The organism is Blastochloris viridis (assembly GCF_001402875.1).
GTDB lineage: Bacteria > Pseudomonadota > Alphaproteobacteria > Rhizobiales > Xanthobacteraceae > Blastochloris > Blastochloris viridis.
This window is the reverse complement of the sequence record NZ_CP012946.1, coordinates 1,088,052-1,315,078: the sequence shown is the minus strand read 5'-3', so window position 1 is coordinate 1,315,078 and position 227,027 is coordinate 1,088,052. Positions and strand designations below refer to the sequence as shown.

The window sequence follows — 227,027 nt, the reverse complement described above, 5'->3', positions numbered from 1 at the left end:
CACAACGCCGGGTGGGTGGCGATCTGTGGCTTGTCTCCAACCGAAAGTGACCGATTCAGGCTGATCAGGCCTACGCGAGAGCCGTTCGGCATGCCCCTGTCGAGGCGATCACTGCAACAGGCATTCGGCGAAAGCATCTCGGGAATCCGAGGATATTGCAATTTGCGGCTACACTGCTTCACGCTATCATGGTTGGGGGATTCTATGACAAAGTCAAAAAATGCGCTCCCGAACCGCAATCGTTCGGGCGTGGCTCGGCCCTTCAGCGCGGATGCCCTGCTCAAGCGGAGCATCCGAAGCCATTTTACCCGGCTCGGGTTTGCCCGCGCCAATGACGGCACACTCATCCTGCCCGGCACGGGGAAGGACGATGTGCGAACCCTCCATGCTGAGCAGCGTGCTGAACGCCTCGAACGCAGTTCTCAGTTCCTGAAACTCGTCCTACCGGATGCCCTGAAGTATTTTGCGGACGGCGCCGAACTCGACCCGTCGAAAATCAAACTTCAACTAAAGCGTGTAAGAAGCGGTAGTGAGGCAGCCGACCTGTTTCGTATCGCGACGTTAACGTGGTCGGTTCCTGTGTCGGCTGGCTACGGCCGGCGGCTCCGTTATCTTGTGTGGGACGCGCATCACGAGAAAGTCGCGGGCGTCATCGCGCTGGGCGATCCTGTTTTCAATCTGCGGGTGCGGGATGAGCTGATCGGATGGGACGCCGAAGCGCGCGGCAAGCGCCTCGTGGGGCTCCTGGACGCCTATGTCCTTGGAGCGGTACCTCCCTATAGCATGCTTCTTTGCGGCAAGGCCGTGGCATGCCTCGTGCGTAGCCGCGAGGTATTCGACGACTTCAAGAAAACATATGGAGGCGCTGTCGGCATTATCTCCGGGCGCAAGAAACGGGCGAAGCTCCTGGCGGTAACAACCACGTCGTCGATGGGGCGTTCCTCGATCTACAACCGCCTGAAGCTCGGCAAGCAGACTTTCTTTGAGCGTATCGGATATACGATCGGGTGGGGCCATTTTCACATTACAGACCGCCTCTTTGCCGACATCAGGGAATTCCTGCGCCTGAGGCGCGATCCCTATGCCGGCAACCACCAATTTGGAGACGGCCCGAGTTGGCGGTTGCGGACGATACGCCGCGCGCTCGACATTCTTGAAATCAACCAGTCCGTACTGAAGCACGGAATCCAGCGTGAAGTGTTCATCTGTCCGTTCGGAGCTAACGCTTTCGAGATTCTCAAGACGGGGAACGGCGAACTCGACCTCTCAACATTGCAGACCGTCGAGGAAATTTCCGACTTGGCGCGCGCGCGATGGATCGAGCCTCGCGCGCTTCGGCGCCCGGAATTCCGAGAATGGAAACGCGAGGGGATTCTTGACCTAATCAAGGGCAAACCGCCATCCGCTGCAAAACCCAGCATCCAAGTCCAACCTGGGCGAGGTGCAGCCGTCGGACGTTAGGGATGCTTAGCCAAGCACAGCAAAATCTCCACGATCATTTTCGCAAACTTTCGAGTGAGCGTGCCAGTCTCGGATTCCCTGTTTACGCTATTGAGCACGGCCTCCCCGGAACCGACATTGAAGCGATACGCGACGGTCTGATCGCCGAACTCCAACGCACGCGTGAACTGAGAAGCAATTATTGGCTTCTATGGACGGTTGTCGCTGCTGAAATCGGATATGCCTACGACGGCGATGAGTATTGGGACTCGTTTCAATCCGAAATCCGAAGTTGGGAGTGGTATGGAAGCCGCGACACAATCCGAGACTGGTATAAGCGCTTCGCCAAAAATTTCACAGGCTTCGTCCCCAGTGGTCGCTGGGCGGATCACTTTTCGATCATCGCGTGGCCCATCACCCATTCGATTCTGCCGCAATATTTGCATTCCCATTTTGCGCGGCACCTCTACGATCTTCGGCACGAAATCGCAGGCGTAAGTCTTGATAGGATCGGGACGTTGCTGGAGAAGCGCTATCATGGCGGCTCCTCTCGCTTCGAGAACTTTCTTCAACAAACCGCGCTGACTGCGCGGCTCGTCCTGGCCATGCGGGACGAAGACGTGCAGGATTTTGTCGGCCCGATCTATCGGCCCACGCTCGCTCGGATTATCGCCGATCTGGAACGAAAGACATTATCGCGAGGCTACCTGCGCGATGCCCGCCGCGTTTTGCGCGACGCAAGAGTGACTGCTCGCCTTGGTCTGTCCGGGGGACGGTCAGCGGGATCAAGCGAGGCAACGTCCTCGCTGATCAAGACCGCGGCGCGCGGCTTGAAGCTGGTTTGCCGTCCTACTTCAGATGGTTCCTGGAACGTCGGCATGGCCATTCCTGATCTCACGGCCTTTCTCGCAGAGCTTCCCGATACACACGACGCGCTGGGCAAGGCGCGCATCAGGTTCGTGGACAGGGATGGCGGCTGGATGCCGGCCAAGGCTCTGCTGAGCTATTCAGGCCGTGAGCAAATCCTTCATGGGTTGCCGCAATCCCTCGACGATCCGCTCATTCAGTTCGACAAGCAGGTTCCGGTCCTTGCAGCGATTGCAGATGAACTGAAAATTCTTTCGAGGCCTCCTTGGCTGCTCAAGGAGCATCAGGACGGCGTATGTCGCCAGATGCTCGGCAACAATGTGCGCACGGGAGAGCGTTATGTCATCGCTGTAATCGATGAGATCGCGCCGATTACGATCGGCGGATTGAATCTTCAGCGGTTGGATTCCAAAACGCGGGGTATCAATCTCTACGGTCTGGAAGCGCCGAAGGTCGCAACGCAGCCGTTCCTGCAAGCTTTGTCCGCACTGTCGTTGGGCTATGTGCTGCGCGCCCGGGTGGACCCGGTGGGTCTCGTGCCGCGGTGGAATTCCTCGCTCGGCAGCTCGATCTGGCTGCCGACTGAAGATGTTTTACTGCGCCTCAGCGCGGACTTTGACGTTTCCGAATTCGCCGTGCGCGTCGATGGACAGGTGTTAACGCGATTCCCCATCTCCCATCAAAAGGAGATCATTGTTTCCCTCGGCAATCTCGCTCTCGGCCAGCATATTGTAGAGATTACGGCGTCCGCGCGGTCGCAAAATGCTTCACATCGAAACCCTAATGTCGCGCCTGAAGTCATTTTCGTAGAAGTCCGACCGCCGGTGCCGTGGCAACAAGGCATTCAGCAAAAGGCTGGCATCCGCGCCATCCTCGAACCCGTTGGTGCCTCCTTGGAGAGCCTCGTCAGTAAGAAGGCTTCCATCATCGTGCATGGGCCGGCGGAGCGCTCGGCAAGGGTGGAGGCTAGGCTCTTTGATGCGAGCGGGCATGTTACCGAAACAAGTGAACTGGGCCGAATTGATCTGCCTTCAACAGGCTGTGCGATGGCGCGCGTACTGGAAAGATTTGGCCACGAGCCGCTGTCCGAGAAAGTACAATCGGCCCCACAAATCGACATCGCGTTCATTGCCGACGAACTGGGTGCTTCGGCGCTGTCGTTTTCGCACTTCGTGCCGCCACTCCGGTGGAAGCTCAGCAATCACAGGATGCGGCTCATCGACGAGGCTGGCGTCGGCACGGAACTCAATACTCTCCAGTACCGCATCGTTGCGCCCGACGAGTGCGTGCGAATCCAGTCGAGCCAGTGCATTGCGGGCGTTGAGATCGAGCCGCCGGGATCGCTATTTATCGCCATCTACCAGGGCACCGCCTATGGAGCCGTGGCGAGCGTACCCCCGCACGAGAAAATCTCGGGATTCGAGGGGCTCGCCGTAATCCCTATCCTTAAAAATCCGGGCGATTCGCCACGCGACATCCTTCGTCTGATTCCTGGCCTTCGCTTGTGGATTGCGGGGCGCGCCTTGCTCGGCCCTTTGGCGGCCATCCGAAAAGCGGCCGTCATAGATGTGTTTGAGTATCAGATTGAGCGACTTGCCTGCGGAACGGCGTGGGCTGACCGGGCAAAGAAAAACCGCGCGGGCGATCTGGAAAACATTGAGGAGTTGCAACACCAGGTGGGGGGCTCGCCTGGTTTTGCCTCACGCATGCGCTCGACGGTGTGGAACTGGCACACGAACAGCAGTGCTTTACGGGCCGAATTTCAGCGGCTTTGCAAAATCTATAATATTTCCCGCGATACCGCGCTTTGCGATCTGGCGCTACGGCTCGCTTTCCGGCCCAGCACCATACGTTACGAAACACCCAATCACGGCGCCGCCGAATTCCAGAGGCTTAGCGAGAATGTCCCCCTTATCCGGGGAGCCTATTTCGCCCGTTTAGCCTATGACCTGTGGCTGCGCCGGAGCCGCGAGAGCGCGGAGCCGGCGCGATGACGACGTTGATCACCTCACGAGAGGCCATTGCGAGCGTGGCGAAGGCGCTGGGGATGCGCACCGATCCCGCGCCCACGCAGCTTGGTGACGAACTCATCGCCCAGGCGCTGCGGCGCGCCGCATTTATCCTCGCCCCCTGCGCTGCGCACGAACTGGCGCACGCCGTCTCTGGATCACTCGCTTCGCTTGCCCTGGAGGATCCCGAGTTTGCCGGCCGCGTCGAGACAATCCTTGAGAGCCTCGTTACCTACGGCGACATCCTGGAGATGAGAGCGGATGCGGAGAACCCGTGGGTGACCAGCACGGCCTACACGCTTCGCTCTGCGCCGCCATCATTTGTGGCGCGAAAGAACGGCTCTATTTTTCTCCTTGGCGTTGCGGGCGATCAAATCAGCGCTTTGACGGAGGACCTAGGTGCGAGAATTGTCCATCGCGGCTTGCTACGCGTTCTCTTGCCGCTCTCCGGAGAGGAACTCCCGTTGTACCTCAAAGAACTAGGCTTGCTCCCACTCTCGGAGCGAACCTGGCTGCGGCTTCCAAGGAGCGAACCTGCTTCCGCTTACGCCGGGCACATTCGGTCGCTCGTGGCGGCAGAGCCACGCGCGGGAAGCATGGACGGATTGACGATACTCGATACGTCCCGACCCGTGAATTTCTACCGAGACCGTTGGGTTGAACCGCGCAACCAGCACACCGGCTTCTATGTCGCGCGCCGCCCGCAGAAATATGGCGCGGCCATTTGGTGTGTGGCCGACCTTGAAGCCGGCCGAGTCAATCGCTTCACGGATTTGAGCGAACCCGGAGACCGTATCCGGCCCAGCGATATGGCGTGGCGGATTCAGGCTGCGTTTGACGCGCTGGCAGGACACCCGCAGCGATACCGCTCAAGTCCCAGAGGGGCGACGACGCTGGTTCGCTTCTACGCACCGATCCCATCCTGGGCCGAACGCAGGCTGACCCTCGCCGGCACCAAGACTAGGGCGGAGCGCTGCCTCTTTTCATACGATATCCCGAATGAGGAATGGCCGGGCGAACGCGCTTTCCTGAACGAAGCGTTGTGGATGAATCCAATCGACTGAACGGCGGGTGAAAAACGGATGAGCGCGACAACAATCCAGCAAACAATCGACGAACTGCGTCAAACCCTGACCGAATATCTGGAAGCAACGTATCACATTGGCCATCCGGCAATGGTGGCGCAACGCAATCGCCTCCTGAAAGAACTCGGAGGCATCTACCAGAATCCATACATTGAATCGACGCCGCGCTATGTCACGGACGAGCGCTATGAAGACATGACGGCGCTTCCGACAGCCGTGCGTGGCACGCTGGTTGCTCTGTCGGGTTCGCAGGACGGAAAGGCAATCCTATTCAATCCCCCCTACAAACATCAGGCGCAATCTCTGAAGGAGAGTTTGGCAAACAAAAAGAACCTGATGATTATGACCGGAACAGGCTCGGGCAAGACGGAATCGTTCCTCCTCCCGATCCTTGGCAAGCTGGCTATCGAAGCGCGCGGGAATCCGACGGGCTTTCGAGACCATAGCGCGGTACGGGCGATTGTCCTCTATCCCATGAACGCGCTCGTGAACGACCAACTCGGGCGTCTGCGCCTTCTTTTTGGGAATCCGCGAGTCGTTTCCATGTTCAAGCAATGGACCGGACGACCCGCGCGGTTCGCGCGATACACCAGTCGCACACCTTATGCCGGAGTGCGGACGCCGAACAAGGACAGCAACCGCCTCGGTTCGATTGGCGACTTCTTTTCGGAGATTGAAAACGCCGCGGCGCGATACGCGGCCGGCCGACCCCGCATACCGGAGGAGGATGAGAAAGCCTCGGCTCTTCGTGACAAGTTGGCGAAGAAAGGAAAATGGCCTGCGAAGGAAAATATTGCGTCGTGGTTCGGCACACCGGGCTCGCAATGGCGCGACCGGGACGGGCGTTACAAACGCGCCGTTGTTCAGCCCGACGACGCCGAATTGTTGACCCGGCACGAGGTTCAGGAGAACCCACCCGATCTCCTCATAACAAACTACTCAATGCTCGAATACATGATGATGCGCCCGATCGAACGGCCGATCTTTGACAAGACGCGGGAATGGCTCCAAGCGTTTCCCGAGGAGCGCATTCTTGTGGTGCTCGATGAGGCGCACCTTTACCGCGGCGCTCAAGGCGCGGAAGTCGGCCTTTTGCTCCGGCGGCTGCGAGAGCGGTTTAACATCGGCCCTGAGCGCTTTCAGGTTATTTGCGCGACAGCCAGTTTTAGCGCGGAGAACAAAGAGGCAGCCGGCACATTTGGAGCGCAGCTTTCAGGCGTTCCCGCTGACACATTCGTCCCGATCACGGGCACACTAAGAATGCGTTCGCCGGCAACGCGCGGTTCGGATCTGGATGTGGCGGTTCTGAAGGACATTGACCTCGCAAAGTTCTATTCGCCCGATCCTGCGGATCAGATGAGCGCGGCCGAACCATTCCTGAGATTTCGCGGGGTCAAACCGGAGGGCGATGTCAGCGCTGCGTTGCTTGCCGCACTCGATAGCTATGCGCCGCTCAATCTCCTCATCAATGAGACGATGAAGGCCGCGCTGCCCGTCAAAGAACTGAGCGCTTTGGTGTTCGGCACCCCCGATGAAGAAGCGTCCGCCCGCGCGGTGAGTTCGCTGTTGGCCTTCGGCAGTCGCGCGCGAAGAGCACCCGACGAACCGAGCTTGCTGCCGTGCCGCGTCCACTCCTTCTTCCGTGGTCTGCCCGGATTGTGGGTCTGCATGGATTCGGACTGCGCCGCGCTTCCCGCTAACGAACGGGGCGGGCCGGCGGGCAAGCTCTACGGGCAACCGCAGGAGCGATGCTCTTGCGGCGCGCCCGTATTGGAATATTTCACCTGCCGGTACTGCGGCACGTCTTATGCCCGCGCCTACACCAATGACCTTGCCAATCCGCGCTTCGTTTGGGCAAATTCAGGCGAACGGCTCCAAACCGGCGGCGGGATGTTTGAGACGCTGAAGCATCTTGATCTGCTACTTGAAGAACCCTCGCGACCCGACCGCGGCCGTCCTGCAATCTACGATCTGCGGAGCGGCCGACTTGATCCAGACCAGCCCGGTGATCGGACGCGAACGGTATATCTGCGTCCCGAGGGCGACATAGCGCTTGATGAGGAGGAAGAAGCGCGGGCACAGCCGGGAGAATTTGCACCGTGTGGCTGCTGCGGGAGGCTGTTCATGTTCGGGCAGTCGAGCGTCCAGGATCACCAGACAAAGGGCGACCAGCCGTTTCAGGCTTTGCTTTCGACGCAAATCAGAGTCCAGCCGCCGGGGCCGCAGCCCGCGACGGAGTTCGCTCCGCTGCGTGGGCGCAAGGTTCTAATTTTCTCGGACTCCCGCCAGATGGCGGCGCGGCTTGCGCCGACCCTTCAATCGTATTCCTTGCGTGACAGCATCCGGGCGCTGCTGCCGGTCGGCTACCGAATGCTGAGCCAGGACCAGCAATTCACTAGCGTCCTTACGCTCAATCACGCTTTCCTCGCCGTCGTCATCGCGGGGCATCGCTTTGGAGTACGGATCAGACCCGAACTCGACCAAAGCGAATCCATGCCCACAATCGACGGAGTCCCTCCGGGACAGGCGCCAAGCGGTACCAAGCTTTTCGATCTGATGAGCGCGCGATGCCCGGCCAACCTCATGCGGGCCATCGTCAACGTCATTCGGGACACTGGCCTCGCCCTTGAGCCGCTGGCCGTCGCGTCATTGAGGGAAAGCCCGCAACTGACGGCGCGGATTGCAGGTCTTCCGCCTCTATCCGGCCTTGCCGAAACGGAGCCCGAAAAACTGGCGGTCGCCAGGGCGTGGATCAGAGCCTGGGCGCGCGGCCCCGGCATTTGGTTTTCGGACATGCCTCCGGAATGGTGGACAAATGAAGTCCGCACTCACAAAGGCGAATTCAAGCCGATGGAAACCGTGCTGGTTTCAAAGGAAGCCAAGCGGGTGTTCAAGAAGGACTGGCTCTCGCGGCTCCTGCAAGCCTTTACCGAGCGGCTGTCGGATGGCGGCACCCGGCTGCTTGCCAGCAAATTGGCTCTAGAGCTTGGCGGATCATGGGTGCGATGCACCACCTGCAAGTCCGTGCATCGGCCCATCCCGAACGTGACCACGTGCCTCGACTGCCGCGCTCCAACAATCCAGATGTTCGATCCCGTGTCTGATCCCGTCTTTGTGGCGCGGCGGGGCTTTTACCGGGGCCCCGTGGCCGCGGCGCTCGAACAGAGCGAGCCCAATTTCATTTCGCTCATCGCCGCGGAACACACGGCGCAGCTCAACGCTGCACAGCCAGAGGATGTGTTCTCACAGGCGGAAAGGCACGAAGTCCGCTTTCAGGACATTAATCTGGCGTGGCGGGACACGGACGAGCGGGAGCCCGCGATTGATGTTCTGTCCAGCACCACGACAATGGAGGTCGGTATCGACATTGGCGAATTGTCCGGGGTAGCGTTGCGAAACATGCCGCCCGGCCGCGCTAATTATCAGCAGCGCGCGGGACGCGCGGGACGGCGCGGGACGGCGGTCGCAACGGTGGTCGCCTTCGGAAGTTCGGACAGCCACGACGATCACTACTTCGTCGCTCCCGACGAGATGATTAGAGGGCCGGTCGTCGACCCACGGCTCACCCTCGAAAACCGGGATATCGCTTGCCGGCATCTTCGAGCCTACTTGTTGCAGCGTTATCACGAAGCTCGGATTCCGGGGGTCGATCCTCAGGCCGATCCGAATCTTTTTTCGGTTCTCGGCAGGGTTCGGGATTTCCGGTCTGGCACAGGCGTCCTCAACCGCGAAGATTTCCGACATTGGCTGACGGACAACAGCGATGAGTTGAAGGTATCGGCGGATCGATGGCTCCCCATCGAACTGTCAGCCACCGATCGCGCCGATCTCATCGAGACAATGATCTCCGACGTGACGAAGGCGGTTGATGATGCCATCGGATTTGTTCAGTCCGATGGCGCGACCGCTGCCGAAGAAAACGGGGACTCTGAAAATGCGGAGGAGGAAGAATCGGAAAAGGACGAGTCCGCTATGCAAGAAGTGGTCGAGGCGGCGGATGAAACGGGGGAGTATGACGAAGAAACGGAATTCGTTGACCCCTCAGCGGACAAATTGCTCGACAGGCTCCTCTATTGGGGTGTGCTGCCGCGCTATGCGTTTCCGACCGACGTGGCACCGTTCTATGTGTTCAATCCGGCTTTATCAACGCCGTTCCGGCCCAAGATGGAGTTCGCACCCTCTCAGGGTTTAAATATCGCTCTGTCTCAATATGCTCCCAACAAGCAAATCTGGATCAAGGGAAAGCAATACACTTCGAAGGCGATCTATTCGCCGTATCGCAAAGAACGTAAGGATGCCTGGGGACGCCGAAAATTGTATTTTGAATGCAGTCGGTGCGGTCACGCAAGAACGGAGGAATACTCTGATGAGCGCCGGAACGCCGTCATCCAATGCGAAGCCTGCCGTTCACCCGCAACGTTCGGCCCAGCGAAACCATGGTTCCGCCCGCCCGGCTTTGCCCATCCCATCGACAAACCGCCCGTGACGACGCCGGACGCACCAAACGAAACGGCCTATGCGACCCGGGCAAAACTCGTCATGCCGACGCCGGCCCCCGACACCGGCTGGATTCAGGCTGGGCCGCGCATCCGGGCCTTTCCAACCCGAAAGCATCTCCTCGTGTCGAACTCAGGCCCCGACGGAGACGGTTACAACTACTGCGTCCTCTGTGGGAGGATCGAGACGGCGGTTGATCCAGAAGTCATCCTGCAACAACCACATTCCCGCCCCTATCCGTCGGACGAAGACGGCCCGTGCCCGGGCAGGGTCTCGCCACGCGTCGTGCTGGGAACCGATTTTCGGACCGACATTGCGCTCTTTTCACTTCCCATAGACGATCCCTTCTGCGTGTTTCCGGGAAACGACGAAACAGCGTCAGCGTTACGAACGGTCTGCGAGGCGCTTGCCAAGGCGGCATGCCGCCTTCTTGAAATAGAGTCTGGCGAAATCCTCGCTGAATATCGTCCCGCCCTTACCGACGCAGGCGCAATCGGGCGTGAGGCCGAGATATTTGTCTACGACACGTTGGCGGGCGGCGCAGGCTTTTCCCCACAACTCGCGGCGCGGGGAGAAAAACTGTTCACCGAGGCACTCGACATCCTGGAATCTTGTCCTGCGGAATGCGATGCCTCCTGCTATCGCTGCTTGCGTAACTTCAGGAACAAGATCGAACACCGACTTTTGGACCGAAAGCTCGGTCAGCAATTGCTTCGCCATGCAATGTATGGCGGATACCAGCCTTACCCCCCTGACCGGATGCAGTCGTCCAATGACATCCTGGCTGATGATCTGGCCCGCCAGTTCCCGAATTTCAGGGTTGAAAAAAATGCCCCCCGCCGCGTGGGAAACACGGACCTTACGGTGGATATCGTTATGACGAACGCCCGGGGAGCAGAGACATGGATAGCCTTGAGTTCGCCGGTCGCCCCTGACGTCGCCGCCACCGCCGAACTTCGTGAGCTAGCGGAGGAACAAGTTCAACCTATCGTGTATGTCGACGATCTGCTGGTTCGTCGTAACCTTCCGGCCGCAGTCGAGATTGTGCGGCAGATGCTCCAATAGCTGCGTCAGTGACGGATCAACACAACTGACGCTGGAGATCGAGGCCGAAGCTCGGGCCGGCTTTCCGCTGGGAGAGGTCAACATCCTTCGCGACAATGCGAAGAACTCAAATCACAGCGTAGCCAGGGTTTCGGCCTGGGGCCAACATCATCCCGCCACGCGTGGAGCGATTGCGGAGGTATTGCGGAGTTGACAAACCAACGCTCCGGACTCGCGTCCGGAGCGTTGGTTTGTCCTCTTCTTTCTTCAAAGGGAATTTGGTTGCGATGCCAGGATTTGAACCTGTCACCTTCAGGTTATGAACCTGAGTACCTGCCTCTGCCCCTCCCATTCCACCGGAAGCGGCACGAGTAGGTCGTCCAGTTGCAGCGACGTTGGCTGGCGGCCATCGAGAATCGCCTCGACGATGTCGGGCGCGAGCAGCGTCAGGCGCAGAATGCGCGCCAGATAGGACGGGTTGATCTTCTCGGCCGCCGCCAAGTCCTGGACGGTCGCGAACTCGCCGCCTTCCAGCATCCGCCTCCAGCGGTGGGCGCGGGCCAGCGCTTTCACCATGGTGTTGTCGATGCGCGCGCGGGGCGGTGCCCAGGCGTCGACGCCGTGCGGTGCGACCACCAGCTTGCGGCCGCCTCGCCTCTTGAATGTCATCGGGACCATCACGGTCAGCGCCGTTCCGTCCCGGTTGATCTCGGCCCGGGACATCACGCTGCCTTCCGCGCCGGCGGAATCATGGATTGCATCTCTGCGAACAGGCTGGTCAGGCCGCCGGTGCGCAGCCGGATCGCGACGCCGTCGGTCTTGACGTCGACTCGTTCGACCAGGAGCTGGACGATGCGCGCCTGCTCGGCCGGGAACAACTCGTCCCACAGCGGATCGAGCCGCTCGAACGCCTCCCGAACTTCAGTCTCGTTGATGCGCTCATCGTCGCGCGCCGCCGACATCCAAGTCCGCACGATCATCTCAGGCGCGCGCAACAGGCCGCGCAGCTGATCGACAACCGCCATTTCGATTTCGGCGGCCGGCACGCGGCGGATCGGACAGGTCTCCGGCCCGCACTTCAAGACCGACTGCGTGACGTAGTAGCGGTAGAGCCGATCGCCCTTGCGGGTGTGCGTCGGCGACATGGCGCTGCCGCTCGGCGCAAAGATGAGGCCCTTCAGCATCGCCGGCTCGGCGCTGCGCGTCTTGTTGGCGCGCGAGCGCGGGCTTTCGCCCATGATGGTGTGAACCCGGTTCCAGAGATCGACGCTGATGATGGCCTCGTGCTCGCCGGGATAGGCAACACCCTTGTGGACTGCGTCGCCGATGTACACGCGGTTGTTCAGCAGCTTGTAGAGGAAGCCTTTGTCGATGGGCTTGCCGCGGCGGGTCGTGACGCGCTCGGCGATCAGTTCGCGCGCCAGGACGGTGGCGGAGCCGACCTTCACGAACCGCTCGAAGATCATGCGGACGATGGCGGCCTCGGCCTCATCGATCACCAGCTTGCGATTCTCCACGCGATAGCCGAGCGGCACGAAGCCGCCCATCCACATTCCCTTCTTGCGCGACGCGGCGAACTTGTCGCGGATACGTTCGCCGATGACCTCGCGCTCAAACTGCGCAAAGCTGAGCAGGATGTTCAGCGTCAACCTACCCATCGAGGTCGTGGTGTTGAACGACTGCGTGACGCTGACGAAGGTGACGCTGTGCCGCTCGAACACCTCGACCAGTTTGGCGAAATCCATTAGGGAACGCGAAAGCCGGTCGATTTTGTAGACGACGACCACGTCGATGCGGCCGTTCTCGATGTCAGCGATGAGACGCTTCAACGCCGGGCGCTCCAGGGTGCCCCCCGAGATGCCGCCGTCGTCGTAATGGTCGGGTACCAGCACCCAGCCCTCGGAACGCTGGCTGGCGATATAGGATTCGCAAGCCTCACGCTGAGCGTCGAGGCTGTTGAACTCCATGTCGAGTCCTTCCTCGGAGGACTTGCGCGTGTACACCGCGCAGCGCACCTTGCGCATGATTTTCGCCGACGTTCCGGTCCGCTTCATTGCCGCCCCTTCATGGTCTTGAGCCCGAAGAAGACCCAGCCGTTCCAGCGGGTGCCCGTGATGGCGCGGGCGATCGCGGACAGCGATTTATAGGGGCGGCCCTGGTACTCGTAGCCATCATGCAGCACGGTGGCGACGTGTTCGACGCCGCCGTATTCGCGGATCAGCCGCGTGCCGGCGATGGGCTTCTGGTCGGCGCGGATGCGGCGGGTCTTCGGGTTGGTGTCCTCCACACCGCGCGCCAGCGCGTCGAGCCGCTTCACCGTCTCGGGCTTCAAGCCGCCATAGGCCAGTTCCTGAACGCGGTACGCCAGGCGGCTTTCAAGGAAGCGGCGATTGTACGGTGGCGCGTCGGTGCCGTAGAGTTCGCGCCACATCGCTTTCAGCGCCGGCGTCGGCATGGTCTTGATGGCGGCAACGCGCGCCAGCACGAGGTCAGTCATCGTCGGTCTCCGTCGACTTGGGTGTCGGCATGACCGCGTTGGTCGGGCGAGAAGTCCAGCCAACTTTCTCCGAACTCGCGAGTAAAGGTGGGGGTCGCCCCTCGCGTCGCTGGCGCAGGCGGATCACGCCGCGCGCCAGGATCTCGGCGGCCTCGGACAGGCGCTCGTCGTCGGACATCAGATCGGGTGCCAGGGGATTGGGGCATTTCATGCAGGGTGGTTCCGGCGAACAGAGGCTTCACACTGGAAAAGCCAGCTGCCGCGCGGGATCGGGACATCAGGTCAGAAACAAACGTCGCCGGTGGAGTTGCCGCTTCCGGTTGCGCTTTAGTCTTGTTTTGTTCGATTGAATCGTCAGACTGAACCGCCCCGGGTTTGCCGGAGGCTCCAACTCCTGAGAAGGTGGAGCCTGCATGAGCAAGACGACGAACAAATTTTCGCCTGAAGTCCGCGAGCGGGCGGTGCGGATGGTACTCGATCACGAGGCGGAGCACCCCTCGCGGTGGGCGGCGGTGGTGTCGGTCGCCACCAAGATCGGCTGCACGCCGCAGACCCTGAACGAGTGGATCCGGAAGACCGAGGTCGACGCCGGAAAGCGGGTGGGCGTGCCCAGCGACGTCGCCGAGAAGCTCAAGGCCCTGGAGCGGGAGAACCGGGAGCTGCGGCAGGCCAACGAGATCCTGCGCAAGGCGTCGGCGTATTTTGCGATGGCGGAGCTCGACCGCCGGTCCAAGACATGATCGCGTTCATCGACGATCACCGCGAGGTCCACGGGGTCGAGCCGATCTGCAAGGTTCTGCCGATCGCCCCCTCGACCTACCATGACCATGTCGCCAAGCGGGCCGATCTGGCGAAGCTCTCGGCGCGGGCAAAGCGCGACCAGGCCTTGCGTCCTGAGATTGCCCGCGTCTTCGCCGAGAACTTCGAGGTCTATGGCGCGCGCAAGGTCTGGCGGCAGATGGTGCGCGAGGGCTTCGACGTCGCGCGCTGCACCGTCGAGCGCCTGATGCGGGACATGGGATTGCGCGGCGTCATTCGCGGCAAGCCGGTGCGGACGACGGTGCCAGACAAGGCGGCGCCGTGCCCGCTCGACCACGTCAACCGGGTGTTCCATGCTCCGGCGCCAAACATGCTCTGGCTCTCCGACTTCACTTACGTCAGCACGTGGTCGGGCTTCGTCTACGTCGCCTTCGTGATCGACGCCTACGCCCGCCGCATCGTCGGCTGGCGCGTCTGCCGCACGGCGCACGCCAGCTTCGTGCTGGATGCGCTGGAGCAGGCGCTTCATGACCGGCGGCCCGCCCGCAAGGCCGGCCTGGTGCACCATTCGGATCGCGGATCGCAGTATGTCAGCATCCGCTACACCGAGCGCCTGGCCGAGGCGGGCATCGAGCCCTCGGTCGGCAGCGTCGGCGACTCCTATGACAACGCGCTCGCCGAGACCATCAATGGCCTCTACAAGGCCGAGGTTATCCATCGAAAGGGACCGTGGCGGTCGTTCGAGGCCGTCGAGTTCGCCACGCTGGAATGGGTCGACTGGTTCAACAACCGCCGCCTGCTGGCGCCGATCGGCAATATCCCGCCGGCCGAAGCCGAGGCGCGCTACTATGCCATGCTGGAAGAGACAGCGATGGCCGCGTAACTCAAGCCAAAACGCCTCCGGCAAACCCGGGGCGGTTCAATCCTTCGAATCTCACTATTTCGACGGGATAATCATGCGCCCGATTCCAAAGGTCCGCTTCGATGCTCTGGCTGGTTATGCCCGCCAGCCGTTGTCGCTTTTCATGGCTCAGGAGATGGCCTGGTTCGAGCACGGTAACGAACGGGTTCTCGGGACTCTCATCCGCGACAATGAGGACGGCGACTACGGCGGGATCATCATGGCCCTGGACCGAAAGGGCCGCTTCCGTTGTGTCCAAGTGAGCCCGTTCATCAAGTCACGGCGCCATGCTGAGGTCGCGATGCGCCGGGAGATGGAGTCCGTCGCGCATCAGGACGCCGCTGAATACTACCAAGGCGACGAGAAGGGTGAACCGCTTGATTTCTTCACGCCTGTGGTCGCGCGTGAGCGTTTGCACCCGAATTTCGCCAAGGTCGCCGAACAGGAGGGCTTCTCTTCGGCGCGCGGCATCATCAAGCCGATGATGCACTGGTATGAAGACCCGGACGGCAACTTCGTTGAGCAGTTCCAGACCACCGGTTTCGATGCTCGGATCTGGGAACTCTACCTGTTCGCCGCCTTCACTGAGATGGGCTATCAGATCGACCGCGCAGAAGCCATACCCGACTTCACGTGCAAGAGCATCGGCATCGAGTTCTGCGTCGAGGCAACGACAGTCAACGCCAGTCGCGAAGGTCCGCTGTCTACCGTTCCGCAACTCGACACCGACGAAGGCCGGATTGCGTTCATGCGGGAGTTCATGCCCCTAAAGTACGGCAGCGCGCTTCACACGAAATTCAAGAAGAAATACTGGGAAAAGCCCAATGTGAAGGGCAAGCCGTTGGTGTTCGCGATTGCTGATTTTCAGGGTGGCGCATCGATGATCATGACGCGCTCAGCTCTTCATACATATCTCTACGGATACGACTACGACTGGCATAAAGACGAGGCTGGCTGCCTGCACATCATTCCTCGCAAAATCGAAAAACACAGTTGGAGCACGAAGGAGATCACGTCCGGCTTTTTCAACCAACCCGGCGCCGAAAATATCAGTGCCGTCGTATTCAACAACAGCGGTACGATCTCGAAGTTCTTACGAATGGGAATGCTTGCCGGCTTTGGCTCTCCTCGGGTCGTCCTGACGAGGATCGGTACCGCGGTGGACCATGACCCGAACGCTGCGGAGCCCATTGCGTTCAAGCATAACGTCAATTCGCCTAATTACAGTGAGACGTGGGTCGAAGGGTTCGATGTGTTTCACAATCCGAATGCCCTTCATCCCCTTGAAGAGTGGATGCTACCCGGTGCGTCGCACCACTGGCTGCTGCCAGATAAGCAGATGCGTAGCCTGACGCCGGACTGGCACCCACTCGGGTCGATGACATATATCTCAGTCAACGAAAGCGCGCCTGTCGAGGCGAATTAGCCATCTCAGCTTTCCCCGACCCAACCGTTGGTGCTCGGCCCGCTTCGGAGCATGCCAGCTTGGCTGGCAGAGCGCACGAGATGCGAGGGAGCCTGACCCTCTCAGAGTTGTTTGGTCGGTTGTGAAAACGGTGGTTAGCGGATAATGGCCCGTCTCGCCCTCAGCATCGGCGGCATGGTGCTCGGCAACATGCTGCTGCCCGGCATCGGCAGCGCCATTGGCGGCGCGGTCGGCGCCTATGTCGGCGGCATCATCGACCAGCAGCTCTTCGGCTCGGGCACGCCCGACCAGACCGTCTATGGCGCGCGGCTGCAGGACCTGCGCGCCCAATCGTCGAGCTATGGCAGCGTGATCCCGGCGCTCTACGGCAAGGGACGCCTCGCCTCGAACGTCATCTGGATGCGCGGCTTCCACGAGGAGACGCGCACCACGACCGAGACGGTCGGTGGCGGTGGCGGCAAAGGTGGTGGCGGCGGAGGCGGCGGATCGACCCGGACAACGGTCGAGTACCACTACTATTGCGACGTCGCGATCGGGCTCTGCCAGGGGCCGATCGCCTCCGTGCCGCGGACCTTCGCGGACGGCAATGCGCTCGACCCCGCTCATGTCGGCGACATGCGGATCTATCCCGGATCGCAGACGCAAGGCGCCGATCCGCTGATCCAGGCTGTCGAGGGGGCGGCGAACACGCCGGCCTATCGCGGGCTTGCCTATGTCGTGTTGGAGCGCTTGCACATCACGCCCTACGGCAACCGCCTGCCGCAGCTTTCGTTTGAAGTGGTGACCTGATGGCCCAGCTCGTTCTGACGATTGCCGGCAGCGCGGTCGGCCAGGCGGTCGGCGGAGGCCTTGGCCAGGGGCTCGGCGCGCTGTTCGGCGCGGCCATCGGCGGGCTCATCAATCAGCAGCTGTTCGGGCCGCAAACCGATCGGCGGACGGTCGAGAATGGCAAGATCACCGACGTCCGCCTGTCCGGCTCCGCCTACGGCCAGGTGCGGCCCAAGGTCTATGGCCGCGGGCGCATCCCGGCCAACATCATCTGGGCGCGCGGCATCCGCGAGGAGGTGCGCACGACGACGGAAACCACCGGCGGCGGCGGTGACGGCAGCAAGGGTGGGTTTGGCGGCGGGGGTGGCGGCAGCCAGACGGTGGTCACCACCACGAGCTATCACTACTATGCCGACGTCGCGCTGGGCTTGAGCGAGGGGCCGCTGACCTCGGTCTATCGCATCTGGGTCGATGGCCAGCCGGTCAACACCGATGACGTGGATGAAGTCCGCATCTATTACGGCGATGAGGCGCAGCAGCCCGACCCGCTGATCCAGGCCGTCGAAGGTGCGAGCCGCACGCCGGCCTTCCGCGGCACCGCCTATGTCGTGCTGGAGAACCTCTATCTCACGGCGTTCGGCAACCGCTTTCCCAATTTCGAGGTCGAGGTGTTCCGCGGGTCACCGGCGGGCACCCCGGATGCGCGCCATCTCGTCGAGAGCATCTGCCTGATCCCGGCGTCGGGCGAATTCGCCTATGACCCGGACATCGTGTTCTCGAACCGGCACGGCGCCGGCACCGGCTTCAAGGCCGCGATCAACGTCCATGCCGGCTCAAAGCGGGCCGACTTCGCGGTGGCGATCGACAATCTCAAGCGCGAACTGCCGAACGTCGAATGGGTCGCGCTGGTCTATGCCTGGTTCGGCACCTCGCTCGATGTCGCAACCTGCGCGCTGCGGCCCGAATGCGAAGTCGGCGTCTATGTCGACCAGGTGCCCGAAAGCCGCCCGCATGTCTGGAGCGTCGCCGGCATCGGCCGGCCGCTCTATCTCCTGAACGGTGCCGTGTCCGGCACGCCGCACTGGCCGACGGTGTCGTCCTACACGCGGCCGGACGGCTCGTCCGGCCTGTCGTATGGCGGCACCATCGATGATGGCGCGATGGTGCGCGCCACCCAGCACCTCAAGGCGCGCGGGCTGAAGGTTCTGTTCTATCCCTTCATCATGATGGACATTCCGCCGCCCGATCCGGCGCCGTTCCCGTGGCGCGGTCGTATCACCGGGGCGGCGGCCGACGTGCCGGGGTTCTTCACCCGCCCGGACGGCTATCTGCGGTTCATCCGCCATTGCCTGACGCTGTGCGAAGAGGCCGGCGGTGTCGACGGCTTCGTCATCGGCTCGGAGATGGTCGCGCTCAACCGCATCTTTGATGCCGGCGGCACCTATCCGGCCGTGCCGTACTGGCGGCAGATCGCGGCCGAAGCCAAGACCCGGCTCGGCAGCACCTCCATCGTCACCTATGCCGCGAACTGGGACGAATACCGCTACCACGACCGCGGCGGCGCCACGGTGGACTTCCCGCTCGATGCGCTGTGGGCCGATCCCAACATCGATGTCATCGGGATCGACGCCTATTTCCCGCTGACCGATGCGCCGCGCGCGGTGCATGATGTTGCAACAGTCCGCGCCGGCTGGGCGGGCGGCGAACTGATCGACTATTACTATGCCAGCGCTGCCGATCGCGATCTTGCGCGGCGCGGCTTCGACCCGCAGCGATCTCCGATCGCCGATCGCTTCTGGGCGCTCAAGGATCTGCGCTCGTGGTGGGAGACGGAGCACGTCCCGCGCGTGAACGGCACCCCGAGTGGTCCGCCGACCGCCTGGGTGCCGCAATCGAAGCCGATCTGGTTCGCCGAGTACGGCATCCCGACGGTGAACTGCGCGACGAACCAGCCCAACGTCTTCATCGACCCGAAATCGGCCGAGAGCTTTGCTCCCTATTATTCGACCGGTGCGGTCGACCGCGTCGTCCAGCGCACGGCGATCGAGGCGACCGAGGACTACTGGCGCGACCCGGCCAACAATCCGACATCGCCGCTCTATGGCGGGCCGATGGTCGGCCGGCGCTTCGTGTGGTGTTGGGACGCGCGGCCCTATCCCTGGTTCCCGACGCTCTCGAACGTGTGGAGCGACGGTGTGAACTTCCGGCTCGGCCACTGGATCAACGGGAAGATCGGCAACATGCGCCTCTCCGACATCGTTGCCGATCTGTGCCTGCGCGCGGGACTTGCCCCAGGTGAGTACGACGCCTCGGCGCTCGACGACGAGGTGGTCGGCTATGTGGTAACCGAGCGCAAGTCGATCCGCGACATGATCGCGGTGCTGCAGACCGCGCATTTCTTCGACTGCGTCGAGCGCGACGGCAAGCTCGTCTTCGTCAAGCGTGGCGGCGGGCCGGTGGTCACGGTCGACGGCGAGGATCTTGGGGCCTCCGACAGCGGCAGCGACCGATCAAAGATCAAGGTCGAGCGGACCCAGGACACCGAGCTGCCGATCGCCGTCGATGTCGTGCATATTGATGAGAACCGCGACTACCAGTCCTCGACCGTCACGATCCGCAAGCAGGTCGGCCGCTCCGACAGCGTGACCACCTTCTCGCTGCCGATCGTGCTCTCGGTCGAACAGGCGCAGACCATCGGCCAGCGGGCGCTCCGCGAAATGTGGCAGGGCCGTGAGGCGATCGACCTCCGGCTGCCGACCCGATGGCTCAAGCTCGACCCGACCGACCTCATCGAGATGCCGATCGATGGCGTGCTGCGGCGATACCGCGTGACGTCGGTCACCTACGGCAAGCCCGGCCTCGTGCTGGTGCGCGGCCAGGCGACCGACGGCGGCAATCCGGACTATGTCACCGCGCCGACCGGCTCGGGCGGCATGTCGCCGGTTGCGGCCGACCCCGTGCCGCCGGTCAAGATCGAACTGCTCGACATGCCGATCATCATCGATGCGCACGACGCGTCGGCGGCATCGTTCTATATGGCGGCGTGCCCGATCGGCGGCGGCCGGTTCCGTGGCGCCAGCCTGTTCCAGCCGACTGCGGACGGGCTCGACTACACCACCGCGGCGGTCGCGACGCTGGCCTCGACCATGGGCGCGACGGTAACAGTGCTCCCGCCCGGGCCGGTCTGGACCTGGGACCGCGGCAACAGCGTCGAGGTCCAGCTCGACCATGGCACGCTGCAATCTCTGCCAGACGAGCGCATTCTGGCCGGCGCCACCGCCGCGCTGATCGGCGATGAGGTGATCCAGTTCGCCACCGCCGAGTTGATCGCGTCCGGCCGCTATCGCCTGTCGCGTCTCCTGCGCGGCCAGCGTGGCACCGAGCACGAGGTCGCCGTGCACCCGGCCGGAACTCGGTTCGTGCTGCTTGATCCGGCCCGGCAGGTGCGCCCGGCCTTCTCGGTCGCGCGGCTTGGGATCGCGACCGCCTACAAAGGCGCGCCGGTGCCGGAGGGCCCGGCCGGCGAGCATGCCGTCGCGCTCAGCTTCACAAATGGGGGATGGGGCCTCAAGCCCTTCGCGCCGGTGCATCTCAAGGCTGGGCGTGAGACCTCCGGCGACGTGCGGCTCTCCTGGATCCGCCGCAGCCGCGTCAGTGGCGATGCCTGGTTCGCCGAGGTGCCGCTCGGCGAAGAGGCCGAGGACTACGACGTCATGATTCTGAACGGTGAGGCCGTCGTGCGCACGACGCGGGTTGGCGCGCCAAGTCTCGTCTATACCGCGGCCCAGCAGGCCGCCGACTTCGGATCGCAGCCTGCGGCGCTCAAATGGCGCGTCGCCCAGGTCTCTCGCGTCTACGGCGCGGGCCAGCCGACCGAGATCACATCGGCGCTCTGACCGGCGCACGATCTCACACCTTAAGGATCAGCCATGCCGACGACCAATCTCGGTCTGCCGCAACTTGCGGCCGACCAGGCGCAGAAGCACGTCACCGTCAATGAGGGGCTGGCGCTCCTCGACGCACTGGTGATGCCCGCGGTGAAGAGCCGGTCGCTCGCCACGCCACCCGGCAGTCCGGCGGAGGGCGAGCGCTGGATCATCGGTGCGAGCCCGACCGGCGCCTGGTCGGGCAAGGCCACCCAGATCGCCGCCTGGATCGGTGGCGCCTGGACATTCCTCGCGCCGAAGCCCGGCTGGACTGTCCATGTCGAAGACGAACGGCTCACCCTGGTCTGGACCGATGGCGCCTGGCGCGATCGGATCGTCGGGACAGCGAACGGCGGCGCGATCCGGCTCGTCGCCGTTGAGCAGGAACTGACGCTGACCGGCGCCTATGTCGAGACCACCGCGCCAGCCATCATCGCCGACCGCATGATCGTGCTCGGCGTCGCCTCCCGCACCACGCAAGGCATCACCGGCGCCACCTCCTATTCGGTCGGCGTCGTCGGCAACACCAGCCAGTTCGGCGGATCGCTCGGGATTGCGCTCGGGTCCACCAATATCGGCGTCATCGGCCCCACCGCCTTCTACGCCGCGACGCCGATCCGCGTGACCGCGGCCGGCGGCAACTTCACCGGCGGCAAAGTCCGCATCGTGCTCTACGCGCTCGCCTTCGCCGCGCCGAGCAGCTGATCCCCTGAACTCTGATCACCGGAGACCATCATGACCAAGGAACTGCTCTGGCCGAGCGCGCCGGGGAGCACCCCCGACGTGCCCGGCGGAACGGCCGGCTACGTCCGCGGCGCAGCGATCCAGGATCAGGAGGGACGCATCGCACCGATGGTCAGCATCCTGGGGGCGCCGACCAAGTTCCGCGACGCCTTCGAGGCCTTCGACACGACGGACCGCTGGAATGCGGTGCAGATCGTAGGTGGCGACATCGTCCAGGTCGACGGCAACGTCGCCGGCGCGAGCTATCTCGTGGTCTCGAAGGACCCGCTCGCGGACGGCACCGAGACGATCATCGAGACGCTCGACCGCTTCGTCATGCCGGTCCGTGTCGCAGCTGGTATTTCGATGTCGCAGCGGATCAACGGGCAGGAGTTCTCGTTCGAACTCGTCTCGACCGATGATTGGCCGGGTGCGGTGCCTCTGGTCCCGGCCTCGCCCGTTGCCATCGCCGCGATCTCCCAGGCAACGACGACGCTCTCGGTCACGACCGGCACGCCTCACGGGTTGAAGATCGGCGAGAAGGTCTCGACCTATGGCGTCTCCGACAGCCGCCTGAACTATGCCGTCGTCACGATCGCGACCACGCCGACGCCAACCACATTCACCGCGACCGCCGGACCGCAGGGCGCTCTGCCGTCGGTGACCGCTGGGCCGTTTGCAGCCGGCTTCGTGCTGAAGGCCGATCCGATCGGCTATGCCCGCAACGGGTCGAGCCTGGTGTTCGAGGGCGCGACCGCGACCAGCGAGAGCTATTATGTGCGCTCCGAAGGCGGCGACGCGCTGCCGTCCGGCACAATCGCCGGCAACCATGCTGCGGCGTTCACGGTGTCGACCGCCGCAACGCAGCTGGTGACGGCCGCCGGCGCCTATGCCTTCGCCCCGGCCGGCCTCTTTGAGATCCTGCCGCAGCTCGAAAAGGTGACGTTCAGCGCCTCGCCGATCGACAGCGTCGCCGCGCTCTCGGCGCTGTTCAAGCGCACCCAGGTCGTCCCGAACCCGGCCCGCGACTACAAGCTCCGGTTCCGGGCCAAGAACCACCGATCGGCCTCTCGGCCCGCGGGCAAGATCGTCTCCGCCGCAAAGACCGGCACCACGACGACCACGATCACCTTCGACCAGCCGCACGATCTCACCACCGGCGACCAGATCGTCGTCTACGGCATCCGCGACCAGACCAACTTTGCCAATTTGGCGACGCCGACCGCGGTGGCGTCGGTGGTCGACGCGCTGAGGATCACGGTCGCCCTGGGTGTCGCGGCGACTGCCACCTCCTATGGCGGCACCGTGATCCGGGTCAACGGCGGCGTATTCGCCGCGCCGGTCACCCAGATCGTCCAGTCGGTCGCGCGCACCGCCAATGTGCTGACCGTCGTCGGCAATTCGGCGTGGGCCGGCCTTCAGCATGGCCAGTACGTCAATCTGCACGGGGTGCGCGATGCCACGACGGGCGCCGATCTCGGCGTCGACGGCCCTTACCGGGTGCGCGAGGCCGCGAGCACCAACCTGATCCTCGAGCCGATCGGCACCGCGCCGACCGGTGCCGACATCACGGTGACCAACGCCGGCGGCGCGGTGCTGCCGCGGACGGATTTCCGCCTCCACTTCATCCGCGTCATGGAGTTCACCCGGCTCATCACGGAGTCGATCGGCGGCTTCGCGCGCGGCGACCAGATGGACGCAGCTCCAGTCCTCGTCACCAACGCCGTCTCGGCCGTCACCGTGACCGGCGGCGTCGCGCAGGATGCCGCCGTCGGCAATCCGGTCGGCATCGGCGCGCGGGCCGCCAACGCCAACCAGGCGGCGATGTCGGCGACCGGCGATCTCGTCCACCTGATGGCGACGATGATCGGGGCCCTCGTCCAGAAGCCCTATTCGATCCCGGAGGCCGATTGGTCCTACACCGGGGCGGCGGTCACCACCACGACCGACGTCGTGCTCGCCGCTGCGGCCGGCGCCGGCATCCGCCGCTACCTGACCGCCCTCCAGCTCAAGAACACCAACGCCACCGCGACCGAGATCGTGGTCAAGGACGGCTCGACCGTGATCTGGCGGTTGCTGCTGCCGGCCAGCATGGCGAATGCCGACACCTTCGCTTTCCCGTCGCCCCTGAAATCCACCGCCAACGCGGCGCTCAACTTCGCCTGCATCACGACCGGCGCCAGCGTCTACGTCGCCGCGCAGGGCTACACCGCACCCTGAGGCCACGCCGCGCCACAGGCGGTCAGAGGGCGCGCCGCCGCCCTGGCTGTGGGTTGCCGCGCTCGGCTGCCGTTTCGCGCCCACGGGCCGCCTGTGCGCCACCGTTCGCCGTCCCGTTTGGGCCGAACGAGAACACCACCGACGCTCCAATACGCCGCCCTTCCGGGCGGCTTTTTCATGTCTGGAGGGTTCAGATGACGCAAGAGAACTATCCCCGCTGTCTCGCCAACACGCTGCGCGAAGAGGGCGGCTGGACCAACGACCCGCGCGATCCGGGTGGTCCCACCATGCGCGGGATCATCCAGCGGGAATACACGCGCTGGCGCACGAAACACGGTCTGCCGGACAGAAGCGTCCGCCACATCTCCGAGGAAGAGCTGCAGGACATCTACCGCGGGAACTACTGGGTCCCGATGGTCGGCGACGCCTGGCCCAAGGGGCCCGACCAGATCGTGTTCGACATCGCGGTCAATTCCGGGACCGGCCGCGCCCCGCAGATCATGGGTGCCGCCATCGGCGTTTCCACCCGAAACCCGAAAGAGCTGGCCGCGCTCGCGTGCCGCTCCGCCGACACGGTCGGCATCGTCAAGCGCGCCTGTGCTCGGCGGGCGAGCTTCTATCGGTCGCTGCGGACCTTCTCGGCCTTCGGCCGCGGGTGGCTTTCCCGCAACGCCCGCATGGAGGCGATCGGCGTCAAGATGGCGCTCGAAGCGCAAGGCGCGGCCGACATCGCCGGCAGCCTCGCGCGCGAGGCGTCGGGCGCCCGGAAGAGCGCCAAGCGCAGCGGCAACGCGGCTGCGACCGCCGGCGGCGGAACCGCTGCCGGGACCGGCACCCTCACGCAGGTCGATGCGGCGTCATTCGATTGGACCTCGTGGCTGACGATCGGCCTCGTCGCGCTCGGCGTGGTCGCGCTCACGCTGGCCCTCGTCTGGGCGTGGCGGCGGCATGGCGAGCGGGCAAAGGCCTATGCAGCAGCCATGAAGGGCGAGCTCGAAACCGATCTCTCCGCCCTCATCGGCAATACCAAGGAGGCTGCGCAATGAACTGGCAGGACCTCGGCGGCGCGCTCGTGAAAGCGGGTGCGCCCATCATCGGCCGCGCACTGGGCGGCCCCCTCGGTGGCATGATCGGAGACTCCATCGGCGGCGTCATCGCCGACGCGCTCGGCGTCGAGCCGACCCCGGACGCGGTCGACAAGGCGCTCGAGGAAACGCCTGCGGACACGCTCGGGCCGAAACTGTCCGCCGCCGAAGCCGAGGCCCAGGCGAAATGGCCGGCCCTCGCCGACATCGCCAAGGCGGACGCCGAGGCGCAAGCCCAGGCGCTCGGCGAGACGAACGAGACCATGCGGATCGAGGCGGTGTCCGGCGACGTCGTGCAGCGCTGGTGGCGGCCGATCTACGCATTCGAGCTGACGCTCGAATGCGCGGTCTGCTGGGCGCTGGCGATGTGGGATCTCGCCTTCGGCGCCGGGAAGATCGCCGCCTGGGCGGTCAACGCATCGGGACTCCTCTCCCTGTACTGGGGCGCGCGCTTCGGTGTCCTCGGTGTCTACGTCAACGGCCGCTCGCGCGAGAAGGAGGCGGCCCTCACCGGCCAGCCCGTCCCGACCGCAATCGACCCCCTCGTCAAGGCCGCGACTCGGAAGGTGCGCCGATGACCAACCTCTCCGAACTGGCCGACGTGGCCTGGCGCGCGGTCGCCGGCCTCGCCGGCGGGGTCGTCTACCTGATCCTGAAGAAACAGTTGGCCCCGAAGCAGGCGCTCGGGGTCTGCACCGTGGCGGTGATCACGGCAATCTTCATGGGCGACGTGGTGGCGATCAAGCTCGGGCTCTCGCCCGGCGCCTCCGGCTTCGCGCTCGGCCTCCTCGCCATCAAGCTGTGCTCCGGCCTGATCGACGGCTCCTTGCTCGAAGCCGGCAAGCGGTGGCTCACCAACGGCAACGGGAGCAGAAAGTGATGCCCATCTCGGTATCGACCGACAAGAGTGAAGCGGTCGTCCGGGCGAGATGACCATGAGCCTCGGCACTTCTACGAGAAGACCGTTCGGGCTACCGGACCTCCTACAATTGTTAACGATGTCGAGACGAAATCAGCACCCGCGATGAGGTGTCAACGAAATTCGCCGGTATTCATTAGTTCTGCTTATCAGTCTTAGCGCGAGTCATTACCTAATCGTGTTTGCACCCCCCATGTAGGATCGGCGTCGTGGAGGTGAGCCGGCATGCAAACGTCACGCAACGTCTTGGCCGCGGTGGTCGCGCTGTCTTTCTGCGCGGCCGGGCTCGTGAACGCGGCCGATCGGGTCGGGCAATGGACGCCGATCGCGCTCGAAGACCAGGGGAGTTTCGCCGTCGGCGGAACCGTGCTGACGGCACCCGGCGCGTTCGATCCCCGCAAGCCGCTCGACCCGGCGGGGCAGACCTATCACGGCGACCACCTCTACGCCTTCTATCAGGTGCCGGTGAATGCGCGCCCTCTGCCGCTGGTCATGTGGCACGGCGCGGGCCAGTTCTCGAAAACCTGGGAGACGACGCCGGACGGCCGCGAGGGCTTCCAGACGATCTTCCTTCGCCGCCGCTTCGCCGCCTATCTCGTCGACCAGCCCCGTCGCGGCGACGCCGGGCGCAGCACCGTCGAAGCGACGATCAAGCCGACGCCCGACGAGCAGATGTGGTTCAACCAGTTCCGCGTCGGCGTCTGGCCGAACTACTTCGACGGCGTGCAGTTCGCGCGCGATCCCGAGACGCTGAACCAGTACTTCCGGGCGATGACCCCGAACACCGGGCCGTTCGACATGAACGTCGTGTCCGACGCCGTCGCCGCGCTGTTCGCGAAGATCGGCCCCGGCATCCTCGTGACCCATTCGCAAAGCGGGGGACCGGGCTGGCTCGCCGCCATCAAGAGCCCGAACATCAAAGCCATTGTCGCCTTCGAGCCGGGAAGCAATTTCCTCTTCCCGCAAGGCGAGGTGCCGGCGCCGATGCCGAGCGCGTTCGACACCCTTCAGGGCGTCCCCGTGCCGGTGCCGGATTTCATGGCGCTCACGAGAGTTCCGATCGTCATCGTCTACGGCGACAACATTCCGTCGGCGCCCGTGGATCTTCCGGGTCAGGACAGCTGGCGCGTCCGCCTCGCCATGGCCCGGCTCTGGGTCGACGCCGTCAACCGGCACGGCGGCGACGCGCGACTCGTCCATCTTCCGGAGAACGGGATCCGGGGCAACACCCACTTCCCGTTCGCGGATCTGAACAATGTCGAGATTGCGGATCTGGTCTCGAAGTTCCTCGCTGAAAAACGCCTGGATTGATCGTGAGCCCATTGGACCAGAGCATGTCCGCAAACCGGGGCTCTGAACCAAGACACCAAACCCTCAAGCGACTGCGGACGGCGCCCGACCCGCCTAGCCAGGAGACCATCATGACCGACGACGTGATCACCAAAAATCGACGCGAGTTCCTCGGAGCCTCCGCGCTCGTTGTATCGGCCACAGCAATAGGACTTTCAGCGATGACCAACGCCCCGGCGTCCGCAGCGGATCACAAGCAGAATCCGTTCACCCTGGTCTATGACGGCGCGATCACGAAGAACGAGCCGGGCAAGGTCAACATCCACCCGGTCACCTACAAGCTCAACGGCCTGGACATCGTCGCCAATGTCTACACTCCGGCGAACTACACGCCGCAGCAGAAATATCCTGCGATCGTCGTGGCGCACCCGAACGGCGGCGTGAAGGAGCAGGTCGCCGGCCTGTATGCCCAGCATCTCGCCGAGCAGGGCTACATCACGATCGCGGCGGATGCGGCATACCAGGGCGGGAGCGGCGGCCAGCCCCGCAGCATGGACAAGCCTCAGTTCCGCACCGAGGACATCCACGGCATGGCGGACTTCATCACCCGCTATGCGGGCGTCGACACCGCGCGCCTGGGCCTGCTCGGGATCTGCGGCGGCGGGGGCTACGCGCTGGCGGCCGCGAAGGTCGACAAGCGCTTCAAGTCGATCGCGACGCTGAGCATGTTCAACTCCGGTCGCGTTCGCCGCAACGGGTATGTGGACTCGCAGCTCGCGACAATCCAGCAGCGCCTGCAGCAGGCGTCGGCCGCCCGCGCCCAGGAGGTGGCGGGCGGAGCTGTTCTGTATGCCGGCGACGCCAATCTGACGGACGCGCAGATCGCCGCACTTCCGTTCGATCTGTATCGGCAGGGTTACGAGTACTACTGGAAGACGCACGCGCATCCCGGCTCGACCTTCAAGTACACCATGAGCAGCTTGCTGGACCTGATGCGCTGGGATGCCACCGATCAGATCGATCTGATCGACACGCCGCTGCTGATGATCGCCGGAAGCAAGGCCGACAGCCTCTACATTACCGAGGATGCGTTCGCCAAGGCCACCGGCACGAAGACCAAAGAGCTGTTCAAGATCGACGGCGCGACCCACATCGAGACCTACTGGGTCCCCAAATACGTCGATGCCGCGATGGGCAAGCTGAAGACCTTCTTCGGCCAGCATCTCGCGTCCGCCTGAAGGTTTTGTCCGCCTTCGCCTTCGGCCAGGGAACGGGCGCTCGGTGCCCATTCCCGCCCCCGACACGAGGAACACAGCCGTGAAGCAAAGCGCCAGACGTCTCGTCCTCGCCGCCGCCATCCTGGCGGGCGGCGGCATCGCCACCATGGCCCACGCCCAGGCACCGACCGCGCCGAACCCCGGCGCCGCCCCGCCGCCGTCCCGGGCGCAGCAGCTGATGGGGACCGTCGCGCCAAAACTCGCGGAGCTGACCGACGAGGTGCTCTACGGGGACATCTGGAAGCGCCCGCAGCTGTCCCCGCGCGACCGCAGCCTGATCACCGTCGCGGCGCTGATCGCAATGAACCGGCCCGATCAGCTCCGCTCCCACCTGGCGCTCGCCCGCCAGAACGGCGTCACCGAGGAGGAGCTGGTCGAGACCATCACGCATCTCGCCTTCTATGCCGGCTGGCCGAACGCGGTGTCTGCGGTCGCGATCGCCAAGGACGTCTTTCAGAAGAAATGACATGAAGCATCTCGCCGCGAAGATCCTTCCCATGGTCCTTTCCATCGCGCTGTGTGCGTCGGCCGCAGACGCCAAGGCCGATCCGATGATCACTGTCATGCCGGCCGGATCACAGCCGTCCACCGCTGGCGCCGCCGGCAACTTCACCGGCTCGGTTCGCGTCGACCAGCGTTTCCAGGCCACCGCGCCCGCCCGCGTCGGCGGCGGCATCGTGACCTTCGAGCCCGGCGCGCGCACGGCTTGGCACACGCATCCTCTCGGGCAGACCCTGATCGTCACCGCCGGTGTCGGTCGGGTGCAGCAATGGGGCGGCCCGGTTCAGGACATCCGGCCGGGTGACGTCGTGTGGATCCCGCCCGGGATCAAGCACTGGCACGGCGCGACCCCGACCCACGGCATGTCGCACATCGCGATCGCCGAAGCGCTCGACGGCAAGTCGGTCGAGTGGATGGAGCAGGTCGCGGACGATCAGTACCGGCGCTGAGGCAACTGGTCGAAGCGTAGCCGTGTCCGAGCGCGCGACCCGGTCGGCCGGTCGCGCCTTCAGGGGGCCACCTGCCGCACCGGCCGGACGAGAATTTCCTGGACGAGGACGCGCGGATGCTGCGCGAAGGCGTAGACGAGCGCCTGTGCCACGTCCTCGGGCGTCAGGGCGTCGAGGCTCTGGCGCCGATCGCGCAACGCCTCCGCTGGAACGTTGTGGCCGAACTCCGTCCACACCGCGCCCGGCTCGATGACGCTCACGCGGATGCCGTCCGCGCCGAGTTCCTTGCGCAGCGTCTCGTGGAATCCGACGACGGCGTATTTCGTCGCGCAATAGACCGACCAGCCCTCGACGCCGTAGCGGCCGCCGGTGCTGGAGACCGACGCGATCATGGCGCCGGCGCGGCCGCGCAGGAGGGGAATGGCTGTCCGGGTGCAAGTGAGCAGGCCGAGCAGATTGGTGTCGATCATCCGGCGCCAGTCCGCCGGCTCGCTGTTCGCAAAGTCTCCGAAGACCCCGAGCCCGGCGTTGTTGAACAGGAGATCCAGCCCGCCGAATGTTTCGCGCACGCGAGAGAAGAGCGCCTCGACTTGCCCGGCGTCGGTGACGTCCATTGCAATCGGGGTCGCGCTGTCGCCCAACTCCGCCGCCAGGGCATCGATCCGCTCGCGCCGGCGCGCGACCAGCACGACGCGGACACCCTCGGCGACGAGCAGCCGGGCCGCCGCCGCGCCGATGCCGCTCGACGCGCCGGTGACGACGGCGATCTTCCCGGTCAGATCCTGCATCTTCATCTTTTCGACCTCTCTCGGCTTCAGCTCGGAAAGTCGGTGGCGAGGCTGGTCGCTTTCCAGGCATCGATCTCCCGGCGCTGGTCATCGACCTCGGCGCCGACGATCCGGACGGCGTCGCTGCCGAGCAGCAGCCGGACAGGCAGAGCCGCGTCGGCGACCATTTCGATGATCGCCTGCGCCGCGCGGGCCGGGTCGCCGGGCTGCGTACCGTGCGTCTTGTCGTTCTCCTTCCGCCTGGGGCCGGCGGTGTCGCGATAGTCGGCGATCGAAGCCTTCGCCTGTTGCAAGGAGCGTCCGGCGAACTCCGTCCGGAAGGCGCCCGGCTCGATGATCGTCACCCGGATGCCGAGCGGCCCGACTTCCTTGCGCAACGCGTCGGACATTCCTTCGAGGGCGAACTTCGTGGCCGAGTAGTAGCCGGAGCCGGGCGCGGCCAGCCGGCCGGCGATGGACGAGACGTTCAGGATGGTGCCGTTGCGACGCTCCCGCATTCCCGGCAGGACCGCCTTGATCATGGCGACGGCACCGAAGAAATTCGTCGCGAAGAGGTCGTTCACCTCCCGCTCGTCGCCTTCCTCGACGGCGGCGCGGTAGCCGTGGCCGGCGTTGTTGACCAGCACGTCCACGCCTCCGAACCGATCCTTCGCGGCCGCGGCCGCCCGCGCCACCTGCTCCGGCTTCGTCACGTCGAGCGCGACAGCGAGCGCCGTGTCCGGATGCGCGGCGACCAGCGCCTGCAGGGCAGCGGGGTCACGGGCCGTGACGACGGCATTAAAGCCGGCGTCGAGCACCCCCTCGGCGAGACTTCGGCCGAGGCCGCTCGAACATCCGGTGATCAGCCAAGTCGTCATATGTATCTCTCCTCGTGCTTGACCGGCCCGAGCGGGCTGGAGACGAGCGGGACTGCGATTGCCCCGCCGGATCGCCGACGGCTCCGGCGCGAACGCCGAGCCGGTGCTTTCCTCCAGGCGATGCTTCGTGATGCCGGCAACGGACCCGAACCAGGGCGTCCGTGCGCGCAGCCAAAGGCGCGTCGATATTCGACGGCCGCTGATCGCGCGAGCGACTTGGCCCACGATTCATTGTCGAGAGATGATTTAGCGCATGCGCGGTCCTGCGATTAGGCGGTACAATCCGGTTGCCGTCATAAGTTGAGGTAATGAATGCTGCACGAGAACTTCAACGATCTGGCCGCGTTCGCGATGGTCGCCAAGGAACGCAGCTTTACGCGGGCGGCGGCGAAGATCGGCGTATCGCAGTCCGCGCTCAGCCAGACGGTGAAGAACCTCGAGGAGCGGCTCGGCCTGCGTCTGCTCACGCGGACGACGCGGAGCGTCTCTCCGACGGAGGCCGGCGAGCGGCTGCTGCAGATGGTGGCGCCGCGCTTCGAGGAGATCGAGACCGAGATCGCGGCGCTGAGCGCGTTGCGCGACAAGCCTGCCGGCACGGTCCGCATCACGGCAGGAGAGCATTCGGCGATCTCCGTCCTGCAGCCCGCTCTCCGGCGGTTCTTGCCGGACTATCCCGACATCAATGTCGAGATCATCGTCGACTACGGCCTGACCGACATCGTCGCCGAGGGCTACGATGCCGGCGTCCGCCTCGGGGAGCAGGTCGCCAAGGACATGATCGCAGTGCGCATCGGGCCGCAGATGCGGATGGCGGTCGTCGGCTCGCCGGCCTATTTCGCCCGGCATCCGCCCCCGCAAACCCCTCAGGATCTGGCCACGCACAACTGCATCAACGTCCGGCTTCCGACCTATGGCGGCCTGTTCGCCTGGGATCTCGAGAAGGACGGCCGCGAGGTCCGGGTACGTGGAGAGGGCCAGCTCGTCTTCAACAATCTCGGCCTCAGGGTGCAGTCGGCCCTGGACGGGCTCGGCCTCGCCTACATCCCCGATGACACCGTGCTGCCCCATGTCTCGGCTGGCCGCCTGGTGCGGGTCCTGGAGGACTGGTGCCCGTATTTTCCGGGCTATCACCTCTATTATCCGAGCCGGCGGCACTCGTCGCCGGCCTTGGCCTTGCTCGTGGGGCTTCTCCGCTACCACGGCGACTGAAGAGGCCCGACGTTCGACGGATCAGGCCGGGCCCGCGCGCTTCGGGCGGGCCGTCAGGAGCAGCCGGGCGCTGAGGAAGCTGCCGACGCCGAAAAGGGCGATCACCCAGCCCATGGGCCGGGGCGTGCCGTCCGCGAAGGCGCCGACCAGCCCGGAGCCGAGAATCCCGCTGCCGTACTGCATCGCGCCGACCAGAGCCGAGACGGTCCCGGCCTGCTTGGGAAAGTCGCTCAGCGCGCCGGCGATGGAGTTGGCGACGATGAGGCCGGTCGAGGACGCGAACACGAACAGCGGCACGGCGAGACCCCACAGGCCGCCCCAATCGGTCTCGGCGGCGAGCGCGACCACGAGGGCCGAGGCAGCCGCCATCACGGTGCCCGCGGTCAGCAGCCGATCGCTGCCATTCCGCGGCAGCAAGCGTACATTGATCATGTTGGCGGCCATGATGCCGACGATGCCGGCGGCGAACAGCAGGCCGTAGAGCTGGGCCGGCAGGCGGTGGTAAGCGATAAAGGCGAAGGGCGAGCCGGCGATGTAGGCGAACATGCCCGCGTAGAGGCAGCCTCCCGCCCCGGCATAGCCGAGCAGCCGAGGACGGCGCAGCAGCTCACCATAACGGCCGAGAGCGCGACCGAGCGAGTCCCGGCTGCGACGATCGTCCGACAGCGTCTCGGGCAGCGTGATCAGCGCCACGAGTGTCACGAGGCCGACACCGACCAGGGTCCAGAAGATCGCCCGCCACCCGGCGAAGACGAGGATCTGCCCGCCGACGATCGGCCCGAGCAGGGGCGCGATCGCCATCACGGTGATGAGCGTCGACAGCATCTGTGCGGCCCGGTGCCCCTCGTAGAGGTCGCGCACCATCGCCCGCGACAGCACCACGCCGGCGGACGCCCCGACGGCCTGCACGATCCGCCAGGCGATGATCGACGACACGTCTCCCGCCAGCGCGCAACCGGCAGAGCCGATCACGAACAGCGCGATCCCGATCGCGACCGGCAGCCGGCGTCCATGCCGGTCGCTGACCGGTCCCCAGAGGAGCTGACCCAGGCTGAAGCCGACCAGATAGCCGGAGACGGTCCACTCCACCGTGCCGGCGCTGGCGCGAAGCGACAGCCCCATGGCCGGCATCGCCGGCAGATAGAGGTCGGTCGAGATCGACGCGAACCCCATCAGCAGGCTCAGGACGCCGAGCATCCACCAGCCGTGCCGGGCGGCCCCGGCTGGCGCCGGCGCGACCGCGCCGACAGCCTCGACGTCGTCGGCGCGCGGCGCGACGTTGGGCGCGGGACCGTCCGCATAAACGGGAGCAGCGCCCGCGTCCACGTCCTCCGGGCCGTGTTCGAGCATGCTGCTCATCACCCTGGTCCGGCCACGCTCATCGCCCCGTGGTGGCCATCAACTGCTCGGGGTAACGCTCGCCCTTGATGGCGATGTCGGCCAATGCCCGCTCGATCGCGGCGAGATCGTTCGCGGCCAGCACGACGTCGACGGCGCCGAGATTCTCCTCCAGGCGATGCAGCTTGGTGGTGCCGGGAATCGGCACGATCCAGGGCTTTTGCGCCAGCAGCCAGGCGAGCGCGATCTGGGCCGGCGTCGCGTTCTTGTCGCCGGCGATGCGCTTCAAAAGATCCACCAGCGCCTGATTCTTTTCCAACGCCTCCGGCGTGAAGCGGGGCAGGATCTTTCGAAAGTCGTTCTCGCCGATCTCGGTATCCTTGCTGAACGTGCCAGTGAGAAAACCCTTGCCGAGCGGGCTGTAGGGCACCATGCCGATCCCCAGCTCCTCGCACGCTGCGAAGATGCCGTTGGTCTCGGGGCCGCGCGTCCACAGCGAGTACTCGTTCTGGATCGCGGTGACCGGCTGGACCGCATGGGCACGGCGGACCGTCTGTGCGCCCGGCTCGGACAGGCCGAAGTGCTTCACCTTGCCGGCCGCGATCAGCTCCTTGACGGCGCCCGCGACATCCTCGATCGGCACGTTGGTGTCGACGCGGTGCTGGTAGAACAGATCGATCACGTCGACGCCGAGTCGCTTCAGCGAGGCGTCGCACACCGCGCGGATGTGCTCGGGCCGGCTGTTCATGCCGGCCATCTTGCCGTTTTCGATGTCGAAGCCGAATTTTGTGGCGATCACCACCCGGTCGCGGACGGGCGCCAGCGCCTCACCGACGATCTCTTCGTTGGTGAACGGGCCGTAGATCTCTGCGGTGTCGAAGAACGTCACCCCTCGCTCCACCGCAGCGCGAATGAGCGAGATGCCGTCGTCCTTGCTCAAAGGGTGTCCGTAGCCGAAATTCAGGCCCATGCAGCCGAAGCCCATGGCCGACACTTCGAGCCCGGCGTGGCCGAGTACGCGCTTTCGCATCGCTGATCCTCTCTTTGGCGACGTTTGTCGGCGACGCCTGGCCGTTGCGTTGTCGGGACAATAGGCCAACGGCCAATCATCGATTAGCCGCTATGATCCGATTGCGGTCATCACGTCATCTAATGAATGGCGCCGGCGCCATCGGTCCGCGGCCATCGCGCTCGCCGACGCATTCATGAGCGGCGCTTATCACGGCATCACGGCGATCGGGCACGAGAGCTGGTCCGGCACCAGTGCGCGTAATGCTCTTGCAGAAAGCGGCGCGGCGGGTTCTCCGGCGCCGACATGGCGTCGGAAAACGCGACGAGTGCGCTCGGAAATAATCACTTACGCAAGTCGAGCGGAGAAGGTTGGATTCCAGCTCCTTTCCCTCCAGCCGCTCGGGCTGAAACAACCTGTCTTCGAGGTGGCTGGCGACCAGATTGTCGAGCTTCTCCATCGGGACGGCGCGGCCGGTGCAGCCGGTCTCGCCCTGCCGGGCCTTGATCGGGCAGGCATAGCGTCACTCCGGCCAGATCAGCCGGAGTTCGGATCACGCCGCGCGGGTGGCGGCGGCGTTAGCGGCGATGTCGAGCGCGGCGTGCAGGCCGGAGGTGAGATTGACCGACCAGAACGCACCGGCGCGGGTGGTGGTCATCACCTCGCCCTCGACCGTGATCAGCCCGGCCTCGCACCAATTGGCGAGGAGACCGTCCGCCGCCGCCCGCACGCCCGGCGCCTCGCGCTCCAGCGCGGCAAGGTCGAGCCGGCCGAGGTCGAGCGAGGTTATGACGCGGGTGCGGGCAGCATGGTCGGCCGGCAACCGCGCCATGCCCTCGATCGGCCACCGGCCGCCGGCCAGCGCATCGGCGCGGCGGTCGAGCGCCGGCGTGGTGCGCCACGACAGACCGTGAGCCGAGCCGCCCGCACCGCCGCCGAACGCCAGGCAGACCGCGCCGTCCTTGACCAGCCGGTTATAGCGGTTGCGCTCCAACATGGTTCGGCCGAAATGGGCCTGCGACAGCTGGCGCCAGCCGGCGTCGAGCAGCCGGCTCACCGCGCCGTCGTAGAGCAGTGCCTGCTCCGGCAACGCCGCCCCCGCCTGCAGCTTGCCGCGGGCGATCGACTTCGCCAGCGGGCCGTTCTGCCACAGGTTGAGGGCGTAGACGTCGGCGCCGTCGAGGCCCAGCGCCATCGCGGTCGCGACGTCGACCTGCCAGGTGCGGGCGTCCTGGCCCGGCAGCCCGTAGATCAGGTCGACGATCACCGCCGGGCCACGCAGTTCGAGCAGCGCGGTCAGCGCCCGTTCGACCTCGGCACGGCTGGCCTTGCGGCCGAGCCGGCGGCGAACCGTGGTGTCGAAGGTCTGCACCCCGATTGAAAACCGGGTGGCGCCGGCATCGGCCGCAGCACGCGCCTTCTCGATCGGAAAGTCGTAGATGCGGCCCTCGACAGTGATCTCGCAGTCCGGCGCCAGCGGCAGATAGCGCCGCACCGCTTCGACCAGCCGCGCCAGGTCGCTCGCCGCCAGCGCGGTCGGGGTGCCGCCGCCGAAATAGACCGCCTCCAGCGGCGGCCCCTCCGCCACCAGCGCGGCGCCAGCCGCACGTTCCAGTTCGCCGATCACGCTGTCGACGTAGGGCGCGGAGAATTCCGCTCGCCACGTCGTCTGGAAAAAACCGCAGAACAGGCAGTGGCTGTGGCAGAACGGCACGTGCAGATAGGCGATGGTGGTTTCAGTGCGCGGCCGCCTCAGCACGTCGTCATAAGCGGCGTCGATCTCCTCGGCCGGCAGCGGCGTCGCGCCGCGCCACGGCATCACCGGCACGCGCGAGGGAAACGCGGCGGTGAGCGGATCACCCTCGCACGCCGCGATGAAGCGGGCGAGCGGATCGGCCGCCGGCGCCATGCGCCGGCCGGGCGGCATCGGCGTGCTCACGCCGCCACCTCGGCGGCACGAGACAGCCGGTCGGCCAGCGCCCGGAACGCCTCGACCTGATCTGCCCTCAGCGCGCGGGTTTCGTCACGACCGACGAACACCTTGAACATGACGCCGCCCTCGATGTTGAAGAACATCACCGCCGCCGACGGCGTGCCCATGAACGGCCGCTCGACGAACGCCACGGCGCTGCAGCGGTCGTGGCGCAGGTGGCCGTGCAGGCCGGTGGGCGCCATCAGATTGAAATAGCCGTGGCCGAGTTCGCCCGCCGGCACCTTGCCGGTGATCTCGAACACGCCATCGTCGGTGTGGATGATGAAGGTGACGTCACCCCAGTTCGCGATATCGGTCATCACCTCGATGAACGCGGAGCCCGGCGCGAAGCGGCGGTTCGCCTCCGGCAGCGCCTCGACGACATCGCGCGCGGTGACGTCGTACTGGCGCGCGGCCTGTTCGATCACCAGGCCGGGATTGGCGGCAAGGCGGCGGACGAGTTCGTCGGGAACGGTCATGGTGTCACTCCGCTGTCGCGGCCGTCGCCGCGGTCGGTTGGCAGGACGGCTCGATGAGCCGGAACGAAAAGCCCTGCCGACGGCGCCGGGGGCGACACCGTCGGCAGGCCCGAGCAAAAGGCGCGGGATAAGGCTGTTGAAACCGGCACGACGAGTCGGGGGCTCCTCGCCGGCCGGCCTCGCCCGAATGACGCCGCGAGGTCGCGGGGCCGGCGCACGCCGGGGGACACGGCGTGAAACCGGCGGTCGGGCGGGGAGCGTCCGAACCGGCTGGCATGAGGCCGCACCCGCCCGCCGCCGGCGGGCCGCAGAGCGTTGCTGCCTGCGGGTGCGCGCATCGCCTCAGCCTCCGAACCTGATCTTGAGGCCGGCCTTGTAGGTGATGCCCGGCGCGGCCGTGGCCAGGATCATGTCGGTCTGCCCGACCGGATACGGCAGATAGTAGTCGTCGAGCAGGTTGTTGACGGCGGCGTGGACCAGCACGTCCGGCGTCGGCTGGTAGCCGACATAGACGTCCACCAGGTTGTAGGATTCGGTGTAGGTGTAGCCGGCCGGCACGTCGTCGTAGCGGGCCGCCGTCCAACTCGCCTGCAGCGTCAGCTTGCGGTCGAGCAGACGTAGGCCGAACAGCGTGGTGAATTTGTCGGAAGGCACCGACAGCAGCGGCTCATCCTCAATGACGTCGCGGCCTTCCATCCACTGCGCGGTGACGCCGAGATACCACAGCCCGGCATCATAGCGGCCCTCGAACTCGATGCCCTCGATCCGAGCCTTCGGTGTGTTGCGGTACTGCACCAACGAGTAGTCGTTGATGGTGACCAGCGGGATTGGCGGACAGCCCGGAACCGCCCTCGGACACCAAGTCACCGGGTCGCCATAGGTGTACATGTCGATGTAATCATCGATATCGTTGCGGAACACGTTGACCTTGGCGCGCAATGCGTCGCCTTTGCGCCATATATCGTCCTGCCGGATGTTGATGCCGATTTCCTTGTTCTTGCCGACCTCCGGCCGCAGGTTCGGGTTCGGCACGAAGGTGAACAGGCTTGGAATGCCGGCCGCGTAGCCGGGGTGGGCGCCAGCCACCAGCGTCTCGGTCACCGCCGGCGCGCGATAGCCCTCGGCATAAGTGCCGTAGACGGTGAACCACGGTGCCGGCGTGATGCCGAGCGTCACCTTCGGCGAGATGCGGTCGCCCTCGGACGAGGTGCCACCGCCCTCCAGTTCATAGCCGTCGTAGCGCGCGGCGCTGATCAGCTCGAACCAGCTCGAATAGTTCAGCTTCCACTGCAGGAAGCCACCATAAACCGAACGCTCGCCGGACGGCGTCGACATGTCCGAGGCGCCAGTGCTGTCGTCGGTCTCGACCTCATCCTTGAAATAGTCGACGCCATAGGTCAGCGCGTGGCGCAGCGCCACGGTCTCGAACCGCGTCGTGTTGTGAAGGTCGAAGCCGCTGGTGTCGATTTTGAAGGAACGCTTGGCGCCGAGATCGCCGGTGATCGGGCCTGAGCTGCCACCGACCTTGGTCTGCTCCATGTCGGTACGGGTCCAGTAGACCGAACCGTCGAAATCGAACAGTTGATCCTCGGGTTTGGAATAGCGCCAGCGTAGCGAGGCGGTGTCGTTCTGCAGCTTGGTGTCGAACGCCGATGCCGACGCGGCGGTCTGGCCGACATCGTAGTCGGTGCGGTTGGTGAGGCCGGAGATCTTGATCTCGTGACCGTCGGCCGGACGGAACGTCGCCTTGGCGAGACCGGAGGCGATGTCGTTGCCGCTGTTGTCGACCTCGACGCCGAGGCCGTTATCGTAGTTCGACTGCGTGCGGTAGGAGGCGCCGACGGTGACGTCGTAGGTGTCGCTCGGCCGCACCGCACCGAACAGCGAGCCGAGCAGGCGGCCATTGTTCGAGGCGAACATCGAGTTCGCCAACACGCCCCAGCGCTCGCCGGCGCGCAGAATGTCGTCGGTGTCCTTGGTGCGGAACGACACCACGCCGCCAATGGCGCCAGAGCCGTAGATGTTGGCGACCGGGCCGCGCACCACGTCCGCCTCCGCCAACATCTCCGGGTCGAGGTAGAACTGACCGTTGGAGCCGTGGCCGGAGCGCTGGAAGTTCTGGCGTGCACCGTCGACGATCACCGCGACGCGACCGAAATCCTGCAAGCCGCGGATGTTGATCGAGGAACCGGGATCGTCGCCGCGGTCGGAGAACGACACGCCGGGGACGTACTTGAAAACATCGGCCGGCCGCGTCGGCATGATCTTGTCGAGGTCATCCTGGCGCACCGCACTCACCGCAGCCAGCGCATCGGTGACCTTCTCTTCCGTGCGCGTCGCCAGCACCGTCACCGGATCGAGCATCAACACCTCGTCACCCGTCAGCTCCTGTGCGCTTGCCGCCTGCGCCGACGCCAAGCCGAACGCGGCGGCGGCGAGTGCGACCGCCGAAGCCCCTGCCACGCGCCGAATCGTGGTCCCTGTCCGCCCCATACTTCCAGCCCCTTCTGAGATCGTCCGGAGTGAGCGCTGGCGGGCACGCCGGAACCGCGGCGGCTGGCTGGCTGACCGCCCGGCGGGCGGCACTCAGCTATTGCGTTTAGTAGTCATTTGCATTACGCGGAGTCAACCAAGAAATTCAACGTCTCGACCGGTTCGAAACCGCAGCATCCACCCTTTAGAATGCTTAAAAATTACAGTGGGCGAGACAACAGAAGTGAGCCAATGCATCATGAGTGAAACCACCGGCAGCAATTTGTTGGCGTCTACTACCGGAACTACTAAGACTTCGATGCCCGTTGAGCCCGCGAAACGCTACATCTCGATCGAATTGAACCGGATTGAGAGCGCGGACCTGTTCGTATCCACCCGCGAAATCACCATCGGACACGCGGGTGAAACCTACCGGCTCCGCCTCACCTCTCAGAACAAGCTGATCCTGACCAAATGAGGCACCTGATGCGGTCCGCCGCCCTTCGGTTCGCTTTCCTCGCCGGGTTCGCCATCGCCGTGCCGGCGGCGGGCAGCGCGGTGGCCGACGCCAGTCGCATCGTCGCGATCGGCGCGTCCGTCACCGAGATTCTCTACGCGCTCGGGCTCGAGAACCAGGTGGTGGCGGTCGACGCCACCAGCCAGTTCCCGGAGCGGGCGCTGCGCGATAAGCCGAGCGTCGGCTACCTGCGCCAGCTCTCGCCTGAAGGCGTGCTCGCCACCCGTCCGTCGATGGTGCTGGCGGCGGCCGGCATCGGCCCGCCGGAGACGGTGCGGGTGCTGGAGGCGTCGGCGGTGGCGCTGATCAAGGTGCCCGATCGCTTCGACGCCGAGGGCATCGTCGCCAAGGTCCGCCAGATCGCCGCGACCGCGGGGGTCGGCTCGCGCGGCGAATGCCTCGCCACGGTGGTGGAAGGCAATTTGTCGGCGCTCGCCGCGCTGCGCGCCAAGGTGCCGTCTCCGGCCCGAGCCGCGTTCGTTCTCTCGTTCGCCAACGGCCGGGCCATGGTCGCCGGCCGCGGCACCGCCGCCGACGGCCTGATCCGCCTTGCCGGCGCCGACAACGCCTTTGCCGAAATCGAGGGCTACAAGCCGATCAACGACGAGGCGGTGGTCGCCGCCGGCCCCGACGTGGTGATCGTGATGTCCAATGGCGGCCCCAACGCATTGAGCGCCGCGCAAGTGTTCGCGCACCCAGGTTTTTCCGGAACGCCCGCCGCGACACGCCAGGCGTTCGTGCCGCTGCAGGCGCAGGCGCTGGCATTTGGTCCCTTCACCGCCGAGGCCGCGCGCGCATTGACACGCGCGATCTACCCGGCCGTGGTCGACACCGCGCCACCGGCGCGACACGATCAGGACTGCAGCCGATGAGTATCGCCCTGCCGTTTCCCGCGCGTTCCCGCGACGCCCGTCCCCTCGCCCGCTCGCCGGCGCTGGTGCTTGGCGTGCTGTTCGCCGTGCTGGCAACGGCAGCGCTCGCTGCGGCCACCGTCGGCGCCGCCGGCATCCCGCCCGGCCGGCTGGCGGCGGCACTCGGCCTCATCCAGGGCGATCCCGCGGTCGCCGCGCACGACGAGCTGGTGGTGTGGTCGATCCGGCTGCCGCGCATCGCCATGGCGGTGATGGTCGGCGCCCTGCTCGCCGCCGGCGGCGCCATGATGCAGGGCCTGTTCCGCAACCCGCTGGCCGACCCCGGCCTGGTCGGCGTCTCCAGCGGCGCAGCGCTGGCCGCCGCCGCTACCATCGTGCTGAGCGGAAAACTGCTGCCGGACCTGCCGCCGGTGGCGCTGCCGCTCGCTGCCTTCGTCGGCGCCCTGGTCGTCACCGCGGTGCTGTACCGGATTGCGACGCGCGGCGGCCGCACCTCGATCGCCATGCTGCTGCTCGGCGGCCTCGCCATCGGCGCCCTGGCCGGCGCGTTGACGGGCCTCCTGGTCTTCATCGCCGACGATCGCCAATTGCGCGACCTCACCTTCTGGTCGCTCGGCTCGCTCGCCGGCGCGACCTGGGCCAAGGTCGCGACGCTGGTGCCGTTCCTGCTGGCGGTGGTGGTGGCGACGCCGCTGATCGCCCGCGACCTCGACCGCCTCGCCCTCGGCGAGGCCGAGGCCTACCACCTCGGCACCGCGGTCGAGCGGCTGAAGCGCATCGCCATCGTGCTGGTATCGGCGGCAGTGGGCGCGGCGGTGGCGGTGTCGGGCGTGATCGGCTTCGTCGGCATCATCGTGCCCCACCTGCTGCGGCTGGTGATCGGCCCCGGCCATCGCCTGCTGGTGCCGGCGTCGCTGCTGCTCGGGCCGGTGCTGATGCTGATCGCCGACACGCTGGCGCGCGTCGTCGTCGCGCCGGCGGAGCTGCCGATCGGCATCCTCACCGCGGTGCTGGGCGCACCGGTGTTTCTCGGCCTGCTGCTGAAGCAGCGCGCCCTGGCCGGACTGTGACCATGCGGCTGGAAGGGGAAGGACTGGTCATCGCCGTCGGCAGCACGCGCCTGATCGACGACGTCTCGCTTGCGGTGGAGGCCGGCGCTGTGGTGGCGCTGGTCGGCCCCAACGGCGCCGGCAAATCGACCCTGCTGCGCGCGCTGTCCGGCGAGATCGCGCCGCGCGCCGGCCGGGTGCGGCTGGCGGGCACCGACATTCGAAAACTCAGCCCGGCGGTGCTGGCGCAGCGACGCGCGATGATGGCGCAGAGCGCGTCGGTGGCGTTCGCCTTCACCGTCGCCGAGGTGGTGCGGATGGGCGTCGGCGGCGGCGGCTCGCCGCGAACCGAGGCGCTGATCGACGCCGCGCTGGCGGAGGTCGACCTTGCCGGATTCCGCGAGCGCATCATCACCACGCTGTCGGGCGGCGAGCAGCAGCGGGTGCAGTTCGCCCGCGTGCTGGCGCAACTCGCGGTCGGCGCCGAAAGCCACGGCCCCGGCCTGATGCTGCTGGACGAGCCGATCGCCGCGCTCGACCTGCGCCATCAGCTCGACATCGCCGACGCCATGCGCCGCCACACCGCGCGCGGCGGCACCGTGCTGGCGGTGCTGCACGACCTCAACATCGCCGCCCGCGTCGCCGATCGCATCATCGTGCTCGACCGCGGCCGGCTGGTCGCCGACGGGCCGCCGTCGGCCACCATCACCGACGCCATGCTGGCGGAGGTGTTCCGGGTCGAAGGCGCGGTCGGCCGGCTGCCGCCGCCGGGCGCGCCGTTCGTGCTGCCGCACGCCATGCGCGCGGCGTGATCACCGTTTGCGAAGGCGGCGGATCACGCCCGTCACCGACCGCTCCGCCCCGCCCTTGACCACGGCGGCGACCACGGCATGACCGACCGCCGAGCCGAGTGCAGTGACGAGCCCGCGCGGCGAAGCGGTCGGCACCGGCGGGCTCGGTGCGATCAGCCCCTGTTCGGCGATGGCGGCGAGCACCGCCTCGCCGCGCACGATTTTCGGATCGAAGGTAACGATGACGCTGTCGGCGCGCGGCCGCGCCTCGACCTGCGCCGTCGGCACGTCGGCGAGCGCTTCCCGAAACATCGCGGCCTTGGAGGGGTCACTGCGAAGCCCGGTCACCTTGAAGCGGCAGCGTCCGGGCACGCGGTGGACCAGGTAGATCATCGCGCCGCTCGCCCGGCGCCGGTCGAGGCCAGCGCCCTGAGCAGGATGGCGATGGTGGTGCCGTTGTGCAGCGTGGCGGTCGCGACCGGCGACAGCCGCCCCAGCGCCGCACCGGCCATGATCGCCGAATTGATCGCCACCGAGGCGGCGAAGTTGGAGCGGATCAGCCGCATGCTCTCCAGGCTGAGGCTGCGCAGCATCGGCACGCCGTCGAGGCTGTCTTCCAACAACACGATATCGGCGGTGGCGCGGGCAATGTCGGCGGCGCGCGGCATGGCGATGCCGACATGGGCGGCCATCAGCGCCGGGCCGTCATTGACGCCGTCGCCGATGAAGGCGACGGTGCGGCCCTCCGCCTTCAGCGCCTCGACCACCTTGGCCTTGTCCTCCGGCTTCTGGTCGTGGAACACGAGGTCGAGCCCGAGCGTCTCGCCGATCTGGCGGGCCTTGGCCTCGTGGTCGCCGGTGATCATCGCCACCGTCTTGACGCCCTGCATCCGCAGACGGCGCAACACGGCCGGGGTCTCGGCGCGCAGCCGGTCGCGCAGCCCGATCACCCCGATCAGTTCGCCGTCGGCGGAGACGAACAGCAAAGACTTGCCCTCGGTGGCGAGGCGGTGGATCAAATCGTCGACGCCGTCGAAACGCACGCCCTCGTGCTCTTCGAGGTAATGGCGCGAGCCGATGCGGATGGTGCGGCCATGCACGGTGGAGCCGATGCCGTGGCCAACCAGGAAGCTCACCTCCTCGTGGCCGATATGGGCAAGGTGGTGCCGCTTGGCGAGATCGACTACCGCGCCCGCCACCGGGTGGCTGGTGTGCTCGGCCAGCGAGGCCACCAGCGCCAGCAGTTCCTCCTCGTCGAGCGAGACCGCGGCCGGGCGGTGAATGTCGGTCACTTCCAGCGTGTTGTGGGTCAGCGTGCCGGTCTTGTCGAACACCACGGTGTCGACCGCGGCCACCGCCTCCAGCGCCCGGCCGCTCTTGATCAGGCAGCCTTCCTTGGCGGCGCGGAACATCGCCGCCTTGATGGCGATCGGCGTGCCGAACTTCACCGCGCACGAATAGTCGACCAGGAACACCGATTCGAGCCGCCGCCAGTCGCGGGTGAGCAGGAACACCGCGGCGCCGGACGCCAGCGTGATCAGCACCCGGCGGTTGGCCATGCGCTGGCTTTCCGACTGCATCCCGGACGGATCGGCCAAGCCCTCGCGAATATAGCGCGAAATGCGGGCGGTGGTGGTGGCGTCCCCCACCCGCTCGGCAGCGACCACCAGCCGACCCTCCTCCACCACGGAGCCGGACAGCACCGCCTCGCCCGCTTCGCGCGGCACCGGCAAGCTCTCGCCGGTCACCGCGGCCTGGTTGACCCAGGCAGCGCCGTCGACGACCACGCCGTCGACCGGCACCCGGATGCCGGTGCCGACCACCACGCGGGTGCCGACCACCACCTCATCATAGGGCAGCTCGATCACCTCGCCGGACGGTGTTTCGACCGTCACCGTCTCCGGCTCGGCCCGCAACAGATCGCGCAGCAGGTGGTCGGAGCGGCGGGCGGTCGAGGCCTCGATATAGCCGCCGAGGTCGAGCAGGAAGCGGGTGAAGTTGGCAGTAAGGTATTCGCGCCGCACCGCCGGCAGCAAGATGGCGATGGCGTCGAGCACCTCGACCGTCAGGCCGTCGTGGGTCAGCGCCTTCACGCCGCGCAGCACCACGCCGGCGACGTTGACCGCGGTGACCGCGGCCCGCAGCGGGGTCGGCAGCACCATGGCCAGCGCCAGCACGGTGCCGGACAGCAGCACCTGCGCCAGGTCCGGCCCGCAGCTCTCGGCCGGCGACACCGCGTCCGCGGCGATCGGCTCGTCGAGCGCCTTGAGCACGGCGCGGCGGGTTTCGGGCTTGCCGTCGAACGCGACGGTGAGCGAGGCGCAGGCCGGGTTGAGCCGCACTTCGCTGACACCGCGCACCACTTCGATCCGCGCGGCGGTGCGGGTCCACAGCTCGGCGGAACGACGGTCGAGCCGCACCCGCAGCCGGCCGCGGAGTTCGTGGGCGATCCTGGTCATGGAGGCGCTACCTGGCTCCGATGCGGTGGTCCGGACGCATCACGGCTCAAGGCGCGCTGCGCCGTCCCGACCCGTGAGCGCGGCTTCGGACGATGCCGGAGCTGCCCCGCCCTCAGAGCGCCGTGAGCGGCGCGCCGGCACGCAGACAGCCGGCACACCGCTCAGCCGGTTTCGTCTTCGCCGGAGGCAAGCTCGGCCTCGGCGTCGCGGAAACGCTCCTTCATCTCCTCGACGCCGCCTTGCAGCGACGACCACACCTTCACCACTGCGCCGATCAGGTTCTTCTGCACGCTGTCATTGGTGAGCAGGAAGGTCAGGCCGGCGCCGATCAGGAGGCCCTTGACCAGCGCGTCGTTGTGGACGCCGAGACCAGTGCTGAACAGCGAGGCGTCGTCAGGCTTGCCGGCTTGGGGCGGCGGCGACCCCGCCCAGCCCGGCCCCCACCCCGGCGCCGGGCAGCCCGGCCACCACGGCCCATGATGGCGTCCGAAGCCGTGTCCCCAGCCCGGACCGACGCCGGGGCCCCATCCGGGGCCGAAGCCGGGCGGATAGCCCCAGCCCGCGTGCGAACCGTCAGCGCCCTGGTTCGAAGCCTCAGACGGCGCAGGGTTTGGCGCGAAGCCGGGCGCCCCCGGCCCCCACCCCGGAGGTCCCCACCCACCCGGCACATAAGGCCCATGCCCATAGCCCTGGGGTCCATACGGTCCGGGACCGTAGGGTGCGCCGTAGGGACCGTAGGGCGCGGGGCCATAGGGTCCCCAATTGGGCTGCGACGGGTTGGTGTCGTCGGTCTTGTCTGTCATGGCAATCGATCCGGTCAAACAACGGGGGGAACCGGCGCCGCCTCGGCGGGGGGCGCGGCGAGCGCGTCGGCATCGGCCTCGGCGACAGCGGGGTTCGGCTTGGCGGGCTTGGCCCGCGGGCTCATTGCCCAGCTGGCGACCGCCGCACCGGCGACGAAGGCGGCGAAGCGCCCGATGGCGTGGCCGCGAACCACCGCCGCCGCCGCGCCGCCCACCGCCGAGGCGATGGCGCCGGCGGTCGCGGCATCGACGGTGCGGGCGACCGCCTCCTGGGTCGTGGCCTCGCCCCGCCGCACCGCGGCGACCTGCTGGCCGGCGGCGACGCCGCCGCCGACCACGGCGCCGAGCGCCCCAAAGCGCAGCGCCGCATCAATTGCATCGCCGGGAAGATGCTTGATCCGCGACATCACGAGCCTCCTTGAGTCGGGGTTTCGGCGGCCGGGCTGCGGTCGCCATCGCGACGGCCGACCACGGCGGCGAGGGTCAGAACCGCGGCGGCACCGAGCGCCGCCCCGGTCCAGAACGACCGGCTCGCCAGGGTGTTGCGGTCGACGAAACCGCGCCCGGGCAGCAGCGTCGCCGGCCGCTCCTCCATCATCTCGTCGAAGAGATGGCCGGCGCGGCGGACGCTGTGCAGCAGGCCCGTGAAAACATCATCGTTCGACATGGCTGCCTCCGGAATTGGCGTCCGCGGGCGGGATGACACCGTGGCCGATGACGCGGTCGAATTCGGCGTCGGACGCGTCGATCAGCTGGCTCCACAGCTCCGGCGCAAGGACGCTCGGGGTGTATTCGATCACCACCGACAGCGCCGCCGGATTGACGCGGAACGAGCGAACGCCGACCGTGGCGGTGGCGGCGTCGGCCAGCTTGCGGGCAAGAGTCGGGGTGAACAGCGCGAGACCGCCGACCGCAAGCCGGAGCCGGATGCGGCCGCTGACGTGATGGGCGATGCTGAGGTGGCGCCGCAGCGGCTTGAGCCTCGCGGCCAGCGCCGACATGCCGGTCATAAGTGTCATGCTACGCCGCCCCTGGCGGGACCGCAACACGCGGGACAAAGACCGCGCCATCCGGCCTGAGTGCGCCGATGAAATCGCCGCCAAGCATCGCAAACCCGCTCCGCGCCCGCCGTCGTTCCGGGCGCGGCGGCCGCGTGTCCGCGCATGCCGGCCCACGCCGTCACCCCGAATGGGACGCCTGATAATGTCAGGATGGTTTGCGTGAACCGGGTGGCGGAGCGGCGGTGCGCGTTGCTGCCTGCACGCAAATGAAGTGTGACGTAACGGGTATCACGCAGCTACGAGCAAGATCAACTAAGAAGGTTTGCGTGGGCTCTGCCGATGCAGGCGTGCCGTCGCCCGCACGGTCTGGATGAGCGCAATTTGAATGACTGCAGTCTGCATCAGGTCTTGCCCCGCGCAAACCACAGCGGATCGGATGCCGGCGCGCGCCGTCAGTAGCCCAGCACCCGCGGCAGCCACAGCGCCAGATCCGGAAACGCGATCAGCGCCACCAGCACCAGCACCATCGACCCGATCATCGGAAACACCCAGCGCAGCGTCGCTTCCATCGGCACGCCGGCGATACGGCACGACACCATCAGGTTCACCGCCATCGGCGGCGTGAACTGGCCGATGGCGATCTTGAGGGTGAGCAGCACGCCGAACCACACCGGGTCCCAGCCGAACTTGGCGGCGATCGGCATCAGCAGCGGCAGCAGGATGAGGAAGGTCGACACCCCGTCGAGGAACATGCCGATCACGATCAGCATCACGATCAGCAGCGCCAGCGTGGCGTATTCTCCGCCGCCGAGGCCGACGATCGCTTCGGCGGCACGGTCGAACACCCCAAGCGTCGAGCCGGCCCAACCGAAGATCGACGCCAGCGCCACCACGACCAGGATGACGCCGGAAATCTCCGCCGCCTCGACGAACATCTCGTAGAGGTCCTTCAGCGTCAGCGAGCGGAAGATCACGAAACCGACGAACAGGCCGTAGACCACCGCCATCACCGCCGCCTCGGTCGGCGTGAACCAGCCCGCGCGCATGCCGCCGAGGATCAGCACCGGCGCCATCAGCCCCCAGATCGCCTCGCGGAACGACTTCCAGAACGGCGGCAGCGGCTCGTCCTTCTCGGCGAGGCCGAAGCCGTGCTTGTTGGAGGTGTAGAAGATCGGCACGAGCAGCGCGATGCCGGCAAGCAGGCCGGGGATCATGCCGGCGGCGAATAGCGCCGGCACCGAGGCCTGCGGTACCAGCACGCTGTAGATGATCAGCGCGATCGAGGGCGGGATCAGGATGTCGGTCGCCGCCGCCGCGCCGATCACGCTCGCCGAGTAGGCCCGCGGATAGCCGGCGCGGCTGAGCGCGCCGATCATGGCGCCACCGACCGCGGCGGCGTTGGCCGGGCCCGAGCCGGAGATGCCGCCGAGAAACATGCTGACCAGCACGGTGACGGCGGCGAGCGAGCCGGCCCGGCGGCCAACCAGGCAGATGGCGAAATTGACCAGACGGATCGCCACGCCCGAACGGTCGAAGATCGCGCCCACCAGCACGAACATCGGCACCGCCAGCAGCGGGTATTTGGCGATGCCGGTATAAGCGTTGGTCGGCACCGCCAGCAGGTTGAGGTCGGCGAGATAGATCGCCAGCGTGCCGGCCAGCCCGAGCGCGACAGCGACCGGCGTTCCGAGCACGAACAGCACCAGGAAGCAGACGAACAGCGCAGCAGCGATCATGGCCGGTCGAAGGTGGCTCGGGGTTTGACGAATGCGGCCGGACCGCCACGGTTCGGCCCGCGGCCGGCGCCGGAGCGCGCGCGATGCGCGACCAAACGAAGTGGTGTTCGCGCCACCGCGATCACAGCGGGTCGACCGCGTCGTGCGGCGGCAGCCGGCGGAGCTTGAGCGTGCGCACCAGGTGGCCGACCGCGCGGCCGGTCACCACCACCGCCAGCACCGGTAGCGCCGCGGTGTAGATCCATTGCGGCTCGCCGAGCCCCGGCGAGGTGACCTCGAAGCGGTATTCGTCCCACACCAGCCGGCCGCCGAGCACCGCCAGCAGCGCGAACATCGCGATAGTCGCCACCGTCGCGATCACCTCCGCGGCGTGGCGGCCGCCGGGCGGCAGCAGCGAGGCGAACCAGACGATGCGGATGTTGCGGTCGGCGGCGGTGGCGATCGAGGCGCCGAGCATGGTGACCACCACCATCAGCGCAATCGAATATTCCTCGGTGAAGGCGAACGAGATGTCGGTGAAATAGCGCGCGATGACGTTGCCGAGCGTGATCAGGCACAGCGCCGCCATCGCCGCGGCGGCGAGCACCTTCTCGAAGGTGACAGGAACCCGCAACGGCGGGTCCTGGCGGGCGAGGAGATCGGCGGGCTCGGGCATGGCGATAACAACACCTGTTCAGGCTGGGCCCGCCGGCCCGTCGTCGCGGTAGCAGAGATCTGGCGCAAGCGCGCAGATCACCGGCTGGCGGCCACCGACTGTTCGGCGGCGGTGACGAGGTCGGCGCCGATCCGCGCCTTCCACTTGTCATAGACCGCAGCGGTGGCCTTCTGGAACGCCTTCTGCTGCGCGGGAGAAAGGCGGGTGACGGTGACACCGGCTGCCTCGATCTGCGTCAGCAGCGACGGGTCCTCGACCGTGATGCCCTTGCGCGCAATGTCGCGGCCGTACGCGCCCGCGTCGGCGGCGGCGGCGCGCAGCAGCGCCTGGTCCTCGGGCGAGAAGGTGTCCCACACCGGCTTCGACACCGCGAAGATCAGGGGATCGGCGACGTAGCCCCACAGCGTCAGGTGTTTCTGGCCGAGGGTGTACAGCTTGGCGAGGGAGTAGACCGCGAGCGGGTTCTCCTGCCCGTCGACCGCGCCGGTCGAGAGCGCCGGCTGGGCGTCGGCCCAGCTCATCTGGGTCGGATTGGCGCCGAGCGCGGTGAAGGTCTCATTGAACAGCGGCGAGCCGACCACGCGGATCTTGAGGCCCTTCAGGTCCTCCGGCGTCCTGACGTCGCGCTTGGAGTTCGACAATTCGCGGAAGCCGTTCTCGCCCCACGCCAGCGGCACCACGTCCTTGGTGGCGATGACGTCGAACACCATCTTGCCGGCCGGGCCGGAGGTGATGGCGTCGAGCGCCCTGAAATCCGGCATCAGGAACGGCAGCGCAAACAGGTTGAGCTGGGACACCTGGGGCGACCAGTTGATGGTCGAGCCGACCGCCATGTCGATGACGCCCTGGCGCATGGCGGTGAATTCCTTGGTCTGGTCGCCGCCGACCAGTTGCGCACCCGGATAGACCTTGAGAACGATCCGGCCGTTCGACCGCTCCTTGACGAGATCGGCCCAGCGCTGCGCCGAAAGCCCCCACGGAAACGGCGCGCCCAGCACGGTGGAAACCTTGTATTCCGGCTTCAGGGCCTCGGCCGAGGCCGGCTGGCCGGCGAGCAGCATGGCAAGGCCGGCCGCCACGGCCGACGACAACAACCTGGTCACAACGTTCCTCCTTGATTGCGCCGATGGGTGAATGGACCCACTGCCGAGGCTGGCTGAGGCGGGCATCCGCGATTGGGGCTCTCGGCCGCTCCAAGCGCCTGATAACATGGCACCGCGCCACCTGTCTGCGGCCTCGCTGGCGGCCCGCCTTTCGGCCCACCTGTGGGCAAGGCGCCCAGCGCGCCGCGGCCGTCGATCCGCAATGGACATCCCCGCCCGAATACCGATTGTCCCGCAACGGGCGACGCCGCCGGCCGTTCGGCCATCGTTCCTATGACTCCATTGACTCCGCGTCGTCAGGACGTATGGTGCCGGCTCGACCAGCAGGATGGCGCAAGACGCGTACCAGCTTGTGTGCTTTTGGTCCCGACGCCGCATTTCCGGGGCCCGATCCGAGACCGCATCGATGTCTTTTGAACACCTCGGCCTGAGCGACAAGGTTCTCGTGGCCGTGAAGGAAGTCGGCTACACCGAGCCGACCCCGATCCAGGAACAGGCGATTCCCCACGTCCTGGCGCATCGCGATGTGCTCGGCATCGCCCAGACCGGCACCGGCAAGACCGCAGCGTTTACGCTGCCGATGCTGACGATGCTGGAACAGGGCCGCGCCAAGGCCCGCATGCCGCGGACGCTGATCCTGGAGCCGACCCGCGAGCTCGCGGCACAGGTCGAGGAAGAGTTCGGCAAATACGGCCAGCACCACAAGATCAACATGGCGCTGCTGATCGGCGGCGTGTCGTTCGACGACCAGGACGCCAAATTATCGCGCGGCGTCGACGTGCTGATCGCCACCCCTGGCCGCCTGCTCGACCATTTCGAGCGCGGCAAGCTGCTGTTGTCCGGCATCGAGATCCTGGTCATCGACGAAGCCGACCGCATGCTCGACATGGGCTTCATCCCTGACATCGAGCGCATCTGTCGGTTGATCCCGATGACGCGCCAGACGCTGTTCTTCTCGGCCACCATGCCGCCGGAGATCCAGCGCCTCGTCGACACCTTCCTGCATCAGCCCGCCCGGATCGAGGTCGCCAAACAGGCCACTGCGGCGGCAACCGTCATTCAGCAACTGATCGCCACCGGCTCCGAGCCGCATGAGAAGCGCGACGTGCTGCGTCGGCTGATCCGCGAGGTCGAGGGGCTGAAGAACGCCATCGTGTTCTGCAATCGCAAGCGCGAAGTGGCGGTGCTGTGGCGCTCGCTGGTCAAGCACGGCTTCAACGCCACCGCGCTGCACGGCGACATGGACCAGCGCGCCCGCATCGCCTCGCTGGACTCCTTCCGCACGGGCGAGGCAACCATCCTGGTCGCCTCCGACGTCGCCGCCCGCGGCCTCGACATTCCCGAGGTCAGCCACGTCTTCAACTACGACGTGCCGCACCACGCCGAGGACTACATCCACCGCATCGGCCGCACCGGCCGCGCCGGCCGCTCCGGCACCGCTGTCACGCTGGTCAGCCCGGCCGACACCCGCTCGCTGGGGGCGATCGAGAAGTTGACCGGCGTGCAGATCAACTGGCTCGGCGCGCCGGTGAGCCACGAATCCAGCTCCGAGCGCCCGGCCCGTGGCGAGCGCGGCGGACGCGGCGAGCGCAGCGGACGTGGTGGGGAGCGTGGCGAACGGGGTGGGGAACGTGGCAAAGGCGGTAGCAGCCGCCGTCCCCGCGACACCGCAAGTCCTCCGTCACCTCGTGTTCAACCGGAGCGTAAAAACACTGAGGATACTCCGCGGCCCGTGACCAGGCCCGGAAATGTCGGCGGCCGCTCCCGCAGAGCCGAAACGGCCGAAGATAACGATGAAAATCTGTTCTTGCCGGCGTTTTTGCTTCGGCCGACCCGCATCAAGGCCGAATAGCGCGGCTTTACGACCGTGCGAATATAGAACCTGGCGCCCGAGCAACCCCCTGTTGTTACGGGCGTTTACCGGATATTCAGGGGGCGGCCGCTACGATCCCTTCCGTCGCTTTGTCACTGTGACTTAGTGGATTTCGCGTACGGAGGCCGGAGCCCCGGAGGGAATTCATGGTCGTCTCGCCCGACGATTTCGAACGATCACTGGCCTTCGCGGAGATCGCGATCGGGCAGATCAAGGCGTTGCGCCAGCCCGCCTATCCGCGAAACTATGAAGTCTGGTACAATTATGCCACCGGCCAGAACGTTCACCTCAACGCCGCGGTGAACGAGGCGCTGGCGCGGTCCGGCGGCCTTTGCGACAAGGACCTCAACCGCATCTACGACGACCTGCTGTCGCCCCATCGCTTCACCGAGACCATCGACCAGCTCGGCGTCAAGGTGATGAACAAGATCAGCCAGGTGCTGGCGATGGTTCAGACCGCGGCCGGCGACGCGTCGCAATATTCGGAATCGCTCGCCGACGCCTCCAGCGCCATTGCCCGCGCTGGCGCCGATTCCGACAGCCTGCACGTCATCGTCGAGAGCCTGGTCGAGTCGACTCGCGAGATGGAGGCGCGCAATCGCACCCTCCAGGACCGCCTCAACGACTCCAAGCGCGAGATTTCGCAGCTCAAGGAGAACCTGGAGGCCGCCCGCACCGAGTCGCTGACCGACCCGCTGACCACGCTGGCCAACCGCAAGTATTTCGACATGGCGCTCGCCCGCCTGATGGCCGACGCCAAAGCCTCCGGCGAGCCGCTGTCGCTGCTGATCACCGACATCGACCATTTCAAGAAGTTCAACGACACCTTCGGCCACCTTACCGGCGATCAGGTGCTGCGCTTGGTGGCGCTGGCGGTGAAGCAGAACGTCAAGGGCCAGGACATCGCCGCCCGCTACGGCGGCGAGGAGTTCGTGGTGCTGCTGCCGCGCACCACCGCCCAGCATGCCGCGACCGTGGCCGAGCACATCCGCAGGGCGGTGATGGGCAAGGAACTGATGAAGCGCTCGACCGGCGAAAGCCTCGGCCGCGTCACCATCTCGGCCGGCGTCGCCACCATGCGCCTCGGCGACACCGCGACCTCACTGATCGAGCGCGCCGACAGCTATTTGTACATGGCCAAGCACGGCGGCCGCAATCGCGTCGCCGTCGAGCCCGATCCGGAACTGCCGCCGGCGCGGGTGGCGTAATCGGGTCGCCAGCCGATCCCGCCTTCGGGCGGCAATCCGGGCGTTGAGACCGGCATTTCAAACAGGTGTTTTCGACGCCGCCGTTTCCCGGATTGCGCGGCGATATCCCGGAAACCGGACCGGACGTGGCGTCGCGACAGCCGCGGCCGTGTCGCCTCCAGCGGCGGCAATCGACCGTTGGTTCCGGCGCAAAAAATCGCGAAATCGAAGAGATTTTCCGGCGACGGGACCACCGGCCTGGTCGGCTGGATTCGTATTACGCTGCGACGGCGCCCTCGGCCGGCGCCAGCGCCACCGACTCCCCGCAGCCGCACGATGCGGTTTCGTTCGGGTTGTTGAACACGAACTGCGCCGACAGCTTTTCGGTGCGGTAGTCCATTTCAGCGCCGAGCAGAAACATGATCGCGCCGGGCTCGATCACCACCTTGGCGCCGCCCTGCTCCACCACTTCCTCGCCCGGCCGAACCTCGGTGGCGTAGTCGACGGTGTAGGCCATGCCGGCGCAGCCGCCTTTCTTGACCCCGACACGCAGACCCACGATCGGCGTCTCGGTCGCGTCCATCAGCTGCCTCACCTGTGCTGCGGCGCTATCGGTGAGGCGCAGGACCTGCATCTTGGGACGGACGGTCATCGGCTTTCTCCCTCGCACGCAACGCGGCCCCGCCAACGGAGCCCGACGCCGACCAGCATGGATCGCATCCTTGGTGGATATGGGGCGCGATTCGAGCTTCGGCCACTCTCACCAAAGATTGAGCGCGACGCGGGCCTCTTCCGACATCCGGCTCTGATCCCACGGCGGGTCCCACACCACCGCGACCTTGGCGCCGGCGACGCCGGACACCATCGCCACCGCGCTTTCCACCATCAGCGGCAGCTCGGCCGCAGACGGGCAGTTCGGCGTGGTCAGCGTCATCTCGACGTGGACGATACGGTCCTCGCCGATGTCGACCTTGTAGATCAGGCCCAGCTCGTAGATGTCCGCCGGGATTTCCGGGTCGTGCACGGATTTCAGCGCCTGCACGATATCGTCCGTCAGCCGCTCCAGCTCGTGCGGCGGAATTGCACCGGTCGAAGCCGCGCCCGCATCGGTCGGCACGCGGTTCGCGACGGTGGCAGCGACGTCCTGATTAGAATTATTCTCGTTCATACAAACAGAGCCTCGGCTCTTGTGAGAGCATTCACCAGTTTATCGACTTCCTCGCGGGTGTTGTACAGTGCAAATGACGCTCGGCAAGTGGCGGTTACTCCGAAACGGGCGAGCAGCGGCATGGTGCAGTGAGTTCCAGCCCGTACCGCAATACCTGAGCGGTCGATCACGGTCGCGACATCGTGCGCGTGCGCGTTGCTCAACTCGAATGACACGATGGCACCTTTCTCGCGTGCGTTGCCGAACATGCGCAGCGAGTTGATGCGCGACAACTGCCCGTGGGCATAGGCGAGGAGATCGGCCTCGTGGGCGCGGATCGCCTCCGGTCCGACCGACTTGATGTAGTCGAGCGCCGCGCCGAGCCCGATCGCCGGGACGATCGACGGCGTACCGGCCTCGAACTTGTACGGCGGATCGCCGTAGGTAACGGTGTCCTGCGTCACCGTCCGGATCATCTCGCCGCCGCCGAGGAACGGCGGCATCCTGTCGAGGTGCTCGCGCTTGGCATACAGCGCGCCGATGCCGGAGGGCCCATACAGCTTGTGGCCGGTGATGACATAGAAATCGGCGTCGATGTCCTGCACGTCGACCGGCAGGTGCACCGCGCCCTGGCTGCCGTCGACCAGCACCGGGATGCCGCGAGCGTGGGCGATGCGCACCACCTCCTTGACCGGCACGATGGTGCCGAGCGCATTCGACATGTGGGTGATGGCGACGATCTTGGTGCGCGGCGTCAGCAGCTTTTCGAATTCGTCCAAGAGGAAATTGCCGTCGTCGTCGACCGGCGCCCATTTCAGCACCACGCCGCGGCGCTCGCGGTGGAAGTGCCAGGGCACGATGTTGGAATGGTGCTCCATGATCGACAGCACCACCTCGTCGCCGTCCTCGAGCACCATGCCGCCGAACGACGCCGCGACCAAGTTGATCGCTTCGGTGGCATTGCGCACGAACACGATTTCCTCGACCGTGCGCGCATTGAGGAAGGCACGCACCGTCTCGCGGGCGCCCTCATAGGCTTCGGTGGCGGCATTGGCGAGGAAGTGCATGCCGCGGTGAACGTTGGCGTATTCGGTCTCGTACGCCAGCCGCATACGGTCCAGCACCTGCCGCGGCTTTTGCGCCGACGCGGCGTTGTCGAGATAGACCAGCGGCTTGCCATAGACCTCGCGGGCCAGGATGGGGAAATCCGCCCTCACCGCCTCAACATCGAAAGCCGATGCCGCCGCGCGGTCGATTGCCGTCGCATCCATCATGATCCCCGCTGCCTCAATTATGAACCTGTCCTGCGCCCAGCCACCTCGCCGCGGCGCGATGCCCGATCGATGGCGGCAAAACCGCCGCCATGCCGCTTCGGACGGGCCGGCCCACCGGGCCGAACCGTCGACCGCTCGCCGAAACCTCTTCCCCGGCAGGGATTTCCGACCAGCGTTGTGTCGGCCTCGCCATGCGATCAGCCCGACGCCCGATTAGCCATTGTCGCGCCGCTCCAGCCAGCGCGCCACCTGCCCGGTCAGCGCCTCGCGCACCGGCTCAAGGCCGACCTCATCGACGATTTCGCCGACGAACGACTGGATCAGCAACGCCTCGGCCTCTGCTGCCGGGATCCCGCGGGCTTCGAGATAGAACAACAGCTCCTCATCGAGCGCGCCCGACGTCGCGCCGTGGCCGCACTGCACGTCGTCGGCGTAGATCTCGAGCTCGGGCTTGTTGCTCATCTCGGCGCGGTCGGACAGCACCAGCGCGTTCGAGGCCATGCGGCCATCGGTCTTCTGCGCCTCGGCCTCCACGATGATCTTGCCCTGGAACACGCCGTGGGCCTCGCCGTCGAGCACGGTGCGAAACAGCTCGCGGCTCTCGCACTGGGTCGCCTTGTGCTCGACCTGAAGCGTGGTGTCGCCGTGCTGGCGGCCGCGCAGCAGCGAGGCGCCGCGCAACGCCGCGACGATGTGGTCGCCCTTGAGCGCAAGGCCGACCTGCTGGCGCGACACCGCGGCGCCGGTGGTGAGCACGCAGCCTTTCAGCACCGTGCGCGCGCCCACCTCCGCCATCAGCGTGTGGAGATGAAGCGCGCGATCGCCCTCGGCCTGGTGGCGGATCAACTCGACGCAAGCGCCCTCGCCGACCGACAGCTCCAACGCGCTGTTGGTCTGGTAGTCGGTGCCGTCCGGCCCCTCGAAGCTCTCGATCAGGGTCAGCGCGGCGTCGGGTTCGACCACCACCAGCGAGCGGCTGAAATCGGCGGTGGCGGCGCCAACATGGCAATTGACGATCAGCAGCGGCCGCGCAACCGTCGTGCCCGCGCCGACGTGGATCACCACGCCGTCGGTCATGAACGCGGTGTTGAGGTCGAGCGCGATGTTGCCGGCCGGCGCCAGCGCACCGAGCCGCTCGCGCAGCGGATGGGCCTCTCTCAGCACACCCGCCAGCGGCATCACCGTGAGGCCCGGCTCGAGGTCGGCGAGGTCGGACAGTGCGGGCGCGAAGCTGCCATTGACCAGCACCAGCCGACGCGCGCCGACCGCGGCGAACGCGGCACCGGCGTCGCGCGCGGCCGCGACATCCTCGCCGCTCAGCGGCGACGCCAGCGGCTTCGCCTCGCGCATCAGCATGCGCAAATCGGTGTACTTCCAGTCTTCGATGCGGCGGTTCGGCAGCCCGGCGGATTCGAATGCGCCAAATGCGTCCTGGCGCAGCTTCTTGACGTCGGCATCGCCTGGCAGGCTCGGTGCCGCGAGACCGAACGCAGCGCTGAGCGCCAGCTCGGCCGGCGTCTTGATGGGGGTCATATCGGTCATGCGACGTGGTCTTCCTAACGGTTCAGGCTTCGATCTGTCCGAGACGTTTTTCCACGCGGTCGAGCCGCGCGTCGATACGGTCGATGCGGACCGACAGATTGGCAACCTGCACCTCAAGTGAGCCAATCCGCTGCACCGTCTCGATCTGCCGCTGGTTCAGCGTATCGAGTTGCTCGCGGATGGCGCGAAGTTGCTGGAGCACGAGGTTGTCGGTCTCGCTGAATGTCATCACGCCGCGTCCTGGTAGTCGCGATAGCCGTTGGCTTCGAGCTCCAGCGCCAGTTCCTTGCCGCCGGAACGCACGATGCGGCCCTTCGACATCACATGCACGGAGTCCGGCACGATGTGATTGAGCAGGCGCTGATAGTGGGTGATGACGATGAACGAGCGGTCGGCGCGGCGCAGCCGGTTGACGCCGTCGGAGACGATGCGCAGCGCGTCGATGTCGAGGCCGGAGTCGGTCTCGTCCAGAATGGCGAGCTTGGGATCGAGCAGCGACATCTGCAGGATCTCGTTGCGCTTCTTCTCGCCGCCGGAGAAGCCGACATTGACCGACCGGCGCAGCATCTCCTGCTTGATAAGCAACGCCTCGGCCTCCGCCTTCACCAGCTTCATGAAGTCCGGCGTGGTCAGCTCCGGCTCGCCGCGATGCTTGCGCTGGGCGTTCATCGCGGTCTTGAGGAAGGTCATGGTGGCGACGCCCGGCACCTCCATCGGATACTGGAACGCCAGGAACACGCCCTTCGCCGCGCGCTCGTCGGCCGCCATCTGAAGGATGCTCTCGCCGTTCAGCAGCACCTCGCCGTCGGTGACGGTGTAGCCCGGCTTGCCCGACAGCACGTAGGACAGCGTCGACTTGCCCGAGCCGTTCGGACCCATGATGGCGGCGACCTCGCCGGCGGCCACGGTGAGGTTGAGACCGTTGAGGATCTTCTTGTCCTCGACCTCGGCGTGAAGATTGCGGATTTCGAGCATCGGTATCATCCCGTCTTTGACCTCGGCGCCATGGGGCGGTGGTCCATCGTCAATAACTGCGCTGGTCGCGGAGTTCGTAATGCTGCGAGCGCGCATCGAACCGCTTCAGCAGCCGGCGCGCAGCCTCGATCACATAGGCGGTTTCGAAGTCCTCGCCGGCGAAGGCCTTGATGTCGTCGAGGCTGTCGAACCGCATCATGGTGATGAACTCGACCTCATCGCCCATCGGCCTTTGCAACAGTTCGATGCCGCGATAGCCCTTTATGCGCTTTTCCTCAATGCCCGGAAACACTTGCGTCTTCAGCAATGTTTCGTAGGCAGCGGCGTTGTCGGGCGTCGTCCACCCGTGCCAGATGCGTGAGATCATCACCCCACCGAGCCCTCAAGGCTGATCGAGATCAGCTTCTGCGCCTCGACGGCGAACTCCATCGGCAGTTTCTGCAGCACCTCGCGCACGAAGCCGTTGACCACCAGCGCCACCGCCTCCTCGGACGACAGGCCGCGCTGCTGGCAGTAGAACAGCGTGTCCTCGGAGATTTTCGAGGTGGTGGCCTCGTGCTCGAACACCGCGCTCGAGTTCTTGCTCTCGATGTAGGGCACGGTGTGCGCGCCGCACTGGTTGCCGACCAGCAGCGAGTCGCAGTTGGTCCAGTTGCGCGCGCCGGTGGCCTTCCTGTGCGCGGTGACGAGGCCGCGATAGGTGTTCTGCGACCGGCCGGCGGCGATGCCCTTGGAAATGATCCGGCTCACGGTGTTCTTGCCGAGGTGGATCATCTTGGTGCCGGAGTCGACCTGCTGGTAGCCGTTCGAGATGGCGATCGAATAGAACTCGCCCTTCGAATTGTCGCCGCGCAGGATGCAGCTCGGATATTTCCAGGTGATGGCCGAGCCGGTCTCGACCTGGGTCCACGAGATCTTCGAGTTCGTGCCGCGGCAATCGCCGCGCTTGGTGACGAAATTGTAGATGCCGCCCTTGCCGTCCTTGTCGCCGGGATACCAGTTCTGGACGGTGGAATACTTGATCTCGGCGTCGTCGAGCGCGATCAGCTCGACCACCGCGGCGTGCAGCTGGTTCTCGTCGCGGCGCGGCGCGGTGCAGCCTTCGAGGTAGCTCACGTAAGAGCCCTTGTCGGCGATGATCAGCGTGCGCTCGAACTGGCCGGTGTTCTGCTCGTTGATGCGGAAATAGGTCGACAGCTCCATCGGGCAGCGCACCCCCGGCGGCACGTAGACGAACGAGCCGTCGGAGAACACCGCCGAATTCAGCGTGGCGTAGAAATTGTCGGTGACCGGCACCACGGTGCCGAGATACTGCCGCACCAGATCGGGGTACTCGCGGATCGCTTCCGAAATCGGACAGAAGATGACACCGGCCTTCTTCAACTCGTCCTTGAAGGTGGTGGCGACCGACACGCTATCGAACACCGCGTCGACCGCGACGCGCGAAGGCGGGTAGCTGGCGCCCTCGACGCCGGCGAGCAACTCCTGCTCCCTCAAGGGGATGCCGAGCTTCTCATAGGCCTTGAGGATTTCCGGATCGACCTCGTCCAGCGATTTCGGCGCCGCGTTCATCCGCGGCGCGGCGTAGTAATAGAGGTCCTGGAAGTCGATCTTGGGGTACGACACCTTGGCCCAGGTCGGCTCGTCCAGCGTCAGCCAGCGCCGATAGGCGCCGAGCCGCCACTCCGTCATCCACTCCGGCTCGCCCTTTTTGGCCGAGATGAAGCGGACGATGTCCTCGCCGAGACCTTTCGGGGCCTTGTCCATCTCGACATCGGTCGAGAAGCCCCACTTGTACTGATCGACATCGATGGCGCGGACCGATTCGACGGTCTCTTGCACAGCCGGCATTACTTTACTCCCTTCCTCGCGGTTTCAAGGACCGTGGGTCGGTCTGGAAGGCTTCGGGTCAGGCAGCCTTCCCTTGCCTGTTAGCTAGTGCACCCACCACAGTCCGCCAGACGCCGATCGCGCGATCGAGGTCGGCTTCGGTGGTGGTCGAGCCGATGGAAAAACGCAAGGTCGAACCTGCGAGTCCGGGATGGCCCATGGCCTCGACCACGTGCGATGCAGCCACCTTGCCAGATGAGCAGGCCGACCCCGCAGAAATCGCCACACCGCTGAGATCGAACGCGATTACCGAGGTTTCAGCCGACAGGCCTTTCAGCGAGACCGCCACCGTATTGGGCAGCCGCGGCACCGCAGCGCCCAATTCCAGGGCATCCGGCGCCGCCGCCAGCAGCCGCTCGGCGAGGTGGCGGCGAAGGCCCAGCATCCGATCGGCCGCGACCGCCAGTTCGGCCACCGCCTCGGCCGCTGCGGCGCCGAACCCGGCAATCGCCGGGACGTTCTCGGTACCGGCGCGGCGCCCCTGCTCCTGGCCGCCGCCGCCGATCAGCGGCGATGCGATGTGGGCCACCCGCGGCCCGACCACCAGCGCGCCCGCGCCCTTGGGGCCACCGATCTTGTGGCTCGACACCGTCATCAGATCGGCACCGAGCCCACGAAAATCAAGCGGAATGCGGCCGAGCGCCTGCACCGCGTCGACATGCAGCAGGCCGCCGGCGGCGTGGACCGCGCTAGCGATGGCAGCGACCGGCTGGATGACCCCGGTCTCGTTGTTGGCCAGCATCACCGACACCAGCGGCCGCACCGCGCCGCGCGCGACAAGCCGCGCCAACGCTTCGGCCACCGTGGCGGGCTGCGCCACGCCGTCGCAGTCGACCGCCACCGTCTCGACCGGCAGCGTCCCGAAGCGATGGCCGCGCAGCACCGACGGGTGTTCGATCGCCGAGACCGCCAGACCATCACGGTGGGCATGGCCATCGCAGAGTTCGAGGCCGGGGCTCAGCGCCAGCGCGTTGGCCTCGGTGGCGCCGGAGGTGAACACAATCTGGCGCGGCGTGGCGCCGACTGCGGCGGCCACCTCGGCACGGGCGCGCTCGACCACGGCGCGAGCCGCGCGGCCCTCGGCATGAACGGACGACGGATTGCCGGCGTCGAGGGCGACCACAGTCGCCGCGCGCGCCGCCGCTCGCATCGGCGCCGTCGCGTTCCAGTCGAGATAGGCCCGCCCGGCCAAATCCGTCACCGCTCCAATGCCTCCTGTCGCCGCACCGTCGCTTCGAATGCTCGAAACGCTTGTAATTTGAGTCCGATCTGCCTTAGAGGATAGGTAGTTCCTGTGCCACTCGCGGATGCTGCCGCCGCGGCGACCGGCCTTAGTTTGGAATTATTCTAAACAATATGATGTCGGTCGGTCATCGTCAAGCGGAGTGGAGTTCCGCCGGCTCGCAGTGTCGCGCCGCGTTGCATTCCGTTCAAGGTCCCCAAGGTTCCTAAACATATGCCCGAAGTGGTGTTCGCCGGTCCTGCCGGCCGTATCGAAGGCCGGTTCCACCCGTCAAAGACGCGCAGCGCGCCGATTGCGGTGGTGCTTCATCCGCACCCGCAATTCGGCGGGACGATGAACAACCAGATCGTCTACCAGCTCTACTACCTGTTCGTGGAACGGGGCATGAGCGTGCTGCGCTTCAATTTCCGCGGCGTCGGACGCTCGCAGGGCTCGTTCGACCACGGTCAGGGCGAGCTGTCGGACGCCGCCTCCGCGCTCGACTGGGTGCAGTCGATCAATCCCGACGCCCGCACCTGCTGGATCGCCGGGGTGTCGTTCGGCTCCTGGATCGGCATGCAGCTGCTGATGCGCCGGCCCGAGGTCGAGGGCTTCATCTCGGTCGCCGCGATGGCCAACCTCTACGACTTCTCGTTCCTGGCGCCCTGCCCGTCCTCGGGCCTGTTCGTGCATGGCGAGAGAGATTCGGTGACGCCGGTCACCGCGGTGCAGGGCCTGGTCGAAAAGCTCAAAACCCAGAGGGGCATCATCATCGAGCAGAAGGTGATTCCCGGCGCCAATCACTTCTTCGAGGGCAGGATCGACGAGCTGATCGGCACGGTGGGCGACTATCTCGACCGCCGTCTCGCCGCCAAGGCCGCTGCCGCCGCGGGCTGAGCACGTCCTCAGCGTCATGGCCGGGCCGGGCAGCTTTTCGACCGAGCCCGACACTCTCTTAAAGGTGACCTGCTCCCCGTTTTCAGGCCACGGATAAGTGAGTTCCGGCTTCCATCTGCCCCGGCCGTAGGCGGTTGGTAAACTCGGCGGGCGCCATGCTGCCGAGGCGGCTGTGCGGACGCACGGTGCTGTTGTCGGTCCGCCATGCCTCGATGATCCGTCTCGCCGCAGCGAGCGATAGAAACAGGTGCTCGTTCAGGCACTCGTCGCGCATGCGACCATTGAGCGATTCCACAAAGCTGTTTTGCTGCAGCTTGCCCGGTGCGACCGGGCGACGACGGCGTGACCGGTCAGTTCGGTCCCGTTGTCGCTGACCACCGTGCACGGCAGCCGGCGACGCTCGGCGATGGCGCTCGGCTCGCGGACGACACGCCGCCTGACAGCAAGGTATCGACAATCCACGCTAGAGCGCCGCCCGCCGATCTGATTGAGCCGGGTTGTCGCTCTAAGTCTTTGAATTATCGCTTTCTCTTTCGCAAAACCGGTATCCACTTTTGCGGAGAATGCTCTAGGCACTCCCGGCTGCAGCCGTCGGTGACGCTCAGAAGCCGGAACCGCTGGCCGCGCCGCGGCCAGCGAGTCCGACCTCGACGTCGAGCGGCAAGCGCTGGCTGGGCTCCTGCGGAATCGCCATCCGCGCACGCACGCCATCGTCCTGTCCGCGCAGCGGCTCATATTGCCATGCCGACCGATTGACCCCGATCCGCCTGCAGGCGCGACGCTCGGAGGAGCCGTGGTCGGCCATCAGTTCCCCCCCCCTTTAGCGATCCGCAAACCGGCTCAGTTTTTCCCAGCGGACCCTTCAACGCCAGAACGTCAGCATCGACTCCGCCTGCAGCTTCTTGACCCGCCGGTTCTCGCCCTCCAGCGCCCGCAACGCCAAGTTTTCATGGAAGTTGACCCTCTGAACTGGTCGCCTTGGGGAGCGCGCGCCGGAATAAAATAAAACATCTTGCGATACGTGTTTGGCGAGTCATGATTTTGTGTTAGCTACTTTAGCTCTGGCTTCCAGCTTCGTGTCGAAAATACTAACGGCTGCCTAGCCACAAGCCCCTAGGGTTGCGGAGAATTCAAGAATGCGTATTTCTGGTCAGTTTCGTGCAGTTTTCATTGCTCTGATTGCGGTCGTGGCTGCGAGCATAACGTCCGCGGCTTATGCCGAAAGCGGCACCATCCGTATTTCCGTCGTGAAGGCCGGCTGGTTCATCGGCGGCTCCGGCGGCAGCGGCACCTTGACGTTTCGTGGACGGGTCTACCCGCTGTCGATTGGTGGCCTGAGCGCGGGTCTTGTGTTCGGCGCGTCACAGACCGATTTTGTCGGCCGGGTCAGCCAAATTCGGCGTCCGTCGGATGTCGCCGGGGTCTATGGGGCCGCCGGGGCCGGTGCCGCGCTCGGAGCGGGAGCTCGTGCGATCGTGCTGACCAACGAAAAGGGTGCCGTTTTGCAGATGAGCGGCCGGGAGGTCGGGTTGATGGCCAATGCCGACCTGAGCGGGCTGGTCATTTCACTGCGCTGAGCTTCGACCCGTTGCACAATGCGGCGTGACACCAACGGCGGCGGCCGCCGCCGTTGGTTCCGATCGCAGATCTTCATGAAATCAATGATTTCATGAACGAAAATCCGCGAATTTCAACGGCCCCATGCGTCAGCATCCGGGGCCGTTGGTGTAACTACGGAAAGCGGCAACGCCCGATGGGCGGCAGATGTGGGTAAAATGCGGATAGCAAGCAGGGGACCAAGCCATCGTCGGCATCGCGGCACCAGGAGATTGTCCTTGCTTAATCCGAAGGAATCTTCTATATAAAGATACCGAGTTTCGGCCTAACGACTTGGCCTCGCCGCGAACAGCGCGCTTGACTGACGACTTAACCAAAAATCTCGCGACGCACCGGCAGCGCCAGGGCGCGGCCAAAATTTACTTTGTTGAAAGACTAGACACATGTCTCAGGGTACCGTGAAGTGGTTCAACGGCCAAAAGGGCTTTGGTTTCATCCAGCCGGACGACGGCAGCAAGGATGTCTTTGTGCACATCAGTGCCGTGGAGCGGGCAGGTATGTATAGCCTCAACGAGGGACAGAAAGTTTCTTACGAGGTCGTTGCGGACCGTCGGACCGGAAAGTCTTCGGCCGAACAGTTGCAGGCTATCTAAGGGTAGTCTTGACGCGGTGTCGCTTTGACCGCGGATGCACTGGAAAAGTACGATTTAAGCCCCGCGACTGGTTCGCCAGAATCGGGGCTTTTTCGTGCCAGGACCCTAGGAGCGCAAGCCGCATTGATCGCGCCCCAGCACCTGTCACGCACCCATTACTCCAAAGCGCCCTCGCCGTGGCATCGTGGCGGGCGTTGCCGCGAAGGCGCCGCCGCGCGGGAGCCGTTGCGGCTGGCCGCGAAGGCCGCCGCCAACCGGATGCGGGCCCGCATCCCCTAATTCGCGACGGGGCCGTGATGGGGCAGCAACGCATGCGCCCCAGGTAAATTCAATTCATCCGCTCGTCCGCGGCGACAGAGATCGCCGGAACGACTCGGGCGCCGAGCCTGCTCGCCGCACGTCGTGGATCCTGCGCTTGCGCAATCTCGCTTGACGCATTTTCCGCTCCATCCGGAAAGGAACGAGTCCATGACGATTCGCGTATCGTCCAATGGGACTCGTCCCATCCCGCCACGCTGCCCCAGACCCTGTCACCCTGAGGCGGAACGGCTAGATACCTAGTCTCGATGCGCGCACTGTGACAATCATAAGCGCATTGAAAAATAGACAAACCGCCAGCAAAGGAATTCCAAATCATGAATCGAAGCGTCCTCTACGCGATTGTCGTTGTTCTCGGTGCTGCCACTGCAGTTCTTGGTTATCAATACTACCAGGAGCAGCAGAAGTCTGGCATCGAGCTCAACGTCGGTGAAAGGGGTATTTCCGTCGAAACGAAGTAGTTTCGCGGTTTAGGGATGACGCAACATTTGCGTCATCCGGCGAAGGCTGGCCCAGCGTCTCAGCGCGCCTGCGATTGAGACTGAGCCGGTCGGTTGGGCACTGAAAAGGGAGATAAACGATGTCGCTCGGAACCATTCTCGTCATCATTCTCATCATCTTCCTGCTGGGTGGCTTCAGTGGCCGCTTGGGCGGCTACGGGTTCGGATACGGCCATGCCGGCGTCGGAATTCCCGGCGTCATCCTGATCATCGTTATCGTCTTGTTGCTGCTTGGCAGAATCTAACCGGCGGCGCGGATTGTTGAACGCTGAAACCTGCAAGGTCGTCACGCGGCGGTTGCGCCACGGTGGAGCGTTGTCGAAGGCCGGCGCAGGACCCATTTACTCGGGCCGGCGTCAGCAACAGAGCTTAATAATTAGGAGAGTTCCATGAATTGGGATGAGATCGAAGGAAATTGGACCGAGTTTAAAGGCAAGGTCAGGACACAGTGGGGCAAATTGACCGACGACGATCTTGAAGCCGCTAAAGGCAAGCGCGAAGAACTGATCGGCCTGGTTCAGAAACACTATGGCCATGCCAAGGAGGCGACCGCCCACCAACTCGATGAGTGGGCCAAGGCGCTCAACAAGTAAGAACGAGCCTGCTCAATCCGCGCCGCTGGTGCGGAGCCTCGCCATCGGCCCATGGTCACCTTAAGGTGACCATGGCGCATCGCCGGTGGGAATGGAACGGATGATATACCAACGGCAGCGCAGCCGGCCGTTGGTATAATTTCCACTCTGCCGGGGTCACGATCACGGAAGATCGTGACCCCGGCCAGTTACGATTATTCTTTTATTTCAAAATACTGTTGAGATCCCAGTGGGGTCCTCGTCGGGATCTGAGTTACATCGCGCCCCACGCGGCTTGCCTTACGCGGCGGCGCGGAAGATGGCCTCGATCTCGGCTTGGCTGGCGCGGCGCGGGTTGGTCAGGCCGCAGGCATCTTTCAGCGCGTTGGTCGCCAGGGTCGGGATGTCAGCCTCCTTGACCCCGAGCTGGGCGAGGCCTGAGGGAATGCCGATGTCGACCGAGAGACGCTGGATCGCCTGGATGCAGGCGTCCGCCCCCTGCTGGTCGCTCATGCCGTTGGTGTCGACGCCCAGGGCATGGGCGACATCGCGCAGGCGGGCGGCCGAGACCTCGGCGTTGAAGGCTTCGACGTGGGGTAGCAGCACGGCGTTGCACACCCCGTGCGGCAGGTCATAGAAGCCGCCCAACTGATGCGCCATGGCATGGACGTAGCCGAGCGAGGCGTTGTTGAAGGCCATGCCGGCCATGAAGCCGGCGTAGGCCATGGCTTCGCGCGCCACCAGATTGCTGCCCTCGGCCACGGCGGTGCGCAGATTGTTGGCGATGATCGAGACCGCCTTCAGCGCGCAGGCATCCGTGATCGGGGTGGCCGCGATCGAGACGTAGGCCTCGATCGCATGGGTCAGCGCGTCCATGCCGGTGGCCGCGGTCAGCGCCGGCGGCTTGCCCAACATCAACTCGGGGTCGTTGACCGAGAGAATGGGCGTGACGTTGCGATCGACGATCGCCATCTTCACCAGCCGCGACTCGTCGGTGATGATGCAAAAGCGCGTCATCTCGCTGGCGGTGCCGGCGGTGGTGTTGATGGCGATCAGGGGCAGTTGCGGCTTGGCCGAGCGGTCGACGCCCTCATAGTCGCGGATGCTGCCGCCGTTGGTGGCGGTGAGCGCGATGCCCTTGGCGCAGTCGTGCGACGAGCCGCCGCCGAGCGAGATCACGCAGTCGCCGGCCTCGGCCTGGAGCTGGGCCAGGCCGGTCTCGACGTTGCCGACGGTCGGGTTGGGCTGGGCCCCGGGAAAGATCGAGGCGCCGATGCCCTGCTGCTGTAGCAGCGAGGCCACCTTGTCGGCCATGCCAAGCTTGAACAGCATCGAGTCGGTGACAATCAGCGCCCGGCTGAAGCCGTAGCGGCGCACGCTGGCGATGGCGCTGGTGAGGCAGCCCGCACCCATCAGGTTGAGCGAGGGAATGAAAAACGTGGTCTCGGCCATGGGAATCTCTCTGTTGGCTGGCCGGCCGGGCAGACCCCGGCCGTTCCCCGTGGCGGCATGTCCAAGCGCGCGCACCGGGGAGGAGTTTCGAGGGAATGAGCGGAGAAGCGGGCGCTTCGGGGCTTAGAGCATTCTCCGCAAAAGTGGGAACCGGTTTTGCGGAAGAGAATGCGAACTCAAAGACTTAGAGCGTCCGCTTGTTTCAATCAGATCGGCGGACGCTCTAGAAGAAGCCCAGGGCGTCGGGGCTGTAGCTCACCAGCAGGTTCTTGGTCTGCTGGTAGTGGTCGAGCATCATGTGATGGGTTTCGCGGCCGATGCCCGACTGCTTGTAGCCACCGAAGGCGGCGTGCGCCGGGTAGAGGTGGTAGCAGTTGGTCCACACCCGGCCCGCCTTGATGCCGCGGCCGAAGCGGTAGGCGCGGTTGCCGTCGCGGGTCCAAACGCCGGCACCCAGCCCATAGTGGGTATCGTTGGCCAGATGCAGTGCCTCGTCCTCGTCCTTGAAGGTGGTCACCGCGACGACGGGCCCGAAGATCTCCTCCTGGAACACCCGCATCCGGTTATGCCCCGTCAGCACAGTCGGCTGGATGTAGTAGCCTTCGGCGAGATCGCTGCCGAGATCGGCCCGGCCGCCACCCGTCAGCACCTGGGCGCCCTCGTCCCGGCCGATGGTGATGTAGGAGAGAATTTTCTCCATCTGCTCGGTTGAGGCCTGGGCACCGATCATGGTCTCGGTGTCGAGCGGGTTGCCCTGGCGGATCGCCGCCACCCGCTCAAGCGCGCGCTCGATGAAGCGGTCATAGAGCGACTCCTGGATCAGGGCGCGCGAGGGGCAGGTGCAGACCTCGCCCTGGTTGAGGGCGAACATGACGAAGCCCTCGATCGCCTTGTCGAAGTAGGCGTCGTCGGCTGCCGCGACATCGTCGAAGAAGATGTTGGGCGATTTGCCGCCCAGCTCCAGAGTCACCGGGATCAGGTTGGCGCTGGCATACTGCATGATCAGCCGGCCGGTGCTGGTCTCGCCGGTGAACGCGATCTTGCCGATGCGGTTCGAAGAGGCCAGCGGCTTGCCCGCTTCCAGGCCGAAGCCGTTGACCACGTTGAGCACGCCCGGCGGCAGCAGATCGGCGATCAGTTCCACTAGCACCATGATGCCGACCGGGGTCTGCTCGGCTGGCTTCAGCACCACGCAATTGCCGGCGGCCAAAGCCGGAGCCAGCTTCCACACCGCCATCAGGATCGGGAAGTTCCACGGGATGATCTGGCCGACCACGCCCAGCGGTTCGTGGAAGTGATAGGCCACGGTGTGTTCGTCGAGTTGGGCCAGGGTCCCTTCCTGGGAGCGGACGCACGCGGCGAAGTAGCGGAAATGGTCGATCGCGAGCGGGATGTCGGCGGCCAGCGTCTCGCGGATCGGCTTGCCGTTATCGACGCTCTCGGCGTAGGCCAGCCGCTCAAGGTTCTGTTCCATGCGGTCGGCGATGCGGTTCAGCACCAAGGCGCGGTCGGCGACACTGGTGCGGCCCCAGGCATCGGCCGCGGCGTGGGCGGCATCGAGCGCCAGGGCGATATCGGCCTCGTCCGAGCGGGCGGCCTGGGTGAAGGCTTGGCCGGTGATCGGGGTCACGTTGTCGAAATAGCGGCCGTTCACCGGGGCCCGCCACTGGCCGCCGATGAAATTGTCATAACGCGACTTGAACACGATCGGGGCTCCGGCGGTGCCGGGAGCGGCATACTTCATGGTGTCTTCCTCCCCGTTCCTTGGTTGGATTGGTCTGTGCCGCCTTGTTGCCGGCGGCCACACGCTCCGCTGCACGTCACGTGCCAAGCGCCCAATCCTTTGAACGAAAAGGAATATGCTGCCGCCCCGCCAGTTGAAATGGCTGCACCGATTTGCCACGCCTGTTGCGAAACAGAACAACGCAGGGGCACCACACGGTTTCACTTGCACCCGGGCGGCTCGACAGTGACACTACCCGTTAATAACGCGAGGCGACCGCCCCTGGGCAGGACGCCCCACCCAACGGGAGGACACCGAGATGACTTACGCAAGCAATCCGGGGCAGTCCCCGGTGCGCCATGCGCGGCGCATGCTGGACCGGGGCCAGATGCCGCCGCCGGGGCTGGTCAACGCCACCGTCAGCCGCTCCTGGGAGCGCTGTCTCAAGGCCGGCCTGGAACCGCTGGCCGGGCCGGCCACGCCCGAGCCAGTGTCGCCGCCGCGGCTCGAGCAGACGCTGGAGCAACGGCGCGAACTGCTGCGCCAGGCCAGGCCGGTGATCGAATACCTCTTCAGCCAGGTCAGCGGCTCGGGCAGCATGGTGATCCTGGCAGACGACCAGGGCCTGCTGATCGAGGCGCTGGGCGATCCGGAATTCCTCAAGCGGGCCGAGCGGGTGGCGCTCCAGCCGGGCGCCTCGTGGCATGAGCAGGACCGCGGCACCAACGCCATCGGCACGGCATTGGCCGAACGGGTGCCGGTGGCGGTGCACGGCAGCGAGCACTTCCTCGACTGCAACCGCTTCCTCACCTGCACCGCGGCCCCGGTGATGGGCAGCGACGGCAAGCTCTTGGGCGTGATCGACATTTCCGGCCACCATGGCGCTCGCCATCCCCATACCCTGGGGCTGGTGCAGACCGCCAGCTACATGATCGAAAGCCGCATGTTCGAGCTCAGGCACCAGCGCGCGGCGCGGCTGCGGCTCCATCCCCAGGCCGAGGGCATCGGCACCCTGGCCGAAGGGCTGGTGGCGCTGGATGAGGACGGCCGTATCGTCGGCGCCAATCGCACTGCGCTCAGCCTGCTGGCGTTGGCGGACGCCGAGATCGGCCGTGCCGGCATCGACGGCGTGCTGGCGCTGGCCTCGGGCGGGCTGCTGCAGCGGACGCGCGAGCGTCCCGGCGCTGTGCTTGACGTAAAGACGCGCTGCGGCCGGCGCCTGTTCCTCAAGGCCGAACCGGGGCGCTCGCCCGCCCCTGTGGCCCCGCCCCGCCGGGCAGCCGAGGTGCGCGACGCTCTGGCCGAACTGGACACCGGCGACGAGCGCATGCGCCAGTGCCTGGAGCGGGCACGCAAGATGGTGGGCAAGCCGATCCCGATTTTGCTCCATGGCGAATCCGGGGTGGGCAAGGAGATGGTGGCCGCCGCCATCCACGCCTCCGGCCCGCGGCGGCAGCGGGCCATGGTGGCGATCAACTGTGCGGCCCTGCCGGAGCATCTGATCGAGGCCGAGCTGTTCGGCTATGCCCCCGGCGCTTTCACCGGAGCCCGGCGCGAGGGCTCTGCGGGGCGCATCCGCGAGGCCCACGGCAGCACGCTCTTTCTAGACGAAATTGGCGACATGCCGCTGCCACTGCAAAGCCGGCTGTTGCGGGTGCTGCAGGAACGCCAAGTGGTGCCGCTGGGCGGGGGCAAGCCGGCCACGGTCGATTTCGCCTTGATCGCCGCCAGCCACCGGCCACTCAAGCTCGAGGTCGAGCGCGGCCGTTTCCGGGCCGACCTCTACTACCGCCTCAACGGCATCACGCTGACTTTGCCGCCGCTCAGAGCGCGCAGCGACTTCCCGGTCCTGGTGACCAGCCTGCTCGAACGCTTCGAGCCCGGAGCCGGACTGATGCTGGAGCCGGCAGTACTGGCTGCGCTGGGCGACTATCCATGGCCCGGCAATTTGCGCGAGTTGGCCAATGTGCTGCGCTTCGCCTCGGCCCTGCGGGACCCGGGCGAAACCGTCATCGGCTGGCACCATCTGCCGGAGGAACTGGTCGACGAGTTGCAGCGACCGGAGCGGGCGCGGCCGAATGACGCTGAGGGCGTCCTGTCGCTGCGGGCGGCCTCGGATTCGCTGATCGAGCGCACCGTGCGCACCAGCGGCGGCAACCTCTCCGAAGCTGCCCGCCGCCTCGGCATCAGCCGCACCACGCTCTATCGCCGCATGGGCGGCAACCGGCACCAGAGCGGGACGGTCAGCCGGTGTGTGCCTTGAGGGAAAGTTAAATCTCTACCTCCGGCACACCTGTTCGGCGCTCGCTGTCTCAAGAGCCCGAACGGCAACCAAACACGCCGACGACCGCGGGCAGGCATATCCGTGGCGGTGTCGGGCTTGTGGTTTCAGCTAGAGCATTCTCCGCAAAAGTGGATACCGGTTTTGCGAAAGAGAATACGATAATTCAAAGACTTAGAGCGACAACCCGGCTCAATCAGATCGGCGGGCGCTCTAGCCAAGCGGCAGCGGCGACCGTTTCGGTGTTGACGTGCTCAATCTCGACGGCGGGCCTGTGCCAGTCTCGGTCGTAATCTGCCCCGGCGGCGACGGAGGGTGCCTCACGGCCGTGCCACCACCCCGCCGGTCATCGGCACCGGCACGCCGGTGGTCGAGGGGTAGGACAGCGGCAGGCGATCGAGCGCCCGCACCGCCAGGAACGCGAACGCCTGCGCCTCCATGTGATCGCTCGACCAGCCGGCCCGCTCGGCGGTTTCCACCCGCGCCGGCGCCAGCCGTTCGGCCAGCATCCGCAGCAGCGTCGGGTTGTGGGCACCGCCGCCGGCAACGATCCAGCTTTTCGGCGGCCGCTTGAGGTGGGGCACGACGCGCGCCACCGCGGCGGCAGTGAAGGCGGTGAGCGTGGCCGCGCCATCCTCAAGGCTCGCCCGCGCCAAGCCGCCATGGACCTTGGCCGCGACCTTGAAGGCATTGCGGTCCAATGACTTAGGAGGCGGCAGCGTGAAGAAGTGCATGCCGAGCAGCCGGCGCACCGCGTCCTCGTCCACCCGTCCCGCCGCCGCCAGCTTGCCGCCCGCATCCATCGCCGCGCCGGTGCGATCCGTGACGAAATCGTCGATCAAGGCGTTGCCGGGGCCGACGTCGCAGGCGACCGGGTCGGCGTCGCCGTCGATCGCCGTGACATTGGCGACACCGCCGAGATTGAGGATGGCGAGCGGCTGCGGCCGGTCGACGTCGCGGGCCAAAGCGCGGTGGAACACCGGCACCAGCGGCGCGCCCTGCCCGCCGGCAGCGACGTCGGCAGCGCGGAAGTCGTAGACCACCGGCAGACCGAGCCGTTCGGCCAGCGCCCGGCCGTCGCCGAGCTGCACCGTCAGCCGGGCCTCGGGCCGGTGCAGCACGGTCTGGCCATGGAAGCCGACCACGTCGACCGGTGGCGGCGCCGGTGCGCCGCTGCGGCCGCCCTCCACCGCCAGCCAGGCGCGATTGGCGATCTGCCACGCCTCCACCGCCTCCGCACTGGCGCGGGTGACGATGGCCTCGGCCTCGGCGAGGGCACCCGGCCGGGCGGTGCGGTCGACCAGATCGTTCGCGTCGTCAAGTGCCGCCCGCAGGATTTTCCGCTCGGCGGCGGCGAATGGGCGGTAGCCGGTCGGTCCGAACGCCCGCACCCGCTTGCCATCGGTCATCAGATAAGCGACATCGACGCCGTCGAGCGACGTCCCGCTCATCAATCCGAGCGCCCCGCGGACCATGTCGTCCGGCATTTCCCGTTAAACCCCGTTCGAGCCTGTTACACCCAGCCGATCGTATGGACCACTCCAAGCCACGATGACCACATACACCAGCGATTTCCTGCACGTTCTGTCGACCCGCGGCTTCATCAACCAGATCTCCGACGCGTATGGCCTCGATCAGGCCGCCCGCGACGGTCGGGTGGTGGCCTATGTCGGCTATGACTGCACCGGACCCTCGCTGCACGTCGGGCACCTGCTCTCGATCATGATGCTGCACTGGCTGCAGCAGACCGGCCAGAAGCCGATCGCGCTCATGGGCGGCGGCACCACCCGCGTCGGCGACCCCTCCGGCAAGGACGAGGCCCGCCGCATTCTGTCCTATGAGCAGATTACGGCCAACAAAGAGAGCCTGAGAACCGTTTTCTCGCGCTTCATCACCTTCGGCGACGGCAAGAACGACGCCTTGATGATCGACAATGCCGAGTGGCTGGCCTCGATCAACTACATCGAGTTCCTGCGCGATGTCGGCCGCCATTTCTCGATCAACCGCATGCTCAGCTTCGATTCGGTGAAGATGCGGCTGGAGCGCGAGCAGGAACTGTCGTTCCTGGAATTCAACTATTCGATCCTGCAGGCCTACGACTTCGTCGAACTCTACAAGCGCACCGGCTGCATCCTGCAGATGGGCGGCTCCGACCAGTGGGGCAACATCGTCTCCGGCATCGACCTTGGCCGCCGCATGGGCACCTCGCAGCTCTACGCGCTGACCTGCCCGCTGATCACCACCGCCTCCGGCGCCAAGATGGGCAAGACCGCCGAAGGCGCGGTCTGGCTCAATGCCGACATGCGCGCGCCGTATGAGTACTGGCAGTTCTGGCGCAACACCGAGGACGCCGACGTGCCGCGCTTCCTCAAGCTGTTCACCACCCTGCCGCTGGATGAGGTCGGCCGGCTGGCGGCGCTCCAGGACGCCGAGATCAACGAGGCCAAGAAGATCCTCGCCACCGAGGCGACCGCGCTGCTGCACGGCCGCGACGCCGCCGATGCCGCCGCCGAGACCGCGCGCCGCACCTTCGAGGATGGCGCGCTGGCCGAGACGCTGCCGACGGTCGAGATTGCGGCGGCGCGGCTCGCCGAGGGCTTCGGCGTGCTGGCGGCGTTCGTCGAGGCCGGACTGGTTGCCTCCAACGGCGAGGCGCGGCGTCAGGTCAAGGGCGGCGGGCTCAAGGTCAACGACGTCACGGTCGAGGACGAGCGCGCGGTGCTCGGCGAGTCCGACCTTGCCGGCGGCGGCGTCATCAAGCTCTCGCTCGGCCGGAAGCGCCACATCCTGCTGAAGCCGGTGTAACGCCTGGACCTCATCCTGAGGAGCGGTCAAAGACCGCGTCTCGAAGGATGAGGTTGGCCGCCCACCCTTCGAGACGGCTGCTTCGCAGCCTCCTCAGGGTGAGGCCGGCGGGAGTGTTGATTCATCCATTTCCGGTTGATCGGCCCGGGAGTTTGCGGGCGGGAGGACCTTCGCCCATCGAACGCCCCACCTGCCCTCGCTCGCGCACCCTTCCCCGCTAAAGCGGATGAGGGACAAGCATCTGAAACATCGTGTCTTTTCTCCCTCTCCGACGTCTGCGAGGGAGGCCGCGCAGCGGCCGGGTGGGAATCGTCTCGGTCGTGGTTCCGAGGTGGTCGGCCCTACCTTGTCACCAGGTCCGGCGGCGGCGCGTCGGGCGCGCCGCGGAACTCGAACAGCTTGCGCAGGAAGCCCGGCGCCACCGCCGACATCGGGTTGACGCGCAAGGTCGGCGCCGACGGCCGGCCGACCACCTCGTAGGTCACGCCGAGCAGACCCTCGTTCGGCCCGCCCATGAACAGGCCGACGATGGGGATGCGGGCAAACAAATTGTTGAGCCCGTAAGCCGGCACGAAGGTGCCGCGCAGCCCGACCTCGTTCTTGGCGTAGTCGATTTGGCCCTCCACCGTGGCGCCGATCTGCGGCCCCCAGATCACGCCGTCGCGCAGCGTGATGCGCGAGGGCGAGCGGACGAACTCCACCTTCATCTTGGTGAAGTGCACCGGCGCGCCGCCCGCGAAGCGGCCCGACCCGCGTTCGGCCGGCGCCGCGGCGATCAGCTTGTCGAGGCCGGAATCGCGTACCGCGAAGTTGGCGACGTTGAGCACGCCCTCCTGCTGGCCGAGCCCGTCGGCCGAAGGCGGATCGATGACCATCCAGAACTCGCCGCCGGACACCTTGGTGTAGAGGTCGACGAAGCGCAGCAGCGAGCCGGCGTCGGTGGCATAGGCGATGACCGCCATGCGCGCGCCCTGATAGGCCTTGAGGTCGGCTTTCAGCGTGGCGTCGCCGCCACCGATGCGGCCGGTGAGCGCGAACGCCCGCAATTCGCCGTTGCGCCGGGTCATGCGGAGATCGAGCTGCCGCGCGGTTTCGCCATTGAGGCCGACCACCACGCCGAGCTTGGCCTCGACATCGAGGTCGCGCGGCCGGGTGCGATGGCGCGTCACCGCCGCCGACACCGACGGGCCGGCCATCAGCGACTTGATCAGGCCGCGGCCGTCGATCACCTCGCCGCGCAGCACGATGCGCATCACGCCGTCGCCGCCGCGTTCGAATTTCAGCGCGGCACGGTCGCCGTCCGACAACTGGAAGGTCGGCAGGTTGAGCGTCACCGGATCGCCGCTGTCGTCGAGCTCGACCGTGCCCTTGATCAAGGCGCCGCTGCCCTCCAGCACCAGGTCTTCGAACCTCACCCCGCCGCCGGCCTTGTCGTTGACGGTGAAGCTCGCCTTGGCCGCCTTGCCCTTGGGCTTGACCCAGCCCGGCACCAGATCGGCAATCGCCACCTCCTTGAGGTCGGCCTCCACCGCCAGCCGGGTGTCGCGGTCGCCGATCCGGCCCTGTGCCTTGAACGTCATCGAGCCGGTGAGCACCCCGCTCGGACCGTCGATGCCGAGCTTGGTGCGGGCGGCGTCGTCCAGCGTCCCCTGGAACTTCACCTCGGCGTCGCCGTCCGGGTGCGGCCGGCGGACGTCGAAGGTGAACGGCGCGCCGGCAACCTTGCCGTCGCCACGGAAGGCGATGCCGTCCTTGGACGAGGCGGTGACCTTGACCGTCGCCGCCTCCAGCCGCTGGCCGCGCACCTGCTTGTCGGCGGCAAAGCCGGTGAGCTGGAGGTCGAGGTTGTAGGTCACGGCGCTGCGCGGCACCTCGCGCATCAACGGCAGCGAAACCTGGACCTGGCCGCTCACCTGGCCGCGCGTGGTCTGCGGGTCGAGCGGCGGGGCGCCCTGCGCCCGCAGCAGCTCGCTCTGCAGCAGCTCGGCCAGGGCGTCGGCCGGCCCCTCGGTGTGGAAGCGGATGGTGGTCGGCGCGCCCTTGGGAAAGGTATCGGGGATCTCGATCAGCCCATCCGCCAGATCGAGCCGGCGGCCGGACGACTCGATCGCCGCGTGCGGCACCGTGATCTTGGCGGTGCGGCCGGTGAGAACCGCGGTGCCGCTGAAATCGCGCAGCGGCGGCAGGCCCTCGACCGCCTGCACCACGCCGCCCGACAGCACGAACTCGGCGCGCATGCCGCCGTCCGGCAGCGGCAGCTCCTTCTTCAGCAGGGCGTCGAGCGGCGAATTGAGCGCGATGTCGCCGCGCTCCAGCATCCCGGCCTGCACGTTCTTGAGGATCCAGGCGCGGGCGCCGGGCGCCACCACCGGCGGCCACAGCCGCTTGACCACGTGCGCCGGCATCCGGCTGGCGGTCATGCCGAGCTGAAGCGACGGGTTGGGGCCGCTGGTGATCAGCGTCGCGGTGGCGGCCGCGGCCACCGTCACGCCGGCGATCTCGACCTTGTCGACAGCGACGATGCCGGCGGCGGGCTCGACCCGGCCGTGGGCGAGGATGCGATCGAGCACCAGCGGCGGCTCGCGCGGCCGGTCGGCGCCAAGCTCCAAGCGCCCGCGCAACACCCGCCACACCCAGGCGCCATCATCGGTCGCCGGCGGCACCACCGCCGCCGACAGCAGCAAGCGGTTGGTGCCGGTCTGCACCATCACCGGCTCGATTGTGATCAGCCGGCGCTGGACGTCCCAGCGCAGATCGGCGGTGGCCTCGTCGATCACCAGCCGGTCGTCCGGGGGATCGCGCGGTCCGATCTGGCCGGCGCCGGCGTGGAGCCGTGCCTCGCCGGCGATCAGGGATCCGTCGCGGGCGAGACGAGCGCGCGCCATCACGTCGACGGCGGAATCGGCGTGGAGGTCGGCGTCGGCGAGGCCAAATGCCAGCAGCAGGTCCTTCGGCGACAGGTCGCGGCCGACAATGTCGATGGCGCGCACCTCGCCGGTCTCGTGGCTGACGGTGGCGGTGAACGACCACGGCCCCTTGGGGCCACCCGAGGCGATGGTGACAGCGACGCCGCCCTCGCTCGGACGGCTCAGCGACAGCACGATGTTCTCGAACCGCCACTGCCGGCCGCTGGTGGCGTCGAACATCACCAAGGTGCCGTTCCGCAGCCCGATCGACGACAGTCCGAGCCCGCCGAAACCGTCGCGCTCGATGCCCTCCAGCATGCCGATCAGCGGCGCCAGCATCGTCGGCTTGGCGATGTCATCGACCGTGGTCGGCGCCTTCGGCACGCTCGGCACCGGAACCGGGTCCGGCGTACCCTGGCCGGCCGGCCGCGCCGACACCGTCGCGGTGCCGCCATTGATGGCGATCACCATGTCGGCACCGGACATGTCGATGCGGCGCGGGTTGGGCCGCCCGAACAGGCCGCCGCTTTCGAGCGCGATCTCGGTCAGCGGCACGGTGGCAACGGTGCGGCCGTCGGGCTCCTTCACCGTGAGATCGCGCAGTTTGAGCACGGTCAGCCCGTCGGCGTCCTCGACGCCCTCGGCGGCCCCGATCGACACCGAATATCCGGGGCCGAGCCGCTCGGCCAGCGAACTCTCGATCCACGGCACCGCCGCGCCGAGCAGCGGCCCGCGCAGCAGAAAGGGCACGGCGTAGACCACCATCACCCCGAGCACGACGAGCGACAGCGTCGTCGCCGCGAGGCGTGGCCGCCGGCGGATTGTGTTGAGCGGCCAGCGCGAGGCTCCCCGTACCCACCTCAGGAGCCGTCGCGCGGCACTTGCCAATGTCATTCCGATCTTCAGCTGCGTCTCCGGTCGCTGCCTGTTCACGCTACCGGCCGTCGCCCCTCGCCGAGCCCGCATGCCCGGTCGAGAAGCTCACCACGTCGGTGGCATTTGCGCCAGCTTGGCCGATTGCATCGGCGCGTCTGCTCTAATATATTGGAATCCTGAAATATTTCTGCCGCACCCTGAACATCGCCCCGAGCGCCCGTGCGCCCCGAAGATGCCGCCGCCAGCACCTTGCCGCAGGTGCCGTTCGATTCGGTTCGATCCGGCCGAGTGCACCTCGACCGAGATGGCCCCAAAATCCCGCCGAAAGGAAGGCACATGGTCCCCACCGACAGCTCGACCGCGCCGGCCGCCCTCGTCGTCGGCGAGCCCGCACCGGCATTCGATCTTCCCGCCGCCGGCGGCGGCCGCGTCTCGCTGGCCTCGTTCGCCGGCAAGCCGCTGGTGGTCTATTTCTTCCCCAAGGCCGATACCCAAGGCTGTACCAGGGAAGCACTCGCCTTCAGCGCGCTGAAGCCGGCGTTCGATCGGGCCGGCGTCGCGGTGATCGGGGTGTCGGCCGATCCGATCAGCCGCCAGGACAAGTTCAAGGCGAAGCACGACCTCGCCGTCGCGCTCGGCTCGGACGAGACCCGCGCCATGGTCGAGGCCTATGGCGTGTGGGTCGAGAAATCGCTGTACGGCAAAACGTCGATGGGCATCGAGCGCGCCACAGTGCTGATCGGGCCCGATGGCCGGGTCGCGAGAGTGTGGCGGAAGGTGAAAGTCGACGGCCACGCCGATCAGGTGCTGGCAGCAGCAACGGCGCTGTAGTCGCCCGCCACCACAAACCCAGGCCGCAGTTTTCGGTTCGTTAACCTTAACCAAGTCTAATCGGCGCGTTTACTCCTCGTGCGTAGGGTCGCCGATGTCACGCGCCCACCTTGGCTATGCCGCCCTGTCTGCCGCGCCCTCCCGCGGCGTCATCGTCCACCGCCACACCCTCGCGCTCTCGGTCGGTGCGTTCGCGCTGGTGCTGGCGTGGGCGGTCGGCCTCAGCAGCTACGTCTTCTTCCGCGACGAAGTGCTGAGCGGGCTGGCGCGCCGCCATCACGACGTGGCCTCGGCCTATGAAGACCGCATCGCCGAGTTGAAGGACGAAGTCGAGAAGGCCCGCACGCGCCGCCTGGTGGAGCACGAACAGTTCGAGCGCCGGATCGAGGGCCTGTCGGTTCGGCAGGCGGCGATCGAGCAGCGCCAGCAGCTGATTTCGGCGCTGACCAAGCCGCCGACGCCGCAGACCCGGGCCGAGGCACCGCGTCCGGTGCAGCCGATTTCCGACACCGTGCGGCTGAAGCCGGCCGGCGAGCGCGAGGCGCGGCTGGAATCCCGCGTCACCTCGGCCGCCGCCCACCCGGCGGCGCCGGCCGAGCATGGCTCCGCGCACCGTCTGGCGAGCCTGCACCAGTCGCTCGACCGCGCCGAACTCGCCCAGGCCGCCGCGCTCAACCGCATCGAGAGCGAGGCCGAAACCCGCTCCCGCCGCATGCGCGCGGTGCTGGATGACATCGGCCTCGCCCCAAGCCGCGCCGCGACCGAGGCGCCGATGGGCGGCCCGTTCGTTCCCGCCGCGGTGGGGGCGACCTTCGAGGCCCAGGCCGCGCGCGTCGCCGCCGCGGTCGATGACATGCGCCGGCTCGAACAGACCGTCGATGCCGTGCCGCTGCGCCGTCCGATCCACCCCGACGCCGACGTCACCTCGGGCTTCGGCACGCGGATCGACCCGTTCCTGCGTCGCCCTGCCCTGCACGGCGGCATCGATTTCCGCGCCGAGACCGGCGCGCCGGTCCGCGCCACCGCCCGCGGCCGGGTCAAGGAAGCCAGTTGGCAGAGCGGCTTCGGCAACATGGTCGAGGTCAGCCACGACAACGGCCTGTCCACCGTGTTCGCGCACCTGTCGGCCATCGACGTCCGCGAGGGCGACGCGGTGGTGCCAGGGCAGATCGTCGGCCGGCTCGGCTCGACCGGGCGCTCGACCGGCCCGCATCTGCACTACGAAACCCGCATCGCCGGCGAACCGGTCGACCCGCAGCGCTTCCTGCGCGCCGGCGTCCGCCTCGGACTCGCCGAGCCGCAGTAGGCACAGCGAGGTCCTGCATCGGGCCGGGCATCGTGCGGCGAACGAGGCGACCCGCCGAGCCGGGCGCCGTGCGGTCGCTCAATCCTCCGCCAGCAGCGCCTTGCGCGCGTCCTGCAACGCCGCGCGGGTGGCGTCGTCGACGGTCGGGAAGTGCAGCTTCAACCGCTCCAGCCGATCGATGATCGCCGCCGCCACCACCAGACGGGTGAACCACTTGGTGTCGGCCGGCACCACGAACCACGGCGCCTCCTCGCTGGCGGTGTGGCGGATCATGTCGTCGTACGCCTCCATGTAGCGGTCCCAATGCGCCCGCTCGGCAACGTCGGCCATTGAGAACTTCCAGTTCTTAGCGGGATCATCGATGCGCTCCAGGAACCGCTTTTTCTGCTCGCCCTTGGAGACGTGGAGGAAGAATTTGAGCACGATGGTGCCGTTGCGGGCGAGGTAGCGCTCGAAGGCGCGAATGTCCTCGAACCGCTCGGTCCAGATCCGCTCGGTGACCAGCTCCGGCGGCAGCTTCTGGCGCTTCAGCACCTCCTGGTGCACCCGCGCCACCAGCACCTCTTCGTAATAGGAGCGGTTAAAGATGCCGATGCGGCCGCGCTCGGGCAGCGCGAGCTGGCAGCGCCACATGAAATCATGGTCGAGCTCGGTCGACGACGGCACCTTGAACGCGGTGACGTGGCAGCCCTGCGGGTTGATGCCGCTCATGACGTGCTTGATGGCGCCATCCTTGCCGGCGGCGTCCATCGCCTGGAAGATCAGCAGCACCGCCCAGCGGTCCTGGGCGTAGAGCTTCTCCTGCAGGTCGGACAATCGCTCGACCCCGCCCTGCAGCAGGTCCTTGGCGTCGTCCTTGTCCAGCTTGAGGCGGCGGGTGTCGCCGGGATCGATCTCCGACAGCTTGGCGCCTTTTCCGGACACGATGCGATACGGCTTGACGAAATCGGCGACGCTGATGGTCATGGAACGCTCGTCGGTTTGGCACGCTTGAGGGAGAGGCGCGCTCGCGGGGAGCACTGCGGACGGCGGCTTAGCCGCCGGTAAAACGCTGGATGATTGTGCCGGCGGGTCCGCTTGAGGCTCCCGCAGACCCCTTGCTCACAGCGGAGTTTTGGCCCGGCGCGGCGATCCCGCAAGGGCCGGCGCGGGAAAACTCCTACGGGTGCGGCCGGCGTTAACGCCCGGCCCGGAGTGCGTCACCACGCCACGCCGGCAATTTGCAAATCATTCACGTTTTAATGAGTGGAGAACCGAAGTCCCCGCTGCGCCGTTATGCCTGCACAGGGAAGACGCCTGATGAGGACGCCCCCATGACCCGCCCGGACACCCGCCACGACCGTCGCTCCAGCCGCGCCGAAACCACCCTCGCCGTCACGCTGTCCTCGCTCGCGCTCGTCATCACGGCGCTGGCGTTTAGCCAGATCAACGTCGACAGCATGGCGCGCCGCACCCTGGACACCGCCCAGATGACCGGCCCGGTCGCCCAGGCCCAGTGGCAGGACACGCTGCGCTTCGCGTTCGATGATCTGTCGCGGATGCCGGCGACGCTGCCGAGCCGCGGCGACGTCGGCTTCAACCTCAATTCGCAGCCCGAGCCGTCGATGCTGGCTCAGCCCGACGTGCCACCCGGACGCTTCATGTAAGGGTGAGATGGCTGCCTCGCGGCCGAACAGATCCTTTGCAGACGAACCGACGTGGATGGCCGGGCCGGCCATCCACGTCTTTCGCTCAATCGGACGTCCGTTCAGTCGACGTCCTCGATCTCGCCTTCGGCGCCACCATAGGCCTTCTGCGCCAGCGTCGCTTCCATGAAGTCGTCGATCGCGCCGTCGAGCACCGCCTGCGGCGTGCCGGAGGTGTGGCCGGTACGCAGATCCTTCACCAGCTGATAGGGCTGCAGCACGTAGGAGCGGATCTGGTGGCCCCAGCCGATATCGGTCTTGGCGGCCTGCTCGGCCATCGCCTCCGCCTCGCGCCGCTTCAGCTCGCGCTCGTACAGCTTGGCCCGCAGCATGCGCCACGCCTCGGCGCGGTTCTTGTGCTGCGAGCGGTCGCCTTCGCTGACCACCGCGACGCCGGTCGGGATGTGGGTGAGGCGCACCGCCGATTCGGTCTTGTTGACGTGCTGGCCGCCGGCGCCGCCGGAGCGCATGGTGTCGACCCGTACATCGGCCTCGTTGATGTCGATGACGATGCGGTCGTCGACCTCGGGATAGACGTCGATCGACACGAACGAGGTCTGCCGGCGGGCATTGGCGTCGAACGGCGAGATCCGCACCAGCCGGTGGACACCGGCCTCGGTCTTCAGCCAGCCATAGGCGTTGTGGCCCTTGACGTGGATGGTTGCCGCCTTGATGCCGGCGCCTTCGCCGGCCTGCCACTCCACCAGCTCGACCTTGAACTTCCGCCGCTCCGCCCAGCGCGTGTACATGCGCAGCAGCATCTCGGCCCAGTCTTGGCTCTCGGTGCCGCCGGCGCCGGGATGAACTTCGAGGAAGGCGTTGTTGGCGTCGGCCTCGCCGGACAGCAGCGCCTCGATCTGGCGGCGTCCGCTTTCGGCCTTCAGCCCTTCGAGGATGGCCTTTGCTTCGGCAATGGTGTCCTCATCGTCCTCGGCCTCGCCCAGCTCGATCAGGGTCACCGCGTCGTCCAGCTCGCGTTCGAGCTTGACCACGCCCTCGATCGAATCGGCAAGCGCGTTGCGCTCCTGCATCAGCTTCTGGGCGGCGTCGGCGTCGTTCCAAAGATTGGGGTCTTCCGACGCGGCGTTCAGCTCCGCCAGTCGGCGCTGTGCAACATCCCAGTCAAAGAGACCTCCTCAGCAGTCCCGCGGACTGCTTGATGTCATCGACGAGATTCTGAAGTTCGGCGCGCATGGTCCTGCCACCCGTTTTGAAGAACGGTGGGTGTAGCGATCCCGCGCCCGAAGCGCAACCCGAGCACTCTCCCGCTCCAGGGCGATCGGGTGAAGAAAGGGGTGACAAAGGCCTGAAGTGCTGAATCTGTCGGTTCCTCCGATTCGGATGCGGAGGATGGGCGATGGAGCCAGCGGAACCGGACTTTGCCGCGCTTGGGGAAGCTCTTGTTTTCCTGGACTATTTCAAGGACATGCCCGACCCGCGCCAGCGCGGCAAGGTGATGTACTCGCTGGAGGAGGTGCTGCTGCTGTGCCTGCTGGCGGTGCTGGCCGGCGCCGAGACCTTCGTCGACATCGCAAGGTTCGGCGAGACGAAGCTCGACCTGCTGCGCCGGTTCCGCACGTTTCTCCATGGCACCCCCTCGCACGACCACCTCGGCGACATCCTCGCCACCCTCGATGCTGCGCAGTTCCAGCGTTGCTTCGTCGCCTGGGTGGCGGCGGTGACCGGGGCGCCCGCAGACGTGATCGCCATCGACGGCAAGACGCTGCGCCGCTCGGCTAAGAGGGACGCCAAGGCGGCGGTCCACATGGTGTCCGCCTTCGCGGCGCGCCAGCGCCTGGTGCTCGGCCAGGTCAAGGTGGCCGACAAGTCGAACGAGATCGTCGCCATCCCCCAACTGCTCTCCCTGCTGTCGATCGAGGGCGCCATCGTCACCATCGACGCCATGGGCTGCCAGCGCGCCATCGCCGCGCAAATCCTCGCCCAGAAGGCCGACTATGTGCTGGCCCTGAAAGGCAACCAGGGCAGCTTGCGAGAGGACGTCGAGCTGTTCGCCGCCGAGCAGAAAGCCAATGGTTTCAAGGACACAGCGATCAGCCGCCATCACAGCGTCGATGGCGATCACGGCCGCATCGAGACCCGCACCACCACGGTGATGCACGACGTGGCTTGGCTCCGAGACCGTCACGATTGGCCCGGCCTGACCAGTGTCGTCATGGTCGAAAGCATGCGCGAGATCGGCGCCAAGTGCGAGCAGGAGACCCGCTTCTACATCGCCTCGCTGGCGTCCCCGGCCGACCAGCTCGGACCCGTCATCCGCAGCCATTGGGCGGTGGAGAACAGCCTGCATTGGATCATGGACATGGTGTTCCGCGATGACGACTGCCGCGTCCGCACCGATCACGCCCCCGCCAATTTCACCACCCTCAAGCACATGGCCCTCAATCTCATCCGCAAGGCCCCGGGCAAGGATTCTCTCCGCCTCAAGCGAAAAGTCGCCGCCTGGGACGACGACTTCCTCGCAAGTCTCCTGGCAGCGTGATTTTTCACCCGATTGCCCTGTCTCCCGCTCCGGAAACGAATCGGCGGCGCGGTTTCGACGCCGGTTTTAACGAATGCTGAACTGCTGCATGGTCAACTGCGCCCTCGCCATCCGTCTTCCGTAGGGGTCCTTTGGTAGAATCCCACGGCGAGTTCCGGCGTTGGGTTCCTGCGTTGGGGGTCTTGGCCATGCGCACTGCGGTCACGCCGACCACGGTCGAGCGGTTCTTCGATCCCGGCGAGCTGATCGTTTCGAAGACCGATCTCAAGGGCCGCATCACCTACGCCAACCGGGTGTTCTGCCAGATCGCCGGCTACCGCGAGGCCGAGCTGCTCGGCCAGCCCCATAGCATCATCCGCCATCCCGACATGCCGCGTGCGGTGTTCAAGCTGTTGTGGGACACCGTGCTCGCCGGCCACGAAATCTTCGCCTACGTCAAGAACATGGCGAAGAACGGCGATTTCTACTGGGTGTTCGCCCACGTCACGCCGTCGTTCGATGCGGCCGGCAACATGGTCGCGTTCCATTCCAACCGCCGGGTGCCGAGCCGTCAGGCCATTGCCGCCATCGAGCCGATCTATGCCGAGGTGCTGGCGGTCGAGGCGCAGCACCGGAACGGCAAGGACCAGCTCGATGCCGGCTTCAAGCGGCTGCTCGCCTTCGTCGAATCCACCAACAAGCCCTATGATGAACTTGTCCTCTCTCTTTAGGGCGCTGAGCGCCATCGGCGCGGCGCTGGGCGCGCTGGTGCTCGCTCTGGCCTGCCTCGCCGCCGGCTGGACGACCGGCGCAGTCGCCACGCTCGCCGCCGGCGCCGTCGCCGCCGGGTTCGCGGTGGTCTGGCTGCTGCGGCTACGGCGCGAGATCGGCCGCATGGCCACGGTCTGCCACGAGATCGCCGCCGGCAATCTGGAGGCGCGGCTGGTCGGCATCGCCGAGCGCGGCGAGCTGGGCGATGCCCAGCACGCGCTCAATGACATGATCGACCGCTGCGACGCTTATGTCCGCGAGGCCACCGCGGCGATGCAGGCGGTGCGCGCCAACACCTACTACCGCAAGATCCGGCCGGAGGGGCTGGCCGGCGCCCTGGGCAGCTCGGCCGCGACCATCAACGACGCGATGGCCTCGATCCAGGGCCGTATCGGAGCGTTCTTCAACGAGACCACGCGGTTCGAAACCTCGATCCAGGACATCGTCCGCAACGTCTCCGCGGCCTCGACCGGCATGGGCGCCACCGCCAGCACCATGACCGAGAATGCCAGCGCCACCCGGTCCAGCGCCACCACCGTCGCCACCGCCTCCGAGGAGGCGACGCGCAACATGAAGACGGTCGCCACCGCCACCGCCAAGCTGTCGGAATCCGCCCGCGACGTCGGCGAGCAGGTCCGGCTGTCGACCACCGTCGCCCGTCAGGCGGTGACGCGCAGCCGCGAAGCCCACGACACCATCCAGACCCTGCAAGCGGCCGGCGACAACATCGGCCAGGTCGCCGAACTGATCCGCGCCATCGCCGCGCAGACCAACCTGCTTGCGCTCAACGCCACCATCGAGGCGGCGCGGGCCGGCGAAGCCGGCCGCGGCTTTGCCGTGGTCGCCCAGGAAGTGAAGATGCTGGCCGGCCAGACCGCGCAGGCCACCAGCCAGATTTCGGCCCAGATCGCCGAGGTGCAGGCCTCGACCCGCGCCGCGGTCGAGGCCATCACCGAGATCGCCCGCACCATCGGCGAGGTCGACCAGATCACCACCTACGTCGCCGAGGCGGTCGAGAGCCAAATGTCGGCCACCGCGGAAATCGCCGACAATGTCGAGCGGGCGTTCGACGGCATCCGCGACATCACCGACAACATCCACCGTGCCACCGCCGTCGCCGGCCGTACCGAGACCCTGGCCGCCGACACCCGCACCGCGTCGGGCGAGTTGTCGGCCCGGGCACAGCGCCTCACCGAGGAGGTTCACAGCTTCCTCGCCGCGCTGCACCGCGGCCCGCTCAACCGCCGCAAGCGCGATGACCCGAACTATCGCGGGCCGGAGCGGCGGCAGGACCGCGTGAAGACGGCGGCCTGACGTCCAGCCACGTCGTCCCGGCCGCGCGCCCCTGGGCGTGCGAGCCGGGATCGCTCGCAGGATGGTGTCCTATCCGGACAACGGTCCCGGGTCTCGGCTCACGCCTCGCCCGGGACGACGCTGCATCCAGCCGTACCGAGCGGATTACTCCGCCGCGACCTTGGGCAACAGCTCGAGCGAGGCGTTGAGCGCAGCCGCGTCGTAGTCGCGGTCCTCCAGCTTGCCCGACAGGTAGTCCATATAGGCCTGCATGTCGAAGTGGCCGTGGCCGGACAGGTTGAACAGGATGGTGCGCGGCTTGCCTTCCGCCTTGGCCGCCAGCGCCTCGTCGACGGCAGCGCGCACGGCGTGGGTCGATTCCGGTGCCGGCACGATGCCCTCGCAGCGCGCCAGCAGCAGGCCGGCCTCGAAACAGCCGTTCTGGTGGACGGCGCGGGCCTCGACCAGGCCGAGCTCCCTGGCGTGACTGACCATCGGCGCCATGCCGTGATAGCGCAGCCCGCCGGCGTGGAAGCCGGGCGGCACGAAGGTCGAGCCCAGCGTGTGCATCTTCATCAATGGGGTGAGGTGCGCGGTGTCGCCGAAATCATAGGCGTAGGTGCCGCGGGTCAGCGTCGGGCAGGCCGCCGGCTCCACCGCCAGCACTCGCACGTCCTTGCCCTCGCGCAGCTTCTTGCCGAGGAACGGGAACGCCATGCCGGCGAAGTTGGAGCCGCCGCCGGCGCAGGCGATCACCACGTCCGGCCAGAACCCGGCCATCTCCATCTGCTCGATGGCTTCGAGGCCGATCACGCTCTGGTGCATGCCGACGTGGTTGAGCACGCTGCCGAGCGCGTAATTGGTGTCGGCATTCTGGGCGGCGACCTCGACCGCCTCCGAGATGGCGATGCCGAGGCTGCCGGGCGAATCCGGATTGGCGGACAGGAAGGCGCGGCCGGACGCGGTTTCGTTGGACGGGCTGGCGATGCAGGTGGCGCCGTAGGTCTCCATCAACGCGCGCCGATACGGCTTCTGGTTGTAGGAGACCCTGACCATGTAGACCTTGACCTCGATCCCGAACAGGGATCCGGCGAAGGCCAGCGAGGAGCCCCACTGCCCGGCGCCGGTCTCGGTCGACAGCTTCCGGATGCCGGCCTCGCGGTTGTAGAAGGCCTGGGCCACCGCGGTGTTGGGCTTGTGCGAGCCGGCCGGGCTCACGCCCTCGTACTTGAAGAAGATGCGCGCCGGGGTGTCGAGCGCCTTCTCCATGCGGCGGGCGCGCACCAGCGGCGAGGGCCGCCACAGCCGGTAGATGTCGCGCACCGGCTCCGGGATCTCGATCTCGCGCTCGGTCGAGACCTCCTGGGCGATCAGCGCCATCGGGAAGATCGGCGCGAGGTCGTCCGGACCAAGCGGCTTGCCGGTCGCCGGGCTCAGGCTCGGCGGCAGCGGCACCGGCAGGTCGGCCGCAAGATTGTACCAAGCGCGCGGAATACGATCTTCCGGCAGCAGATATTTGACGCTGTCGCTCATGGAACTCCCCCCGTGTGAGCGATGGAACTGCGGCTGTTTAGGCCATCGCCCGGTCTTTCGCCACGCCACTGGGAGGAATACTCACCCGGCCTGCGAGGCCAGCATCGAGCGAAAACGCACCAGCGCCACGCCGAGCACCACCGCGCCGATCACCGCCATCACCACGATTTGCGGCCACACCACGTCGAGCGAGGCGCCGCGGTAGAGGATGGCCTGGGAAAAGGCGACGAAGTGCGTGGTTGGCGACACCTGGACGATGTGCTGCAGCAGCTCGGGCATGCTCTCCAGCGGGGTGTTGGCGCCCGACAGCAGGTTCATGACGATGAACACCGGGATGGCCAGCAGGCCGAACTGCGGCATGGTCGGCGCCACGGTGGCGAGCAGGATGCCGAGCGAGGTGGTGGCGAACAGATAGATCGCGGTGCCGGCCAGAAACAGGGCGATGGAGCCGTGGACCGGCACCTTGAGCACCCCTTCCACCATGAACACCAGCGACAGGAACGTCGCTACCAGGATCACCGCGCCATTGGCCCAGATCTTGGCGACGGCGATCTCGGCGGGGGTGACCGGCATCACCAGAAGATGCTCGATGGTGCCGTGCTCGCGTTCGCGGATCACCGCCGCCGCCACCAGCACGATCGACAGGATGGTGACGAAGTTGATGATCGCCATCACCGAGGTGAAGCGGATCGAATCGAGGTTGGGGTTGAAGAACGCCCGCGTCTTCACCTCGATCGGCAGCGAGGCCGCGACGCCGCGGCTTTGCAGCCACGCCGTCACCTCCTGCAGCACGATCTGCTGGATGTCGAGCGAGCCGACCCCGGCCTGCGTCATGGCGGTGGCGTCGATCAGAATCTGCACCGCGGGCTTGTTGCCGCGCAGCACGTCGGCCTCGAACGAGGGCGGAATGTCGATGACGAAGGTGATGCGGCCGGCCTCCATCGCCGCGTCGACCTGATCGCGATCCAGCAGCACCGGCGACTGGAACAGCGGCGCCTGCAGCGCGCTGGCGATGCGTCCCGACAGCTGCGAATGATCCGAATCGACGATGCCGATCGAAGCATTGACCACCTCGGTCGAGACGCCGTGGGCGATCGAATAAATTGCGCCGGTGAAGACGTAGAGCAGCAGCACCAGCATGATGCGATCGTGCCGCAGGCTGGCGAATTCCTTGAGGCCGAGCGTCCAGATGTTGGCGAGCGCGCGCATCACGTCTCCTGCTTTTTCAGGAACAGCCGCGCCGCCATCAGAAAGCCGATGGCGAACAGCACCAGCACCACGAGGTCAAGGGTGAAGGCCGAGGCCGGCAAGCCCTTGGTGAAGGTGCCGAGGCTGATGTGCTGGAACCAGGAGGCCGGAAATCCGACACTGAGCAGCTTGGCCGAGCCGGTCAGCGTCGAGGTCGGGTAGAGCAGCCCTGAGAAGTTGATGGCGATGGTGTTGCACAGCACCGCCGTCACCATCATCGCCGCCACCTGGCTCTTCACGAAGCTCGACACGAACAGGCCGAACGCGGTGGTGGCGGCGATGTAGAGCGCCCCGCCTGCCACCAAGGCCAGCAGCGAGCCGCGCACCGGCACGCCGAAATGCACCACCACCAGCACGATCAGCAGCAGGAAGCTGACGAAGCCGAGCGCAAGATAGGGCAGTTGCTTGCCGATGAGGAATTCGCCTACCGTGGCGGGCGAAGCGTAGAGGTTGGCGATCGAGCCGATCTCGCGCTCGCGCACCACGCCGAGCGCCGTCATCATCGCCGGGATCATCGCCATCAGCATCATGATGATGCCTGGGGCGATGGCGAACACGCTGCGGAAATCCTGGTTGTAGCGAAAGCGCGGGCGCAGCTCGACCGCCGTCAGATCCGGCACCGCGCCATAGGTGCGCCGCGCCAGGTCCTCGGCATAGGCCTGCACCACGCCGTTGACGTAGCCGCGGGTGGTCTCGGCGCGAAACGCGTTGGCGCCGTCGAGCCAGAACCCGACCTCGGGCCGCTGATTGCTCAGGAGGTCGTGGCCGAAGCTCGGCGGAATGGTGATGGCCAGGCGCAGCTCACCGGCGCGCATGCGCGCGTCGATCTCGTCCTGATAGTTGAGCGGCGGCCTTTCGGAAAAATAGCGCGAGCCGGCGAACGCTTCGAGGAAGGTGCGGCTTTCGATGCTCTGGTCGCGGTCGAGCACCGCGAACGACAACTTCTCGACGTCGAACGAGATGCCATAGCCGAACGTCAGCATCAGGATCAGCGGGCCGATCAGGCCGAAGGCCAGCCGCACGCGGTCGCGCAACAGCTCGACGCCCTCTCTGCGGGCGAACGCCCAGATGCGGCCGAGCGAGACGGCGAGCTGGGAGCGCGCGCCCGGCGCAGGCTCCGGGTCCGCCGGCGGCGGGTCGGCCGCGGCGCCAGCGGCGGCGGCCTCGACGCTCTCGCCGGCGGCGAGGGTGAGATAGGCGATGAACGCCTCCTCCAGCGAGGGCGAGCCCTTGCTGGCGACCAGTTCCGCCGGCGTGCCGACCGCCAGCACCTTGCCAGCGTGCATCAGCGAGATGCGGTCGCAGCGCTCGGCCTCATTCATGAAATGGGTCGAGACGAAAATGGTGACGCCGTCGCGGCGGGCGAGTTCGATCATCAGCCGCCAGAACAGATCGCGCGCCGCCGGGTCGACGCCCGAGGTCGGCTCGTCGAGGATCAGCACCTCGGGCCGGTGCAGGCAGGCCGCGGCCAGTTGCAGGCGCTGGCGGATGCCGAGCGGCAGGCCGGCCGGCAGCTCGCTTGCGACGTCGGCCAGATCGAACCGCGTCAACGCATCGGTGACGCGGGCGCGCGTCTCGTCCTTGGGCACGCGGTAGAGCTTGGCGTGCAGCTCGAGGTTGGCGCGGACCGACAGCTCGTCATAAAGCGAGAACGACTGCGACATGTAGCCGACCCGCATCCGGGTGGCGATGTCGCCGGCATCGACCGGCTTGCCGAGCAGCTCCGCCCTGCCCTCGCTCACCGGCAACAGGCCGGTGAGCATTTTCATGGTGGTGGTCTTGCCGCAACCGTTGGAGCCGAGGAACCCGAAGATCTCGCCGCGCCCGATGCGGAACGACACATCATCGACCGCGACGAAATCGCCGAAGCGGCGGGTGAGATGGAAGGCCTCGATCGCCGGCGCGCCGTCGTGCTCGGCCCGCGGCGGAATCACCAGCGCGCCGCCCTGCCCGCGCCGCTCCGGCCGCTGCAGCGCGACGTAGGCGGCTTCGAGCGTCGATGCGCCGGTGCGCGCCAGCACGTCGGCAGTGCGCTCCGCGGCGAGGATGCGGCCCTCGTCGATGGCGATCAGCCGCTCGAACCGCGCCGCCTCCTCCATATAGGCGGTGGCGACCACCACCGTCATCGCCGGCCGCTCCGCGCGCAGCGCGTCGATCAGCGCCCAGAACTGGCGGCGCGACAGCGGGTCGACGCCGGTGGTCGGCTCGTCGAGGATCAGGAGGTCGGGGTCATGGACCAGCGCGCAGCACAGCGACAGCTTCTGCTTCATGCCGCCGGACAGCTTGCCCGCCGCCCGGTCCGAAAACGGCTTAAGGCCGGTGGCCTCCAGCAGGCGCTGGATGCGCGCGGCGCGCTCGCGCGGGCCCTGGCCGTGCAGGCGACCGAAGAAATCGATGTTCTCGACCACCGACAGCGTCGGGTAGAGGTTCTTGCCGAGCCCCTGCAGCATGTAGGCGATGCGCGGCGCCACCCGGCCGCGGTGGCGGGCGTCGCGCATGTCGCCGCCCAGCACGGTGACGGTGCCGGTCTGGATTTTCCGCGTGCCGGAAATCAGCGACAGCAGCGTCGATTTGCCGACGCCGTCCGGTCCCACCACCGCGGTGGTGGAGCCCGCCGGCAGCTCCAGCGTCGCGTCGATCAACGCCGTCTTGGCGCCGAAGCGATGGCTCAGCCCCTCGGTGCGGACGATCGGCTCAGCGCACATCCGGCAGCTTCGGCTGAAGGGAGGCGGGCCAGGCGGCATCCGGGTCGATCCGGAGATAGGCGTAGCCGGTCAGCCCGGCCTTGACATAGTTGCGATAGGTGGTGAGCAGCTTGGGGTCGATCGACACCTTGAGGCGGTACATCAGCTTCTCGCGCTCGGTCACCGTCTCGACCGCTTTCGGCGTGAACTGCGCCTCGGCGGCGATGAACGACACCCTGGCCGGGATGACGAATTGCGGCCCGGCGTCGAGGATGATCCGCGCGTCCGAGCCGAGCGCTACCTTGCCGACCTGGGCGGTGGGCAGGAACACCGTCATGTAGACGTCGGTGAGATCAAGCAGCGTCACGACGCGGCCGCCGGCCGCCAGCACCGCACCCGGCTGGGTGAGCTTGTATTCGACCCGGCCGGCCACCGGTGCTGTGAGGTCGGTCTCGTCCAGCGTCGCCTGGATCTGGTCGACCTGGGCGATCGCGACTTCGCGGGCGGCTTTGGCATCGCCAACCGCGGCCTTGGCGCCATCGACCACGGCCTTGGCGACGTCGCGCTGGGCCCGGCGCTTGTCGACGTCCGACACCGAGGCCACCGAGCGCTTGCCGAGTTCGGTGCCGCGCGAGAGTTCGAGTTCGGCGAGCACGAGACTGGCCTCCTGGCTCGCCACGTCGGCCTCTGCCTTGATGATCGCCTGCTCGGCGCGCAGCACCGCCGCCTTGGCGGCGGCGAGCTGGGCGCGCAGCTCGGTGGAATCGAGCCGCGCCACCAGCATGCCCTTGGTGACGTCGTCGCCCTCGCGCACTCTCAGTTCGGCGATGCGGCCGGCGATCTTGGTGGCAACGTCGACCCGCTCGACCTCGATGCGGCCATTGGCGCGGGCGAAGCCCTCCGGCACGCGGGTGGCCGCCTCGCGCGACCAAAGAACGTAGCCGCCGGCGGCTCCGGCCGCGACAATGGCCAGAGCGGCGACAACGGTGGTCATGCGCATGGACACCTCCGAACGAGTTGGTTGAACGGTAGAGCCGGCGCTTCAGTTCCGGCAGCATCGGGAAAGCGCGTCTGCTCTGCAACGGCGGGATCCATCCGGTGTCGTCCCGGACGGCGTGACGCGCCGAGCCGGGACCGTCAGCAGGAGACCCCCCCTTCGGCACACGATCCCGGCGCGCGCGCCTTCGGCCCTTGCCCGGGATGACACGCGAGACGCCTCACCCCTCCTTCGGCCACAGCACCAAAGTGGCGCTGCCGGTGAGCAGTGGGCGGCCGTTCGGGTCGACCGCCTCGCCGGTTACGGCGAGCTTGGCGCGGGTGCCGGCGGCGTTGGCCTCGACCGATGCCACCGTCCAGACCATACGCACCGTGGTGTCGACCCGGATCGGCTGGTCGAACCTGACCTGGAACTCCAGCCCGACCAGCTCCCAGTCGGGCGAAAACCAACTGGCAAGCAAGGCGATGAACAGCGCCGAGGTGTGCGGCCCGCAGGCGATCAGCCCGCGAAAGCGCGAGGCGGCGGCGTACTCGGTATCGTGGTGCAGCGGGTTGTTGTCGCCGAGCCGGGTGGCAAAATCGGAAATCTCATCGGCCGAGAAGCAGAACTCCTTTTCGAACCGATCGCCGATGTCCGGCCACTCCGGCAACGACCGCTCGCCGGACGCCGTCAATAGAGCCCACCGGTTCCGGAACCGACCGCACGGTCGGCCTCCGGCGACACCGTCAGCGGGCGGCCCTCGGAGTCGACCACGCCGATGATCGAATAGGAGTCGGGCGGCGCAGTGCCGGGCTTGAACGCCTCCAGGATGGTGCCGCTCTCGCCGGGCTGGGCACGCAGGCCGGTCTTGGCGTTGATGCGGATCAGCTTGATGCCGGGCGGCACCCGGAATGGCACCGACGGCTTGTCGGCGAGCGCGAGCTTCATGAAGTCGCGGGCAACCGGCGCGGCGATGCCGCCGCCGGTGGCGCCCTTGCCGAGCGAGCGCGGCCGGTCGAAGCCGAAATAGGTCGCCACCACCAGATCAGGCGAGAAGCCGACGAACCAGACGTCCTTGGCGTCGTTGGTGGTGCCGGTCTTGCCGGCGATCGGCTTGCCCACCGCCTTCAGCGCCGTGCCGGTGCCGCGCTGGACCACGCCCTCCATCATCGAGGTGATCTGGTAGGCGGTCATCGGGTCGAGCACCTGCTCGCGCTTGTCGACCAGGGTCGGCTCGGGCTGGCCCGCCCAACTGTCGGCGTCGCAGCCCTGGCACTGCCGCTCGTCGTGGCGGTAGACGGTGTGGCCGTAGCGGTCCTGCACCCGGTCAATCAGGGTCGGCTTGATGCGGCGGCCGCCATTGGCGAACATGCCGTAGGCGCCGGCCATGCGCAAAAGCGTGGTTTCGCCGGCGCCGAGCGCCATCGACAGCACCGGCAGCATATCGTCATAGACGCCGAACCGCTTGGCGTATTCGGCGATCAGCGGCATGCCGACGTCCTGCGCCAGCCGCACCGTCATCACGTTGCGCGACTGCTCGATGCCGAACCGCAGCGTCTGCGGACCGTAGAACTTGCCGGAGTAGTTTTCCGGCCGCCACTTGTCCTGGCCCGGCCCCTGGTCGACCTCGATCGGCGCGTCCATCACCACCGTGGACGGGGTGTAGCCGTTGTCGAGCGCGGCGGCGTAGACGAACGGCTTGAACGACGAACCCGGCTGGCGCAACGCCTGGGTGGCGCGGTTGAACTGGCTTTCGTCGAACGAAAAGCCGCCGACCAGCGCCAGCACGCGGCCGGTCCACGGGTCGAGCGCGACCAGGCCGCCTTCCACGTCCGGCAGCTGGCGCAGCTTGAAGGTCTGGGCACCGGACGGGTCGGCCGAGAGCTGCTCGACATGGATGACGTCGCCGGGACGGACCACCTGGGCGACCTTGCTCACCGCCTTGCCCTTGTCCGGCCCCTGCGCCCAGCGCGCCCACTTCACGCCCTCCAGCGTCAGCAGGCCGATGTCGCGGGTGGTGGCGATCTGGCCGGAGCGCTCGCGCGGCGGCTGCAGGCCGATGCGAGCGGTCTGGTCGCCCGCTTCGAGCACCACCGCCAGCCGCCAGGAAATGTCGCTGAACGCGCGCATCTCGCCAAGCTTGGCGCCCCAGTCGCCGGCGGCAAGGTCGATGCGGCTGACCGGGCCGCGCCAGCCGCGCTGCTCGTCGAAGCGCACCAGGTGCTCGGTCAGCGTCTTCTTGGCGATCTGCTGCAACTTGGGGTCGAGCGTGGTGCGCACCGACAGCCCGCCCTCGTAGAGCTTCTTCTCGCCGTAGCGGTCGATCAGTTCGCGGCGCACCTCCTCGGCGAAGTACTCCGCCGCAAAGATATGGGCGCCGGTCGGCCGCGAGGTCACCTCCAGCGGCTGCTTCTTGGCGCGCTCGCCGTCCTCGGCGGCGATGAACTTCTCCTCGACCATGCGGTCGATCACCCAGTTGCGGCGCTCGATGGCGCGCTCGCGCTGGCGGAACGGGTGGAACAGCGTCGGCCCCTTGGGCAGCGCGGCAAGGTAGGCCGCCTCCGCCACGGTCAGTTCGTGCACCGACTTGTCGAAATAGAGCAGCGAGGCGGCGGCGATGCCATAGGCCCCCATGCCGAGATAGATTTCGTTGAGATAGAGTTCGAGGATCTTGTCCTTCGAATAGGTTCGTTCGATGCGCAGCGCCAGCAGCGCTTCCTTGACCTTGCGGTCGATCGAGACCTCGTTGGTGAGCAGGAAGTTCTTGGCGACCTGCTGGGTAATGGTCGAAGCGCCCTGCGGCCGGCGGCCGGTGCCCATGTTCTGCACATAGACCACCGCGGCGCGGGCGATGCCGGAGAAATCGAGGCCGCCGTGCTGGTAGAAATTCTTGTCCTCGGCGGCGAGGAAGGCCCCCACCACCAGTCTCGGCACCGCCTGGATCGGCAGATAAAGCCGGCGCTCGCGGGCGTATTCGGCGACCAGCGAGCCGTCCGTGGCGTGGACGCGCGTCATGATCGGCGGCTCATAGTTCTGCAGCGTCGAATAGTCCGGCAGATCCTGGGAGTATTTCCAAACGAAGTACGAGACGCCACCGACACCGACCAGGAACACCACCGTTCCGATCGCGAACAGGAAGCCGAAAAACCTGATCAAGAGGCGCATTTCGTTCCTTGCAGTCAGCTTTGGCGTTTCCGCACCCTGCGGGAACCCGATTTGCACAAGCCGGAACGGCCGCCGCACCGTTCAGGCGGCCGGCGGGTCGCGCCCGCCGGCCCACCGGCGTCCGGACCTTGGCGGCACCACAGCATGCCTCGCCCGCCTTCGTGGCAAAACGGAGGCCCGGCGGCAACGGCACACAATGTTGCGAGGCCTGGGCCCGCGAGACCTGGCGAGCCTGAGGCCTGCGCGCGCCGGCGCGCTGACCCGCACGCCTCATCAAAGCCGAAGCCGCAGTCAGCCGGCGTCCGGCGATCGGAGCCGGCAGCGCCATGCCGTCACTGCGGCGCGCGCACGCTCTCGTCCATGGTCCGGGTCGCCACGAACTCCTCGATGCCCTCCGCAATCGCCCGCGTCACCTTGGTGCGCCAGGCCTGGGAGGTGATCTGCCGCAGTTCCTCGCGGTTGGACAGGAAGCCGAGTTCGAGCAGGACCGAGGGCACGTCGGGAGCCTTGAGCACCTTGAAGCCGGCCGACTTCAGCGGCGTGCGGTGCATGCGCGCGGTCGGACGCAGTTCCTTGACCAGGGTGCGGGCGAAATGGATCGAGAACGACTTGGTCTCGCGCTGCACCAGATCGATCAGGATGTCGGCGACGTCGGCGGGCTCCTCGCCGAGATCGACGCCGGCGATGAGGTCGGCCTTGTTTTCCGACTCGGCCAGCCGCTCGGCCTCGGCGTCGGAGGCCTTCTCCGACAGGGTGTAGACCGAGGCGCCGGAGGCGAGGCCGTCGCGGACGCGCAGCGAATCGGCATGGATCGACAGGAACAGCACCGCCTCGCTGCGCCGCGCGATCCGCACCCGCTCGCCCAGCGGCACGAACACGTCCTCGGTGCGCGTCATCACCACCCGCACCCGGCCGCCGGCCTCCAGCCGCTCGCGCAGCATCAGTGCCACGTCGAGCACGATGGTCTTTTCGGTTTCGCCGCTGCCGCGCGCCGCCGCGCCACTGTCGATGCCGCCGTGGCCGGGGTCGATCACCACCACCGGCAGCTGGCCCTTGGCGCCGGGCGGCACCGGCTCCGGCTTGACCGCCAGCGCCGCCGCCTCGGCCCGCGCCGGCGTCTGGGTCTCGGCCGAGCGCAGGAAGGTGGCGCGATCGGTGCGCACCAGATCGACCACCAGCCGCGCCGGCTGGTCGTCGATCGCCTCCAGCACGAACGCCTTGTCGACCGCCACCGGCTCGCGCACTTCCAGCACGATGCGGGCCTTGCCGGGACTCACATTTCCGTAGCGGAAGTCCGTGATCAGGCCGCGGCCGTCGCGCCCCCCCTCCGACGGCAGCCGGAACTCAAGGCCGGGGATGTCGACCACCACGCGGTAGGGATCGGCCAGGGTGAACACCCGCATCTCGACCTTGGTCGAGAGGTCGAGAATCATCCGGCTGCGGGCGAGGTCGCCGGCGAACCGGACGTCGACCGCCACCGCACTCTGGGCCTTCGCCTTGGTGGCGTCATCCTTGACGGGATTGCCGGCCGCCCCCGCGACGGCATCCCTGGCGTCCGTGACCGCCTCGGGCACGGCGTCCTTGGCCGGCGCCGTCGCCGCGATCGCGGCGCCCTGGGCAAAAGCTCCGCCTTGGGCAAAGCCTGTGGAGGCCGCCGACGGAACGAGGGCGGCAGCGAGCAGCATCAGCGCAGCGACGCGACGAAACAGCACCATGAAGACCCGATGCACGACCCCGACGGTTAATCCCAGCTCTGCGATGGCTATGGCAGCCTTGTCCACATTTGGCGCCGAGTTTGGACCAAATACGGCAAGAATTATTCTAAATTTTGCCCATCCTCCTGCCCCATCCTGCCCGGCCGACCCTGCCCGGCGCTCGCTTCAGCTTGGCGCGGCAGCGAATCACCCCATCCGCGGCGCGCCGGCTTCAAGCGGAGCCTCGGCGGCGGATTCACCGGCCAAATCGCACCGCCGAGGGCCCGCCAGGGTTAACCTAATCTTGAAAGACGAGAGATTTCGCGGCGAACCTTGCCAATCGAGGGTAGCTCCCGTTATTTAAAGACGGCTCATGGTTCGTGGTTCCGGCAGGCCGCAGACGGTCCCGACCGCGCCGACAGCCGGCCAGCGGCGCAGGGACGATCTGTCGGTTCGCCTGCCGCGCAGCAGAATCGCTGCGTCAGCCCGGAAAACCATGCGTTATCGCGACATTGGCTTGTCGCGCCCGAGAGACGTAGACCGCGATGGATGCATCCGCGACCGCCTGCCTGAGACCCGCCGCATTTTCGCGGCCGGCAGCGTCGCGCTCCGCATTCTCCGGTTCTCCCCCACCGATTCGGACCCCTTTTGAGACACCGCGCGGCGTTTCGCCTCGCCAGAACGGACGGCGGTGTTTGACCGTCGCGTTCGCGATGCGACGGTTCGATGCCGCCCAGAGAGAGTTCAATGGCCAACAAGATGCTTATCGATTCCACCCACCCGGAAGAGACCCGGGTGGTCGTGGTGCGCGGCAACCGGGTTGAGGAGTTCGATTTCGAATCCGCCGCCCGCAAACAGCTCCGTGGCAACATTTATCTCGCCAAGGTCACCCGCGTCGAACCTTCGCTCCAGGCCTGTTTCGTCGAATACGGCGGCAATCGCCACGGTTTCCTCGCCTTCAACGAAATCCACCCCGACTACTACCAGATCCCGGTCGCCGACCGCTTGGCGTTGCTGGAAGAGGAAAAGCGTGCCGCCCGCGCCGAACGCGAGGCCGAGGACGCCAAGCTGAGGAACGACCGTAAGCGCCGCCGTCGCCGGCGGCCTGACAGCGCGGCGGTTGCCGCCCGCACCGTCGGCGTCGACGCCGTGGTGTCCGAGGCGCCGTCGCCGGAGACTGCCGAGCCGGCCACCGCCGCCGACGCGGTGCCGGCCGTGAGCGACGCGCTGCCCGCCACCGAATCGCCGGCCACCGAGGCGCCCGAAGCCGTCGCCGAACCCACCGTCGAGCCCGTCGCCGCGCCGTCCGAGCGCCGTCCCGCCAAGTCTGACGAAGATGAGGACGAAGACGAGGCGGAGGAAGACGAAGAGGACGAGGACGACGAAGAGGACGACGAAGAGGACGAAGACGACGACGACGAGGAGGAGGATGACGAGGACGACGAAGACGAAGACGAGGAGGATGACGACGAAGACGACGACGAGGATGAGGACGGCGCCGACAAGCCGGCCAAGGCCAAGGTCGTCGAGATCGTCGGCTCCGGCGAAGCGCTGGAGGAAATGCCCGAGCGTGTCGCCCGTCCGCTGCGCCGCCAGTATCGCATCCAGGAGGTGATCAAGCGGCGCCAGGTGCTGCTGGTCCAGGTCGTCAAGGAGGAGCGCGGCACCAAGGGCGCGGCGCTGACCACCTACCTCTCGCTCGCCGGCCGCTACTCGGTGCTGATGCCGAACACCGCCCGCGGCGGCGGCATCTCGCGCAAGATCACCAGCGCCGCCGACCGCAAGCGCCTGAAGTCGGTCGCCGCCGAGCTGGAAGTGCCGGAGGGCATGGGCGTCATCCTGCGCACCGCCGGTGCCAACCGCACCAAGACCGAGATCAAGCGCGACTTCGAATATCTGCTGCGGCTGTGGGAGACCGTGCGCGAGCTGACGCTGCAATCGAGCGCGCCGGCGCTGGTCTATGAGGAAGGCTCGCTGATCAAGCGCGCCATCCGCGACCTCTACAACAAGGACATCGACGAGGTGCTGGTGGCCGGCGAGGACGGCTATCGCGAGGCCAAAGAGTTCATGCGCATGCTCATGCCGAGCCATGCCAAGAACGTGCAGCCCTATCGCGAGACCGCGCCGATCTTTGCGCGCAGCGGGGTCGAGCCCCAACTCGACGCGATGTTCTCGCCGACGGTGCAGCTCCGGTCCGGCGGTTACATCGTCATCAACCAGACCGAGGCGCTGGTTGCGATCGACGTCAACTCCGGCCGCTCGACCCGCGAGCATTCGATCGAGGAAACCGCGCTCAAGACCAATCTGGAAGCCTCCGACGAGGTGGCACGCCAGCTTCGCCTGCGCGACCTCGCCGGCCTGATCGTGGTCGACTTCATCGACATGGACGAGAAGCGCAACAACCGCGCCGTCGAGCGCCGGCTGAAGGAAGCGCTGAAGAACGACCGCGCCCGCATCCAGGTCGGCCGCATCTCGCACTTCGGCCTGCTGGAGATGAGCCGCCAGCGCATCCGTACCGGCGTTCTGGAGAGCTCCTCGGAGATCTGCCCGCACTGCGGCGGCACCGGCCACGTCCGCGCCCCGGCATCGGTGGCGCTGCACGTGCTGCGCGCGATCGAGGACCTGCTGATCAAATCGGCCAGCCACGACCTCATCGTGCGCACCCGCACCCCGGTCGCGCTCTACTGCCTCAATCAGAAGCGCTCGCACCTGTTCGAACTTGAGCGCCGCTTCGGCGTGCTGATCGAGATCGAGGCCGATGATTCGATCACCGGCCAGATCCAGCACGTCATCGACAAGGGTGCCCTGGCCAAGGGTCCGGTGGTGCGCGCCGCGCTGGCACCGATCCAGCCCGACGCCATCGCGCCCGAGGACGAGGAGATCGAGGAGGTCGAAGCCGAAGCCGAAGCCGAGGTCGAGGCCGAGGTCGAGGTCGAGGACACCGAGGCCGAGGCGACCGCCGACAATGGCCGCGACGCCAATGGTCGGCGGCGGCGGCGGCGGCGGCGGCGCGGCCGCGATGACGCCCAGGGCGACCTGCCGGCCGAAAGCGCGGGCGAGCGCGATGACGCACCCCGGCTCGCCGCACCCCAGCCGACCGGCGAGGACGACGACGACGACGGCGAGGACGGCGACGAAGCTCGTGACGGTGCCGAGGCCGGCGATGCCAATAGCGAGGAACGGCGGCGGCGGCGGCGGCGCGGACGCCGCGGCGGCCGGCGCGGCCGGCGCGACCGCGAGGGGCTGCCGGGCGAGGACGCCGAGGCCGGCGAGGGCGACGACGAGGTGACGCTGCAGCCCACGCCCCGGCTCGAGCTGATCCCGCCGCTGGTCGACAGCGCCGAGCCGGCGACCATTGAGGCCGCCGAGCCCGCGCCGCAGGCCGAATCGCATCAGGCCGAGCCCATGCCGGTCGAGGTGCCGCGGGTCGAGGCCCCGGAGGTTGAGGCTCCGAAGGTTGAGGTCGCGCCGGTCACGGAGCCGGAATCGCAGCCGCGCGGAGAGCCGGTCCATCAGGTGCTGACCCCGGACGACGACAACCCGAATCGCCCCAAGCGCTCGGGCTGGTGGTCGCGCCGGGTCGGGTGACCGAGCAGCCGCGCTGACGAGTTGCAGAGCCCGGCCTTGCGCCGGGCTCTGTCGTTTTCAGCGTGGTGCGCTGGCGAACGATGTCGCCCGCTTGGTCGGGTTTCCGGCTGATCCCTGCGGGGGCCTATAGCCGAGGCCCTGAAGGCTGAGCTTTCTCGGCCTCATGGTGAGGAGGCGGCAAAAGCTGCCTCCTGGGCCGACCTGTGGCGTTCCGCGTCAGCGGCGCGCCCTCACCCGCGCTTCAGCCAGCCACCGATGCGCTCCACCGCCTCGCGCATGTCGTCGGCCGCGCCGGCATAGGAGAAGCGGATGAAATGGCGGCCGTCATAGGGGTCGAAGTCGACGCCCGGCGTCGCAGCCACCCCGGCCTCGGCCAGCATCGAGCGGGCAAAGGCGAGGCTGTCGTCGGTGAAGCCGCTGACGTTGGCGTAAAGGTAGAACGCGCCGTCGACCGGCAGGATGCGGTCGATGCCGATGCGCGGCAGTCCCTCGGTGAGGATGCGGCGGTTCTCGAGATAGCCGCGCTTCACCGCCTCCATCTCCGCAACGCCGTCGAACGCCGCCTCCGCCGCCACCTGGCTGAGCGTCGGCACCGAGATGGCGAGGTTCTGCTGCAGCCGCTCGACCGCGCGCACCAGCGGTTCGGGCACCACCATCCAGCCGACCCGCCAGCCGGTCATGCAGAAGTATTTTGAGAACGAGTTGATCACGGTCGCGCGGGGGGAGACCGCGGCGGCGGTTGCCGCCGGAAAGGCGTAGTCGAGCCCGTGATAGATCTCGTCGGAGACGAAACGGATGCCGGCGTCTTCGGCGGCGCCGATCAGCGCGGCGAGCGTCTGCCCGCTCATCATGGTGCCGGTCGGGTTGGCCGGGCTCGCCACCAGCACGCCGGCCAGCGGCACCTTGCGATGCTCGTCCGCAAGCGCCTCCGGCGTGATCGCCCACCGCGTTTCCGGCCCGGTGCGGATCAGCACCGGCTCGCAGCCCAGCGCCTTCAGGATCTGGCGGTAGGGCGGATAGCCGGGATTGGCGATGGCGACGCGGTCGCCCGGCTCGAACAGGCTGAGGAACGCCAGCACGAACGCCGCCGACGAGCCGGTGGTGGCGACGATGCGCGCCTCCGACACCTCGGTGCCGAAGGTCTCGGCATAATGGCGGGCGATGCGGCGCCGAAGCGACGGAATGCCGAGCGCGGTGGTGTAGCCGATGCGGCCCTCCGCCAGGCAGCGCGCGGCGGCCGCGCGCGCAGCGGCCGGCGCCGGCGCCGCAGGCTGGCCGACCTCCAGATGGACGACGCGGCCGCCGGCCTGCTCGATGCGAGCGGCCTCCGCCATGATGTCCATGACGATGAACGGCGCGATATCGGCGCGGGCGGCCGGACGGAGCAGCGGATCGAGCGGGCTGAGCATGCTTTCGCATAGCGCAAGGGCGGCGCGCGGGGAACCTGCGCGCGCGGGACTCGGCCCCGCCCGCGCCCGCAACGCCTCATTGTTGCCGCCTCCGCAGCCGAATTGATCGGGTCGGCCTTGCGCCCTATGGTCGCGCGTCGAGGCTGGACAGGAGCGCCGCCACCGATGTCTGACGTTTCGCCTGTCGTAAGGTCACCGCGCGCCCGCCCCGGCTGGGCGCGTCGTCTCGGTGCCGCCGCGATGGCCGTCACCCTCGCCGTGACCGCCGCCGCCTCGCCGCTGCTCGCCCCGCTCGCGCTCGCCCAGGGCCAGCCCAAGCTGCCGATCGTCCGCGACGCCGAGACCGAGGCGCTGCTCAAGGACTACATGGCGCCGGTGCTGCGCGCCGCCGGCCTGGCGCGGCAGAACATCGAAGTGACGCTGATCAACGATCGCGCCTTCAACGCCTTCGTCGCCGATGGCCGCCGCATCTTCGTGTTCCTCGGCACCCTGGTCGACGCCAAGACGCCGAACGAGGTGATCGGCGTGCTGGCCCACGAAACCGGCCACATCGCCGGCGGCCACCTCGCCCGCATGCGCCAGCAGCTCGCCGCGGCGCAATCGGCCTCGATCGTCGCCTTCCTGCTGTCGCTCGGCGCGGTCGCCGCCGGCGCCGCCAGCGGCTCCACCCGCGATTCCAATCTCGGCAGCGCGGTCGGCGGCATCGTCACCGGCCCGCAGGAGATGATCCGCCGCTCGCTGCTGTCCTATCAGCGCGGCGAGGAGCAGGCCGCCGACCGCGCCGCGGTCAACTATCTGCACGCCACCAAGCAATCGCCGAAGGGCATGCTCGACACCTTCCGCCGCATCGGCGACCAGAACCTGTTCATTTCGCGCGGCGTCGACCCCTACACCCTGTCGCACCCGCTGCCGCGCGAGCGCATCTCCCAGCTCGAAGAGCTGGTGGCGAAGAGCCCCTATCGCGACGTCCGCGATTCGCCGGCGCTGCAACTGCGGCACGACCTGATGCGGGCCAAGATCATCGGCTTCTTCGACAAGCCGGACACCGTGGCCCGCCGCTATCCGCTGAGCGACACCAGCCTGCCGGCGCGCTATGCCAGAGCCATCTCGGCCTACCGCTTCAACCAGGTCAACGACGCCATCCGCCAGATTGACGCCCTGATCGCGGCGCAGCCGGACAACCCCTATTTCCACGAGCTGAAGGGCCAGGCGCTGCTGGAGAGCGCGCGGCCGAACGAGGCGATCGCCCCGCTCCGGCGGGCGGCGGCGATGGCGCCGCGCGCCACCCCGATCCGCATCATGCTCGGCCAGGCGCTGGTGGCGAGCGGCAGCAAGGCCAATGCCGACGAGGCGATCCGCGAGCTGTCGCAGGCGCTGGCGAACGAGACCACGGCGGTCGACGGCTTCCGCCAGCTGGCGCTGGCCTACGGCCGCAAGGGCGACTACGCCAACGCCGACCTCGCCTCCGCCCAGGCCGCGATCGCCTCCGGCGAGTTCCAGACCGCGCGCCAGCTCGCCGCCCGCGCCAAAACCCGTTTCGCCAACGGCTCGCCCGGATGGATCAAGGCCGACGATATCGAGAACTACAAACCCCCGAAGCTCGACGGAAAGAGCTGATCGCAACCAGGAGCCTTCGCACCATGACGCTGCTCACCTCAACAGCGCGGAGGGCTGCGGCCGCTCTCGCGGCGGCGGCTTTCGCCGCCGTCTGCGCCCTGCCCGCCGCCGCCGCCGAGCCGGCGCCGGCTGCGCCGCTGACGCGCGAGGACGTCGAGAAGATCGTCCGCGAGACGCTGATCAAGAACCCGGAGATCCTGCAGGAGGTGGCTGCGGAGCTGGAGAAGCGCGCCAGCGCCGACGAGTCCGAGCGCCGCAAGCTGGTGCTCGAGGCCAATCGCGAGCGGCTGCTCGGCGCTCCGCAAAGCGCGGTGCTCGGCAATCCCCAGGGCGACGTCACCGTGGTCGAGTTCTTCGACTACAATTGCGGCTTCTGCAAACGCGCCCTCACCGACCTGATCGAGCTGATGAAGACCGACGACCGGGTGCGGGTGGTGCTGAAGGACTTCCCGGTGCTGCGCGAGTCCTCGGTCGACGCCGCCAAGGTGGCGGTCGCGGTCAAGGTGCAGGCCACGCCTGCCAAGTTCCTTGAATTCCATCAGAAGCTGATGGGCGGCCGCGCCGAGGCCACCCGCGAGCGGGCGCTGGCGGTGGCCAAGGAGGTCGGCCTCGACATGGCGCGGCTCGCCAAGGACATCGACAGCGACGGGGTGAAGGCATCGCTGCAGGAGACCTTCCAGCTGGCGCAGGACCTCGGCCTCAGCGGCACGCCGAGCTACGTCATCGGCGACAACGTGCTGATCGGCGCCGTTGGCCTCCCCAAGCTGCAGGATCACGTCAAATCCACCCGCGACAGCTGCAAGACCACGCGCTGCTGATTCGACCCGCCGGGCCGCCCAATCGCGGCCCGGCGCAAACCGCGGCGGCGGTCGCGCCGGCGGCGCTGCGCTGCACCATGGCGCCCGCGCCCGGCCGCACCCGCGGCAAGACTTTGAAATCGCACGGCCGACCTCACGTTCGGGGACCGAAGCCGCCCGGCCGGCCTTCGCCTGCACAGGCGGCTTTTCACGGGGCCGATCCATGCCTATAAGAGCGCCGGCGGGCGAACCGGTCGACCGCGCCAGATGGTTTCGATGATCGCGATGTTCGTCTCCGACGGATTGTCATCGAACCGGCCCCAAGCGCGCTTCGAGCGGCGCCGCGGCGTGGCGACGAGACCGGTCCGGCCGAGGCGTATTTTGCGCAGATTCCCCCCGGTGCGTGCGCATCCACTGCCCTACGTGGCGAGCCGACCGCTCCGCCAAGCTGAAGGCGACGGCCTGAACCGGCGCCGGGAGATAATGTCTTGATGCCAAAATCTGCCATCGATCCTGGTTTGATCCGCGAACTCGCGCAGCTCCTCAACGACACCGACCTCACCGAGGTCGAGGTCCAGCACGGAGAGCTGCGGATTCGCGTCGCCCGCAACATCCAGCTCGCGCCGTTCTCCGCGGCCATGGCGGCGGCTCCCGCCTACACCGTCGCGGCACCGGTGCCGGCACCAGTGCCGGCCGCCCCGGTGGTGCCCGCGGCGGTCGACCCTGCCAACCACCCCGGCCTCGTCAAGTCGCCGATGGTCGGCACCGCCTACCGTGCGCCGGAGCCCGGCGCGAAGGCCTTCGTCGACGTCGGCATGCAGGTGAAGGAGGGCCAGACCCTGCTGATCATCGAGGCGATGAAGACGATGAACGCGATCCCCGCGCCGCGTGCCGGCACGGTGACGCAAATTCTCGTCGGCGACGCCCAGCCGGTCGAATACGGCGAGCCATTGATGATCATCGAGTGACGGTCGCCGCCGGGCCGCTCCCGGCGGAAAAGAGGCCCGTATGTTTTCGAAAATCCTGATTGCGAACCGCGGCGAGATCGCGCTCCGCATCCTGCGCGCCTGCAAGGAACTCGGCATCGCCACCGTCGCCGTCCACTCGACGGCCGATGCCGACGCCATGCACGTCAAGCTCGCCGACGAGAGCGTGTGCATCGGCCCGCCGCCGGCCAAGGACAGCTATCTCAACGTGCCCTCCCTGCTCGCGGCCTGCGAGATCACCGGCGCCGAGGCCGTCCACCCCGGTTACGGCTTTCTGTCGGAGAACGCGCGCTTCGCCGAGATTCTCGCCGACCACCACATCGGCTTCATCGGCCCCAAGCCCGAGCACATTCGCCTGATGGGCGACAAGATCGAGGCCAAGCGCACCGCCAAACGCCTCGGCATCCCGTGCGTGCCGGGCTCCGAAGGCGGCATCACCGACGATGAGGAGGCCAAGCGGGTCGCGGCCGACATCGGCTACCCGGTGCTGGTCAAGGCGGCAGCCGGCGGCGGAGGCCGCGGCATGAAGGTGGCCAGGACCGCCGCCGACATCGAGGTCGCGCTCGCCACCGCCCGCTCCGAGGCCAAGGCGGCGTTCGGCGACGCCACGGTCTATCTTGAGAAGTACCTGGAAAAGCCGCGCCACATTGAGGTCCAGGTGCTGGGCGATGGCCGCGGCAACGCCATCCACATCGGCGAACGCGACTGCTCGCTACAGCGCCGCCACCAGAAGGTGTGGGAGGAGAGCCCCTCGCCCGCGCTCAACGCCGACTCCCGCCACAAGATCGGCACCGTCGTCGCCAACGCCATGCGCGAGCTGAAGTACCTCTCGGCCGGCACCGTCGAATTCCTGTACGAGAACGGCGAGTTCTACTTCATCGAGATGAACACCCGCATCCAGGTCGAGCATCCGGTGACCGAGATGGTGACCGGCATCGACCTGCTCAACGAGCAGATCCGGCTCGCCGCCGGGCTGCCGCTGTCGTTCGTGCAGGACGACATCACGCTGAACGGCCACTCCATCGAGTGCCGCATCAACGCCGAGAACCCGACGACCTTCCGGCCCTCGCCCGGCCGGATCACCTACTTCCACCCGCCCGGCGGCTTGGGCGTTCGCGTCGATTCGGCGGTCTACCAGGGTTACGTCATCCCGCCCTATTACGACTCGCTGGTCGGCAAGCTGATCGTGCACGGCAAGACCCGCAACGAGTGCCTGATGCGGCTCCGGCGCGCGCTGGACGAGATCGTGGTCGACGGCATCGAGACCACCGTGCCGCTGTTCCGCACCCTGGTGCGCCACCCCGACATCGCCAACGGCCTTTACGACATCCACTGGCTGGAGCACTTCCTGGCGGGATCGCCGGATATTTGATGCGAAATCCGGCCGATCGGGCCGGAGTTTCGCCCATGACGCGCCAGCCGGCGGCGCCGGCGGCAGAGGGCGCTGCTACAATCTGCCGCACCGCGGTGCGATGTGATAGCTTGGGCGCGATCCCCAATTCATGGCGGGATCGGAGTCCTCACCTCATGACGCGCGGCTTCTCCGGGCGGGTGGACATCACCCCCGAGGTTTTGCTGAAGGCCTACGCTTGCGGCATCTTTCCGATGGCCGAGAGCGCCGAGGACCCGGGACTCTATTGGATCGAGCCGGAACGCCGCGGCGTCATCCCGCTCGACCGCATGCATGTCAGCCACCGGCTGGCCCGCACCGTGCGGGCGGACCGCTTCGAAATCCGCATCAACCGCGATTTCGACGGCGTTCTCGACGGCTGCTCGGCACCCGGCCCCGGCCGGATGCGAACCTGGATCAACCTGCGTATCCGCAAGCTCTATCGCGACCTGTTCGAGCTCGGCCACTGCCACACCGTCGAGGCCTGGCGCGGCGGTGAACTGGTCGGCGGGCTCTACGGCGTCGCCGTCGGCCGGGCGTTCTTCGGCGAGAGCATGTTCCACACCGCCACCGACGCCTCCAAGGTGGCGCTGGTCCACCTCGCCGCCCGCCTGCTGGCCGGCGGCTTCTATCTGCTCGACACCCAGTTCTCGACCCGCCACCTGGAGAGCTTCGGATGCGTCGAGGTGTCACGCCACCGCTATCACCAGCTGCTCGAACAGGCCCTCACCGGCCGCGCCGATTTCCTTGCCGTGCCGGCCGAGCCGCCGATGCCGGGCGCCGCCGCGCTGGCGATTGTCGCGGCCGCCAGCGAAAGCCACGATCAGCGCAGCCCCGCCTGATCGGCTGTCTCAAACGGTTTCCGGACGATCGCTGCAGGATCCCGGCGACGATCTCGCCGAAATATCCTTGGGCAGAACAGGATTTTTCGCCGACCGGGATAAGGTTCTCCGGCCTGACCGGCCGAAAACCGGATCACCCCACCCGGCCGAACAGCGGCGCCCCGTAAAGGCTCTTTTGGGTGCTGCCGAAGCCGACGAACGGCGCCAGCCCGGCCCGGTTGGCGAGCACGAACAGCACCACCGGCCCGATCACCCCTGCCGCCGTGGCCAGCACCACGTGCAACGTGGCGTCATAGACGCCGGCCTTGTAGAGCACGGCGCGCACCGTGGCCGAGAACATCACATGGGCGACGTAGATCGCCATCGACGCCTGTCCGATCAGCGCCAGCCCGCCGAGCACGCTGCCGTTCGGCGCCGGAACCAGCCGTGACGCCGCCACCGTCATCGCGATGCCGGCGATGGCCGCCGCCACCCACAGCGGCCGCGGCGTCGCCGGGTCGAGCGTCGCCACCGCCAGCACCGCCCAGGCCGCCGTGGCGGCCAACAGCGCCGCAATCAGCACTCGGCGGTCCGGCGCGCGCGACAGCAGCGGCGCGGCCAGCACGCCGAGGCCGAAAAAGCTGCCGCCCATCAGGATGGAGTTGAAGTCGGTCAGCCCGGCGAACGACAGCCCATAGAGCGCGGCGAACGCCATGAACGCCGCCGTCATGCCACTGCGACCGAACAGCGCCATGGCGACGAAATAAACCGCCCTGGCTACAAACAGCGCATAGAAGAACCAGAACAAGCCGATCGGCTTCCACCACATCTGCGCAAGATCGGAATAGGGCGTCGCCGCGTTGACCGCGCCCGAAAACGCGTTCTGCACGAAGACGAACACCACGCTCCACAGCACATAGGGCAGAATGAGGCCGACGACCGAGGAGCGAATGAACCCGCCGACTGACGTCGACGGTCGAAATCCGGTCAGAACCCCGGACAGGAAGAAGAATAGCGGCATATGGAAGGTGTAGATCAGTGCCCGCAGGAAATTATAGAATTCGAGGTCGGCGCCAATCCTGTCGATCCTGAGCCCGCCAATGGTGTGACCGAGGCAGACCAGAATAATTCCGAACGCTTTGGCGAAATCAATCCAGAATACGCGCGGGGTCCGGCCCCCGCCGGCGGCGACCGCCTCCGTTTTCACTGCTTGCGCAATCGTCATGGCGGCACCGCACCGGCTCTGCGTTCACCCGCGGCCGTGGCCAGGATTAGAGCATTTTCCGCCGTTGCAGGAAATGCCGTATCCCGGTCCGCACCGCTGAAGCGACTGCCCCCGCGCCGGAGACCTAAACAGAAACCGTGCGCGCTGCGCGCCACGGCGCCGGATGCTGACGCATGGGGCCGTTGAAGCTCGCAGATTTTCTTACCTGAAATCAATGATTTCACGAAATCTGCGATCAGAACCAACGGCCGGCTGCCGCCGCCGTTGGTATACCGTGACGTCGATGAATCCCCTTCGCCAACTGATGTCGGCGCAGTCGCGCAGGACGGATTCCATCGGAGACGCGGTATATGAGCCGGAAACCGGCGCCGCCGCGAGGCGGCTCAGCGCCGGGTCTGCGCCTCCAGATTGGGCGGCACCTGCTTGCAGTCGACCAGCCAAACGTCATAGATGGCGTGCTCGACGGCGTGCAGGCCGGGCGAGGCTGCGAACATCCAGCCGGTGAAGATGCGGCGGGTGTCGCCCTGCAGCGTGATCTCGTCGACCTCCAGGAAGCCCGTGGTGTTGGGCGTCTCGTTGGGCGGCCTGGTGTAGCAGGCCCGCGGCGTCACCTGGAGCGCGCCGAACTGCACCTTTTCCCCGATCCCGGCATCGAACACGATGATGCGGCCGGTAATCTTGTCGAGTCCGTTGAAGGTCGCGGTGCGGTTCTCGATGCGCTGGGGCGGCGGCGCCACCACCACGAAGTCCTCCGAGCCCGGCGGCACGTTGCCGGCCGGCGACGGCGGCGTCTGGGTCTGGATGCCGGGGGCGGAGGCGGCGCCGCCGCCGTTGGGCTGCGCCGGGTGGCGCTGGACCTGGGCCGGTTGGCCGGGCGGCAGCCCCGGCTGGGGCGTCACCTGCTGCGGGCCAACCTGCTGGGGCACCGCCGGGGCGGCCGGCTGCGGCATCCCGCCGTCCGGAGCCGGCAGCGACTGGCGCTCGACCGGGGTGTTCCAGCCGCGCGACGGCCGCATCGGCTGTTGCGGCGGCGGCTGCGGCGCCTCGTCGGGCTCCTCCAGCAGGCCGGGCTCGAACTGCGGATCGGTCTCGATCGCGCGGGGTGCGATCTGCTGGCGGCGGCTGGTGGGAATGTCGGCTGGCGGCAACAACACTTGCGCCAGCGCCGGCCCGGACGAGGCCAGCAGCACCAGCAGCGCGCAAGCGCGGGGGGGCAGAACCTTCACGGACCAACTCACCGGGCGGCTGTCTGTTTGATCATCGGACGCGCACTCGACCGGCGAGCGCCGGACCATCGCCGGCGGCGTGTCACCGGCGGCGTGGGCGCTGAAAACCGCCGTGCCGCACGCTTAGCATGGCAAATGCGGCAGCGGGAAGGCGCTCACGCCCCCGGCGTCCACGCCTTGTAGTCGCCGGTGGCGGCCGGGCGGCGGCCCTCCGCCAGGGTCGAGCCCTTGGGCCGGTAGGCGCGCGCGGTGCCGGTCATGTTCGGCCGGTGCGGCTTCTGCCACGGCTTGGGTTGGTAATTGTCCTCGGTCGGCGGGATGTCGGTGGTGTGGTGCATCCAGCCCCACCAGCCCGGCGGAATGGTCGAGGCTTCGGCATAGCCGTTGTAGGTCACCCAGCGCCGCTCGCGGCTGAAGGCGGGGTTGCGCTTGGGATCGTTCGGCATGCGGTAATAGACATTGCCGAACTCGTCCTCGCCCACCTTCTCGCCGCGGCGCCACAGCGTGACGCGGCTCATGAAGGTGGTGCCGTTCCACCACGTGAAACAATCCAGCAGCAAGCGCTTCAGCATCAAATCCTCGCCTTCGGCTCTCAGTGTTCTGGAGCGCGCGCTGCGGCTTGTCCAGCCCATCGAGGCGGCAGGCGTGGTCATGTCGTAGTCACCTGCCGCCGGACCGATTCCCGGCGCCGGCCCGCCGCGCTGATTCGCCTCCCGACGGGCGGGGCGGCGGCATCGCAGCGTTGGCCTTCGGAATGCCGCCGACGTTGCGGCAGGTTGCCGCTGGCGGCGGCCGGCGATCCACAGTCCGCCGCACGCCGCGCCTTGACAGCGTCCGCCGTGTCACGCTGTCCGCGGCCGCGGTTTTGCGATCATGCCGGCCGGCCAAGCACTTGCGGCGACTCGCACCGTTGTCCCCGCAATCCCCATGGAACCACTATATTTAGCGCTTCGTTCATTCATCGCGTCTAATTCTTGACGTGCTGCGGAGAGTCGACCTAGCTTTCCGGTCCGGGCCGGGCGCCCCCCAAAGACGCCAGCCCGATCGTAATCACATGAGTAGCAGGGTCGAACGCAGCCGGGCCGGCGCCATCGCGAGGCGGCCCGTCGAGTGGCGTTCGGCCACCTTCCAGCGGCGCATTCGGGTTGCGGCGCGGGCCTGAAGAATTGTCACGTCAGGGCGCGCAAGCGCCGGCCAAAGGAACGAGAGCGATGCGGATCGAGCGGCGTTACACCACAGCGGGCCAGTCGCCTTACGCGGACATCGCGTTCCGGACCACGGTGAGCGAGATCCGCAATCCCGACGGCTCGGTGGTGTTTCGGCTGGAGGGCATCAAGGTGCCCGAAAGCTGGTCGCAGGTGGCCGCCGACGTGCTGGCGCAGAAGTACTTCCGCAAGGCCGGCGTGCCGGCCAAGCTGAAGCCGTTCGAGGAGAGCGCCGTTCCGTCCTGGCTGTGGCGCAAGGTCGCCGACACCGCCGCCCTCAAGGCGCTGCCGGAGGGCCAGCGCTACGTCGGCGAGACCACCGCGACCGAGGTGTTCGACCGCCTGGCCGGCACCTGGACCTATTGGGGCTGGAAGGGCGGCTATTTCGATTCGGAGGCCGACGCCCGCGCCTTCTTCGACGAGCACCGCTACATGCTGGCGATGCAGATGGTGGCGCCCAACTCGCCGCAATGGTTCAACACCGGCCTCAACTGGGCCTATGGCATCGATGGCCCGAGCCAGGGCCACTACTACGTCGATTTTGAAACCGGCAAGCTCACCAAGTCGAAGACCGCCTACGAGCACCCGCAGCCGCACGCCTGCTTCATCCAGTCGATCGAGGACGACCTCGTCAACGAGGGCGGCATCATGGATCTGTGGGTGCGCGAGGCGCGCCTGTTCAAGTACGGCTCCGGCACCGGCTCCAACTTCTCCAGGCTGCGCGGCGCCGGCGAAAAGCTGTCGGGCGGCGGCAAATCGTCCGGCCTGATGAGCTTCCTCAAGATCGGCGACCGCGCCGCCGGCGCCATCAAGTCGGGCGGCACCACGCGGCGCGCTGCCAAGATGGTGGTGGTCGACATCGACCACCCCGACATCGAGGCCTACATCAGCTGGAAGGTGAAGGAGGAGGAAAAGGTCGCCGCCCTGGTGACCGGCTCGCGGGCGTGCCAGAAGCACCTCAAAGCCATACTGAAAGCCTGCGTCAATTGCGAGGGCGAGGACGGCGACTGCTTCGAGGCCGACAAGAACCCGGCCCTGAAGCGCGAGATCAAGGCGGCGCGCCGCGCCGGCGTGCCGGACAATCTGGTCAAGCGCATCATCCAGTTCGCCCGCCAGGGCTTCGCCGACATCGACTTCCCGGTGTTCGACACCGATTGGGACGGCGAGGCCTATCTCACCGTGGCCGGCCAGAACTCCAACAATTCGGTGCGCGTCACCGACGAGTTCCTGCACGCGGTCGAGCACGACGCCAACTGGAACCTGACCTGGCGCACCCAGCCCGGCGTCGCGCGCACGCTGAAGGCGCGCGAGTTGTGGGACAAGATCGGCTACGCCGCCTGGGCCTGCGCCGACCCCGGCCTGCAGTTCCACACCACCATCAACGACTGGCACACCTGCCCCGCCGACGGACCGATCCGGGCCTCGAACCCGTGCTCGGAATACATGTTCCTCGACGACACCGCGTGCAACCTGGCCTCGCTGAACCTGCTCGCCTTCCGCGACCCGGCAACCAACGCGTTCGACGTCGAGTCCTATGAGCACGCCGTCAGGCTGTGGACGGTGGTGCTCGAAATCTCGGTGCTGATGGCGCAGTTCCCCTCCAAGGAGATCGCCGAGCGCTCGTTCGAGTACCGCACGCTGGGCCTTGGCTTCGCCAATATCGGCGGCCTGCTGATGTCGTCGGCCATCCCGTACGATTCCGACGAGGGCCGCGCCATCGCCGGCGCGCTCAGCGCCATCATGACCGGCGTTGCCTACGCCACCTCGGCGGAGATGGCCTCGTTCCTCGGCGCCTTCCCCGGCTATGCCAAGAACGCCGAGGCCATGCTGCGGGTGATGCGCAATCACCGCCGCGCCGCCCACGGCTTCCGCGAGGGCTATGAGGGCCTCTCCATCCTGCCCGTTCCGCTCGACCACGCCGCCTGCCCCGACCCGCGGCTGATCGAGCACGCCAAGCGCGCCTGGGACCGTGCCGTCACCCTCGGCGAGCCGCACGGCTATCGCAACGCGCAGGTGTCGGTGATCGCGCCGACCGGGACCATCGGCCTGGTGATGGACTGCGACACCACCGGCATCGAGCCCGACTTCGCGCTGGTGAAGTTCAAGAAGCTCGCCGGCGGCGGCTACTTCAAGATCATCAACCGCGCGGTGCCGGCGGCGTTGCGCCAGCTCGGCTATTCGGAGGCCGAGCTCGCCGAGATCGAGGCCTACGCCGTCGGCCACGGCTCGCTGAAGCAGGCGCCCGCCATCAACCCGTCGACCTTGCGCACCAAGGGCTTCGACGACGCCGCCATCGACAAGGTCGAGGCCGCGGTGAAGGGCGCGTTCGACATCAAGTTCGCCTTCAACAAATGGACGCTGGGCGAGGCGTTCTGCATCGAGACGCTCGGCATTCCGCCTGAGACGCTGAACGCGCCGGCGTTCGACCTTCTCACCCACCTCGGCTTCGGCAAGCGCGAGATCGAGGCGGCCAACCTGCACGTCTGCGGCGCGATGACGGTGGAGGGCGCGCCGCATTTGAAGGAGGCGCACTACCCGGTGTTCGACTGTGCCAGCCCGTGCGGGCGCATCGGCAAGCGCTATCTCTCAGTGGAGAGCCACATCCGCATGATGGCGGCGGCGCAGCCCTTCATCTCGGGCGCGATCTCCAAGACCATCAACATGCCGAACGAGGCCACGGTGGAGGACTGCAAGAGCGCCTACATGCTGTCGTGGCGGCTCTGCCTCAAGGCCAACGCGCTCTATCGCGACGGCTCGAAACTGTCGCAGCCGCTGTCGGCGCAGCTGATCGCCGACGACGATGACGACGACGACATCGAGGCGTTCCTGGAGAAGCCGGCGGCGGCGCGCGCGGCGCAGGTGGCCGAGCGCATCGTCGAGCGCGTGGTCGAGCGGGTGCAGGTCGAGGTCCAGAAGGTGCGCGAGCGCGAAAAGCTGCCCGACCGCCGCAAGGGCTACACCCAGAAGGCCATCGTCGGCGGCCACAAGGTCTATCTGCGCACCGGCGAATACGAGGACGGCCGGCTCGGCGAGATCTTCATCGACATGCACAAGGAGGGCGCGGCGCTGCGCTCGCTCCTCAACAACTTCGCCATCGCCATTTCGCTCGGCCTGCAATACGGCGTGCCGCTCGACGAATACGTCGACGCCTTCACCTTCACCCGGTTCGAGCCGGCGGGGCCGGTGCAGGGCAACGACATCGTCAAGTACGCCACCTCGATCCTCGACTACGTGTTCCGCGAACTGGCGGTGTCGTATCTCGGCCGCTACGACCTCGGCCACGTCCAGCCCGACGCCTCGTTCGACGCGCTCGGCCACGGCGTCGCCGAGGGCAGCAAGACCACGGCGCCGGCCTCGCGGGTGGTGTCGAAGGGCCTGGTGCGCGGCCGCACCCAGAACCTGCTGGTGGTGCCGAAGGGCGAGCCGCCGCGCAGCAGCGGCACGGTGGCGGTGCTGAAAACGGTGGGCGCGACTGCGCTGAAGCCGAGCCAGGACCCGCACGAGGACCTGCACGAGCAGGATCTGCCCGAGCATGCCGACGACGCCGATCTCGGCATCGGCGAGGCCGAGGCCTCCGACAAGATCGCCGGCGAGCTGAAGCCGGGCGCGCGCTTAAAGGGGGCGCAGGCGAAGACCGCCACCCTCGGCACCACTGAGGTCAGCGCCAAGCCCACGGTCACTCACCGCCGGGCCGAAGCGAAAGCCAAGGGCTATGAGGGCGAAGCCTGCCCCGAATGCGGCAACTTCACGCTGGTGCGCAACGGCACCTGCATGAAGTGCGACACCTGCGGCGGCACCACGGGGTGCAGTTGAGGGGCAACTAACATTCGCCGTGAAAGGTCGTTTCCTGCAAAAATTGGTAAGGAAATATGGACAAAATCGATTGGGCAGTGGTCCTCTCTACTTTTATAGGACCGATTTCCGCGGTGGGAATTACGCTTTGGTGGACCTCTCACAAACAGAGGCATGATCGTCGTCTTGACATTCTTCGTGGTTTGATGCGCTCACGTCGCGCGCCATTATCGGCGGACTATGTCCTCGCACTAAATATGATTGAGATCGAATTTCACGATAGGCCGAAAATTATCGATAAATTCAAATTATTAATCGAAAAGTATAACCATATTCCGCCCGACGAACTTGGCTTTCGTGCCTGGGCCGATAGTGAGATTAACGCAAAATCACAGCTAATCAAAGCCATCGCTAATGAACTAAAAATCAAGATCGATACGTTGGATGTTTTCCTAGGCGGATACACTCCAAAGGCTTGGTCTGACGTAGAGTTAGAGCAGCAAGTTCTTCGGCAACTCGCCATCGACGTCTTTGCGGGGAAGAGGCCGCTCAGGGTCGCCCCGGAGGGGTTCGACCCTCTTTCACCCTAACCCGCAGCAACGTAGGGCGCAGCACTCTATCGCTAGTGCGCCCTCCAAGGCCCCGCGCAGGCTGGGTGTGGGTTCTCGTTCCGCGCGCGCCGCCGCAATGATGCCGGAACCGCCACCCGTCGTCCCCGGCGAGCGCCGCAGGCGCTCGGGAAGGGGACCCATTGATCTTCCGCCGACTCAATCTCGCGCAGCTCCGACACGCGGGAACCCCAGGGCATGCGACGGCGACGAGCTGGCGCTCGCAATGGCGCTTGCACAGCATCCATCCTGCGCCGCACACTTGCCTGCTGTCGAAGCAGGCCGGAACGCCAATGACCGTCTCGCCAATCCATGTGCGGTTCGACACCGAATTGATGTGGGTCGACCTTTCTGACGGCCGCACGCTGGGCGTGCCGCTGGCGTGGTTTCCGCGCCTCCTTCACGCCTCGCCCGAACAGCGCGCCGAGGTCGAGATCAGCCGGAACGGGCTGCATTGGGATGCGCTCGACGAGGACATCTCGGTTGCCGGGCTTCTGGTCGGTCGTGGCGACATGACCCGGCGGCCTGAGAAAGCGGCGTGAGCAGGCCGACCTGCAAGACATATAGCCCCCGGAACTCCTCTACTTTCTGAGCGTAGTCATGGAACTATTGGACATCTTCACCCGCTTTGTACTACCTCCAATTCTCGGTGGAATTGGCGCTTTCTTGACACCTTGGGCAAAGTGGTACTTCGACCAAAAAATAGAAACCCGATCAAGCCGTGAAAAGCGAATTGAGCAATGGCGCACTCGACTTTTGAGTATAGAAAATTTCAAAAATCAACCCTCAGACGCCTTCCCTAACGGCCGCGTGTCAAGAAACGGATTTCTCTCCGATCAATTTGCGATCCAGAAAGTGATGCTTCTTCCAGAGTACGCAGCAATAAAACCACATTTGTCCCCCGAAACTAACAAATATATTAATAATATAATAAAATCTAAAGTAATCCTTATCAAGGTGGGCGGAAATATATATACATCACGACTTCGAGATTTGATATCGGCGGACATCGCACGTTTAGAACGACAATGGAAGTTAATTTAAAGGACGAGCAGCGCCAGATGGAATAGCAAGCGTAGGGTGGAATAGCGCAGCGTATTCCGCCATTTTCGATCACGGTCGACCCGGCCTAATCGCCGCAATACGCTTACGCTACTACGTCATTACCCTCCGTCATGACCGGGCTTGGACCGGCCATCCCGATCCACAAGCCGCACTAGGCGGTGCGGCAAGGTGTCGGCTGGCGTGGTCCATGGGTCCCCTTCCCTCGCGCGGCTGATGCCGCGCTCGCCGGGGACGACCGGTGCCCTTTCCCCGGTCGTCGTCCCGGCCGAACGGCGACGCCGTGAGAGCCGGGACCGTTTTCAGGAAAGAACCCCCTTCCTGCAAACGGTCCCGGGTCGCGCGGCGGATGCAAGCATCCCGCCGCTTGGCCGGGACGACGGTAAAGCCGCTTCCCTCGCATCGCTTCGCGATGCTCGCCGGGGACGACCGGCGCGAAGCGCCGCCGCGCCTCAGGCCGCCGAGGCGGTGGCGTGCGGCTGAACGAAGCTCACCACCGCATCCTCAAACTCGTCGGCGAGGCTGGCATCCGCCCGCAAGGCTTCGAAGCTGCGCGGGGACGGCACCGAGTCGCCATCGGTGGCGAGCAAAGCGAGGTGTCCGCCAAGCGCCTCCGCCGCATTGGCCAGCGCTTCCTCCAGCGTATCGCCAGCCGACACGCAGCCCGGAACGTCCGGAAAGCTGACGCCGTAGCTCGTGCCCGCGTCCTTGTGCACCAATGCGAGATAACCGGCCATCATCGCGGCTCCTTCAAGCCCGCCATCCGAAAGATCGATCGCGCGGTCTTCGGATGCAAGTCCTTGCGCGGGTGAGGCACGGTGACCTTGCCGGGCTTTGCCGGATGCCTGAAGTGGTAGTGGCTGCCGGTGGCGCCCACATAAATCCACCCGTCCTGCTCCAACAGGCGGATGATATCGCGTGAATCGATGCCCACGAGCCCCTCCATATCGAGGGTTGCACGTCAGCATCGATCCCGCAACCGAGCAGCGCCTCGCCGCCCAGGCGCCTTTCACCCCACCACGAGGCCCCGCCTCACCCGAACGTCTTGGCATAGACCTCCGGCTTGAAGCCGACCACCAGCGTGCCGCCGGCGTCGAGCACCGGGCGCTTGATCATCGACGGCTGCGCCGCCATCAGCGCCAGCGCCCCGGCCTCATCGAGGTCGGCCTTTGCCGCCTCCGGCAGCTTGCGAAACGTGGTGCCGGCGCGGTTGAGCAGCGTCTCCCAGCCGACCTGCCGCGCCCACCCCTCGAGCCGCGCCGGCTCGACCCCGGCGGCCTTGTAGTCGTGGAAGGCGTAGGCGACGCCGTGCGCCTCCAGCCAGGCCCGCGCTTTTTTCATCGTATCGCAGGACTTAATGCCGTAGATGGTGACGACCATGACCTCCCCCTTTGAACGTGCGGCACTGGCGCCCCGATGGACGGGCCGACGCGGCTTTCGTCACCTTAGAGCGTCCGCCGAATCTGATCGCACCAGGTGGCCGCTCTAAGCCTTTGAGTTATCGCATTCTCTTTCGCAAAACCGGTATCCACTTTTGCGGAGAATGCTCTAGCCGGATTATTTTCCGGATCGGTGAACCCGTGCCCACGCTCAACCGTTGAGCCATGATGAAACGGAGAAACAGATGCTGAAACTGGTTTGTCAAAGCGCCGCGAGTCTGGCGCTGGCGTTCGTGCTCATTCAATCGCCGGCGCAGGCCGCCAGCGCGCCGCACGAAATGCTGCTCGCCCAGCGCGGGCCGGATCGCGACGCCGATAGCCGCCGCGGCCCCGACAACCGCCGCGATTTCGACAACCGCCGCGGCCCCGACAGCCGGGCGCACCGGCCGGACCCGGTCCGCAGCTTTAATCGCGAGCGCCGGCCGCCGCCGGGCTGGCGCCGCTACCACGAGCGGCCGCGGGATTGGAACCGGCGCGGCTGCACCGCCATCGGACCGATCTGGTACTGCCCCTGACCGGTTCGCCGGCGCCGCCAGAAATGGCGGCGCCGGCACCCGGCGAGCCGCGTCACAGCCAGCGCCGCACCCGGCGGGCGTAGTCGGCGTAAGCCGCACCGAACGCACGTCGCATCGCCGCTTCCTCGAACGGAATGTACCAGCGGTCGGCCACCACCACGAACGCCATCACCACCGCGAACGGCAGCGCGCCGCCGAGCGCGACGGCAAGGCCGAGCAGAAACACGCTGAAGCCGAGATAGATCGGATTGCGGCTGACGCGGAACGGCCCGTCGGTCACCAGCGCGGTCGGCGCCTTGAAGGTGTTGATATTGGCGGCGCGCCGCGCGAACAGCCGCGACACCGCCAACGCCAGCCCGAAGCCGCCGGCCATCGCCGCCACGCCGAGCCAGCGCGCCGCGCCGGCGACCACCGCCGGCCCCGGCGCGACAAGGTGCAGCGCCACCATCGCCGCCACTGAGGCGGCAACCAGCACCGGCGGCAGAATTTTCATCGCGCATTCTCCTGATCCGCCACCGCCGGCCGTCGCGCGATGTGCCGTCGCGCCGGAGCGGCCGCGGTTGACAGCGCCGGCATGCTGCGGCTCCCTGTCCTGCGAAATCTGGCCGGTCCGGCCGGATTCTGGCATTCCGTTCGCTGAAAACTCGCGCGGATGGCGGGCGAGCGAACCGACCAAGCGGAACTCGAATCAGCCATGCGCCACCTCCTGTTCGCCTTGGCCGGCCTTGCGGCGCTCGCCGCCGCGCCGGCCGCCGCCGCCCCGCCGATTTTCCCGACCGAGCCGGCCTCCGGCACGCTGCGGGTCGGCCAGCGCGTGCTGGTCGACGACGGCGTCTGCAAGGCCGGCGAACTGCGCGAGGTGGTGGTCAACAGCCGCAAGACCACCGACAAGGCGAAATATGCCGACGGCGGCCCGCGGGTGTCACGCTGCATCAAGCGCTGAGCCGCATCGCACCGCCGGCCGGCCGACGCCGCGGGCGATGGTGACGATGGCGGCCACGACGCCGATCAGCACCAGGCCGACACCACGCTGACCGCGATCAGGCGGCGGCTCATATCCGCCCCGTTGCGCGCGAACAGCGCGTCAAAGGTGTGGAACGTCTGCTTGGAGACGGCGAACGCCGCGCGGTCGCCTGGATCGTTGGCCCACAGCACCGCGCCCGCCAGCTCAGCGAACAGCCCATGCAGACGCACGACGATCGACCCGGACACCCTCTGCATCATCTGCCCCTTGTTCGCAGGCGCACCCTGGGGCGGATTGCGTGAGGCAGCCCTACACCTCGGCCGCCACCGCCAATGTTTCAGTTACTTGAGGCAACATCCTTCCGTTACAAAATCGACGTTTCGGTTGCTCAGGCGCGAATCGCCCGGCCGGCGGCCGGCGCCGGGTGTCGGCCGCCGCGCATGTCATGGTGACAGAGCCGCCGAATCGAGCCGGCGCAACGGGCTCGGCGGCGGCCGAGCGGCTCGGCGCAGGGCCCGCGCAGTGCCTTGTGCACCGCGACAACGGCAACATGGCTTGTTCTCGCCGCTGGTCGCGCTAACCTTTTGTTAAATGTAATCTCGCGCGGGATCGCGACAGTCGCGGGTCGTTCGCCGAGCGGAGGTCTTCCATGCTGGTTCCGAGGCCGCAGGGCCGTTCATTGCTGTCGGCGATGGCGGCGGTGATGTTGGCAACGATCCCGATGCCGGGTGCCGTTTCAGGCGCCGCCGCCCAATCGGCGCCGGTGGTGCGCGGCCCCGATTCGCCGGCGCTGGTGCCGGCCGCGCCCTCTCCGGTCACGCCGGCCGCCGCTGTCCCGGCGGCGGCAGCCGCCGCCGAGGACGCCGCGCCGGCCCGCGCCCCGATGGTGCATGGGCCGAACGCCCCGGCGCTGATGTCCAAGCCCGCGGCGGCCAACCCAGTGACCGGCCTGTCGCCGGTCAGCCAAGCCCCCATCGACCGAGCCCCCATCGACCAAGCCCCCGTCAGCCAGGCGCCGGCGGCCCTTGCGCCGGTCGCGCCGGCGCGGGCGATCCAGGAGGTCACCCCGGTCCTGATCAGCCCGGACCTGACCAGGCCGGCGACCAGCGCCGCCGCGCCCATCGCCAGCGCACCGCCGGTCGCCTCGGCCGCGCCGGTGCCGGTCGCCGCGCCGGCCGACTGCCCAGGCAACCCCAACGCCATCGGCCTTGCCCGCACCGTCGAGATCGACACCACCGGCGGGCCCGGCTTCGGCTTCGAGCACTTCAAGGCCTACGATTTCCTCAAGCCCGGCGAGGTGGTGCTGACGTTCGACGACGGGCCGTGGCCGCGCAACACCCCGGCGGTGCTGGAGGCTCTCGCCCACCACTGCACCAAGGCGACGTTCTTCCCCGTCGGCAAGCACACCATCTGGCACCCGGAGATCCTGCGGCAGGTGGCGGCGCAAGGCCACACCATCGGCTCGCACACATGGTCTCACGTCGACCTGACCAGGAAGACGGTCGACGGTAAGGCCGAGTTCGAGAAGGGCGCCAGCGCCGTCCACCTCGCGCTCGGCGCGCCACCGTCGCCGTTCTTCCGCTTCCCGGCGCTGCGCCACCCGCCGGCGATGCTGTCCTACCTCGCCGAGCGCAACGTGGCGGTGTTCTCGTGCGACGTCGATTCCTTCGACTTCAAGACCAAGAAGCCGGAGGCGGTGGTCAAGCAGGTGATGTCCAAGCTGCAGCGCACCGGCAAGGGCATCATCCTGATGCACGATTTCCAGGCGGTGACGGCGAAGGCCGCACCGATGCTGCTCGACGCCCTCAAGGCCGGCGGCTACCGGGTGGTTCATCTCACCGCCAAGGCGCCGCTGGACACGCTGCCGGACGTTGACGCCGAGGTGGCTAAGGAGATGAAGGGCGCGCCCACCGCCGGCAGCTCCGGCAAGCCGACCAACTCGGTGGTGCGCACGATCGACGGCAACTGACCGCGGCCGGTGCCGCCGCTGCGATGGCCGGGCCTGCGCCCGGCCATTTTGCATCGCGTGCAAAGAAACCGGCGGCGCGGCGTGATCTTCCTTAAAGCCGCCGGGCGCCGCGCCGCTGCAATCGTTGGTCGGACCGCCGCGTTGCTGTATAATTTTTGCGATCGACGCGGCTCTCGCGGCCGCGCTGCCGGGGGCGCCGCATGACGCTGAAGCCGCCCACCTTCGTATCCGAGTTGCGCAGCCGCACCCGCACCGGGGTCGGCCTCGATTACGAGATCGCGCAGGAAAAAGCTGCCTCGCTCGGCCGCATCGGCCGCCGGCTGGAGCACGCCATCGCCGCGCTCAAGACGTTCGACGCCGCGCCTCGCGGCGCCGGCGCCGCCACGCGCGAGCCGCTGGTGGCAGACGCCGCCGAGGCGCTGTGGATGCTGGCGGTGCAGCGCGAGTCGAGCGGCTGCTGCGACCTCGCCTCCATCCTGCGCGACTACGGCGTGCCGCCCGAGGTCGCCGCCCGCATGGGCCCGGCCTGCCACTGACCGCGATCACGCCGCCGCCCGATGCAGGATGGCGGCGCGCAGCAGCACGTAGAGCACGGTGGCGTTGAGCAGGTGCCACAGGAAATGCGTGCCGGACGGCAGTGCGTCGCACAGCGGCAGATCGGCCATCCGGGCGATCAGCGACACCGTGAACAGGCCGGCGGCGAGCAGCAGCGCGTCGGCGCTGGCGCGGACGCCGGCCGCCGCCGGCATCGCCCGGCCAATCGCGCCCACCGTCACCAGCGCGATCAGCGCCGGAAAATAGCTTTGCGAACTCGCCCACGGCCCCGGCGCCAGCCGCACCAGCGCCGGCATCGCCGCCGACACCGCGAAAAACAGCGCCAGCCCAGCCCCGGTGGCGATGAGGCCGAGCCCGAGAACGCGGCGCAGCGCCAGCACCAGATAGACGACGATGAACACCATGATCGGAATGACGTCGGCCAGCCCGGCCCACCGCGTCGCCACGGTGTGGAACAGCAACGAGCCGACGCCGACCAGCGCGGTGACGGCGATGAGCACGAGCGCCGGCCAGTCGCCGCGCCGGCCGCTGCGCCGCCACAGCGCCAGGGCCGCAACCGCAGCGACCACGAACGCCGCGTTGGTCGCGGCATTCAGCGGCTCCGCCCACAGCGCCGCGGTGGTGCGCTCGCAATAGATGTCGACCGGGGTGCTCCATCCGCTCGCCATCGTGATCCGCCCCGCTGCGCCCGCTCGGCACCGGCTGCTATAGAGGACGACGTCCTCACGCCCCTGAAAGCCGATGATCGAAGCCTGCGCCCTTCTGCTGCTCTGTCAACTCGCCGGCGAAACCGCGGTTCGCTTTGTCCACGCCCCAGTGCCCGGCCCGGTCGCCGGCATGGCGCTGCTGCTCGCCATTCTCGCCGTGCGCGGCCGCGTTCCCGACGCGGTCGGCGACACCGCCGACACCATCTTGCGCAACATGTCGCTGATGTTCGTGCCAGCCGGAGTCGGCATCGTCCAGCAATACGGTCTGCTCGCCGACAGCGGCCTCAAGCTCGCGGTGGTGCTGGTGGTCTCGACCGTCATCGCCATGGTCGTCACCGGCCGGGTGTTCCAGGCTTTGGCGCGCCGCGCCGAGCCGGGCCCCCCGCCGGCACCCGGCCCGGAGGCCGCGGCGTGATCACCGTCGTCGACCTGTGGATCTATCTCTCCGGCGGCCCACTGCTGTGGCTGACCGCGACGCTGGTGGCCTACGCCATCGCCGAGCGGGCCTCGCACGCGCTCGGCCGCCACCCCCTCGCCCACCCGGTGCCGCTGGCGATCGCGATGGTGTCGGCGCTGCTGGCGGCGACCGGAACCTCGTTCCCGACCTATTTCGCCGGGGCGCAGTTCGTCCACTTCCTGCTCGGCCCGGCCACGGTGGCGCTGGCGGTGCCACTGTTCCGGCAATGGCCGCTGGTGCGCCGCTCGATCCTGCCGATGGCGGTGGCGCTGCTGGTTGGCGGCGTGGTGGCGATCGTCTCGGCGGTGGGGCTGGCGCTGCTGCTCGGCCTGCCCGAGCAGATCGCGCTGGCGCTGGCGCCGAAATCGGTTACCGCCGCCATCGCCATGGGCGTCGCCGACACCATCGGCGCCGATCCGGCGCTGGCCGCGGTGCTGGTGATCACCACCGGTATTCTCGGCGCAATCATGGCCAAGCCGGTGCTCGACCTCGCCGGCGTCCGCCACCGCGCCGCGCGCGGCTTCGCCATCGGGCTATCCGCCCACGGCATCGGCACCGCGCGCGCGTTCCAGGACAACGAGGTGGCCGGCACCTTCGCCGGCATCGCCATGGGGCTCAACGGCCTCATCACCGCGATGCTGGTGCCGCTGCTGGTGCTGCTGCTGCGTTAGGGCACCGCCCACAAGTCGGGAGCCGGGTTTGCGGAACACCGCGCCTAGGCCGGCGTTGCCGGCCACCCGGCAAGGCCGCCGTCGCCACGGCAGGCGCCGGCGCACCGTCGACAATTTTCATGAAACAAATAATCGACCAGAAACTTAAACGGATACGCCGGATATCGCGTTATCAAATCGGAAAGTTCGGCCATGTTCCTTGTTGCGCGAACGCAAGAACACTTGTGTTCCAGCATCGACGCAACAATATGACGTGCCTTTTTCTTGCCATGATTGCGAGCGGCTAGCGACTGTTGGCTTAAACGCAACTTATTTAGGCAAGAGATCGGACCACTATTCTGTAAATGGAGATCGCAATGCGTAAGGCTTTCATCGCTGTTTCGGCCGCCGCCGCCCTCGCTGTCACCGCCACCGCCGCCTCGGCCGGCGACCGTGGTTATGACGAGCGCACCCCGGCGCTGATCGGCACCGGCGCGGTGGTCGGCACCCTGGTCGGCGTCGGCCTCTACAATGGCTGGGGCGGCACGACGGCCTTCGCCAGCAGCGCCGGCGGCGCCGCGGCCGCGTCGGCGGTCGCCGGCGGCGTTGCGGCGGTCGGCACCGTCGCGCTGATCCACGCTGCGACCACCCCGTGCACCGGCTTCGATGCGCTGTTCGGATCGTTCCGCCAGGGTCCGTCGGGCTGCGTTGACGGCCACTATGTCGGCTTTCAGCCGCCCCGCAAGAGCGCCCGCCGCTGACGCCAGCTTCGGCACCGCATTTCGCCCCGGACGTGGCACCTGCCGCGCCCGGGGCGATGCATTTGAAGCCACCGCCGATCCGACCGCGCCCGGCGGAGGCCCGAAGCTTCAACGGCCCCGTGCGTCAGCATCAGGGGGCGGTGGTCAACGCGGGGGCGCGGATCGAGCCGCGTTCGGCGATCCGGCGCGGTCAGCTGAACTGGCGATTGCGGGCGGAGATGTAGCGGGGCATCGGCTCGCGGCTATGCCCGTGCGTCGCCACCGGCACGGCCGCATCGCGGCACATCGCCTCGCACAGGTCCAGGAAGGCCCCGCCGGGCAGCGCCGGCGCGAACACGTGACCCTGGGCCATGTGAACGCCGTGGGACCGCAGATATTCGACCTGGTCGAAGGTCTCGACGCCCTCGGCGATGACGTCGATCTTCATGGTCCGGCTGAGTTCCACCAGCGTCTCGATGATGGCGTTCGAATAGCGCTCGGTGCCGATCGCATCGATGAACATCTTGTCGATCTTGATGGTGTCGACGCCGAGCTTGAGCAGATAGTTGAGGCCGCCATGGCCGGTGCCGACGTCGTCGATCGCCACCTTGACGCCGAGCGCCTGCAGCGCCGCGATGGTGCGCCGCGCCTCGTTGAGATCGGCGAGCGGCGCTCGCTCCGTCACTTCCAGCATGATCTGAGACAGCCGGATCGGCGAGCCACCGAACACCTGCTCGACGTCGGCGACGATGCGGTCGTTCAGGAAGTGGTCGGCGTGGGCGTTGAAGCCGAGCTTCAAGCTGGGCCGGGTGGCATAGACCGCCGCCACCTCATCCCGCGCCGTCCGCATCAGGCGGTTGGTCAGCTCGAAGATCAGGCCCGAGGTCTCCGCCAACGGGATGAAGCTGCTCGGCGGCACCACCTCGCCATCGGGACGGCGCCAGCGCACCAGCACCTCGCAGCCGATCAGGCGACCGGAGGAGATGTCCATCACCGGCTGGTAATAGGGAACCATTTCCCCGGCATCGATCGCCGCACGCAGATCATCCACCGGGTCCTGCCGCCGCCGCGTCGTCGACAGCGCCAGCGCAAAGATCAGCGTGCTGATGAACAGGCCGCCCGCCCGCGAATACAGGATCGGCCCCGCTGCGTTGGCGCGCAGACCCTCGATGGTGCGGACGATCTCAACCGAGACCGGAAACTGGCCGGAACCGGTGGCGACCTGCACGTCGTCGGAGTCGACCGGCTCGCCCAGCGGGCGCAGCACCGTCGGCACGCCGGCGAGCATCAGCCGGATACCGAGCCCCTGGGCCGGGGCGGCGACGTCGTCGGTTTCGAACACCTCGGCCGGCACCAGCACCGTGAGGTAATGCTGCCCCACCGCCACGCGCAGCCGCAGCGCCGGCTCCTGGCCGTCGCCGAACCGCACCATCGACATGGTGAGGCTGGTGCCGGCGATGGCCTGCTCCGCGGTCATGCCGCGGTGGTCGGAGCCGAAGCCGTGGTGGGAGCACAGCACGGCGCCCTGGGCGTCGACCAGCGCGACTTCCTTGAGCGGCGTGGTGGCGTAGACTGCCCGCCGCATTGCCTCGATGTCGCCCTGGCGGCAGGTCTTCACGCCACCGGCGACGAGATCGGCGAGCGCGGCGGCCGAGCGGTGCAGCCGTGCCTCGGCACGAACGAGGATATCCTTGGCCTGCAGGGCGGCCTGGGCGGCGCCGCGCTCCCTGAGGATGACGTCGGTGCCGGCCTCGATGCCGAAGGCGATCAAGCCCGCGCAGCACAGCGCTGCGAAGAGCACGGCTATTCGTTTTCGTGCCGCGCGCTTCACGTCGACCTTCCCCGCGCTGTTAAGCTCCGGATTAAAGCCAAATTCGAATTAATGCCGACTTAAGACTTCATCGGCACCCGCAAATCGGCACAAATTGCCACCATAAATAGCAAAACCGCAAGAACCTCCGCCTCGAACGATTGATTTCGCGACGTTTCAAGCCCCGCACGCAAGGCGCAGGTTGCATGTTACGAATCAATGTAATATTTGGCGCCCCGCGGAAAAACTCCGATATTGGCGACTTTCGAACGGCAATTCTGCCTATGGATGACGCTTATGCAGCAAATCCTGTCGAAAGTCCGTCAAACGCCGAACGGCCCGGCGCGGGATCGCCGCGTCGGGCCGTTGGCATCGATCGAAGCTGATCGCCGGCGGTCAGGTCGGCAGGTTCAGCCGAATGTGCAACTCACGCAGCTGCTTGGCCGTCACCGTCGAGGGCGCGCCCATCAACAGGTCCTCGCAGCGCTGGTTCATCGGGAACAGCACCACCTCGCGCAGATTGCTCTCGCCCGCCAGCAGCATGACGATGCGGTCGACGCCCGGCGCGATGCCGCCGTGCGGCGGCGCGCCATACTGGAACGCCCGGTACATGCCGCCGAACTTCTCGATGATGGTCTCCTCGCCGTAGCCGGCGACGGCGAACGCCTTCTTCATCACGTCCGGGCGGTGATTGCGGATGGCACCAGACGACAGCTCGATGCCGTTGCAGACAATGTCGTATTGGAACGCGGTGATGCCGAGCACGGTGTCCTGGTCGGCAGGGTCGAGCGCCAGGAAGGCATCGTGATCGAAGTTCGGCATCGAGAACGGATTGTGCGAGAAGTCGATCTTCTTGTCGTCCTCGTTCCACTCGTACATCGGGAAGTCGGTGATCCAGCAGAACTCGAAGCGGTTCTCCTCGATCAGGCCGAGATCCTTGCCGACGCGGGTGCGCGCCTCGCCGGCGAACTTGTAGAACTTGTCCGGCCGGCCGGCGACGAAGAAGCAGGCATCGCCGTCCTTCAGGCCGAGCTGCGCCGCGATCTCAGCCGTGCGCTCCGGCCCGATATTGTTGGCAAGCGGCCCGGCGCCGGCGCCCTCGCGCCAGAAGATGTAGCCGAGGCCAGGCTGGCCCTCGCCTTGCGCCCAGCTGTTCATGCGGTCGCAGAACGCGCGCGAGCCGCCGCTCGGCGCCGGAATAGCCCACACCTCGGCCTTGGGATCATCATTGAGGATGCGCGCGAACACCTTGAAGCCGGAGCCGCGGAACGCCTCCGAGACGTTCTGCATCTTGATCGGGTTGCGCAGGTCCGGCTTGTCGGTGCCATAGCTCTTGATGGCGTCGGCATAGCGGATCTTCGGGAAGCTCTGCGTCACCGGCTTGCCGTCGCCGAATTCCTCGAACACCCCGCGCAGCACCGGCTCGACCGAGGCGAACACGTCGTCCTGGGTGACGAAGCTCATCTCGATATCGAGCTGGTAGAACTCGCCCGGCGAGCGGTCGGCTCGCGCGTCCTCGTCGCGGAAGCAGGGGGCGATCTGGAAATAGCGATCGAAGCCCGCCACCATGAGCAGCTGCTTGAACTGCTGGGGCGCCTGCGGCAGGGCGTAGAACTTGCCGGGATGGACACGGCTCGGCACCAGATAGTCGCGTGCGCCCTCCGGCGAGGACGCGGTGAGGATCGGGGTCTGGAACTCGAAGAAGCCCTGCGACTTCATGCGGTTGCGCAGCGAATCGATCACCTGGCCGCGCAGCATGATGTTGCGGTGCAGCCGCTCGCGCCTGAGGTCGAGGAAGCGGTAGCGCAGCCGGGTCTCCTCGGGGTATTCCTGCTCGCCGAACACCTGCAGCGGCAACTCGCCGGCCGGGCCGAGCACCTCCAGCTCGGTGATGAACACCTCGACCTCGCCGGTGGCGAGTTCAAGATTTTCGGTGCCGGTCGGCCGAGGGCGAACCCGGCCGTCGACGCGGATCACCCACTCGGCGCGCGCCTGCTCCACCGCCTTGAAGGCCGGGCTGTCGGGATCGGCCACCACCTGCGTGATGCCGTAGTGGTCGCGCAGATCGATGAACAGGACGCCACCATGGTCGCGGATACGATGGCACCAGCCCGAAAGCCGGACGGTCTGGCCGATGTCGGAGGCGCGCAGCGCGCCACAAGTGTGGGAGCGATAGCGATGCATGGGAAATCCGTTTACGGAGCGGGGGGTAGAGCACATGCAGGGGCTGCCTTGTCAAGGCACTGACTCCAAGCCGGCTCGCGACTCCGCTATAGAAACGCCATGAATTTGATTTCGACCACCCGGGACCTCGCCGACGTCTGCGCACGGCTTGCCACACATCCGTTCGTTGCCGTCGATACCGAATTTCTCCGCGAGACCACGTTCTGGCCCAAGCTCTGCGTCGTGCAGCTTGCCGGCCCAGACGAGGCCGTCGTGGTTGACACCTTGGCCGATGGCATTGATCTATCTAGCTTTTTCGAGCTGATGGCCAATGAATCGATCGTCAAGGTGTTCCACGCCGGCCGCCAGGACATCGAGATCATCTGGCACCGCGCCAAGATGATTCCCCACCCGGTGTTCGACACCCAGATCGCCGCCATGGTGCTCGGCCACGGCGATTCGGTGTCCTACGACCAGTTGGTCCAGCGCCTGACCGGCCACGTCATCGACAAGTCCTCGCGCTTCACCGACTGGTCGCGCCGGCCGTTGAGCCCGGCGCAGATCACCTATGCCGAGGCCGACGTCACCCACCTCCGCGACGTCTATCAGCGCCTGCTGCGCGACCTGGAAAAGCGCGGCCGCAGCGACTGGGTGGCCGAGGAGATGGCGGTGCTGACCTCGCCGGACACCTACCGCCAGGACCCGGTCGACGCCTGGCACCGGCTGAAGACGCGGGTACGCAAGCCGCGCGAGCTCGGCGTCCTGATCGAGGTCGCCGAGTGGCGCGACCGCGAGGCGCAGTCGCGCGACGTGCCGCGCTCGCGGGTGATGAAGGACGAGGTGATCGGCGAGATCGCCATCCAGCAGCCGGTCACGCCGGAGGCGCTCGGCCAGCTGCGCTCGCTGCCCAAGGGGTTCGAGCGCTCGGCCTGGGGCCTGGCCATCCTGGAGACGGTGAAGCGCGGCCTCGCCCGCGACCCCAAGACGCTGCCGCGCATCGAGCGCGACCGGACGCCGAGCAACGGCGCCCAGGCCACGGTGGAACTGCTCAAGGTGCTGCTGCGCATGACCGCCGAGCGCCACGCCGTCGCGGCGAAGGTGATCGCGACGGTGGACGACCTCGAACATATCGCCTCGGACGACGAGGCCGACGTCGCCGCCCTGCGCGGCTGGCGGCGCGAGCTGTTCGGCGACAAGGCGCTCGCCCTCAAGCACGGCCGCCTCGCCTTGGCGATCGACCGCGGCCGCGTGGTGACGGTGGACAAGCCGGACAACGGCGGAGCGAGTGAGGCGGGCTCTCCGCCGACGCCTGCCGACCCATAAGAACTCGTCATCCCGGACGGCGCGGCGCCGAGCCGGGATGACGAGCAGAAAAAGGCGTTGGTCGTGCGAACGGTCCCGGCTCGCGCGCCGGATGCGATGCATCCAGGCGCTTGGCCGGGACGACGAGAGACGAGCCATAAATCCCAGCTGCGTCTTATTTCGCCCGACGCGGCAATTGAGCCCTACCCCGCCGCGATCACTGGCTCGCGGCCGATCAGCTTGGCCAGGGTGCGCACCCGGCCCAGCAGCCGGTCACCGGCAAGGTCGGCGAGTTCGCCGTCGAGCCGCAGCACCAGCTTGCCATGCACCACCTCCAGCGGCGCCCGCGGCAGCACGTCCGGCATCGCCGCCGATACCAGATAGGCCACCCGCATCGAGGCGCCGAGGATACGGGCGTGGTCGAGCGCCTGCGGCGAGGCCAGCTCGCGCAATTGCGGCGACAGCCCGTCCTCCGACAGCCCGGCGTGGCGGAAATAGACCGCCAGCGCCAGGAACGCCCGCGCGGTGTGGTCGATGCCGACGAAGGCGGCATGGGCGATGATGTTGAGCGATTGCTCGCCGCGATAATCGGGGTGGGCGCGCCAACCGATGTCGGCGAGCAGGCACGCCGCCCGTCGTAGCCGGGTCTCCTCGGCGGTCTCCTCGAAGCCGGTCGAGGCCATGAAGCGGTCCGACCACGCCGCGAGGTCGCGGCCGTGGCGCGGCGAGCGCGAGCGCAGCTGGTTGAGGTCCTCCGCCGCGGCCAGCAGCGGGTCGAGCCGCTGCTCCTCCTCCGGCAGCAGCGAGAACAGCAGCCCCTCGCGCACGCCGAGCGCGGAGACCATCACCTCGTACGGCTTGCCGAGCCGCAGAATGTGCTCCAGCACCACCGCGCCGTAGGGCAGCAGCGCGCGCCGCGCGTCCGACACCGCCTCGATCTTCGACAACGTCGAGGGATCGGCGCGCTGCAGCAGCCGGCAGAACTCCACCATCGCGCGGGTGGGAAGGGTGTAGCCGTGCATGACGTGCAGTGGATAGCCGCGCTGCTCCATGTGCAGCTTGGCCAGCGCCCGCCAGGTGCCGCCGACGGCGTAGAAGGTGCGGCCGGCCAGCTCGTCGAGCTGGGGAACGCCGGCCAGCGCCTCGCGCACGATCTTCTCCGCCTTCTTGACCGAGCGGCCCGAGATGTCCTGCAACGCGAGGCCGCCGAGCGGCAAGGTGACGCCGGCGCCGACGCGGTGGCCGTCGATGTCGGCGAGTTCCAGCGAGCCGCCGCCGAGGTCGCCCACCACCCCGCTCGGCCGGTAGGTGCCGGAGATGACGCCGAGCGCGGCCAGCTTGGCTTCGCGCTTGCCGGACAGCAGCTCGACGTCGACGCGGCAGATGTCGCGGGCGCGGTCGATGAACTCCGGCCCGTTGGCGGCATCGCGCGCCGCAGCGGTGGCCAGCACATGCACCCGGTCGGCCCGCAGCGTGTCGCACAGCGCGCGGAACCGCTTCAGCGCCGCCAACGCCTTGTCTACCGCATCGACGTCGAGCCGGCCGGTGGTGGCGACGTTGCGGCCGAGGCCGCACAGCACCTTTTCGTTGAACACCGGGGTCGGCGAGCGCGAAACCGCCTCGTAGACCACCAGCCGCACCGAGTTGGAGCCGATGTCGATCACCGCGATCGGCGGCCCCATCGACAGCCGGCCGCGGGCGATTTCGGAGGCTGCTGCCAATTTAGGCACGGGAGATTCGGCGCGTGAGGGTGCGCGGAGCGGTTGCTTCGAGGGACTTTCCACGGCCGGACAGACTCGGGTTGGTCATGAAGTAGCGATGGGCGTTGAACGGCTCCTCGTCGGCCGGGCGGATGATGCGTTCGGAGCTTCCATTGGGCAAGACCCGCCAGCTCTGCTCGTTGTCCATCAGGTTCGCCACCATGATCTGGTCGAGCACCTGCTCGTGCACGGTCGGGTTGAGGATCGGACACAGCGCCTCGACCCGGCGGTCGAGATTGCGCGGCATCATGTCGGCGGAGGAGATATAGACCGCCGCCTTCGGGTGCGGCAGGCCGTGGCCGTTGCCGAAGCAATAGATGCGGGAGTGCTCCAGGAAGCGGCCGATGATCGACTTCACCTGGATGTTGTCGGACAGGCCCGGCACGCCGGGGCGCAGGCAGCAGATGCCGCGCACCACCAGATCGACGGTGACGCCGGCCTGGCTGGCGGCATAGAGCGCGTCGATCACCTCGGGGTCGACCAGTGCGTTCATCTTGCCCCAGATCGCCGCCGGCCGGCCGGCCTTGGCATAGGCGGCCTCCTTGGCGATGTGATCGAGGATGGTCTTCTTCAGCGTCACCGGCGACACCGCCATGCGCTCCAGCTCCTGCGGCTCGGCATAGCCGGTGACGAAGTTGAAGATGCGGGCGACGTCGCGGGCGAACACCGGGTCGGCGGTGAAGAACGACAGGTCGGTGTAGATGCGCGCGGTGATCGGGTGATAGTTGCCGGTGCCGACGTGGCAGTAGGACGTCAGCGCCCCGCCCTCGCGCCGCACCACCAGCGACAATTTGGCGTGGGTCTTCAGCTCGATGAAGCCGAACACCACCTGCACGCCGGCGCGCTCCAGGTCGCGCGCCCAGCGGATGTTGGCCTCCTCGTCGAAGCGCGCCTTGAGCTCGACCAGCGCGGTGACCGACTTGCCGGCCTCCGCTGCCTCCGCCAGCGCCTTGACGATCGGGCTGTTGGCGGAGGTGCGGTAGAGCGTCTGCTTGATCGCCACCACGTTGGGGTCGGCGGCGGCCTGGTTGAGGAACTGCACCACCACGTCGAACGACTCATACGGATGGTGGACGATCAGGTCCTTCTTGCGGATGGCGGCGAAGCAATCACCGCCATGGTCGCGGATGCGCTCGGGAAAGCGCGGGTTGAACGGCGGGAACTTCAGCGCCGGCTTGTCCAGCGCCACGATCTGCGACAGGTCGGTGATGGCGAGCGCGCCGTCGACCAGGAAGGTCTCGCCGTCCTCGACGCCGAGCGCGCGCTGGATGAAGCTGCGCAGCGCCTTGGGGGTCGAGGCCTCCATCTCCAGCCGGATCACGGAACCGCGGCGGCGCTGCTTGAGCGCGGTTTCAAACAGGCGGACGAGGTCCTCGGCCTCCTCCTCCACTTCGAGGTCGCTGTCGCGGATCACCCGGAACGCGCCCTGGCCGTTGACCACGTAGCCCGGGAACAGCCGGCCGATGAACATGCCCATCACCGTCTCCAGCGCGATGAAGCGGGTGGAGCCGACGTCGCCGAAATCGGGCATCTTGATGAAGCGGTCGATCTTGTTGGGGGCGCGGATCAGCGCGGTCAGCGGCCGCGAGCCATCCGGGGCGCCCAGCTGCAGCGCCAGCGAGAAGCCGAGATTGGGGATGAACGGGAACGGGTGCGCCGGGTCGATCGCCAGCGGCGTCAGCACCGGAAAGACGTGGCGGAGGAAATAGTCCTCCAGCCAGCCGCGCTCGGCTTTGGTCACGCCGTCGCTCTCGACCAGGTTGACGCCGACCTGGCGCAGCTCCTGCCGAAGCTCGCGCCAGCGCTGCTGCTGCTCGGCCGACAGCCGGGCGACCTCAAGGCCGATGCGGTCGAGCTGCTCGCGCAGCGTCAGCCCGTCCGGGCTGTTGTCGGTGATGCCGGCCCGCTCCTGGCCCTTGAGGCCGGCGACGCGCACCATGAAGAACTCGTCGAGATTGTTGGCCGAGATCGACAGGAAGCGCAGCCGCTCCAGGATCGGGTGCTGGGCGTTCTCGCTCTCGGCCAGCACGCGGCAATTGAAGTCAAGCCACGACAGTTCGCGGTTGATGAAGCGCTCCGGCCGCTCCGACAGCGGCGTCTCCGCCTCGGGCTGCGGCTCCGCCGCCGGCTGGACGCTCGCCGTCGCCACCTCGGGCTGCGTCTCGACGGCGGGGGCACGGGCGCGGGCGTTCTTGGCCATGTGGCTTCTCCAGAGCGGGGTTCGGAGCGTTCAGTATTACCGAGCGATGACAAATTCGCGAAAGCGTCGGCCGTAATATGGGGGCGGCCTGCCCGCTTCGCGATGCCGCAGCGCCCATTCTGCCGGAACCACATGACGCGGTTTGCCGAGGATCGCGTCGCGGTGCCAGATACGATTTGGCCGAAAACCCTTGTTCGGAAAGGAGATTTTCGGCCCGCGGGTCGGCCCGGCCGCGGCCACAATACGGAGCTGCAGGCGATCTGCCGACGTCCGTATCAACCCGGCGGCCGACCGCGCCGGACGATGGCCCGTCGGGGTCAGCGCTCGAGCGAAACCTGCGGCAGCAGCTGCGCCGCCAGCGCCCGCGTCACCGGCCGCCGCAACGCTAGCGCCGCGGAATCGAGGTCGGCCACCGTGCGGGCCAGCGCCGCCGCCGAGCGCTCGATGCGCGTTACCAGATACTTGACCATGGCGGGATCGGCGTCGACGCCGCGGTCGGCGAACAGCTTGAACGCCATCGCCTGCAGCAGGTCGTCGTCGGCCGGGGCGATCGCCGCCACCGGCAGCGCCCGCAGCCGCGACACCAGGTCCGGCAGGCCGAACCCGGCGGCCGGCGCCTCCCGCGCCGTGATCAGCAGCCACGCCCGCTGCTCACGCACCAGGTTGAGCAGGTGGAACAGCACCGTCTCGGTCACCCCGGCGGGGTCGAGATCCTCCACCACCAGCGCGCCGGAGGCCAGAAGGTCGGCAAGGTCGGCCTCGTGCAGCGCCTCGGCCAGCACCCGCTTCGCCGCGGCGCGGGCGGCCCAAATCGCGGCGAGATGGCTCTTGCCGGTGCCCTCCGGCCCGACCACCACCACCGCGCGGTCCGGCCAGTCCGGCCAGCGCTCGACCACCGCCAGCGCGGCGGCGTTGCAGGGCGCGGCGACGAAATCCTCGCGGGCGAGGCTCGGCGGCTGGCCGAAATCGAGCACGAGCTGGTGCGGCATCATCGCGGGCATGGCTTGGGATCAGGCGTCCGTGCCGTCGCTGGCATCGACCGTGCGCGACAGGCCGGTGTAGAACGGGCTGGCCAGATAGCGCCTGAGCGCGAACCGCGTCAGCACCCCGATGGCGGCGGCCAGCGGCACCGCCAGCAACAGGCCGACGAAGCCGAACAGATAGCCGAACGCGAACAGCGCGAACATCAGCCAGACCGGGTGCAGGCCGACGCTCCGGCCGACCAGCTTGGGCGCCAGGATATAGCCCTCCAGGATCTGGCCGACCGCGAACACCGCCACCACCACTAAGATCAGGTGCCAGTCCGGCCAGAACTGCACGATCGCCACCCCGGTGGCGGTGAGCAGGCCGGTGAGCGAGCCGACATAGGGGATGAACGACAGCACGCCCGCCATCGAGCCGATCAGGAGGCCGAAGTTCAGGCCGACCGCGATCAGTGCGACGGCGTAGTAGAGCGCGAGGCTGAGGCAGACGCCGGCCTGCCCGCGCACGAAGCCGGCGATCGCCTGGTCCATTTCGTTGGCGAGCTCGCGGATGGTGTCGCGATACTTCACCGGCAGCCAGCTATCGATGGCGCGGATCATCCGCCCCCAGTCATAAAGCAGGTAGAATGCGACGATCGGCGTCACCACCACCAGCGACACCACCGAAACCAGCGCGGCGCCGCCCGACCACAACCCGCGCAGCGAGGCGACCAGCCACAGCGCGCCCTGGGTCGCCAGTTCCGACAGCGACTTCTGGATGTCGGGCAGGCGGTCGCCGAGGATCGGCGCCAGCCACTCGCGGTTCTGGTCGGTGAACAGCTGTTGCAGCGACATCATCAGGGCGGGCAGGCGCTCGATGAAGGCGGTGAGCTGGCTGGTGAGCAGCGGCCCGACCAGGATGACCACCAGCACGAAGGTGAGCAGGAACACCCCGACGATCAGCAGCGTCGACAACAGCCGCCCCAGCCCCACCCGCTCCAGGCGGTCGGCGACCGGATCGAGGAAATAGGCCAGCGCCATGCCGGCGACGAACGGCAGCAGCATGCCGCGCAGCAGCCAGACCAGCAGGATGACGGCGACAAGCGCGCCAAGCCAGAACAGAACCTGCTTCTGGAGCGTCATTGGCCGCTCAGCCCCTCGCCTGCCAGCGTGCGCCGGCCTCACCGCATCGGTCCGTCAACTCGCCATATGGCGCATCCATTCCCGGAGATAGGCAGCGGCCGAGACGATCGTCAAGGCGGCGGTGGTATACATCGCCAAGGTCACCACCGAGCCGAGCGTCAGGCCGAACCCGAGCGAGCCCAGCACCAGCGCCGCGAACACGATCTGGGCGGTGGTGTTGAGCTTGGACACCCGCAGCGGCCGGATGGTGACCGGCTTCTCCAGCACGCCCGACAGCATGATCGCGCCGACGATCATGATGTCGCGGAACACCACCAGGATGGTGATCCAGGCCGGAATTTGGCCGAGCAGCGCCAGTGTCAGGTAGATGCTGACCAGCAGCGCCTTGTCGGCCAGCGGGTCGAGATAGGCGCCAAGCTCGGTGGCCATACCGAACCGCTTGGCGAGGAAGCCGTCGACCGCATCCGACACGCCGGCGATGACGAACAGCACGAACGCCAGCATCATCTGGTGGTCGGAGATCGCCCACACCACCGCTGGAACCAGCAGAAGGCGGCCGAGGGTAATGAAATTGGGGATGCTCACGCCCGTCCCCCGGTTCGGCTGATGACAGCGACGATCCGGATGTTAGGTCGATGGCCGGATTCATCAACGGTTTGATAGCCGTCACACCAACGTTTGGAAAGGGTGCAGCGGCTCGGACACGCCTGCGGCCCCTGAGAACGCCTGCGGCGTTTCGGCAAGCCGGCCGGCCGTCGGCCCGGCCTTGCGCCATTGCACGGCGCCACGTTTGGCCTTAACCCCCAAGGCCGGGAGAACGACATGAGCCTGAGACGCGACAGCGCAAGCGGCCTGACCTATGCCGAGGCAGGCGTCGACATCGATGCCGGCAACCGGCTGGTGCAGCTGATCAAGCCCAAGGTGCGGGCGACCCGCCGCCGCGGCGCCGACGCCGAGATCGGCGGGTTCGGCGCGGCCTTCGACCTCAAGGCCGCCGGCTTCACCGACCCCATCCTGGTTTCGACCACCGACGGCGTCGGCACCAAGGTCAAGATCGCCGCCGAGACCGGCCAGCTCGCGACCATCGGCATCGACCTCGTCGCCATGTGCGTCAACGACCTGGTGGTCCAGGGCGCCGAGCCACTGTTCTTCCTCGATTATTTCGCCACCGGGCGGCTCGACCCGGTGCGCGGCGCCGACATCGTCGGCGGCATCGCCGAGGGCTGCCGCATCGCCGGCTGCGCCCTGATCGGCGGTGAGACCGCCGAGATGCCCGGCGTCTATTCCGGCGGCGACTTCGACCTCGCCGGCTTTGCGGTCGGCGCCGCCGAGCGCGGCCAGCTGTTGCCGCGCGGCGACGTTGCGGCCGGCGACGTCGTGCTCGGCCTCGCCGCCTCGGGCGTTCATTCCAACGGCTATTCGCTGGTGCGGCGCATCGTCACCGACGCCGGCTTCGGCTGGGATCAGCCCGCGCCGTTCGCCCCGGCCGAGCCGATCGGCCGGGCGCTGCTGGTCCCGACCCGCATCTACGTCAAGAGCCTGCTGCAGGCGATCGGCGACACCGCCGCCGTCAAGGCGATGGCCCACATCACCGGCGGCGGCTTCACCGAGAATATCCCGCGCTCGCTGCCGGGCGGCCTCGGCGTCCGCATCGACCTTTCCGCCGTTCCGGTGCTGCCGGTGTTCAAATGGCTGGCCGCGGCCGGCGGCGTCAAAGAGGCCGAGATGCTGCGCACCTTCAACTGCGGCATCGGCATGGTCGTCATCGCCGCCGCCGCCGACGCCGACCAAGTGCGCAACGCCCTCACCGCGGCGGGCGAGAGCGTCCACACCCTCGGCGAGGTGGTGACGGTCGCGCCGGACGGCCCGCGCGTCGCCTACACCGGCCGGCTGGATCTGGCCTGACCATGGCGCGGGTCAGAACCGCGGTGCTGATTTCCGGCCGCGGCAGCAACATGGCGGCGCTGATCGCGGCGGCGAAGGCGCCCGACTTCCCGGCCGAGATCGCTCTGGTGGTGTCGAACAAGGCCGACGCCGGCGGACTCGCCCTCGCCGCGGCCGCCGGCGTCGCCACCAAGGTGGTCGAGAGCCGGCCTTTCGGCAAAGACCGCGCCGCGTTCGAGGCCGCGCTGCACGCCGAGCTTGAGGCCGCCGGCGTCGAGCTGGTGTGCCTCGCCGGCTTCATGCGGGTGCTGACGCCGTGGCTGGTCGCGCGCTGGAGCGGGCGGATGCTCAACATCCACCCCGCCTTGCTGCCGGCCTTCCCCGGCCTCGACACCCACGAGCGAGCGCTTGACGCCGGGGTGAAGATCCACGGCTGCACCGTGCATCTGGTGGTGCCGGAGGTCGATGCCGGGCCGATCCTGGCGCAGGCGGCGGTGCCGGTGCTGCCGGACGACACCTCCGACACGCTGAGCGCGCGGGTGCTGGCGCAGGAGCACGTCATCTACCCGGCGGCGCTGGCCCGGCTTGCCCGCGGCCTCAAGCCCGCCTGCGCCGGCCCGGCGCAGGCGCTCGTGGTCCCCGCCCGCTCGACGGAGTCGCCATGATCACGCTGTACGGTTTCGGCCCCGCCTTCGGCCTGCCCGATCCCAGCCCGTTCGTGCTCAAGGCCGAGCTGCTGCTGAAATTCGCCGGGCTGCCCTACCGCATCGACACCTCGGGCATGCACAAGGCGCCCAAGGGCAAGCTGCCCTATATCGACGACGACGGCGCCCGCGTGCCGGACTCCACCTTCATCCGCTTCCACATCGAGAAGACGTACGGCGTCGATTTCGACCACGGGCTCGATGCCAACGCGCGCGGCATCGCCTGGGCGGTGGAGAAGATGATCGAGGACCAGCTCTATTGGGCACTGGTCCACGACCGCTGGATGGACGACGCCAATTTCACCAACGGCCCCAAGACCTTCTTCAAGCGCATCCCGCCGCCGCTGCGCCAGCTGGCAATTTTTGTCATCAAACGCAAGATCCGCAGCGTGCTGAAGGGCCAGGGCTTCGGCCGCCACTCCCGCGCCGAGGTCGCCGAACTGACCGGGCGAGCGGTGGACTCGGTTGCCGCCATCCTCGGCGACAAGCCGTTCCTGATGGGCGAGAAGCCGTGTGGCGCAGACGCCGCCGTCGCCGGCATGCTGATCGCCATCCTGTGCCCGGTGTTCGACTCGCCGACCCGCGACGCCATCGAGCGCCACCCCAACCTGGTGGCGTATCGCGACCGGGTGATGGCGCAGTATTTCGCCGACCGCAGCTGATCCGGCGGCGGCATCGGCCGGCCGCCGGATCCGCGCCAAGCAGTGCCGGTCAAACGAAGTCCGGCCGATCGGGCCGGCGTTTCGTCGGCCTTCCTGCCAAATACCACTGTCTGATCAGGGCTTTTCGGCGAGGTGGTTTCTGCCGGTTCCGCCGCGACGGGCCGGAAACCGTGTCAGTCGCGCTTGCCCTTGCAGCCGAGCCACACCGCATCGGCGCGGTCGCGGGCGCCCTCGGGCACCTCGTCGGCGGCGGCGAACGCAGCGAGTTCATCCGGGTTGAACGACTTGGCCAGCGTCCTGCCGTAGCAGGCGCAACGCGGCCCATTGTCCGCGGTCGGATTCTCGGCCTCGGCGGTGCGGTACATGCAGATGTCCTGCAGCCGCAGCCGGGCCTGCTCGGCATTCTTCACCCCGCCTTCGGGCGGCGGCGGCAGCGCGAACACCGAGCCCTGCTGCCGCTGCTGGGTCGCCTGTCCCGCCGGCGGCTGCACCGCGCCCTGCGGCAGCCCCCTCGGGCCGGATGGCGGCACGCCCGGCCGCTGGAAGGCACCGTCCTCGGGCGGCGCGCCGCCGGCCAGCGCCAGCGCCGGCTGAAGACAGAATGCGACGAGGACGACGCGGACGAGCCGCGCCGCGCCAGAAACCGATCCGAGGGAAATCATGGGGCCGTCCATTGAAAATCAGCCGCTGGCGCGCGCGCCAAGTTTCGGGCTACCGTGTCATGCGGTGCCTTGATACGGGGTCCAGGCCATCACTGCGTGACCCCGGACGCGATTTCGCCGAAAATCCCAGTTCGGAAACGGGAGTTTCGGCGAGGGGAATACGGGCCTCCGGCGTGCTCGGCCGGAGACGTATGAAAGGCCCCTCGCCGCCGCCGCTGTCAAGATTGCAGCAGCGTAATGAATGAAATTGGTGCAATTTCGCATTGGCGCCGCCCGTTACGAAAATCCGGCGGATCGGACCGGCGACGGCGCCCGTGGCCTCAGACGGCGTCCCCCGCCGTTGCCCGGCGCCGCCGCAGCGCCAGCCAGCCGATGGTGAGCACGAGCGCGACGCCAACCGCTCCGGCGATCATCTTCACGGGAAAAGCCATATCGGCGCCGACCAGACCGGCGATCAGCGGGTCCTCGGCGAAGATCTCGCCCGCCACCCAGCCGAGCAGTGCCGCCCCCGCCCAGATCAGCGCCGGGTAGCGCTCCAGGATCCGCATCAGCACCGCGCTGCCGGCAACGATCAGCGGAATGGAGACGATGAGGCCGAAGGCGATCAGAACGATGCTGCCATCGGCCACCGCGGCGATGGCGATGACGTTGTCGAGGCTCATCACCGCATCGGCGACGGCGATGATGCGCACCGCCCGCCATAGCGTGTCGGCGGGGGCGAGCTTGCCCTCGGCGCCATCGTGCTCGGGCACCACCAGCTTGACCGCGACCCACACCAGCAGGCCGGCGCCGACCAGCTTGAGATAGGGCAGCACCATCAGTTCGGTGACGACGCCGGCAAACAGCACACGCAGGCTGACCGCCGCGCCGGCGCCCAGCACCATGCCCCACATCCGCTGCCGCGGCGGCAGATGGCGGCAGGCCAGCGCGATCACCACGGCGTTGTCGCCCGACAACAGGATGTCGATCCAGACGATCTGAAAAGCGCCGAGCCAAAACCCCGGATGGTCGAGAAGCATGAACCGAGCACCGTCTCCACAGCCGAACGCGCGGAGCGGACCATCGGTCCACCCGCGCCGTCCAGCAAGAACGTATCGGTATTGCAGCCGTTCGCCTGCCGCAGCGGCGGCAGGCCCGGCGCACCCCGGCCGGAAGAAGAGAACCCGGCCGCCAGGGCCGGGCCCTCGGGTCGGCTCAGCCGACGATCTCGTTGCCGGCGAAGAACTGTGCGATCTCGATCGCGGCGTTGTCGACGGAGTCGGAGCCGTGCACCGAATTCTCGCCGATCGACTTCGCGTAGAGCTTGCGGATGGTGCCATCGGCGGCGCTGGCCGGGTTGGTGGCACCCATGATCTCGCGATAGCGCGCCACCGCGCCCTCGCCCTCGAGCACCTGCACCACCACCGGGCCGGAGGTCATCATCTCGACCAGCTCGCCGAAGAACGGCCGCTCCTTGTGGACGGCGTAGAAGGTCTCGGCCTCGCCGCGGGTCATGCGGACGCGCTTCTGCGCCACGATGCGCAGGCCGGCCTGTTCGATCACCACATTGATGGCGCCGGTCAGGTTGCGGGCCGTCGCGTCGGGCTTGATGATCGAGAAGGTGCGCTCGACCGCCATGGGAACCTCACAAGATAATAGGAATGGAAAAGGAAGTGGCCGGCTCTTAGAGACCGTTTGGAAACTCCGACGGGGCCGCGCCGGAGCCGATTTCGGGCGCTCCGGCAGGAGCCGATCGAAGAGCGTACCGGGGAGTACGGTCGAGGTCGGCGACGAACCGGGCGCCCGAAAGCGGCCCGGCCCTTCGGGTTGCGGGGCGAACGCCGGTCGCGGCGTCAAAAAGCTCGTAGGTACTCCCCGGTATCGGCCTCGCTTTTCTCCTGGCGTCCGGCAGTTCGCGCCGCAACGCGGCCTGCCGTCCGAGTTTCCAAACGGTCTCTTAGCAGCGGCCATGCGGCGCGACAAGCCGCATGGCCCGGCTGTTCGCGGTCATCTGCCGGTCACCGGCCGGTGCCAACATTCGGATTCAGCAGCGCCGGAACGGCGAAGGCGCCGCGGCAGCGCAGCATCGCGGCCGACGGCGAGGCGCCATGCCGCCGGTGCAGCCGCCACATTCGGCGAATTTTTTGATTTTCTTTTGAATCCAAGCGCTTGCCCCGCGGGCTCCGGCATGGCGACCGTGACGGACGCCGCGGGTTTGGCCGTTGCAGGAGGTCGCATCTGATCTAGATCAAAGCGGCCGCGATCCGGCTTTGTCATGGTGAGGACATCGGCCGGATCCGGCGCCTGGAGCCTGGGATGAGAGACCACTTCGTGACGTTGGCCCGATACAACGCCTGGTCGAACCAGCGCGTGTATGACGCCGCGGCCGGTGTGTCTCCCGACGCGCTCGACCAGGACATCGCCGCCGCCGCCGGGTCGATTATCGCGACGCTGAACCATCTGCTGCTGGTCGACCGCAGCTGGATGTCTCAGCTCAACGACGACGGCGAGGCGCCCGACAGCGTCGATGCCGTGCTGTTTGACGATCTGGCCGAGCTGCGCGAGGCGCGCGAGCGTGACGACGCCCGCATCCTCGCCTTCGTCGAACGCCTCAAGGACGAGGACCTGGGGCGGACGGTCCGCTACCACACCATTCGCCAGCCGCTGGTCGAGGAACTGCCCCTCACCGCCGTGCTGACCTACGGGTTCACCCATCACGTTCATCACCGCGGCGAGCTGTGGGCGGGGTTGACGCGCGTCGGTGCGACGCTGCGCCCCTACGACTTCCTCTGCTTCAAGCGGGAAACCAATCCGGGCCGCCTCGCGCGGGTGGCCTGACGAGAAGCCTGACGCACGCCACAGGCGGGGGAAGTTGGCGTGTGTTTGGCCCACGGACGGGCGTTCCTCACGGAACGCCCGTCATCTTTTTCCGGCGCAATTTTTTCCGGCGCAGCTTGGGCCGCGTGGCGCCACCGCGCCGGGCAGCCGGCCGGCCTGGAACGACCGGCCGATCAGCCGGCCGGGCCAACGATGCGGACCGCGATCCGCCCGACGCCATCGAACGTGGCCTCGGCATAGCGACCGGCCTGGACTTCGTGCACGCCGGTGGTGGCACCGGTGGACACCCAGTCGCCGGCCTTGAGGCCGATGCCGCGCGCCGACAGGTGGTTGGCAAGGAACGTGGTGGCCCCCACCGGCCCGCCGGGAATCACCGCAGCGCTGCCGCGGCCCACCTCGACCGCGTCGATGGTCACGTCGGTGGCCAAGGTGGTGGCCAGGCGCACCGTCCAATCGGCGATCGGCTTGCCGACGATCAGGCCGGCATTGTTGCCGAAGCAGGCGATCACCGCCCCGGGACCGAACCCGTTGATGTCGGCCAGCGGAAAGCCGGCGATCTCGACGCCGGCGTGCAGCGCGGCGATGGCAGGCGCCACCTCGGCGTCGGTGTAGGGCTCGGCGCGCGGCGGCAGGTCGCGGCCGATCCGAGCCACGAACTCCGCCTCGACCGCGGCAAAGCCGCCCGGCACCACTTGAACCTCAACGGCCACGCCATCCTCGGCCATGACCACCGTTCCGGCCAGCACCGGCCCGGCGAGCCGCACCGAGGGATAGCGCTCGCGGAAGTGCGGCGCGATCATCGCCACCTTCCAGCCGACCACCGGCACCCCGTAATGCGCGATGGCGGCATCCTGGACGGCGTAGGCCGTCGCGAGGTCGGGCGGAACGACTCCGGGAAAACCGGCGAGCGGGCACCCCGCGCGACGGGCAGAAACCAGGGCCTCGGCAATGCCGGCGGCACCGGCTGCTTCGATAGACATCGTATTCATTATTGGACTCGCCATCTCTCCCGGAGAAACTCGATAGGGGGACGACGTCTTCGAGAGGGCTTCATGGTGGAGCAAAAGTAATGCTGTTACCATCCGCTTCGCATTGTATGTGGTTTACCCACCCTTATGGCGAAGGCGGAGGTACGGTTTTTGACGTGATGCGCTCCCAAAACGCCGATTCGAACCGCTCGCGCACCGATTCGACCGTCCGCCGTCTTGAGCGTGAGCTGCGCGCGGCCATCGTCCGGTTCGAGCTGCGGCCGGGCCAGCGCGTCACCGAGCTCGACATCGCGATCCGCTACGGCGTATCGCGCCAGCCGGTGCGCGAGGCTTTCATCGGGCTCGACCGCGCCGGCCTGGTCACGGTGCAGCCCCAGCGCGGCACCGTGGTGGTGCGGCTGTCGAGCCGCCGGCTCCATGAGGCGCAGGTGGTGCGCGCGGCGGTCGCGGTCGAACTGGTGCGGCGCGGCTGCGCCGCGTTCGACGCCGGCCACCGCGCCGCCATCGACACCGCGCTCGCGGCGGCGGCCGACGCTGCCCAGCACGGCAACCGCGCCGGCGTCCTCGACGCCAACGCCGAATTTCACCGCGCGCTGGCGGCGGGCTGCGGCGTGGCGAGCGCAGCGGAGGCGCTCGAAAACCTCAAGACCCACGTCGACCGCGCCTGGTGGCTGAGCGCGCCCGATTCGGTGGCGATGCTGACGACGGTGGCGCACCATCGCGCCATCCTCGCCGCCATTGATGCCCGCGACCCCGACGCCGCGGCCGCCGCGGTGCGCGCCGAATTCGCCGACATCCAGTCCGCGCTGCCGCGGCTGGAAGCCGAGCACCCCGCCTTGTTCGAGTGACCGGACCGCCATGCCGACCGACCCTTGCGCCCTGCTCCGCCGGCTGGCCGACATCGCCATCGCCCACGCTGCGCCGTCGCGGATCGCCACCGACCTGCCGCCGAAGCCGGCCGGCCGCACCGTGGTGGTCGGCGCCGGCAAGGCGTCGGCGGCGATGGCGCAGGCATTCGAGGCGGCCTGGCCGCACCCGCTGGGCGGGCTCGTCGTCACCCGCTACGGCCACGCCGTGCCGTGCCGGCGGATCGAGATCGTCGAGGCCGCCCACCCGGTGCCGGACGACGCCGGCGCCAGCGCCGCGCGGCGGATGCTGGAGCTGGTGTCGGGGCTCGCCGCCGACGATCTGGTGGTGGCGCTGATGTCCGGCGGCGGCTCGGCGCTGCTGACGCTGCCCGCCCCCGGCCTCAGCCTCGCCGACCTCAAGGCGGTCAACGCCGCGCTGCTGAGGTCGGGCGCCGACATCGCCGCGATGAATTGCGTGCGCAAGCACCTGTCGGCGATCTCGGGCGGCCGGCTCGCCGCCGCGGCCTATCCGGCCCGGCTGTGGACCTATGCGATCTCCGACGTCGCCGGCGACGACCTGGCGGTGATCGCCTCCGGCCCCACCGTGCCGGACCCCTCGACGCTGGCCGACGCCCGCGCCGTGGTCGCCCGCTACGGCCTGCCCCTGCCGGCGGCGGCGCGCGCCCGGCTGCTCGACCCCGCCGCCGAGACCATCAAGCCCGGCGATGGCGCCATTGCCGGCACCGTCTTCCGCCTGATCGCCCGGCCGCTGGAAAGCCTGCGCGCCGCCGCCGACGCCGGGCGGGCCGCCGGCCTCACCCCCCTCATTCTCGGCGATGCCATCACCGGCGAGGCGCGCGAAGTCGGCGCCGCGATGGCCGGCATCGCCCGCGCCGTCGCCGAGCACGGCCTGCCGGTGGCCAAGCCCGCGGTGCTGCTGTCAGGCGGCGAAACCACGGTGACGGTGCGCGGCAGCGGCAAAGGTGGCCGCAACACCGAGTTCCTGCTCGGATTTGCCCTGGCGGCGGCCGGAATTCCCGGCGTCTACGCCCTCGCCGTCGACACCGACGGCATCGACGGCAGCGAGGACAATGCCGGCGCGGTGGCAACGCCCGACACCCTCGCCCGCCTCAAGGCCGCCGGCCGCTCACCCACCGCGATGCTGGCCGACAACGACGCCTATTCCGCCTTCGCCGCCATCGGCGACCTCGTCGTCACCGGCCCGACTCGCACCAACGTCAACGATTTCCGCGCGGTGCTGGTGATTTGATACCAGATCCCGCGGCGAGCGCATGGCGGGGTCAGTAACTGACGCCGACCCGCCGTCCTTTCTGCCAGAGCACGACGCAGCTCTTCTTGACCCCGCCGTGCAGGAAGAAGAATCTCTTGGGAATTTCCAACGATCCGTGGATATCCAGGCACGCGCCCCGCGCACTCTGGTCAACCACGGTGCACTCAATGGTGGGGCTTCGGACATCCGCAAATATTTTCCCTTTATCGGAAACTCTCCCGCTTGGCCGGAGCCGCGTGAACACGCGATGTTCTGTCATGCCAACCTCAACGCTTCCTCGTTTTACAGAATTTTATCTTGCGCGCGCGTTGTTCCGCGCGCGTCGTTCGGTCAAGGGCGATGGATTTGCCGCGTGGCTCGCCCCCCGATGCCGCGCCCACAACCGGCCGTAATCATGGATTGTGGCGGGGAGCTGTTACAAAACCATTACTGGCATATTTCCCACCTAAAATTGCAAAATGACGCAAAATCGCAAGCCGGGCGCAGCCCGTGGAAGTTGGGCCTTGCTGTGACGCCCGGCCCCATCGGCCGGAACCCTTGTGCCATCGGCACGGCAAGCTCGGGCGCCGCGCGACATGCCGTTTCGGCAGCGGCTTTACCGCTTCGCGGCAGCCTGATCGAGCAGCGCGATCAGCCCTGCCAGCAGCGCGATCGGCCGCGGCGGACAACCGGCGATGGTGAGATCGACCGGAATGACCGAGCTGACCGGCCCGGCGATGGCGGCCGAGCCGGCGAACACGCCGCAATCGGCGGCGCAGTCGCCGCAGGCCACCACCCATTTCGGGTCAGGCGTCGCGGCAAAGGTGCGTTCCAGCGCCACCTTCATGTTCTTGGCCACCGGCCCGGTGACGATCAGCCCGTCGGCGTGGCGCGGCGAGGCGACGAACTTGATGCCGAAGCGCTCAAGGTCGTGGATGGCGTTGTTCGTTGCATGCAGCTCCAGCTCGCAGGCGTTGCACGAGCCGGCATCGACGTGGCGGATCGACAGCGCCCGGCCATAGAGCCGCCGCGCCCGCGCCTCCAGCGCCCGGCCGACCTCCTCCAGCGCCGCGGCGGAGGGCTGAGGCCCGGTCATGGTCGCCGGCTTCGAGAACACCGCTTTGAGCAGGAACGTGCGCATCTGGCTATAAATCCTGCCCCGAATAGGAGCAGTTGAAGGATTTGTTGATCAGCGGAAAGTCGGCGACGATATTGCCCTCGATCGCGGTCTCCAGCAGCGGCCACTGGAACCACGACGCATCACGCAGGTGCAGGTGGTCCACCGTGAGGTCGGGCCGAAGGCGCACGAAGGCGAACACCTCGCCGCGGAACGCCTCGATGACGCTGGCGCCCTCGCGCGCTTCTCCCACCGGCCGCAGCGCCACCGTCACCGGCCCCGGCGTCAGCGCGGAGAGGAAGCCGCGCACCAGCCGGATCGACTCGCGCACCTCATCGATCCGCACCCACAGCCGGGCGTCGACGTCGCCGGCCTCGCGCAGCACGATCCGGGGCGGAACGCGGTCGTAGGGCGGATAGGCGTGGTCGCGCCGCGCGTCGAAGTCGCGGCCGGAGGCGCGGCCGACCGGTCCGCCGGCGGCGAAGCGGCGGACGTAATCGGGCCGCACCACCCCGGTGGAGACGGTGCGGTCGAGCAGCGAGGGCGTCAGGTCGTACAACTCGACGATGCGCTCGAACCGCGGCTCCAGGACGTCGAGCAGCTTGGCGATGCGCTCCACGCCCTCGTCGGTGAGGTCGGCGGCAAGGCCGCCGGGCACCACGCGGTCCATCATCAGCCGGTGGCCCGTCAGGACATCACACGCGCGCAAAACCTCCTCGCGCAGCAGGCCGCAATGGGTCAGCATCAGCGCGAACGAGGCGTCGTTGCACACCGCGCCGAGGTCGCCGATGTGGTTGGCGATGCGCTCCAATTCGGCCAGCACGCCGCGCAACAGGCGCGCCCGCGGCGGCAGCTCCAGCCCCAGCGCCGCCTCCACCGCGCGGGCGAACGCCAAGGCATAGGCCACGGTGGAATCGCCCGACACCCGCCCGGCCAGCCTGGCGGCGCGATCGAGCGTCGCGCCCACCGCCAGCGCCTCGACGCCCTTGTGAACGTAGCCGAGCCGCTCCTCCAGCCGCACCACCACCTCGCCATTGGCGGTGAAGCGGAAATGGCCGGGCTCGATGATGCCGGCGTGAACCGGGCCGACCGGGATCTGGTGCAGCCCCTCCCCCTCCACCGGCAGGAAGACGTAGGGCTCAGCGGCGCCGCCGCCCCATACGCCGTGGTCGAGCCAGGGCCTCGCATCGACCGCCCCGACCGGCACGTGGCCGTAGAGGTCGCGGATGGTGCGCTCCAGCCTTATTGCCGGCGGATGATGGCGGCCGACCGAAGGGAAGCGGCGCTCGGGCACCGGCAGCGACACGATGCCGCTTCCGGCCGGCAGCGCCACCGGCCCGCGCACCGCCATGTGCACGGCGGCGTCATCGCCGAACAGCGCGACCAGATCGCCCTCGCCGCGCCCCAGCGCTTCGGCGATCGCGATCCACTCGGTCTCGCCCAACAGCTCGAACCGCGGCCACGGCAGCTCGCCGGCCGCCGGCATGCCGGTGAACACGCTGAGCAATGTGGCGTCCATCATCATCGCCTCACCCCAGCTGCGCCGCCACCGTCTCGAACCAGCGCCGCACCGGATCGGGCAGCCACAGGCCGGCGATGAGGACCAGGATCATGTGGATATAGACCGGCAGCAGCGAGGCCTCGCGCCGGGCGTAGGACGCCTCGGGCCTGCCGAACAACACATCCTGCAGCCGCCAGATCAGCGCGCCGAACCCGAGCAGCAGGCCGAGCGCAAACGGCACCGCCAGCAGCGGCTGGCGCGAGAACGTCGAGGTCACCACCAGGAACTCGGAGACGAACACCCCGAACGGCGGCAGGCCGGCGATGGCGAGCACGCCGAGCGCCAGCGCCACGGCGAGGCCGGGGTGGCTCGACGACAGCCCGCGGATGTCGGCAAAGCGCTGGGAATGGGTGACCTGGGCGACGTGGCCGACCGCGAAGAAGATCGCCGACTTGGTCAGCGAATGCATCGTCATGTGCAGAAGGCCGGCGAAATTGGCCAGCGGCCCGCCCATGCCGAACGCGAACGCCACGATGCCCATGTGCTCGATCGAGGAATAGGCGAAGAAGCGCTTGATGTCGCTGCGCCGGTACAACATCAAGGCGGCGAACAGCAGCGAGATCAGCCCGAGCGCGATCAGCACCGGCCCGCCGGGAATGGTGGCAGGGTTGCCGCCGAGCAGAATCTTGAAGCGCAGCAGCGCGTAGAGCGCGACGTTGAGCAACAGCCCCGACAGCACCGCCGACACCGGGGTCGGCCCTTCCGCGTGCGCGTCCGGCAGCCAGGCGTGCAGCGGCACCAGCCCCGCCTTGGTGCCGTAGCCGATCAAGAGGAACACGAAGGCGAGCGAAAGCAGGCCGGCGTCGAGCGTCGCCGCGCTGGCCTTGAGGTTGGTCCACGCCATCGAGGTCAGGCCGCCGCCGAGCTGCTGTTCGGCCGCGACATAGACGAAGATGGTGCCGAGGAAGGCGAGCGCGATGCCGACCGAGCCCAGGATGAAGTACTTCCACGCCGCCTCGAGCGCCTGCGGCGTGCGATAGATGCCGACCATCATCACGGTGGAGATGGTGGCGACCTCGATGCCGACCCACATCAGGCCGATGTTGTTCGACATCAGCGCCAGCGCCATCGCCCCCATCATCGCCTGATACATGGCGTGATAGAGCCGGAGGAACGCCGGCTTCAGCCGGCCGACCTCAAGCTCGTGGCCGATATAGGTCGCCGAGAAGATCGCGGTGGTGCAGCCGACGAAGCCGTTGAGCAAGATGAGGAAGATGTTGAAATCGTCGACCAGGAACAGCTCGGTGACGAACGGCCCGGCCATCAGCAGCCACACCGCCGCGGCAAGGCTGAGCGCGGAAAAGGCGACATTGAGAATGGCGCCGAGCCGATAGTTCGACACCATCGCCAGCACCACCACCGCGGCGGCGGGAACGGCGATGACGGCAACGACCGGGGTGGCAACCAGCGGGGTCATGCGTCGTCCTGCTGTTCGCCGCGGAAGCGTTCGAGCGCGCCGATGTCGACGGTGTCGAACCGCTCGCGAATGCGGAACACGAACACGCCGAACACGGTGAAGGCGATCAGGATCGAGAACGCCACCGACACCTCCACCACCAGCGGCATGCCCTTGGCGCCGGCGGCGGCGAGGATCAGCCCGTTCTCCAGCGACATGAAGCCGATGATCTGGGTGATGGCGTTGCGCCGCGTGATCATCATCAGAAGGCCAAGCAGCACCACCGCCAGCGCAAAGGCGAGGTCCTCGCGCGACAGCGGGTTGGCGTTCTCGGTCGCCGGCATCACCACCAGCACCGCGAGCGCGGTGAGCGCGAGCCCGGCGATCAGGGTCGGGCCGACGCCGACCACCGCTTCCACCTCGCGGTGGATGCCGAGCTTGCGCACCATGGCGTGCAAGGCCGCGGGAATGACGACGCCCTTGAAGACGAAGGCGATGACGGCGGTGATCCACAGATGGCCGGCGCCCTGCATCTCGGCCTGCCAGCCCACCGCGGCGCCGAGCAGCATGGCCTGGGCGGCGAACACGTTGATCACCGCGTTCAACCGGTCCTGATAGAGCAGCACCATGCTCGCCACCACCATCAGGCCGGCGAGCAAATGGGCGAGGTCGAAGGCGAAATCGCTCATCTCGGCCTCATCGCGCCGGCGCCACGGCGGCCGCGACGCGCTGCCGTGAACAGGGCGTTGCCGCAAAGCCGGTTCCCACGTTTGCGCACCATGCCCTAGAACCCCTTCGACACGAACAATAGCAGCGTCGCCATCGAGGCCAGCACAAAGGCGCCGCCGACGAAATCGGCGACGCGGAACACCCGCATCTTGGCCACCGCCACCTCGACCACCGCCACCGCGACGCCGAGCCCGATCAGCTTGGCGAAATAGCTGCCGAGCCCGATGGCGATCGTCGCCGGGTTCTCGGTCGAGGTCGCCATGCCGAACGGCACGAACAGGCAGGCGATCAGCGACAGATAGGCGGTGAGCTTCAGCGCCGCCGCCCACTCGATCATGGCGAGGTGGCGGCCGGAATATTCCAGCACCATCGCCTCGTGCACCATGGTCAGCTCAAGGTGGGTCGAGGGATTGTCGACCGGAATGCGGCCGGTCTCGGCCAGCGCCACGATCATCAACGCCACCAGGCACAGCGCCAGCGAGATGCGCAGGCCCACCGGCTGCAGCAGCAAATGGTCGGCGATGTCGGAGAGCAGCGTGGTGCCGGCCAGCAGCGCCACGGTGAAGGTGATCATCAGCAGCGCCGGCTCGGCCAGCGAGGCGAACAGCATCTCGCGCGAGGAGCCGATGCCGCCGAACGCGGTGCCGACGTCCATGCCGGCCAGCGCCAGGATGAAGCGGGCGGTGCCGAGCAGCGCCACGATGGCGATGAGGTCGGCCGACCACGAGAACATCAGCCCGGTGGCGAAGCTCGGCACCAGCGCCGCCGCCACCCAGGTGGCGGCAAACTGGCCGTAGGGCGCGGCGCGGAACAGCGGCGAGGCGCTCTCCGCCACCACCGCCTCCTTGTGCAGCAGGCGCCACAGCTCGCGATAGGGCTGCAGGATCGAGGGGCCGCGGCGCGACAGCAGCCGCGCCTTGACCTTGCGGATCAGCCCGATCAGCGCCGGCGCGATGGCCAGCATCAGCAGCATTTGGCAGCCCTGCCAGAACAGCGCGTGCGCCGCCAGATCGACGAAGGACAGCCCGGTCATCGCCACAGCACCACCACCACCAGGAGCGTGATCAGCGCCGCGAACATCAAGGTGAGATAGCGGCGGATGGTCAGGAATTGCAGCACGTTGAGCCGGCCCGACGCCCACTCCACCGCGAGGGCCACCGGGGCGTAGAGCCGCGTCCACACCGGATCGACCATGGTGAGTTCGAACCTGGCCGGCGCGACGTCGCCCGGCGGCGGCATCGTCACCGTCACGCGCACGTCCAGCGCGATCGGCACGAACACACGGCGAATCGGCTGGCCGAAGCTGGAGGCGGAGTATTGCGTCGCCGGCGAGGCATCGGGAAAGCCGCAGTCCCACGCCGGCGCCCGCCGGGTGGCGCGCGTCGCGATGCGGTGGATGCCCCACGAGGCCAGGAACGACGACACCACCAGGAAGACGACCAGCACGAAGCCGTTATAGGTCGAGCGGCCGCCCTCGAACGGCGTCAGCGACAGCGGCGCCGGCCCCGCCGCCGCCTGCGCCGGCAGCCCACCCTGCACCAGCAGCTCCGTCACCGGCCGCAGCGCCTCCACCACCAGCGGCGCCAGCACGCCGCCGGCGATGCACAGGGCGGCCATCGCCGCCATCGCCGCCAGCGAGATGCGGTCGACCTCGTGGGCGGCCGCCGCCTCCGGCGAGCGCGGCCGGCCGAGGAAGGCGATGCCGTAGGCGCGCACGAAGCAGGCCGCCGCCAGCGCCGCCACCAGCGCCAGCACCGCGCCGACCGCCGGCACCAGGAAGCGCAGCCCCTCCACCGGCAGCGCCGGGCTAGCCAGGATGGCCTGGAACACCAGCCATTCCGAGGCGAAGCCGTTGAGCGGCGGCAGCGCCGAGATGGCGGCGGCGCCGATCAGCATCAGTGCGCCGGTCACCGGCATGCGGTTGAACAGGCCGCCCAGCTTCTCCAGGTCCCTGGAATGGGCGGCGTGCAGCACCGCGCCGGCGCCGCAGAACATCAGGCTCTTCATCACCGCGTGGTTGGCGATGTGGAACAGCGCCGCAGTGAGCGCCACCGCCGCCGGCGCGGCGAGGTGGGCGGCGGTGAACGCCACCGCCAGCCCCAGCGCGACATAGATGATGCCGATATTCTCGATGGTCGAGAACGCCAGCAGCCGCTTCAAATCCCGCTCGACCAGCGCCTGGAGCAGGCCAATCAGCGCGGTCGAGATGCCGGCGAACAGGAACGGCAGCGCCCAATACCATTGCGGGTCCGGCATCAGATCGAACACCAGCCGGATGGTGCCGTAGATGGCGACCTTGGTCATTGCCCCCGACATCAGCGCCGAGACGTGGCTCGGCGCCGCCGGATGGGCGAGCGGCAGCCAGACGTGCAGCGGCACCAGGCCGGCCTTGGAGCCGGTGCCGATCAGGATCAGCACCAAGGCCAGTTCCGGCATCCAGCCGGTCAGCGAGCGGGCACGGATGGCGGCGAAGCCGAAATCGCCGGCGTGGCCGGCCAGCACGCCGAACGCGAACAACAGCGCGAACGCTCCGCCGCAGGCCATCACCAGGTAGAGAAAGGCGGCCCGCCGCGCCTCGGGGTCCTCGTGGCGGACCGCCACCATGCCCCAGGACGCCAGCGACATGAATTCCCAGCCCATCAGGAAGGTGAAGGCGTCGTCGGCGACGATGACGACGTTCATGCCGATCAGGAACAGCGGATAGAGCGCCAGCACCCGGCCGGGATACTCGTGGCGGCCGTAGCCGACGGCGTAGAGGCTGACCAGCGCCGCGGTGCCGTTCACCACCACCAGGAACACCACGCTGAGCGAATCGAGCCGGAGCCGGATGCCGACGCCGGGCAGCCCGCCCGGCAGGGTGAGCTCGGCCGGCAGGCCGCCGGCGAGGGCGTGGATGACGGCGAACGAGGCGCCGAGCGCCGCGGCGACGGCGGAGAGCGCGTACACCGCATCGGAGGTGCGGCGGCGGCGGACGCCGAGCGCGCCGGTCGTCGCCGCAATTAACAGGAGCCCGAACAGCAGGCTGACATGGACGGCGAACAGACTCACCGGACGCTCCTCCCCTGACCGATGGCTCCCCCGGTGAAAACAGCCCGCCTGACCCGGCCGACATGGCCGGCCGCGCTGATCAACACCTTATTCCTCCTGATTCTGGCGTGATCATTCCTGAAATTTCGCGTAAAACCAATGGGGCGTATTTGAATGCAAGGTTCGCTTTGCACGGGCGCCAGGGCACCGAATCCGGGTTAACGCGTCCTGTGTCCGAGGACTTGAGCACAGTATTCGGGGTCCCAACCGGCGCGCTTTCGCCTGAGCCTGAGGCTTTTCTTGTCGGTGACGGCGCGTAGGAGATTGAAGGCGAAGTGGCGGACGACAGCCATGTTCCTGGCGCCGTGTCCCTTGCGCAGGCGGGACTGGTCGTCGCCGAAGGTGACGTCGAGGACCCAGTGCAGGCTGTTCTCGATCGCCCAGTGGCTTCGCACGGCCTCGGCGGCAGCGGTTGCCGAGAGCGCGGCCGAGGAGACGTAGTATCGGGTCTCGAAACGGCAGCGGTCGGCGAGCTCGGCGCGCGATGCGACGCGCACGATGGTGGCGACGTCGGGCAGCCGCAATTCGCCGGGAAAACGCCGGTCCCCCTTCAGCCAATCGACCTCGCGGGCAACCGTGACGGTGCGGCTCTCGATGCGGCCATGGCCCTTGTCGAGGTCGGTGACGCTCTCGGTCTCGGCCGCGGGCGTCTCGGCGAAGAAGCTCTCGATCTCGGCCCGCAGGGTCGGCTGGTTGGCCTTCACGGCGAGCAGATAGTCGGCCTTGGCGCCTCGGATGGCGGTGGCGATGGTCGGATTGGTGGCGATGGCGTCGATCGAGATCAGGGTGCCGTCGAGGCCGCCGGCGGCGGCGAGCCGCTCGATCAGGAGGGGGATCGCCGTGGTCTCGCTGCTCTTGTCGGCGACCGCCTCCTGGCCGAGCACCAGGCGGCGGGTGGTGGCGAACGCCGAGACGAGATGGAGCGGCGCCTTGCCGGCCCCGCGGTCGTGGCTGCGCCGCGAGGTCTTGCCGTCGATCGCCACCAGGTCCGGGCGATCCGGCCAGCTCTCCCGAACCCACGCCGTGAACGCTGCCGCGAACAGGTCCGGGTCGATGCGGTTCATCAGCAGGGTCAGCCAACGCGCCCCCGGAACCCCGTGGTGGTAGGGCAGGAAGCGGCGCAGAAACGACAGATGCGTCTCGCCCCACTCGGCGATTCCCTCGTAGTCGTCGCAGTCCGCCAAGGTGCCGCACACCACCAGTAGCAGCACCTCCGGCAGCGGGTGAGCCACCCGCCACGCCTCGCGTGGGTCCTCGATCACCGACAGGTGGTCGAGCAGCACCTTCAGGCGCGACTTCTCAGGGACAAGCAGGGCATCAAGGCTCAGGCCATCAAGGCTCATGGCGGGGCTCCGAATCGAGGCCCCTCATCGAATCAGACCTTCCGCAACCCCGAAACCGCCGTTAACCCGAGTTCGGCGCCCTGGCACGGGCGCGGCCGGCATTGAACTCGCGCGGCCAACCCGCTAAGAGGGTCGCTCTATTCGGGGATTTCCACCTGGGCCGTGGCGCGGTCCGACGCGGCCCGTGGCTTGGTCGGTGCCATCGCCCCCAAAAACACAAGGTCGCGCGATGTCTTCTACATTCGATACTGTTGCCAATATCATTTCCGAGACGTGCGACATCCCGCGCGAAAAAATCACGCCCGAGAGCCACGCTATCGACGATCTCGGGATCGACAGCCTGGACTTCCTGGATATCGCCTTCGCCATCGACAAGGCGTTCGGCATTAAGCTTCCGCTTGAGCAGTGGACGCAGGAAGTCAACGAAGGCAAGGCATCCACCGAACAGTATTTCGTTCTCGAAAACCTTTGCGCCCGCATCGACGATCTGATCAAGGCCAAGGGGGCATGATCGGGCGAGTGTTTGGCGCCGACGACTGGGGCCCCCGACGTGCGTCTTGAGTATTTTCAGCTTCTCGACCGAATCATCGACATCGACCTCTCGGCCGGAACCATCCGGACCGAGGCGGTCGTGCCGATGGAAAGCACGGTGTTCGAAGGGCATTTTCCGGGCTATCCGCTGATGCCCGGGGTGCTGCTGTGCGAAACCATGGCCCAGACCTGTGGCTGGCTGTCCATGGCCAAGCTCAATTTCACCCGCATGGCGTTCCTGGCCGGCTTCAAGGACGTGAAGCTGCGCACCTTTGTGACGCCGGGTGCCGAACTTGAAGGGCACGGCCAGCTGCTCCACGAGGGCTCGGGCTTCACCCGGCTGCGCTGCCAGATCACCTGCGGCGGCAAGACGGTGTGCGATTCCGAGCTCAGCATGCGGTTGATGCCGTTCCCGGACGACACCTTCAAGACGATGGTGCTGGATCGTGCCAAGGGACTGTCGTTCCCATTTGCAGTCCTTGAGCCTGCCGAGTCCACCGAGGCCAATAATGCCTGACCGCGAAGCCTGGATCACCGGAATCGGGTTGGTTTCCTCCCTCGGCGAGGGGCTGGATGCACACCGCGCCGCGCTTGCGGGCGGCGAGCCCAAGCTCGACACCACCCGGTTTGCACCCTACCCGGTGCACCCGATGGCGCCGCTCGATCTTGACAAGCAGATCCCCAAGCGGGGCGACCAGCGCCAGATGGAGCCGTGGCAACGCTACGGCACCTACGCCGCCGGGCTGGCGCTGGAGAGTGCCGGGGTCAAGGGCAATGGCGAGGTGCTGTCGCGCACCCACATGATCGTCGCCGCCGGCGGCGGCGAGCGCGACAACGCCGTCGACATCAAGATTCTCGACGGTCTGCGCACCGCGGACAATCGCGGCAAGTTCCTCAACGAGCGGCTGAGCGGCGACCTTCGCCCGACGCTGTTCCTGGCGCAGCTGTCCAATCTGCTCGCCGGCAACATCTCGATCGTCCACGGCGTGGTCGGCTCCTCCCGCACCTTCATGGGCGAGGAATCCTCCGGCGTCGACGCCGTCCGCATCGCGCTGTCGCGCCTTCAGGGCGGCACCGGCGACATCTTCCTGGTCGGCGGCGCCTTCAACGCCGAGCGCGAGGACATGCTGCTGCTGTTCGAGCTCGGCGGCGCGCTGCTGCACGGCGGCTACGCCCCGGTGTGGGCGCGCACGGCGCAGGGCGGCGGCCTGGTGCTGGGCTCGCTCGCCGCGTTCCTGGTGATCGAGGAGAAGAGCCACGCCGAGGCCCGCGGCGCCAAGCCGTTCGCCAAGCTGACCTCGGTAGAGTCCGGCCGCAGCCGGCGCAAGCCGGGCGAGGTCGAGGCCGCGGTTAGCGCTCATCTCGACACGCTGGGTCCGCTCGATCCGGCCACTTCCGCGGTGATTTCCGGCGCGGTCGGCGCGGACAGCGCCACCAGCGAGGAGCGCGCCGCGCTCGCGAAGCGCGGCCTTGCGGTGCGCGCTACCGCGAGCCTGCTCGGCGCCGGCATCGAGGCGCAGTTCCCGGCCAATATCGCGCTGGCGGCGATGGCGCTGTCCAACGGCACGCTGTTCCCGCCGCTTGAGCCGGGCACTGTCGAGGCGCCGTTCGCCGGCCCGCTCAAGCGGGTGGCGGTGACCTCGGTCGGCCATTGGCGGGGCGAGGCGGCAGCGCTGGTCGAGGCGGTGGGCTGAGCTTCGCCGCACCGCGCGGTTTCCGCTCGGGCCGGCAGCCGGCCTTGCGGAAATGCGCCGACACCGACATCTGGAGCCGCCGGCCCGCGCGAACGCCGGGAGCGGCTCCAGTGAGTTAATCCGAAATCCGGCCGATCCGGCCGGCATTTCGTCGTCCGGTCGCCGACGCTTGCCCCAGACGGGGCGTTTCGGCGAGGCCGTTTCCGCAATCACGCCGTGATTGTGCGGAAACCGTACATAAAGGCAAAGGACAAGGCATGGCTGGCGAACGTCGCGACAGGCAGGGCCGGCCGGTGGTCGCCATCACCGGCATGGGCGTGGTGACCTCGCTCGGAGTGGGCAAGGCCGACAACTGGGCCGCGATCATGGCCGGCAAGTCGGGCCTGAGCACCATCAAGCGCTTTCCGCTCGACGGGCTGAAGAGCACGGTGGCCGGCACCATCGATTTCATCCCGGCCGACCCGTTCTGCGCCGCCGAGCTGACCGAGCGCCTCGCCCACGTCGCGGTGGAGGAGGCGATCGCCGACGCCGCCATCGGCAGCAAGGGCGTCTTCCCCGGCCCGCTGTTCCTGGCGATGCCGCCGGTCGAGATCGAGTGGGACCAGCGCCAGAGCGTGCTCGCCGCCGGCCCGCAGACCGAGCCGGTGACCTACGCCAACCTGCTCGCCGGCGCCGCCACCGGCCGGTTCCGCGCCTGGGGCGAGCGCTTCCTGTTCGGCTCGGTGGCCGACCACATCGCCGAGCGCTTCGGCACCCAGGGCTCGCCGATCACGCTGTCGACCGCCTGCGCCTCCGGCGCCTCGGCGCTCCAGCTTGGCGTCGAGGCCATCCGCCGCGGCGAGACCACGGCGGCGCTGTGCGTCGGCACCGACGCCACCGTGAACCTCGAATCGCTGGTGCGGTTCTCGCTCCTGTCGGCGCTGTCGAGCGCCAACGAGCCGCCGCAGGAAGCCTCCAAGCCGTTCTCCAAGAACCGCGACGGCTTCGTGATGGCCGAGGGCGCGGCCGCGCTGGTGCTGGAAGACTATGACGTCGCGAAGGCCCGCGGCGCCCGCATCCTCGGCATCGTCGAGGGCGTCGGCGAACTGGCTGATTCGTTCCACCGCACCCGCTCCTCGCCGGACGGCAAGCCGGTGATCGGCTGCATGCGCAACGCCTTGGCCGACGCCTCGGTCGGGCCGGAGGCGATCGACTACGTCAACGCCCACGGCACCGGCACGCCGGAAAACGACAAGATGGAGTTCAACTCCATGAACGTCGTGTTCGGCGAGGCGCTGAAGACCCTTCCGGTGTCCTCCAACAAGTCGATGGTCGGCCACACGTTGTCGGCGGCCGGCGCCATCGAGACGGTGTTCTCCATCCTCACCATGGCGAACGGCCGCATTCCGCCGACCATCAACTACAAGGTGCCAGACCCCGCCATTCCGCTCGACGTGGTGCCGAACGTCGCCCGCGACGCCGATGTGGCGCGGGTGCTGTCGAACTCGTTCGGCTTCGGCGGCCAGAACGTCAGCCTGGTCCTGGCGCGGGAGCCGGCATGATGGCCGAATCTGCCAAGAATCGCCGCGTGCTGCTCACCGGCGGCGGCCGCGGTGTCGGCGCCGCCACCGTGCGCGCGCTGGCGGCGGCCGGCTTCGACGTGACGTTCACCTACCGCTCGGCCTCGGCCGAAGCGGACGCGTTGCTTGCCGAGCTCGGTGCCGCCCACCCCGGCCAGACCTTCGAGGCTCGCGCGCTGGACCTCGCCGACAAGGCGGCGGTGGAAGCGTTCGCCGCCGCGGCGGCCGACGACAGCTATTTCGGCTTCGTCCACAATGCCGGCATGCCCTACGACACGCTGGCTTTGATGATGGACCAGGACAAGGCCGAGGTGCTGATGCAGGTGAACTACTGGTCGTTCACCCGCCTCTGCAAAGCGTTGGGGCGCGGCATGGTGCGGGCGCGCGCCGGCCGCATCATCGCCATCGGCTCGATCGCGGCGTTGCGAGGCAGCCAGGGCAACGCCCCCTACGGCGCCTCCAAGGCGGCGCTGATCGGCTATGCCCAGACGCTGGCGGCCGAAAGCGCCAAGCGCGGCATCACCGTCAACGTCATCGCGCCCGGCTTCGTCGACACCGAGATGCTGGCGCCCTACGCCGCCTTCCGCGAGAAGATGGAAGCGCAGATCCCGCTCGGCCGCTTCGTCAAGCCGGAAGAAGTAGCGGGTCTCGCCGCCTTCCTGCTGTCGCCGCCGGCGGCCGCCATCACCGGCCAGACGCTGGTGGTCGACGGCGGGCTGTCGAACACCCTCACCCTGCAGCGCTGAGCGCCGCCGCCGCCTGCAGCGCTGAGCGCCGCCGCCGCGCCGTCGCTGCCGGCCGAGCCGCGGGCGAGGAAACCTCAGCGCGTCATCCTCGGGGCGAGGCTCGCGCAAACCTCGACCTGTCATCCGCGGGCGAGGGACCCTCAACCCGTCATCCTCGGGCGAGGCTTTGCCGAGACCCGAGGATCCATGATCCGCGACTTAAATGCCCTTCGCCGCGACGCCGGCCGCTGCGCATTCCCGCAAGCCTCGCGGATCATGGGTCCCCTTCCCTCGCATCGCTTCGCGATGCTCGCCGGGGACGACAGGTCGTGGTTCGCGCGGAAACCTCAGCGCGTCGTCCTCGGGCGAGCCCAGCGCGCAAACCTCGACCTGTCATCCGCGGGCGAGGGAACCCCAACCCGTCATCCTCGGGCGAGGCTTTGCCGAGACCCGAGGATCCACGATCCGCGACCTGATGCCCTTCGCCGCGACGCCGGCCGCTGCGCATTCCCCACAAGCCTCGCGGATCATGGGTCCCCTTCCCTCGCATCGCTTTTCGCGATGCTCGCCGGGGACGACAGGTCGAGCCTCGCGCACCACCTCAGCGCGTCGTCCTCGGGCGAGCCCAGCGCACCACCCTCGCGTCATCCCCGAGCGAGGGAACCTCAACCCGTCATCCTCGGGCGAGGGAACCCCAACCCGTCATCCTCGGGCGAGGCTTTGCCGAGACCCGAGGATCCACGATCCGCGACCTGATGCCCATCGCCGCGACGCCGGCCGCTGCGCATTCCCGCAAGCCTCGCGGATCATGGGTCCCCTTTCCTCGCATCGCTTCGCGATGCTCGCCGGGGACGACAGGTCGAGGTTCGCGCGCCAGCCACAGGGCCGGCGCGCCCTCAGCCGTGCGGCGGGGTGCCGGGCACCGCCTGGCCGTGCGGTCAGTGCCGCGCCAGGTTCGCGGTAGCGTCCTTCGCCTCTTGCTCGGCGCGGCGCAACTCCCAGCGCCGCCGCCAACCCAGCAGCGCCTCGAGCACGCCGCTCCAGATCACCGCGCCGATCAGCCACAGCTTCAGCATGGCAAAGCTCGCGCCGCCGACCAGCTGCCCGGTCATGTCGAAGCATCCAAGCTGCTTGTCGACCAGGGTCAAGCCGGTCTGCGGGTTGGGATACTCGGTCAGCACGAAGCCGATCTGCAGCCCCGAGCCGCACACGGTGTTGGCGATAAATGGGATGCGCAGAAAGCCGGTATGATAGCACAGGAGGCCGACGCTCATCGTCGTCACCATGGTCACGACGATCGAAAAGCCGAGCCAGGCCCAAAAGCCGCGTCGGCGCGGCTTCGGCTTGGCGGGCGCCGGTTGCTGCTGTAGTCCAAGGTCCGACATGCCGTACTTCCCCCTCCGCTCGGCCGTCCGTGCTGTTGACGGCGGCGGCGCCAGTCTATAGCCCCCCACCAGCCTCGCCGCGAGTCCCCTGCCGCCGCAGCCGGCGCCCGCGGCGTGCCATCGGAGTATTATCCCCATGCGTGCGCTCAGACTCCACGGTGACCGCGACCTGCGGCTGGATGACCTCGCCCCGCCGGCGCCGCCGGCCGCCGGCGAGGTGCAGATCCGCGTCAAGGCGATCGGCCTCAACCACATCGACGTGTGGGGTTTCCGCGGCATGGCGTTCGCCAAGCGCGCCCTGCCGCTGGTGGTGGGCGCGGAGGCCGCCGGCGAGATTGTGGCGCTCGGCGAGGGCGTGACCGATTTCACCGTGGGCCAGCCGGTGGTGATGTATGGCGCGCTGACCTGCAACACCTGCAAGGCCTGCCGCGAGGGCCGCGACAATCTGTGCGAAAACGTCGCCGGGGTGCTCGGCTTCCACGTCGACGGCTTCGCCCGCGACGTGATGAACCATCCCGCCCGCCTCACCATTGCGGTGCCGGCCGGCATCTCGTTCCAGGCCGCCGCCTGCGCGCCGATTGCGTTCTCCACCGTCGAGCACATGCTGTTCGACAACGCCAAGCTCGAACCCGGCGAGACCATCCTGGTGCAGGCCGGCGGCTCCGGCATCGGCACGGTGGCGATCAAGATGGCCAAGGCGATCGGCTGCACCGTCATCACCACGGTCGGCGACGACGACAAGGCCGAGAAGGCCAAGGCGCTGGGCGCCGACCACGTCATCAACTACCGCACCCAGCGCTTCGCCACCATCACCCGCAAGCTGACCGGCAAGAAGGGCGTCGACGTGGTGTTCGAGCACGTCGGCGCCGAGACCTGGAACGACTCGCTGCTCTGCCTCAAGCGCGGCGGCCGCCTCGTCACCTGCGGCTCGACCTCGGGCGTCTCGGTGCAGATGAATTTGATGCAGCTGTTCCAGCAGCAGTTCCGCATCATCGGCTCGTTCGGCGCGCCGATGGCGGCGATCCGCCGCTCGCTGGACAAGATCGCCAGCGGCATGGCGCCGGTGATCGACACCGAGCTGCCGGTCGAGCGCTTCGCCGAGGGCCTGGAGCGGCTGGAGAGCCGCAAGGTGTTCGGCAAGATCATCGTGACGTTCTGAGCATTTTCCGCAAAAGTGGGAACCGGTTTTGCGAACGAAAATGCGATAATTCAAAAACTTATCGCCCCACGGCGATCGAGTTAAGCTGAGCGTTTTTGACCCGATGCGCTATCACGTCCTCCGCGCCAAGCTGCGGCTCGCCCGCGCCCGCTATCTTGCCAGCCGCGCCGGCCTCGCCGTGCTCGACACCCTGTTCGCGGCGATCACCCTCGGCGCGCTCAGGCTGGCGCGGCGCGCCGATCCCGACCGCATGAGCGACGTGATGGGCGCCATCGCCCGCAAGGCCGGGCCCTATCTGCCGGTCAGCAAGACCGGCCGCGCCAATCTGCGCGCCGCCTTCCCGTCCAAGACCGACGCCGAGATCGAGGCGCTCTTGGCCGGCTGCTGGGAGAACCTCGGCCGCGTCGCCGGCGAGTTTGCCCACCTCGACCGGCTGTGGGATTTCGCCGGCACCGAGCCCAAGCCCGGCGGCCGCATCGACAGCCCGTCGTCGAAGCTCTACGGCCAGTTGCGCGACGACGGCAAGCCGGCGCTGGTGTTCGCCGCCCACCTCGCCAACTGGGAGCTGCCGGCGGTTGCCGCCGCCGCCCACGGCATGAAGGCCGCCGTGCTCTACCGCGCCCCCAACAACCTCAAGATCGCCGCCGCGATCGAGACGGTGCGGCAGAACTCGATGGGCTCGCTGATCGCGTCGGGCCCCGACGCGGTGCTGACCATGGCCGCGGTGCTGGAGCGCGGCGAACACCTCGGCATGCTGGTCGACCAGCGCTTCGGCCGCGGCGTGCCGGTGACGTTCTTCGGCCGGCGCTGCATGGCCAACCCCACCATCGCCCGCCTCGCCCGGCTCTATCCGGACGTGCCGGTCCACGGCGTGCGGGTGATCCGCCTGCCGGAGCACAAGTTCCGGCTTGAGCTGACCGACCGGATCGAGCTGCCGCGCGAGGCCGACGGCACCGTCGACATCCAGGCCTCGATGCAGCTGATCACCTCGATGATCGAGGGCTGGGTGCGCGAGTATCCCGAGCAGTGGCTGTGGCTGCACCGCCGCTGGCGGTGATTGCGGCGCCGCGCATTCTGTCCCCGTTCAAGGAACACCTGCGACAGCCTGACGTTGGTGGCCCGACCAGAGCCGAACGGCTCGGAAAAAACGGGAAAACACCATGCGAAACAAGCTTCTCGCCGCGACCGCGCTCCTGGCTGTCGTGGTGGCTCCGCTGACCGCGCAAGCCCAGGATCGCGCCGTCGGCGGCGCTGCAGCGGGCGCCGTCGGCGGCGCGGTTGTCGGCGGTCCGGTCGGCGCCGTGGTCGGCGGCGTCGGCGGCGCCATCCTCGGCGGCCTCACCGAGGACACCCGGCCGCGGTTTCGCGAGTATGTGGTGAAGAAGAAGCACTCGTCGTACCGCTATGACGGCGAGGTGGTGGAGGGTTCGGAATTGCCGTCCTCGGGCGTCACCTATTACGAGGTCCCGCACGAATACGGCGTGAAGAACTATCGCTACACCGTGGTCAACAACCGCACGGTGCTGGTGGATCCGCATACCCACCGCATCGTCCAGATCATCGAGTGAAACGGGCGCCGGCCTGTCACGCCGGCGCCTCGTCTCAGCGGCCGGTCTTGAACTTGGTCCACATCCGGGTTCCCATGCGCTGGGTGGCGGCGTCCCACGGCTGGTTGATGAACAGCTTGGCCAGCGTCGCCTCCGGCGGATAGACCGCAGGGTCGTCGCGCACCGCCGGGTCGATCAGCGGCTGGCTGGCGAGGTTGCCGTTGGCATAGCTGACGGCGCTGGAGTTCTTCGCCGCGATCTCCGGTCGCAGCATGAAGTTGATGAAGGCGTGGGCCTCGTCAACGTTCTTGGCATCCTTCGGAATGGCGAAGTTGTCGAAGAACATCAGCGTGCCTTCGCGCGGAATGGCATAGCCGACCTCGACCTTGCGGCCGGTGTTCTCGGCGGCCTCGGCGGCGCGCTTCTTGGCCTGCAGGATGTCGCCCGACCAGCCGACCGCGAAGCAGATGTCGCCGTTGGCGAGCGCGTTGATGTACTCGGACGAGTGGAATTTGCGAATGAACGGCCGCAGCGGCGCCAGCAATTGCTCGGCCTTCTCGAAATCCGCTTTGTCGCGGCTGTGGGGATCGAGCCCGAGATAGGCCATCGCCGCCGGGATCAACTCATCCGGCGCGTCGAGCACGTGGATGCCGCAGTCCTTCAGCTTGGCGAGCTTGGCCGGATCGAACACAATCGACCACGAATCGATCGGCTCATCGCCCAGGCGCTGGCGCACCATCTCGACATTGTAGCCGAGCCCGGTGGTGCCCCACATGTAGTTGACGCCGTACTCGTTGCCGGGATCGTAGACCGCGAGTTTTTCGGTGACGAACGGCCAGGCGTTGACGAGGTTCGGCAGCTTCGACTTGTCGAGCTTGCGAAACACCCCGGCCTTGATCTGGCGCTGCAGAAAGTTGCCGGACGGCACCACCACGTCGTAGCCGGTGCGGCCGGCCAGCAGGCGGGTCTCCAACGTCTCGTTCGAATCGAACACGTTGTAGCGCACCTCGATGCCGGTCTCCTTGGTGAAGGCCTCCAGCGTCGACTCGTCGATGTAATCGGACCAGTTGAACACCCGCACTTCGCGGGCCTCGGCCGCGGCCGGTGCTGCCACCGCCAGCACCGCTGCCACCGCTACGCTCATCAAGCCGAGCCGTGTAACCATGTCGCCCTCCGCCTCGAATTTGCGGCGCCGACGTTAGTGCATTTTCCGCGAAAGTGGGAACCGGTTTTGCGGCAGAAACCGCGCTCGGCAAACGACTTAGAGCCGCCGTTCCGCCCCGCCGGGGCCCCGCCCGATCCGGTATCCGCGCTCGACCGCCACAGCGGCGCGCGCCACCGAATCCGCGGCGTCCTTTATCAAGACTGCCATCGCCCCACGTCATCGGGTCCGCTGCCGCCCTCTCGGAGCCGCCATTGCGCCGACGCCGTCACTCCTCGGCCGGGGCAGGTGATGCGCCGTCATCGGCGCCAGCCGCTCACACGGCGATCCTGGATGTGTGACGATGGACGTCAGCCGCCGCCGCCCGACCATTTCCGCCACGCCACCACCCCGGCCATCACCGGCTCGCCGGTCCCTGCCTGCCGCCAGGTCCCGTCCACCCACCAGCAGAGGTAGGGCAGAACATAGGTGCCGACGTGGTCTTCGCAGAGCAATTCGCACGCCTCGTCGACAGGCGGCGGGCCATCGCCCGGAAAATCCGCCAATCGCTTCATCCGGGCTGCGAAACGGCCGCCCGATCTCGCTGACGTCATGATGAGCCAACTCCTGATTGCCAGGCGTCCCCGAGTGTCTCGGATGCCCGGGATGTTGCCCCCACGATGAAGCCCGTCGCGACACCGTCGACGTTTCAATTTCGCGTTTGGTTTCATTGGTGGGCGGTGACGGGTTCGAACCGCCGACCTACTGGGTGTAAACCAGTCGCTCTAACCAGCTGAGCTAACCGCCCGCCGCGCCTCCACCTGGGACGCGCAGATCGGCTGATGTAATCCCGGCCGGGCCAAGCCGGCAAGCTTGCCGTGCCGGATCGCCAAAATCGCTGAAAGCCAACGGCCGCCTCGGCGACCGTCAGCCCGGCCGATCCGGGTGCGCGCTCGCGGGGATGGCCGCGGACGCGGTCGAATGCTGACGCCCAACCCCGCCCCATCCGCCGATTGCGGCCGGATCGGCTCACACCAGCGTTGCCGTATCGGTGAGGTCAGCGATTGACCATCTGCTTGAGCGCCTTGCCGGGCGTGAACTTCGGCGCCTTCGACGCCTTGATCTTCACCGGCTTGCCGGTGCGCGGGTTGCGGCCCTCGCGCGCGGCGCGCTTGACCACCGAGAACGAGCCAAAGCCGATCAGCTTGACGTCGTCGCCTTTCTTGAGCGCTGCCGCAATGACGTCGAAGGTCGCCTCCACCGCAGCGGCCGCAGCCGTCTTGGTGGAGTCGAGACGATCCGCAACGGCAGCGACCAATTCATTCTTGGTCATACGACCAATCCTCCAATTCCAGAATCACCGGCGTGGGCCGGATTGCTCGGCAAGAATTGGCAGATTCCGCGGAAATGCAAGCGGCACAACGATTCTCACCGATCCCACAATCAACTCCGAACGCGGGCAAGAAGCCTCAAGTACCGCACGCCTCATCGACAACCATCTGAAATATATAGGTTTCTTTCAGCGAAAATTGCTTTGACAGTCATTTACCGGGCATTAACGACAATGGGCGGCCTTGCGACCGCCCATTGCGCCGATCATGCGGTCAGAAGCCGTTAGTGGGCGACCATGCCCGCCGGCTCATCGTCCGGGAGCACCGGGCCCTCCTTGGCCGCCGCGTTCTCGTCCCAGACGATCGGCGTCGGCTTGGCGGTCAGAGCATGCGACAGCACCTCGTCCATGTGCGAGACCGGGATGATCTGGAGGCCGGACTTCACGTTGTCCGGAATCTCCGCCAGATCCTTGGCGTTCTCCTCCGGGATCAGCACGGTCTTGAGCCCGCCGCGCAGCGCCGCCAGCAGCTTCTCCTTGAGGCCACCGATCGGCAGCACCCGGCCGCGCAGCGTGACCTCGCCAGTCATGGCGAGGTCACGACGGATCGGGATGCCGGTGATGATCGAGGCGATCACGGTCGCCATCGCGATACCGGCGGACGGCCCGTCCTTCGGGGTCGCCCCCTCAGGCACGTGGACGTGGATGTCGCGCTTGTCGAACATCGGCGGCTCGACGCCGAACTCGACCGCGCGCGAGCGCACGTAGGACGCCGCCGCCGAGATCGACTCCTTCATCACGTCGCGAAGATTGCCGGTGACCGTCATGCGGCCCTTGCCCGGCATCATCACGCCTTCGATGGTGAGCAACTCGCCGCCGACCTCGGTCCAGGCCAGACCGGTGACCACGCCGACCTGATCCTCGGTCTCCGCCTCGCCGTAACGGAACTTCGGCACGCCGAGATAGTCGCCGAGATTGGCCTCGCTGACGTCGACCTTGGTCTTCTTGGTCAGCGTCAGCTCCTTCACCGCCTTGCGGATCAGGTTCGACAGCTCACGCTCCAGATTACGCACGCCCGCCTCGCGGGTGTAGCACCGGATCAGCAGCAGAAGCGCCGCATCGTCGACCGTCCACTCCTTGAGGGCGAGCCCGTGCTTGGCGAGAGCGTTCGGGATCAGATGCTTGCGGGCAATCTGAACCTTCTCGTCCTCGGTGTAGCCGGCGAGCCGGATCACCTCCATGCGGTCGAGCAGCGCCGGCGGAATGTTCAACGTGTTGGCCGTCGTTACGAACATCACGCTGGAGAGGTCGTAGTCGACCTCAAGATAGTGGTCGTTGAAGCTGTTGTTCTGCTCCGGATCGAGCACCTCGAGCAATGCCGACGACGGATCGCCGCGGAAATCGGCGCCCATCTTGTCGATCTCGTCGAGCAGGAACAGCGGGTTCGACTTCTTGGCCTTGCGCATCGACTGGATGACCTTGCCGGGCATCGAGCCGATATACGTGCGCCGATGGCCTCTGATCTCGGCCTCGTCGCGCACGCCGCCGAGCGAGACACGCACGAACTCGCGGCCGGTCGCCTTGGCGATCGACTTGCCGAGCGAGGTCTTGCCGACACCGGGCGGGCCGACCAGGCACAGAATCGGGCCGGTCAGCTTGTTCGCGCGCTGCTGCACGGCGAGATACTCGATGATGCGCTCCTTGACCTTCTCAAGGCCATGGTGATCGGCGTCGAGCACCTCCTGCGCGAACGGCAGATCCTTCTTGACCTTGCTCTTGATGCCCCACGGAATCGCGAGCAGCCAGTCGAGATAGTTGCGCACCACCGTGGCTTCCGCCGACATCGGCGACATCTGCCGCAGCTTCTTCAGCTCGTGCTGAGCCTTCTCGCGCGCTTCCTTCGACAGCTTGGTGCGCTTGATCTTGTCTTCCAGCTCGGTCAGCTCGTCGCGACCTTCCTCGTCGCCGAGCTCCTTCTGGATCGCCTTCATCTGCTCGTTGAGGTAGTACTCGCGCTGGGTCTTCTCCATCTGCCGCTTGACGCGGGTGCGGATGCGCTTTTCCACCTGCAGCACCGAGATCTCGCTCTCCATCAGCCCGAGCACCTTCTCCAGGCGCTCGGCGACGTCGGTGACCTCCAGGACCGCCTGCTTTTCGGGGATCTTGACCGCGAGGTGCGAGGCGACGGTGTCGGCGAGCTTGGAGTGGTCGTCGATCTGCGCGACCACGCCCACCACCTCGGGCGACACCTTCTTGTTGAGCTTGACGTAGTTTTCAAACTCGGTGACCACCGAGCGGGCCATCGCCTCGGCTTCGACCCGGTCGCCGCCATTCTCCGGCAGCACCTCGGCCTCAGCCTCGAAGAAATCAGCGCGCTCGGTGTATTGACGCACCCGCGCACGGCCGACGCCCTCGACCAGAACCTTGACCGTTCCGTCCGGCAGCTTCAGAAGCTGCAGCACCGTGGCCAGCGTGCCGACCTGGAAGATGGCGTCCGGCGACGGCTCGTCGTCCCCCGCATTCATCTGGGTGGCAAGCAGAATATAGGTCTCGCCGCGCATCACCTCTTCGAGAGCGCGGATCGACTTCTCCCGGCCCACGAACAGCGGCACGATCATGTGGGGGAACACCACGATGTCGCGCAGCGGCAGCACCGGGAACGTCTGGCTCGCGCCCGGCGCGAGAGGGGGACGCGACTTTGTAGTGGTCATGGCCCTGTCCTTTCTTGGTGGCGACGGGGCCGCGCGGTCGCAACTTGCATCCCGCTCGGTCCGCCCTCGGGCCGGTAGGTCTCGAGCCGCCACGACTTACGGCGAAGTGCCGCCAATCGGGCGCCCTGCCCGGAACCGGATCGTCTCTCGGTTAGGTGGCGACCCGGTGGGGGGGTGTCAAGCGGCCGGGAACGCCCCCGAAACAGACATGTCATCGTGAACGGGCGTCCGGGCCGCAAAAGGACGCGGCCCGGAACCCAAATCACGCACTCGCGCCAGCTTCCGCGCGATCGGCGTAGATGTACAGCGGCCGGGCGCCGGTGGTGACCACCTCCTCGGAGATCACCACTTCCTGAACACCCTCCAGGCCCGGCAGGTCGAACATGGTGTCGAGCAGGATGCTCTCCATGATCGACCGCAGGCCGCGGGCGCCGGTCTTGCGCTCGATCGCCTTCTTGGCGATGGCGCCCAGCGCATCCTCGTGAATGCCGAGGTCGACGCCTTCCATCTCGAACAGCCGCTGGTACTGCTTGACCAGGGCATTCTTGGGCTCGGTGAGGATCTTCTTCAGCGCGTCCTCGTCGAGGTCCTCCAGCGTCGCCATCACCGGCAGACGGCCGACGAACTCCGGAATGAGGCCGTACTTGAGCAGATCCTCGGGCTCGACCTCGCGGAAGATCTCGCCGGTGCGGCGATCCTCCGGCGCGACCACCTTGGCGCCGAACCCGATCGAGGCGGTGCGGCCGCGGGCGGAGATGATCTTGTCGAGGCCGGAGAACGCGCCACCGCACACGAACAGGATGTTCGTGGTGTCGACCTGCAGGAACTCCTGCTGCGGATGCTTGCGCCCGCCCTGCGGCGGCACAGAGGCCACCGTGCCTTCCATGATCTTGAGCAGCGCCTGCTGGACGCCCTCGCCCGATACATCACGGGTGATCGACGGATTGTCCGACTTGCGGCTGATCTTGTCGATTTCGTCGATATAGACGATGCCGCGCTGGGCCCGCTCGACGTTGTAGTCGGCCGCCTGCAGCAGCTTGAGAATGATGTTCTCGACATCCTCGCCGACATAACCCGCCTCGGTCAGCGTGGTGGCGTCGGCCATGGTGAACGGCACATCGAGGATGCGAGCCAGCGTCTGCGCCAGCAGCGTCTTTCCCGAGCCGGTCGGCCCGATCAAGAGGATGTTGGACTTGGCCAACTCGACGTCGTTGTGCTTGGACTGGTGGTTCAGCCTCTTGTAGTGATTGTGCACCGCAACAGACAGAACCTTCTTCGCGTGGTCCTGGCCGATGACATAATCATCGAGCACCTTGCGGATTTCACGCGGCGTCGGGATGCCATCTCGCGATTTCACCAGCGAGGACTTGTTCTCCTCTCTGATGATATCCATGCACAACTCGACGCACTCATCGCAGATGAACACCGTCGGTCCTGCGATAAGTTTGCGCACCTCGTGCTGGCTCTTTCCGCAAAAAGAGCAGTAGAGGGTATTTTTCGAGTCGCTGCCGCCGACTTTGCTCATTCCAACTGGTCTCCCGCGACGCGAGCGCGCCCCGCAGTTCGCAATATGTCATCCTGCCGGCCGGTCACCGCGATCCGGAAGGGACCGGATCAGTATGACGACGTCCCGACAACGCACCGACACTCTAGTCGATCACGATACGGGCCAGCGGATCAATACCGCGTTAAAAGGTCCGAAATGTCGGGGCATTGCTGCCCATTCATCCCGGGATGAACATGGAATAATACGATGCAAAATCGAGGCCGGTTCATGGCACACCCGTCGCCGCGATCAAGTTTTCTTGCACCGCACATCGGCCGCGCCGGCCTTGCATGCGCTGACGGTTGCCGGCCTGATCGGCCGGAACCCGTATCAGTCTGCCCCGCGGCGGGGCCGTATCCGGCCCAGCTACAGCTTTGAGCCCGCCGCCGGGCGCGATCCGGCCAACACCTTTGCGACGCGAACGCCCGGCACGCCACCTCGGCACCGCCTTCGACGCCAAACGATGCGCCGCGAGAAAGAGCACGCCGACGGAATTAAGGCGTGCCGGGTGCCTCGGCACCGGCGGGGACTGCCGCGCCGGCGCCGCGAACGGACGGTCAGGACGCCTTGAGGTCCTTGGCGGCCTCGTCGGGACGCTTGTCGATCACCTGATCGACCAGACCGAAATCCTTGGCGACCGACGAGGTCATGAAGTTGTCGCGCTCCAGCGCGTCCTCGATTTCCTTCACGGTGCGGCCGGTGTGGTGAACGTAGATCTCGTTCAGCCGGCGCCGCAGGCTCTCGATCTCGCGCGCGTGAATCAGGATGTCGGAGGTCTGACCCTGGAAGCCGCCGGAGGGCTGGTGGACCATGATGCGGGCATTCGGCAGCGCAAACCGCAGCCCGGCCTCGCCCGCCGCCAGCAGCAGCGAGCCCATCGACGCCGCCTGACCGACGCACAGCGTCGAGACCGGCGGGCGGATGAACTGCATGGTGTCGTAGATCGCCAGTCCCGACGTCACCACCCCGCCCGGCGAGTTGATGTACATCGAGATTTCCTTCTTCGGATTCTCGGCTTCCAGGAACAACAACTGGGCGACGATGAGCGTGGACATGCCATCCTCGATCGGGCCCGTGATAAAAATGATACGTTCCTTCAGCAGGCGGGAGAAAATGTCATAGGCCCGCTCGCCGCGGTTGGTCTGCTCGACCACCATCGGGACGAGGTTCATATAGGTTTCGATGGGGTCGCGCATCGTGATCCTCGCAATGGCACTGCCGTAAGCTGAAGTGCGCAAGCATGGCCTTGAGCCTCGCTCGCGCAGTCCGGAAGGGTGGTGCCGTCGGCAGGAATTTCAAGTACTGCCGGCCGACGGCCGTCCGCGAAACATCGCATGAGTCGGCGCGTGCGGACCTCACCCGGCCAGCTTATCGGCGTCCTCTTCGCGGAACAATTCTTCCTTGCTCACCCGCTTCTCGGTCACCTGAACCAGCGTCAGCAGGTGATCGACCACCTTCTCCTCGAAGATCGGCGCGCGCAGGCTGGCCAGAGCGTTCGGATTCTTGCGGTAGTAGTCCCACACCTGCTGCTCCTGACCGGGGAAGCTGCGGGCGCGCTCGACCAGCTGGCGGGTGACCTCGTCGTCGGTCACCTTGATCTCAGCCTTGGTTCCGAGCTCCGCCAGCACCAGGCCGAGGCGGACACGACGCTCGGCAATCTTGCGATACTCGGCGCGGGCGGCCTCCTCGGTGGTGTCTTCATCCGCGAAGGTCTTGCCGGCCTGCTGCATCTCGCTGGTGATCTGGCCCCAGATGCTGTCGAATTCCTGGGCCACCAGGCCGTCCGGCAGCGCGAAGCTGTGACGCTCGTCGAGCGCATCGAGCAGCGCCCGCTTGACCCGGGCGCGGGACAGACCGTCGCGCTCGCCGCTCAGGCGGTTGCGGATGGCATCCTTGAGGCCGTCGAGGGTATCGATTCCGAGCGTCTTGGCGAAGGCATCGTCGACCTCGACCACGCCGGGAGCGGCGATCTCGGTGCAGGTCACCTCGAACGCGGCATCCTTGCCGGCGAGGTGCGGCGCCAGATAGTTGGCCGGGAAGGTGACGTTGACGGTGCGGGTCTCGCCGACCTTGATGCCGATCAGTTGCGGCTCGAAGCCCGGGATGAAGGTGTCGGAGCCCAGCACCACCGGCACATCCTCGGCAGTGCCGCCATCGAACGGCTCGCCGCCGATGGTGCCCTTGAACGAGATCGTCACCCGGTTGCGCGGCTCGGCCGCGCTGCCCTCCGGACGGGTCTCATAGGGCCGGTTCTGGTCGATCAGGCGGTCGATCGCCTGATCGACGTCGGCGTCTTCGACCGGCGCCACCGGCTTTTCGACCGCAATGGCGGTGAAATCGGCCAGCACGATCTCGGGCAGGACCTCCAGCGCCACGGTGTAGGTGAGGTCGGCCTGACCCTCGACCGCGGCCTGCACCGCGTCCTGGTTCTCAGGGAAGGTCACCTTGGGCTCGAGTGCGAGCTTCAAGCTGTTGTCGGCGACGATCTGGCTGTTGGCCTCGGCCACCGCCTGCTCGATCACCTCGACCATCACCGAGCGGCCATAGAGCCGCTTGAGGTGGGCCAGCGGCACCTTTCCGGGCCGAAAGCCGTTGATACGGACTCGGTCCTTGAGTTCCTCGATGCGGGAGATGGCGCGACGGTCGAGGTCGCTGGCCTCGAGAACCACGCGGAACTCGCGCTTCAGGCCTTCGTCAACGGTTTGGGTTACCTGCATGGTCGCGCTCTTTCGAATCGAAGGTCTGTCCCGCCCCGCGCGGGTCAAGCACTGGCCGCTTTTCCCAAGGTTAAAGGGCGTCACGACCCGACTTCGCGGGAGATGGTGCGGGCGGAGGGGCTCGAACCCCCACGACTTTCGTCACTGGAACCTAAATCCAGCGCGTCTACCAGTTCCGCCACGCCCGCAACGACACGGGCTCGCGCTCGTGGTCGGTCGGGAGGCGGCTTATAGCACGCACTTCCCCCGATTCCAGCGGGAAATGCGGCAAGACCGCCACGACCAACAGCGAAGACGGCGCGTCCCGCCACGATCGATGACATAACACGGCGCCGCCCGAGCCTGAACCCAGAGATGCCGAATGACCCAACGCCGTATGTCCCGCCGCATCGTGCTGGGCGGCGCCCTCGTCTGGCTGGTCGCGCTTGCGCCGAGCCGGCCGTCCGCCGAGCCGGCCGCACCGGAGCGGACGCCGCGCCGCCTTGCGCTGCGGCCGGCCAGCGCCGCGCTGCGCGGCGCCGATTCGCCGCCGACGCCAGCGTGGGGATTCGACGGCGCGGTGCCCGGCCCGGTGCTGAAGGTGCGGCGCGGCGGCGAAGTCTGGGTCACCGCCGCCAACGAACTGCCCGGGCCCACCGCCATCCACTGGCACGGCCTGCGCATCGACAACCGCATGGACGGCGTGCCGCACCTCACCCAGCCGCCGATCGCCCCCGGCGCCAGCTTCGACTACCGCTTCACCTGCCCGGACGCCGGCACCTTCTGGTACCACACGAACAGCGTCGAGCAACTCGGCCGCGGCCTCGCCGGCGCGCTGATCGTCGAGGAGGACACGGCGCCGGCGGCCGACCACGACCTCGTTCTTCTGCTGCAGGACTGGCTCATCACCGCGGCCGGCGCCCTCGACTCCACGGTCGCCGAGCCCGGCACCGCCGGCCGGGTCGGATCGCTCGCCACCCTGAACGGCCAGCCCGGCCAGGACGTTGCCGTGAAGGCGAGCGACCGCGTCCGCCTGCGCCTGATCAACGCCACCACGGCGCGCATCGCGGCGCTGACGTTCGAGGGCGGCCTCAAGCCCGTGGTGGTCGCAGTCGACGGCCAGCCCGCCGAGGTGTTCGAGCTCGGCCGGCCGACCCTTGCCCTGCCGCCCGGCGCCCGGGTCGACGTGATGGTGGACATGCCGGCCGCCGCGACCGATGCCTCGCCGCCGGCCATCCGGCTGCGCGGCTACGGCACCGACGCGGTGCTGGCGCGCTTCGTCATCGATCCCGGCCCGCCGCGGCGACCCGATCCGCTCGGCAAGGTCGCGGAGCTGCCGGCCAATCCCCTGCCCCGCACCATCGAGCTGACGGGCGCCCTCCGCGCCGAACTGGTGATGGACGGCGGCGGCCAGGAGTCCGCGCTCGCGCCGGCGAAGGAGCCAACCCGCGAGCGCCCCCCGACTGCTGCAAAGGATTCCGCTGCAAAGGACAAGGAGCCGCCGAAGACGACGGTCGCCAGGCCGCCGGCGTGGGCCTTGTCGGCTCAGTCCGGCGAAGTCGGGCCGCCGCTGTTCAGCGTACCGCGCGGCCGCACCGTGGTGCTGGCGCTGGTCAACCGGACGCGCCGGCCGCACGTCGTTCATATCCACGGCCACCATGTCCGCCTGCTCGACAGCCTCGACGACGGCTGGAAGCCGTGGTGGCACGACACCCTGCTGGTCGGCGACGACCGCACCGCCCGGATCGCGTTCGTTGCCGACAATCCGGGCAAGTGGCTGCTCGAGTGCCGCATGCTTGATCAACAGGCCACCAGCATGGCGACGTGGTTCGAGGTGACGTGAGGCGGGACTGCGCGGCCGTCAAAATGAGATCGGGAACCTCGCCCCGTCATCCTCGGGCGGGGCGGGATGCGCAGCGACTGCCGCCGCCTGGCGGAACGACCGGGCATCATGCCTCGCCGGCTACTCCCCCGGCGGCGTCCGCCACCCCGTCAGGAGGTCGACGTCGAGCTGCTCATAAAGCGCCCGCGTCACCCGCGGCAGCGCCTCCGGCAGGTCCTCGGCGATCAGGCCGGGACCGGCCTCGCGGCCGCTTTCGCCGTGCAGCCAGGTCGCCGCGCACGCCGCCTCGAACGCCGGCATGCCCTGGCACAGCATGGCGGTGGCGATGCCGGCCAGGACGTCGCCGGAGCCGGCGGTGGCGAGCCACGGCGGCGCGTTCTCGGTGATGGCGGCGCGGCCGTCCGGCGCGGCGATGACGCTGTCGCCGCCCTTCAGCACGACGACGGCGCCGAGCCGGGCCGCCGCCCGCCGGGCACGGTCGAGCTTGGGCCCATGCTTCAGCGGATCGCCAAGGAACAGCCGGGCGAACTCGCCCTCGTGCGGGGTGATCACCACCAGCCGCGCGGGCTGGGCTTTGATGCGGTGGGCGAGGTCGCCGGCCCGGCCGGAAAACAGCGTCAGCGCATCGGCGTCCAGCACCACGGCACGGCCGGACGCCAGCGCGGCGTCGACCAAAGCCGCCGCCTCCGGCCCGGTGCCGAGCGCCGGGCCAAGCCCGACCGCGCGGAAGCGCTCGTCGGCGATCAGGTCGGACAGCGCCGCCGCCCCGGCCACCGGCCGCACCATCACCGCGGTGAGGACGCCGGCGTTCTCGTCGAGCGCGTCGAGCGGGCTCGCCACCGTCACCAGCCCGGCGCCGGCCCTGAGCGCGGCGCGCGCCGCCATGCGGATGGCGCCGGTGCGCCCACGCGGCCCCGACACCAGCACGGCATGGCCGCGGACGTACTTGTGGTCGATGAGGGTCGGGACGAAGAACCGGTCGCCCCACAGCGCAGGACCGTTGGCGTAAAGGCTCGGGCCAACTGCGGTAACCGTTTCATCCGTGATACCGATATCGGCGACCCGCACCCTGCCGCACTGTATCCGCCCCGGCAGCAACAGGTGGCCGGGCTTGCGCCGGCAAAACGTCACCGTCTCCACCGCGCGCACTGCGACCCCCATCACCTGGCCGGTATCGCCATTGATGCCGGACGGCAGGTCGACCGCCACCACCGGCACGCCGGCGCCGTTGATGCGGGCGATCAGGTCAGCGGCGGCGCCTTCGATCGGGCGGTCGAGCCCGGCGCCGAACAGCGCATCGACGATGAAGCCGGCGCGGACGCCGTCGAACACCTCCGGCGGCTCGATCTCGCCGCGGAACCGCGCGGCGGACTCCGCCGCATCGCCGGTGAGGCGCTCGCGCGGCCCGAGCAGGATCAGCCGCATCGGGTAGCCCCGCTGCGCCAGCAGGCGGGCGGCGACGAAGCCATCGCCGCCATTGTTGCCCGGCCCGCACACCACCAGCCCCGGCGTCGCCAGCGGGAAGCGGCGGGCGGCGGCGTCCGCTACCGCCACCCCGGCGCGATCCATCAAGGTGAGGCCCGGGGTGCCGGCGGCAATGGTGCGGCGGTCGGCCTCGGCCATCTCGGCGACGGAGAGAAGCTCGATCAGCATGCTGGCACGCCCCAGTGATCGCCCGCGAGATCGGCATGCTGCACAAACAACAGGCTCACGGCGGAGTCCGAGATTGACCGGAAGCGATGGAGCGGCCTATTTCGTAGGCGCCCGGCCTTTTTGCTGGGCACACTTCGCGGAACAATAGGCCAAGCGATTTTAACCGCGATCAGCAAAGCTTTGTTCCTTCAGCGTTATCTTAACTAGCTCATTTGGCACGGGATCTGCTAACGCGCTGTCGGCTCGGCCGGAGCGGGGGCCGACCGGCCAGGGAGACGCGAGCGATGAAGAAGATCGAAGCCATCATCAAGCCGTTCAAGCTCGATGAGGTGAAGGAGGCGTTGCAGGAGGTTGGCCTCCAGGGCATCACCGTCACCGAAGCGAAAGGCTTTGGACGCCAGAAGGGACATACCGAACTGTACCGTGGCGCTGAATATGTGGTGGATTTTCTGCCGAAGGTGAAGATTGAAGTGGTCTTGTCAGATGACATGGTCGAAAAGGCCATCGATGCCATTCGGCGGGCGGCGCAGACCGGTCGGATTGGCGACGGCAAGATCTTTGTCTCCAACGTCGAGGAGGCCATCCGTATCCGCACCGGCGAATCCGGCCTCGACGCGATCTAGTGCGCGCCTCCGCGTTCTCCTGACTTCCAAAACCTCCAGGCCTGCTACCGCGACCCCGTCGCATCAAGAGGAAATGACATGAAGACGGCACAAGATGTGCTTAAGCTGATCAGCGACAATGACATCAAATACGTCGACTTCCGCTTCACCGACCCTCGCGGCAAGTGGCAGCATGTGACCTTCGACGTTTCGCTGATCGACGACGAAGTCTTCTCGGAAGGCGTGATGTTCGACGGCTCCTCGATCGCCGGCTGGAAGGCGATCAACGAGTCGGACATGAACCTGATGCCCGACCCGGCGACCGCCACCATCGACCCGTTCTTCGCCGAGACCACGCTGTCGATCGTCTGCGACGTGCTCGAGCCGACCACCGGCGAAGCCTACAACCGCGACCCGCGCGGCATCGCCAAGAAGGCCGAAGCCTACGTGAAGGCGTCCGGCGTCGGCGACACCATCTTCTTCGGTCCGGAAGCCGAGTTCTTCATCTTCGACGACGTCAAGTTCAAGGCCGACCCCTACAACACCGGCTTCGTGCTCGACTCGGCCGAGCTGCCGATCAACGCCGACACCGACTATGAGAGCGGCAACCTCGGCCACCGCGTCCGCACCAAGGGCGGCTACTTCCCGGTGCCGCCGGTCGACTCCGCCCAGGACATGCGCTCCGAAATGCTCGGCGCCATGGCCAAGATGGGCGTGAAGGTCGAAAAGCACCATCACGAGGTGGCATCCGCCCAGCACGAACTCGGCGTGAAGTTCGACACGCTGACGCTGATGGCGGACCATCTGCAGATCTATAAGTACTGCATCCACCAGGTCGCCCACATTTACGGCAAGACCGCCACCTTCATGCCGAAGCCGGTGTTCGGCGACAACGGCTCGGGCATGCACTGCCACCAGTCGATCTGGAAGGGCGGCAAGCCGGTGTTCGCCGGCGACAAGTACGCCGACCTCTCCGATGAGTGCCTGTGGTACATCGGCGGCATCATCAAGCACGCCAAGGCCCTCAACGCCTTCACCAACCCGCTGACCAACTCCTACAAGCGTCTGGTGCCGGGCTACGAGGCGCCGGTGCTGCTCGCCTATTCGTCGCGCAACCGCTCGGCGTCCTGCCGCATCCCCTACACCAACAACCCGAAGGCCAAGCGCGTCGAGGTCCGCTTCCCCGATCCGGGCGCGAACCCCTACCTCGCCTTCGCGGCGATGACGATGGCCGGCCTCGACGGCATCAAGAACAAGATCGATCCCGGCCCGGCGATGGACAAGGATCTCTATGATCTGCCGCCGCGCGAACTGAAGCGCATCCCGACTGTGTGCGGCTCGCTGCGCGAGGCGCTGTCGAGCCTCGACAAGGACCGCGCCTTCCTCACCGCTGGCGGCGTGTTCAACGACGACTTCATCGACAGCTACATCGAGCTGAAGATGGTCGAGGTGATGCGGTTCGAAATGACCCCGCACCCGGTCGAGTTCGACATGTACTATTCGGTCTGATCGGCTTTTGGTCGGTCACTGACGCAAGGTTTCAGCGGGGCGCTCAGGCGCCCCGCTTGCGTTTGGACACCGCGCATCCCGCGCCGCCAGTCCGGAACCGGCCGTCGCTCGCGGTGTTGAGCCGGGCGCATCCGCGCTCGGAGTGTCCGTCATGACCAGCAAGCCGCACGATCCCAAGAGCTCTGATCCCAAGAGCTCCGATCTGCCGAAGGTCTCTCACCCCGGCATGATGGGCGACGGAACCCAGGAACAGAACCTGGATGAGGTCGGCGACCCCGCCGCGCGCATCGGCAAGGATGAGTTGGACGCCACCTTCGGCAAGAGGGCGCCCAAGAAGCCATGATGCCAACCGGCAGCAGCCGGCCATGGGGCGCGATCGCCGATTGTCGTGAAGTCATTGATTTGAGGTCCAGGCAGCCCCAGCCGTCAGCATCCGGAGGTCTTTAGCTCCTCGCCCACGCGACATGGCGCTGGGACCCGACACCGCGGATCCTTGCACTGGGCACGCGATGCTGTCGGCTGTCGCGGCTTGGTCTATGATATCGGCCGTGCCACGTTCCGATAGGGAATGACGAGTCGGATGCTGCGCCGGGCCATTTTGATCCTGCTACTGCTCGCCGCACCGGCGGCCGCGACGCCGGGCGATGAGGCCGAACTGCTGGTGCTCGGCTTTTCCGCCAACGGGCGGTATTTCGCCTACGCCCAGTCCGGCCGCGAGCCGGAGACGTGGTATCCCTACGCCTCGGTTCACGCCGTCGACGTCACCACCGACAAATGGCTGCCGGACAGCCCGATCGCGCTGGTGCTGAAGGACCGCGACAAGACCACCCGCGACGCCCGCCGCGAAATCGGCGAGACCGCCGAGCGCCGTTGGGGCAAGCTCGGGCTCGACACCCCCGGCGTGACGCTGCTCGAACGCAAGCCCGGCGAGCCGATCGACAAGGGCGACGAGGTGGTGGTGACGATCCCCTCGATCGGCCCGGCGCGGGTGCGGCTCACGCCCAAGCTGCTGGCGGCCGACGGCTGCGAGGGCTTCGCCGGCGAGTCGGTCGGGCTGGCGCTCGACCTGCTCACGCTCGAGGGCGCCCGCATCCGCCGGCTGCAGGACGACAGCCGCATCCCTTCCAGCCGCGGCTGCCCGATCGGCTATGCCATCGCCGAGGTGGTGGTGCTGGCGCGGCCCTCAAAGCCGCCGGTGGTGGCGGTGGTGTTCGCGGTGTTCAAGGTCGGCGCCACCGGCATCGACCGGCGCTACCTGGCGGCGACCGCCGACCTCGCCGTCAAGCCGTAGCGCGCATCGCCCGGTTCGCGGTTGGCCTTCGCCGGAGCGATCTGCTACAGCGCGTCGTTCTCCCACGTCCGACCGACGAGCGATCATGATCCCGCGCTATTCCCGCCCCGAGATGTCCGCCATCTGGGAGCCGCAGACCCGTTTCCGCATCTGGTTCGAGATCGAGGCCCACGCTGCCGACGCGCAGGCCAAGCTCGGCGTCATCCCGGCCGAGGCCGCCGCCAAGGTGTGGGAGAAGGGCAAAGACGCGGTGTTCGACGTCGAGCGCATCGACGAGATCGAGCGCGTCACCAAGCACGACGTCATCGCCTTCCTCACCCACCTCGCCGAGATCGTCGGCCCCGAGGCGCGCTTCGTCCACCAGGGCATGACGTCGTCCGACGTGCTCGACACCTGCCTCGGCGTCCAGTTGACCCGCGCCGCCGACATCCTGATCAAGGACGTCGACGCGGTGCTGGCGGCGCTGGAGAAGCGGGCGTTCGAGCACAAGCTGACGCCGACCATCGGCCGCTCGCACGGCATTCACGCCGAGCCCACCACCTTCGGCGTCAAGCTCGCCGGCCACGCCGCGGCCTTCCAGCGCGCCCGCGCCCGGCTGGTGGCGGCGCGGGCCGAGGTCGCCACCTGCGCCATCTCCGGCGCCGTCGGCACCTTCGCCCAGATCGACCCGTCGGTCGAACTCCATGTCGCTGAAAAGATGGGCCTTGCCGCCGAGCCGGTATCGACCCAGGTGATCCCGCGCGATCGCCACGCCATGTTCTTCGCCACGCTCGGCGTGGTGGCCTCGCAGGTCGAGAACCTCGCCGTCGAGATCCGCCATCTGCAGCGCACCGAGGTGCTGGAGGCCGAGGAGTTCTTCTCCGAAGGCCAGAAGGGCTCCTCGGCGATGCCGCACAAACGCAACCCGGTGCTGTCGGAAAACCTGACCGGCCTTGCCCGCATGGTGCGCGCTTACGTGACGCCGGCGCTGGAGAACGTCGCGCTGTGGCACGAGCGCGACATCTCGCACTCATCGGTCGAGCGCATGATCGGGCCGGACGCTACCGTGACGCTCGATTTCGCGCTGATGCGCCTCGCCGGCATGATCGACAAGCTGCTGGTCTATCCGGCCAATATGCAGAAGAACCTCGACAAGCTCGGCGGGCTGGTCCACTCCCAGCGCATCCTGCTCGCTTTGACCCAGAAGGGCGCCAGCCGCGAGGACGCCTATCGGCTGGTGCAGCGCAACGCCATGCCGGTGTGGCGCGGCGAAGGCGACTTCAAGACGCTGCTGACGGCGGATGCCGAGGTGCGGCAGTTTCTGTCGGAGGCAGACATCGCCGAGCTGTTCGACCTCGGCTTCCACCTGAAGCAGGTCGACACCATCTTCCGGCGGGTGTTCGGGAAAGCGAAATAAACCAGAGCTTTCCGCTTCAAATCCCGATAAGATCGGCCTTCGTAAGATCAACTTAGGCGACAGTTAAGGTCTATTCCGGGCACGAAGACCATCTATAGTTATGCACTAACAATATGTTGTTGATATTCCTTCGTCATGGCCGGGCTTGTCCCGGCCATCCACGTCTTTGATTTCGAAGAGTTTAAGCCGTGGATGCCTGCAACAAGTGCGGGCATAGCGAGTTGATTTCTGCCCCGCCTCATTTCAAGCGCGCACGAAAATGGCCCCGGCAAGCCGGGGCCACACGCTGCAGGCCTCTCAGGTGACGGTGGTTACTTGCCGTCCCGGATTTCCTGCATGGCCTTCGCCATCAGCTCGTCCATGGTGCGGCGGATCTGGTGGTCGGACTGCTGCACGCCGCCGGCGTCGAAGTCGCCACGGATCTTGCGGAACACGTCCTCTTCGCCCGGCTCTTCGAGGTCGCTGACCACCACCTCGCGCGCGTAGGCATCGGCGGCATCGCCGCTCTTGCCGAGCTTTTCCGCGGCCCACAGGCCGAGCATGCGGTTGCGACGCGCCGCAGCCTTGAAGCGCAGTTCCTCGTCATGCGCGAACTGTCTCTCGAAGGCGTCTTCGCGCTTGTTGAACGTCGTCATGGTGGCGTTCTCGTCCCTCAGCAGGGTCGCCCACAGCACACGCCGGGCGTGTGGCAGAGATCCTGCGCCCACTTCAAGTTCTAGACGATCGCGTCGCCCGGTTTTGCGGCTGTCGCCGCGAAATTCAGCTTGGGCTGCGCAGTCAGGTTCGGCATACGATGTCACGCGCGGTCAGGTCCACGCCGCGACCCGTGTCCATATAGAGAGGGCCCCACCAAATCAACTGCCCGATACCCGTCATAAGGTCGGAGTACGCCTCCCCCAGCGGCCTGCGTTGTATCCGCTGCCCCGATCGGTTAGTGTCCCGCCCACTGCGGATAGCCTCCGCAGGCGACTCGCGACGCGTGACATTCACGCGCGGCCGGACCAATCCACCGGAGACCCGGCAGACAATGGATTTCCTTAAACCCAGGTACACCCCAATGAGCCGCCGTCGGCGCATTTATGAAGGCAAGGCTAAGGTTCTCTATGAGGGCCCGGAGCCCGGCACCTTGATTCAACACTTCAAGGATGACGCGACTGCCTTCAACGCCAAAAAACATCAGGTCATCGACGGCAAGGGGGTGCTCAACAACCGCATCTCCGAGTTTCTGTTCCAGAAGCTCAACGATATCGGCGTGCCCACGCATTTCATCCGCCGGATGAACATGCGCGAACAGCTTATCCGAGAAGTCGAAATTATCCCGCTCGAGGTGGTGGTTCGCAATGTCGCCGCCGGATCGCTGTCGACCCGACTCGGCATCGAGGAAGGCACCCAGCTCCCGCGCTCGATCATCGAGTTCTATTACAAGAACGACCAGCTCAACGATCCCCTGGTGTCGGAGGAACACGTCACTGCTTTCGGCTGGGCGACCCCGCAGGAGATCGACGACATCATCGCGCTCGCCATTCGCGTCAACGACTTCCTGTCCGGCCTGTTCCTTGGCGTCGGCATCCGCCTCGTCGACTTCAAGATGGAGTGCGGCCGGCTGTGGGAAAACGACATGATGCGCATCGTCGTCGCCGACGAGATCTCGCCCGACTGCTGCCGGCTGTGGGATATGAAGAGCGGCGACAAGATGGACAAGGACCGCTTCCGCAAGGACATGGGTGGCTTGATCGAAGCCTACACCGAAGTGGCGCGCCGCCTTGGCATCATCGGCGAGAATGAGCGGCCGCAAGGCTCCGGGCCGATCCTCGTCAAGGGCTGAGGTCGCTCCCGACGGCCAGCGCCGTCGCAAGTCCGCTCGGACTTGGCCCAAAGGGTTGGTCCAGCGGGGGACGGTGGATCAAGCCCGGCGCTCAGGCGGTGCCATGGCAGCGCCGAGGTGCCGAGACTGTTGTCCACAGACGCCATCGGTTGTGATCCGGCGCCCTGACATCTGCGACAGCGGGTGCCAGGGCCGGACCACAGCTGCTCCGGCATTCGTTTTAAGCCGCGCCGACGCGGTGAATTGGGGAGGCCATCGATGAAGGCCCGCGTGTACGTCACGCTCAAGACCGGAATTCTGGATCCGCAGGGCAAGGCGATCGAAGGCGCGCTGGCCTCGCTCGGCGTCGAAGGCGTTGCCAGCGTGCGCCAGGGCAAGGTGTTCGACATCGAGATCGCCTCGAACGACACGGCCGAGACCGAGAAGATCCTTGCCACCGCCGCCGACAAGCTGCTCGCCAACACGGTGATTGAGAATTACCGGGTCGAGATTATCTGATGGACAGCCGCCGGCATTCGCAGATGCCGATGAGGACTGCCGCGTGGTCCGACTGAACCACAAGCTGTTTCGTGTGTGGACGCCGGGGTTGCCCGCCCGACACGTTGGAGACTTCGCATGAACGCCGCCGTCGTCGTTTTCCCCGGCTCGAACCGCGAGCGCGACGTCGCTTTTGCGCTTGAGGCGGTGTCCGGCCGGAAGCCGGCGCTGGTCTGGCACGCCGAGACCCAGCTTCCCGCCGGCACCGACCTCGTGGTGCTGCCCGGCGGCTTCTCCTACGGCGATTATCTGCGCTGCGGCGCCATCGCGGCGCGGGCGGCGATCATGGACGCGGTGCGCGTGCACGCCGCGCGCGGCGGCCTGGTGCTCGGCATCTGCAACGGCTTCCAGATCCTGTGCGAGTCCGGCCTGTTGCCGGGCGTGCTGATGCGCAACAAGGACCGTCGCTTCACCTGCAAGGTCGCCCATCTCAAGGTCGAGCGCGCTGACACCGCCTTCACCCGCCTTTACCAGCCTGGTCAGGTGCTCGCGATCCCCTGCGCCCATGGCGAGGGCAACTACATCGCCGACGCCGAGACGCTTGCGCGGATCGAGGGCGACGGCCGAGTGGCGTTCCGCTATTGCTCCGCTCAAGGCGAGATCGGCCCCGCCTCCAACCACAATGGCTCGACCAACTCGATCGCCGGGGTGTTCTCGGCCGATTTCAACGTGCTCGGCATGATGCCGCACCCGGAAAATCATGTGGACGCGCGGGTCGGCCCCACCGATGGCCTGCCGCTGTTCGCCGGCCTGGTCGATCGGCTGGTCGAGGCGGCCTGACCGGAACCTGTCAGCGTGCCGACATCGTTGTGGCCGGGCCTGTCCCGACCATCCACGTCGTTGCTTTCAAACGCGTTTTGACGTGGTTGCCCGCAACAAGTGCGGGCATGACAAGCCAGCGTCTGCGGCCGTTCCAAGGGCCGCAATCGGCCAGCACCCGACCGCCGTGACGGCCGCGCCGCTTTCGGCTAGCATTCCTTCATGCATGCCCCCGTCACCAGCGCCGCCACCGACCTGCCGCGCCGCGCCTTCAGCGTGGCCGAGGTCGAGCGCATGGTCGAGGTCGGCCTCCTCAAGGAGGACGAGCGGCTGGAACTGGTCGGCGGAGAGCTGGTGATGATGTCGCCCAAGGGTCTCCGGCATGAGGTCGTCAAGAAGGCGCTGCTGCGACACTGGTTTCAGCGGTTGCCCGAAGCACTGGATTTGATTCCGGAAACCACCTTCCGCCTGTCGCCCGACACCTATCTCGAACCCGATGTCGTGGTGTTCGACCGCGTCCGCGGCCTGAAAGCGCTGAATGGCGAGACCGCGCTGCTGGCGGTGGAGATCGCCGATTCCAGCATTAGCTATGACCTCAGCCGCAAGCCGCGCATCTATGCCGCCTTCGGCGTGCGCGAACTGTGGGTGATCGACGCCGTTCACCTCGTCACTCACATCCACCGCGACCCGGCCCCGCTCGGCTATCGCGACATCGTCGCCCATGCCGCCTATGAGACCCTGACGCCGCTGCTCGCCCCTGCCCTGCCGCTCACGCTGTCGGCGCTCGATCTGGCCGAGTGAGGCTCTGGCGCCCACGGTCTTCGTCCAAAGAGGACACCGGCCAAACAGCGACCTTGATCAAGTTCTTCGGCGAAGAGCCACGCCATCGACGTCGCCTGGGGTGCGAAAACTCCGATTTCGGGCTAGAACGCCCCCGACCCTTTTGCCCGGACCTCGGTCGGTCCCGACCGCTTCATTTTTGATCGCATGACAAACGCCGCCACCATCACGCCCGAGCCCGCCATCACGCCCGAGCTTATCGCCGAGCACGGCCTGAAGCCCGACGAATACCAGCGCATTCTCGACCTGATCGGCCGCGCGCCGACCTTCACCGAGCTTGGCATCTTCTCGGCGATGTGGAACGAGCACTGCTCATACAAGTCCTCGCGCATCCACCTGCGCAAGCTGCCGACCGAGGCGCCCTGGGTGATCCAGGGTCCGGGCGAGAACGCCGGCGTCATCGACATCGGCGATGGCGACGCGGTGGTGTTCAAGATGGAGAGCCACAACCACCCCTCCTATATCGAGCCCTACCAGGGCGCGACCACCGGGGTTGGCGGCATCCTGCGCGACGTGTTCACCATGGGCGCGCGGCCGATCGCAGCGCTCAACTTCCTGCGCTACGGCCACCCCGACCACCCCAAGACGAGGCCGGTGCTGGCCGGCTCGGTGGCGGGCATCGGCGGCTACGGCAATTCGTTCGGCGTGCCGACCATCGGCGGCGGCGTCGGCTTCCACACCCGCTATGACGGCAACTGCCTGATCAACGCCATGGCGGTCGGCCTCGCCAAGACCGACAAGATCTTCTACGCCGCCGCCGCCGGGGTCGGCCTGCCGATCGTCTATCTCGGCTCCAAGACCGGGCGCGACGGCATGGGCGGCGCCACCATGGCATCGGCCGAGTTCGGCGAGGGCTCGGAGGAAAAGCGCCCGACCGTGCAGGTCGGCGACCCGTTCGCCGAAAAGCTGCTGCTGGAGGCGTGCCTGGAGATCATGGCCAAGGATTGCGTGGTCTCGATCCAGGACATGGGCGCGGCGGGCCTGACCTGCTCCGCGGTCGAGATGGGCGCCAAGGGCAATCTCGGCGTCGAGCTCGACCTCGACAAGGTGCCCTGCCGCGAGGCCGGCATGTCCGCCTACGAGATGATGCTGTCGGAGAGCCAGGAGCGCATGCTGATGGTGCTGAGGCCGGAGAAGGAGGCCGAAGCCGAGGCGATCTTCCGCAAATGGGGTCTCGACTTCGCGGTGGTCGGCACCACCACCGACACGCTGCGCTTCGTGGTCAAGCGCCATGGCAAGGTGATGGCCGACCTGCCGATCAAGGAACTCGGCGACGAGGCTCCGCTCTATGACCGGCCGTGGATCGCCCCGGCGCCGTGGCCGGTGCTGGATGCCGCCACCATCCCGGCGCCGATGTCCAACGCCGACGCCCTGCTCAAGCTGCTGGCGACCCCCGATTTGTGCTCAAAGCGCTGGGTGTGGGAGCAGTACGACTATCTGATCCTCGGCAACACCGTGCAGCGCCCGGGCGGCGATGCCGGCGTGGTGCGGGTGTCGCCCGACCAGACCAAGGCCTTGGCGATGACCACCGACGTCACCCCGCGCTATTGCGAAGCCGACCCGTTCGAGGGCGGCAAGCAGGCGGTGGCGGAAGCGTGGCGCAACCTCACCGCGGTCGGGGCGCGGCCGCTGGCCGTCACCGACAACCTCAATTTCGGCAATCCCGAGCGGCCCGAGATCATGGGCCAGTTCGTGTTCTGCCTGAAGGGCATCGCCGAGGCCTGCCGGGCGCTCGATTTCCCGATCGTGTCCGGCAACGTCAGCCTCTACAACGAGACCAACGGCCGCGGCATCCTGCCCACGCCCACCATCGGCGGCGTCGGGGTGATCGACGACTACGCCAACACCGCCGCCATCGCCTTCCGCGCGGCTGGCGAGGCGATCGTGCTGATCGGCGAGACCGCCGGCTGGCTCGGCCAGTCGGCCTACCTTCGCGACATCGTCGGCCGCGAAGACGGCGCGCCGCCGCCGGTCGACCTGGACGCCGAACGCCGTAACGGCGACTTCGTGCGCGAGGCCATCACCGACGGCACGGCGACCGCGGTGCACGACCTCTCCGACGGCGGCCTTGCCATCGCGCTGGCCGAGATGGCGATGGCGTCCGGCATCGGCGCCACCATCGACACGGTGCCGGCCGGGCCGGCGCACGCGGTGCTGTTCGGCGAGGATCAGGCCCGCTACCTCGTCACCGTGCCCGCTGACGCGGCCGATTCATTCCTCAGCCGCGCCAACACCGCCGGCGTGCCGGCGCTGCGGCTTGGCACCACGGGCGGAGAGCAATTGACCCTGCCGGGCGAGCGGCCGATGATGATCGCCGATCTGAAGACGGCCCACGAATCCTGGCTACCCGCCTACATGGCCGGAACGGGGGCCTAAACTGCGACGGCACGTGACACCCACCGTACCTTTCAAACATACCTGAGGGGAATGGCCATGAATCATGCCAAGCTTGTCCAGGTCGCCACGGATCAAGGAACATCCTTCCTCAATCCCGAGCACACGTCCTTCATCGAACCCCAGCAAGGCTCTTCGAACCGCTGCGTCGTTCACTTGGTTTGCGGCAACAAAGTCGCCATTGCGGAAACAGCCCAGGGCGTTGCCCAAAAAGTCAACGCCGCGATGGTGTAGCGGTGCCGCGATGGATAAATCGGCAATCTAGCGAGAGCGACACCGACATGGCGATGAATGCGGACGAAATCGAGCGGCGCATCAAGGTTGCGCTGCCCGACGCGGTGGTCACGATCAAGGATCTGGCCGGCGACGGCGATCACTACTCGGCGCTGGTGATGTCCGAAGCCTTCCGCGGCAAGTCCCGCCTCCAGCAGCACCAGATGGTCTATGCCGCGCTCAAGGGCAGCATGGGCGGCGAGCTGCACGCGCTGGCGCTGCAGACCGTGACCCCCGACTCCGCGCCGACCACGGCCCATTAGGCGCCCGCGGGTCGATTGGCCGGAACCGATCGGCGACCTCGACAGCCCCACTCGCTCCGGGGAGCCCGCCCGACGCTCGATCCGAACCGAGCGGACGCGAAATATCGACGGTTCAAACACGAGCCGGTGTTCGCCGCTGCCGAAAGGGAGCAAGAGCATCCGCCGTATTTCACCCGACTTCCCCTTGCTTCCGGCTGTGGGACACCCAGTTTCTCTTACGCGAGCTCGCGGAACGAAAAGGAACTGCCGACATGACCACGGCTGAGAACATACTCACCGTCATCGACAACGAAGTGAAGGGAAACGACGTCGTCCTGTTCATGAAGGGCTCGCCGGAAATGCCGCTGTGCGGGTTCTCCGGGCAGGTGGCGCAGGTTCTCGACTTCCTTGGCGTCCCCTACAAGGGCATCAACGTGCTGGAGTCCGACGCGCTTCGCAACGGCATCAAGGACTATTCCAACTGGCCGACCATCCCGCAGCTCTACATCAAAGGCGAGTTCGTCGGCGGCTGCGACATCGTCCGCGAGATGTTCCAGGCCGGCGAGCTGCAGACGCTGCTCAAGGGCAAGGGCATCGAGCTGCGCGAGCGGGCCTGACAGCGCATCGTGGCAATCGCGACGCCATGGCGGCGGGCGGGTCCCTGACCGGGGACGCCCGGCCGCAAATAGCGGAATGCGTCTCGCGAGTATGCTCGCTGGTGGTGATTCAGCGCGGCGGGAAACCCGCCATCGGCATCATGCCGCACCAGCGGCGACGCCGCGCGATCCGGCACCCGAGATCCGCGACGCGCGTACGCCCGATATCCCACTGCAACTGCGGACGTTTGCCCGCCTCGCGGATCATGGATCGCCGGCTCCCGGCGTGGCCTTGCCCGAGCATGACGCAGTGCTTCCCGCGCCAACTGCGCCAGTTGACGCCGTCGTCCCCGCGCGCCCGCGCCTGCCCCAGACACGCAGAAGGCCGCTCTTGCGAGCGGCCTTCTTAGTCCCCAACGGTCCCTCCGGATGAGGGACCGGCCCACGAACCCTCGGCGCGATCCTACGATCAGCGCGAATAGAATTCGACGACCAGATTAGGCTCCATAATCACGGCGTAGGGAACGTCGTTCAATTCCGGAATCCGCGCCAGCTTTGCGGTCATCTTGTGGTGGTCGACCTCGACGTACTCCGGCACGTCGCGCTCGGCGAGCTGCACCGCTTCCAGCACGATGCCGAGCTGCTTGGACGACTCCTTGACCTCGATCAGGTCGCCGACCTTGACGCGGAAGCTCGGAATGGTGACGCGGCGGCCATTGACCTTGACGTGGCCGTGATTGACGAACTGGCGGGCAGCCCACACCGTCGGAACGAACTTGGCGCGATAGACCACGGCGTCGAGGCGACGCTCCAGAAGGCCGATCAGGTTGGCGCCGGTGTCGCCCTTCATCCGCGAGGCTTCCTGGTAGATGCCGCGGAACTGCTTCTCGGAGATCGAGCCGTAATAGCCCTTCAGCTTCTGCTTGGCCTTGAGCTGGGTGCCGAAGTCGGACACCTTGCCCTTGCGGCGCTGGCCGTGCTGGCCGGGGCCATACTCACGCCGGTTGACCGGGCTCTTCGGGCGGCCCCAGATATTCTGGCCCATCCGCCGGTCAATTTTATACTTTGCGTCGTGACGCTTGCTCATATCGCAGGTCCTTATAGCGATGACAGGACCGCGCCCTCCTCTGCCGGGAACTTTGGTTCGCCGGCCGACAGGACTGGGGTGTCAGCTACCCCGTCCACGGGTCGCGGAAGCTCCGGGACCGATGCGATCCCGGAGCGGGCGTTCTAGGGGGCGCGGGCGACGCTGTCAAACATCCGTCATCCAGCGGCGGCGATTTCCAGCCGATATTGCCGCAACGCCGCGGCCAATCCCGGCTCAAGGCGGCGCCCGGCGGTGAACGTCACCCGCCCCGGCGGCGCGACCGCACCTGGCGTCGCCAGCCCGATCAGTTGCACCACCCGCCGCGCGATCGCCGGCGCCGGGTCGAGCCACCGCACCGGCCACGGCGCCAGCTCGGCGAACGCCGTCGCCAGCAGCGGGTAATGGGTGCAGGCCAGCACCACGGTGTCGGTTCGTCCGGCCGCGCCGTCGATGAAGCACGGCGCGATCTCGGCGGCGATGGCGTCATCGTCAACCGGGTGACCGCGTAGAAACGCCTCGGCCAGCCCGGCCAAGCGGGCGGAGCCGACCAGCGTCACCGTGCAGGCGCCGGCGAACTGGCGAATCAAGGCGCGGGTATAGTCGCGCCGCACCGTGCCCGGCGTCGCCAGCACGCTGACCAGCCCGGTGCGCGATCCCGCGCAGGCCGGCTTGATCGCCGGCACGGTGCCGACGAACCGCACCGCCGGGTGCGCGGCGCGCAGGTGCGGCAGCACCAACGTCGAGGCGGTGTTGCAGGCGATCACCACCACGTCGGGCCGATGCGCCTTGATCGCCTGCGCCATGATCGGCCCCACCCGTGCGATCAGGGTCGATTCCTCGAGTGCGCCGTATGGAAAGCCGGCGTCGTCGGCGATGTAGACGATGCGCGCGTCCGGCCGGGCCTTGGCGACCTCGGCCAGCACGGTGAGACCGCCGAGGCCGGAGTCGAACACCAAGATGGTGGGCTCGCGCAGCGAGACCGCCACCGGCGGCAGCGGCGCGATGGTCGGCGCAAGCGGCGTGGGCGCGCGCCCGAGGCTCGTCACCCCGCCGTTGAGACTCTCGATCGGCATGGCTCCACCCTGTTTGCCAATTATGGCGAGCGGGTGGTTAAGGGTTTGATGAGGATTGGCGTTGGCGACGGCATCCCTGGCGCCGGAGCCGAACTCTCGGGGTCACCCCGAGCGGACACGAGACGTCCCTCAGGTCAGCCCGCGTCGCTTGGCACCGGTGCCAGCATCGCGACCAGCCGGTCGGCCAGCGCCTCCGCGGTCAGGCCGGCCTCGGGCAGCAACACCACGCGGTAGCCGCGCTCAACCAGCCACGCCCGGCGACGGGCGGCGACCGCCGGCTCCTCGGTGCCGTCGTCGAGCTCCAGCACGGTCTTTTCCGGGAACGAGACGAAATCGACGATGTGCGGGCCGATCGGCACCCGGCGCTTGTAGCCGCGGCCGGCGAGGCGGCGGTCGTTGACGAGGTTCGTCCACACCGCCCGTTCCGCCTCGGTCGGGTTGCGGCGCACCAGGCGGGCGAGGCCCCGCACCGGCGCGGTGACGCCCACCGTCGCCTCGGCGGCAACCAGGCTCCTGAGCGACACCGCCTCATCGGCGTTGAGCACGCCGCCCGCCGCCGGCCCCTTGCGGCCGGACACCAGGGCGTCGATGACGCCGGACAGGGTCTGGACGTCCTGGCGGGTCGGCGCCATGCGCAGGATGATGTTGCGCAGGTTCACGCTCATCACCGGCCGCTTCTCCGGCGGCCGAAAGAACTCGACCCGCTCCAGCTCGAACTCCAGCCGGTCGAAGAAGGCATGGAGCTGCTCCCTGGGGGCCGGCTCGGGCGGATGCAGCGGCTCGTGCGGCAGCGCTCCGGCGGGGGCGAGCTTCGACACCTCATAGGCCATCAGCAGCACGGCCTGGGCGAGGTTGAGCGACGCGAACGCCGGGTTGACCGGATAGGTGACGATGGCGTCGGCGAGCCCGACCTCATCGCTCTCCAGGCCGTTGCGCTCGCGGCCGAACACGACGCCGGCCTTGGCGCCGCCGGCAATCTTTGCGGTGATCGCTTTCGCCGCCGCCTCCGGTCCCAGCACGGGTTTCGCCTGGGTGTGGCTGCGCGCGGTCGCGGCCACCACGAAGCCGAGATCGGCAATGGCGGCGCGCAGATCGGGAAAGACCTGCGCGCTTTCCAGGACGGAATCGGCGCCCGACGCCGCCGCCTTGGCACGCGGATTGGGCCAGCCGTCGCGCGGGGCGACCAGGCGGAGATCGGACAGGCCGAAATTGGCCATCGCCCGCGCCGTGGTGCCGATGTTCTCGCCCATCTGGGGTTCCACCAGCACGATGGCGGGAGCGGGATAGGTGAGCCAGGGGCGGGATTGATCGGTGCCGGACATATGGCTTTCGCGTTGGGCTGTCGCGGGATGCGGCGCCGTCATGCACCACGCGGCCCGCCGCGTCGAGACCGCCGGATCGCCTCCGGCAACAGCCAGCGAGCTGACCCGGCGCAATCTCCCGTTAAAATTGCGAAGCTATGCTTGACATGCGCCGCGACGCGTTCGGGGGTCAAAATGCTGACGAACATTCCGTCATCAGCAAAATTCATATTCGGTTTTGCGGCAACCTTTTATATCATTTTATATATTTCATACAATATAGAAGGAACATTTATTCTAGGAATAATGAAGTATCGCCCTCCTGAATCGGATTACAAGTTCGTCGCAGATAGCCTTATCTCGGCAATGTCGGCATTCGTAATTATCGCAATCACCAATTCTATTGCATCAAACCACCCAACAAGTACATTTTGCCAAAATATTTCAAAACTGCACAATAATAAATTTCTAAGAAATATTATGATATTTGGGAGTTTTATATCTTTGTTGTTTGCGGTATTTCATTTCAATTTATCGCTCTCCTGCGATCTAATGAAATACAAGTCGACCTGCGGCATCAGGTGGCAATCCAAAAGCTCGTTCCAGACGTTTCAGTCGCCGCTTTCCTGCGATCTAATGAAATACAAGTCGACCTGCGACATCAAGTGAACACCACCCCGCGAGGTTATTGCCCCTTCACCACCGGCTTGCCGGCGGAAGTCCAGTCCAGCATGGCGCCGGGATAGTGCACGATGTTGGTGGCGCCGGCCTCCAGCGCCGCGGCCAGCGTCTGCGCCGTGCGCCGGCCGGAGCGGCAAACCAGCACCACCGGCTTGTCGGACGGCATCGCCAGGGTCTTGGGATCGAGCTTCGACATCGGCAGGTTGCGGGCGCCGGCGATGTGGCCGGCGGCGTATTCGTCCGGCTCGCGGATGTCGATCAGATCGACTGCGTTGGCGGCCAGCGCCTGCTCCAGCTGGGCGCGGTCGATCGAAGGCAGATTCGCCGGCGTGGTGGCGATCTCCAGCACCGCCGGACCGAGTACGAACGCGGAGACCCCGACCACCACCAGCGCGCTCCCGAGCACCCAGCGTCGCGACTTCTTCTCAGCCATCCTCGTCTCCTCCTGTCGATCCGAGCATTTTCCGCAAATGCGGGACCCGTGTTGCGGATAAAAATGCCGAACGCCAAAAACCAGCGCGTCCGGCCCGATGCGATCGGGTCAGGCGCTCGAACCCGTCGTGCCAGCCGGGACATCCCGCCTGCCGCCGCATCCTGGCAACTCGTTACGATTCGCCGTGGTCGCCTTTCGCATGCCTTTCGCACATGGGCGCCCTATGATAGAGCGCGAAACGCCGGATGCGTAGCTCGGCAACGTCATGCGCATGCCAACCGCCGGCTCCCCGACCTCGCCAGTTTTCGCTAAGGGCGCTTCTGAAATGGCAAAGATCAAGGTGACCGGCACCGTCGTCGAACTCGACGGCGACGAGATGACCCGTATCATCTGGCATTATATTCGCGACAAGCTGATCCATCCTTATCTCGACGTGAAGCTGGATTACTACGATCTTTCGGTCGAGCATCGCGATGCCACCAGCGATCAGGTGACCATCGACGCCGCCAACGCCATCAAGCGCCATGGCGTCGGCGTCAAGTGCGCCACCATCACGCCCGACGAGGCCCGCGTCACCGAGTTCAATCTCAAGGAGATGTGGAAGTCGCCGAACGGCACCATCCGCAACATCCTGGGCGGCGTGATCTTCCGCGAGCCGATCATCTGCCAGAACGTGCCGCGCCTGGTGCCGGGCTGGACCCAGCCGATCGTGATCGGCCGTCACGCCTATGGCGACCAGTACCGCGCCACCGACTTCAGGTTCCCCGGCAAGGGCACGCTGACGCTGAAGTTCGTCGGCGACGACGGCCAGGTCATCGAGAAGGACGTGTTCAAGGCGCCGGGGTCGGGCGTCACGCTGGCAATGTACAACCTTGATGAATCGATCAGGGATTTCGCCCGCGCGTCGATGAACTATGCGCTGGGTCGCGGCTATCCGCTCTATCTCTCGACCAAGAACACCATCCTGAAGGCCTATGACGGTCGTTTCAAGGACCTGTTCCAGGAGGTGTTCGACGCCGAGTTCAAGGACGCCTTCGACAAGGCCAAGATCACCTACGAGCACCGCCTGATCGACGACATGGTGGCCTCGGCGATGAAGTGGTCGGGCGGCTACGTCTGGGCCTGCAAGAACTACGACGGCGACGTGCAGTCCGACACGGTGGCTCAAGGGTTCGGCTCGCTCGGCCTGATGACCTCGGTGCTGATGACGCCGGACGGCCAGATCGTCGAGGCCGAGGCCGCCCATGGCACGGTGACGCGCCATTATCGCGAGCACCAGAAGGGCCGCGAGACCTCGACCAACTCGATCGCCTCGATCTTCGCCTGGACCCGCGGCCTGATCCACCGCGCCAAGCTCGACGGCAATGGCGACCTGCGCCACTTCGCCGAGACGCTGGAGAAGGTGTGCGTCGACACCGTCGAGGCCGGCTTCATGACCAAGGACCTCGCGCTCCTGGTCGGCCCCGACCAGACGTGGCTGTCGACCACCGGCTTCCTCGACAAGATCGACGCCAACCTCAAGACGGCGATGGCTACAGCCTGACCGCCGTCGCCGTGGTCTGCCCGTTGGTCCGGCCGGCGCGGGATGCCCAGCATCCTCCGCCGGCCGGAGCTGTTTTGGCGGATGCGCAGCGTGGCGCGCGTTTCAGCGCCGGAGCACATGCGCGGGCTGCGACCGTTCAGGTTTGCGCGACTGCCCAATCTAAACGCTGTTGCGGAATGATTCATCCCGCTATGGGATGAAGGAAACAAGGCTCTTTCTCCGCGGCGCGCCCGTCTTTGTGCGCGAGACGGGCCTCGTCGAACCGTCAATCAATAACGTGTGGCGATGCCCTCCCCGATCGAACCCGGATTCTATCGCGAAGCGCTGGTATTTCTCGGCACGGCGGGTGTCGTCATTCCTTTGATGGCGCGGATCAGGGTGAGCCCAGTGCTGGGCTTTCTCGTCGCCGGCCTCGCGCTTGGGCCACACAGCCTAGGCCGGCTGGCAGAGAGCGCGCCCTGGCTCGGCGTCATCGCCATCACCTCGCACGACACGGTCGATCAGCTCGCCGAACTCGGCATCGTCTTCCTGTTGTTCACCATCGGGCTGGAACTGTCGTTCGATCGGCTGTGGACCATGCGGCGCATGGTGTTCGGCCTCGGCATGCTGCAGGTCACCGTGACCACGGCCGCTATTGGTGCAATCGCCTGGTCGTTCGGCAACCCGTTCAACGCCTCGCTGGTGATCGGCGCCTGCCTGGCGCTGTCCTCCACCCCGATCGTGCTGCAGTTGCTCGCCGAGCAGCGCCGCCTCGCCTCGGTGGCCGGTCGCACCATCTTCGCGGTTCTGCTGGCGCAGGATCTGGCGGTGGTGCCGATCCTGTTCCTGGTGGCCGTGTTCGGCAACACCGCCGCCGACACCGTCACCGGCGCGCTAGCCGGCCACTCGGTGCTGGCCGGCCTGCTGGTCGCGGTGCTGCAGGGCGCAGTGGCGGTGGCAGTCATCATCGGCTTCGGCCGCATCATCTTGAGGCCGCTGTTCCGCCTGGTGGCGCTGACCCGCAACCGCGAGCTGTTCATGGCCGCGATCCTGTTCGTGGTGGTCGGCACCTCGCTCATCACTCACTTTGCCAATTTGTCGATGGCGCTCGGTGCCTTCCTCGCCGGCCTGCTGTTGTCCGAAACCGAGTTCCGCCGCGAAGTCGAGGTCGACATCGAGCCGTTCAAGGGCATGCTGCTCGGCCTGTTCTTCATCTCGGTCGGCATGCGCATCGACCCGCTGCAGGTGGCGAGCGAGCCGGCGCTGCTCGGCCTGTCGATCTTCGGCATGGTGCTGCTCAAGATCGCCGTAATCGGCGTGCTGGCACGGTTGTTCGGTCTGGCATGGCCGGTGGCAGTGGAGGCAAGCCTGCTGCTCGCCGGCGGCGGTGAGTTCGCCTTCCTGGTGCTCGGCCTTGCCCGCTCCGGCGGGCTGATGCCCGCCGAGATCGAACAGTTCATGCTGCTGGTGGCGTCCGGAACCATGCTGCTGACGCCGCTGCTGGCGAGGCTGGGCGGCCAGGCCGGGCTACGGGCACGGCGCGCGGCGGCGCTCGCCGCCGGCCACGACGACCCCGGCCCGATCGAGAGCGGGCGCACCATCGTGGTCGGGTTCGGCCGGGTCGGGCGCCTGGTCGGCGAGTTGCTGCAGGGCGAGGACCGCCCCTTCATCGCCATCGACCGCAACGCCGACGCCGTCGCCAGCGCCCGCAAAGCTGGGTTCAGCGCCGTCTATGGCGACGCCACCCGCCCCGATTTCCTGCGCAGATGCGGCCTTGCCGACGCCCCGGCGGTGGTGGTGACGATGGACGACCCCACCGCCGCCGAGCATGTGGTGGCGGCGGTGCGGGCCGAACGCAGCGAGGTGCCGGTGGTGGCGCGGGCGCGCGATGCCGCCCACGCGGTGCGGCTGTTCCGGCTCGGCGCCACCGACGTGGTGCCCGAGGCCATGGAAGCCAGCCTCGACCTCGCCAGCGCCGCGCTGCAGACGCTGGGCGGCTCGCGCGATGAGGTTCACGCTGCCATCCGTGCCAAGCGTGAGCTGCTGAAGGCACCGCTGCGGGCCGGCCGCCCGGCGCAGTGATCGGGCGCAGAGCTTGCCTCGTCGTGCCTGCACTCGTTGCGGGCATGACGAGCCACATTCTACGGCCTTGGCGCCAGTCGCTGCCCGAGCCCCGCGAACGGATCCTCTCGGAGATGCGGTATATGACGCCAGTGGCCCTGAGGAGCGACCTTTCTCGGCCTCATGGTGAGGAGGCTGCCACCGGGTCGCGCCGTAGGCGCGCCCGATGCCAGGCTCCGCAGCCGTCTCGAAGCATGGGCCGAAGGCCGCCGTCAGCGTCGCCTCATCCTTCGAGACGCGGTCTTGCGACCGCTCCTCAGGATGAGGCGAGCCGACGTCGGCCAAAGGTCAAACCTAAAGGCCGTTGGTATACCGCGACTCCGAAGGAATCCGTCCTGCGCGCCTGCGCCGACATCAGTTGGCGAAGGGGATTCATCGACGTCACGGTATATGACGCCTTGAGGTCGCGCGCGGTCGTTCCCGGCGACCGCCGTCAGGCGGTCAGGCGGTCAGGCGGTCAGGAAAGAGAACCCATGGATCACTGTCCTCAACACCCCTCCATGTCACCCGGACGCTGAAGTGGCCTCGGCGGTGCGCGTTGTCCAAGGCGTCGCGTGACCTGGGCCCTCTTCCCTCGCGGCGCGAGCGCTCCGCTCGCCGGGGACGACCGGCGAGGCTCCGTCGCATGTCTCGTCGTCCCGGCCGAGGCGGCACGACGAGGCTCACCCCGCGGCGAGCGCCTCGCTGATCGCTTTCAGCGCGACGTCGGCCTTGGCGCCGTCGGGTCCGCCGGCCTGGGCCATGTCCGGCCGGCCGCCGCCACCCTTGCCGCCCAACGCCTCGGCGCCCTTGCGCACCAGATCGACCGCGTTGAACTGGCCGGCAAGGTCGGCGGTGACGCCGACGACCAGCCCAGCCTTGCCGTCCTCCGTGACGCCGACGATGGCGACCACGCCGGAACCGAGCTGCTTCTTGCCCTCGTCGGCCAGGCTCTTCAGGTCCTTCAGCTCGATGCCGCTCACGGTCTTGGCCATGAGCTTGATCGCGCCCACGGTCTGAATGCCGTCGGCGCCGCCCGAGCCGCCACCCATCGCGAGCCGCTTCCTGGTCTCGGCGAGGTCGCGCTCCAGCTTGCGGCGCTCCTCCATCAGGCCGGAAATGCGCGGCACCAGTTCGTCGAGCGGCGCGCGCAGCTCGGCCGCCGCCGCCTTTGCGGTGTGGGCCAGCTGAGCGGCATGCTTGCGCGCCATCCGTCCGGTCATCGCCTCGATGCGGCGCACCCCGGCCGCCACCGCGCTCTCGCCGACCACGGTGACGAGGCCGATGTCGCCGGTGCGAGCGACGTGAGTGCCGCCGCACAGCTCGACCGAGTAAGGCGCGCCGTTGCCGCCGGGCGACAGACCCATCGACACCACCCGCACCTCCTCGCCATACTTCTCGCCGAACAGCGCGCGGGCACCGGAGGTGATGGCCTCGTCCACCGCCATCAGCCGCGTCACCACCGGGGTGTTCTGCAGGACGATGTCGTTGGCGATATCCTCGACCTTCTCCAGCTCATCGGCGGTGATCGGCTTGGGGTGGGAGATGTCGAAGCGCAGCCGATCCGGCGCCACCAGCGAGCCCTTCTGCGCGACATGGTCGCCGAGCACGAGGCGCAGCGCCTCGTGCAGCAGGTGGGTGGCGGAGTGGTTGGCGCGGATGGCGCCGCGGCGGTCGGGATCGACCGTCAGCTCCAGCGGCAACCCGACCGTCAGCCGGCCGTGCTCGACATTAACGCCGTGAACGAACAGGTCGCCGAGCTTCTTCTGGGTTTCGGTGACACGAACGCGAACGTCGGAGCCGGCCATCGTTCCGACGTCGCCGACCTGCCCGCCGGACTCGGCGTAGAACGGCGTCTGGTTCAGCACCACGAAGCCGCTGTCGCCGGCAACGAGCGCCTCGACCGCCTGCCCGTCCTTGACCAATGCCGCCACCACGCCCTCGGCGGTCTCGGTGGCGTAGCCGAGGAACTCGGTCGCGCCGATCCGCTCGCGAAGGCCGAACCACACCGCCTCGGTCGCCGCCTCGCCGGAGCCGGCCCAAGCCGCTCGCGCGGTCTCGCGCTGGCGCTCCATCGCCGCCTGGAAGCCGTCGGTATCGACCGCGATGCCGCGCGACTTCAGCGCGTCCTGGGTGAGGTCGAGCGGAAAGCCGTAGGTATCATATAGCGTGAAGGCGACGTCGCCCTTGAGGGTATCGCCGCTGGCCAGTTGCGCCGTCTCCTCGTCGAGGATGGCAAGGCCGCGCACCAGCGTCTTGCGGAAGCGGGTTTCCTCCAGCTTCAACGTCTCGGTGATCAGCGCCTCGGCGCGAACGAGCTCAGGGTAGGCCTGCCCCATCTCGCGCACCAGCACCGGCACCAGCCGCCACATCAGCGGGTCCTTGGCACCGAGCAGCTGAGCGTGGCGCATGGCCCGCCGCATAATGCGGCGCAGCACATAACCACGGCCCTCGTTGGACGGCAGCACGCCATCCGCCACCAGGAAGGCCGCCGCCCGCAGGTGGTCGGCGATGACGCGGTGGCTGGCCTTAAACCGGCCGTCCGCCTCGACGCCGGTGGCATCGGCACTGGCGCGGATGAGCGCGCGGAACAGGTCGATCTCGTAATTGTCGTGGGTGCCCTGCAGCACCGCCGAGATGCGCTCAAGGCCCATGCCGGTATCGATCGACGGCCGCGGCAGTGCGATGCGCTCACCCGGCAGTTGCTCGTACTGCATGAACACGAGGTTCCAGATCTCGATGAAGCGGTCGCCGTCGGCGTCCGCCGAGCCGGGCGGGCCACCGGGAATGTGGTCGCCATGGTCGAAGAAGATCTCCGAGCACGGCCCGCACGGGCCGGTATCGCCCATCGCCCAGAAATTATCGGAAGTCGGGATGCGGATGATGCGGCTGTCCGGCAAGCCGGCAATCTTCTTCCACAGGCCGAACGCCTCGTCGTCCTCCGAATAGACCGTGACCAGGAGGCGCTGTTCCGGAAGATCGTAGACCTTGGTGATCAGCGTCCACGCCAGCTCGATCGCACGATCCTTGAAGTAATCGCCGAAGGAGAAATTACCGAGCATCTCAAAGAAGGTATGATGCCGTGCAGTATAGCCGACATTATCGAGATCGTTATGCTTGCCGCCGGCGCGCACGCACTTCTGCGCGGTGACCGCCCGGTGATAGGGCCGTTTCTCGACGCCGGTGAAGACGTTCTTGAACTGCACCATCCCGGCATTGGTGAACATCAAGGTCGGGTCGTTGCGCGGCACCAAAGGCGACGACGGCACGACGGCGTGGTCGTTCTTGCCGAAGAACTCAAGAAAGGTAGACCGAATTTCGTTGACGCCACTCATCTGGCAACTCGTATGGGGTGCGGCACGCCCTCGGCGGCCATCGGCTCAGTTGCCACATCTAGCGGCGGCCTCCGCCCCTGTCCAGAAACGCCGCCCCGCTGCGGTCGCGAACCGGCGCTTCGGCAGCGTCGGCTGGTCGCCGCCAGCGCGGCGAGGGGCGCCGAGACCACGCCACCGCCGGGTCGAAGACCGTTGCCCCGCGCCAGAACCGAGCCGGAGGCTGCAGCCCAACACGCCCGTAACTCCCGCCCGGCCACCGCCGGTTGCACCTATGCTCGCCGGCCACCGCCGGCTGTTCCTATGTTACAGCGTGAGGCTTGCGCCAAACCGGTCCCATACCGTTGCGCACCGCGCCCAAACTGCGCGGCCTCACGCCTCGGCAGCGTCCTCGCCGTCCTCGCTGTCCTCCGAGGAACCGAGAATCCGCTCGGCGATCAAGCCGGCATTCTGGCGAATCGCCGCCTCGATGCGGCCGGCGACGTCGGGGTGGCCCTTGAGGAAGCCCTTGACGTTCTCGCGGCCCTGACCGATGCGCTGGCTATCGTGGGAGAACCATGAGCCCGACTTATCAACCACGCCGGCTTTGACACCGAGGTCGATCAACTCACCGGCCTTGGAGATGCCCTCGCCGTACATGATGTCGAACTCGACCTGCTTGAACGGCGGGGCGAGCTTGTTCTTGACCACTTTCACCCGGGTCTGGTTGCCCACAACCTCGTCGCGTTCCTTGATTGCACCGATGCGGCGGATGTCGAGGCGGACCGAGGCGTAGAATTTCAGGGCGTTACCCCCGGTGGTGGTCTCCGGCGAGCCGTACATCACGCCGATCTTCATGCGGATCTGGTTGATGAAGATCACCATGCAGTTGGAGCGCGAGATCGAGGCAGTGAGCTTGCGAAGCGCCTGGCTCATCAACCGCGCCTGCATGCCCGGCTGACTGTCGCCCATTTCGCCTTCCAGCTCGGCGCGCGGCACCAGGGCGGCGACCGAGTCGACCACCAGCACGTCGATGGCGCCCGAGCGAACCAGCGTGTCGGCGATCTCCAGCGCCTGCTCACCAGCATCCGGCTGCGAGATCAACAGGTCGTCGAGATTGACCCCAAGCTTGCGGGCATAGAGCGGGTCGAGGGCGTGCTCGGCGTCGATGAAGGCACAAACCCCGCCCTTCTTCTGCGCCTCGGCGACGGTGTGCAGCGCCAGCGTGGTCTTGCCCGACGATTCCGGGCCGAAAATCTCGACCACTCGGCCGCGCGGCAGCCCGCCGATGCCGAGCGCGATGTCGAGCCCGAGCGAGCCGGTCGAAATCGTCTCGACCTCCAGCGCCGCGCCGGATTTGCCGAGCCGCATGATCGAGCCCTTGCCGAATGCCCGCTCGATCTGAGTGAGCGCGGCGTCGAGCGCCTTGGTTTTGTCCATCGACGAGCCTTCGACCAGTTTGAGAGAAACCTGAGTCACCGTTCGTCCCCTTATGGCATGCGCCCGCGCGCCGTCCAGAACCTGCTTGCCGCACGCTGCCTGTCGATGGCGGCAGCGCTCAATGTACACGATTTGTTCGAAGGAACAAGAAGAGAACAAACCTCTTGAGCGTATTTATTTGCGACTTATGGCTGCGTCGCCGGCCGGTTTGTGAAGAACAATCCAGGAATCCGCCGGACGCGGCGAATCGACCTCGCTGTCGAGGCAAATGACGGCGAGGCGCAACGCCAGGCGCGCCGCAGACGGCATACCGAACAAAACGGCCCGGCGCCGAGGCACCGGGCCGTTGTCTCACCATTCAACTTGAACCAACGCGCCGGGATGTCACGAATATCGGCGACTGTCCGCCGGCCGACCCTCGTTGTTACTTGTAATAACCAACGGCACAGGTCTGGTCGCCGACCTTGGTGACGTAGGAAACCTTTTGCACCGGGGTGTCGGTGCCCGGCCGCGGCCACATATAGTCGACTTCGCCGATCTTGCCGTCCGCAGCGGTGGCGTAGATTTCGGCGCCGAGCGCCTTGCCGTTCTTGTCCTTGAGATCCTTCAGGCTCTTGCCGGTGAGGGTCGGATGCGCGGTGAAGTTGCCATCCGGGCCGCCGCAGAACGGGTAGAGGTCGCGGTCCTTGAAGCCGCCCTCGCCCTTGGTGAACTGGGCCAGGGCGGCCGCCTTGTCGGCCTTCAGCGCGGCGACCGCCTTCTCCAGCATGGCCTTGGCCTCGGCGGCGGTGCCGAAATCGGCGGCGAACGACGGCGTCGCAAAAGCGAGCCCGAGCGCAAAAGCGGTGGCAATGGCGAAACGACCCGATTTCATCGCGTGACTCCCATGAGTTTCATTTTTGATCGCGGTTCTTTGACCGCAAAGGCAAAGCGATCCTAAACGAAACTATTAGGAAGGCACGTGCGTCTTTGGTCGCGTGCCAGGTCGCTGATGCATCAAAAGCGTGAACGCTCCCTCCGGTTCGTCACGCCCGATCGCCCGGAAACTCCATAAAACCAGCGCCGCCGCCGGCTGCCACCGGCCGGCATCAACCGCGGACCGCGCGACGGACGCCGGCCTCACGCCGCAATGGTGTCCTTCACCGCCTCGACCAGTTGCTTCAGGGTGAAGGGCTTGGGCAGGAAGGCGAATTGCTCGCCGTCCGGCAGGTTCTTGCGGAAGGCTTCCTCGGCATAGCCGGAGACGAAGATCACCTTCAGATCCGGCCGGCGCTGGCGCAGTTCGCGCAAGAGGGTCGGCCCATCCATCTCCGGCATCACCACGTCTGACACCACCAGCTCGATCTTGCCGTCGTGGCTGCCGAACAGCTCCAGCGCCTCGACGCCGGAAGCGGCCTGCAGCACGGTATAGCCGCGCGAGGTCAGCGCCCGCGAGCCGAACGCCCGCACCGAATCCTCGTCCTCGACCAGCAAAATGGTGCCGCGACCGGTGAGGTCGGCCGGCTTGGCCTGGGCGGGCTCCTCCACCACCACCGGCTCGACCGCGATGTGGCGGGGCAGGAAGATCCGGAAGGTGGTCCCGACCCCGATCTTGGAATCGCAGAACACGTAGCCACCGGTCTGCTTGACGATGCCATAGACCGTGGACAGCCCGAGCCCGGTGCCCTTGCCGACCTCCTTGGTGGTGAAGAACGGGTCGAAGATCTTGTCGATGATCTCCGGCGCCATGCCGGTGCCAGTGTCTGTCACCTCGACCAGCACGAAGTCGGCCGCCGGCAGTTGGGCCTCGCCGAACGCCTCGGTCTCGGCGGCATTGACGTTGGCGGTGCGGATGATGAGCTTGCCGCCGTGCGCCATGGCGTCGCGGGCGTTGACCGACAGATTGACGACGACCTGCTCGAACTGGTTGACGTCGATATAGACTGGCCACAGGTCGCGGCCGTGCTTGATGTCAAGGCTGACCGCCTCGCCGAGCAGGCGGCGCAGCAGCATGGTCACGTCGCTCATGGCATCGCCGAGCTGGATCACCTGCGGGCGCAGCGTCTGCCGCCGCGAGAACGCGAGCAACTGGCGCACCAGGCCGGCGGCGCGGTTGGCGTTGTGCTTGATCTGCATGATGTCCTGGAACGACGGATCGGTCTGCCGGTGGGTCTCCAGCAGAAAGTCGGCGTGGCCGATGATCGCGGTCAGGACGTTGTTGAAATCGTGGGCGACGCCGCCGGCCAACTGGCCGATCGCGGTCATCTTCTGCGACTGCGCCACCTGGGTTTCGAGGGCGCGCTGCTGGGTGGTCTCGATGGCGTAGACGATCGCCGCTTCCTGGTCGCGCTCGTCTTCTTCCACCGGCACCACGTAGAACCGCACCGCGCGGCCGCCGGGCATGGCGGCATCGACCGGCGCAATATCGCCCTTGCCGTCGGCAGCGGCCCGGATCGCCGCCTCCAGCACCGGGCGGTCGGCCTCGGCGATTCCGGTCAGCACCGAACGGGTCTCGCCGCCCGGCCGCACCTCAACCGGGCCGCCGAACAGCCGGGCGAACAGCGCGTTGACCCGGGCGATCTTGCCGACCCGGTCGACGGTGGCAATCGCCATCGGCGTCGAGTTGAAGAAGCGGGCGAACCTGACCTCGGCCGCCCGCGCCAGATCGGCACCGGCGCGGCTGCGCGAGCGGTCCATCACCAGCGTGCGCGAGGCGCCCGCGGTGCCGTCCGGCGCCACCGCCACCTTATGGTAGAGCCGCACCGGCAGCGGCTCGCCGCCGCGCCGCTTGAGGTCGATGTCGATCACCTCGGTCTTGACCTCGCCGGCACTGCCGGGCTGCGGCGCCAGCAGCGCCACCGCCGGGCCGGGCAGGATGTCCGACAGCTTGAGCCCGCCGGCGGCAACCTCGGCGAACTCGTAGCCCAGCCACTCGGCCAAGGTGGCGTTGATGTAGACCAGGCTGCCGTCCGGTTCGGCCGAGAAGAAGCCGGCCGGGCCGTGGTCGAGATAGTCGATCACCTGCTGAAGCTGGACGTAGGCGTCCTCCTGGCGGATGCGCTCGCGGGTGATGTCGGCGACGGTCCAGGCCACCGCCTTGGCGAGGCGGCCGCCGGTCCCGGCCGGGCGCACCTTCAGGCGCAGCCAGCGCGCCGTCTCGCCCGAGCGGCCGGCGACCCGCACCTCCTCCATCGCCCCCCGCCCGCTCCGCGCCGCCTGGGCGAGGCGATAGATCACCTCCGCCACGTCCGGCTCGGAGGTATAGAGCCGCTCGACCGGCACCACGTCGTCCGCGGAGGTCGCCCCGGCCAGTTCAAGATAGGCGGCGTTGGCGTAGAGCACCCGGCCCAGCGGGTCGACCACCACGGTGCCTTCGGCCGAGCCGTCGGCCAGCGCCTTGGTCAGGTCGAACCGGCCGGCGCGGCCGCCGAACTGCAAAATCCCCGCCGCCACCGCGAACAGCGCGAACACGCCCATTACCGCCAGCAGGGCCAAAAGCCCGATCACCCACGGCTCGGCGTCCTGTCGGCCGATGAACAGAAACGACACCACCGCCGCGACCATGGTCAGCGCGATCACGACGACGAGGCCGATGGACCCGGCAGCGTCGCTGCGGTCGATCGGCTCCAGCACGTCGCCGCTCTTCTCGTCCCCGATGGTCACGACGGGACCCCTCCGACCTGTCAGCGAGAGCGGGCCGACCGACCGGCGCGGCCGCCCCATCCCGCAACACAATACCCTGGAACGCGCACACGCCGGCGGAACCTGAACGCCGTCCACGGCCAACAGGCCCCAGCCGTCCGGTCGAACGCCGCGGCCGGGACACCAAGCCCCACCCCGCGACGCAGCCCGCCGGGCGGCATGGCGCCCCCACTTGTGCTCTACCGCACAATTCGTCCGGGTGGAATCCACCCGATCGATGCCGGCTCACGACGGCCGCAGGTGGCGACGGATACCGAGCACGTAGCCGATCACTTCCGCCACCGCCTTGTAATGCTCGGGCGCGATCTCGGCGTCGAGTTCGACGCTGGCGTGCAGGGCGCGGGCCAAGGGCGGGTTCTCGATCACCGGAATATCGTGCTGCGCCGCGACCTCCCTGATCTTCAGCGCCAGCGCGTCGACGCCCTTGGCGAGGCAGATCGGCGCCCGCATGCCGCGCTCGTACTGCAGCGCCACCGCAAAGTGCGTCGGGTTGGTGATCACCACCGACGCCTTCGGCACCTGGGCCATCATGCGCTTCTTCATCCGGCTCTGCCGAATCGACCGGATGCGCGCCTTGACGTGGGGGTCGCCTTCGCTCTGCTTGAACTCCTCTCGCACCTCGCGGAAGCTCATGCGCAGCTTCTGGTGCCACGTCATCCATTGGTACATGTAGTCGAGTACCGCGACCACCGTCATCACCGCGATGACGCCGATGAACAGCTTCAGCGACAGCGACAGCGCCAGTTCGAGCAGGGTGGCGGCGTCCGAGGCCAGCACCAGCGCCAACCGTTCGCGCTGCGGCCACAGGATGGCGTAGAGCACGCTGCCGACAATGCCGATCTTGGCCAGCCCCTTGACGAACTGAACCAGCGCCTCCTTGCCGAACAGGCGCTTCAGGCCATTGATCGGCGAAATCTTGGACAGCTTCGGCGTGATCGGGTCGACCGTCCACAGCAGCCGGTGCTGGAGCATACTGGCCGCGACGCCGGCCAGCGCCATCAGCAGCAGCGGCAGGCCGACCGCGCCAACCGTCTCGAGCGCCATCTTGTAGACGAAATGGGTCAGCCCGCCACCGTCGGCGGGAATGGCGTGGGCGTTGGACAGAATGCCGCGAAAGCTGGTGGTAAGGCCGCCGGCGATGCTCGAGCTGAAGATCATCAGCATCAGCGCGCCGCCGCTGAGCACGAACCAGGTGTTGACCTCCTGGCTGCGGGCGACGTCGCCGCGCTTGATGGCATCTTCCAGTCGCTTTGGGGTTGGGTCTTCGGTGCGTTCGGTGTCGTCGTCGCCCTCGGCCATGGCGGCCTCCGTTCGAACCGTGCCGGATCCGTCAGCGCCGGATCGCAGCTCCACAGATTGTCGTCATGCCGGTGCGGCACCCTCGGCGCCGCGCCGGTGCTAACGCCCGGCGAGCATGCCGAGCACGCCGCCGATGAAGTCGAGATAGACGCCCATCATCGCCCCCAGCAGCGCCAGCAGGATGACGAACCCCGCGAAGATCGAGAGCGGCATCGCCAGGAAATAGACCTGCATCTGCGGCATCAGCCGCGCCAGCAGGCCAAGCCCGACGTTGAACACCATGCCGAACAAAAGATACGGCGCGGACAGTTGCACGCCGATCCGGAACGCGTCCGAGACGATCTTCACCGACAATTGCAGCGCATCGCTTGTCGACGGAATCAGCCCCGGCGCAAACGCGTTGTAGCTGTTCGCCAACGCGGCGATCGCAACGTGGTGCAAGTCGGTCGCGAACACCAGCGTAACGCCGAGCAGCGACAGGAACGAGCCGAGCAGCGCGCCCTGCTGGTCCTGGGTCGGGTCGACCGTGGTGACGAAACCGAGCCCGAGCTGGGCGGCGATCACCGTGCCGGCGGTCTGCGCCACCGTCAGCGCGATGCGCGCCGCAAGCCCCATGACGAAGCCGACCGCGAACTCCCCAAACAGCAGCACCAGCAGCGGGGCGAAGCTGGACATGTCGACCTGGTAGGCGTTCCGGTGCAGCGGAAACATCACCAGCGTCAGCAGCAACGCGATGGTCAGGCGAACCCGCACCGGCACGTTGCGCTCGCCAAACCCCGGCATCAGCATCACCAGGGTTCCCATCCTGGCGAACATCAGCAGGAACACCGTTGCCGCAACCGGCAGGAACGAGACATTGATGGTCATGGCCGCGCGCCGAGGCTTCCTTTGCGGTCGCCGGACGGCGCCATCCACCGTGCTCCGTCAGTGCCCGGTGATGATGTGGGCCGCGACCCGCGTCATATGGCCAGACATCACATCGCCCATGAACGGCAGCGCAATCAGCATGACGACGAACATGGCGATGATCTTCGGCACGAACACCAGCGTCTGCTCCTGAATCTGGGTCAGGGCTTGCAGCAGCGAGATCGCCACACCAACCGCAAGCCCGACCAGCATCATCGGGCCAGCCACCCACAACAGCGTGAGAATGCCATCGCGGGCGACGTCGAGCACTTCCTGTCCGGTCATGTCGCTTCCTCGACCCGCCGCCTTTTCATGCCGCCCGCGCCGCAGCTCAGATCGGCATCTGCATGATTTCCTGGTAGGCCTGAATGACCTTGTCACGGATCGACACCATCGACTCGATGGCGACCTCCGTCTCCGCGACTGCGGTGACAACGTCAACGATGTCCGCTTTGCCGGCGATCAACGCCTGCGCCTTGTGGTCGCTGGCGCGACCGGCGGCAATGGTGTTCGCCAGCGTGTTCTCCAGCATGGCACTGAACCCGGCGGAGGACGAATCGTCGAACCCTGCCTTGGTATCACGCAAGGGAGCGGGGGTGTAATCGCCTGAGTTCGCTGCACGGGCGGCGGCAGCATAAGCGTTGGCGACGAGACTTGCGGTAGACATGATCAAAGCTCCAATAGCCGATACGCAACGCACTTGCCGTCAGAAACGCGGTGTAACTATTTTCAGGTACGCAACAGATCGAGAGTCTTCGTGATCATCCGGCGGGTTGCGGTGACCACGTTGAGGTTCGCTTCGTAGCTCCGCTGCGCTTCTTTCAAATCGGCGGCTTCGATCAGCGAATTGACGTTCGGATAACGGACATAGCCGCGCGCATCGGCCGCCGGGTGACCGGGCTCGTAACGGTTCTGAAACTCGGAGGTATCGCGCTGGATGCGGCCGAGCGAGACGGTCTGGGCATCGAGTTCGCGGTCGAACTTGGCCTCGAACGTCGGCACCTTGCGGCGGTAGGGATCGCCGCCGGTCGATGAGGCGGTCGAATTGGCGTTGGCGAGGTTCTCGGCGATAACCCGCATGCGGCCGGCCTGGGCGCGCAGGCCCGTCGCGGCGATGCTCAACGACTTGACGAAATCCATGATCCCCACCCTCACCGAGACTTGCCAAGGGCAGTCTTGATCAGGCCAAGACTGCGTGAATAGAGCGAGGTTGCCGCCTGATAATCGATTTGATTCTGCGCAACCTTCATCATCTCTTCTTCGAGAACCACCGCATTCCCGCTCGGGCGGATCTCGGAGGTCTTGACGCGCGGCCGGCCGTAACGGTCGCTGTCGCCGCTCGCGGTCGCCGCGATGTGTTCGGGATTGGTGAGCGCCAGCGTCGTCTTCTGCGGCGGCGGCTGGCTGACCGCCTTCCGGTAGTCGAGCGGCTCAATGTCGCGGGTGCGGAACCCGGGAGTGTCGGCGTTGGCGACGTTTTGCGCGAGCACACGCTGACGGTCCTCGAGCCAGCCCATGCGGGTCTTCAGCATCCCGACCAGTGGCACGTCATTGAGAATCATCGATCTGCCCTTCAGCCGACACAACACCGCGCCGATCCGGGCACAATCTGCCGGGGCCATGGTTAATTTGGGGTTAATAACGGTAAACGTGGCCAATTGTGTCATCCGGCGACGACCCGGCGAGTTCGCTGGCGCCGACCGCCGCACCCGCCTGCGCCCGGATATTTTTTCGTTCTTATTCAGTCACTTATCACGCCCCGACTTTGGCCGACGCGGCCGCCCGCGGCAGCCGCCGGACGCAAACGGGCGGCAACCGCCGCGCCTTTGCCACGGCTCGCCTTGCCACGGTCACGTTTATTTACCAGTGCTTAAGCATGCGCTAGGCAATTGCTACCGCTAGGTTTTAACCTGGGTTGCGATTATCGTGCGCCTTGGTTCGCGAGGAGGAATCCGTGTCCGAAATCCTGGGTGGCGAATTGGGCTCCGTCCTGAAATATTTGGTGGCGTTGACATTCGTCCTCGGCCTGCTCGGCGGGACGTTGTGGCTGGTGCGCCGGTTCGGCGGCGGCAGTGTCATCGGCAGTTCCAGCGGCCGGGGCCGGATGCCGCGACTGGGCGTGATGGATCACGCCACGGTCGACGGCCGCCGCCGGCTTGTCCTGGTCCGCCGCGACAATGTCGAGCACCTGCTGCTGATCGGCGGGCCGACCGACATCGTGGTCGAATCCAATATCGTCCGCACCGCACCGCAGCCACGCGAGGCACCGCCGCGCGACGTGCCGGTCGCCCGCGAGGCGATTCCCCGCGACCCGAGTGCCCGCGATCCAAGTCCCCGCGATCACGTCGGCCGGGAGATGGCCGCCCGCGAGCCGACCGCCCGCGATACGATGGCGCGCGACATGGCGGGCGCCCGCGAGGCGCTTGCCGAGGTGCGCTCGACCATGGCCGCCGAGCCGGCGCCGGAACCCGCCGTCACTCGCGATTCGCCCTCACGGCCCGAGCCGCGACCGGACACCCGGACGGAGACCCGTCCGGACCTGGGGCAGATGTCCGGGCGCCGCGAGCGCCCGGACATGCCGCGGCCTGAGGGCATCCGGCCACCGCCGCCGAGCCGGCCGGAGCCGGCCCCGCGCGAATCGCTGCTGCGCTCGTTCAAGCCGGCGCCGCGTCCGGAGCCGGCCGGGACCCGTCCGCCGGCCGAGCCCACGCTCGGCGCCCCGGCGGCTGCCGCGCGCCCCACGCCTGAGCCACAGGCATCGACGCCGGAATTCGCCGAGCTTGAGCGGCTGATGCAGCCGGCGCGCAGCGAGCCCAGCCGGCCGCGGCCCCGCCTCTCCCCCGCCGAGGAATTCGCGGTGCGGCGCGAGACCATCCTGACGAGGCCGAGCGAAACTCCCGTCGTCGAGCCGGAGCCGGCGCCGCCGCCGGTGCCGCGCCTCGAGATCCGTCCCGAACCGGCGGCCGAGCCGCGCCCGGTGCCCCAGCTGGCGGTTCCGCCCGCGCATGAGCCCGCAGCCGCCCCGGTCGTCACACCGCCCGTTCCGCCGAGCGACACCGTCCTCGCCCCCGACGCCAAGGCCGAGGACATGCCGCACGTCAAGCCGATCGACCCCCAGCCTGACACGCCGGACGACAAGGCCCGCACCGTATTCGACAATCTCGAGGACGAGATGGCCAGCCTGCTCGGTCGCGGAAATCGTCCGTGAGTTTGGCGTTCTTGCTGCCCGGCCGGGCTTTCGCGCATCGCGCCTCCCCGGTCGGTTCGAGGCTGTCGTCGTCAATCGTCGCATCGCGCCGGCTGGCTCGGCTCGCGGCGCTCGCCGGCGTCGCCGCTTTGGCCGCGCTGCTGCCGCAGGGAGCGGCGGCGCAGGATTTCTCCATCTCGCTTGGCCAGGGAACCGGGCTGACCGAGCGGGCGGTTCAGCTCATCGCGCTGCTCAGCGTGATGTCGCTGGCGCCCTCGCTCCTGGTGATGGCGACCTCCTTCACCCGCATCGTGGTGGTGCTGTCGCTGCTGCGCTCCGCCATCGGGACCGGCACCGCGCCGCCCAACGCGGTGATGATCAGCCTTGCGCTGTTCCTCACCGCGTTCGTGATGGCGCCGACCTTCGAGCAGGCCTGGGAGGGCGGCATCAAGCCGCTCACCCGCAACGAGATCAGCCTGGAGCAGGCGTTCGAGCGCGGCACCGCACCGTTCAAGACCTTCATGCTGAAGAACGTGCGCGAGAAGGACCTCGCGCTGTTCATGGACCTCGCCGGCCCCGAACGGCCGGCCGGTCCGGAACAGGTGTCGCTGCGGGTGCTGCTGCCGGCCTTCATGATTTCCGAGCTCAAACGGGCGTTCGAGATCGGCTTTCTTTTGTTTGTGCCGTTTCTTGTCATCGACCTCGTGGTGGCCTCGATCCTGATGTCGATGGGCATGATGATGTTGCCGCCGATCGTGGTGTCGCTGCCGTTCAAGCTGATCTTCTTCGTGCTGGTCGACGGCTGGAACCTGGTGGCCGGATCGCTGGTGAAGAGCTACGGGGTTTAGCGGCCCCATGCACCAGCATGCGGGGGCGTGATCGGCCTTGTGGGCGCCGACCGACAGTCGGCGCCGGAGTTCATCGGCGTCCAGTACGTTATTATCAGCCGCGCGCCGGCGTAGGCGCACTGCTCTGCTGCGCCGGGGCCTGCTCCGCTGCAGGCGCGGCGGGTTGGGGCTCGGCGGGCTGGAGCTCGGCGGGCCCGCCGACTGGCGCCTTGGTCTCGTCGTAACGCTCGCGGTAGTCGCGCAGGAAGCGCTCCAGCGTATTCACCGACGACACCGAGCGGGCAATGTCGCGCAGTTCGGCGGTATCGAGGCCGAACGAGTTCGACACCGCGTCGAACGCGCCGCGGTCCGGCCCGTCGGCCATCTTGGCGGCGTAGCGGCTGCGGAACCGCTCCAGGCCGAGCTTATCCTCTGCCAGCGCATAGCCCACCGCCGCAGTGAGAACGTCCTGCCGCTCGTTGTCGGCGAGCGGCGCAAAGCTCTTCCAGCGCTCGCCATGGGCGCGCTCGATCGCCTCGGCGGCCTCGCCATAGCGCTTGGCCGCCCACAGGATGTCGGCGCGCAGGCGGTCGACGTCCTTGCCGCGCTGGGCCTCGATCAGTTCGAGGGCGAGGTCGTGCCGGCCGATCTCCGAGGTCGCCCGCGCCTCCAGCAGCAGACGCTGGTCGTGGATGTCGTTGGGCAGATCGGCCAGACGGGTGGCGCGCAGCGTCTTCAGCGCAAGATCCGGCTTGCGGTTCTTCAGGTAAACCATCGCCAGCTTGGCGGCGACCTGCGCCCGCGCCGCGCCCTGCAGACGCTTTTCAACCTGATGGCTCAGGAGTTCGGCGGCCTGTTCGAGCAGATCGACCGAGATCAGCCGATCCGCCAGCCGCCGGATCATCTCGTCGCCGCGACGGCCGACCGGGACCAGTTCGCGATAGTCGTAGAAGATACCCAGCGCCTCCATCGCCGACAGCGTGTCGCCGCGCTGCTCCAGGAACAGGTCGGCGAAGGCGCTCGCCATGGTCTGCGACAGGTTGCGGGTGATGTCGGAGGCCGGGTGCGAGATATTGGCCGCCTCCAGGGTCCGGAAGCCGTCGCGGAAACGGCCCGCATCGACGTAGAGCCGGCCGATCGTGGCGAGCCCTTCGAGCTCGGTGCGGTCGCCGCGCCACATCACGGTGAGGCCTTCGAGCTCGTTGATGGCCTCGTCGCGGCTCACCTTGCCGGCGGCCAGCCGCATCGCCAGCGCGCGGTAGCGCGCCTCGGCGGCCGGGGGCGAATCCTCCTGCCGCTGGGCCCGCTGATAGGCGGCCATCGCCTCGTCCGGCTGGCCCTTGCCCTCGGCGATGCGGCCCGCCAGCACCGCGACCTCGCCTTCGAGCTCGCGTGGAATGCCGACGGTCTCGAATTCCGAATAGGTACGCGCCGCGCCCTCGAAGTCCCGCAGCTCGACCGCAGCGCGGGTCGCCGCCGCGACCGCCTGACGCTGCATGTCGATCGGCAGCGTCGCCACGATGCCGGCAGCGGCGGCGAAGTTCTCGCGCGCCTCGCGCCAGCGCCCTTCGTTGGTGTGGACGATGCCGCGCAGCACCGCCGCGTCGAGCGAGGTCGCCAGCAGCGGATGGGCGAGGTCCTTCATGGCCTCGGCGTTGCGGCCGAGATTCATCCAGGCCATCGCCCGCAGCAGGTAGGGCATTGCGTCGTCGGACGGCCCGCTGTCGCCGATCAGGGTGTCGAGCACCCCGCGCGCCTCGGCAGCGAAGCCCTGCGCCAAGTAGAACCGCGCCAGATCGAACCGCACCGCACGCCGATTGCGGTCGGTGGCTTCGGAAGCGGCCGTGATCAGCTCGGTCAGGCGGCGCTGGAACGGCTCGGCGCGCTCGGCCCCCCACAGCTGCGGATCGAGCTCCACCGGGCGGCCGCGCGGGCTGCGCTTGCTGGCGGTGGACAGGCCCGGTGCCGACAGCAGCAGCCCACCCGCCCGCGACACCGTAACCTTGTCGCCCAGCGCCTCGACGGCGAGGTCGTCGGCGATCGGCAGTACGGCAACGCCGTGCGTGGTGGCGATCAGCGAGAACTCGACATATTCCTGGTTCCGCGAAATGCCGCGGGTCGGCCCCGGCGCGGTGGCGGTCAGGATGACGTCGCCGGCATCGGGATCGCTCAGGCGGTGGACGCGATGGGCGCCGTCCAGCGGCAGCGCTAGCAGCGAGCGTCCGTCGGCCAGTTGACGCGCCGGCGTGATCGGCAGCGTCGGCTCCAGCACCATTTCGCCGAGCGCGATGCTCCAGGCGAACCCCTGCGCTTCGGCGCCGACCACCCACGGCCGCGCCAGCCGCATCCGGACCACGTAGCCACTTTCGGTCTGGCTCGACTGCACCTCGCGGAAGGTGCCGGATTTGTCGTTGGTCAGTTCGGTGACGTCGAGCACCTTGTCGGTGTCGAACACCAGCCACAAACTCTCGCCGCGCCGGAACACCGCCGCCGCGGTCGGCGTCGTGAATGGGAAATTGAGCTTCAGGATGCTGCCCTGCCGCTCCATGTCGGCCGCCACCACGCCGGGGCGCGACTGGTCCGCCACCTTGGCCGGAGCGATGGGGGCGGCAGCCTTGGCCGGCGCCTGGGTCGGCGGGGCGGGCTTGGGCGACGGGTTCGCGGCGTGCGGCGTCTCGGCCGGACGCGCTGCGGTGTTCGGCAACTCCGGCGCGGCAGCCGTATCTGCCGGGGGTTTGGTGGGCGCGTCCGCAAATGGCGGCGCCACGGCGTCGGCCGACTGCGGCGCGGCCGCCGGCTTCGGCGGCGCGGCCGCGGCCTGAGGCGGCAGCGGCGGGGCAGGTTGCGGCACCGGCTTGGCGTTGGCCGCTTCCAACGGCATCAACTGCTCCAGCCGGGCGGCGGGGTCGTCTGCGGCACGGCGGCGCTCGACCGGTGCCGGCGCAGCATTGACGTCGCCCTGTTGTGCGGCGCGAACTGCAGCCACAGCGCCGGCCCGTGCGCCCTTCGGCGGCGTCACGTCGACCGAGAACGAGGCATCCTCCCGAAAGCTGCGCACGTCGACGTCCGGCGCCACCGCCAAACGTACCGCCGCGCCGTTTCCGGAGTAATCGATGTCGAGGCCGGTCACCGCCGGCGGCAACCGGCCCTTGCTGTCGCCGAGTTCGACGGCGACGTCGCCGGTGAACAGCGTGGTGAAACCGTTGTCGTCGCGATGGGTCAGGATTTCGAGCCCGCTCGGCACGTCGAACACGAAGCGCGAAAAGGTCGGCGCCTCGGCAACGTGCAGCTTGACGACGTGCTTTTCCCGCTTCGCCTGGTCGCCGAGCTGACGGACCCGCTTTTCAGCCTGAAGAGCGCGCTTGGCGAGGTCGTCGATCACCTCCTGCGGCAGTCCGGGCGGCAGCCCGGTCCAGCCATCCGGCAACAGGTCGATGAACAGCTTTTCGCCCGCCTCCATGCTGTTGACGGTGAGCTTGCGGTCCAGCGCGAGACGGATGCCGCGCCCGTCGGGGTCGACCCGCGCCGCGGCGAGATAGCCGCCGCGGAACTGGCTCGGCAGTTTCTCGACCCGTGAACTCGACAGCCGGATCGGGCGGGCGGTGGTAATGACCACCACGCCATTTGCGACCTGCACCTGCGGCGAGACCGGCTCCTCGAAGTCGAACACCAGCCGGCCGTAGCCATCGGCCGCCTTCGCCGATAGAACCACCCTGACGCGGTCCTGGTTGGCACGGTCCTGGTTAGCCCGGTCCTGGCTGCTGCGCTCCTGCGCCTGCAGCGGCGCGGCGGCGCCAACCCCGCCTGCCACCAACACAATCACCAGCGCGCGCAGGAATACTGCCGCCGGGACGCTTCCCCGGAAGGCGCGATGCAGCTGCCGCCTGCAGCCAAGTTTCAGCATCCCTGCCCTCGCTCGTCAGACCACGACCTCGGCCGACTTTGACATATGTGGTTTAACGACGACTTGACGCCCGCCTACGATTTGCGGCCTTCGATCTTCGGCAGCGCCCCCGACGGCGCCCTGGGGCTGCGGTTGGCCAGCTCGACGGTAATGCGCTCGGCGGCTTCTCCCGTCATCTGCGCCAACACATCGGAGAACTTGCGCGGGTTCATCAGCCCCGCGACTTCGACCGCGAGCTTCACGTCGAGCCGATCGAAGATGCGGGCGGCGTCCTTGGCCTTCATCGCCTCGTACATGATGACGAGACCCTTCAGCTTTTGGTTGTCGACCTCTTCTTTGGCCGCGTTGGCCGCGGTGATCCGCGCTTCGGTCGCCTTGACCTCCTGAAGGCGAGCATCCAGCCGACTCTCGGCGGCCTTCAGCATGCCCTCGCGCATATCGAGTTCGCGCGCCCGCGCTTCGAGTTCCTGGCGGCGCTCTTGCAGGCGCTGCAGCAGCGCCTTTTCGCCGGCCGACAGCGTGTTCTGGTCGGGCTCGGTCGGCACCTGCGTCACCGGCCCCGGCAGCGGCCCCGGCGCCGGCAGCGGCTCGGGCTTGGCAGAAGCGGCCGGCTCGGCCGGCTTGGACGATCCGGTAACGGCAACGTCCAGCTCGGCCGGCAGCGACGCAGAACCGGTAACAGTAACGTCAGGCGTAGCATGCTTTGCGGCCGGGGCCGGCTCGGCGACCACGGTTTCCGGTCCCTTCGGCGCCGACCCGCCGGCGGTCACGAGCCACAGCGTCTTCAGCGACAGAAGGCTGGCGACAGCCACCAACACAATCGGAAGCAGACGAACCTCACGCACCGGACGTCTCCTTGGATTGGTCAGCCCGCAGCCCGCTGGCGGGTGCGTTCGGCCAGCGCCTGGGCGGTCTGCAGCGTCACATTGGCGCCCATCGGCCGACGTTCGGCCGCAGCCCGGAAGGCGGCAAGGCCGGCACCGGCGAAGCCCTCAAGCTTGGCGGGGTCGAGACGGGCCGGCTCGGCCGGCGCTGCAACCACAGGCGCGACGGCGGCGGTGGCAGTGGCCGTCGGCGCCGCCGGGGCGGCCACGCCCGTGGTCGGGGCCGGCACCACCACCGAGCGCGGTGCCATCACGGTCGGCCGAGCGGCGTCGGTGATCTGCACGATCCGCTCGACCACGTCGCGGCCGGCGCGAAGCTGCTTGTCCATCTCGGCGGTGAAGCGCTCTGCCAGCCGGATGCGGTCGCCGAGATTGGTGTCGCACTCACGCACCGTCATCTTCAGGCCGGCAATCGCCCGCTCGGCGGTTCCAGTGGCGGCGATCAGCTCAACGACGGTCTGCTTGAGCGCCTTTTCGTCGCCGCGCAGATGGGTCAGCCGGCGGTTGAGGATGACGCAATACGCGATGGTCGTGGCCAACAGGCCGGCGACGATCAACTCGATCACCATTGCGAGCCAGGAACCGGTCATGCTGCCTCCATCCGCTTCTTCGAAGCGTCTGCCATTTCAAACATTGCGAGGGTGGTTTTAGACTTGCGCAGCGGTCTGGCGACCCGAACGGCGACGCGATCGCCGACCCTGCCCATACGGCCTTCGGTGAGAACGACGTCGCCGCACCGCACCTTGACCAGCGCGTCCGGCTTGATGTCCAGCATCAAGGTGTCGCCCTCCCGGAGCGACATGATGCGCGACAGCGGCAACTCGGCTTCGTAGAGCACGGAGTCGATGTCGATGGCCGTCTGCCAGATCTCGGTCGCCAGATGGCCTTCCCAGATCGGGTCGCGACCGAACTTGTCGCCCATGAACGCCTGCAGCAGCGTCTCACGGATCGGCTCAATGGTGGCGTAGGGCACCAGGAGCTCGATGGACCCGCCGCGGTCCTCCATGTCGATGCGCAGGCGCACCAGGATGGCGGCGTTGGTCGGCCGCGAGATGGCGGCAAAGCGCGGATTGGTTTCCAGCCGGTCGATATTGAAGTGCACCGGCGACACCGGCTTGAACGCCAGCTCGGCGTCCGCCAGCACCACCTCGATCATGCGCTTGACGAGGTTGATCTCAATCGTGGTGTAGGGCCGGCCGTCGACGCGCGCCGCCGTCTGGCCGCGCCGCCCGCCGAGCAGCACGTCGATCATGGCGTAGATCAGCGCGGAGTCGACGGTGAAGATGCCGAAATTCTCCCACTCCTCGGCTTTGAAAACCGAGAGGATCGCCGGCAGCGGGATCGAGTTGAGATATTCGCCGAACCGCACCGAGGTGATGCGGTCGAGCGAGACTTCGACGTTGTCGGAGGTGAAGTTGCGAAGCGAGGTCGTCATCAACCGCACCAGGCGATCGAACACGATCTCGAGCATCGGCAGACGCTCATACGACACCATCGCGGAGTCGATGATGGCGCGAATGCCCGAATTGTCGCCGAAGCTCAGCGTCTCGTGATTGAAGCCGAGCAGACTATCGATCTCATCCTGGTTCAGGATGCGTTCGGCCCCGCCCTTGGCGGCCTGCAGAAACTGCCCGCCGTCGTCGACCATCGCCGACCACTGCGCCGCCATGGCATCGTCAGTGCCGCCGCCGGCCTCTTCGGGAGCGGCAGCGCCGTGGCCGCCACCGCCGCCCTTGGCCTGCTCCTCGAGGGCCATGCCCCATTCGGCAGCGAGGGTATCCTGGTCGATGTCATTCATGCCAGACATGGGACGACCCGCTCACTGGACAACGATTTCTTTGAACAGCACGGCGTTGATCCGTGCCGGCGCGATCGCGGCGTTGACCCGCCGCGTCAGTTCCTCGCGCAGGCGGTAGATGCCGGCCGAGCCTTCGAGATCGGTCTGGCGCATCTCGCGCATGTGGACCTGGAAAGAGTCAGCGACCCGCGGCATCACCGGCTTGAGCGCCTCAAGGGTCATCGGGTCTGGCGCCTCGATCACCACCTTGACCCGCATATAGAGCGGGCGGCCGGGATTGCCGGCGAGATTCACGGTGATATCAGGCAATTCAAAGAATACCGGCTTGGGCGCCGCCAGCTTGGCATCCTCGATGCGGCGCTCGTCACCCTTCTTGAAGAAATAGAAGCCGCCGCCCCCCAACGCCAGCGCCAACACAACGGCACCACTGATCAGGATTAGCTTCTTTTTTCCGCCGCCAGGTCGAACGCCCTCGGCGCCGTCTTCCTGTTCACTCGCACTTTTACTTGAATTCTTGGCCATGTTCCGCCTCGTCGACTTGGCGACGGTACACGGGAGCAGCCACAGCGCGGTTAATTTCGCTGTAAGCGCGCGACCCCTCGCGCCGATTGGCAAAACATTAATGCGGAAATGGTTAACGAATGCTTGCACCCGGCAATTCTTGCCTGGTCTTTATGGTAAATGTGGCGTTTATTGCCGCGGCGACGGCCCGGCGCTGACGTTATATCCCATTGTTTTTTAATTGGTTTTTGTAGTGGCACGCCGGATGCTTATCCGGTCTCGGGATTGCGGTGCTGGGGAGCGCGCGACAATCCCGGGGAGTGACCGATGGAGAATGCATCTCTCGTCGGGTTGTCGCGCCAGGTTACCCTGCGCCGAGAGCTCGACGTCATCGCCAACAATCTGGCGAATCTGACGACGACCGGCTTCAAGGCCGAGCGCGTCGTGTTCGAAGAATACATGATGCCGGTGGCGCGCGACGAAACCTTCCGGCGAACGGATCGCCGCGTGTCGTTCGTCCAGGACCTCGCCACCGCACACGATCAGGCGCCCGGCGCGCTCAAGACCACCGGCAACCCGCTCGATCTGGCGATCGAGGGCGATGCGTTCTTCACCGTCGAGCTGCCCGGCGGCGAGCAGCGCTATCAGCGCAACGGCTCGTTCGAGATCAACCGCGACGGCGAGTTGGTCACCCACGAAGGCTTCCGGGTGGTCGGCGACAGCGGCCCGATCCGGTTCGAGCCGACCGACAACAACATCAACATCGCCGCCGACGGGTCGATCTCGACGGTGAACGGCAACACCACGTCCAACCGCGGCAAGCTCAAGCTGTCCCGGTTCGGCGATCCCCGTGCGCTCGACAAGGACGGCGTCTCGACCTGGCGCTCCAACGCCCCCGCCGAAGCCCAGCTGCCGACCACGCGGGTGATCCAGGGCGCGGTCGAGCAATCCAACGTCCAGCCCGTGGTCCAGCTCACCCGGATGATGGACGTGACGCGGTCCTACACCACGCTGGCGTCGCTGATGAAGAGCGGTGACGACCTGCGCCAGGAAGCCATCAAAACCCTCGCCGACGTCCAGTCGTGACCCGGCCCCGATCGAACGTAGGAAGGTTTTTCTATGCGTGCCATGTACACCGCCGCCACCGGCATGATGGCCCAGGAGCTGAACGTCAGCGTCATCTCCAACAACATCGCCAACATGCGGACCACCGGCTACAAGCGCCAGCGCGCCGAGTTCCAGGATCTGCTCTATGAGAGCCAGCGCCGGGTCGGCTCCAACACCTCCGACCAGGGCACCATGGTTCCGACCGGCATCCAGGTCGGCTCGGGCGTGAAGACCGCGGCGACGACGCGGATCATGAGCCAGGGCACCCTGACCTCGACCGAAAAGGACCTCGACGTCGCCATCCGCGGCGAGGGCTTCTTCCAGGTCGACCTGCCCGACGGCCGCACCGCGTACACCCGCGACGGCTCGTTCGAGCTCGATGCCAACGGCAAGATCGTGACGGTCGACGGCTACACCGTGAACCCCGGCATCACCATCCCGAACAACGCCAGCAACATCACCGTCAACTCGCTCGGTCAGGTGTCCGCGATCATCGGCACCAACACCACCTCGACGGTGCTCGGCCAGTTGCAGCTGGCGCGGTTCGTCAACAAGGCCGGCCTCGAAGCCGTCGGCGACAACCTGTTCCTGGAGACCGCAGCGTCGGGCACGCCGCAGCAGGGCACGGCCGGCTCCGAAGGGTTCGGCAACACCCTGCAGCGCTACCTCGAAGCGGCGAACGTCAACTCGGTGACCGAGCTGACCGACCTGATCTCGGCGCAGCGCGCCTACGAGATGAACGCCCGCGTCGTCACCGCAGCGGACGAGATGCTGCAGACGACCGCAAGCCTGTCGCGCTGACCGCTGAAGGATGAGCGCCATGATCCGACCCTTTGCGCTGCTGGCCGCACTATTTGCGGCAACCAATGCCCTGGCGCAGGCGCCGACGCTGCGCTCCTCCGTCACCGTCGCCGCCGACGTCGTCCGTATCGGCGATCTCATCGACCATGCCGGTCGGGCTACCGACGTCGCGGTGTTTCGCTCACCCGACCTCGGCACCACCGGCTCGGTCGGGGTCGACCGCGTCCTGGAGGCGGTGCGTCCGCATGGCCTGGACGCCATCGACACCCATGGGCTGGCAGAGGTGGTGGTCACCCGCCGCAGCCGCATCCTCCACCCCGACACCGTCAAGGCCGCGCTTGCCGAAGCCATCGCCCGCGAATCCTCGCTGCGCGCCAAAGACCTCGACCTCGCGCTCGACCGGCCGCTGAAAGAAACGCATGTCGAGGAGACCGCCACCGCCAATCTCCAGGTCGTGCGCCTCAGTTTCGACCCACGCTCCGGCCGGTTCGACGCCGGAATCGAAGTGCCGGGTTCGGACGCGGCGCGTCGGCAGGCGCTGCGGATCTCCGGTGTCGCGGTGGTGACGACCGAGGCGGTGGTGCTGGCCCGCTCGGTGGCGCGCGGCGAGGCATTGCGCGACGGCGACCTGATCGTCGAGCGGCGGCCGCGTAGCGAGCTTGCCAACGACGGCTTCGTGTCCGCCGACTCCGCCATCGGCATGGCCCCGCGCCGCGCCCTCCAGGCAGGCCAGATGCTCCGCGCCGCCGACCTGGTGAAGCCAGACCTGGTGAGCCGCAACGACATCGTCAACTTGGTGTTCGCCGTCCCCGGCGTATCGCTGACAACCCGCGGCAAGGCCAATTCGTCCGGTGCCGAGGGCGACATCGTCAGCGTCACCAACCTCCAGTCCAAGCGCATCATTCAAGGTGCTGTTACCGCGCCCGGAACCGTTACCGTTTCGGCGGGACCGACGATCGCCAGCAGCGCCCTCGGGCCGACTGATCCGACCGTGACCGGGTCGACCCCGGTTCGAACCGAGATCATCCGGCCCTCCGCCCAGCCCCGCAGTTAAGTCGTCGCGTTCGAAAGGCGTATCCCATGGCCCCGCGCGTTCCGTTCCGGTCCGAAAGGTCCCGGCCACTCACCTCCTCGCTGCTCCGGCTGGCGCTCGTCGGCGTGTCGGCGGCTGCCGTCGGCGGTTGCGCTGCATTCGACCGCATGGCCAATGTCGGCCAGCAGCCGGCGCTGTCGGCGATCGAGAACCCGACCGCCCAGACAAACTACAAACCGGTTCAGATGCCGATGCCGGACCCGATTCCGGCCTCCTACAGCCCCAATTCGCTGTGGAGGAACGGCTCGCGTGCCTTCTTCAAGGATCAGCGCGCCCAGCAGGTCGGCGACATCCTGACGGTGAAGGTCAAGTTCACCGACAAGGCCGAGATCGAGAACGAGACCAAGCGCGACCGCACCAATTCCGACCAGTCGAACATCGACGCGATGCTCGGCAAGTCCAAAATCCCGCTGCTCGGTGCGGCGATCCCGTCGGCCATGCTGTCGACCGACTCGACCTCGACCTATGACGGCAAGGGCAGCGTGACGCGCTCCGAGGAACTCGAGACCAACGTCGCGGCCGTGGTCACCCAGGTGCTGCCGAACGGCAATCTGGTGGTCGAGGGCAAGCAGGAAATCCGCGTCAATTTCGAGATCCGCGAGCTGATCGTCGCCGGCATCGTCCGGCCCGAGGACATCGAATCCGACAACACCATCGCGTCCGAGAAGATCGCCCAGGCCCGCATCGCCTATGGCGGCCGCGGCCAGATCACCGACATCCAGCAGCCGCGCTACGGCCAGCAGGTGCTCGACATCATCCTGCCGTTCTGACCGCTCGCCAGTTACGGCGCCAGGTTACGGAACCACGTTACGGAGACAGATTACGGACCGGATGGTCCGCGGCGAAGAGGTGCAGGTCTTGCGTCACCCTTCGCCCCCCTTTCGGCCCCGGACCGCCGCGACGGCGGTTCGGAACCGTATGGCCCGCCGGCTGCCCACCCACTCCCGGGTGGCCCAGGGTCCCAGCCGCCTGCTCCCCAGCACGAGGCGGCATTCAGCGCGCGGCCTCCGCCCTCCCCGCGGGGGCCGCGCTTTGCTTTCCGATACGGAAGCGCAGCGCTTCGGCCGCGCCCGAACGTCATGTCGCGACCGCGAACGCCGCATCGAACGGCGAACGCCGGCCTCGCGGGAGGCCGGCGTTCGCACAACTCTTGACGTGGGGCCGGGGCTGGCGCTGGTCCAAGCTTGGCGATGGGTCGGGCTCAATCGTCCCGATAGACCCGCTCGCGGCGCTCGTGCCGCTCCTGGGCTTCCACCGACAGCGTGGCGATCGGCCGAGCTTCCAGGCGCTTGAGCGAGATCGGCTCGCCGGTCTCCTCGCAGTAGCCGTAGGACCCGTCTTCCAGACGATCGAGCGCAGCATCGATCTTGGCAATCAGCTTGCGCTGGCGGTCTCGGGCCCGCAATTCGATGGCGCGATCGGTTTCCGAGGAAGCTCTGTCAGCCAAATCAGAGTGATTTTGGTTTTCTTCCTGAAGATTGAGCAGCGTTTCGCGGCTCTCTTTCAGGATATCCTCTTTCCAGCCGAGCAACTTCCTGCGGAAGTACTCGCGCTGTCGTTCATTCATGAACGGTTCGTGTTCGGAGGGCTGGTAGCCGCTCTCGATCACGATCGACGAAACGGTGGGATCGACCGTTTCGTTGCTCGAAGCATTGGCCATGGTGACACCGTTCTGCATCGAGGCATGTCCTGTTACCGGTCGGGCTTATAGCCATCCCGACCGGCCGCATCAACGGCCAACAGCGTCATCACATCGTCAAATAGAAATTACGGCCCGGCAACCGGTTCAGCGTTGCACCGTTCGGCCGCGCTTGGCGAGCTCCACCGCGACGCGCAGGTCGATGGCGTCGATCACCGAATCGAGCCCCGGCTCGCCGGTCTGCTCGCGCAGCGCCGCGGCCGCTGTTTCGAGCCGGGCAAGCGCCGGCCCGATGCTTTCGCCGGCGATCAACGCCAGCTTCATCTCGTCGAGCAAATCGAGCGCCTGGCGGCTGCGCGCCACAGCGCGGCGGCGGCGCTCGCGCGGATCGCTTTCCTGCACCATCAACAGGGCATCGAGCGATTGGGTCACCGCCACGGCGGAGGTCTTGATCGACTCTGAGACGGCGGCGGAGTCTTCGAGGCTGAAGCTGGCAGCGGAGCCGCCGCGCGCCTGTCGCGCTCCGTTTGTGGTCGTCACGTTGCCCGTCTTGCGAGGACCGACGATCAACATACCGCTCCCCCACCCACACCCCGCGGATGCGTTGGAAACATTGGGCTCGCATGATTAACACTTCGTGAAAAGCCCGGCAGGAACTGCCGACATCGGCAACTTTTGTCCGGCTGCGACCGCTGTGCGTTAACGGATTTCAACGCTTCTCCCCGGATAATCAGCACATTCCGAGTTGGCACGTGATTGGCAAGGGCATGCTCGTTCGAGTCCTGGGAGTGCATCGATGCTGGCCGTTCTTGCCCGACTTGCGGGCCACCTAATCGCCGTCGGGCTGGTTGTTGTGCTCGCCGCTCCCGCCGCGCTCGCCCAGTCGCGCATCAAAGACCTCGTCGACATTGAGGGCGTGCGCGAAAACCAGCTGATCGGGTACGGCCTTGTCGTCGGCCTCAACGGCACCGGCGACACGCTCAACAACTCGCCCTTCACCAAACAGTCGCTGCAGGCGATGCTGGAGCGTTTCGGCGTCAACACCCGCGGCGTCAATATGCGAACCGGCAACGTCGCCGCGGTGGTGGTGACCGCCAAGCTGCCGCCGTTCGGCACCCAGGGCACCCGCATCGACATCGTGGTGTCCGCGCTCGGCGACGCCAAGAGCCTGAAGGGCGGCACGCTGTTGGTGACGCCGCTGCTCGGCGCCGACGGCAACGTCTACGCGGTGGCGCAAGGCTCGGTCGCCATCGCCGGCTTCGAGGCCGAAGGGCAGGCCGCCAAAATCACCCGCGGCGTGCCGACCGCCGGCCGCATCGCCAACGGCGCCATCATCGAGCGCGAGATCGAATTCGTTCTGCCGCGCATGACCAGCCTCCGGCTGGCCTTGCGCAATCCCGACCTCACCACCGCCCGACGCATCGCCGCCGCGATCAACGATTTCGTCGGCGCGCCCACCGCCGAGCCGCTCGACCGCGCCACCGTCAACGTCGCCGTACCGAAGAATTTCCACGGCAACATCGTTCGCCTGCTCACCGAGATCGAGCAGCTTCGCATCGAGCCCGACCAGACCGCGCGCGTGGTGATCGACGAACAGTCCGGCATCATCGTGATGGGACGCGACGTCCGGGTGTCGACCGTCGCCGTCGCCCAGGGCAACCTGACGGTGACCGTGACCGAAGGCCCGCAGGTGAGCCAGCCCGGCGCGTTCTCGAACGGCCGCACCGTGGTGGCACCGCGCACGCAGATCGACGTGCAGGAGGATGGCCACAAGCTGGCCGTGGTGCAAAGCGGCGTGTCGCTGCAGCAACTGGTCGACGGCCTCAACGCCCTCGGCATCGGCCCGCGCGACATGATCTCGATCCTGCAGGCGATCAAGGCCGCCGGCGCCATCCAGGCCGAAATCGAGGTGATGTAATGGCCAGCATTTCGTCTTCGGCCCTGATCTCGCGCGGCGGCATGGCGGTGGAAACCATCGCCACCGCCCCGGCCGGCAAGAACGCGAAGATCTGGGCAGCGGCGCAGGATTTCGAGGCGATGTTTCTCAACACCATGCTCGAGCCGATGTTCAAGGGCCTCGGCGAGGAAGGACCGTTCGGCGGCGGCAGCAGCGTCGAGACATGGCGCGGCATGGTGGTCCAGGAATGGACCAAGTCGATCGCCTCCGCCGGCGGTCTCGGCATGACCGACCAAATCTACAATGACATTCTCGCTTTGCAGGAGAACCGGAAATGACCTCGATTGCGGGGGCCATGCCCCACGAACTGATCTCCCCGAGCGCTGTCGAAAGCGCGGAGAGCGCGCGCGACCTGGTGCTGCGGTTGGCAGACACCATGGACAAGTTGCTCGAGGTGGTCGAGACCGAGACCGAGATCGTGCGCACCGGAAAGGTGTCGCAACTCGCCGAGCTCGAGGCGGGCAAGGTCGTG

201 protein-coding genes, 2 tRNA genes and 1 other annotated feature (2 of these 204 cut by a window edge) are annotated in these 227,027 nt (G+C 67.3%); of the genes, 96 read left to right on the top strand and 107 right to left on the bottom strand.

The window, feature by feature from the left end; genetic code table 11:
* The 4 genes in view from BVIR_RS05800 to BVIR_RS05785 are tightly spaced (at most 18 nt apart) and all read left to right on the top strand, a layout consistent with a single transcriptional unit that may run on beyond the window.
* Nucleotides 1–1,461: the 3' portion of a Druantia anti-phage system protein DruA gene (locus BVIR_RS05800; protein ID WP_197604407.1), read on the top strand. The gene continues 438 nt to the left of window position 1, outside the view; the window shows 1,461 of its 1,899 coding nt (coding positions 439–1,899); its start codon lies off the left edge, out of view; it ends in the stop codon at nt 1,459–1,461.
* Between the two features lie 2 nt (nt 1,462–1,463).
* Nucleotides 1,464–4,301 (top strand): hypothetical protein, encoded by a 2,838-nt coding sequence (locus BVIR_RS05795; RefSeq protein WP_145912059.1) that lies wholly within the window; start codon nt 1,464–1,466, stop codon nt 4,299–4,301.
* A complete protein-coding gene (locus BVIR_RS05790; protein WP_145912060.1) occupies nt 4,298–5,380 on the top strand; it encodes a hypothetical protein in 1,083 nt (360 codons plus the stop codon). Before BVIR_RS05795 ends, BVIR_RS05790 begins: the two co-directional genes overlap by 4 nt.
* Before the next feature lie 18 nt (nt 5,381–5,398).
* On the top strand, nt 5,399–10,963 hold the full coding sequence (locus tag BVIR_RS05785) for a DUF1998 domain-containing protein (protein ID WP_055036835.1): 5,565 nt from the start codon (nt 5,399–5,401) through the stop codon (nt 10,961–10,963).
* A 291-nt stretch (nt 10,964–11,254) separates the two neighbouring features.
* Here the strand turns inward: BVIR_RS05785 and BVIR_RS16310 are convergent, their stop codons facing one another.
* The 4 genes from BVIR_RS16310 to BVIR_RS05765 are packed head-to-tail and all read right to left on the bottom strand — an operon-like array spanning nt 11,255 to nt 13,617.
* Nucleotides 11,255–11,665 (bottom strand): hypothetical protein, encoded by a 411-nt coding sequence (locus tag BVIR_RS16310; RefSeq protein ID WP_082417340.1) that lies wholly within the window; start codon nt 11,663–11,665, stop codon nt 11,255–11,257.
* A complete protein-coding gene (locus tag BVIR_RS05775) occupies nt 11,665–12,966 on the bottom strand; it encodes a recombinase family protein (RefSeq protein ID WP_236823723.1) in 1,302 nt (433 codons plus the stop codon). The genes BVIR_RS16310 and BVIR_RS05775 overlap by 1 nt, the downstream gene beginning before the upstream one ends.
* Before the next feature lie 26 nt (nt 12,967–12,992).
* Nucleotides 12,993–13,439: a DUF2924 domain-containing protein gene (locus BVIR_RS05770; RefSeq protein ID WP_055036833.1), complete on the bottom strand. Its 447-nt coding sequence runs from the start codon at nt 13,437–13,439 to the stop codon at nt 12,993–12,995.
* Nucleotides 13,432–13,617: a hypothetical protein gene (locus BVIR_RS05765; protein WP_055036832.1), complete on the bottom strand. Its 186-nt coding sequence runs from the start codon at nt 13,615–13,617 to the stop codon at nt 13,432–13,434. Before BVIR_RS05765 ends, BVIR_RS05770 begins: the two co-directional genes overlap by 8 nt.
* 235 nt (nt 13,618–13,852) lie before the next feature.
* On the opposite strand from BVIR_RS05765, the gene BVIR_RS05755 reads away from it, so the two are divergent.
* The 13 genes from BVIR_RS05755 to BVIR_RS05695 all read left to right on the top strand — a co-directional run bounded on the left by BVIR_RS05755 (nt 13,853) and on the right by BVIR_RS05695 (nt 29,683).
* Nucleotides 13,853–15,081 (top strand): IS3 family transposase gene (locus BVIR_RS05755; RefSeq protein WP_145912061.1). Its coding sequence is split into 2 segments (ribosomal slippage): nt 13,853–14,141 and nt 14,141–15,081, totalling 1,230 coding nucleotides; the frame shifts between segments, so codons are not numbered across the junction.
* Nucleotides 14,134–14,250, top strand: a sequence feature (AL1L pseudoknot). Its footprint overlaps the gene before it by 117 nt.
* Nucleotides 15,082–15,154: 73 nt before the next feature.
* Nucleotides 15,155–16,525, top strand: a complete 1,371-nt coding sequence (locus tag BVIR_RS05750; RefSeq protein ID WP_055036829.1) for a hypothetical protein — start codon at nt 15,155–15,157, stop codon at nt 16,523–16,525.
* A 144-nt stretch (nt 16,526–16,669) separates the two neighbouring features.
* On the top strand, nt 16,670–17,314 hold the full coding sequence (locus BVIR_RS05745) for a hypothetical protein (protein ID WP_055036828.1): 645 nt from the start codon (nt 16,670–16,672) through the stop codon (nt 17,312–17,314).
* Nucleotides 17,314–21,189, top strand: coding sequence for a baseplate multidomain protein megatron (locus BVIR_RS05740; RefSeq protein WP_055036827.1), 3,876 nt, complete (start codon nt 17,314–17,316; stop codon nt 21,187–21,189). The genes BVIR_RS05745 and BVIR_RS05740 overlap by 1 nt, the downstream gene beginning before the upstream one ends.
* 33 nt (nt 21,190–21,222) lie before the next feature.
* Nucleotides 21,223–21,924: a DUF2793 domain-containing protein gene (locus BVIR_RS05735; RefSeq protein ID WP_055036826.1), complete on the top strand. Its 702-nt coding sequence runs from the start codon at nt 21,223–21,225 to the stop codon at nt 21,922–21,924.
* 30 nt (nt 21,925–21,954) lie between these two features.
* Nucleotides 21,955–24,162: a hypothetical protein gene (locus tag BVIR_RS05730; protein WP_055036825.1), complete on the top strand. Its 2,208-nt coding sequence runs from the start codon at nt 21,955–21,957 to the stop codon at nt 24,160–24,162.
* 194 nt (nt 24,163–24,356) lie between these two features.
* A complete protein-coding gene (locus BVIR_RS05725) occupies nt 24,357–25,208 on the top strand; it encodes a glycoside hydrolase family 108 protein (RefSeq protein ID WP_055036824.1) in 852 nt (283 codons plus the stop codon).
* The gene (locus BVIR_RS05720) at nt 25,205–25,825 is read left to right on the top strand and encodes a 3TM-type holin (protein ID WP_055036823.1); all 621 of its coding nucleotides are present in this window, start codon (nt 25,205–25,207) and stop codon (nt 25,823–25,825) included. The genes BVIR_RS05725 and BVIR_RS05720 overlap by 4 nt, the downstream gene beginning before the upstream one ends.
* A complete protein-coding gene (locus BVIR_RS05715; protein WP_055036822.1) occupies nt 25,822–26,127 on the top strand; it encodes a hypothetical protein in 306 nt (101 codons plus the stop codon). Before BVIR_RS05720 ends, BVIR_RS05715 begins: the two co-directional genes overlap by 4 nt.
* A gap of 264 nt (nt 26,128–26,391) precedes the next feature.
* On the top strand, nt 26,392–27,477 hold the full coding sequence (locus BVIR_RS05710; protein ID WP_055036821.1) for an alpha/beta hydrolase: 1,086 nt from the start codon (nt 26,392–26,394) through the stop codon (nt 27,475–27,477).
* 200 nt (nt 27,478–27,677) lie between these two features.
* Nucleotides 27,678–28,694, top strand: a complete 1,017-nt coding sequence (locus BVIR_RS05705) for an alpha/beta hydrolase (RefSeq protein ID WP_417852054.1) — start codon at nt 27,678–27,680, stop codon at nt 28,692–28,694.
* 145 nt (nt 28,695–28,839) lie between these two features.
* A complete protein-coding gene (locus BVIR_RS05700) occupies nt 28,840–29,199 on the top strand; it encodes a carboxymuconolactone decarboxylase family protein (protein WP_145912062.1) in 360 nt (119 codons plus the stop codon).
* A gap of 1 nt (nt 29,200) precedes the next feature.
* Nucleotides 29,201–29,683, top strand: a complete 483-nt coding sequence (locus BVIR_RS05695) for a (R)-mandelonitrile lyase (protein ID WP_055036818.1) — start codon at nt 29,201–29,203, stop codon at nt 29,681–29,683.
* Nucleotides 29,684–29,742: 59 nt separating this feature from the next.
* Here the strand turns inward: BVIR_RS05695 and BVIR_RS05690 are convergent, their stop codons facing one another.
* Both BVIR_RS05690 and BVIR_RS05685 read right to left on the bottom strand, forming a co-directional pair.
* Nucleotides 29,743–30,477, bottom strand: coding sequence for an SDR family oxidoreductase (locus tag BVIR_RS05690; protein ID WP_055036817.1), 735 nt, complete (start codon nt 30,475–30,477; stop codon nt 29,743–29,745).
* Nucleotides 30,478–30,497: 20 nt separating this feature from the next.
* On the bottom strand, nt 30,498–31,328 hold the full coding sequence (locus BVIR_RS05685; RefSeq protein ID WP_055036816.1) for an oxidoreductase: 831 nt from the start codon (nt 31,326–31,328) through the stop codon (nt 30,498–30,500).
* Between the two features lie 312 nt (nt 31,329–31,640).
* Here BVIR_RS05685 and BVIR_RS05680 point away from each other — a divergent pair, with 312 nt between their 5' ends.
* Nucleotides 31,641–32,537 (top strand): LysR family transcriptional regulator, encoded by an 897-nt coding sequence (locus BVIR_RS05680; RefSeq protein ID WP_055036815.1) that lies wholly within the window; start codon nt 31,641–31,643, stop codon nt 32,535–32,537.
* Between the two features lie 21 nt (nt 32,538–32,558).
* Here BVIR_RS05680 and BVIR_RS05675 read toward each other — a convergent pair whose 3' ends face one another.
* The 5 genes from BVIR_RS05675 to BVIR_RS05655 all read right to left on the bottom strand — a co-directional run bounded on the left by BVIR_RS05675 (nt 32,559) and on the right by BVIR_RS05655 (nt 39,798).
* On the bottom strand, nt 32,559–33,896 hold the full coding sequence (locus BVIR_RS05675; RefSeq protein ID WP_236823722.1) for a multidrug effflux MFS transporter: 1,338 nt from the start codon (nt 33,894–33,896) through the stop codon (nt 32,559–32,561).
* Nucleotides 33,897–33,915: 19 nt separating this feature from the next.
* A complete protein-coding gene (locus BVIR_RS05670; RefSeq protein WP_055036814.1) occupies nt 33,916–34,905 on the bottom strand; it encodes an aldo/keto reductase in 990 nt (329 codons plus the stop codon).
* A gap of 532 nt (nt 34,906–35,437) precedes the next feature.
* Nucleotides 35,438–36,823 carry a heme anaerobic degradation radical SAM methyltransferase ChuW/HutW gene (hutW, locus tag BVIR_RS05665; protein ID WP_236823721.1) on the bottom strand — a complete coding sequence of 462 codons (1,386 nt, stop codon included), beginning with the start codon at nt 36,821–36,823 and terminating at the stop codon, nt 35,438–35,440.
* Nucleotides 36,820–37,335 carry a heme utilization cystosolic carrier protein HutX gene (gene hutX, locus BVIR_RS05660; RefSeq protein ID WP_055036813.1) on the bottom strand — a complete coding sequence of 172 codons (516 nt, stop codon included), beginning with the start codon at nt 37,333–37,335 and terminating at the stop codon, nt 36,820–36,822. Before hutX ends, hutW begins: the two co-directional genes overlap by 4 nt.
* A 342-nt stretch (nt 37,336–37,677) precedes the next feature.
* Nucleotides 37,678–39,798 carry a TonB-dependent hemoglobin/transferrin/lactoferrin family receptor gene (locus tag BVIR_RS05655; protein WP_055036812.1) on the bottom strand — a complete coding sequence of 707 codons (2,121 nt, stop codon included), beginning with the start codon at nt 39,796–39,798 and terminating at the stop codon, nt 37,678–37,680.
* Between the two features lie 268 nt (nt 39,799–40,066).
* Between BVIR_RS05655 and hemP the strand changes: the two genes are divergently transcribed.
* From hemP to BVIR_RS05640, 4 genes are read left to right on the top strand one after another with little or no spacing between them, the layout of a single operon-like run.
* Nucleotides 40,067–40,285 (top strand): hemin uptake protein HemP, encoded by a 219-nt coding sequence (hemP, locus tag BVIR_RS16305; protein ID WP_082416757.1) that lies wholly within the window; start codon nt 40,067–40,069, stop codon nt 40,283–40,285.
* Nucleotides 40,286–40,293: 8 nt separating this feature from the next.
* Entirely contained in the window at nt 40,294–41,196 is a 903-nt protein-coding gene (locus BVIR_RS05650; protein ID WP_055036811.1) for a heme/hemin ABC transporter substrate-binding protein, read from the top strand.
* Complete coding sequence (locus BVIR_RS05645; RefSeq protein ID WP_055036810.1) at nt 41,193–42,266, top strand: FecCD family ABC transporter permease; 1,074 nt, start codon at nt 41,193–41,195, stop codon at nt 42,264–42,266. The genes BVIR_RS05650 and BVIR_RS05645 overlap by 4 nt, the downstream gene beginning before the upstream one ends.
* A 2-nt stretch (nt 42,267–42,268) precedes the next feature.
* On the top strand, nt 42,269–43,057 hold the full coding sequence (locus BVIR_RS05640) for a heme ABC transporter ATP-binding protein (RefSeq protein ID WP_055036809.1): 789 nt from the start codon (nt 42,269–42,271) through the stop codon (nt 43,055–43,057).
* Here the strand turns inward: BVIR_RS05640 and BVIR_RS16715 are convergent, their stop codons facing one another.
* The 9 genes from BVIR_RS16715 to BVIR_RS05605 all read right to left on the bottom strand — a co-directional run bounded on the left by BVIR_RS16715 (nt 43,058) and on the right by BVIR_RS05605 (nt 50,793).
* The gene (locus BVIR_RS16715) at nt 43,058–43,429 is read right to left on the bottom strand and encodes a hypothetical protein (RefSeq protein WP_145911843.1); all 372 of its coding nucleotides are present in this window, start codon (nt 43,427–43,429) and stop codon (nt 43,058–43,060) included.
* Nucleotides 43,426–45,495 (bottom strand): heavy metal translocating P-type ATPase, encoded by a 2,070-nt coding sequence (locus BVIR_RS05635; RefSeq protein WP_145911844.1) that lies wholly within the window; start codon nt 45,493–45,495, stop codon nt 43,426–43,428. The genes BVIR_RS16715 and BVIR_RS05635 overlap by 4 nt, the downstream gene beginning before the upstream one ends.
* Before the next feature lie 161 nt (nt 45,496–45,656).
* A complete protein-coding gene (locus BVIR_RS16710) occupies nt 45,657–46,298 on the bottom strand; it encodes a hypothetical protein (protein ID WP_156331028.1) in 642 nt (213 codons plus the stop codon).
* 14 nt (nt 46,299–46,312) lie between these two features.
* Nucleotides 46,313–46,705 (bottom strand): magnetosome protein MamC family protein, encoded by a 393-nt coding sequence (locus tag BVIR_RS16705; RefSeq protein WP_055036808.1) that lies wholly within the window; start codon nt 46,703–46,705, stop codon nt 46,313–46,315.
* Nucleotides 46,705–46,965 (bottom strand): hypothetical protein, encoded by a 261-nt coding sequence (locus BVIR_RS05625; protein ID WP_055036807.1) that lies wholly within the window; start codon nt 46,963–46,965, stop codon nt 46,705–46,707. The genes BVIR_RS16705 and BVIR_RS05625 overlap by 1 nt, the downstream gene beginning before the upstream one ends.
* Nucleotides 46,952–47,317 carry a cation transporter gene (locus BVIR_RS05620; protein WP_145911845.1) on the bottom strand — a complete coding sequence of 122 codons (366 nt, stop codon included), beginning with the start codon at nt 47,315–47,317 and terminating at the stop codon, nt 46,952–46,954. The genes BVIR_RS05625 and BVIR_RS05620 overlap by 14 nt, the downstream gene beginning before the upstream one ends.
* A 434-nt stretch (nt 47,318–47,751) precedes the next feature.
* Complete coding sequence (locus BVIR_RS05615) at nt 47,752–49,035, bottom strand: TRAP transporter large permease (RefSeq protein ID WP_055036805.1); 1,284 nt, start codon at nt 49,033–49,035, stop codon at nt 47,752–47,754.
* Nucleotides 49,036–49,156: 121 nt separating this feature from the next.
* Nucleotides 49,157–49,690 carry a TRAP transporter small permease gene (locus BVIR_RS05610; protein WP_055036804.1) on the bottom strand — a complete coding sequence of 178 codons (534 nt, stop codon included), beginning with the start codon at nt 49,688–49,690 and terminating at the stop codon, nt 49,157–49,159.
* 77 nt (nt 49,691–49,767) lie between these two features.
* Nucleotides 49,768–50,793, bottom strand: coding sequence for a DctP family TRAP transporter solute-binding subunit (locus BVIR_RS05605; protein ID WP_197604405.1), 1,026 nt, complete (start codon nt 50,791–50,793; stop codon nt 49,768–49,770).
* 406 nt (nt 50,794–51,199) lie between these two features.
* Between BVIR_RS05605 and BVIR_RS05600 the strand changes: the two genes are divergently transcribed.
* Complete coding sequence (locus tag BVIR_RS05600) at nt 51,200–52,645, top strand: DEAD/DEAH box helicase (RefSeq protein ID WP_055036803.1); 1,446 nt, start codon at nt 51,200–51,202, stop codon at nt 52,643–52,645.
* Nucleotides 52,646–52,812: 167 nt separating this feature from the next.
* Nucleotides 52,813–53,874: a diguanylate cyclase gene (locus tag BVIR_RS05595; RefSeq protein WP_055036802.1), complete on the top strand. Its 1,062-nt coding sequence runs from the start codon at nt 52,813–52,815 to the stop codon at nt 53,872–53,874.
* A 256-nt stretch (nt 53,875–54,130) separates the two neighbouring features.
* Here the strand turns inward: BVIR_RS05595 and BVIR_RS05590 are convergent, their stop codons facing one another.
* The 9 genes from BVIR_RS05590 to BVIR_RS05550 form a co-directional block, all read right to left on the bottom strand.
* A complete protein-coding gene (locus BVIR_RS05590) occupies nt 54,131–54,505 on the bottom strand; it encodes a HesB/IscA family protein (protein ID WP_055036801.1) in 375 nt (124 codons plus the stop codon).
* 108 nt (nt 54,506–54,613) lie between these two features.
* Nucleotides 54,614–55,021 (bottom strand): DUF59 domain-containing protein, encoded by a 408-nt coding sequence (locus BVIR_RS05585; protein ID WP_082416752.1) that lies wholly within the window; start codon nt 55,019–55,021, stop codon nt 54,614–54,616.
* Complete coding sequence (locus BVIR_RS05580) at nt 55,018–56,274, bottom strand: cysteine desulfurase (RefSeq protein ID WP_236823720.1); 1,257 nt, start codon at nt 56,272–56,274, stop codon at nt 55,018–55,020. The genes BVIR_RS05585 and BVIR_RS05580 overlap by 4 nt, the downstream gene beginning before the upstream one ends.
* 213 nt (nt 56,275–56,487) lie before the next feature.
* The gene (sufD, locus tag BVIR_RS05575; RefSeq protein WP_055036800.1) at nt 56,488–57,816 is read right to left on the bottom strand and encodes a Fe-S cluster assembly protein SufD; all 1,329 of its coding nucleotides are present in this window, start codon (nt 57,814–57,816) and stop codon (nt 56,488–56,490) included.
* Between the two features lie 22 nt (nt 57,817–57,838).
* Nucleotides 57,839–58,045 (bottom strand): hypothetical protein, encoded by a 207-nt coding sequence (locus BVIR_RS05570; RefSeq protein ID WP_055036799.1) that lies wholly within the window; start codon nt 58,043–58,045, stop codon nt 57,839–57,841.
* A complete protein-coding gene (gene sufC / locus BVIR_RS05565; protein ID WP_055036798.1) occupies nt 58,045–58,791 on the bottom strand; it encodes a Fe-S cluster assembly ATPase SufC in 747 nt (248 codons plus the stop codon). Before sufC ends, BVIR_RS05570 begins: the two co-directional genes overlap by 1 nt.
* Before the next feature lie 49 nt (nt 58,792–58,840).
* Nucleotides 58,841–59,158 carry an antibiotic biosynthesis monooxygenase family protein gene (locus tag BVIR_RS17135; protein WP_055036797.1) on the bottom strand — a complete coding sequence of 106 codons (318 nt, stop codon included), beginning with the start codon at nt 59,156–59,158 and terminating at the stop codon, nt 58,841–58,843.
* The gene (gene sufB / locus BVIR_RS05555) at nt 59,158–60,642 is read right to left on the bottom strand and encodes a Fe-S cluster assembly protein SufB (RefSeq protein WP_055036796.1); all 1,485 of its coding nucleotides are present in this window, start codon (nt 60,640–60,642) and stop codon (nt 59,158–59,160) included. Before sufB ends, BVIR_RS17135 begins: the two co-directional genes overlap by 1 nt.
* Nucleotides 60,643–60,700: 58 nt before the next feature.
* Entirely contained in the window at nt 60,701–61,882 is a 1,182-nt protein-coding gene (locus BVIR_RS05550) for a cysteine desulfurase family protein (protein ID WP_335338142.1), read from the bottom strand.
* Nucleotides 61,883–62,137: 255 nt separating this feature from the next.
* On the opposite strand from BVIR_RS05550, the gene BVIR_RS05545 reads away from it, so the two are divergent.
* Nucleotides 62,138–62,800, top strand: a complete 663-nt coding sequence (locus BVIR_RS05545) for an alpha/beta hydrolase (RefSeq protein WP_055036795.1) — start codon at nt 62,138–62,140, stop codon at nt 62,798–62,800.
* An 82-nt stretch (nt 62,801–62,882) separates the two neighbouring features.
* Here BVIR_RS05545 and BVIR_RS17170 read toward each other — a convergent pair whose 3' ends face one another.
* Together BVIR_RS17170 and BVIR_RS05535 are read right to left on the bottom strand one after the other, a co-directional pair.
* Nucleotides 62,883–63,185 (bottom strand): integrase core domain-containing protein, encoded by a 303-nt coding sequence (locus BVIR_RS17170; protein ID WP_417852043.1) that lies wholly within the window; start codon nt 63,183–63,185, stop codon nt 62,883–62,885.
* Nucleotides 63,186–63,401: 216 nt separating this feature from the next.
* The gene (locus BVIR_RS05535; protein ID WP_055036793.1) at nt 63,402–63,605 is read right to left on the bottom strand and encodes a hypothetical protein; all 204 of its coding nucleotides are present in this window, start codon (nt 63,603–63,605) and stop codon (nt 63,402–63,404) included.
* 331 nt (nt 63,606–63,936) lie between these two features.
* Between BVIR_RS05535 and BVIR_RS05530 the strand changes: the two genes are divergently transcribed.
* From BVIR_RS05530 to BVIR_RS05520, 4 genes are all read left to right on the top strand, one after another.
* Nucleotides 63,937–64,377: a hypothetical protein gene (locus BVIR_RS05530; protein ID WP_055036792.1), complete on the top strand. Its 441-nt coding sequence runs from the start codon at nt 63,937–63,939 to the stop codon at nt 64,375–64,377.
* 423 nt (nt 64,378–64,800) lie between these two features.
* Nucleotides 64,801–65,010 (top strand): cold-shock protein, encoded by a 210-nt coding sequence (locus BVIR_RS05525; protein ID WP_055036791.1) that lies wholly within the window; start codon nt 64,801–64,803, stop codon nt 65,008–65,010.
* An 898-nt stretch (nt 65,011–65,908) separates the two neighbouring features.
* Nucleotides 65,909–66,073, top strand: a complete 165-nt coding sequence (locus tag BVIR_RS16290) for a DUF3309 family protein (RefSeq protein WP_082416748.1) — start codon at nt 65,909–65,911, stop codon at nt 66,071–66,073.
* Nucleotides 66,074–66,217: 144 nt separating this feature from the next.
* Nucleotides 66,218–66,421, top strand: a complete 204-nt coding sequence (locus BVIR_RS05520) for a CsbD family protein (protein ID WP_055036790.1) — start codon at nt 66,218–66,220, stop codon at nt 66,419–66,421.
* A gap of 279 nt (nt 66,422–66,700) precedes the next feature.
* Here BVIR_RS05520 and yiaY read toward each other — a convergent pair whose 3' ends face one another.
* Nucleotides 66,701–67,852, bottom strand: coding sequence for an L-threonine dehydrogenase (gene yiaY, locus BVIR_RS05515; RefSeq protein ID WP_055036789.1), 1,152 nt, complete (start codon nt 67,850–67,852; stop codon nt 66,701–66,703).
* A 223-nt stretch (nt 67,853–68,075) separates the two neighbouring features.
* Entirely contained in the window at nt 68,076–69,596 is a 1,521-nt protein-coding gene (gene adh, locus BVIR_RS05510) for an aldehyde dehydrogenase (protein ID WP_055036788.1), read from the bottom strand.
* Between the two features lie 298 nt (nt 69,597–69,894).
* On the opposite strand from adh, the gene BVIR_RS05505 reads away from it, so the two are divergent.
* Nucleotides 69,895–71,838: a sigma-54-dependent Fis family transcriptional regulator gene (locus tag BVIR_RS05505; RefSeq protein ID WP_055036787.1), complete on the top strand. Its 1,944-nt coding sequence runs from the start codon at nt 69,895–69,897 to the stop codon at nt 71,836–71,838.
* Between the two features lie 338 nt (nt 71,839–72,176).
* Here BVIR_RS05505 and BVIR_RS05500 read toward each other — a convergent pair whose 3' ends face one another.
* Nucleotides 72,177–73,331: an anhydro-N-acetylmuramic acid kinase gene (locus BVIR_RS05500; RefSeq protein WP_055038705.1), complete on the bottom strand. Its 1,155-nt coding sequence runs from the start codon at nt 73,329–73,331 to the stop codon at nt 72,177–72,179.
* A gap of 76 nt (nt 73,332–73,407) precedes the next feature.
* On the opposite strand from BVIR_RS05500, the gene tyrS reads away from it, so the two are divergent.
* Nucleotides 73,408–74,661, top strand: a complete 1,254-nt coding sequence (gene tyrS, locus BVIR_RS05495; protein WP_055036786.1) for a tyrosine--tRNA ligase — start codon at nt 73,408–73,410, stop codon at nt 74,659–74,661.
* A gap of 341 nt (nt 74,662–75,002) precedes the next feature.
* Here tyrS and BVIR_RS05490 read toward each other — a convergent pair whose 3' ends face one another.
* Entirely contained in the window at nt 75,003–78,461 is a 3,459-nt protein-coding gene (locus tag BVIR_RS05490; RefSeq protein WP_145911846.1) for a DUF3971 domain-containing protein, read from the bottom strand.
* 318 nt (nt 78,462–78,779) lie between these two features.
* Here BVIR_RS05490 and BVIR_RS05485 point away from each other — a divergent pair, with 318 nt between their 5' ends.
* Nucleotides 78,780–79,274, top strand: a complete 495-nt coding sequence (locus BVIR_RS05485) for a peroxiredoxin (RefSeq protein WP_055036784.1) — start codon at nt 78,780–78,782, stop codon at nt 79,272–79,274.
* Between the two features lie 94 nt (nt 79,275–79,368).
* Nucleotides 79,369–80,580 (top strand): M23 family metallopeptidase, encoded by a 1,212-nt coding sequence (locus tag BVIR_RS05480; protein WP_055036783.1) that lies wholly within the window; start codon nt 79,369–79,371, stop codon nt 80,578–80,580.
* Between the two features lie 78 nt (nt 80,581–80,658).
* Here BVIR_RS05480 and BVIR_RS05475 read toward each other — a convergent pair whose 3' ends face one another.
* Nucleotides 80,659–81,546 (bottom strand): polyphosphate kinase 2 family protein, encoded by an 888-nt coding sequence (locus BVIR_RS05475; protein ID WP_055036782.1) that lies wholly within the window; start codon nt 81,544–81,546, stop codon nt 80,659–80,661.
* A gap of 347 nt (nt 81,547–81,893) precedes the next feature.
* Here BVIR_RS05475 and BVIR_RS05470 point away from each other — a divergent pair, with 347 nt between their 5' ends.
* Entirely contained in the window at nt 81,894–82,226 is a 333-nt protein-coding gene (locus BVIR_RS05470; RefSeq protein WP_055036781.1) for a hypothetical protein, read from the top strand.
* Nucleotides 82,227–82,327: 101 nt separating this feature from the next.
* Here BVIR_RS05470 and prfB read toward each other — a convergent pair.
* Nucleotides 82,328–83,459, bottom strand: a protein-coding gene (gene prfB / locus BVIR_RS05465) for a peptide chain release factor 2 (protein ID WP_145911847.1) whose coding sequence is annotated in 2 segments (ribosomal slippage) — nt 82,328–83,389 and nt 83,391–83,459 — 1,131 coding nt in all. Because the reading frame shifts where the segments join, the coding sequence is not laid out codon by codon here.
* 163 nt (nt 83,460–83,622) lie between these two features.
* On the opposite strand from prfB, the gene BVIR_RS05460 reads away from it, so the two are divergent.
* The 3 genes from BVIR_RS05460 (at nt 83,623) to BVIR_RS05450 (ending at nt 86,829) form a co-directional block, all read left to right on the top strand.
* Nucleotides 83,623–84,765: an ISAs1 family transposase gene (locus BVIR_RS05460; protein WP_082416579.1), complete on the top strand. Its 1,143-nt coding sequence runs from the start codon at nt 83,623–83,625 to the stop codon at nt 84,763–84,765.
* Nucleotides 84,766–84,953: 188 nt separating this feature from the next.
* Complete coding sequence (locus BVIR_RS05455; protein ID WP_055036779.1) at nt 84,954–85,475, top strand: PAS domain-containing protein; 522 nt, start codon at nt 84,954–84,956, stop codon at nt 85,473–85,475.
* The gene (locus BVIR_RS05450) at nt 85,453–86,829 is read left to right on the top strand and encodes a methyl-accepting chemotaxis protein (RefSeq protein WP_257720207.1); all 1,377 of its coding nucleotides are present in this window, start codon (nt 85,453–85,455) and stop codon (nt 86,827–86,829) included. The genes BVIR_RS05455 and BVIR_RS05450 overlap by 23 nt, the downstream gene beginning before the upstream one ends.
* A 144-nt stretch (nt 86,830–86,973) precedes the next feature.
* Here the strand turns inward: BVIR_RS05450 and BVIR_RS05445 are convergent, their stop codons facing one another.
* The 7 genes from BVIR_RS05445 to BVIR_RS05415 form a co-directional block, all read right to left on the bottom strand.
* Complete coding sequence (locus BVIR_RS05445) at nt 86,974–88,341, bottom strand: TrpB-like pyridoxal phosphate-dependent enzyme (RefSeq protein WP_055036778.1); 1,368 nt, start codon at nt 88,339–88,341, stop codon at nt 86,974–86,976.
* Nucleotides 88,342–88,422: 81 nt separating this feature from the next.
* Nucleotides 88,423–89,550: an ABC transporter permease gene (locus BVIR_RS05440; protein ID WP_145911848.1), complete on the bottom strand. Its 1,128-nt coding sequence runs from the start codon at nt 89,548–89,550 to the stop codon at nt 88,423–88,425.
* A complete protein-coding gene (gene rbbA, locus BVIR_RS05435) occupies nt 89,550–92,294 on the bottom strand; it encodes a ribosome-associated ATPase/putative transporter RbbA (RefSeq protein WP_055036776.1) in 2,745 nt (914 codons plus the stop codon). The genes BVIR_RS05440 and rbbA overlap by 1 nt, the downstream gene beginning before the upstream one ends.
* On the bottom strand, nt 92,284–93,273 hold the full coding sequence (locus BVIR_RS05430; RefSeq protein ID WP_055036775.1) for an HlyD family secretion protein: 990 nt from the start codon (nt 93,271–93,273) through the stop codon (nt 92,284–92,286). The genes rbbA and BVIR_RS05430 overlap by 11 nt, the downstream gene beginning before the upstream one ends.
* A 217-nt stretch (nt 93,274–93,490) precedes the next feature.
* Nucleotides 93,491–93,943, bottom strand: a complete 453-nt coding sequence (locus BVIR_RS05425; RefSeq protein WP_055036774.1) for a MaoC family dehydratase — start codon at nt 93,941–93,943, stop codon at nt 93,491–93,493.
* A complete protein-coding gene (locus BVIR_RS05420; protein WP_055036773.1) occupies nt 93,940–96,414 on the bottom strand; it encodes a penicillin-binding protein 1A in 2,475 nt (824 codons plus the stop codon). Before BVIR_RS05420 ends, BVIR_RS05425 begins: the two co-directional genes overlap by 4 nt.
* A 332-nt stretch (nt 96,415–96,746) precedes the next feature.
* Nucleotides 96,747–98,129, bottom strand: a complete 1,383-nt coding sequence (locus BVIR_RS05415; protein ID WP_055036772.1) for an N-acetylmuramoyl-L-alanine amidase — start codon at nt 98,127–98,129, stop codon at nt 96,747–96,749.
* Nucleotides 98,130–98,855: 726 nt separating this feature from the next.
* Here BVIR_RS05415 and BVIR_RS05410 point away from each other — a divergent pair.
* Complete coding sequence (locus tag BVIR_RS05410; RefSeq protein ID WP_055036771.1) at nt 98,856–101,696, top strand: Rne/Rng family ribonuclease; 2,841 nt, start codon at nt 98,856–98,858, stop codon at nt 101,694–101,696.
* 230 nt (nt 101,697–101,926) lie between these two features.
* Here BVIR_RS05410 and BVIR_RS05405 read toward each other — a convergent pair whose 3' ends face one another.
* Nucleotides 101,927–103,105, bottom strand: coding sequence for a pyridoxal phosphate-dependent aminotransferase (locus BVIR_RS05405; RefSeq protein ID WP_055036770.1), 1,179 nt, complete (start codon nt 103,103–103,105; stop codon nt 101,927–101,929).
* A gap of 240 nt (nt 103,106–103,345) precedes the next feature.
* Here BVIR_RS05405 and BVIR_RS05400 point away from each other — a divergent pair, with 240 nt between their 5' ends.
* From BVIR_RS05400 to aat, 5 genes are all read left to right on the top strand, one after another.
* Entirely contained in the window at nt 103,346–104,722 is a 1,377-nt protein-coding gene (locus BVIR_RS05400; protein ID WP_236823719.1) for a M48 family metalloprotease, read from the top strand.
* A gap of 23 nt (nt 104,723–104,745) precedes the next feature.
* Nucleotides 104,746–105,540 (top strand): DsbA family protein, encoded by a 795-nt coding sequence (locus tag BVIR_RS05395; RefSeq protein ID WP_082416743.1) that lies wholly within the window; start codon nt 104,746–104,748, stop codon nt 105,538–105,540.
* A gap of 470 nt (nt 105,541–106,010) precedes the next feature.
* Nucleotides 106,011–106,487: an acetyl-CoA carboxylase biotin carboxyl carrier protein gene (accB, locus tag BVIR_RS05390; protein WP_055036768.1), complete on the top strand. Its 477-nt coding sequence runs from the start codon at nt 106,011–106,013 to the stop codon at nt 106,485–106,487.
* A 40-nt stretch (nt 106,488–106,527) separates the two neighbouring features.
* Nucleotides 106,528–107,877 carry an acetyl-CoA carboxylase biotin carboxylase subunit gene (accC, locus tag BVIR_RS05385; protein WP_055036767.1) on the top strand — a complete coding sequence of 450 codons (1,350 nt, stop codon included), beginning with the start codon at nt 106,528–106,530 and terminating at the stop codon, nt 107,875–107,877.
* 155 nt (nt 107,878–108,032) lie between these two features.
* Nucleotides 108,033–108,737, top strand: coding sequence for a leucyl/phenylalanyl-tRNA--protein transferase (aat, locus tag BVIR_RS05380; RefSeq protein WP_055036766.1), 705 nt, complete (start codon nt 108,033–108,035; stop codon nt 108,735–108,737).
* A gap of 133 nt (nt 108,738–108,870) precedes the next feature.
* Here the strand turns inward: aat and BVIR_RS05375 are convergent, their stop codons facing one another.
* From BVIR_RS05375 to BVIR_RS05365, 3 genes are all read right to left on the bottom strand, one after another.
* Entirely contained in the window at nt 108,871–109,941 is a 1,071-nt protein-coding gene (locus BVIR_RS05375; protein ID WP_082416741.1) for an acyltransferase family protein, read from the bottom strand.
* A gap of 383 nt (nt 109,942–110,324) precedes the next feature.
* A complete protein-coding gene (locus BVIR_RS16700; protein WP_236823718.1) occupies nt 110,325–111,167 on the bottom strand; it encodes a DUF2155 domain-containing protein in 843 nt (280 codons plus the stop codon).
* A 155-nt stretch (nt 111,168–111,322) separates the two neighbouring features.
* On the bottom strand, nt 111,323–111,736 hold the full coding sequence (locus tag BVIR_RS05365; RefSeq protein ID WP_055038702.1) for an NADH:ubiquinone oxidoreductase subunit NDUFA12: 414 nt from the start codon (nt 111,734–111,736) through the stop codon (nt 111,323–111,325).
* A gap of 642 nt (nt 111,737–112,378) precedes the next feature.
* On the opposite strand from BVIR_RS05365, the gene BVIR_RS05360 reads away from it, so the two are divergent.
* The 4 genes from BVIR_RS05360 to BVIR_RS16690 all read left to right on the top strand — a co-directional run bounded on the left by BVIR_RS05360 (nt 112,379) and on the right by BVIR_RS16690 (nt 117,816).
* Nucleotides 112,379–116,185, top strand: a complete 3,807-nt coding sequence (locus BVIR_RS05360) for a vitamin B12-dependent ribonucleotide reductase (protein ID WP_055036763.1) — start codon at nt 112,379–112,381, stop codon at nt 116,183–116,185.
* Nucleotides 116,186–116,241: 56 nt separating this feature from the next.
* Nucleotides 116,242–116,754, top strand: coding sequence for a DUF6680 family protein (locus BVIR_RS16695; protein ID WP_145911849.1), 513 nt, complete (start codon nt 116,242–116,244; stop codon nt 116,752–116,754).
* Between the two features lie 311 nt (nt 116,755–117,065).
* Nucleotides 117,066–117,314: a DUF2442 domain-containing protein gene (locus BVIR_RS05350; protein WP_055036761.1), complete on the top strand. Its 249-nt coding sequence runs from the start codon at nt 117,066–117,068 to the stop codon at nt 117,312–117,314.
* Nucleotides 117,315–117,372: 58 nt separating this feature from the next.
* The gene (locus tag BVIR_RS16690) at nt 117,373–117,816 is read left to right on the top strand and encodes a hypothetical protein (protein ID WP_145911850.1); all 444 of its coding nucleotides are present in this window, start codon (nt 117,373–117,375) and stop codon (nt 117,814–117,816) included.
* A gap of 470 nt (nt 117,817–118,286) precedes the next feature.
* Here the strand turns inward: BVIR_RS16690 and BVIR_RS05345 are convergent, their stop codons facing one another.
* The 3 genes from BVIR_RS05345 to BVIR_RS05335 form a co-directional block, all read right to left on the bottom strand.
* On the bottom strand, nt 118,287–118,574 hold the full coding sequence (locus BVIR_RS05345; RefSeq protein ID WP_055036760.1) for a type II toxin-antitoxin system HicB family antitoxin: 288 nt from the start codon (nt 118,572–118,574) through the stop codon (nt 118,287–118,289).
* Nucleotides 118,571–118,762, bottom strand: coding sequence for a type II toxin-antitoxin system HicA family toxin (locus BVIR_RS05340; protein ID WP_055038701.1), 192 nt, complete (start codon nt 118,760–118,762; stop codon nt 118,571–118,573). The genes BVIR_RS05345 and BVIR_RS05340 overlap by 4 nt, the downstream gene beginning before the upstream one ends.
* 104 nt (nt 118,763–118,866) lie before the next feature.
* Complete coding sequence (locus BVIR_RS05335) at nt 118,867–119,214, bottom strand: ArsC family reductase (RefSeq protein ID WP_055036759.1); 348 nt, start codon at nt 119,212–119,214, stop codon at nt 118,867–118,869.
* 244 nt (nt 119,215–119,458) lie between these two features.
* Here BVIR_RS05335 and BVIR_RS05330 point away from each other — a divergent pair, with 244 nt between their 5' ends.
* On the top strand, nt 119,459–119,788 hold the full coding sequence (locus BVIR_RS05330) for a hypothetical protein (RefSeq protein WP_058124826.1): 330 nt from the start codon (nt 119,459–119,461) through the stop codon (nt 119,786–119,788).
* Nucleotides 119,789–119,840: 52 nt separating this feature from the next.
* On the opposite strand, the gene BVIR_RS05325 is transcribed toward BVIR_RS05330, so the two are convergent.
* Nucleotides 119,841–120,281 carry a methyltransferase family protein gene (locus tag BVIR_RS05325; protein WP_055036757.1) on the bottom strand — a complete coding sequence of 147 codons (441 nt, stop codon included), beginning with the start codon at nt 120,279–120,281 and terminating at the stop codon, nt 119,841–119,843.
* Between the two features lie 201 nt (nt 120,282–120,482).
* On the opposite strand from BVIR_RS05325, the gene BVIR_RS05320 reads away from it, so the two are divergent.
* Nucleotides 120,483–120,731: a DUF6719 family protein gene (locus BVIR_RS05320; RefSeq protein ID WP_145911851.1), complete on the top strand. Its 249-nt coding sequence runs from the start codon at nt 120,483–120,485 to the stop codon at nt 120,729–120,731.
* Nucleotides 120,732–120,796: 65 nt separating this feature from the next.
* Here BVIR_RS05320 and BVIR_RS05315 read toward each other — a convergent pair whose 3' ends face one another.
* Nucleotides 120,797–121,012: a hypothetical protein gene (locus BVIR_RS05315; protein ID WP_055036755.1), complete on the bottom strand. Its 216-nt coding sequence runs from the start codon at nt 121,010–121,012 to the stop codon at nt 120,797–120,799.
* Between the two features lie 623 nt (nt 121,013–121,635).
* Between BVIR_RS05315 and BVIR_RS05310 the strand changes: the two genes are divergently transcribed.
* Nucleotides 121,636–122,721, top strand: a complete 1,086-nt coding sequence (locus tag BVIR_RS05310) for a polysaccharide deacetylase family protein (RefSeq protein ID WP_236823744.1) — start codon at nt 121,636–121,638, stop codon at nt 122,719–122,721.
* Between the two features lie 200 nt (nt 122,722–122,921).
* Entirely contained in the window at nt 122,922–123,257 is a 336-nt protein-coding gene (locus tag BVIR_RS05305; RefSeq protein WP_236823717.1) for a DUF6665 family protein, read from the top strand.
* Nucleotides 123,258–123,263: 6 nt separating this feature from the next.
* Here BVIR_RS05305 and BVIR_RS05300 read toward each other — a convergent pair whose 3' ends face one another.
* Nucleotides 123,264–123,944 carry a ceramidase domain-containing protein gene (locus BVIR_RS05300; RefSeq protein WP_055036753.1) on the bottom strand — a complete coding sequence of 227 codons (681 nt, stop codon included), beginning with the start codon at nt 123,942–123,944 and terminating at the stop codon, nt 123,264–123,266.
* Between the two features lie 73 nt (nt 123,945–124,017).
* On the opposite strand from BVIR_RS05300, the gene BVIR_RS05295 reads away from it, so the two are divergent.
* The 3 genes from BVIR_RS05295 (at nt 124,018) to BVIR_RS05285 (ending at nt 125,851) form a co-directional block, all read left to right on the top strand.
* Entirely contained in the window at nt 124,018–124,398 is a 381-nt protein-coding gene (locus tag BVIR_RS05295; RefSeq protein WP_055036752.1) for a CidA/LrgA family protein, read from the top strand.
* On the top strand, nt 124,395–125,111 hold the full coding sequence (locus tag BVIR_RS05290) for an LrgB family protein (protein WP_055036751.1): 717 nt from the start codon (nt 124,395–124,397) through the stop codon (nt 125,109–125,111). Before BVIR_RS05295 ends, BVIR_RS05290 begins: the two co-directional genes overlap by 4 nt.
* A 356-nt stretch (nt 125,112–125,467) precedes the next feature.
* Nucleotides 125,468–125,851 (top strand): hypothetical protein, encoded by a 384-nt coding sequence (locus BVIR_RS05285; RefSeq protein WP_145911852.1) that lies wholly within the window; start codon nt 125,468–125,470, stop codon nt 125,849–125,851.
* A gap of 190 nt (nt 125,852–126,041) precedes the next feature.
* On the opposite strand, the gene BVIR_RS05280 is transcribed toward BVIR_RS05285, so the two are convergent.
* Together BVIR_RS05280 and aspS are read right to left on the bottom strand one after the other, a co-directional pair.
* The gene (locus BVIR_RS05280) at nt 126,042–127,631 is read right to left on the bottom strand and encodes an EAL domain-containing protein (RefSeq protein ID WP_055036749.1); all 1,590 of its coding nucleotides are present in this window, start codon (nt 127,629–127,631) and stop codon (nt 126,042–126,044) included.
* A gap of 405 nt (nt 127,632–128,036) precedes the next feature.
* Nucleotides 128,037–129,824, bottom strand: a complete 1,788-nt coding sequence (gene aspS, locus BVIR_RS05275; protein ID WP_055036748.1) for an aspartate--tRNA ligase — start codon at nt 129,822–129,824, stop codon at nt 128,037–128,039.
* A 99-nt stretch (nt 129,825–129,923) separates the two neighbouring features.
* On the opposite strand from aspS, the gene rnd reads away from it, so the two are divergent.
* Nucleotides 129,924–131,126 carry a ribonuclease D gene (gene rnd / locus BVIR_RS05270; RefSeq protein ID WP_055036747.1) on the top strand — a complete coding sequence of 401 codons (1,203 nt, stop codon included), beginning with the start codon at nt 129,924–129,926 and terminating at the stop codon, nt 131,124–131,126.
* Nucleotides 131,127–131,308: 182 nt separating this feature from the next.
* Here rnd and ppx read toward each other — a convergent pair whose 3' ends face one another.
* From ppx to BVIR_RS05245, 5 genes are all read right to left on the bottom strand, one after another.
* Nucleotides 131,309–132,787, bottom strand: a complete 1,479-nt coding sequence (gene ppx / locus BVIR_RS05265; protein ID WP_055038699.1) for an exopolyphosphatase — start codon at nt 132,785–132,787, stop codon at nt 131,309–131,311.
* Nucleotides 132,788–132,827: 40 nt separating this feature from the next.
* Nucleotides 132,828–135,065 (bottom strand): RNA degradosome polyphosphate kinase, encoded by a 2,238-nt coding sequence (locus tag BVIR_RS05260; RefSeq protein WP_055036746.1) that lies wholly within the window; start codon nt 135,063–135,065, stop codon nt 132,828–132,830.
* A gap of 317 nt (nt 135,066–135,382) precedes the next feature.
* Nucleotides 135,383–136,066: an HdaA/DnaA family protein gene (locus tag BVIR_RS05255; protein WP_055036745.1), complete on the bottom strand. Its 684-nt coding sequence runs from the start codon at nt 136,064–136,066 to the stop codon at nt 135,383–135,385.
* A 9-nt stretch (nt 136,067–136,075) separates the two neighbouring features.
* Complete coding sequence (locus BVIR_RS05250) at nt 136,076–137,170, bottom strand: AI-2E family transporter (RefSeq protein WP_055036744.1); 1,095 nt, start codon at nt 137,168–137,170, stop codon at nt 136,076–136,078.
* 54 nt (nt 137,171–137,224) lie between these two features.
* A complete protein-coding gene (locus BVIR_RS05245) occupies nt 137,225–137,755 on the bottom strand; it encodes a CDP-alcohol phosphatidyltransferase family protein (protein ID WP_055036743.1) in 531 nt (176 codons plus the stop codon).
* Between the two features lie 243 nt (nt 137,756–137,998).
* Between BVIR_RS05245 and purM the strand changes: the two genes are divergently transcribed.
* Genes purM through BVIR_RS05230 form a run of 3 tightly spaced genes read left to right on the top strand, consistent with a single transcriptional unit; the run spans nt 137,999 to nt 140,420 of the window.
* Nucleotides 137,999–139,075, top strand: a complete 1,077-nt coding sequence (gene purM / locus BVIR_RS05240; RefSeq protein WP_417852053.1) for a phosphoribosylformylglycinamidine cyclo-ligase — start codon at nt 137,999–138,001, stop codon at nt 139,073–139,075.
* A 2-nt stretch (nt 139,076–139,077) separates the two neighbouring features.
* The gene (gene purN / locus BVIR_RS05235) at nt 139,078–139,719 is read left to right on the top strand and encodes a phosphoribosylglycinamide formyltransferase (protein ID WP_055036741.1); all 642 of its coding nucleotides are present in this window, start codon (nt 139,078–139,080) and stop codon (nt 139,717–139,719) included.
* Complete coding sequence (locus BVIR_RS05230; protein ID WP_055036740.1) at nt 139,716–140,420, top strand: glutathione S-transferase family protein; 705 nt, start codon at nt 139,716–139,718, stop codon at nt 140,418–140,420. Before purN ends, BVIR_RS05230 begins: the two co-directional genes overlap by 4 nt.
* A 173-nt stretch (nt 140,421–140,593) precedes the next feature.
* On the opposite strand, the gene BVIR_RS05225 is transcribed toward BVIR_RS05230, so the two are convergent.
* The 3 genes from BVIR_RS05225 to ndk form a co-directional block, all read right to left on the bottom strand.
* Nucleotides 140,594–141,082, bottom strand: a complete 489-nt coding sequence (locus BVIR_RS05225; RefSeq protein ID WP_145911853.1) for a hypothetical protein — start codon at nt 141,080–141,082, stop codon at nt 140,594–140,596.
* A 320-nt stretch (nt 141,083–141,402) separates the two neighbouring features.
* Entirely contained in the window at nt 141,403–142,101 is a 699-nt protein-coding gene (locus BVIR_RS05220) for a TerC family protein (RefSeq protein WP_055036738.1), read from the bottom strand.
* A 175-nt stretch (nt 142,102–142,276) separates the two neighbouring features.
* The gene (ndk, locus tag BVIR_RS05215) at nt 142,277–142,699 is read right to left on the bottom strand and encodes a nucleoside-diphosphate kinase (protein WP_055036737.1); all 423 of its coding nucleotides are present in this window, start codon (nt 142,697–142,699) and stop codon (nt 142,277–142,279) included.
* Nucleotides 142,700–143,049: 350 nt separating this feature from the next.
* Between ndk and BVIR_RS16685 the strand changes: the two genes are divergently transcribed.
* Both BVIR_RS16685 and BVIR_RS05210 read left to right on the top strand, forming a co-directional pair.
* Nucleotides 143,050–143,220: a hypothetical protein gene (locus BVIR_RS16685; protein ID WP_156331027.1), complete on the top strand. Its 171-nt coding sequence runs from the start codon at nt 143,050–143,052 to the stop codon at nt 143,218–143,220.
* Between the two features lie 157 nt (nt 143,221–143,377).
* Nucleotides 143,378–143,899 carry a DinB family protein gene (locus BVIR_RS05210; protein ID WP_055036736.1) on the top strand — a complete coding sequence of 174 codons (522 nt, stop codon included), beginning with the start codon at nt 143,378–143,380 and terminating at the stop codon, nt 143,897–143,899.
* A gap of 173 nt (nt 143,900–144,072) precedes the next feature.
* On the opposite strand, the gene BVIR_RS05205 is transcribed toward BVIR_RS05210, so the two are convergent.
* Complete coding sequence (locus BVIR_RS05205; RefSeq protein WP_145911854.1) at nt 144,073–144,879, bottom strand: 2-keto-4-pentenoate hydratase; 807 nt, start codon at nt 144,877–144,879, stop codon at nt 144,073–144,075.
* A 167-nt stretch (nt 144,880–145,046) separates the two neighbouring features.
* On the opposite strand from BVIR_RS05205, the gene BVIR_RS05200 reads away from it, so the two are divergent.
* Nucleotides 145,047–145,736, top strand: coding sequence for a GntR family transcriptional regulator (locus BVIR_RS05200; protein ID WP_055036734.1), 690 nt, complete (start codon nt 145,047–145,049; stop codon nt 145,734–145,736).
* Between the two features lie 10 nt (nt 145,737–145,746).
* Nucleotides 145,747–147,006: a glycerate kinase type-2 family protein gene (locus BVIR_RS05195; protein ID WP_055036733.1), complete on the top strand. Its 1,260-nt coding sequence runs from the start codon at nt 145,747–145,749 to the stop codon at nt 147,004–147,006.
* 31 nt (nt 147,007–147,037) lie between these two features.
* Here BVIR_RS05195 and BVIR_RS16285 read toward each other — a convergent pair whose 3' ends face one another.
* The 8 genes from BVIR_RS16285 to BVIR_RS05160 all read right to left on the bottom strand — a co-directional run bounded on the left by BVIR_RS16285 (nt 147,038) and on the right by BVIR_RS05160 (nt 156,239).
* Nucleotides 147,038–147,286 carry a hypothetical protein gene (locus tag BVIR_RS16285; protein WP_061349889.1) on the bottom strand — a complete coding sequence of 83 codons (249 nt, stop codon included), beginning with the start codon at nt 147,284–147,286 and terminating at the stop codon, nt 147,038–147,040.
* A 336-nt stretch (nt 147,287–147,622) separates the two neighbouring features.
* Nucleotides 147,623–148,147: an NADH-quinone oxidoreductase subunit B family protein gene (locus BVIR_RS05190; RefSeq protein ID WP_055036732.1), complete on the bottom strand. Its 525-nt coding sequence runs from the start codon at nt 148,145–148,147 to the stop codon at nt 147,623–147,625.
* A 4-nt stretch (nt 148,148–148,151) separates the two neighbouring features.
* Nucleotides 148,152–149,648, bottom strand: a complete 1,497-nt coding sequence (locus tag BVIR_RS05185) for a hydrogenase large subunit (protein ID WP_082416733.1) — start codon at nt 149,646–149,648, stop codon at nt 148,152–148,154.
* A 4-nt stretch (nt 149,649–149,652) separates the two neighbouring features.
* Nucleotides 149,653–151,101, bottom strand: coding sequence for a hydrogenase 4 subunit F (locus BVIR_RS05180; protein ID WP_055036731.1), 1,449 nt, complete (start codon nt 151,099–151,101; stop codon nt 149,653–149,655).
* Nucleotides 151,098–151,769 (bottom strand): hydrogenase-4 component E, encoded by a 672-nt coding sequence (locus tag BVIR_RS05175; RefSeq protein WP_055038697.1) that lies wholly within the window; start codon nt 151,767–151,769, stop codon nt 151,098–151,100. The genes BVIR_RS05180 and BVIR_RS05175 overlap by 4 nt, the downstream gene beginning before the upstream one ends.
* Before the next feature lie 95 nt (nt 151,770–151,864).
* Nucleotides 151,865–152,842, bottom strand: a complete 978-nt coding sequence (locus BVIR_RS05170; RefSeq protein WP_145911855.1) for a respiratory chain complex I subunit 1 family protein — start codon at nt 152,840–152,842, stop codon at nt 151,865–151,867.
* Nucleotides 152,839–154,857 carry a hydrogenase 4 subunit B gene (hyfB, locus tag BVIR_RS05165; protein ID WP_082416731.1) on the bottom strand — a complete coding sequence of 673 codons (2,019 nt, stop codon included), beginning with the start codon at nt 154,855–154,857 and terminating at the stop codon, nt 152,839–152,841. The genes BVIR_RS05170 and hyfB overlap by 4 nt, the downstream gene beginning before the upstream one ends.
* A gap of 197 nt (nt 154,858–155,054) precedes the next feature.
* On the bottom strand, nt 155,055–156,239 hold the full coding sequence (locus BVIR_RS05160; RefSeq protein ID WP_055036564.1) for an ISAs1 family transposase: 1,185 nt from the start codon (nt 156,237–156,239) through the stop codon (nt 155,055–155,057).
* Nucleotides 156,240–156,468: 229 nt separating this feature from the next.
* On the opposite strand from BVIR_RS05160, the gene BVIR_RS05155 reads away from it, so the two are divergent.
* The 5 genes from BVIR_RS05155 (at nt 156,469) to BVIR_RS05135 (ending at nt 160,769) form a co-directional block, all read left to right on the top strand.
* Nucleotides 156,469–156,750, top strand: a complete 282-nt coding sequence (locus BVIR_RS05155; protein WP_055036730.1) for an acyl carrier protein — start codon at nt 156,469–156,471, stop codon at nt 156,748–156,750.
* Between the two features lie 39 nt (nt 156,751–156,789).
* A complete protein-coding gene (locus BVIR_RS05150; RefSeq protein ID WP_055036729.1) occupies nt 156,790–157,287 on the top strand; it encodes a 3-hydroxyacyl-ACP dehydratase FabZ family protein in 498 nt (165 codons plus the stop codon).
* The gene (locus tag BVIR_RS05145) at nt 157,280–158,464 is read left to right on the top strand and encodes a beta-ketoacyl-ACP synthase (RefSeq protein ID WP_055036728.1); all 1,185 of its coding nucleotides are present in this window, start codon (nt 157,280–157,282) and stop codon (nt 158,462–158,464) included. Before BVIR_RS05150 ends, BVIR_RS05145 begins: the two co-directional genes overlap by 8 nt.
* A 257-nt stretch (nt 158,465–158,721) precedes the next feature.
* Nucleotides 158,722–160,005, top strand: a complete 1,284-nt coding sequence (locus BVIR_RS05140; RefSeq protein WP_055036727.1) for a beta-ketoacyl-ACP synthase — start codon at nt 158,722–158,724, stop codon at nt 160,003–160,005.
* Nucleotides 160,002–160,769 carry an SDR family NAD(P)-dependent oxidoreductase gene (locus BVIR_RS05135; RefSeq protein ID WP_055036726.1) on the top strand — a complete coding sequence of 256 codons (768 nt, stop codon included), beginning with the start codon at nt 160,002–160,004 and terminating at the stop codon, nt 160,767–160,769. The genes BVIR_RS05140 and BVIR_RS05135 overlap by 4 nt, the downstream gene beginning before the upstream one ends.
* 917 nt (nt 160,770–161,686) lie before the next feature.
* Here the strand turns inward: BVIR_RS05135 and BVIR_RS05130 are convergent.
* The gene (locus tag BVIR_RS05130) at nt 161,687–162,133 is read right to left on the bottom strand and encodes a hypothetical protein (protein WP_055036725.1); all 447 of its coding nucleotides are present in this window, start codon (nt 162,131–162,133) and stop codon (nt 161,687–161,689) included.
* A gap of 136 nt (nt 162,134–162,269) precedes the next feature.
* Here BVIR_RS05130 and BVIR_RS05125 point away from each other — a divergent pair, with 136 nt between their 5' ends.
* From BVIR_RS05125 to BVIR_RS05115, 3 genes are all read left to right on the top strand, one after another.
* Nucleotides 162,270–163,292: a zinc-binding dehydrogenase gene (locus BVIR_RS05125; protein ID WP_055036724.1), complete on the top strand. Its 1,023-nt coding sequence runs from the start codon at nt 162,270–162,272 to the stop codon at nt 163,290–163,292.
* Between the two features lie 103 nt (nt 163,293–163,395).
* Nucleotides 163,396–164,349, top strand: a complete 954-nt coding sequence (locus BVIR_RS05120; RefSeq protein WP_082416729.1) for a lipid A biosynthesis lauroyl acyltransferase — start codon at nt 163,396–163,398, stop codon at nt 164,347–164,349.
* Nucleotides 164,350–164,452: 103 nt separating this feature from the next.
* Nucleotides 164,453–164,860: a DUF1236 domain-containing protein gene (locus tag BVIR_RS05115; RefSeq protein ID WP_055036723.1), complete on the top strand. Its 408-nt coding sequence runs from the start codon at nt 164,453–164,455 to the stop codon at nt 164,858–164,860.
* A gap of 34 nt (nt 164,861–164,894) precedes the next feature.
* Here BVIR_RS05115 and BVIR_RS05110 read toward each other — a convergent pair whose 3' ends face one another.
* From BVIR_RS05110 to BVIR_RS05070, 9 genes are all read right to left on the bottom strand, one after another.
* A complete protein-coding gene (locus tag BVIR_RS05110; RefSeq protein ID WP_055036722.1) occupies nt 164,895–166,004 on the bottom strand; it encodes a polyamine ABC transporter substrate-binding protein in 1,110 nt (369 codons plus the stop codon).
* 347 nt (nt 166,005–166,351) lie between these two features.
* Nucleotides 166,352–166,594, bottom strand: coding sequence for a hypothetical protein (locus tag BVIR_RS05105; protein WP_055036721.1), 243 nt, complete (start codon nt 166,592–166,594; stop codon nt 166,352–166,354).
* 117 nt (nt 166,595–166,711) lie between these two features.
* Nucleotides 166,712–166,788 (bottom strand) — tRNA-Val (locus BVIR_RS05100).
* Between the two features lie 249 nt (nt 166,789–167,037).
* The gene (locus BVIR_RS05095; RefSeq protein ID WP_055036720.1) at nt 167,038–167,313 is read right to left on the bottom strand and encodes an HU family DNA-binding protein; all 276 of its coding nucleotides are present in this window, start codon (nt 167,311–167,313) and stop codon (nt 167,038–167,040) included.
* Nucleotides 167,314–167,594: 281 nt separating this feature from the next.
* On the bottom strand, nt 167,595–170,021 hold the full coding sequence (gene lon / locus BVIR_RS05090; protein WP_055036719.1) for an endopeptidase La: 2,427 nt from the start codon (nt 170,019–170,021) through the stop codon (nt 167,595–167,597).
* 262 nt (nt 170,022–170,283) lie between these two features.
* A complete protein-coding gene (clpX, locus tag BVIR_RS05085) occupies nt 170,284–171,546 on the bottom strand; it encodes an ATP-dependent Clp protease ATP-binding subunit ClpX (protein ID WP_055036718.1) in 1,263 nt (420 codons plus the stop codon).
* 578 nt (nt 171,547–172,124) lie between these two features.
* Entirely contained in the window at nt 172,125–172,763 is a 639-nt protein-coding gene (locus BVIR_RS05080; protein ID WP_055036717.1) for an ATP-dependent Clp protease proteolytic subunit, read from the bottom strand.
* Nucleotides 172,764–172,922: 159 nt separating this feature from the next.
* Nucleotides 172,923–174,284 carry a trigger factor gene (tig, locus tag BVIR_RS05075; protein WP_055036716.1) on the bottom strand — a complete coding sequence of 454 codons (1,362 nt, stop codon included), beginning with the start codon at nt 174,282–174,284 and terminating at the stop codon, nt 172,923–172,925.
* 103 nt (nt 174,285–174,387) lie between these two features.
* Nucleotides 174,388–174,472: transfer RNA gene (locus BVIR_RS05070), tRNA-Leu, on the bottom strand.
* Nucleotides 174,473–174,645: 173 nt separating this feature from the next.
* Between BVIR_RS05070 and BVIR_RS05065 the strand changes: the two genes are divergently transcribed.
* The gene (locus tag BVIR_RS05065) at nt 174,646–176,106 is read left to right on the top strand and encodes a multicopper oxidase family protein (protein ID WP_082416728.1); all 1,461 of its coding nucleotides are present in this window, start codon (nt 174,646–174,648) and stop codon (nt 176,104–176,106) included.
* Between the two features lie 120 nt (nt 176,107–176,226).
* Here BVIR_RS05065 and BVIR_RS05060 read toward each other — a convergent pair whose 3' ends face one another.
* Entirely contained in the window at nt 176,227–177,759 is a 1,533-nt protein-coding gene (locus tag BVIR_RS05060) for an NAD(P)H-hydrate dehydratase (protein WP_236823716.1), read from the bottom strand.
* Between the two features lie 284 nt (nt 177,760–178,043).
* On the opposite strand from BVIR_RS05060, the gene BVIR_RS05055 reads away from it, so the two are divergent.
* From BVIR_RS05055 to purB, 5 genes are all read left to right on the top strand, one after another.
* Complete coding sequence (locus tag BVIR_RS05055) at nt 178,044–178,382, top strand: P-II family nitrogen regulator (RefSeq protein WP_055036714.1); 339 nt, start codon at nt 178,044–178,046, stop codon at nt 178,380–178,382.
* Nucleotides 178,383–178,460: 78 nt separating this feature from the next.
* On the top strand, nt 178,461–179,870 hold the full coding sequence (gene glnA, locus BVIR_RS05050; RefSeq protein ID WP_055036713.1) for a type I glutamate--ammonia ligase: 1,410 nt from the start codon (nt 178,461–178,463) through the stop codon (nt 179,868–179,870).
* A 151-nt stretch (nt 179,871–180,021) separates the two neighbouring features.
* On the top strand, nt 180,022–180,213 hold the full coding sequence (locus tag BVIR_RS05045) for a hypothetical protein (RefSeq protein ID WP_055036712.1): 192 nt from the start codon (nt 180,022–180,024) through the stop codon (nt 180,211–180,213).
* Nucleotides 180,214–180,450: 237 nt separating this feature from the next.
* A complete protein-coding gene (locus BVIR_RS05040; protein ID WP_055036711.1) occupies nt 180,451–181,161 on the top strand; it encodes a DUF2259 domain-containing protein in 711 nt (236 codons plus the stop codon).
* Between the two features lie 85 nt (nt 181,162–181,246).
* A complete protein-coding gene (gene purB, locus BVIR_RS05035) occupies nt 181,247–182,557 on the top strand; it encodes an adenylosuccinate lyase (protein WP_055036710.1) in 1,311 nt (436 codons plus the stop codon).
* 311 nt (nt 182,558–182,868) lie between these two features.
* Here the strand turns inward: purB and BVIR_RS05030 are convergent, their stop codons facing one another.
* Complete coding sequence (locus BVIR_RS05030) at nt 182,869–183,192, bottom strand: DUF1476 domain-containing protein (protein WP_055038692.1); 324 nt, start codon at nt 183,190–183,192, stop codon at nt 182,869–182,871.
* Between the two features lie 392 nt (nt 183,193–183,584).
* On the opposite strand from BVIR_RS05030, the gene purC reads away from it, so the two are divergent.
* The 8 genes from purC (at nt 183,585) to grxD (ending at nt 190,044) form a co-directional block, all read left to right on the top strand.
* Nucleotides 183,585–184,382, top strand: a complete 798-nt coding sequence (purC, locus tag BVIR_RS05025) for a phosphoribosylaminoimidazolesuccinocarboxamide synthase (RefSeq protein ID WP_082416724.1) — start codon at nt 183,585–183,587, stop codon at nt 184,380–184,382.
* 258 nt (nt 184,383–184,640) lie between these two features.
* The gene (gene purS, locus BVIR_RS05020) at nt 184,641–184,880 is read left to right on the top strand and encodes a phosphoribosylformylglycinamidine synthase subunit PurS (RefSeq protein WP_055036708.1); all 240 of its coding nucleotides are present in this window, start codon (nt 184,641–184,643) and stop codon (nt 184,878–184,880) included.
* Between the two features lie 117 nt (nt 184,881–184,997).
* Nucleotides 184,998–185,699: a phosphoribosylformylglycinamidine synthase subunit PurQ gene (gene purQ, locus BVIR_RS05015; protein WP_055036707.1), complete on the top strand. Its 702-nt coding sequence runs from the start codon at nt 184,998–185,000 to the stop codon at nt 185,697–185,699.
* 201 nt (nt 185,700–185,900) lie between these two features.
* A complete protein-coding gene (locus tag BVIR_RS05010; protein ID WP_055036706.1) occupies nt 185,901–186,479 on the top strand; it encodes a Uma2 family endonuclease in 579 nt (192 codons plus the stop codon).
* Between the two features lie 186 nt (nt 186,480–186,665).
* Complete coding sequence (gene purL, locus BVIR_RS05005; protein ID WP_055036705.1) at nt 186,666–188,894, top strand: phosphoribosylformylglycinamidine synthase subunit PurL; 2,229 nt, start codon at nt 186,666–186,668, stop codon at nt 188,892–188,894.
* 57 nt (nt 188,895–188,951) lie between these two features.
* Nucleotides 188,952–189,146 (top strand): hypothetical protein, encoded by a 195-nt coding sequence (locus BVIR_RS16680; RefSeq protein WP_145911856.1) that lies wholly within the window; start codon nt 188,952–188,954, stop codon nt 189,144–189,146.
* Between the two features lie 47 nt (nt 189,147–189,193).
* A complete protein-coding gene (locus BVIR_RS05000) occupies nt 189,194–189,448 on the top strand; it encodes a BolA family protein (protein WP_055036704.1) in 255 nt (84 codons plus the stop codon).
* 251 nt (nt 189,449–189,699) lie between these two features.
* On the top strand, nt 189,700–190,044 hold the full coding sequence (grxD, locus tag BVIR_RS04995; RefSeq protein ID WP_055036703.1) for a Grx4 family monothiol glutaredoxin: 345 nt from the start codon (nt 189,700–189,702) through the stop codon (nt 190,042–190,044).
* 109 nt (nt 190,045–190,153) lie between these two features.
* Here the strand turns inward: grxD and BVIR_RS16675 are convergent, their stop codons facing one another.
* From BVIR_RS16675 to BVIR_RS04980, 4 genes are all read right to left on the bottom strand, one after another.
* Nucleotides 190,154–190,291, bottom strand: coding sequence for a hypothetical protein (locus BVIR_RS16675; RefSeq protein ID WP_156331026.1), 138 nt, complete (start codon nt 190,289–190,291; stop codon nt 190,154–190,156).
* Between the two features lie 201 nt (nt 190,292–190,492).
* Nucleotides 190,493–191,110, bottom strand: coding sequence for a 30S ribosomal protein S4 (gene rpsD, locus BVIR_RS04990; RefSeq protein WP_055036702.1), 618 nt, complete (start codon nt 191,108–191,110; stop codon nt 190,493–190,495).
* Between the two features lie 176 nt (nt 191,111–191,286).
* Entirely contained in the window at nt 191,287–192,183 is an 897-nt protein-coding gene (murI, locus tag BVIR_RS04985; protein WP_082416722.1) for a glutamate racemase, read from the bottom strand.
* Between the two features lie 134 nt (nt 192,184–192,317).
* Nucleotides 192,318–193,505 carry a TrmJ/YjtD family RNA methyltransferase gene (locus tag BVIR_RS04980; protein WP_055036701.1) on the bottom strand — a complete coding sequence of 396 codons (1,188 nt, stop codon included), beginning with the start codon at nt 193,503–193,505 and terminating at the stop codon, nt 192,318–192,320.
* Here BVIR_RS04980 and BVIR_RS16670 point away from each other — a divergent pair, their 5' ends adjacent.
* Nucleotides 193,506–194,153: a hypothetical protein gene (locus BVIR_RS16670; protein WP_145911857.1), complete on the top strand. Its 648-nt coding sequence runs from the start codon at nt 193,506–193,508 to the stop codon at nt 194,151–194,153.
* 16 nt (nt 194,154–194,169) lie between these two features.
* Here BVIR_RS16670 and BVIR_RS04975 read toward each other — a convergent pair whose 3' ends face one another.
* Nucleotides 194,170–194,598 carry a rhodanese-like domain-containing protein gene (locus tag BVIR_RS04975; RefSeq protein WP_055036700.1) on the bottom strand — a complete coding sequence of 143 codons (429 nt, stop codon included), beginning with the start codon at nt 194,596–194,598 and terminating at the stop codon, nt 194,170–194,172.
* A gap of 325 nt (nt 194,599–194,923) precedes the next feature.
* Between BVIR_RS04975 and BVIR_RS04970 the strand changes: the two genes are divergently transcribed.
* Nucleotides 194,924–196,141, top strand: a complete 1,218-nt coding sequence (locus BVIR_RS04970) for an NADP-dependent isocitrate dehydrogenase (protein WP_055036699.1) — start codon at nt 194,924–194,926, stop codon at nt 196,139–196,141.
* 285 nt (nt 196,142–196,426) lie between these two features.
* Nucleotides 196,427–198,202, top strand: coding sequence for a cation:proton antiporter domain-containing protein (locus tag BVIR_RS04965; RefSeq protein WP_055036698.1), 1,776 nt, complete (start codon nt 196,427–196,429; stop codon nt 198,200–198,202).
* Between the two features lie 701 nt (nt 198,203–198,903).
* Here BVIR_RS04965 and alaS read toward each other — a convergent pair.
* From alaS to flgB, 10 genes are all read right to left on the bottom strand, one after another.
* Nucleotides 198,904–201,555 (bottom strand): alanine--tRNA ligase, encoded by a 2,652-nt coding sequence (alaS, locus tag BVIR_RS04960; RefSeq protein WP_055036697.1) that lies wholly within the window; start codon nt 201,553–201,555, stop codon nt 198,904–198,906.
* Nucleotides 201,556–201,924: 369 nt separating this feature from the next.
* Nucleotides 201,925–202,971, bottom strand: coding sequence for a recombinase RecA (recA, locus tag BVIR_RS04955; RefSeq protein ID WP_055036696.1), 1,047 nt, complete (start codon nt 202,969–202,971; stop codon nt 201,925–201,927).
* A 424-nt stretch (nt 202,972–203,395) separates the two neighbouring features.
* The gene (locus BVIR_RS04950; protein ID WP_082416720.1) at nt 203,396–203,845 is read right to left on the bottom strand and encodes a cache domain-containing protein; all 450 of its coding nucleotides are present in this window, start codon (nt 203,843–203,845) and stop codon (nt 203,396–203,398) included.
* 245 nt (nt 203,846–204,090) lie between these two features.
* Nucleotides 204,091–206,673 (bottom strand): cell cycle histidine kinase CckA, encoded by a 2,583-nt coding sequence (cckA, locus tag BVIR_RS04945; protein WP_082416718.1) that lies wholly within the window; start codon nt 206,671–206,673, stop codon nt 204,091–204,093.
* Nucleotides 206,674–206,877: 204 nt separating this feature from the next.
* Nucleotides 206,878–207,951: a flagellar biosynthesis protein FlhB gene (flhB, locus tag BVIR_RS04940; RefSeq protein ID WP_055036695.1), complete on the bottom strand. Its 1,074-nt coding sequence runs from the start codon at nt 207,949–207,951 to the stop codon at nt 206,878–206,880.
* Nucleotides 207,952–208,050: 99 nt separating this feature from the next.
* Entirely contained in the window at nt 208,051–208,818 is a 768-nt protein-coding gene (gene fliR, locus BVIR_RS04935) for a flagellar biosynthetic protein FliR (RefSeq protein WP_055036694.1), read from the bottom strand.
* A gap of 57 nt (nt 208,819–208,875) precedes the next feature.
* Nucleotides 208,876–209,142 (bottom strand): flagellar biosynthesis protein FliQ, encoded by a 267-nt coding sequence (fliQ, locus tag BVIR_RS04930; protein ID WP_055036693.1) that lies wholly within the window; start codon nt 209,140–209,142, stop codon nt 208,876–208,878.
* A 46-nt stretch (nt 209,143–209,188) separates the two neighbouring features.
* Nucleotides 209,189–209,524 carry a flagellar hook-basal body complex protein FliE gene (gene fliE, locus BVIR_RS16280; RefSeq protein ID WP_082417330.1) on the bottom strand — a complete coding sequence of 112 codons (336 nt, stop codon included), beginning with the start codon at nt 209,522–209,524 and terminating at the stop codon, nt 209,189–209,191.
* 62 nt (nt 209,525–209,586) lie between these two features.
* The gene (gene flgC / locus BVIR_RS04920) at nt 209,587–209,997 is read right to left on the bottom strand and encodes a flagellar basal body rod protein FlgC (RefSeq protein WP_055038688.1); all 411 of its coding nucleotides are present in this window, start codon (nt 209,995–209,997) and stop codon (nt 209,587–209,589) included.
* A gap of 11 nt (nt 209,998–210,008) precedes the next feature.
* Nucleotides 210,009–210,515, bottom strand: a complete 507-nt coding sequence (flgB, locus tag BVIR_RS04915; protein ID WP_236823714.1) for a flagellar basal body rod protein FlgB — start codon at nt 210,513–210,515, stop codon at nt 210,009–210,011.
* Nucleotides 210,516–210,811: 296 nt separating this feature from the next.
* Here flgB and BVIR_RS04910 point away from each other — a divergent pair, with 296 nt between their 5' ends.
* Both BVIR_RS04910 and fliP read left to right on the top strand, forming a co-directional pair.
* Nucleotides 210,812–212,065, top strand: coding sequence for a flagellar biosynthetic protein FliO (locus BVIR_RS04910; RefSeq protein ID WP_236823713.1), 1,254 nt, complete (start codon nt 210,812–210,814; stop codon nt 212,063–212,065).
* Between the two features lie 92 nt (nt 212,066–212,157).
* Nucleotides 212,158–212,892, top strand: a complete 735-nt coding sequence (gene fliP / locus BVIR_RS04905) for a flagellar type III secretion system pore protein FliP (protein WP_055038687.1) — start codon at nt 212,158–212,160, stop codon at nt 212,890–212,892.
* Nucleotides 212,893–212,986: 94 nt separating this feature from the next.
* On the opposite strand, the gene BVIR_RS04900 is transcribed toward fliP, so the two are convergent.
* The 5 genes from BVIR_RS04900 to fliL form a co-directional block, all read right to left on the bottom strand.
* Entirely contained in the window at nt 212,987–216,682 is a 3,696-nt protein-coding gene (locus BVIR_RS04900) for a tetratricopeptide repeat protein (RefSeq protein WP_145911858.1), read from the bottom strand.
* A gap of 167 nt (nt 216,683–216,849) precedes the next feature.
* Nucleotides 216,850–217,620: a MotE family protein gene (locus BVIR_RS04895; RefSeq protein ID WP_055036688.1), complete on the bottom strand. Its 771-nt coding sequence runs from the start codon at nt 217,618–217,620 to the stop codon at nt 216,850–216,852.
* 20 nt (nt 217,621–217,640) lie between these two features.
* Nucleotides 217,641–218,249: a DUF6468 domain-containing protein gene (locus tag BVIR_RS04890; RefSeq protein ID WP_055036687.1), complete on the bottom strand. Its 609-nt coding sequence runs from the start codon at nt 218,247–218,249 to the stop codon at nt 217,641–217,643.
* Nucleotides 218,246–219,466 carry a flagellar motor switch protein FliM gene (gene fliM / locus BVIR_RS04885; RefSeq protein WP_055036686.1) on the bottom strand — a complete coding sequence of 407 codons (1,221 nt, stop codon included), beginning with the start codon at nt 219,464–219,466 and terminating at the stop codon, nt 218,246–218,248. Before fliM ends, BVIR_RS04890 begins: the two co-directional genes overlap by 4 nt.
* A gap of 12 nt (nt 219,467–219,478) precedes the next feature.
* A complete protein-coding gene (gene fliL / locus BVIR_RS04880) occupies nt 219,479–220,108 on the bottom strand; it encodes a flagellar basal body-associated protein FliL (RefSeq protein ID WP_335338141.1) in 630 nt (209 codons plus the stop codon).
* A 177-nt stretch (nt 220,109–220,285) separates the two neighbouring features.
* Between fliL and flgF the strand changes: the two genes are divergently transcribed.
* The 4 genes from flgF to flgH are packed head-to-tail and all read left to right on the top strand — an operon-like array spanning nt 220,286 to nt 223,729.
* Nucleotides 220,286–221,044 (top strand): flagellar basal-body rod protein FlgF, encoded by a 759-nt coding sequence (gene flgF / locus BVIR_RS04875; protein ID WP_055036684.1) that lies wholly within the window; start codon nt 220,286–220,288, stop codon nt 221,042–221,044.
* 33 nt (nt 221,045–221,077) lie between these two features.
* On the top strand, nt 221,078–221,866 hold the full coding sequence (flgG, locus tag BVIR_RS04870) for a flagellar basal-body rod protein FlgG (protein WP_055036683.1): 789 nt from the start codon (nt 221,078–221,080) through the stop codon (nt 221,864–221,866).
* Nucleotides 221,867–221,885: 19 nt separating this feature from the next.
* Complete coding sequence (gene flgA, locus BVIR_RS04865; protein WP_169788583.1) at nt 221,886–222,920, top strand: flagellar basal body P-ring formation chaperone FlgA; 1,035 nt, start codon at nt 221,886–221,888, stop codon at nt 222,918–222,920.
* A gap of 26 nt (nt 222,921–222,946) precedes the next feature.
* The gene (flgH, locus tag BVIR_RS04860; RefSeq protein ID WP_055036681.1) at nt 222,947–223,729 is read left to right on the top strand and encodes a flagellar basal body L-ring protein FlgH; all 783 of its coding nucleotides are present in this window, start codon (nt 222,947–222,949) and stop codon (nt 223,727–223,729) included.
* 431 nt (nt 223,730–224,160) lie between these two features.
* Here the strand turns inward: flgH and dksA are convergent, their stop codons facing one another.
* Both dksA and BVIR_RS04850 read right to left on the bottom strand, forming a co-directional pair.
* Nucleotides 224,161–224,526, bottom strand: a complete 366-nt coding sequence (dksA, locus tag BVIR_RS04855; RefSeq protein WP_417852052.1) for an RNA polymerase-binding protein DksA — start codon at nt 224,524–224,526, stop codon at nt 224,161–224,163.
* A 219-nt stretch (nt 224,527–224,745) separates the two neighbouring features.
* Complete coding sequence (locus BVIR_RS04850; protein WP_055036680.1) at nt 224,746–225,171, bottom strand: flagellar assembly protein FliX; 426 nt, start codon at nt 225,169–225,171, stop codon at nt 224,746–224,748.
* A 223-nt stretch (nt 225,172–225,394) separates the two neighbouring features.
* On the opposite strand from BVIR_RS04850, the gene BVIR_RS04845 reads away from it, so the two are divergent.
* The 3 genes in view from BVIR_RS04845 to BVIR_RS04835 are tightly spaced (each overlapping or abutting the next) and all read left to right on the top strand, a layout consistent with a single transcriptional unit that may run on beyond the window.
* Nucleotides 225,395–226,516 carry a flagellar basal body P-ring protein FlgI gene (locus tag BVIR_RS04845; protein WP_055036679.1) on the top strand — a complete coding sequence of 374 codons (1,122 nt, stop codon included), beginning with the start codon at nt 225,395–225,397 and terminating at the stop codon, nt 226,514–226,516.
* A complete protein-coding gene (locus tag BVIR_RS04840; RefSeq protein WP_055036678.1) occupies nt 226,516–226,833 on the top strand; it encodes a rod-binding protein in 318 nt (105 codons plus the stop codon). Before BVIR_RS04845 ends, BVIR_RS04840 begins: the two co-directional genes overlap by 1 nt.
* Nucleotides 226,830–227,027: the 5' portion of a hypothetical protein gene (locus BVIR_RS04835; RefSeq protein ID WP_082416714.1), read on the top strand. It continues 225 nt past the right edge of the window; 198 of the gene's 423 nt are visible here — the first part of the coding sequence; it begins with the start codon at nt 226,830–226,832; its stop codon lies beyond the right edge, outside the window. The genes BVIR_RS04840 and BVIR_RS04835 overlap by 4 nt, the downstream gene beginning before the upstream one ends.

Excerpts from the sequence above, each read along its gene's own strand:
- BVIR_RS05795 (WP_145912059.1), top strand. The coding sequence starts at position 1,464 with ATGCTTAGCCAAGCACAGCAAAATCTCCACGATCATTTTCGCAAACTT.
- BVIR_RS05790 (WP_145912060.1), top strand. The coding sequence starts at position 4,298 with ATGACGACGTTGATCACCTCACGAGAGGCCATTGCGAGCGTGGCGAAG.
- BVIR_RS05785 (WP_055036835.1), top strand. The coding sequence starts at position 5,399 with ATGAGCGCGACAACAATCCAGCAAACAATCGACGAACTGCGTCAAACC.
- BVIR_RS16310 (WP_082417340.1), bottom strand. The coding sequence starts at position 11,665 with ATGTCCCGGGCCGAGATCAACCGGGACGGAACGGCGCTGACCGTGATG.
- BVIR_RS05775 (WP_236823723.1), bottom strand. The coding sequence starts at position 12,966 with ATGCGCAAGGTGCGCTGCGCGGTGTACACGCGCAAGTCCTCCGAGGAA.
- BVIR_RS05770 (WP_055036833.1), bottom strand. The coding sequence starts at position 13,439 with ATGACTGACCTCGTGCTGGCGCGCGTTGCCGCCATCAAGACCATGCCG.
- BVIR_RS05765 (WP_055036832.1), bottom strand. The coding sequence starts at position 13,617 with ATGTCCGACGACGAGCGCCTGTCCGAGGCCGCCGAGATCCTGGCGCGC.
- BVIR_RS05750 (WP_055036829.1), top strand. The coding sequence starts at position 15,155 with ATGCGCCCGATTCCAAAGGTCCGCTTCGATGCTCTGGCTGGTTATGCC.
- BVIR_RS05745 (WP_055036828.1), top strand. The coding sequence starts at position 16,670 with ATGGCCCGTCTCGCCCTCAGCATCGGCGGCATGGTGCTCGGCAACATG.
- BVIR_RS05740 (WP_055036827.1), top strand. The coding sequence starts at position 17,314 with ATGGCCCAGCTCGTTCTGACGATTGCCGGCAGCGCGGTCGGCCAGGCG.
- BVIR_RS05735 (WP_055036826.1), top strand. The coding sequence starts at position 21,223 with ATGCCGACGACCAATCTCGGTCTGCCGCAACTTGCGGCCGACCAGGCG.
- BVIR_RS05730 (WP_055036825.1), top strand. The coding sequence starts at position 21,955 with ATGACCAAGGAACTGCTCTGGCCGAGCGCGCCGGGGAGCACCCCCGAC.
- BVIR_RS05725 (WP_055036824.1), top strand. The coding sequence starts at position 24,357 with ATGACGCAAGAGAACTATCCCCGCTGTCTCGCCAACACGCTGCGCGAA.
- BVIR_RS05720 (WP_055036823.1), top strand. The coding sequence starts at position 25,205 with ATGAACTGGCAGGACCTCGGCGGCGCGCTCGTGAAAGCGGGTGCGCCC.
- BVIR_RS05715 (WP_055036822.1), top strand. The coding sequence starts at position 25,822 with ATGACCAACCTCTCCGAACTGGCCGACGTGGCCTGGCGCGCGGTCGCC.
- BVIR_RS05710 (WP_055036821.1), top strand. The coding sequence starts at position 26,392 with ATGCAAACGTCACGCAACGTCTTGGCCGCGGTGGTCGCGCTGTCTTTC.
- BVIR_RS05705 (WP_417852054.1), top strand. The coding sequence starts at position 27,678 with ATGACCAACGCCCCGGCGTCCGCAGCGGATCACAAGCAGAATCCGTTC.
- BVIR_RS05700 (WP_145912062.1), top strand. The coding sequence starts at position 28,840 with ATGGCCCACGCCCAGGCACCGACCGCGCCGAACCCCGGCGCCGCCCCG.
- BVIR_RS05695 (WP_055036818.1), top strand. The coding sequence starts at position 29,201 with ATGAAGCATCTCGCCGCGAAGATCCTTCCCATGGTCCTTTCCATCGCG.
- BVIR_RS05690 (WP_055036817.1), bottom strand. The coding sequence starts at position 30,477 with ATGAAGATGCAGGATCTGACCGGGAAGATCGCCGTCGTCACCGGCGCG.
- BVIR_RS05685 (WP_055036816.1), bottom strand. The coding sequence starts at position 31,328 with ATGACGACTTGGCTGATCACCGGATGTTCGAGCGGCCTCGGCCGAAGT.
- BVIR_RS05680 (WP_055036815.1), top strand. The coding sequence starts at position 31,641 with ATGCTGCACGAGAACTTCAACGATCTGGCCGCGTTCGCGATGGTCGCC.
- BVIR_RS05675 (WP_236823722.1), bottom strand. The coding sequence starts at position 33,896 with ATGAGCAGCATGCTCGAACACGGCCCGGAGGACGTGGACGCGGGCGCT.
- BVIR_RS05670 (WP_055036814.1), bottom strand. The coding sequence starts at position 34,905 with ATGCGAAAGCGCGTACTCGGCCACGCCGGGCTCGAAGTGTCGGCCATG.
- hutX (WP_055036813.1), bottom strand. The coding sequence starts at position 37,335 with ATGACCGTTCCCGACGAACTCGTCCGCCGCCTTGCCGCCAATCCCGGC.
- hemP (WP_082416757.1), top strand. The coding sequence starts at position 40,067 with ATGAGTGAAACCACCGGCAGCAATTTGTTGGCGTCTACTACCGGAACT.
- BVIR_RS05650 (WP_055036811.1), top strand. The coding sequence starts at position 40,294 with ATGCGGTCCGCCGCCCTTCGGTTCGCTTTCCTCGCCGGGTTCGCCATC.
- BVIR_RS05645 (WP_055036810.1), top strand. The coding sequence starts at position 41,193 with ATGAGTATCGCCCTGCCGTTTCCCGCGCGTTCCCGCGACGCCCGTCCC.
- BVIR_RS05640 (WP_055036809.1), top strand. The coding sequence starts at position 42,269 with ATGCGGCTGGAAGGGGAAGGACTGGTCATCGCCGTCGGCAGCACGCGC.
- BVIR_RS16715 (WP_145911843.1), bottom strand. The coding sequence starts at position 43,429 with ATGATCTACCTGGTCCACCGCGTGCCCGGACGCTGCCGCTTCAAGGTG.
- BVIR_RS05635 (WP_145911844.1), bottom strand. The coding sequence starts at position 45,495 with ATGACCAGGATCGCCCACGAACTCCGCGGCCGGCTGCGGGTGCGGCTC.
- BVIR_RS16710 (WP_156331028.1), bottom strand. The coding sequence starts at position 46,298 with ATGACAGACAAGACCGACGACACCAACCCGTCGCAGCCCAATTGGGGA.
- BVIR_RS16705 (WP_055036808.1), bottom strand. The coding sequence starts at position 46,705 with ATGTCGCGGATCAAGCATCTTCCCGGCGATGCAATTGATGCGGCGCTG.
- BVIR_RS05625 (WP_055036807.1), bottom strand. The coding sequence starts at position 46,965 with ATGTCGAACGATGATGTTTTCACGGGCCTGCTGCACAGCGTCCGCCGC.
- BVIR_RS05620 (WP_145911845.1), bottom strand. The coding sequence starts at position 47,317 with ATGACACTTATGACCGGCATGTCGGCGCTGGCCGCGAGGCTCAAGCCG.
- BVIR_RS05615 (WP_055036805.1), bottom strand. The coding sequence starts at position 49,035 with ATGATCGCTGCTGCGCTGTTCGTCTGCTTCCTGGTGCTGTTCGTGCTC.
- BVIR_RS05610 (WP_055036804.1), bottom strand. The coding sequence starts at position 49,690 with ATGCCCGAGCCCGCCGATCTCCTCGCCCGCCAGGACCCGCCGTTGCGG.
- BVIR_RS05600 (WP_055036803.1), top strand. The coding sequence starts at position 51,200 with ATGTCTTTTGAACACCTCGGCCTGAGCGACAAGGTTCTCGTGGCCGTG.
- BVIR_RS05595 (WP_055036802.1), top strand. The coding sequence starts at position 52,813 with ATGGTCGTCTCGCCCGACGATTTCGAACGATCACTGGCCTTCGCGGAG.
- BVIR_RS05590 (WP_055036801.1), bottom strand. The coding sequence starts at position 54,505 with ATGACCGTCCGTCCCAAGATGCAGGTCCTGCGCCTCACCGATAGCGCC.
- BVIR_RS05585 (WP_082416752.1), bottom strand. The coding sequence starts at position 55,021 with ATGAACGAGAATAATTCTAATCAGGACGTCGCTGCCACCGTCGCGAAC.
- BVIR_RS05580 (WP_236823720.1), bottom strand. The coding sequence starts at position 56,274 with ATGATGGATGCGACGGCAATCGACCGCGCGGCGGCATCGGCTTTCGAT.
- sufD (WP_055036800.1), bottom strand. The coding sequence starts at position 57,816 with ATGACCGATATGACCCCCATCAAGACGCCGGCCGAGCTGGCGCTCAGC.
- BVIR_RS05570 (WP_055036799.1), bottom strand. The coding sequence starts at position 58,045 with ATGACATTCAGCGAGACCGACAACCTCGTGCTCCAGCAACTTCGCGCC.
- sufC (WP_055036798.1), bottom strand. The coding sequence starts at position 58,791 with ATGCTCGAAATCCGCAATCTTCACGCCGAGGTCGAGGACAAGAAGATC.
- BVIR_RS17135 (WP_055036797.1), bottom strand. The coding sequence starts at position 59,158 with ATGATCTCACGCATCTGGCACGGGTGGACGACGCCCGACAACGCCGCT.
- sufB (WP_055036796.1), bottom strand. The coding sequence starts at position 60,642 with ATGCCGGCTGTGCAAGAGACCGTCGAATCGGTCCGCGCCATCGATGTC.
- BVIR_RS05545 (WP_055036795.1), top strand. The coding sequence starts at position 62,138 with ATGCCCGAAGTGGTGTTCGCCGGTCCTGCCGGCCGTATCGAAGGCCGG.
- BVIR_RS05535 (WP_055036793.1), bottom strand. The coding sequence starts at position 63,605 with ATGGCCGACCACGGCTCCTCCGAGCGTCGCGCCTGCAGGCGGATCGGG.
- BVIR_RS05530 (WP_055036792.1), top strand. The coding sequence starts at position 63,937 with ATGCGTATTTCTGGTCAGTTTCGTGCAGTTTTCATTGCTCTGATTGCG.
- BVIR_RS05525 (WP_055036791.1), top strand. The coding sequence starts at position 64,801 with ATGTCTCAGGGTACCGTGAAGTGGTTCAACGGCCAAAAGGGCTTTGGT.
- BVIR_RS16290 (WP_082416748.1), top strand. The coding sequence starts at position 65,909 with ATGTCGCTCGGAACCATTCTCGTCATCATTCTCATCATCTTCCTGCTG.
- BVIR_RS05520 (WP_055036790.1), top strand. The coding sequence starts at position 66,218 with ATGAATTGGGATGAGATCGAAGGAAATTGGACCGAGTTTAAAGGCAAG.
- yiaY (WP_055036789.1), bottom strand. The coding sequence starts at position 67,852 with ATGGCCGAGACCACGTTTTTCATTCCCTCGCTCAACCTGATGGGTGCG.
- adh (WP_055036788.1), bottom strand. The coding sequence starts at position 69,596 with ATGAAGTATGCCGCTCCCGGCACCGCCGGAGCCCCGATCGTGTTCAAG.
- BVIR_RS05505 (WP_055036787.1), top strand. The coding sequence starts at position 69,895 with ATGACTTACGCAAGCAATCCGGGGCAGTCCCCGGTGCGCCATGCGCGG.
- BVIR_RS05500 (WP_055038705.1), bottom strand. The coding sequence starts at position 73,331 with ATGGTCCGCGGGGCGCTCGGATTGATGAGCGGGACGTCGCTCGACGGC.
- tyrS (WP_055036786.1), top strand. The coding sequence starts at position 73,408 with ATGACCACATACACCAGCGATTTCCTGCACGTTCTGTCGACCCGCGGC.
- BVIR_RS05490 (WP_145911846.1), bottom strand. The coding sequence starts at position 78,461 with ATGACATTGGCAAGTGCCGCGCGACGGCTCCTGAGGTGGGTACGGGGA.
- BVIR_RS05485 (WP_055036784.1), top strand. The coding sequence starts at position 78,780 with ATGGTCCCCACCGACAGCTCGACCGCGCCGGCCGCCCTCGTCGTCGGC.
- BVIR_RS05480 (WP_055036783.1), top strand. The coding sequence starts at position 79,369 with ATGTCACGCGCCCACCTTGGCTATGCCGCCCTGTCTGCCGCGCCCTCC.
- BVIR_RS05475 (WP_055036782.1), bottom strand. The coding sequence starts at position 81,546 with ATGACCATCAGCGTCGCCGATTTCGTCAAGCCGTATCGCATCGTGTCC.
- BVIR_RS05470 (WP_055036781.1), top strand. The coding sequence starts at position 81,894 with ATGACCCGCCCGGACACCCGCCACGACCGTCGCTCCAGCCGCGCCGAA.
- BVIR_RS05460 (WP_082416579.1), top strand. The coding sequence starts at position 83,623 with ATGGAGCCAGCGGAACCGGACTTTGCCGCGCTTGGGGAAGCTCTTGTT.
- BVIR_RS05455 (WP_055036779.1), top strand. The coding sequence starts at position 84,954 with ATGCGCACTGCGGTCACGCCGACCACGGTCGAGCGGTTCTTCGATCCC.
- BVIR_RS05450 (WP_257720207.1), top strand. The coding sequence starts at position 85,453 with ATGAACTTGTCCTCTCTCTTTAGGGCGCTGAGCGCCATCGGCGCGGCG.
- BVIR_RS05445 (WP_055036778.1), bottom strand. The coding sequence starts at position 88,341 with ATGAGCGACAGCGTCAAATATCTGCTGCCGGAAGATCGTATTCCGCGC.
- BVIR_RS05440 (WP_145911848.1), bottom strand. The coding sequence starts at position 89,550 with ATGCGCGCGCTCGCCAACATCTGGACGCTCGGCCTCAAGGAATTCGCC.
- rbbA (WP_055036776.1), bottom strand. The coding sequence starts at position 92,294 with ATGTGCGCTGAGCCGATCGTCCGCACCGAGGGGCTGAGCCATCGCTTC.
- BVIR_RS05430 (WP_055036775.1), bottom strand. The coding sequence starts at position 93,273 with ATGCGCATGACCACCGTTGTCGCCGCTCTGGCCATTGTCGCGGCCGGA.
- BVIR_RS05420 (WP_055036773.1), bottom strand. The coding sequence starts at position 96,414 with ATGCGCCTCTTGATCAGGTTTTTCGGCTTCCTGTTCGCGATCGGAACG.
- BVIR_RS05415 (WP_055036772.1), bottom strand. The coding sequence starts at position 98,129 with ATGGTGCTGTTTCGTCGCGTCGCTGCGCTGATGCTGCTCGCTGCCGCC.
- BVIR_RS05410 (WP_055036771.1), top strand. The coding sequence starts at position 98,856 with ATGGCCAACAAGATGCTTATCGATTCCACCCACCCGGAAGAGACCCGG.
- BVIR_RS05405 (WP_055036770.1), bottom strand. The coding sequence starts at position 103,105 with ATGCTCAGCCCGCTCGATCCGCTGCTCCGTCCGGCCGCCCGCGCCGAT.
- BVIR_RS05400 (WP_236823719.1), top strand. The coding sequence starts at position 103,346 with ATGGCCGTCACCCTCGCCGTGACCGCCGCCGCCTCGCCGCTGCTCGCC.
- BVIR_RS05395 (WP_082416743.1), top strand. The coding sequence starts at position 104,746 with ATGACGCTGCTCACCTCAACAGCGCGGAGGGCTGCGGCCGCTCTCGCG.
- accB (WP_055036768.1), top strand. The coding sequence starts at position 106,011 with ATGCCAAAATCTGCCATCGATCCTGGTTTGATCCGCGAACTCGCGCAG.
- accC (WP_055036767.1), top strand. The coding sequence starts at position 106,528 with ATGTTTTCGAAAATCCTGATTGCGAACCGCGGCGAGATCGCGCTCCGC.
- aat (WP_055036766.1), top strand. The coding sequence starts at position 108,033 with ATGACGCGCGGCTTCTCCGGGCGGGTGGACATCACCCCCGAGGTTTTG.
- BVIR_RS05375 (WP_082416741.1), bottom strand. The coding sequence starts at position 109,941 with ATGACGATTGCGCAAGCAGTGAAAACGGAGGCGGTCGCCGCCGGCGGG.
- BVIR_RS05360 (WP_055036763.1), top strand. The coding sequence starts at position 112,379 with ATGCGGATCGAGCGGCGTTACACCACAGCGGGCCAGTCGCCTTACGCG.
- BVIR_RS16695 (WP_145911849.1), top strand. The coding sequence starts at position 116,242 with ATGGACAAAATCGATTGGGCAGTGGTCCTCTCTACTTTTATAGGACCG.
- BVIR_RS05350 (WP_055036761.1), top strand. The coding sequence starts at position 117,066 with ATGACCGTCTCGCCAATCCATGTGCGGTTCGACACCGAATTGATGTGG.
- BVIR_RS16690 (WP_145911850.1), top strand. The coding sequence starts at position 117,373 with ATGGAACTATTGGACATCTTCACCCGCTTTGTACTACCTCCAATTCTC.
- BVIR_RS05345 (WP_055036760.1), bottom strand. The coding sequence starts at position 118,574 with ATGATGGCCGGTTATCTCGCATTGGTGCACAAGGACGCGGGCACGAGC.
- BVIR_RS05335 (WP_055036759.1), bottom strand. The coding sequence starts at position 119,214 with ATGGTCGTCACCATCTACGGCATTAAGTCCTGCGATACGATGAAAAAA.
- BVIR_RS05330 (WP_058124826.1), top strand. The coding sequence starts at position 119,459 with ATGCTGAAACTGGTTTGTCAAAGCGCCGCGAGTCTGGCGCTGGCGTTC.
- BVIR_RS05325 (WP_055036757.1), bottom strand. The coding sequence starts at position 120,281 with ATGAAAATTCTGCCGCCGGTGCTGGTTGCCGCCTCAGTGGCGGCGATG.
- BVIR_RS05320 (WP_145911851.1), top strand. The coding sequence starts at position 120,483 with ATGCGCCACCTCCTGTTCGCCTTGGCCGGCCTTGCGGCGCTCGCCGCC.
- BVIR_RS05315 (WP_055036755.1), bottom strand. The coding sequence starts at position 121,012 with ATGATGCAGAGGGTGTCCGGGTCGATCGTCGTGCGTCTGCATGGGCTG.
- BVIR_RS05310 (WP_236823744.1), top strand. The coding sequence starts at position 121,636 with ATGGTGCATGGGCCGAACGCCCCGGCGCTGATGTCCAAGCCCGCGGCG.
- BVIR_RS05305 (WP_236823717.1), top strand. The coding sequence starts at position 122,922 with ATGACGCTGAAGCCGCCCACCTTCGTATCCGAGTTGCGCAGCCGCACC.
- BVIR_RS05300 (WP_055036753.1), bottom strand. The coding sequence starts at position 123,944 with ATGGCGAGCGGATGGAGCACCCCGGTCGACATCTATTGCGAGCGCACC.
- BVIR_RS05295 (WP_055036752.1), top strand. The coding sequence starts at position 124,018 with ATGATCGAAGCCTGCGCCCTTCTGCTGCTCTGTCAACTCGCCGGCGAA.
- BVIR_RS05285 (WP_145911852.1), top strand. The coding sequence starts at position 125,468 with ATGCGTAAGGCTTTCATCGCTGTTTCGGCCGCCGCCGCCCTCGCTGTC.
- aspS (WP_055036748.1), bottom strand. The coding sequence starts at position 129,824 with ATGCATCGCTATCGCTCCCACACTTGTGGCGCGCTGCGCGCCTCCGAC.
- rnd (WP_055036747.1), top strand. The coding sequence starts at position 129,924 with ATGAATTTGATTTCGACCACCCGGGACCTCGCCGACGTCTGCGCACGG.
- ppx (WP_055038699.1), bottom strand. The coding sequence starts at position 132,787 with ATGGGGCCGCCGATCGCGGTGATCGACATCGGCTCCAACTCGGTGCGG.
- BVIR_RS05260 (WP_055036746.1), bottom strand. The coding sequence starts at position 135,065 with ATGGCCAAGAACGCCCGCGCCCGTGCCCCCGCCGTCGAGACGCAGCCC.
- BVIR_RS05255 (WP_055036745.1), bottom strand. The coding sequence starts at position 136,066 with ATGCCCGCGATGATGCCGCACCAGCTCGTGCTCGATTTCGGCCAGCCG.
- BVIR_RS05250 (WP_055036744.1), bottom strand. The coding sequence starts at position 137,170 with ATGACGCTCCAGAAGCAGGTTCTGTTCTGGCTTGGCGCGCTTGTCGCC.
- purN (WP_055036741.1), top strand. The coding sequence starts at position 139,078 with ATGGCGCGGGTCAGAACCGCGGTGCTGATTTCCGGCCGCGGCAGCAAC.
- BVIR_RS05230 (WP_055036740.1), top strand. The coding sequence starts at position 139,716 with ATGATCACGCTGTACGGTTTCGGCCCCGCCTTCGGCCTGCCCGATCCC.
- BVIR_RS05225 (WP_145911853.1), bottom strand. The coding sequence starts at position 141,082 with ATGATTTCCCTCGGATCGGTTTCTGGCGCGGCGCGGCTCGTCCGCGTC.
- BVIR_RS05220 (WP_055036738.1), bottom strand. The coding sequence starts at position 142,101 with ATGCTTCTCGACCATCCGGGGTTTTGGCTCGGCGCTTTTCAGATCGTC.
- ndk (WP_055036737.1), bottom strand. The coding sequence starts at position 142,699 with ATGGCGGTCGAGCGCACCTTCTCGATCATCAAGCCCGACGCGACGGCC.
- BVIR_RS16685 (WP_156331027.1), top strand. The coding sequence starts at position 143,050 with ATGGCCCGGCTGTTCGCGGTCATCTGCCGGTCACCGGCCGGTGCCAAC.
- BVIR_RS05210 (WP_055036736.1), top strand. The coding sequence starts at position 143,378 with ATGAGAGACCACTTCGTGACGTTGGCCCGATACAACGCCTGGTCGAAC.
- BVIR_RS05205 (WP_145911854.1), bottom strand. The coding sequence starts at position 144,879 with ATGTCTATCGAAGCAGCCGGTGCCGCCGGCATTGCCGAGGCCCTGGTT.
- BVIR_RS05200 (WP_055036734.1), top strand. The coding sequence starts at position 145,047 with ATGCGCTCCCAAAACGCCGATTCGAACCGCTCGCGCACCGATTCGACC.
- BVIR_RS05195 (WP_055036733.1), top strand. The coding sequence starts at position 145,747 with ATGCCGACCGACCCTTGCGCCCTGCTCCGCCGGCTGGCCGACATCGCC.
- BVIR_RS16285 (WP_061349889.1), bottom strand. The coding sequence starts at position 147,286 with ATGACAGAACATCGCGTGTTCACGCGGCTCCGGCCAAGCGGGAGAGTT.
- BVIR_RS05190 (WP_055036732.1), bottom strand. The coding sequence starts at position 148,147 with ATGCGCACGTTCCTGCTCAAAGCGGTGTTCTCGAAGCCGGCGACCATG.
- BVIR_RS05185 (WP_082416733.1), bottom strand. The coding sequence starts at position 149,648 with ATGATGATGGACGCCACATTGCTCAGCGTGTTCACCGGCATGCCGGCG.
- BVIR_RS05180 (WP_055036731.1), bottom strand. The coding sequence starts at position 151,101 with ATGACCCCGCTGGTTGCCACCCCGGTCGTTGCCGTCATCGCCGTTCCC.
- BVIR_RS05175 (WP_055038697.1), bottom strand. The coding sequence starts at position 151,769 with ATGAGCGATTTCGCCTTCGACCTCGCCCATTTGCTCGCCGGCCTGATG.
- BVIR_RS05170 (WP_145911855.1), bottom strand. The coding sequence starts at position 152,842 with ATGACCGGGCTGTCCTTCGTCGATCTGGCGGCGCACGCGCTGTTCTGG.
- BVIR_RS05160 (WP_055036564.1), bottom strand. The coding sequence starts at position 156,239 with ATGAGCCTTGATGGCCTGAGCCTTGATGCCCTGCTTGTCCCTGAGAAG.
- BVIR_RS05155 (WP_055036730.1), top strand. The coding sequence starts at position 156,469 with ATGTCTTCTACATTCGATACTGTTGCCAATATCATTTCCGAGACGTGC.
- BVIR_RS05145 (WP_055036728.1), top strand. The coding sequence starts at position 157,280 with ATGCCTGACCGCGAAGCCTGGATCACCGGAATCGGGTTGGTTTCCTCC.
- BVIR_RS05140 (WP_055036727.1), top strand. The coding sequence starts at position 158,722 with ATGGCTGGCGAACGTCGCGACAGGCAGGGCCGGCCGGTGGTCGCCATC.
- BVIR_RS05135 (WP_055036726.1), top strand. The coding sequence starts at position 160,002 with ATGATGGCCGAATCTGCCAAGAATCGCCGCGTGCTGCTCACCGGCGGC.
- BVIR_RS05130 (WP_055036725.1), bottom strand. The coding sequence starts at position 162,133 with ATGTCGGACCTTGGACTACAGCAGCAACCGGCGCCCGCCAAGCCGAAG.
- BVIR_RS05125 (WP_055036724.1), top strand. The coding sequence starts at position 162,270 with ATGCGTGCGCTCAGACTCCACGGTGACCGCGACCTGCGGCTGGATGAC.
- BVIR_RS05120 (WP_082416729.1), top strand. The coding sequence starts at position 163,396 with ATGCGCTATCACGTCCTCCGCGCCAAGCTGCGGCTCGCCCGCGCCCGC.
- BVIR_RS05115 (WP_055036723.1), top strand. The coding sequence starts at position 164,453 with ATGCGAAACAAGCTTCTCGCCGCGACCGCGCTCCTGGCTGTCGTGGTG.
- BVIR_RS05110 (WP_055036722.1), bottom strand. The coding sequence starts at position 166,004 with ATGGTTACACGGCTCGGCTTGATGAGCGTAGCGGTGGCAGCGGTGCTG.
- BVIR_RS05105 (WP_055036721.1), bottom strand. The coding sequence starts at position 166,594 with ATGACGTCAGCGAGATCGGGCGGCCGTTTCGCAGCCCGGATGAAGCGA.
- BVIR_RS05095 (WP_055036720.1), bottom strand. The coding sequence starts at position 167,313 with ATGACCAAGAATGAATTGGTCGCTGCCGTTGCGGATCGTCTCGACTCC.
- lon (WP_055036719.1), bottom strand. The coding sequence starts at position 170,021 with ATGACCACTACAAAGTCGCGTCCCCCTCTCGCGCCGGGCGCGAGCCAG.
- clpX (WP_055036718.1), bottom strand. The coding sequence starts at position 171,546 with ATGAGCAAAGTCGGCGGCAGCGACTCGAAAAATACCCTCTACTGCTCT.
- BVIR_RS05080 (WP_055036717.1), bottom strand. The coding sequence starts at position 172,763 with ATGCGCGACCCCATCGAAACCTATATGAACCTCGTCCCGATGGTGGTC.
- tig (WP_055036716.1), bottom strand. The coding sequence starts at position 174,284 with ATGCAGGTAACCCAAACCGTTGACGAAGGCCTGAAGCGCGAGTTCCGC.
- BVIR_RS05065 (WP_082416728.1), top strand. The coding sequence starts at position 174,646 with ATGACCCAACGCCGTATGTCCCGCCGCATCGTGCTGGGCGGCGCCCTC.
- BVIR_RS05060 (WP_236823716.1), bottom strand. The coding sequence starts at position 177,759 with ATGCTGATCGAGCTTCTCTCCGTCGCCGAGATGGCCGAGGCCGACCGC.
- BVIR_RS05055 (WP_055036714.1), top strand. The coding sequence starts at position 178,044 with ATGAAGAAGATCGAAGCCATCATCAAGCCGTTCAAGCTCGATGAGGTG.
- glnA (WP_055036713.1), top strand. The coding sequence starts at position 178,461 with ATGAAGACGGCACAAGATGTGCTTAAGCTGATCAGCGACAATGACATC.
- BVIR_RS05045 (WP_055036712.1), top strand. The coding sequence starts at position 180,022 with ATGACCAGCAAGCCGCACGATCCCAAGAGCTCTGATCCCAAGAGCTCC.
- BVIR_RS05040 (WP_055036711.1), top strand. The coding sequence starts at position 180,451 with ATGCTGCGCCGGGCCATTTTGATCCTGCTACTGCTCGCCGCACCGGCG.
- purB (WP_055036710.1), top strand. The coding sequence starts at position 181,247 with ATGATCCCGCGCTATTCCCGCCCCGAGATGTCCGCCATCTGGGAGCCG.
- BVIR_RS05030 (WP_055038692.1), bottom strand. The coding sequence starts at position 183,192 with ATGACGACGTTCAACAAGCGCGAAGACGCCTTCGAGAGACAGTTCGCG.
- purC (WP_082416724.1), top strand. The coding sequence starts at position 183,585 with ATGGATTTCCTTAAACCCAGGTACACCCCAATGAGCCGCCGTCGGCGC.
- purS (WP_055036708.1), top strand. The coding sequence starts at position 184,641 with ATGAAGGCCCGCGTGTACGTCACGCTCAAGACCGGAATTCTGGATCCG.
- purQ (WP_055036707.1), top strand. The coding sequence starts at position 184,998 with ATGAACGCCGCCGTCGTCGTTTTCCCCGGCTCGAACCGCGAGCGCGAC.
- BVIR_RS05010 (WP_055036706.1), top strand. The coding sequence starts at position 185,901 with ATGCATGCCCCCGTCACCAGCGCCGCCACCGACCTGCCGCGCCGCGCC.
- purL (WP_055036705.1), top strand. The coding sequence starts at position 186,666 with ATGACAAACGCCGCCACCATCACGCCCGAGCCCGCCATCACGCCCGAG.
- BVIR_RS16680 (WP_145911856.1), top strand. The coding sequence starts at position 188,952 with ATGAATCATGCCAAGCTTGTCCAGGTCGCCACGGATCAAGGAACATCC.
- BVIR_RS05000 (WP_055036704.1), top strand. The coding sequence starts at position 189,194 with ATGGCGATGAATGCGGACGAAATCGAGCGGCGCATCAAGGTTGCGCTG.
- grxD (WP_055036703.1), top strand. The coding sequence starts at position 189,700 with ATGACCACGGCTGAGAACATACTCACCGTCATCGACAACGAAGTGAAG.
- BVIR_RS16675 (WP_156331026.1), bottom strand. The coding sequence starts at position 190,291 with ATGATCCGCGAGGCGGGCAAACGTCCGCAGTTGCAGTGGGATATCGGG.
- rpsD (WP_055036702.1), bottom strand. The coding sequence starts at position 191,110 with ATGAGCAAGCGTCACGACGCAAAGTATAAAATTGACCGGCGGATGGGC.
- murI (WP_082416722.1), bottom strand. The coding sequence starts at position 192,183 with ATGCCGATCGAGAGTCTCAACGGCGGGGTGACGAGCCTCGGGCGCGCG.
- BVIR_RS04980 (WP_055036701.1), bottom strand. The coding sequence starts at position 193,505 with ATGTCCGGCACCGATCAATCCCGCCCCTGGCTCACCTATCCCGCTCCC.
- BVIR_RS16670 (WP_145911857.1), top strand. The coding sequence starts at position 193,506 with ATGGCTTTCGCGTTGGGCTGTCGCGGGATGCGGCGCCGTCATGCACCA.
- BVIR_RS04975 (WP_055036700.1), bottom strand. The coding sequence starts at position 194,598 with ATGGCTGAGAAGAAGTCGCGACGCTGGGTGCTCGGGAGCGCGCTGGTG.
- BVIR_RS04970 (WP_055036699.1), top strand. The coding sequence starts at position 194,924 with ATGGCAAAGATCAAGGTGACCGGCACCGTCGTCGAACTCGACGGCGAC.
- BVIR_RS04965 (WP_055036698.1), top strand. The coding sequence starts at position 196,427 with ATGCCCTCCCCGATCGAACCCGGATTCTATCGCGAAGCGCTGGTATTT.
- alaS (WP_055036697.1), bottom strand. The coding sequence starts at position 201,555 with ATGAGTGGCGTCAACGAAATTCGGTCTACCTTTCTTGAGTTCTTCGGC.
- recA (WP_055036696.1), bottom strand. The coding sequence starts at position 202,971 with ATGGACAAAACCAAGGCGCTCGACGCCGCGCTCACTCAGATCGAGCGG.
- BVIR_RS04950 (WP_082416720.1), bottom strand. The coding sequence starts at position 203,845 with ATGAAATCGGGTCGTTTCGCCATTGCCACCGCTTTTGCGCTCGGGCTC.
- cckA (WP_082416718.1), bottom strand. The coding sequence starts at position 206,673 with ATGGGGCGGCCGCGCCGGTCGGTCGGCCCGCTCTCGCTGACAGGTCGG.
- flhB (WP_055036695.1), bottom strand. The coding sequence starts at position 207,951 with ATGGCCGAGGGCGACGACGACACCGAACGCACCGAAGACCCAACCCCA.
- fliR (WP_055036694.1), bottom strand. The coding sequence starts at position 208,818 with ATGACCATCAATGTCTCGTTCCTGCCGGTTGCGGCAACGGTGTTCCTG.
- fliQ (WP_055036693.1), bottom strand. The coding sequence starts at position 209,142 with ATGACCGGACAGGAAGTGCTCGACGTCGCCCGCGATGGCATTCTCACG.
- fliE (WP_082417330.1), bottom strand. The coding sequence starts at position 209,524 with ATGTCTACCGCAAGTCTCGTCGCCAACGCTTATGCTGCCGCCGCCCGT.
- flgC (WP_055038688.1), bottom strand. The coding sequence starts at position 209,997 with ATGGATTTCGTCAAGTCGTTGAGCATCGCCGCGACGGGCCTGCGCGCC.
- BVIR_RS04890 (WP_055036687.1), bottom strand. The coding sequence starts at position 218,249 with ATGACCGGTTCCTGGCTCGCAATGGTGATCGAGTTGATCGTCGCCGGC.
- fliM (WP_055036686.1), bottom strand. The coding sequence starts at position 219,466 with ATGTCTGGCATGAATGACATCGACCAGGATACCCTCGCTGCCGAATGG.
- flgF (WP_055036684.1), top strand. The coding sequence starts at position 220,286 with ATGGAGAATGCATCTCTCGTCGGGTTGTCGCGCCAGGTTACCCTGCGC.
- flgG (WP_055036683.1), top strand. The coding sequence starts at position 221,078 with ATGCGTGCCATGTACACCGCCGCCACCGGCATGATGGCCCAGGAGCTG.
- flgA (WP_169788583.1), top strand. The coding sequence starts at position 221,886 with ATGATCCGACCCTTTGCGCTGCTGGCCGCACTATTTGCGGCAACCAAT.
- flgH (WP_055036681.1), top strand. The coding sequence starts at position 222,947 with ATGGCCCCGCGCGTTCCGTTCCGGTCCGAAAGGTCCCGGCCACTCACC.
- dksA (WP_417852052.1), bottom strand. The coding sequence starts at position 224,526 with ATGAATGAACGACAGCGCGAGTACTTCCGCAGGAAGTTGCTCGGCTGG.
- BVIR_RS04850 (WP_055036680.1), bottom strand. The coding sequence starts at position 225,171 with ATGTTGATCGTCGGTCCTCGCAAGACGGGCAACGTGACGACCACAAAC.
- BVIR_RS04845 (WP_055036679.1), top strand. The coding sequence starts at position 225,395 with ATGCTGGCCGTTCTTGCCCGACTTGCGGGCCACCTAATCGCCGTCGGG.
- BVIR_RS04840 (WP_055036678.1), top strand. The coding sequence starts at position 226,516 with ATGGCCAGCATTTCGTCTTCGGCCCTGATCTCGCGCGGCGGCATGGCG.